This window comes from Aeromonas sp. FDAARGOS 1419, from assembly GCF_019047045.1.
In the GTDB taxonomy this organism is placed as follows: Bacteria; Pseudomonadota; Gammaproteobacteria; order Enterobacterales; family Aeromonadaceae; genus Aeromonas; species Aeromonas veronii.
The window spans coordinates 3,147,501-3,317,500 of the sequence record NZ_CP077209.1 but is presented as its reverse complement, the minus strand read 5'-3'; the positions used below and the strand labels follow the sequence as shown (position 1 = coordinate 3,317,500).

The following is a 170,000-nucleotide window of genomic DNA, read 5'->3' as shown; positions in this document are numbered from 1 at the left end:
CTCGGACGAATACTACTGGGGGTAGAGCACTGTTTGGGCTAGGGGGTCATCCCGACTTACCAACCCCATGCAAACTCCGAATACCAGTAAGTAATATCCGGGAGACACACGGCGGGTGCTAACGTCCGTCGTGAAGAGGGAAACAACCCAGACCGCCGGCTAAGGTCCCAAAGTTCTGGTTAAGTGGGAAACGATGTGGGAAGGCTCAGACAGCTAGGATGTTGGCTTAGAAGCAGCCATCATTTAAAGAAAGCGTAATAGCTCACTAGTCGAGTCGGCCTGCGCGGAAGATGTAACGGGGCTCAAACCAGGCACCGAAGCCGCGGATTCACACTTATGTGTGAGTGGTAGGGGAGCGTTCTGTAAGTCTGCGAAGGTGTATCGAGAGGTATGCTGGAGATATCAGAAGTGCGAATGCTGACGTAAGTAACGATAAAGGGGGTGAAAAGCCTCCTCGCCGGAAGACCAAGGGTTCCTGTCCAACGTTAATCGGGGCAGGGTGAGTCGACCCCTAAGGCGAGGCCGAAAGGCGTAGTCGATGGGAAGCAGGTTAATATTCCTGCACGACTTGTAATTGCGATGGGGGGACGGAGAAGGCTAGGTGGGCCAGGCGACGGTTGTCCTGGTGAAAGTGCGTAGGTGGTGTTTCTAGGCAAATCCGGAGACACAACACTGAGACACGAGACGAACGCACTACGGTGCGGAAGCCATTGATGCCCTGCTTCCAGGAAAAGCCTCTAAGCTTCAGATTACAAGTCATCGTACCCCAAACCGACACAGGTGGTCGGGTAGAGAATACCAAGGCGCTTGAGAGAACTCGGGTGAAGGAAACTAGGCAAAATAGAACCGTAACTTCGGGAGAAGGTTCGCTCTTGACAGTGAAGTCCCTTGCGGATGGAGCAGTTGGGAGTCGCAGTGACCAGATGGCTGGGACTGTTTATCAAAAACACAGCACTCTGCAAACACGAAAGTGGACGTATAGGGTGTGACACCTGCCCGGTGCCGGAAGGTTAATTGATGGGGTTAGCGCAAGCGAAGCTCTTGATCGAAGCCCCGGTAAACGGCGGCCGTAACTATAACGGTCCTAAGGTAGCGAAATTCCTTGTCGGGTAAGTTCCGACCTGCACGAATGGTGTAACCATGGCCATGCTGTCTCCACCCGAGACTCAGTGAAATCGAATTCGCCGTGAAGATGCGGTGTACCCGCGGCTAGACGGAAAGACCCCGTGAACCTTTACTACAGCTTGGCACTGAACATTGAACCTACATGTGTAGGATAGGTGGGAGGCTTTGAAGGCGTGACGCCAGTTGCGCTGGAGCCGTCCTTGAAATACCACCCTTGTATGTTTGATGTTCTAACGCAGGGCCCTGAATCGGGCTCGCGGACAGTGCCTGGTGGGTAGTTTGACTGGGGCGGTCTCCTCCCAAAGAGTAACGGAGGAGCACGAAGGTTGGCTAATCCTGGTCGGACATCAGGAGGTTAGTGCAATGGCATAAGCCAGCTTAACTGCGAGACGGACAGGTCGAGCAGGTACGAAAGTAGGTCATAGTGATCCGGTGGTTCTGAATGGAAGGGCCATCGCTCAACGGATAAAAGGTACTCCGGGGATAACAGGCTGATACCGCCCAAGAGTTCATATCGACGGCGGTGTTTGGCACCTCGATGTCGGCTCATCACATCCTGGGGCTGAAGTCGGTCCCAAGGGTATGGCTGTTCGCCATTTAAAGTGGTACGCGAGCTGGGTTCAGAACGTCGTGAGACAGTTCGGTCCCTATCTGCCGTGGGCGTTGGATGATTGAAGGGAGTTGCTCCTAGTACGAGAGGACCGGAGTGAACGAACCTCTGGTGTTCGGGTTGTCACGCCAGTGGCACTGCCCGGTAGCTAAGTTCGGAATCGATAACCGCTGAAAGCATCTAAGCGGGAAGCGAGCCCTGAGATGAGTCATCCCTGACCCCTTGAGGGTCCTAAAGGGCCGTTGGAGACCACAACGTTGATAGGCGGGGTGTGTAAGTGCAGCGATGCATTGAGCTAACCCGTACTAATTACCCGTGAGGCTTAACCATACAACACCCAAGAAGTGTTCTGGGCCTTGTAGCGAATGAGCGAACTACTCAAATTCAGTGATAGCGACCAGTCGTTATTCACGTCAGCTTTCTAGATTAAGATTTTGCCTGGCGGCAATAGCGCCGTGGAACCACCTGATCCCATGCCGAACTCAGAAGTGAAACGCGGTAGCGCCGATGGTAGTGTGGCATTCGCCATGCGAGAGTAGGACACTGCCAGGCACCAATTTCAAGATTACGCCCAGCGTGGTCTTTACCGGTTAGTGTGCTGATATGGCTCAGTCGGTAGAGCGCATCCTTGGTAAGGATGAGGTCCCCAGTTCGATTCTGGGTATCAGCACCATTTTCAAGTTAGTTTTAAAAGCTTTTGCCTGACGGCAATAGCGCCGTGGAACCACCTGATCCCATGCCGAACTCAGAAGTGAAACGCGGTAGCGCCGATGGTAGTGTGGCATTCGCCATGCGAGAGTAGGACACTGTCAGGCACCTATTTAGAAGAGGCCTCCCATTCGGGAGGCCTTTTTGCATTTCTGCCTTCCAAAAATCTGTCATGCCGCCGGCATTTTAGTAAAAGTGCTGGGCTATCAAGGGATTGCCCGTTACTCTTTAGCCGTTACCGATTAACACGTGATGCTGCCAGCGAGGTATTGATGGCTACGTTGAAGGAAATTGCACAGGAAGCGGGGGTTTCTCTCGCGACGGTATCCCGGGTACTGAACGAGGATCCCAGCCTGAGCGTCAAGGAAGAGACCAAGCAGCGGATCTTCGAGATTGCCGAACGGCTGGAGTACAAGACCAGCAGCGCCCGCAAGGGGGTGCACAAGAGCAAGCTGCACTTTCTGGTGGTCTATGCCTATCCCCAGAGTACCGAGGTCAACGATCCTTACTATCTCGCCATCCGTTATGGCATCGAGACCCAGAGTGCCCGCCTCAATATCGAGCTGACTCATCTCTACAACTGTGGTGAAGGGCGCGAGCTGAGCGCCGTGGATGGTATTCTGGTGGTCGGCACCCTCACAGCCGAACGTCTGGCCCAGCTCAGGACTTGTTCCAGCCAGCTGGTGTTTGTCGACTGCCGTTCACAGGGAGAGTTCGACTCGGTCGATGTGGATCTCGCCCTGATCAGCCAGCAGGTCGTCGATTACTTCATCGCGCAGGGGCACCAGCGTATCGGTTATATCGGTGGCCAGGATGAGAATCCGGATCTGCGTGAATTGGCCTTCCGGGATTATGGCCAGCGGTTGGGGGTGGTGCAGGAGAGCGATCTCTATCGCGGCGATTTCTCCAGCGCCTCTGGCTACCAGTTGGCGAAGGAGATGCTGGCAGGGGATTGGCCCAAGGCGCTGTTTGTCGCCTCCGACTCCATCGCCATCGGTGTGTTGCGTGCCATTCATGAGAAGGGACTGGCGATTCCCCAGCAGATCGAGCTTATCAGCGTCAACGATATCCCGACCGCCAAGTTCACCTTCCCGCCACTCTCCACGGTGCGGATCCATTCCGAGTTGATGGGCTCCCAGGGGGTCAATTTGCTGGTTGAGCGGCTGCGAGACGAGCGGGATATTCCCCTTCGGGTGCTGGTACCGAGCAAGCTGACCCTGCGTGGCACCACTCGCTGATTTTAGTAAAACATTCTGCTTTTTAGTCGTACCATCTTGCGGTGGTGCGACACCTCTCCCAAGCAAACCTCTTTCCCATATCATCCAACAACTTCATATCATATTGTTTATAGTTGATTTTATTGCAGTTCAGCCAGCTACTATCAACATCCATGCCACTCATCCATATCTTGCCCTCCTTTATCTCCCGCTTCTGATCTCGCTCACAAAACCATCTGTTCATTGTGATCAGGTTAAAACTTTACCAATTCAAAGCTGATATTTAGTAAATGTTTATCTAGAGTTTACCCAGTCAAAGTTGCCTTGTTCCGGGAGGACATGTGAATAACTGGGAAAACGTCCAATTTGTTGGTGAAAACAGGCTGGCCCCGCGCGCCTACTTCTTCTCTTATGCCGACCACGCGCTGGCGGCCACCATGCAGCGCGAGCTGAGCCGCCGTTTTCTGAGCCTTGGCGGCCAGTGGCAGTTCCACTACTTCGACCACCCCCTGCAGGTGCCGGAGGCCTTCTATCACTGCCCCATGAACGAATGGGGCCAGATCACCGTGCCCAACATGTGGCAGATGGAAGGGCATGGCAACTTGCAGTACACCGACGAAGGTTTTCCCTTCCCCATCGACGTGCCCTTCGTGCCGACCAACAACCCCACCGGCGCCTATCAGCGCAGCTTCATGCTGAGCCCGGCCTGGGACGGCGAGCAGGTGATCATCAAGTTTGACGGGGTAGAGACCTACTTCGAGGTCTATGTGAATGGCCACTACGTCGGCTTCAGCAAGGGGAGTCGCCTCACCGCCGAGTTCGATATCAGCGCTTACGCCAACATTGGCGAGAACCTGCTGTCGGTGCGGGTGATGCAGTGGGCTGACTCCACTTACATCGAAGATCAGGATATGTGGTGGATGGCGGGGATCTTCCGCGACGTCTATCTGGTGGGCAAACCGGCCGCCCATGTGCAGGACTTCTTCATCCGCACCGCGCTGGCCGATGACAATCAAAGCGCAACCCTGAGCTGCGATCTCCAGCTGGAAAATCTGGGGGCGCCCGCCCGTGATCACCGTCTGGTCTGGTCGCTGCTGGATCAGGGCAGTGAGATCGCCAGCGGCTCGCTCGACCATCTCGCCATCGATGGCAAGTGTGATTGCCGCTTCACGCTGGATCTGGCCAACCCCCATCTGTGGAGCGCCGAAGACCCTTACCTCTATCAGCTACAGCTCTCCCTCTACAACGGTCAGGGCGAGCTGCTGGAAGTGATCCCGCAGCGGGTCGGGGTGCGTGAAATCAAGGTCAAGGATGGCCTCTTCTACGTCAACGGCCACTACCTCAAGCTGCACGGGGTGAACCGCCACGACAACGACCACCTCAAGAGCCGCGCGGTCGGCATGGATCGGGTGGAGCGCGATATCGTGCTGATGAAGCAGCACAACCTCAACTCGGTGCGCACCGCCCACTACCCGAACGACCCGCGTTTCTACGAGCTGTGCGACCAGTACGGTCTGTTCGTGATGGCGGAGACCGACGTGGAGACCCACGGTTTTGCCAACGTCGGCGATCTCAGCCGCATCACCGATGACCCCTTCTGGGAGCCGGTGTTCGTGGATCGCATCGAGCGCCACGTGCACGCCCAGAAGAACCACCCCTCCATCATCATCTGGTCGCTCGGCAACGAGTCCGGCTACGGCTGCAACATCAGAGCCATGTACCAGCGCTGCAAGGCGATCGACCCGACCCGGCTGGTGCACTACGAAGAGGATCGCGATGCCGAGGTGGTGGATGTGGTGAGCACCATGTATTCCCGCGTCTCCCAGATGAACTGCTTTGGCGAGTTCCCGATGGCGAAGCCACGCATTATCTGCGAATACGCCCACGCCATGGGCAATGGCCCGGGTGGCCTCAGCGAATACCAGCAGGTGTTTGACCGTCATCCCCACATTCAGGGCCACTACATCTGGGAGTGGTGCGATCACGGCATTCTGGATCAGGACGAGCAGGGCCGCCCCGTTTACAAGTACGGTGGCGACTATGGCGACTACCCCAACAACTACAACTTCTGCATGGATGGCCTTATCTATCCGGATCAGACCCCGGGGCCGGGGCTGCGCGAATACAAGCAGGTGATCTGCCCGGTCAAGGTGCGGGCACTGGATCTGGCGAGCGGCAAGCTGGCGGTGGAAAACCGCTACTGGTTCTCCACTCTCGACGATATCCGCCTGCTGGTCGAAGTGAAGGCCGAGGGCGAACTGCTGGCCAGCCAGCAAATCCGGCTGGAAGGGGTTGCCCCCGGTGCCACCACCGAACTGCAGCTTGAGCTGCCTTCTCTCGATGGGCGGGAAACCTTCGTCCAGCTGCGGGTCATCAAGGCCAGTGCCACCCGCTACAGTGCGGCGGAGCACGAGCTGGGGCAGTACCAGTTCCAACTGAAGGCATCGACTCGCCAGCTGCTGCCCTTTGCCAATCCCAATGCCACACCGTTGCAGATCGCCGACGAGCGGCTCGCGCTGACCTTGAGCGGCACTGGTTTCGCCCTGCGCTTCTCGCGTCTCGACGGCAAGCTGGTGAGCTGGCAGCAGAATGGTATCGAGCTCATTGAGCGGGCGCCGCGCCTCACCTTCTTCAAGCCGATGATCGACAACCACAAGCAGGAGTACGAGAGCCTGTGGCACCCGAACCACCTGCAGATCATGCAGGAGCACTTCCGCACCCTGAGCTGGCGTCAGCTGGGCGAGGCGGTCGAGGTGACGGTCGAGAGCCTGATCGCGCCGCCGGTGTTCGACTTCGGCATGCGCTGCCGCTACGTCTACACCCTGAGCCCGAACGGTCAGCTGCACGTGGCGCTCTCTGGTCAGCCTTACGGCGGCTACGACGACATCATCCCCAAGATCGGCTTCGAGCTGGGCATTCGTCAGGATCTCGACCGGGTGCACTACTACGGCATGGGGCCGGGCGAGAACTATCAGGACAGCCGCCAGAGCAACTGGATCGACAGCTTCAACAGCACGGTGGGCGAGATGTGGGAGCACTACCCCTTCCCGCAGGACAACGGCAACCGTCAGCAGGTGCGCTGGGCGACCCTGACCAACCGTCACGGCGCCGGTCTCTACGTGCGGCCCGATGCCCCCATCAACCTGAGCGTCTGGCCCTACAGCTGGGAGCATATCCACGCGGCGCAGCACATCAACGAGCTGGAACCGAGCGGTTATCTCACCCTCAATCTGGATCACAAGGTACTGGGGCTCGGCTCCAACTCTTGGGGTTCCGAGGTGCTGGACTCCTGGCGGGTGCGCTTCGAGCCGTTCAGCTTCGGCCTGACCCTGCTGCCCATCGCCCGTGGCAACCTCAATCCGGCTGCGCTGGCCGGGCTCGATCTCACCATCAACGGCGGGAGGAACCTCGCATGATCACCCTGGACAACCTGACCCTGTTCAAAAACATCTACCGGGAGGGCAAGAAGTGGGGCCGCTGCGTGGAGGCCATCAACAACCTGCCGAACCTCAAGCCCGGCATTTGCCACTCCATCGGTGACTCCCTCACCTACCGCTTGCAGGAGGGGGCCAGCCCGGCCACCTCCCTGTTCGAGGGGCAGCGCCGCTACTTCGACGTCCACTACTACCTGGAAGGGGCAGAGACGGTGGAGTGGGCTCCCAAATCGGAGCTGGCGGTCGAGCAGGCCTATGACGACACCACCGACCGCGAGTGGCTGGCAGGCGAGGTGCGTGAGCGCCAGCAGGTCGGCAATGGTCAGGTGGTGATCTTCGAGAACGACGAGGCCTACCGGTTCGTCGGCGACAGCCCGGTGCGCAAGGTGATCATCAAGGTCACCGTCGAAGGCGGCTACTTCAAGAACAAATAACAAGCCGCCGGTTCTGCACAGATAAAAGCCGGAAGGGCGGGGCTCACCCTACAACCCATGCCCCGCCCTTTCGCGGCAATAACTACAGGTCTGGAGATGCACCATGTCTGATTCCAAACGCAATACGATAGGCAAGTTTGGTCTGCTGTCGCTCACCTTCGCGGCGGTATTCAGCTTCAACAACGTCATCAACAACAACATCGAGATCGGTCTGGCCTCCGCCCCGATGTTCTTTCTGGCCACCATTTTTTACTTCATTCCGTTCTGTCTGATCATTGCGGAATTTGTGTCACTGAACAAAAACTCCGAAGCGGGTGTCTATGCCTGGGTGAAGAGCTCCCTCGGCGGTCGCTGGGCCTTTATCTCCGCCTACACCTACTGGTTCGTGAACCTCTTCTTCTTCACCTCCTTGCTGCCGCGGGTTATCGCCTACGCCTCCTATGCCTTCCTCGGCTACGAGTACATTCTCACCCCGGTGGCGACCACGGCATTGAGCATGGTGCTGTTCGCCTTTGCCACCTACGTCTCCACCAACGGCGCCAAGATGCTCGGCCCCATCACCTCGGTGACCTCGTCCCTGATGCTGCTGCTGACCCTCTCCTACATTCTGCTGGCAGGTGCGGCACTGGTGGGCGGCGTGCAGCCGGCTGACCCCATCACGGTAGAGGCCATGGTCCCCGATTTCAGCTGGGCCTTCCTGGGCATCACCACCTGGATCTTTATGGCAGCCGGTGGCGCCGAGTCGGTGGCGGTCTACGTCAATGATGTGAAGGGGGGCTCCAAATCCTTCGTGAAGGTGATCATCGTCGCCGGGATCTTTATCGGCGTGCTCTACTCCATCGCATCGCTGCTGATCAACGTGTTCGTCCACAGCGACACCCTGAAATATACCGGCGGCTCGGTGCAGGTTTTTGAAGGGCTGGCGGCTTACTTCGGCCTGCCGGAGATCCTGATGAACCGCTTCGTGGGTCTGGTCTCCTTCACCGCCATGTTCGGCTCCCTGCTGATGTGGACCGCGACCCCGGTGAAGATCTTCTTCTCCGAGATCCCGGCCGGCATCTTCGGCAAGAAGACGGTCGAGCTGAACGAGAACGGCGTGCCCGCTCGGGCAGCCTGGATCCAGTACCTCATCGTGCTGCCGCTGATGGTGATCCCGACTCTGGGCTCCAACACCGCGCAGGATCTGATGAACACCGTCATCAACATGACCGCCGCCGCTTCCATGCTGCCGCCGCTGTTCATCATGCTGGCCTACCTCAATCTGCGTCTGAAGCTCGATCACCTGCCGCGGGAGTTCAGGATGGGTTCGCGCACCACCGGCATCGCCGTGGTCTCGGTGCTGATCGCCATCTTCTCGGTGGGCTTCCTCGCCTCCACCTTCCCGACCGGTGCCGACATCATGACCATCATCTTCTACAACGTCGGCGGGATCGTGATCTTCCTTGGCTTCGCCTGGTGGAAATACAACAGATACGAGGCCTCCCTCAGTGCCGAAGCGCGTGCCAAAGAGGCCCAGCCGACGGCGCAGGTTGCCATGCAGACGCCATAGGCACTGCATTGAATCCCAATCAAACCGGGTGGCCGTTGGCCACCCGCAAACCGTTGAACCAGAAAAGGAAAAGAGCATGAGCGAGACGATCGAGTTTGCCGAATTCAAACGGGTCGAGATGAAGGTGGGCAAGGTGCTGGAGGTGGTGCGTCACCCCGGTGCCGACAAACTCTACATCGTCCAGATCGACGTGGGTGGAGAGCGGCCGCTGCAGACCGTCACCAGTCTGGTGCCTTACTACAGCGAAGAGGAGCTGATGGGTAGCGAGGTGGTGGTACTGACCAACCTCAAGCCCACCAAGATGCGCGGCGAGCGATCCGAGTGCATGTTGCTCTGTGCCGAGACCCCGGACGAGAGCCAGAGCGTGCTGTTGCAACCGCGGGTGCCGATGGCGCCGGGCACTCCGATCGTCTGACGGGTATTGCGAGCCGGTGCGGGAGACGGTACCGGTTCAGCAACGAGGCCGTGCACGCGGCCCGATCATAACAAGAGAGTAAAGCGCGGGGCCGACAGACCCTTGCTGAACACATCACAGAGTCACCGCGTTACCCGCAGGGAGCGCAAGTCCACTGGAGGACACCATGTCTGAATCCGTACGCGGCACCATAGGCAAGTTTGCCCTGTTGTCGATGACCTTTGCCGCCGTGTTCAACGTGCGCAACATCGTCAACAACAACATCGAGCTGGGGCTCAGCTCCGCCCCCATCTTCCTGCTGGCGACCATCGTCTACTTCATTCCGTTCGTCTTCATCATCGCCGAGTTCGTTTCGGCCAACAAAAACTCCGAGTCGGGGATGTACGACTGGCTGAAAAAGCCGCTCGGTACCCGGATGGCCTATCTGGGCTCGTTTCTCTACTGGTTCGTGAACCTGTTCTGGTTCGTCTCCCTGCTGCCCAACGTCATCGCCTACGCCTCCTACGCCATGCTGGGCTATGAGTACAGCTTCTCGCCCATGGTCACTTCGATCATCTCCATCGTGCTGTTTGCGGCGGCGACCCATATCTCCACCAAGGGGGCGAGCTGGCTCGGCAAAATTGCCGAAATAGTGGCCTACGGGGTGTTTGCCCTGTTCGCCATCTATGTGCTGGGCGCCCTGATGGCCCTGAGTGGCGATCATGTGCCGGCTCAGCCCATCACGCTGGAGGCGATGACTCCCACCGTCAACTGGGCGACCCTCGGCATCATGTGCTGGATCTTCCAGGCGGCGGGCGGTGCCGAAACGGCGGCGGCCTACCTCAATGACGTGAAGGGCGGCCAGAAGTCCTTCATCAAGGTGATCATCAGTGCCGGCATTGTCATCGGTGCCATGTATGCGGTCGGTTCCCTGCTGGTGAACGTGTTCGTACCGCGCGAGAGCCTCACCTATGCCGGCGGCATGGTGGAGATCTTCACTGGCATGGCCCAGTACTTCGGGCTCTCCGAGGCGCTGGTGGGCCGCTTCGTCGGCGTGGTGCTGTTTATCGCCATGTTCGGCTCCATGATGATGTGGACCTCGGCGCCGGTGAAGATCCACTTTTCCGAGATCCCGCAGGGGGTTTACGGCGAGAAGACCACCCAACTCAACAAGCACGGCGTGCCGGTGCGCGCCGCCTGGTGGCAGTTTGTCTTCGTGTTCGCGATGCTGGTGGTCAACGGCTTCGGCTCCGAGTCGGTGCAGCAGATGATGAACACTGCCATCAACCTCACCGCCGGTACCGCCATGCTGCCGCCGATCTTCATCATGGTGGCCTACTTCGTGTTCCGCTGGAAACATGACGACACCCCCCGCGACTTCCGCATGGGGTCGCGCAAGTTCGGGATGAGCGTGGTGTCGGTGCTGATCGCCATCTTCGTGGTGAGCATGAGCGCCTCCGCCTTCCCGGCCGGGGTGGATCTGGTGCGTGCCTTCTTCATCAACGTCTTTATGACCGCGGTCTTCTCGGCGCTGGCCTATTGGTGGATCTCCCGCTTCGAGAAGCGGCAGGCCCGCAAGCTCGCCGGTAATGAGAAGAAAACCGGCAACGGCAAGCTGGCCAGCCAGCGCTGATCGGCTGAGCGAAAAAGCGGGACGGGCGGCTTGGGTCGCCCGTTTTTTTATCCATTTAGCCCCGGTTTGGCGCTATCTGGCCGCGGGTCAGCAACTTCCGCTATTCGACAAAGCAAAGGCGTTAAGCATTGATGAACAATTAACCGCAGCACAACGTTGCGCCTCTCCGTTATCGGGGTAAGCTGGAGGTTCGTTTTAGCGGGAGGTGCCAGACATCTCCCGCTCTGTTTCTTATCCTCCCCAATCCTGACTGTCGCCATGGCTGCAGGATGCCCTTCTGATGGAGACCTTTCGTGCGTCTGGATCCCTTTACTGTTGTGCTGATTGCGGTGGTCACTCTGGCCTCCCTCTTTCCCTGCGAGGGGCAGGCAGCCGTCTGGTTCGGTCTGCTGACCAAGCTGGCGGTGGCGCTCCTGTTCTTCATGCATGGCGCCAAGCTGTCGCGCCAGAACCTGCTGGCGGGCCTCGGTCACTGGCGGCTTCATCTGGTGGTGATGCTCAGCACCTTCGTGCTGTTTCCGCTGCTCGGGCTGCTGCTCACCCCGCTGGTACCGGGCTGGCTGAGTCCGGCCATCTACCTCGGTTTCCTCTATCTCTGCGCTTTGCCAGCCACCGTGCAGTCGGCTATCGCCTTTACCTCGATGGCGGGGGGCAATGTGTCGGCAGCGGTGTGCAGCGCCTCGGCCTCCAGCATCCTCGGCATCTTCCTCTCGCCGGTGCTGGTGGGGATGATGATCCACGTGCAGGGGGAGGGGATCGACACCTGGCACTCCATCCAGTCCATCATGATGCAGCTGATGCTGCCTTTTGTGGTGGGCCACCTGTCGCGTCCGCTCATTGGCCGCTGGGTCGACAGCCACCGGCCGCTCATCGGCAAGCTGGATCAGAGCTCCATCCTGCTGGTGGTCTATGTCGCCTTCAGCGAGGCGGTGGTACAGGGGATTTGGCATCAAGTAGGTTGGTACGATCTGGCCAGTATCGTGCTGCTGAGCTGCGTCTTGCTGGCGCTGGTACTCTGTTGGAACGTCTGGATCAGCCGTCGCCTCGGTTTCGACAAGGCGGACGAGATCACCATCGTCTTCTGCGGTTCCAAGAAAAGTCTGGCCAACGGGGTGCCGATGGCCAACGTCATGTTCCCGGCCGCCAGCGTCGGGGTGATGGTGCTGCCGCTGATGATCTTCCACCAGATCCAGCTGATGGTCTGCGCCGTGCTGGCGCGCCGCTATCACGAGCAGGGGCATTGATACTCGCGGCGTTTTTGCTGTCATAACAAGAGGGAGGCCCGTTGGCCTCCCTCTTTTCATCTGCATGTCGACCGGCGTGCTAGCGTTTACGCCAGACGGTCAGCTGCGCCACCGTGTGCTGGTATTTGCGGGCGGTCTCGCGGATGACGAAAGGCACATCCCGCGGCGGGCAGTGCTCCTCGAACTCCGCCGCCAGCAGCCGTTGCAGCGCCTGATAGGTGGTGAGCGCCTCGCCGTTCTCGCGAATGCCGCCGAGCCAGTTGGCGGGCGGGGTATATTCCGCCAGCCAGGTGTAGGGGCTGGTGAGCACCAGCAGGCCACCGCTGCGCAGCCGGGGAGCGATATCCCGCAGGAAGCGGGCGGGCTCCCGCAGCCGGTCGATCAGGTTGGAGGCGAGCACCAGATCGTAGTGGTCATATTTGGGCTTGAGGTTGCAGGCATCCCCCTGACTGAAGTGGATGCGCTCAGCCTGACTCGCCCCCAATCCGTGGCTCGACAGGCGTGCCTCGCAATACTCCACCAGTTCACCCTCCAGCGGAATGGCGTAGCGGAAACTGTCCTGACTGGCGAGGGCCAGCGCCACATCGATGAAGCGGGCCGAGTAGTCCACCCCGTCCACATGCTGGAAGTGGCGGGCCAGTTCAAAGCTGGCGCGGCCGGTGGCGCAGCCGATATCCAGCGCCCGCTGGTGGTTGCTGCACAGCTCGCCAGCAAGATCAGCAAGCGTCTTGGCGTAGTTGGCTACCCCGAAGTGGCTCGGGCCGTACTGGAAGTCGAGGTACTGAGCGACCAGCGTGTCGGTTTCATAGGGATTCACGATAACGGGTTCCTGATAACGGGAGACCAGATAGCGGAAACCCGCATGCTGGAAGAAGTGACGCCGGAAGGCGTAACGGGATGATTTGAGCGCTTCGTTACCTGTGCTGATCCAGCTGCCCCCCTTGATCAGGGTGTGCTTGCCATCAAAGGTGGGGGTGGAGAAGTCGTCGTAGAGCGGGTGGATTTTAAAGCCGTCGAAACCGTCGATGGCGGTGCTGGTCCACTGCCAGACATTGCCCACCAGATCGAAGAACTCCCCTTGCGGGCAGGCATCCACCGGGCAGGAGGAGGCAAAACGGGCCAGATTGATATTGCCGGGGGCCTGTGTCCAGTCCGGCTGATCGCCGGGTAGCTGCTCGCGCAGCAGTTGCCACTCTGCCTCGCTCGGCAGCTGGATGGGGAGTCCGGTCCTGGCCGCCTTCCAGCGGCAGAAGGCGGCCGCCTCCAGCTGGTTTACCTCGACCGGCCAGTCCCAGGGCATGGCGACCTGCTCGGTCATCAGCCGCAGTTGCAGTTGTTCGGGTTTGGCAGGGTCACCCACCCAGAAAGTGGGCATCTGCGCCTTGGCATACTGACACCAACCCCAGCCTTCCTCATCCCACCACTGTTGCTGGCCGTAGCCGCCCGCCTGGACGAAGGCGAGGTACTCGGCATTGCTCACCAGCATGCGGCTGGCCTGAAACGGGGCCAGCTCGATCTGGCGCTCGCCATATTCGTTGTCCCAGCCGTAGGTGGCGTCCCGCTTGCCAAGGCGCACCTTGCCGCCAGCCACCGGCAGCAGGCTGTTGGCGGGCACCTGATCAATGCGGTGGCGGGCTTCAGTGCAGGCGGGCCAATAAGGCTGCGGCCGCACCCAGGCGAGCGGCAGCTGGCGGATCAGCACGCTGGAGGTCTCGAGGTGGATGCGCTCGTGCTCTATCCCCATCAGGATCACCCAGGCCGGGCTTTGCCAGTCGATGGGCTGGGTGAGCGGCATCTGGCGGATGAAATCGCACACCAGCGAACGGACTTTGGCCCGATAGCTGCGCAGCTCGCTGACCTTGGGCCAGTCGTAGTGGGTCTCGTCCAGATCGTCCCAGCTCATCTCGTCCACCCCGATGGCGACCATGGCCTCGATGCGGGCATCCAGCCGCTGATCGATCAGGCGTGCCGCCAGCAGCTTGTTGATAAAGAAGGCGGCGGTGTGGCCGTAGTAGAAGATGAGCGGGTGGCGCAGCGGGATCGCCTTGTTGAACCAGGCCCGCTCATCGGCCAGACAGTCGAACAGCGAGTCGTAGAGATCGAAGGTCTGGCAGAAGTAGGCGAGCAGCTCGCGCCGTTTCTGCTCGGGATCGCTGCCGGTCAGCAGCGGGGTGCGAGTCGGTTCCGGCAGACCGGTGGCGGTGGCATAGAGAGGGCTTGCTTGGGTCACGCTCTGGCTCCTTGTTGGCAGTGAAGACTGACAAGACAGTGGTAATGACATTACCGCAATGGAGAGCTTGGTACGCACGAAGTACCACTATTGGCTCAACAGACCGGCAGGGCAATCAAAAACTTCCACGGGCTGTCAGCATAGTGACCGGCAGGACGACCCGCCAATCAGCCACGATCATATCCGTTCGAGAATGGTTATTTTCACCAAAATATGGTCTAAATGGCTCTCTAAATTCTTCTGTCTGTTCTGGTTTAAATGGTTATTTCCTTTTTAATCATAATGTTAATTTTTGGCTCGCGCTTTGCGGAGCATGAAAACCAATTGGCCCTGGATGGCCAACACATAAGGAGGAGAGTAGTGATGAAATGGATGATGGTTGTCATGTTGATGGCAGGGCTCAGTGGTTGTCACTGGCTGGATCAGACCAGAGTGACCGGAACGGGAGCTGTGGTCGAGCGCCAGCAGGCGCTTGGTGACGGGGTGACCCGGGTGCTGGCGGGGGTGCCTGCCACCCTCCATCTGGTTGCGGGGGAGCCGCGCGGTATCCTGATCAAGGGGCAGGAGAACCTGCTGCCCTATCTGGTGCTGACCGAGAGCGGCGACAAGCTGGAGATCGAGGTGAAGGAGGGTTACCGGCTCGATCCTACCGAGCCGCTGGAGCTGACCATCACCTTGCCGGTGTTGAACGAACTGGCATTGGCCGGGACCGGCAACGGCGATCTGAGCGGCTTCAAGGGGGATGGGCTGGTGCTGTCAGTGGCCGGTACCGGTGACATCGTTGCCAGTCAGCTGGAGCTGAAACGGTTGGAAGGGAATATCGCTGGCACCGGCAGTCTGGAGCTGGGCAGCGGTTCGGCACAGGCCATCGAGCTGAACATTGCCGGATCTGGTGATGTGCTCGGGAGCGAGATGCGCGGCAAGGAGGTAGAGGTCAATATCGCCGGTAGCGGTGATGTGGCGGTACGGGCGCAGGAGACGCTGAAAGTTGGCATCGCCGGCTCAGGCAACATCGCCTACTGGGGTGATCCCAAGGTGGAGCAGCAGATCGCAGGCTCCGGCGGCGTGACCCGCGCGGGCAGTTGATATCAACCGATCACCACAACTGAAACAGGCCCGCAACGGGCCTGTGTTGATCAGAGGTGGCGGGCGTGAAAGCGCAGGTGCGCCTCGATAAAGCTCGCCACGAAGTAGTAGCTGTGGTCATAGCCCTCGTGGCGGTTGAGCTCCAGTGGCCACTCCTTGCTGGCCGCCACTTCGGCCAGCGCATCGATATGCAACTGCTCGGCGAGGAAGGGGTCATCCAGTCCCACATCCACCAGGGTGGGCAGCGGCGTGACCGGCTGGTGGCGCAGCAGCTGGCAGGCATCCCACTCCTGCCACAGCAGAGGATTGCTGCCGAGATAGGCGCCGAGTGCCTTCTGGCCCCAGGGGCAGCGGCTCGGGTGGCAAATCGGGCTGAACGCCGACACGGAGCGGTAGCGACCCGGCTCTCGCAACGCGGCGATCAGCGCACCGTGACCGCCCATGGAGTGGCCGCTGATGGCGCGTCGGATCGAGACCGGGAAGTGGGTCTCTATCAAGTCAGGCAGCTCGCGGGTGACGTAGTCATACATCTGGTAGTGCGCCTGCCAGGGGCTCTGGCTGGCATTGACGTAAAAGCCTGCGCCCATGCCGAGGTCATAACCGGGGTCGTCGGCTACGCCGTCGCCGCGGGGGCTGGTGTCCGGCGCCACCAGTGCTATGCCCAGCTCGGCGGCGATACGCTGGGCACCCGCCTTCTGCATGAAGTTCTCATCGGTGCAGGTGAGGCCGCTGAGCCAGTAGAGCACGGGCACCTTATGGCCGGTGAGAGCCTGAGGCGGCAGATAGATGGCAAAATTCATCTCGCAGCCGAGCACGCTGGCGTGGTGGCGATAGCGCTTGTGCCAGCCGCCGAAGCTCTTGTTGCTGCTGATAATCTCCAGATTCATCGAAGGACTCCTGCACCCCGCCCACGATGGCGGGCGGGGTGATCATGCTCAGTAGTGGATGACGGTGCGGATGCTCTTGCCTTCATGCATCAGATCGAACGCCTCGTTGATCTGTTCCAGCGGCATGGTGTGGGTGATGAAGTCATCGAGGCGGAACTCTCCCTGCATATAGCGCTGCACATAGCTCGGCAGCTCGCTGCGACCGCGTACCCCACCGAAGGCGCTGCCGCGCCAGACCCGACCGGTCACCAGCTGGAACGGACGGGTACTGATCTCCTGACCCGCTCCGGCCACGCCGATGATGACCGACTCGCCCCAACCCTTGTGGCAGCACTCCAGCGCCGCACGCATCACCTTGACGTTGCCGATGCACTCGAACGAGAAGTCGACGCCGCCATCGGTCAGCTCGACGATCACCTCCTGAATCGGTTTGTCGTAGTCGTTCGGGTTGATGCAGTCGGTGGCGCCCAGCTTGCGGGCCAGTTCGAACTTGCTCTCGTTGATGTCGATGGCGATGATGCGACCGGCCTTGGCCAGACGAGCCCCGATCACCGCCGAGAGGCCGATGCCCCCCAGACCGAAGATGGCGACGCTCTCACCCTCTTTCACCTTGGCGGTGTTCATCACTGCGCCGATGCCGGTGGTAACGCCGCAACCGAGCAGGCAGACCTCTTCCAGCGGGGCGGCCGGGTCCACCTTGGCGATGGAGATCTCGGGCAGTACCGTGTATTCGCTGAAGGTGGAGGTGCCCATGTAGTGATAGATGGGCTGGCCATCCTTGGAGAAGCGGGTGGTGCCGTCCGGCATCAGCCCCTTGCCCTGGGTGGCACGGATCTTCTGGCACAGGTTGGTCTTGCCGGATTTGCAGAATTTGCACTCGCCGCACTCGGGGGTGTAGAGCGGGATCACGTGATCGCCGACTTTGACGCTGGTGACCCCTTCTCCGATGGATTCGACGATGCCGCCCCCCTCGTGGCCGAGAATGCAGGGGAAGACCCCTTCCGGATCCTCACCGGAGAGGGTGAAGGCATCGGTGTGGCAGACGCCGGTCGCGACGATGCGCACCCGCACCTCGCCCGCTTGCGGCGGCATGACCTCGACCTCTTCGATGGAGAGGGGCTGACCCGGGCCCCAGGCGATGGCGGCTTTACACTTGATGCTTTGAACCTGTGCCATGAATGACATCCTTCTTGTTGAGCAGGGTGAACAGAGATGAGTTTGGGCATTCAGTGTAGTTTCCCGCCGATTTGGTGATAATGAGGGCAAATCTCAAATCACTTTTACACACAGGTAATAATGTTCGGCTGGGAAGGGATCTGTGAATTTGTCAGCGTGGCGGAGCAGGGGGGCTTTACCCCGGCGGCGCGCAAGCTGGGGGTGTCGGTGGCGCAAGTCAGCCGTCAGGTGGCACAGCTGGAGGATCGGCTGCAGGCCAAGCTGCTGCTGCGCACCACCCGTCAGGTGCGGCTCACCGAGCTTGGCGAAATCTATTACCGCCACTGCCGTCAGCTGCTGGACAACCTCTATGAAGCCGAGCTGGCGGTGGGACGCCATCAGGCGGTGCCGCAAGGGTCGTTGCGCATCACGGCGCCTGTCTCCTACGGCGAGAGCCGCATCGCCCCGCTGGTGAACGACTTCATGGTGCGTTTCCCCCAGCTGGAGGTGATCCTCAACCTCACCAATCAGCTGCTGGATCTGGTGCACGAAGGCTACGATCTGGCGATCCGGCTCGGCCATCTCAAAGATTCGACGCTGGTGGCGCGCAAGCTGGCGCAGCGGGTGCCCTATGTCTGCGCCTCACCGGCCTACACCGCCTGCCACGGCATCCCCAACAGCCTCTCCGAGCTGGCCCGCCACCGCTGTCTGGTGGGCAACAGTGACGAGTGGTACTTCACCCTGGACGCTCACCCCCACAGCGTGCGGGTGCACGGCCTGCTGCAGTGCAACAGCGGTCACGCCCTGCTGGACGCGGCGCTCAAGGGGATCGGTATCATTCAGTTGCCGGACTACTACGTGAGTGACCATCTGGCGCGGGGGGAGCTTATCGAGCTGCTGCCCGAGCTGCGGGCGCCGGCGGAGGGGATCTGGGCCCTCTATCCCCATAACCGCCACCTCTCCCCCAAGGTGCGGCTGCTGGTGGACTATCTGGCCGAGCGGCTGAGCGATCCTCATCAACCGGCGCTGGTGATGCCGATAGGCTAGGGTGCTCCCCAGCCGTTGACTCACCGGCGGCGGGCGACAGGTGCGATGGCCTGAAAATAAAAGAGCCCTTGAGGAATCAAGGGCTCTTTTGCAGGTAACAACCGGATAGTCGGTGACCCATCACTCGATGTTCTGAATTTGCTCGCGCATCTGCTCGATAAGGACTTTCAGCTCGACAGCGGACTGGGTCACTTCGGCGTTGATCGACTTTGAACCAAGCGTGTTCGACTCGCGGTTGAACTCCTGCATCATGAAGTCGAGACGACGACCGCAGGCGCCACCCTTCTTCATGATCTTGTTGGTCTCGCTGATGTGCATCTCCAGACGATCCAGCTCTTCGGCCACGTCGATCTTCTGGGCCAGCAGCACGATCTCCTGCTCGATGCGGGCCGGATCCAGCTCCACCTTGGCTTCGGCCAGACGGTCGGTGAGCTTCTGGCGCTGCCACTCGATGATCTGCGGCAGGTGGACGCGCACCTTCTTCACTTCCACCTGAATACCGGCCAGACGCTGTTCGATCAGCGCCTTGAGGTTGGCCCCTTCGCTGGCGCGGGAGGCGAGGAAATCTTCCATGGTCTGGTCAAAACCGCCGAGCAGCTCGGTGGCGACCGCGTCCATGTCCTGTTCGGCGGCAGCCATGACGCCCGGCCAGCGCAGCACGTCGACCGGGTTGAGCTGGCCCTGACCCGCCTCTTTCATTACCCAGCTGGCGCTGTCGATGATCAGCTTGGCCAGCTCTTCATTGATGTGCAGCTGGCTGGCTGCGGCCTGAGCGGCCTCGAAACGCAGGTTGCACTCCACCTTGCCGCGCTGCAGCTTGGCTCGGAAACGCTCACGCAGAACCGGTTCCAGGCTGCGCAGTTGCTCCGGCAGGCGAATGTAGGTTTCCAGATAGCGCTGGTTGACCGAACGAATTTCCCAAACGGCTGTGCCCCAGTCGCCCTTGAATTCCTTGCGGGCGTAGGCGGTCATGCTGTGAATCATTGATTGTTCCGGGCTTGATGAAGTGTGCGGCCAGTATACTCAGCCCGGCCCTGCTCGTCAGCCGATGCCGTGGTTTTAGCGGCTGATATTTGAGGCGGGATCACTTATAATCCCCCGCCAATTTGAGCCAGCCCAGAGGTCCGTTCCATGTCACGTCCAAGCGATCGCAGTGCCGCGCAACTTCGCCCGGTTACCATTACCCGCAATTTCACCAAACATGCAGAAGGCTCAGTGCTGGTGGAGTTCGGTAACACTCGCGTGCTCTGCACCGCCAGCGTCGACACCAGCGTGCCGCGCTTCCTGAAAGGGAAGAATCAGGGCTGGGTGACTGCCGAATACGGCATGCTGCCGCGCTCCACCCACTCCCGGATGAACCGCGAAGCGGCCTCCGGCAAGCAGAGTGGCCGTACTCTGGAGATCTCCCGTCTGATTGCCCGCTCCCTGCGCGCGGCGGTAGATCTGACTGCGCTGGGCGAGCACTCCATCACCGTTGACTGTGACGTGCTGCAAGCCGATGGCGGCACCCGCACCGCCTCCATTACCGGTGCCTGCGTGGCGCTGGTGGATGCGCTGAACTGGATGGTCGAGAAGGGCATGATCAAGCAGAGCCCGCTCAAGCAGATGATCGCCGCAGTCTCCGTCGGCATGTATCAGGGCGAAGCCATCTGCGATCTGGAGTACATCGAAGATTCCGCCGCCGAGACCGATATGAACGTGGTGATGACCGAAGATGGTCGCATCATCGAGGTGCAGGGCACCGCGGAGGCCGAGCCCTTCACCCATGAGGAGCTGCTGGAGATGCTGGCGCTCGCCAAGGGCGGCATCGCCGACATCATTGCGCTGCAGAAGCAGTCGCTCTCCTGATACCAGGACCTGTTGATGTTTCGGCACAAGTTGCGTTGCAGTGTCAAAGGATGCAAGGCTAGGCGCAGGATGCCGCCAATGGTTATTCCCTTGGCAAGTCCTGCAACAACGCATGGCATCCTTTGCCACGCAACCCGTAGGGACGGGGCGGTTTTTGTGCATAACGTCGTTATTCGATGCCTCGTTTGGATTACCAAACTTCGCATCTCATGCCTAGTTGTGCGCAAAAACCGACTCCGTCGCGGCTGTGACGAAGCGTCAACAGATCCTGCAAACGCGGCATTGACCGCGTTTTTTTATACCCCCACACAAGACAACGACAAGCCAAGCAAGGAGCCAGAATGAAAGCCTACCAGCGTCAATTTATCGAGTTCGCCCTGGAGAAACAGGTCCTCAAATTCGGTGAATTTACCCTGAAATCCGGTCGTAAAAGCCCCTACTTCTTCAATGCCGGTCTGTTCAACAGCGGCCGCGATCTGGCCCGTCTCGGCCGTTTCTATGCCGCCGCCCTGATGGATGCCGGCATCGAGTTCGATGTGCTGTTTGGCCCGGCCTACAAGGGGATCCCCATCGCCTCCGCCACCGCCGTGCAGCTGGTGGAGCAGCACGATGTGGATGTGCCCTGGTGCTTCAATCGCAAGGAGGCCAAGGATCATGGCGAGGGTGGCAATCTGGTGGGCAGCCCGCTCAAGGGGCGCATCATGCTGGTGGATGACGTCATCACCGCCGGTACCGCCATCCGCGAATCCATGGATCTGATCCAGGCCAACGGCGCCTCGCTGGCGGGTGTGCTGATCGCGCTGGACCGTCAGGAGAAGGGCAAGGGCGAGCTCTCCGCCATTCAAGAGGTGGAGCGTGACTACGGCGCCCACATCATCGCCATCATCCAGATGAGCGACCTGATCCAGTATCTGGAAGAGAAGCAGGCCGAGCAGCCGGAGCTGGCGGCGCAATTGGCTGCCATGAAGGCTTACCGCGCCCAGTACGGTATCTGAGCTCCGCTCACACCGCGCAATAGCTGAATGCGGCGCCCGTTTGCTCTCTGGCAGCAAACGGGCGCTGTTTTTTTCATCTGCAAAAAGTGGATCATGTGGCTTGAGCTTGCCCTTACAGTAAAGGTTAGGGTTTGTCAGTCGGCGTTTTGTGGTGCCGACGGGTTCCGGGGAGGAACAACATGACCACTCATCTTCAATCACCCATTCATCTGCAGTTGCCGCTCAGCGGCATGAGCTGCGCCAACTGCGCAGGCCGCATCGCGACCAGCCTCAACAAACTCGACGGGGTATCGGCCACCGTCAACTTCGCGCTGGAGCAGGCGGCCATCGAGCTGGCCAGCCCTGAACGCCTGTCTGCGGTGCTCGACAGCATCAAGAGTCAGGGTTACGACTACGGCAGCGAGACCTTTTTGTTCCAAATTACCGGCATGACTTGTGCCGGTTGTTCGGCCCGCCTGAACAAAATGCTGGCCGCGCTGCCCGGCGTCATCTCGGCCGAGGTCAACTTCTCCATCGAACAGGCCCGCATCGTGCTGGTTCCCGGGATGCATACCCCGGCCGCTTTGCGCGAGCAGATCGAAGCGCTCGGTTTTGGCGCCCAGCTGGCACAGGGTTCAGCCAGCGGCCGCCGCCAGCAGTTGCTGGAGCGGGAAGCGCAGGAGGCCGCCACTGCCCGTCAGGCGCAGACCCGGGTCATCGTCTCCGCTTTGCTCACCTTGCCGCTGCTGGTAGGGATGCTGGCCATGGCCGGCCTGTTCCCCTGGCATCTGCCCGCCTGGCTCGAGCTGCTGCTCGCCACCCCGGTGCAGTTCTGGATCGGAGCCCGTTTCTATCGCGGCGCCTGGCTTGCCATCAAGAACCGCGCAGCCAATATGGATGTGCTGGTGGCCACCGGCACCAGCGCCGCCTACTTCTACAGCCTCTATCTACTGCTGACGCTGGGGATGGCCGCCAGCGGCAAGCTCTATTTCGAGGCGAGCTCCATCATCATTACCCTGATTTCGTTGGGAAAACTGCTGGAGGCACGGGCCAGACGCAGCACCCAGTCCGCCATTCGCGAACTGATGGCGCTGCGGCCGGAGACCGCCACCGTCTGGCGTGGCGAGAGCTGGCAGAACGTCGCCATCGACGAGGTGCTGCGCGGTGATCGGCTGCGGGTGCTGGTGGGTGAGCGGGTGCCGGTGGACGGCAAAATCGTGAGCGGCGCCAGCGAGCTGGATGAGTCGATCCTCACCGGTGAGAGCCTGCCGGTGCCTCGCGGAGAGGGCGACAAGGTGCTGGGCGGTGCCATCAACCGCTCCGGCGTGCTGGAAATTGAAGCCACTACGGTGGGGGAGGATTCCAGCCTCAGCAAGATCATCGCACTGGTGGAGAGTGCCCAGATGGGCAAGGCACCGCTGCAACAGCTGGTGGACAAGGTCTCCGCCATCTTCGTACCTGTGGTGATGGCCATCGCCCTGTTCACCCTGCTGGTGTGGTACGCCATCAGCAACGACTTCGGTCAGGCCCTGCTGGCGGCTGTGGCGGTGCTGGTGATCGCCTGTCCTTGCGCGCTGGGGCTGGCAACGCCGGCGGCCATCGTCACCGGTACCGGAGTGGCGGCGCGCCACGGCATTCTGATCAAGGATGTGGATACCCTGCAGAAGGCCCACGCCATCAAGGCGCTTATCTTCGACAAAACCGGCACGCTCACTCAAGGCAAGCCGGTGCTAGCCAGCTGGAGCGGCAATGACGAGCAGTTGCATCTGGCCGCCGCCCTGCAGCAGGCGAGCGAACACCCGCTGGCGCTGGCGATGCGCGAGGCGATCGGCAAAGAGGCGGTATTGCCCCAGCCCGACGCGGTCGAGGTGCGGGTCGGGGCCGGTATTGTCGGTCAGGTGGCGGGCCACAGGGTCGCTATCGGCAATGGCTCCCTGCTGGCCCAGCTCGGCATTGATCAGCCGCAACAGGATGAACAAGCCGCCGATGGGGCGACCCGGGTTTGGGTTGCCGTTGATGGCACGGTCGCCGGCATCGCGGCGCTGGCCGATACCCTGCGCCCGGAGAGTCCGGATGCCATCGCCACTCTGCGTCAGCGCGGCATTGCCAGCTGGTTGGTGAGCGGCGACGCGCCGGCCCCCGTGGCCCATATCGCTGCCAAGTTGGGACTGGACGGAGCCTTTGACTCCGTGCTGCCAGCTGGCAAGGTGGAGAAAGTAGAGGCGCTGCGGGCGCAAACCCGCGGGCTGGTGGCCATGGTGGGGGATGGGGTGAACGATGCCCCGGCGCTGGCGGCGGCGGACTTCGGTATCGCCATGGGCTCCGGCTCCGATGTGGCGATGGAGACCGCCTCCATCACCCTGATGCGATCTGACCCGCGGTTGGTGGCCGATGCCATCGACATCTCGGCGGCGACCTGGCGCACTATCCAGCAGAATCTGTTCTGGGCCTTCGTGTTCAACATCATTGGCATTCCGCTGGCGGCACTGGGCTACCTCAGCCCCGAGCTGGCGGGGGCGGCCATGGCCCTGAGCAGCATTACCGTTTTGAGCAATTCCCTGTTATTGAAACGCTGGCAGCCCAGGGCGGCGCACGGGCCAGCATCCAACCCGATCAGTAAGGAGGCATAAATGAATATCAGCAAGGTTGCCAAGGCCACTGGGCTGACCGCCAAGACCATCCGTTATTACGAGAGCATTGGCCTCATCACAGCCCCGGTACGCAGTGACAACGGCTATCGCAGTTACACCGAGGGGGCGCTGCGCGAGCTGCGTTTCGTCAAGCGGGCGCGGGAGACCGGCTTCAATCTGGAGGAGTGTCAGGAGCTGCTGGCGCTCTACCGTGACGAACACAGAACCAGCGCCCAGGTGAAGAAGCTGGCGCAGGAGAAGATCGTCGATCTGCGTGCTCGCATCGCCGGGCTGCAGGCCATGCTTACCTCTCTGGAAGGGTTGGTTTGCTGCTGCCACGGGGATGAAAATCCCGAGTGCCCGATCCTCGACGAATTGGAGAAGGGGTGAGCAAAGACTCACCTGCCAGCGCAGAAGAAATCGATATTGATTGATTAACTTCTTAATAAGCGGCGCTTTATTGTTGCGGGTCAGGGGGTAATGGTAGACTGCTCGGCTCTTGTACAGGAGTACTCAGTTGACCCAGAGTGTGACACGCCAGGTTAAGCAGGCCATTATGGCCCAGCTCTATACCCATGCATCGTTCAGTCTCCCCTGTTTGGGCGTGTTGGCATTTGGCTGGAGTCTGCTGTTTCACGACTATCTACCCGCCATCGAAGCGCTCGGTTGGCTGGCAGGCACTTTCCTGTGGCTGCTGGGTCGGGGCTGGCACCTGCGCTGGCGTCGAGCCCGCCTGCACCAGACTCCGTTGCCGGTGCTGGAGCGGGAGCTCTTTATCGGAGCCACCATCACCTCCATCATCTGGGCCCTCGGGGTGCTGCTCTACATGGACAAGCTGCCCGATACCTACCGGGCCGCCATGATGATGCTCTCCAGCCTCATTCTTACCGGCAGCGCCATCATGCTGTTTGGCAGCCGCCGTACCCTCTATGGTTCCGCCCTGCCGCTGGGCATGGCGATGCTGTTCGAGCTGGGCAATGGCAACGAGCAGGAGCGGATTGTCTCCTGCATGCTGGCGGGCTATCTGTTTGTCTTTCTGCCGACCCTGCTGCGCCGGATGCGGCGGGATCAGATCGCCTCGCTCCACCACCGTTTCTCCAACGCCGAGCTGGTTGCCGAACTGAAGGCGGTCTCCGAGCATTTGCGTCTCACCTCCCGCCTGGACGGCCTGACCGGCATCGCCAACCGCGCCCATCTCGACGACTCTCTGGAGCGGGCCTGGCGGCGCTGTCACCGCGCCCGGGCGCCGTTGTCGCTGGTGCTGGTGGATGTGGATTACTTCAAGCAGTTCAACGATCTCTACGGCCATCAGCTGGGGGATGACTGCCTGCAACAGGTGGCGGGCTTGCTGGCCGAGGTGGAGCGGCGCGAGGACGATCTGGCGGCCCGTTATGGCGGCGAAGAGTTCGCCCTGCTGCTGCCCTGCACCGGCATGCAGGGGGCATTGCAGGTGGCGGACAATGTGCGGCAGGCGCTCAAGGAGCTGGCCATCCCGCACCAGAAGTCACTGGTCTCCGGTCGGGTCACATGTAGTTTTGGTGTTGCGACACTGATACCGGACAACAGCATGAAAATCGCCGATTTGATCCAAAAAGCGGATGCGGCACTCTATCAGGCCAAGCATAATGGGCGGGATCGAATCGAAGTAGCCTTGATGGGTAAGGTTGCCTGAATTTAACGTGACAGATTAAAGAGGTTGTCTATGCAATGTCATCGTATCGAAGAGCTGCTGGAGTTGTTGCAGCCTGCCTGGATCAAGGAACAGGATCTCAGCCTGGTGCAGTTTGTTGCCAAACTGGCCCAAGAAGCGGGATTTGAAGGGCCTCTGTCCGAGCTGACCGACGACATGCTGATCTATCACCTCAAAATGCGGGAATCCGACAAGCAGGCGATGATCCCCGGTCTGGCCAAGGATCATGTGCCCGATTTCAAAGAGGCACTGCTCAAGGCGCGCGGAATCAAGTGAATCTTTAGCGGAAGCGCATCACCTCGTGGTGATGCGCTTTTTTGTTGCTGAAAATTGCGATCCAACCCCAATATTAGATACATCTAATCCACACAATTAGCATGTTGTTTAAGATATAATCCGCTCCATAACAAATAAGGGAGCGATGTCTTGCAATGGCCGACCACGATAAAATCGATATCAAGGACGTCACCGACAAGGGCGTAACCGGGACCTTCAACCCCAATACGTTCAAAGCCAGCGACGACAGATTCAACCCGGGCAACCGCATCTATGTGCGGGCCCAGAAAGGGTATTGGCAGCGGATGCGCAAGGCCATGGGCTGGTTCTTTGTGGCGCTGTTCGTGCTGCTGCCCTGGCTGCGTTACGACGGGCGACAGGCGGTGCTGTTCGACCTCGGTCACCAGCAGTTCCATATCTTTGGCGCCACCATCTGGCCGCAGGATCTGACCCTGCTCGCCTGGCTCTTCATGATCGCCGCCTTCGGACTCTTCTTTATTACCACCTTCCTCGGTCGGGTCTGGTGTGGCTATCTCTGCCCGCAGACGGTCTGGACCTTCATGTTCATCTGGTTTGAAGAGAAGCTGGAAGGGCCCGCCAACAAGCGGCGCAAGCTGGACGAGGCGCCCTGGAGCGGCGAGAAGCTGGCCCGCAAGGGAGCCAAGCATCTGGCCTGGCTGGCGATCTCGCTGGTGACCGGCCTGACTTTCGTCGCCTACTTCCAGGATGTAACTGAACTGGTGCCGGATCTCTTCACCCTGCAGGCCAGCGGATGGGTGCTGTTCTGGGTGCTCTTCTTCACCATCATTACCTACGGCAACGCTGGCTGGATGCGTGCCATCATGTGTATCCACATGTGCCCCTATGCCCGCTTCCAGTCCGCCATGTTCGACAAGGACACCTTCATCGTCGGCTATGACACCAAGCGTGGCGAGACCCGTGGCGCCCGCTCCCGCAAGGCAGATCCCAAGGCGATGGGGCTGGGCGACTGTATCGACTGCGATCTCTGCGTGCAGGTCTGCCCGACCGGTATCGATATCCGCGACGGCCTGCAGTACGAATGCATCAACTGCGGCGCCTGCGTCGATGCCTGCGACCAGACCATGGAGCGGATGGGCTACCCGAAAGGGCTCATCAGTTACACCACCGAGCACAAGCTGGCCAACGACTCCACCCATGTGGCGCGGCCCAAGTTGATCGGTTACGGGCTGGTGATGGCGGTGATGCTGGGGGTATTTGTCTACAACGCCATGTCCATCATGCCGATGGGGCTCGATATCCTGCGGGATCGCAACCAGCTGTTCCGCGAAAACAGCGAGGGGCTGATTGAGAACACCTACACCCTCAAGATCCTCAACAAGACCCTGCAGTCCCAGACCTACCAGCTGGATGTGGAGGGCTTGCCCGAGTATCAGTGGTTCGGCCCCCGTGAAGTGACCCTGAAGGCGGGCGAGATCTACACCCTGCCGGTCAGCCTGGCGGTCGATCCCTACAACCTGAAACGGCCGGCGCTGGATATCCAGTTTGTGCTGAAACGGGAGGGGGCTGCGCCCGATGACAGCAAGGGCAACCTGCGCCAGGGCAGCAAGTTTATCAGCCGGTTGTAACTGCGTGTGGCTGCGGGCCGGGCGTGACACCAGTCCGGTCACCAGCGAGCACGGCAATGGCGGGCATTAGTGATAGAATGGGGCGCAACGGCGCCCCTTTCTTATAGTGGATGACATGCGTTTCAACTATTCCGACCTCAATCCCGACCTCATCATGGATGCGCTCGATCTCAGTGGCCTGCGGCTCGACTCCGGCCTTATCGAGCTCAACAGCTACGAAAACCGGGTCTACCAGTTTCAGGATGAGGATCGTCGCCGCTATGTGGTGAAGTTCTACCGTCCCGGCCGCTGGAGCCGGGCCCAGATCCTCGAGGAGCACGAGTTTGCCACCCGTCTCGCGGAGGCAGAGATCCCGGTCGCCGCGCCGCTCGCCTTCGCGGGCGAGACCCTGCTGGAGCACGAGGGCTACCCCTTTGCCATCTGGCAGAGCGTCGGTGGCCGCCAGTTCGAAGTGGATAATCTCGATCAACTGGAGTGGGTGGGGCGTTTCCTCGGTCGCATTCATCAGATCGGCGCCAGCAAGCCGTTTCATCATCGGGTGCGGCTCGATGTGGAGAGCATGCTGCACGAACCGCGTCAGCTGCTGGCGTCTGGCGAATGGCTGCCAAGCGGGCTGGCGAAGCAATTCTTCGGGGTGCTGGACGAGCTGATCAAGCATGTCAGCGACGCCATGACCCTGGATGTGGCGCAGATCTCCCTGCATGGCGACTGCCATCCGGGCAACATCCTCTGGCGCGATGGCCCCATGTTTGTCGACCTCGATGATTGCCGTACCGGCCCCGCGATTCAGGATCTCTGGATGATGCTGAGCGGCGAGCGCCACGAGCAGCAGATCCAGCTCGACACCCTGCTGGCGGGCTACGAGGAGTTTATGGAGTTCGACTCGCGGGAGCTGGCGCTGATCGAGCCGCTGCGGGCGATGCGCATCGTTCACTACATGGCGTGGCTGGCGCGACGCTGGGAAGATCCCGCCTTCCCCCGTCACTTCCCCTGGTTCAATACCGATCACTACTGGCGTCAACAGATAGCGACACTGCACGATCAGCTGGAGGCACTCAAGGCGCCACCGTTGAGCCTGATGCCAAACTGGTGAAATAGAAGGGATCTTGCGCGGCAAGCGGGACTCGATCTCCGGCCCTGACCATTGACGTCAGCATGGCGAAACAATAGGCTTGGCACTGCTTCGGTTCGCCGGGCGTGCCTCACAGTGATCCCTTAACAGGAAACATCATGAAAAAAGTTCTATTTTTCCTTGCTGCCATGCTGATGATCCCCATGGTTCACGCCGCCCCCGAGTTCAAGGAAGGCGTCAACTACGATGTGGTCAAACAGACTGGCAGTGCCCAGCCGGAAGTGATGGAGTTCTTCTCCTACTACTGTCCGCACTGCGCTACCTTCGAACCGATCGTTGAACAGTTGAAGGCCGGGTTGCCAGAGGGTGTGCCCCTCAAGAAGAACCCGGTTGCCTTCCTCGGCCGCGAGATGGGCCCCGAGATGCAGCGTGCCTATGCCGTTGCCAGCCTGCTCAACGCCGAAGCCAAGCTGACCCCGGCCATCTTCACCAAGATCCACACCCAGCGTCAGCCGCCGATGAGCCGTGACGACGTGAAGAAGATCTTCGTGGACAACGGCGTACCGGCTGAAGAGTTCGACGGTGCCGTCGACAGTTTCGCCGTCTCCGGCATGGTCTCCCAGTTCGATCGCAACACCGAGAGCTACAACATTCGCGGTGTACCGGCCTTCCTGGTGAACGGCAAGTACATGGTGAAGATTGAATCCATCACCTCTCAAGAGCAGTTCAACAAGCTGGTGCAGTTCCTGCTGGCCAAGAAAGACTGATACTTTTTGAGTTGATTAAAAAAGCCCGCCGGTGTGAACCGGCGGGCTTTTTGTTTTCTGGTTGTCGGGAAGATCAGACCCCGACGTGGAACGCCTGTTTGAGGTTGCGGATAAACTCCGCATCCCGACAGAGGGTCTTGCCCGGGCTGTCGGAGATCTTGGCTACCGGGCCTCCATTGCACTCGATCAGCTTGAAGACGATGTTCATCGGGCTGACACCGGGCAGATCGCAGGTGAGCTTGGTGCCGATGCCGAAGCTGGTGTTGATGCGGCCGCGGAAGTGGCGGAACAGCTGCACCGCTTTGTCGAGGTTGAGCCCGTCGGAGAAGACCAGGGTCTTGTCGGTAGGGTCGATGCCGAGGCGCTGATAGTGGCTGATCGCCTTCTCGCCCCACACCACCGGATCGCCGGAGTCGTGGCGCAAGCCCTGATAGCTGCTGGCCAGCTCGAAGTCGAAGTCACGCAGGAAGGCATCCATGGTAATGCAGTCGGTCAGGGCGATGCCGAGATGGTCGGTGAACTCGTCCAGCCAGCTGGTGAGGGCAGCGCGCTGGCTGTGCTCCAGCGGGAAGCCGAGCTGCTGGTGCGCCTGGAACCACTCATGGGCCTGGGTGCCGACCGCGGGCAGCTTGTACTTCTGGGCCAGCATGTAGTTGCTGGTGCCGCGAAACGCCGGCAGCCGCTCCTTGAGGCGACCCACTACCGCATCCTGTACCGCATGGGAGAAGCGGCGGCGGGTGCCGAAGTCGATGAGGTTGAACTCGCTCATCTCATCGCGGCTCAGCTCCTTCTCCAGCTTGTCGATCTTCTGATCGAGCCGCTCCAGTGCGTGGCTGACGCCGAACTGGGGATAGCGGAAGCGGTTGCGCATCTCGCTGATGATGGCGAGCACCGGGATCTCCCACAGGATCACATCCTGCCAGGGCCCCTCGACCCGCACATTGATGCGGCCATCCTGCTCGAACACCTTGAGCAGGGAGGCGTCGAGCGGCTTGCGGCGCAGGTGGTCGAGGTAGTCAGGGGTGAAGAAGGGGCGCTCGGCCAGAAAATCGAGCTCTGGCCTAGTCAGTCGCAGGGAACCGGCGAGGCGCAGTTGCTCCTCGATCTGGCCCATCATGGGCAGCAGATCCTCTTCATTGCGGCTGTGAAACTCGGCCACCACCTCGGCATCCGGATAGCGATGGAACACCGCCTGCTGCATATGCAGCTTGTAGGCGTCGGTGTCGAGCAGGCTGGTGAGGATTGGGGGCATATCAGGCGTCCAGCAGGCGTTGTACATCGATCAGGGTTTGGGCCAGTTCGGCGCCAGCCTCGATCATCTGGGTGTGGGCGCTGGCAACCGTCGCGGGGGCGATGCCACGGCAGGCATCGAGATGGACGATCACCCGGAAACCGGCGCGGCGCAGTTGCAGCACGCTGGTTTTGACACAGTAGTCGGTGGCGAGGCCGCCGACCAGCACAGTGGTGACACCACGGGCTTGCAGGAATTCGATGAGTCCGGTGCTGCGCCGTTCTGCCAGGTCGTGGAAGCAGGTGCCGTAGGGATGGAGATCCGGCTCGACCCCCTTCCAGACGAAGAAGTCATAGTCGATGGGAGCGGGCAGGCCGTCGAGCAGCTCGAAGCCTTTGCTACCCGGTACGCAGTGCACCGGCCAGGTGAGGTCGGCGTTGGGCAGATCCAGCGGCAACAGCATGCCTGCGGGGTCAGAGACGGCCCAGTCGGCATTGGCGGGGTGAGAGTCCTTGCTGCCGATCCGCAGCGTGGCGAGGGTGGCCTGAGCGTTGAGCGCAGCCACAATATCATCACCGCCCGCAACGGGCAGTTCGTTCGGGCAGAGGGGGGTAAAGCCCTTCTGCGCATCAATATCCAGGCTGGCGACGGTTCCCATGATTGGCTCCTGCACATACTATTCGTGTGATATTATCTACCAAACATTAATGGAAGGCGAGCAGGGCGATCGGCATGCTGAGAATGAGTCTGGATATGGTGGTGCTGCGGTTGCATGAGGAGCGGCTCGAGCTGCTGCTCGAGACCCGCGATCGTCCCCCCTTTGCCCACTGCTGGCAACTGCCTGCCCTGCGCATCGACGAGACCCGGGATCGGGATCTCGATGCCGCCCAGCGCCGTCTGCTGGCGGAGTGGGGGCTCGGTCACTGCTACAGCGAGCAGGTCTGCACCCTCGGCAATCTGGAGCGGGATCCCCGCGGCTGGTCCACGACCCTGGTCTATCTCTGTCTGGTCGATCCGGAAGTGGAAGCGATCCACGGTTGCTGGCATCCGCTCGCCAACCTGCCGGGGCTGAGCCTCGCCTTCGACCATGTCCAGCTCATCGCCAAGGGGTTGGAGCGGCTGCGGATCAAGAGCCGTTACAGCACCCTGCCGCTACAACTGCTGGGGCCCGAGTTCACCCTCTCCGAGGTGCAGCGCGCCTTCGAAATCATCCTGCAAACACCCATGAATACGGCGGCATTTCGCAAGCGGATTCATCGCGCCGACATTCTGGTGGATACCGGCCGCAAGCGCACCGGCAAACAGCGCCCTGCCATCCTCTACCGGCTGGAGAGCCCCTGCTGCGTGATGTTCGATCAAGTGATGCATGGAGCGGAAGCATGAGTGAGACCAGCGCGCACAAGGTGCTGGTGAGTGCCTGCCTGCTGGGTCAGCCGGTGCGTTACGACGGTCAGAGCAAGGGGATCGTCAGCGACTGGCTGAGTGAGCTGGGTGCCGAGGGGCGGGTGCTGGCCTTCTGCCCCGAAGTGGCTGGCGGTTTGCCGACCCCACGCCTTCCTGCCGAGCGGCAGGGCGAGCGCGTAGTGACGGCGAGCGGGCTGGATGTGACTGCCGAGTTTGATCGCGGCGCCGCGCTGGCGTTGGCTATTTGTCAGACGCAGGGCATTCGCTTCGCCCTGCTGAAAGAGGGGAGCCCCTCATGTGGCAGCGGCCGTATCTATAACGGCCGCTTCGAAGGGGTCTCTGTGGCGGGCGAGGGCAAGACCACCGCCCTGCTGCGCCGCCACGGGATTGCTGTCTTTTCCGAAGATCAGTTGGCCGAGTTGGCTTCTGCGCTCTCTTTGGATTCCTCCCCGGATTTGGCGGCAACCGGCAGCGGCGCCTGACCGCTCTGCCACCCCTCCAGCACCTCGTCCTTCTCCTGCCAGCGCTGGTTTAGCCACTCCTGAAAACCGCGCTTGAACTGCTTGTCGTTGAAGTAATCTCCTATCAGCTGCTCATTCACCGGCAGCTCCTCAATCCGCACCTGAATGCGTTTTACCCGCCCCATCAGGAAGTCCTTGAACGGGGTCTCGGCGTTGTCCGGATAGCGGATGGTGACGTTGATCAGGTTGTCGAACTGTTCGCCCATGGCGGCCAGCGTGAAGGCCAGCCCCGCCGCCTTGGGCGGCATCAGGTGACGATAGCGGGAGCGGGCCGCATCCCGTTTCTGCTCGGTGAAGCGGGTTCCTTCCACGAAGTTGATGACGGTAGTGGGGATGTGGCGAAACTTCTCGCAGGCGTTGCGGGTGGTCTCGATATCCTTGCCGCGCAGGTGCGGGTTCTTCAGCAAAAACTCCCGTGAGTAGCGACGCATAAAGGGCATATCGAGCCCCCAGCAGGCGAGCCCCAGCAGCGGGATGTAGATCAGCTCGTGCTTCATGAAGAACTTGGGCACCGGCAGCCGGTCGCGGAACAGGTGGCCGAGCACCACGATATCGGTCCAGCTCATGTGGTTGCTGATGATGAGATACCAGCCATCCTTGCGCAGCTTGGTATTGTCCTCCACCTGCCAGTCAATACGGGTGGTGAGGCGGATCACCAGCGCATTGCAGGCCAGCCACAGTCTCATGAAGCGGTTGTTGAGGCGGCTGCAGGCGCGGCCAAAGGCCGGGATCGGCAGTACTAGTTTGGCCAGCGACACCAGCAGGATCAGGCTGGCGCACAAGGCGGTGAAAAGGATGGTCAGGCCCGCGCTGATGATCAGCACCAGCGGGCCGGGAAGCAGGGATAGCATGAATGTTTACTGCGCCTTGGTTGCCAGCAGTTGGCTCAGGGTCTGGTCCTTTTCGTGCCAGATCCCGTTCAACCACTGTTGAAACTCTTGTTGGAACTCGGGGTCATTGAAGTAATCCCCCACCAGCTTGCGGTCGATCGGCAAATAGCGGACCTGAACCTTGATTTGCCCGACCCGGCCACACATGAAGTCCCAGTAGCTGGGGATGCCGTCCGGATAGGCGATGGTGACATCCACCAGTTGATGCAACTGATCACCCATGGCGGCCAGAGTAAAGGCGATGCCCCCTGCTTTCGGGTGGAGCAGGTGACGATAGGGCGAACCCTGCTTCTGATGTTTGCCCTTGGTGAAGCGGGTGCCTTCGACGAAGTTCATCACACTCACCGGAATGTGGCGGAACCTGGCACAGGCTTTACGGGTTGTCTCTATGTCTTTTCCCTTCAGATGGGGATGCTTTTCCAGAAATTTCCTGGAATATCGCCGCATGAAGGGGAAGTCGAGCGCCCACCATGCCAGACCGAGAAAAGGTACCCAAATCAGCTCTTTCTTGAGGAAAAACTTCAGGAAGGGGATTTTTTGGTTAAAAACCCGCTGCAGTACCAGTATGTCGACCCAGGATTGATGGTTGGCAATCACCATATACCACTCATTCCGGCGCCCTTTGTCCACTCCGACCACCTCGAAAGGGGTTTTGATGATGGTTTTCTGGATCAGATTGTTGAAACCGATCCAGCAGCTGGCACAGCCATCGAGCAGCCAGTTGCAGAGGGTGCGCCACCCCTTGAGGGGGAGCAGGAGCTTGAGCAGACCCAGCGAGAAGATGGGGACAAACCAGAAGAGGGTGTTGAAAAAATAGAGCAGGGTGGAGAGGCTGCCGCGCAGTCGCTCTGTCAGCTTGTTGGGCATGAGTCGGGTCCGTCTTGCTGTCGATAAAGGGCCATCAAGTGGTCAGATCTGTGGCCATAATATCAGCCGATTGCCTGCGAGACCATTCAGAGCCTTTACGGGGTTGGACTCACCCTTTTCCTTCTGTCAGCTGCTGCGCAGTCGCGACAGCAGCCGGTCCATGGCGCGATAACCGAGCGCCTCGATAAGATGCTCCTTGCCGATGGCGGGTTGCCCGGCTAGATCGGCGATGGTGCGTGACACCCGCAGGATGCGATGCCAGGCCCGGATGCTGAGCCCCAGCTTCTGGATGGCGTTCTCCAAAAATTCGGCATCTTGCGGTGATAAGCGGCAAATATCCTCTATCTCACGGCTATCCAGCAGGTTGTTGAGCTTGCCGTTACGGCTCAGCATACGCTCTCTCGCCACCAGCACCCGATCGCGGATCTGCTGGCTCGACTCCCCTCGCTCCGCCTTGCCGGTGAGGCTCCCCTTGGGCAGCAGCGGCACCTCCACCGTCAGGTCGAAGCGGTCGAGAAAGGGGCCGGAGAGCTTGCCGAGGTAGCGCAAGATCTGATCCGGGCTGGAGCGGGTCTGGCCGTCACCATAGTGGCCGCAGGGGCTGGGGTTCATGGCGCCCACCAGCTGGAAGCGAGCGGGGAAATCCACCTGACGGGCGGCCCGGCTGATGGTGATGTGCCCCGTCTCAAGTGGTTCGCGCAGGGAGTCGAGCACCTTGCGTTCGAATTCGGGCAGCTCGTCGAGAAACAGCACCCCGTTGTGGGCCAACGATATTTCGCCGGGCCTTGGGTGGCTGCCGCCGCCCACCAGCGCCACTGCCGAGGCGCTGTGGTGGGGTGTGCGATAGGGTCTGTGATGCCAGTGACCGGCGCGCGGAGTGAGGCCACCGATGGAGTGGATGGCGGCGGTCTGCTGCGCTTCCTGCTCGCTTAGCGGCGGCAGGATACCGGGCAGACGGCTCGCCAGCATGCTCTTGCCGGTGCCGGGCGGGCCGATGAACAACAGGTTGTGGCTGCCGGCGGCGGCAATCTCCAGCGCCCGTTTGGCCTGTGACTGGCCGATCACATCCTGCAGATCCGGTACATCGGGCAGGCTCTCTGCGCTTTGTTGATCCGGCAGTGGCAGCTCGTACTGGCCGGCCAGCCAGGCGGTGACGGCCAGCAGTTGGTGAGCGGTGCGCACCTCGGCATCCTGAATAAGGGAAGCTTCGGGGCCGTTCTCCCGCGGTACCAGCAGGGTGCGTCCCGCATCCCGGCAGGCGAGCACGGCGGGCAACACGCCGAGCACGGGGCGAATTTCGCCGGTCAGGGCCAATTCGCCTAAAAATTCGTGATCGAGCAGGTATTTTGCAGGTATTTGTTTTGAAGCTGCGAGAATTCCGATGGCGATGGCCAGATCGAAACGGCCCCCCTCCTTGGGCAGATCGGCGGGGGCCAGATTGACTGTGATGTGTTTGCTCGGGAACTCGAAATTGCCGTTGAGCAGAGCGCTGCGCACCCGATCCCGCGACTCCTTCACCGAGGTTTCCGGCAGGCCGACCATGTTGAAGGCGGGCAGGCCGTTGGAGAGGTGAACTTCCACTGTAACTTGCGGGGCCGCGATCCCGAGGCTGGCACGGCTATAAACCACAGCTAATGACATAAATCCCGTCCTTGAGTTGATATATGTTCTGACTAACTGCTTGTTGTTGGTTTTTTATTCCAGAGTTCCGGCTGGGGACTAGCCAAAATCAGTGGGTTGTCACAGAAAAAAGGCTTGCCCAATAAAAATCACCGTGCTAGTTCTAATAGCCATTCGCGGTAAAAACCGCCCCAATTTCACAGGATTTCCGGTTGTAACTATGAACATGGCCTCCCGTTTCGTCAGCATTATTGTGGTCCTAGTGGTGATTATTATCTCACCGCTCGGGGCTCGTTTAGCTGCACGGAACAAGGGATAGACCCACCACCGGACAGAACGAAACAAGCGACCCCCGAGCCTCACAGCTCGGGGGTTTTTTTTCGACCAAAGGACAGGATTTTCCACATGAACGGCGCGCAGTTTTTGGTACAGGCTCTCAAAAAACAGGGTGTGACCCAGGTGTTTGGTTACCCGGGCGGGGCCATCATGCCGGTCTACGATGCTCTGTATGACGGTGGTCTGGCCCATCAGCTCTGCCGCCACGAGCAGGGTGCCGCCATGGCGGCGGTCGGTTATGCCCGCGCCTCCGGTCAGGTGGGGGTCTGCATCGCTACCTCCGGCCCCGGCGCCACCAATCTGGTGACCGGTCTGGCAGAGGCGCTGCTCGATTCGGTGCCGCTGGTGGCCATCAGCGGTCAGGTGCCCTGTTCCGCCATCGGCACCGATGCGTTTCAGGAGGTCGACGTGCTCGGCATGTCCCTCTCCTGTACCAAGCACTCCTTTATGGTGACCGATGCCGCCGATCTGGGGCGAGTGCTGGCAGAAGCTTTCGCCATCGCCACCGAAGGTCGCCCCGGCCCTGTGCTGATCGATCTCCCCAAGGATGTGCAGTTGGCCGCCGTGCCTGCCCAGAGCCCGCTGTTTGCAGTGGAAGAGCCGGAGGTGCTCAACCCCTCGGATCTGGCCGCGGCCCGCACCCTGCTGGCCGCCGCCGAGCGCCCGGTGCTCTACGTCGGTGGCGGGGTAGGCATGGCCAATGCCGAGCAGCAGTTGCGTGACTTTGCTGCCGCCACCGGCATGCCTGCGGTCACCACCCTCAAGGGGATCGGCGCACTCGACCCCGACAGCCCCGTTTATCTCGGCATGCTCGGCATGCACGGTACCAAGGCAGCCAACTATGCGGTGCAACAGTGCGACTTGCTGGTGGTGGTGGGTGCCCGTTTCGACGACAGGGTGACCGGCAAGCTGGAGGAGTTTGCCCCCGAGGCTAAGGTGATCCATCTCGATGTGGATGCCGCCGAGTTCGGCAAGCGCCGCGCTGCCGAGGTGGGTATCACCACGGATCTCAAGCTGGTGCTGCCGCGCCTCGCCATGCCCCTCTCCATCGACCCCTGGCGTGAACACTGCGCCGCCATGGCCCGCGAATATGCGTTTCGCTACGACCATCCGGGTCAGGCCATCTATGCCCCGGCTCTGCTCAAACAGCTATCTGCCAAGTTGCCGGAGAGCAGCGTGGTCGCCTGCGACGTGGGTCAGCACCAGATGTGGGTGGCCCAGCACATGCGCTTCACCAGTCCGCGCAACCACCTCTCCAGCGCCGGTCTCGGCACCATGGGTTTCGGTCTGCCCGCCGCCATCGGCGCCAAGATGTCGCGCCCGGAGGATGAAGTGGTGCTGGTAAGCGGTGACGGTTCTTTCATGATGAACGTGCAGGAGCTCGGCACCATCCGCCGAGCCCAGCTCAAGGTGAAGATGGTGCTGCTGGATAACCAGCGCCTCGGCATGGTGCGCCAGTGGCAGGAGCTGTTCTTCGACGGCCGCTACAGCGAGACCATCCTCTCCGACAACCCCGACTTCGTCGCCCTGGCTGCTGCTTTCGGCATCCCCGGCGAGACCATCACATGCAAGGAGCAGATAGCCGGTGCCCTCGATCGCCTGCTGGCAAGCGAGAGTGCCTACCTGCTGCATGTGGCTATTTCAGAGGAAGAAAACGTCTGGCCCCTGGTTCCGCCGGGAGTCGCCAACCACCAGATGATGGAGCAACGCCCATGAACCCGCACACCCTTGCCCAGCCAGCATTTGCACAACACACCCTGCATATCCACGCCCAGCCCAGACCGGAAGTGATGGAGCGGGTGCTGCGGGTGGTGCGTCACCGCGGCTTCAATCTCTGCGCCTTGAATATGGAGCAGGATTGCCAACAGCTGCGGATCACGGTTACTGTCGAGTCGGTGCGTCCCATCCAGCAGTTGTGGAGCCAGCTGGTTAAGCTGGTGGACGTCTCCCGGGTCGATGCACTGGAACAGCAACCCCGGATCAGAGCTTAAGGAGCCAAGCCAATGTCACAGCCTTCCCAATCCGCCACTCACCCCCAATACATCTGGTTTAACGGCAAACTGGTGCCCTGGCAAGATGCCCAGGTGCACGTGCTGAGCCACGCCCTGCACTACGGCTCCTCGGTGTTTGAGGGGGTGCGTGCCTACGACACACCCAAAGGCACCTGCATCTTCCGTCTGCAGGAGCACACCCGCCGTCTGTTCGACTCCGCCAAGATCTACTGGATGGACGTCCCCTACAGCGAGTCCGAAGTGAATGAAGCCTGCCGCACCGTGGTGCGCGAGAACGGCCTGAAGAGCGGTTACCTGCGCCCGCTGGCCTTTGTCGGCAACGTGGGGCTGGGGCTGCATCCGCCACTGGATGCCAAGGCTGACCTGATGGTCGCCGCTCTGCCGTGGGGCGCTTATCTGGGGGAAGAGGGGCTGAAAAACGGGGTGGATGTCTGTGTCACCTCATGGAACCGGCTCGCTCCCAACACCATCCCCACCGGCGCCAAGGCGGGCGGTAACTACCTCTCTTCCCAGCTGATTAGCCGCGAGGCCAAGCGCAACGGCTTTGCCGAGGGGCTGGCGCTGGATGTGAACGGCTATCTGAGCGAAGGGGCGGGGGAGAACCTGTTCCTGGTGAAGAATGGCGTGCTGTTCACACCGCCCGCTACCGCCGCCATCCTGCCCGGTATCACCCGCGACACCATCATGACGCTGGCGCGCGACTTGGGTTACGAGGTGCGCGAGCAGGCGCTGCCCCGTGAGGCGCTCTATGTGGCAGACGAAATCTTCATGACCGGCACCGCCGCCGAGGTGACCCCGGTGCGTTCCGTCGATCGGATGAAGGTGGGCGCTGGCAGCCGTGGCCCGGTGACCGAGCAGCTGCAGAATGCCTTCTTCGGCCTGTTCAATGGCCAGACCGAAGACAAGTGGGGCTGGCTGACGCCCGTCAACGACTGATGAGAGAGGGGAGGCGCTGTGCCTCCCCGAGTCGCTTCCGGTGAGAACTTCCCAGAGGAGTCTTCACCAGGATCGATTCCGATCCACTCGTATCATCACCGCATAACGCATCGAGCCCATATGGGCATTCAGGGAGTAGAGACAATGCCGAAGTTGAGATCCGCCACCACCACCCACGGACGTAACATGGCCGGGGCCCGCGCCCTGTGGCGCGCCACCGGAATGACCGATCAGGATTTCGGCAAGCCCATCATCGCCGTGGTCAACTCCTTCACCCAGTTCGTGCCTGGCCACGTCCACCTCAAGGATCTGGGCCAGCTGGTGGCGCGCGAAATCGAAGCAGCGGGTGGTGTTGCCAAGGAGTTCAACACCATCGCCGTGGATGACGGCATCGCCATGGGCCACGGCGGCATGCTCTACTCCCTGCCATCGCGGGAGCTGATCGCCGATTCGGTGGAGTACATGGTCAACGCCCACTGCGCCGACGCCATGGTCTGTATCTCCAACTGCGACAAGATCACCCCGGGGATGCTGATGGCCGCCCTGCGCATCAATATCCCGGTGATCTTCGTTTCCGGCGGCCCGATGGAAGCGGGCAAGACCAAGCTCTCCGACCAGATCATCAAGCTGGATCTGGTGGACGCCATGATCCAGGGCGCCGACCCCAAGGTGTCGGACGCCCAGAGCGAACAGGTGGAGCGTAGTGCCTGCCCTACTTGCGGCTCCTGCTCCGGCATGTTTACCGCCAACTCCATGAACTGTCTGACCGAGGCGCTGGGTCTTTCCCAGCCGGGTAACGGCTCCATGCTGGCGACCCACGCCGATCGTGAGCAGCTGTTCAAGCTGGCGGGCCAGCGCATCGTGACGTTGGCCAAGCGCTGGTATGAGCAGGATGACGAGACTGCCCTGCCGCGTAATATCGCCACCAAGGCGGCGTTCGAGAACGCCATGGCGCTCGATATCGCCATGGGCGGCTCTACCAATACCGTGCTGCACCTGCTGGCGGCGGCGCAGGAGGCGGGCGTCGACTTCACCATGGCCGATATCGACCGCATGTCCCGCAAGGTGCCGCAGCTCTGCAAGGTGGCGCCCTCCACCCAGAAGTACCATATGGAAGATGTGCACCGCGCCGGCGGTGTGGTCGCCATTCTGGGCCAGCTGGAAAAAGCGGGTCTGGTGCATGGGGATACCCGTACCGTGCTGGGTTGCTCCCTCGTCGAACAGCTCGATGAATATGACGTCAGCCGTCAGCCGAGCCAGGAGGTGGTGGACTTCTACCGCGCCGGCCCGGCCGGCATCCGCACCACCAAAGCGTTCAGTCAGGATTGCCGCTGGCCAGAGCTGGATCTGGACCGCGCCGAAGGGTGCATCCGCTCGCTGGATCACGCCTACAGCCAGGAGGGCGGCCTTGCCGTGCTTTCCGGCAACCTCGCGGTCAACGGGGCCATCGTCAAGACTGCCGGGGTAGATGAGGAGAACCTCACCTTCCGCGGTCCGGCCCGGGTATTCGAGAGTCAGGAGAGCGCGGTGAGCGGCATCCTCGACGGTACCGTGAAAGCGGGTGAGGTGGTGGTGATCCGCTACGAAGGGCCGAAAGGGGGCCCCGGCATGCAGGAGATGCTCTACCCCACCACTTATCTCAAGTCCATGGGGCTCGGCAAGGCGTGCGCCCTGATCACCGATGGCCGTTTCTCCGGCGGCACCTCGGGCCTCTCCATCGGCCACGTCTCGCCGGAGGCGGCCTCCGGCGGCACCATCGGTCTGGTGGAGGATGGCGACATCATCAGCATCAACATTCCGGCTCGCAGCATGGTGCTGGAGGTGGCCGACAGCGTACTGGCTGCCCGCCGCGTTGCCGTCGAGGCCCGTGGCTGGAAGCCGCTCGATCGCCAGCGTCAGGTCTCCTTTGCCCTGCGCGCCTACGCCATGTTCGCCACCAGTGCCGACAAGGGTGCGGTGCGCGATCGTTCGATGCTGGGGGAATAAATCATGGTCTCTGCGGCGGATTATCTACGCAAGGTGCTACTCTCCCCCGTCTATGAGGCGGCGCGGGTCACCCCCTTGCAAACCCTGAAGAAACTCTCCGAGCGACTCGGCAATCACGTCAGCCTGAAGCGGGAGGACCTGCAACCGGTTCACTCCTTCAAGCTGCGCGGGGCCTATCACAAGATCGCTACCCTGACCCAGGAGCAGAAGGCGCGCGGCGTTATCGCCGCCTCTGCTGGCAACCACGCCCAGGGGGTCGCCCTGTCGGCCGCCAAGCTCGGTATCAAGGCGATCATCGTGATGCCCAAGACCACGCCGGACATCAAGATCGACGCGGTGCGCCGGCAGGGCGGCAACGTCATGCTGTTTGGCAACAGTTTCGACGAGGCCTACGGCGAGAGCCGCCGCCTCGCCACGCTGGAGGGCTACACCCTGATCCCGCCGTTTGACGACGTCGAGGTGATCGCCGGGCAGGGCACCATCGGCAAGGAGCTGCTGGAGCAGGATACCCACCTCACCCACGTCTTCGTGCCGGTGGGGGGCGGCGGGTTGGCCGCCGGGGTGGCGGTCTATATCAAGCAACTGCTGCCGGATGTGAAGGTGATCGGGGTGGAGGCGGAGGGCTCCGCCTGCCTCAAGGCCGCGCTGGCGGCTGGTGAGCCGGTCAATCTGGAGCGGGTCTCGCTGTTTGCGGACGGGGTGGCGGTCAAGCGTATCGGCGAGGAGACCTTCCGCCTCTGCAACCAGTATCTGGACGAGGTGGTGACCGTCTCCAACGACCAGATCTGCGCCGCGCTGAAAGATATCTTCGACGACTGCCGCGCCATTGCCGAGCCGTCGGGTGCCCTGTCGCTAGCTGGCCTCAAGGCCTACAGCGAGCGGGAGCAGGTCAGGGGTGGCCGGATGGCGGCCATTCTGTCCGGTGCCAACGTCAACTTCCACAGCCTGCGCTACGTGTCGGAGCGCTGCGAGATTGGCGAGAAGCGCGAGGGCATGCTGGCGGTGACTATCCCCGAGCGCAAAGGGGCCTTCCTCGACTTCTGCCGTCAGCTGGGGCCCCGCATGGTGACCGAGTTCAACTATCGCTACGCCGATGCCGAGCAGGCGTCGCTGTTCGTCTCGGTGCGCCTCACTGGCGGTGACGAAGAGCTGGGCCAGATCATCGATCAGCTCGGCGGCAACGGCTATCCGGTGGTCAACATGACCGAGAGCGAGCTGGCCAAGAACCATGTGCGCTACATGATTGGCGGCCGCCCGGCCCGGCCCCTCGGTGAACGGCTCTATAGCTTCAAGTTTCCGGAGCAGCCTGGCGCTTTGATGCGCTTTCTCGAGACCCTCGGCTGTCGCTGGAACATCAGCCTGTTCCACTACCGCAACCACGGTGCCGACTACGGCCGGGTGCTCTGCGCCTTCGAGCTGCCGGACGAGGACGTGGCCGCCTTCCACGACTACCTGCGCGAGATTGGCTACGGCTGGAAAGAGGTGAGCGACGACCCCGCCTACCGGCTGTTCCTGGCCAGTTGAGCAAGGGGGCTGCAACAACTCATCAGGAGGGAGGCGTTATGCCTCCCTTTTCTATTGCTGCGTGTGGATAGGTCCACTCCGTACGACGCAACGTCATGGTTTAACTGGCAAAACAGTGTGAATAGGTACATAGGTGATTTTTACGCCGGATATTGCTGGCAAGCTCACACTCCTGATGGCTTGGTCATTTGAGGCTGCGTTCGGATGGGATACCCTGAATAGCGGAGAGGCCGCCTGACGGCTTCACACAGGGAAAGTGCGCACTCAGGCGCCCATAACGACTTATTGCAGAGGCGAAAATATGAATAAATCCATGCTTGCCGTATTGGTCAGTGGTTTGCTGGCGGCCGGAGCCGTGCAGGCCGCCGCTCAGGACAATACCTGGTATGTCGGTGGCAAGGCCGGTTGGTCCAATTACTATGGCGTTGACCACAACCAGTATGCCGAGTCGATTGCCCAGACGTTGGGTAATACCAGCGAGAACACGGATGATCTGGGTCTGGGCCTGTTCGCCGGTTACCAGCTCAACCCCAACCTGGGTTTCGAGCTGGGTTATGACTGGCTTGGCAAATACGACACCACTTCGGGCACTGGCGCCAATACCCTCAAGACCGAAGCCAAGAGCCAGATGATTCAGGCCACCATGAAGATCAGCTTCCCGGCAACGAATGTGCTCGATCTTTATGGTCGACTGGGCGGCGCCTATGCCTGGACGGATAGCGAGATCAGCTTCGCCAATACCAGCGAGACCGGCAAAAAGCATGGCGCTGCCTTCGTTGGTGCGCTGGGTGCCGAATATGCCATCGATCGTGACTGGGCTGCCCGTCTGGAGTACCAGTACACCACGCCGCTGGGAGATGCGTCTCTCGATCGCTCCGGTATCGAGATGGATAACGGCCTGATTTCGTTCGGGATGCTCTATCGCTTCGGTCAGCAAGGTGGCGAGGTCGTAGCACCGGCGCCCGCTCCGGCCGCCGAACCGGCACCTGTAGCCGTGGTTGAGCCCAAGACCTTCAGTCTGAGTTCCGATGTGCTGTTCGAGTTCAACAAGGCGACCCTGAAACCGGCTGCCAATCAGGCGCTCGATGCCCTGTTCAGCCAGATTGTGGCGGCCAATCCGAAAGATGGTGTCGCAACTGTCATCGGTTATACCGACCGCATCGGTTCCGACAACTACAACCTGGCCCTCTCCGAGAAGCGGGCCCAGAGCGTGGCCAGCTATCTGGTATCCAAAGGCTTGTATGCCGACAAGGTACGGGTCGAGGGGCGTGGCAAGGCCAATCCGGTCACTGGCAACAGCTGTGCCAGTCGCTCCAAGCAGGAGCTGATCGCCTGTCTGGCACCGGATCGCCGAGTGGAAATCCATCTGGAAGGGGTCTCCCAGCCTGTTCAATAAGCAGAGCGACGGGAGCAATAAATGTAAAAACGGGAGGCTTGGCCTCCCGTTTCTTATGGGGTGTTTACGATGTTGAGCCTCAGAGCCCGAACAGCGGCCGCAGGCGAATGCCGATGAGGCTGCCAGCGAGGGCCATCAACATCCAGACCCAGCCGTGCAGGCTGCCAGACGCAGTGCCATCAAAGAAACCGCCGAGGTTGCAGGCGGCGTACATGGCGCCCATCCCCATCAACAGGCCGCCGATGATGGAGGCCAGACTGTTGCCGAGCCGCATCGGGGCGAAGTTGCCGCCACCGCTCAGGCTGCGCGCCAGCATGGCCCCCAGAATACCGAGCCAGAACATGCCGACCATGGGGTTGATAAAGAGCGGCTGGGCCAGTTTCGGGTTCCCCTCGAACAGGCCAAACAGGGAGGCACCGCGCAGCGCCATGTCATAGACGGCGCCGGTGATGGTCCAGGCCGAGCCGTGCAGAGCGACCACGGACGAGTTGAGCAGGGCGATGATGATGCCGCCGGTCAGCACGGTGAAGCGGCCATCGCGCCAGAACAGATTGCTGCCGCTGAAGAGGGGCTTGAGCTCGCCGGTGCGCTTGAGTTCGCTGTTGCGAAACAGCAGGAACAGCGCGGCGACCAGCGCCAGGTTGAGCAGCATGCCGCTCCAGATATTGCCGGTCAAATCCTTGGCCAGCACCACATGGCTGGAGAAGGTAGCCTCCAGTTCGGGGCGGAACTGGTTGCTGATAAGGGTGCCGATGCCGTAGCAGATCAGCACCAGCCAGAAGCGGGGTTGCCCCTCGCCGCAGCAGTAAAGAGTGCCGGTGGCGCAGACGCCTGCCAGCTGCATGCCGATGCCGAACAGGAAGGCACCGACGATGAAAGGAATGCCGATAGCCATCACGTTACCCACCATGGCATCGCCAAAGAGGGCGTGGCTAAAGGAGAGGAAGGTGGTGAACAGCAGAATTTCGATGGCGATGGTGAGCAGGTGAACCCGCACGTAGTAGCTGTTGCGTTTGGTCAGCATTTCGCGCCAACCGAATACGATGCCGAAGCGACTGAAGGAGAGGGTGAAGCCGAAGCCGAATCCGATCAGGGCCATCAGAGCCCATTTCATACCAAAGGTGTTGCCAAGCCAGAGTAACGCTCCCCCCGCGATTACCACGATGGGGAGCGACCATTTTCGAGTCATGTCAGTTGTTCCTTGCAGTTGGTTTTCAGAGGGGCGGATCCTATTCCCTCATGGAGTCTAATGCTACCCATTTAACCAGTGCAGAGAAAAAGAGGAGCGCTGACTCCCGTCAGCGCCGGGGATCAATGGCGGGTGGTGTCGAGATGGAAGTGGTGAGTCTGCCTGGTCAGGATGCGGGCGTGCTGGGCGACCATGGTCGCCTCTTCGGCGGCGTGGCTGGCGCTCTGATTGACTTCGGCCGCCAACCGCGACATCTCGCCGACCTGATGGTGGATCCCTTGTATCAGCCGGGTCTCATCGCTCATCAACTGATCGACCTGAGCGATGCGCTGGTTGATCTCCTCGCAGCTCTGCGCGATCCGGGCGACGCTCTGGCGCGCTGTCATCGTGTGAGTGACCGCTTGTTCGACCCGTGCCAGTTCGGTATCCATCTCGTTGGCGGCGCGCAGGCTGACATCCTGGATCTTGCCGATGATGGTGTTGATCTCGGTGGTGGCGCTGCCGGTGCGGGTCGCCAGCGAGCGCACTTCATCGGCTACCACGGCAAAACCGCGCCCTTGTTCACCTGCCCGTGCCGCTTCAATGGCCGCGTTCAGCGCCAGCAGATTGGTCTGCTCCGCAATATCGTGAATGGCGCCCGCCAGCCCGGCAATCTGCTGCGAGAGGCCAGCCAGATCCGAAATGGTATGGGAGACCTGCTTCACGCCCGTGACTTGCTCCCCGATCACCTGTTCCACGGTGTGGATGGCGATCGTCGCCTCTTGTGCCCGCTCAGCTGACTGCAGGGTTTGCTCCCCCACCTGATGCAGCTGGCTACCCGCCTGTTCAATGGAGTGGGTGAGCTGTTCGATGGCCTGTTCGATATGGTGGGCTGCCCCGACCTGAGCCTGACTGTCATCGGTGTGCCGTTGTGCCATGGCGGTCAGGCTGGTGGCGCGATCATCCAGCGTACTGGCGCTGCGTTGCAGGGACTCCACCAGGGTTGCCAGTTGGTCACGCATGGCCCCGATCTGGCGGATCAGCTCGCCGATGGCATCGAGGCCCGGCTCCGGCATGGGGCGGTTCAACTCCCCTTCGGCGATGGCGGCGGTGGCTTTGCCTGCGGCCAGCAGCCGCTGTTGGGTGGGGCGTCCCAGCCAGAAGATGAGCCCAGCCCCCAGCAGTGCGGCGCACAACAGCAGTCCGTAGCAGAGTCGGGTGGTGTTGGCGAGATGGGCCATCTGCTCGGCGGCATACTCGTTGCCGCGGATGACGGTGGCGTCCACCCCTAGCCGGTGGGCGTTATAGAGGGTGTGCAGGCGCGCCGCAATCGCGCCCGCCTGCGCCAGATCCCCCGCCTTGATGGCGGGGACAAACTTGTCGTTGAGCAACTGCCAGAACAGCTCCCCCTGCACTTTTTGCTCCCCCAGCAGCAGCTCCCTGAGGGGCTCGTTCAGGCTGCTCTCTTGCCAGAAGCGGTTACGGCTCTCGAACTCTTGCTGCAGTCGGGCGAGGGTTTGCAGCAGGGCCTCCCGCTCCTCCGGTTTGGCATGGAGCAGGGTGTAGACCTGCAACTGGGATTCGATGAGGTAGAGAGGCGGCGGCAGAATATCGGCTACCACATCCTTCCCCTGTCCCATCTGATCGGCTGCGCTCCGGACCGAGTAAAGCCCGAAAAAGCTGATGGAGATCAGCGTGATAATGACCATGATCCCCAGAACCTGACCAAAAAGCAGGGATCTGTCGTGAATGTGCTTGAGCATGTTGCCTCCATTCGGCTCCGTTCATGGATAGCATAGCTCTCTGGCGGGATGGTGAGACTCGGGTGTGGTCTGTTGATAGCGAGTCGGCTCTGGAGAAGGGGAAGTCACAGTCTGAAAACCGCTGGTGGCACGAAAAAGAACCCCGGCTGATGAGCCGGGGTCACTGGTAGTGAGGCGGTGTCAGGTCCGGCTTGGCGCGGCTTTGCCGCTGCGCAGCCCATCCAGACTGAACAGTACCAGCGCGCTCCAGATGCAGGCGAAGGTGAGCAGTTTGTCCATCGCCAGCGCTTCCCCATAGAGGGTGACTGCGAGGATAAACATCAGGCTGGGGCCTATGTACTGGAAGAAGCCCAGGGTGGAGAGCTTGAGCCTGGTTGCGGCGGCGGTGAAGCAAAGCAGGGGGGCCGTGGTGACGGCGCCTGCGGCGATCAGCAGCAGGTTGAGGTGCCAGTCATTCTGGGTGAGATGGCTGGTGGGACTGTCGGCAAAGCCCCACAGATAGATGGCCGCTGGCGGCAGCATGATCATGGTTTCGATCAGCAGACCGGTGAGGGCATCGAGGGCCAGTTTTTTGCGCACCAGCCCATAGATGGCGAAACTCGACGCCAGCACCAGCGCAATCCAGGGCAAGGAGCCAAAGGCGATAAGCTGGATCGCCACCCCGGCAAAGGCCAGCGCCACCGCCCACCACTGCAGGCGGCGCAGCTTCTCGCTCAGAAACACCATTCCCAACAGTACGTTGAACAGCGGGTTGATGTAGTAGCCGAGGCTGGCATCCAGCATATGGCCGTTGTTGATGGCCCAGATGAACAGCAGCCAGTTGCCGCCGACGGTAACCGAGGTAAACGCCAGGGTGAGCAACACTTTTGGCTGGCGCAGCACCGCCTGCACCTTGTGCCACTGACGGCCTGCCAGGGTGAGTACCATCAGCAGCACGCAGGACCAGATCATCCGGTGGGTCAGGATTTCGGCGGCCGGAACGGCAGAGATGGTCTTGAAATAGATGGGGGCTATGCCCCAAAGGGTATAGGCGCACAGGGCGTAGATGACGCCCTGACGCTGGATCTGTTGCGGCATGCGGATGACCTTTACTGAAGCGTTGGATGCGGGAAAACATCGCAAAAAATCAGTGTAGCGATCCTTTTGCGGGGAAAGAAGCGAATAAACGAAGTTTGAGGGAAAGGAGGTGTGTTGCTGGCCGGTCAGCCTTTACCGCGGCGGATCTTGTCGACGTCCATCAACAGCCACAACATCAGGGCGATGGCGGAGATCCAGGGGCCCCAGGTCACGTAGGCCTCGCCGTGCCCCAGCACGAAGAACAGCAGGGGCAAACCGATCACCAGAAAAAGTACGCTTCCCAGAAAAAATAGCATTTTTGTCTTTATATTTAACATGTTGGCTTTTTTATCATTATAAGGATTGAGCCCGCTGATGGAAGGCCAAAAATGCAAAAGGGGGATTTCTCCCCCTTTTTGATCCGATAGTGCTGCTTTGTCGTGTTATTCCAGCTGAATCCAGGTGCTTTTCAGCTCGGTGTACTTCTCCAGTGCATGAAGTGACTTGTCGCGGCCGTTACCGGACTGTTTGAAGCCGCCAAACGGCATGGTCATGTCGCCGCCGTCCCAGTTGTTGACGAACACGGTACCGGCGCGCAGGGCGCGGGAACCTTTCACCGCCTTGTTGAGATCCGCCGTCCAGATCGCCGCTGCCAGCCCATAGTCGGTGTCGTTGCCCAGCGCAATGGCCTCTTCCATGGTATCGAAGCCGGTCACCGCCAGCACAGGGCCGAAGATCTCCTCGCGGAAGATGCGCATCTCGGGGGTCACGTCGTCAAAGATGGTGGGTTCGATATAGAAGCCGCCACTCTCCATATTGGTGCGGTTGCCGCCCAGCAGTAGCTTGGCCCCCTCCTGCTTGCCAATCTCGATATAGCGCAGCACCTGTTCCATCTGGATGTGATCCACCATGGCGCCGATGCGGGTCGCAGGGTCGAGCGGGTTGGCCGAGATCCACTCGCGGGCATGGGCCAGCAGTCGCTCCATAAATTGCGGCTTGATGCTGTTTTGCACCAGCAGGCGGGAGGCGGCGGTGCACACCTCGCCCTGGTTGTAGAAGATGGCACCAGCGGCGCTCTTGGCTGAGGCGTCCAGATCCGGCGCATCCGCCAGTATGATGTTGGGGCTCTTGCCGCCGCACTCCATAAAGGCGCGCTTGAGGTTGGACTTGCCAGAGCACTCCACCAGATGTTTGCCGATCTTGGTGGAGCCGGTGAAAGTGATGCAATCCACGTCCATGTGCATGGCCAGCGCCTCGCCCACGGTGTGGCCAAAGCCCGGTAGCACGTTGAACACACCGTCCGGAATGCCCGCTTCCTTGGCCAAACCTGCGATGCGCAGGGCGGTCAGGGGGGATTTCTCGGAAGGTTTGAGAATGACCGAGTTGCCGGTCGCGAGCGCCGGGCCCAGCTTCCAGCAGGCCATCACCAGCGGGAAGTTCCATGGCACGATGGCGGCGACCACCCCGAGCGCTTCGCGGGTCACCAGTGCCAGGGCGGATTCCTCCACCGGGGCGACCTGGTCGTAGATCTTGTCGATCGCTTCGGCGTTCCAGGCGATGCAGTTGGCGGCGGCGGGAGCGTCATAGCCCATGGCATCGCCGATGGGTTTGCCCATATCCAGCGACTCCAGCAGCGCCAGCTCAACCTTGTTAAGGCGCATCAGCTCGGCGAAGCGCTGCATGATCTGTTTGCGCTGTTTCGGCGGCAGGCCGCTCCAACGCTTGTCGTTGAAGGCGTCACGTGCAGCCTGTACCGCCAGTTCGGCATCGGCGGCATCGCAGGCTGCTACCTTGGTCAGCAGCTTGCCGTTGGCCGGGTTGATGCAATCGAAGGTGGCGCCATTGACGGCATCCCGATAGCTGCCGTTGATAAAGGCTTGCGAGGGCAGGGTCAGATGGGCGGCCTTGTGTTGCCACTGGGCCAGGGTCAGGTCACTCATGTTCACTCCTTGAACCGGCAAAAGTCAGTTTCCGCGTATCAATATGCTAAACATCCTGCCGCTTGTAAATCCATCTTGTAACAATTCATTAAACATTGCTCCCCTGCCGATGCGCCTCTGAATGTCAGAAACTGGCGGGGGTGTTGGCCGAGATCAGCACGCACTCCTGTTCACCACTATTGCGAAAACGGTGGGGGGTGCGGCTGTCGAAGTAGTAGCCATCCCCGGCGCCCAGCAGGTAGATCTGCTCGCCCACGGTCACTTCAACCTCGCCCTTGATGACGATGCCGCACTCTTCACCCTCGTGGCTCAGCATGTCGTCGCCGGTGTCGGCGCCCGGTGGCAGCACCTCCTGCAACATGCCGATGGCGCGGTTGGCGCGGCTGTGCCCGACCAGCCGGTAGCTGATGGGATGCGTGCCGAGATCCGGCATATCGGCGGCGCGGAAGATCACTTCGGTGCCCATTTCGGTCTCTTCGGTGAAGAAGCTGGCCAGCGACATGGGGATGCCTTCCAGCACCTTGCGCAGGGAGGCGACAGAGGGGCTCACCTGATTTTTCTCGATCTGGGAGATAAATCCGTTGGTCACACCGGAGCGCTTGGCCAGCTCGCGCTGGGAGAGGGCTGCCTTGGTGCGAACCGCCTTGAGGCGGTGACCGATATCCATCTATAGACACTCCTTGACTGTTTACTATTATTAAAATTGTGTTAAATATCTTATACCACCCTGCTGATGCGTCTAGCTAGGGGTGGCACCAGACAGGGCGATAACGGGCCCTTTTTTATGGATTCAGGTGTTTAATTTAATAGGCATTGGCCGACAGTTGCTAAACACCTTAAGGATGAGGTGACCATGAAACCGATCAGCGACATCAATACGCCCTCCGACATGTCCGCCTTCTGGATGCCGTTCACCGCCAACCAGCAGTTCAAGGCGGCGCCGCGTATCCTGAAGTCGGCAGAGGGGATGTATTATCACTCAGAGGATGGCCGCAAGATACTGGATGGCACAGCCGGACTCTGGTGTTGCAACGCGGGCCATGGTCGGCGCGAGATTGCCGAGGCGGTCTCCCAGCAGATTTCCCACCTCGATTTCGCCCCCACATTCCAGATGGGCCACCCCCTGCCGTTCGAGCTGGCCAACAAGCTGGTGGAGATCGCTCCCAAGGGGGTTGGCCACGTTTTCTACACCAACTCAGGTTCCGAGTCGGTCGATACCGCGCTCAAAATCGCGCTGGCCTGGCAGCGGGCTCGCGGTCAGGGCACCCGCACCCGGCTGATTGGCCGCGAGCGTGGCTATCACGGGGTCGGCTTTGGCGGCATCTCGGTGGGGGGGATTCCCGGCAACCGCAAGTGGTTCGGCTCCCTGCTGACCGGGGTGGATCATCTGCCCCATACCCTCAATATCGCCAAGAATGCCTTCACCAAAGGGCTGCCCGAGGAGGATGTGGCGCTGGCCGACGAGTTGGAGAAGATCGTCTTTCTGCACGATGCCAGCAATATCGCGGCGGTGATCGTCGAACCCATCGCTGGCAGTACCGGCGTGCTGATGCCCCCCAAAGGCTACCTCAAGCGGCTGCGGGAGATCTGTACCAAGCACGGCATCCTGCTGATTTTTGACGAGGTGATCACCGGTTTCGGCCGCCTCGGTTCCCCCTTCGCCGCGCAGGAGTTCGATGTCATTCCCGACATGATCACCTGCGCCAAGGGGCTCACCAACGGCGCCATCCCCATGGGGGCGGTGCTGGTGCAGAAGCACATTTATGACGACATGATGGCGGCAGGCAAGGGGGCCATCGAGCTGTTCCACGGCTACACCTACTCCGGCCATCCGGTGGCTGCGGCTGCGGGGCTCGCGACCCTCGAGATCTATCGCAACGAGAACCTGCTCAGCCGCGCCGCCGATCTGGCGGGCTACTGGGAGGAGGCGGCCCATTCGCTGAAGGGCTGCAAGCATGTGAAGGATGTGCGCAACTACGGGCTGGTGGCCGGTATCGAGCTGGAATCGATGCCCGATGCGCCGGGCAAGCGCGCCTACGAGGTGTTCGTGCGCTGCTTCGAGAAGGGGGCATTGATCCGGGTGACCGGCGACATCATCGCCCTGTCGCCACCCCTCATCATCGAGCGCAGCCAGATCGATGATCTCTTCACCCTGCTGCAGGATGCCCTGCAGGCACAACCTTAACCCATTTGATGGCCCCGCACTGGCGGGGCCTTGCGTTGGTTTGCTCAGCGCATTTACCACATCAGTTATCACGGAGGATACATGACATACAGGGTCAGCAACTTCATCAACGGCCAGCCGCAGGAGAGTCGCAGCGAGCGCCAGGGGGCCATCTTCAATCCCGCCTGCGGCAAGCAGCAGGGGAGTGTGGGGCTTTCCAGCGCCGCCGAGTGTCAGGAGGCGATCGCCATCGCCGAGCGCGCCTTTGCCGACTGGTCGCAAACCCCCCCGCTGGTGCGGGCTCGGGTCTTTTTCCGCTTCAAGGAGTTGATGGAGCAGCACAGGGACGAGCTTGCCCAGCTCATCAGCCGCGAACACGGCAAGGTCTTCTCTGATGCGCAGGGAGAGTTGACCCGCGGGCTGGAGGTGGTGGAGTTTGCCTGCGGCATTCCCCATCTGCTCAAGGGGGAGCACTCTCTCAACGTCGGCCGCGGGGTGGACAGCTACTCCATGATGCAGCCGGTGGGGGTCTGCGCCGGTATCACCCCGTTCAACTTCCCGGCCATGGTGCCGCTCTGGATGTTCCCGGTCGCCATCGCCTGCGGCAATACCTTTATTCTCAAGCCCTCCGAGAAGGATCCCTCTCTCTCGCTGCGGATGGCCGAGCTGCTCAAGGAGGCCGGTCTGCCTGACGGCGTGCTCAACGTGGTGAACGGTGACAAGGAGGTGGTGGATGTGTTGCTGACCGATCCGCGAGTGGGTGCCGTGTCGTTTGTCGGCTCCACCCCCATCGCCCAGTACATCTATGCCACCGCCTCTGCCCACGGCAAACGGGTACAAGCGCTGGGCGGCGCCAAGAACCACATGGTGGTGATGCAGGATGCGGATCTCGATCAGGCGGTCTCCGCCCTGATGGGGGCTGCTTATGGGGCAGCGGGCGAGCGCTGCATGGCGATCTCGGTAGCCGTGGTAGTGGGTGACGAGACCGCCGATGCGCTGGTGGCCAAACTGACACCGCTGGTGGAAAAACTGCGGGTGGGCCCGGGGCTGGGCCAGAGCCCGGAGAACGAAATGGGGCCGCTGATCAGCAAGGAGCATCTGGCCAAGGTGCGCGGCTACGTTGATCAGGGGGTGGCCGAAGGGGCCGCGCTGCGGGTCGATGGCCGTACGCTGAGCCACGACGAGGGTTACTTTATCGGCGGCTGCCTGTTTGACGAGGTGACCCCCGAGATGCGCATCTACCGCGAGGAGATCTTTGGCCCTGTGCTCTCCATCGTGCGGGTGCCGGATTACGAGACGGCGCTGCGCCTCATCAATGAACATGAGTACGGCAACGGCACCGCCATCTTTACCTGTGATGGGGATACCGCGCGGGACTTCACGGCACGGGTGCAGGTCGGTATGGTAGGGGTGAACGTTCCCATTCCGGTGCCGATGGCGTTTCACAGCTTTGGCGGTTGGAAGCGCTCCATCTTCGGGCCGCTCAACATGCACGGGCCGGACGGGGTTCGCTTTTATACCCGGATGAAGACGGTGACGGCGCGCTGGCCCCAGAGCCTGCGCAGTGGTGCCGAGTTCTCCATGCCGACCATGAAGTGACGCGCTGGCGCGTGCTCATGGCCTAACCTCTTGCCCCCGCCGGTCGTTGATTGGCGGGGGCGAACTCTGTAAAGGAACAACAGATGCGATTGGGAATTCTCGATTGTGACCGGCTCGATCCCGATCTGGCGGATCGTTTTGGCCCCGTTTACTCCGAGATGTTTATCAGGGGCTTTGCGGCCCTGGCCCCCGAACTGGAATTTCGGGTCTGGTCGGCTCTCGATGGGGAGCTGCCGGAGGATCTGCACGAGTGCGATGCCTGGCTCATCACCGGCTCGCGCCACGACGCCTATAGCGATATCCCCTGGATTCAGGCACTGCGGGCATGGATCCGCCAGGCGCACGATGCCGACGTCAAGCTGGCCGGTGTCTGCTTCGGCCATCAGGTGATCGCCCAGGCGCTCGGTGGCGAAGTGGTGAAGTCTACCAAGGGGTGGGGGCTGGGTGTGTCGGTGCACCCCATGCTGGCAGATGAGCCCTGGATGGCGCCGGCGCGGGATCAGATCCGCATTCTGGCCAGCCATCAGGATCAGGTGGCCCTGCTGCCGCCGGGGGCGACCCGACTGGCGGGCAACGATTTTTGTCCCAACTTCATGTTCCTGCAGGGGAACAACATAGTGGCCATTCAGGGACATCCGGAATTTTCGGTGGAGTACAACCGGGCGCTGATCGAGCGGCGCCGCGGCCTGTTGCCCGACGAGCGCTACCAGAGCAGCCTCTCCTCGCTGGAGGGGGAGGTGGATTCGGCGACCATGATGCAGTGGCTGCTGCAGTTTCTGGGGATCCTGCCGCTGCGGGCTGGCGCGGCCTGAACCCGGTTTGTCAGCCACCCCTTCGGATGCTAGATTTTGTAGCAAAATGAAGGATCAAGCGCTGAAATGTCGGGATCGGATGGTACACTGGCCGCCCATGTGGCGGCCTGTTTGTCTGGCTTGATTGCCGTCCCGGCCTGAGCCAAACCTGTCTGAGCCAAACCAGTGTGAGAGTGTGACGCCTTGAAACTACAGCAATTGAAGTATTTGATCGCGATCCGGGACCACAACCTCAATGTGTCCGTGGCTTCCGATGCGCTCTTCACCAGTCAGCCGGGGGTCAGCAAACAGATTGGCCTGCTGGAGAGCGAGCTGGGGGTGCGGATCTTCGAGCGCCGTGGCAAGCACCTGCACCGCATCACGCCGGTGGGGGAAGAGATCATCAAGTGTGCCGAGGCAATGCTCAACATCGAGAGCAAGATTAAGGCGATCTCCCGCGAGTATCTGGATCCGACCGTGGGCACTCTCAACATCCACACTACCCACACCATCGCCCGCTATCTGCTTCCCAAATCGGTTACCTACTTCACCAAGAAGTACCCCAAGATCTCGTTCCACCTCCATCCGGTGATGTCGGCGAGCAAGGAGCAGATCAGCAAGGGTTACTCCGATTTTTCCATCGTTGCCCACGAAATTGGCTTCGACAAGGAGCTGATCGCGCTGCCCGCCTACCTCTGGACCCTCTCGCTGGTGGTGCCGCAGGATCACCCGCTGGCCAAGGTGAAGAAGCCGACGCTGGAGCAGCTCTGCCACTACCCCATCCTCAGTTACGAGAGCGGTGCCACCGGTCGGCAGGTGCAGGATGAGGTGTTTCAGGCGGCGGGGCTGACCCCGAGCTACTACATGACAGTAATGGATGCCGGAGTGATCAAGCGCTATGTGGAGCTGGGTTTTGGCATCGGCATCATCTCCTCGCTGGTGGCCAACGACACCGACAGCCCCGGGCTGGTCTCCATCAATCTGGAGCACCTGTTCAAGCCCTGCCCCGCCCAGATCTGCTTCAGCAAGAGCATCCTGCTGCAGAACTACATGTATGACTTCATCAGCTCCTTCTCGCCCCACCTCACCAAGGAGGTGATCCAGAGCGTGATGCAGCAGCCGACCCAGGCGCGCATCGACGAGCTGCTGGCCGGGGTGGAGCTGCCCATCTATTGATCCCGATCGGATTCCCGATCGCTGCCGGTTGTCTCTTCTGTCAGGCTGGGCTCTACTCGGGGTTCAGCCTGTCTCTTTTGGGCTATATCCATCGTCCGAGGTCTCTATGTCCCGCATTCTGCTGCTTGCCAATCTCAACTGTGATCATGTGCTCTCCCTCTCCGAACCGCTGGTGGCGGGGGCCCGGCTGCAATATGTGGATCAGGGGCGCAGGTTGGGGGGCGGCGCGGCCAACACCGGCATCGGGCTGGTATGGGCGGGCCACGAGGTGACCATTGCTTCCCGTATCGGGCTGGACGAGACCGGCGACTGGCTGCTGGAGCAGGCGGCCGGTTACGGGCTGGATTGCAGCCATGTGGAGCGCTTTGGCGGCGAGACCGGCGAGCTGCTGATCCTGGTCGACTCCACCGGCGAGCGCACCATACTGCGCCGCCCGCGGCGTCCCGACCTGCCCGGTGATCTGCCGCTGGAGGGGGTGGATTGCCTCTATGTGAACTATCCCGGTACCGCCATCATCAGCTACATGCGCCAGATGCTCGGCAAGAGCTTCGTGGTGGCCCAGTATCCCAAGGGCGGCCAAGCGCGCCGCCCCTGTCATGTGCTGGTGGCCTCCCGCTCCGATCTCGGCGAGGTGAGCGACCCCTGGCAACATGCCCGCCAGCTGGCGGGGGAGCAGATCGAATGGCTGGTGCTGACCGAAGGCAAGGCGGGCGCAGTGGCTATCCACGGCGATGAGCAGATCCGGGTCGCCGCTCGGCCCGTCTCGGTGGTCGATACTACGGGGGCGGGTGATGCCTTCGCCGGCGGATTGATACACGGATTGGCGCGGGGCATGGCCATCAAGGATGCGTTGCAGTGTGCGGTGGACTGGGGGGCGTTTGCCGTCGCCTCCGAGAGCTCCATTCCCTCGGTCGCGCTGAAAAACTGGCTGAAACAGCCCCACTGAACCACCTTGCTGGCGGTCGATTCAGGGGCGGTTCGCGGGCCATATGGCCGCTGGTCGAAGGGGCTTGGCGAGGGGGACTATTCGGTAGATTTACCCGCCATAAAGCGGGCAAACGCCGGGCTAACCCGGCAAGTTTGCGATCAATCAAAGAAAGTGTCGATTTATGTGCATCTTCATCGACACCCGGTTGTGCTGCTCTTAACCTGTCACTCCGCAACTCAGATTAAGAGACAGGCCCCCTCTGGCGAACCAATTGGCAAACAGAGGCGAACCGGTTGTCTCCTGCCTCTTAGCTCAATGTTGTCGTCCTGATTCCTGGCTTGTAGTAAGAGGCAAGTGCGACCATGCAACTGACACGATTTACCGACTACGCCCTGCGTACCCTGACCTTCCTGGCGGTTCAGCCGGGGGATCGTCTGTCGACCATTACCGAAGTGGCCGATACCTTCGGCATCTCTCGCAACCACGTGGTCAAAATTGTGCACCAGCTTGGCATCAAGGGGTACATTGAGACGGTACGCGGCAAGCACGGTGGCATCCGCCTCGGTCGCTCTGCAGTCTCCATCAATTTACGGGATGTGGTGATGGACATGGAGCATGTGCTCTGTCCGGTCGACTGCAAGCGCGAAAACTGCCGTCTCTCCGGTGGCTGCCGCATTCAGGGCATTCTGCGCCGCGCCATGAACGCCTTCCTCGAAGTGCTGGGCGAGTACACTCTGGCTGATGCGGTGCGCGATCCCAACCGTCTCTGCCACCTGCTGGGTATCGAGCAAGAGACTATTGTGACCATGGCCTGACAGGGCGTGGATATCGAACAAGATGTGAAAGGGGCCTGATGGCCCCTTTTGCTTTTGTACGCAGGTGGTTTTTAGCGACTGCCTGGCTGGCGGATCAGGGTGATGGCGCCGTGCAGGCAGGCGAGGCCACAGGCACCGCAACCATTGCAGGCATCCATATTGACGTTGATGCCGTCGGCCGTGGCCTTGATCGCCTGTTGCGGGCAGGCATCTTCACAGAGCAGGCAGTAGAAGCCCTGCCGTGCTTGGCAGCTCTCTTCAATCTGCACCCGGGTCTGCACCTGACGGCCCAGTTGCAGGTCGAGGGCGCCGGTGGGACAGGCTCTGGCGCAGCTGCCGCAGTAGCTGCACTGGCCGCAGGCGAGATCGAGCACCGGGGTACCGGCGATGGGACTCCCCTCGTACTCCTCCTGGGTGGCCGGTTTGAGCAGACCGCGCGGGCAGGCTTTGAAGCACTCGCCGCAGCGGGTGCAGAGGGAGAGGTACTGGGACTCCTCGATGGCCCACGGCGGGCGCGCTTCATGGCAAACCACGGCGGGCTTGCGGGAAGCTTGCCAACCTTGTGTCAGCCAACGGAGGAAATAGTGAGTCATGCTCGCCCCTGATACCTATTAGGGGTTAATTTTATCGAAGTTTCGGGAAGCAGGCCAGAGAATAGCGGCCGTCAGGATCGCAAGCGCAGTTGCCCTTGTGTAAGCTAGGCGGGTCTTTTTACGTGGTTGAATGAAAACATATGTGGCTATTTCTCTGGCGTGCGTCCCTGCTCTATGTCTTTCCCCTGCTGATGTGGGCCTACTGCCGCATCAAGGATATCGAGTTCGCCGAGCTCGATACCGGCGTCAACACCCACAAGTGGGTGGTGCTGGCCGCCTACCTCATCTACGTGGTGCTCTGGATCCTGGTTAACCGCTATCTCGAACTCTTCCTGCGCCAGCGGAGCCGTAAATGATCGAGCCTGGGCTCTGGGTCATCTTGCTGCCAGCCGCCGTGCTGGCCCTCGGGCTTGGCTGGCTGATCGGGCGGCGTACCGCCACGGCGCAGGCTCAGGAGCTGATGCTGGCGCAGGAGCGTTATCAGGCGCTGCAGGATCGCTTCGACGAGTTGCAGGATGAGCGGATGCAGGGCCAGCAGAAGCTGGATCAGCAGCAGACCCTGCTGATCAAGCTCACCGCCCGCCTCAAGGATGCGGAAGCGACCCTGCGCAGCGAACGGCTGGCCGCCGCCGAGAAGCTACAACTGCAACAGGAGGCGGAACTGCGCCTCAGCCAGCAGTTCGAGAATCTCGCCAACCGGATCTTCGAGCAAAACTCCGGCAACTTCCGCGAATTGAACCAGAACAGCCTCGATCTGCTGCTCACCCCGCTCAAAGAGCAGCTCGAGGGCTTTCGTCGTCAGGTAGGCGAGACCCACGCCCAGGAGACGGCCCAGCGCCACAGCCTCAAGTTCGAGCTGGAGCGCCTCGCCGAGCTCAATGCCCGCATGACCGAAGAGGCGGCGGCGCTGACCCGCGCCCTCAAGGGTGACAGCAAGCAGCAGGGCAACTGGGGGGAAGTGGTGCTGGCACGGATCCTCAGCGAATGCGGCCTGCGCGAGGGCCACGAGTACCACACCCAGGTCAATATCGAGGTGGAGAAGGGTAAGCGCTACCAGCCCGACGTGATTGTCCACCTGCCGCAGGAGAAGGACATCATCATCGACGCCAAGGTGTCGCTGACCGCCTACGAACGCTGGTACAACGCCGATGACGAGCTGGAGAAGGCGGTGGCGCTGAAAGAGCACGTCGCCTCGGTGCGCAATCATATCCGCGAGCTGGGTCGCAAGGATTACCAGCAGCTACCCGGGGTGCGTACCCTCGACTATGTGCTGATGTTCGTGGCGGTGGAGCCCGCCTTCCTCACCGCGATGGAGGCCGATCCCTCGCTGGTGCGTTATGGTCTCGACAACAATATCCTGCTGGTGAGCCCCACCAATCTCATGGTGGCGCTGCGCACCATCGAGAACCTGTGGCGCTACGAGCGGCAGAACCAGAATGCCCGCCAGATTGCCGAACGGGCCGGTCGCCTCTACGAAAAGCTGCGGCTGTTTGTCGAGGAGATGCAGCAGATGGGCGGCAGCCTGCACAAGGCGCAGGAGAGCTACGACAAGGCGATGGGACGGCTGGTCAACGGCCGTGGCAACCTGATCGCTCAGGTCGAGCGTTTCCGCGAGCTGGGGGTGGAGGTGACCAAGAGTCTGCCAGAACCTTTGGTAGAGCGAGCGCTGGAGCGCGACAAGGAGCGGGAGTAGTTTTTCCCCTTACAGCCATCAGCAAAAGGCCCAAACCCGGTTTGGGCCTTTTGCCATTTAGCTTTGTTAACAGGCGATGGATCCCATTCCCACTCGTCTTCTGAGTTTTTGGTATTGCTGGCCAAAGCTGGTTGTTTTTAGATCTGCACTGGTTGGTTGAGTCAATATATGAGCTGCGAGATAAAACATCCCTCGTTGTTTTAATGTCTGCGATCCATATTCCCCCCAACGGCTACCCCCTGTCTCATAGCTCGCTTCTTGCAGGGCGAAGATAACTTTCTCGGTAGGGTATGTATCTTCCTTACCGAATTGACCGAAAAACGAAGCGCGGAAGTGCCCAACAATATCTGGTGTAATATCCATCAAAAACCCTCTTTGTAAGAAGTAACCTCACGGTTACGCAATTAGAATGAGGGTGTTTGGAGTGTTGCTCAACTCATTGTTTATAATGGTTTTTCATTGACGAATTCGTCATGTGAGGCTTTTGGTTTTATGTCTGACCATGTAACAGGCAAATAAAAACTGCCCACCGAAGTGGGCCGTTGTTATTTGCAGTGCCGTTGTGGATCAGCGGCTGGCGGCGCGGGCGCTCAGTTCGGCTTTCTCGCTATCGCTCAGGAAGGCCAGAGTCAGGCCGTTCTGCTGGGCGGTGCGGATCTCGCTGGCGGTCATGCCGGCGGCCGGAGCGGCCACCTCATATTCGTGCGGCAGGTCGATCCCTTCCACCGCCGGGTCATCGGTGTTGAGGCAGGCCAGCACACCGGCAGCCAGGAACTGGCGGATCGGGTGCTCGGTCAGGCTCGCTACCGTGGTGGTCTGGACGTTGGAGGTGAGGCAGGATTCGATGCCGATGCGGTGCTCGGCCAGATAGGCCATCAGGGCCGGATCCTGAATCGCTTTGACGCCGTGGCCGATACGCTCGGCGCCCAGCTCGCGAATGGCCTGCCACATGCTCTCGGGGCCAGCGGCTTCACCGGCGTGTACCGTGACGCGCATGCCAGCATCGCGCACCTTGCGGAAGTGGTCGACAAAGAGTTCGCCCGGGAAGCCCAGTTCGTCACCGGCCAGATCGATGGCGACCAGCTTGTCGCGGTGGGCCAGACAGGCGGCCAGCTCCTGATTGCACTGCTCGGTGCCGAAGGTGCGGCTCATGATGCCGATCAGGTTGGTCTTGATGCCGAAGTCGCGGCTGCCCGCGGCCACGCCGTCGATGATGGCTTCTACTACACCCTGCGGGTGCAGCTTGTGGGCCATCGCCATATAGGCTGGGCTGAAGCGCAGCTCGGCATAGTCGATACCGGCGCGCAGCAGATCTTCCACGTTCTCGTAGGCGACCCGGCGGCAGGCGTCATAGTCAGCCAGCACGGCCACGCCCCAATCCAGCTTCTTCAAAAAGGCAACCAGACTCGGCTCGTTCTCGACGATCTGCACGTGGGGACGCAGCGCTTCCAGCTCGAAGGCGGGCAGCTGGATATTGTGTTGGCGACCCAGCTCGAGGATGGTTTGCGGGCGGATGTTGCCGTCCAGATGGCGGTGCAGGTCGGTCAGGGGGATAGATCTGTCAATCATGGGGGCGCCCTCGTCGAGTCAGGTTTGAAAGCCTGCCATTCTAGGCGGGGCTTTCAAAAAAGATACCCCGTTTATGGTTAAACGGGGTTCTGGCGGACGGTGATTTGTCAGGGCGTGATGGGAATCGTTTTTCCCGGGGACTCAGGAGAGATCGAGTTCCTTCAGCTTGCGGGTGAGGGTGTTGCGACCCCAGCCAAGCAGGCGCGCCGCCTCCTGCTTGTGGCCGTGGGTGTGCTCCAGCGCCGTCTCCAGCATGATCCGCTCGAACTGGGGCATGGCATCGGCCAGGATGTCTGTCTCTCCCAGCGCCAGCTTGCTGGCCACCCACTCTTGCAATTGCTGTTGCCAGCAACCGGGCATCGCCGGTTGGCCCGGTTCGGCGTTGTGGGTGATGGGGGTGAGCAGCTCGGCAGGCAGGTCGCCGACCAGCACTTCTTGCCCGGAGGCCATCACGGTAAGCCAGCGGCAGACGTTCTCCAGCTGGCGCACGTTGCCCGGCCAGGGCAGGCGGCTGATATAGGCCTGGGTATCCGGGTGCAGGCTCTTGGCCTCGACGTTCAGCTCTTTGGCTGCGCGCAGCAGGAAGTGACGGGCCAGCTGGGGGATATCCTCACGACGCTCCTTGAGGGCGGGGATGTGGATGCGGATGACGTTGAGGCGGTGGAACAGATCCTCGCGAAACTCGCCATCGGCGACCCGTTTCTCCAGATTCTGGTGGGTGGCGGCGATGATCCGTACATCCACCTGCACCGGCTGGTGGCCACCGACCCGGTAGAACTGGCCATCGGCCAGCACCCGCAGCAGTCGGGTCTGCACATCCAGCGGCATATCGCCGATCTCGTCGAGAAACAGGGTGCCGCCGTCGGCCTGCTCGAAGCGGCCGTGGCGGATATTGTTGGCGCCGGTAAAGGCCCCCTTCTCGTGACCGAACAGCTCCGATTCGATGAGATCTTTCGGAATAGCCGCCATGTTGAGGGCGATGAAATTCTTGTGGGCGCGCGGGCTGTGTTTGTGCAGCGCATGGGCGACCAGCTCCTTGCCGGTACCGCTCTGGCCGTTGATCAGCACCGAGATGCTGGAGCGTGACAGGCGACCGATGGCGCGGAACACCTCCTGCATCGCCGGTGCCTCACCGATGATTTCGGGAGTGGCGGTGGTCTCTTGCTGACGAGACTTGCGCTTGGTGCGCTGCTCCTTGAGGTGATTCTCGGCGCGGCGCACCAGGGTCACCGCTTCGTCGATATCGAACGGCTTGGGCAGGTACTCGAAAGCGCCTCGCTGGTAGGCGTTGACCGCGCTGTCGAGATCCGAGTGGGCGGTCATGATGATGATGGGCAGATCGGCCTGACGGCGATGGATCTGCTCAAGCAGGCTCAGGCCGTCGATGCCGGGCATCCGGATATCGGAGAGGATGACATCAGGCGAGCGCAGCTCAAGGGCGTGCAGCAGGGCTTCGCCATCGGCAAAGCTCTCGCAGTTGAAGCCTTCGCTGCCGAGAGTGCGCTCCAGCACCCAGCGGATAGAACTGTCGTCATCGACGATCCACACTTTGGCGGTCATGGGGTTCCCTTACTTGCGAAGCGGTAGAAAAATGGTGAATTCGGTGTGACCCGGCCAGCTGATGCAGTCAATCCGCCCTTTGTGCTGGTCGATCAGGTTCTGGGCGATGGAGAGGCCGAGCCCGGTTCCCCCCTCCTTGCCGGTGATCATGGGGTAGAACAGGGTGTCGCGAATGGCATCGGGAATGCCGGGGCCGTTGTCGATGATCTTGATCTCCGCCGCCAGCCGGTAACGCTGGCCGTGGATGGTGATCTGGAACGCGGTGCGTGTCTTGATACGGATAAGCCCGGTCTGATCCCCCAGTGCTTCGGCCGCGTTGCGCACTATGTTGAGAAACGCCTGCTGCAGCTGATCCGGCTCCATCTCGAATTCGGGGATGCTGGGGTCGTAATCCCGCTCGATGCGAACAGAGGGAGGGAGTTCGAGCTCCACCAGTCGGCGTACCTGCTCCAGCACCGAATGGACATTGTGCATCTGGTGACGGCCGGGGCGCTGGGGGCCGAGCAGCCGATCGACCAGTACCCGCAGCCTGTCAGCCTGTTCGATGATGATGCCGGTATATTCGCGCAGGGCCGGGTCCGGCAGCTCCTTTTGCAGCAGCTGGGCCGCGCCGCGCAGGCCGCCGAGGGGATTCTTGATTTCGTGGGCCAGCCCGCGCACCAGCTCCTTGGCCGCCAGCTGCTGGGCATGTTGCTGCTGCTCCTGACTGATCTTCTTCTGCTGGTCGATCTTGCGCAGCTCCACCACTAGCAGACGCTGTTCGTGGTCGGCCATCGGGGTGGCGCTCAGCTCCACCAGTCGCGGTTCTCCCTCTACCACCAGAGTCACTTCGCTATCGGTAAAGCCTTGCCCTGACGCGAGGCACTGCTTGAGTCGCTGCAAATCGAGGGAGATATGTTCCAGCAGATGGGGCAGTTCGATGCCGATCAGCCTGCGTTCACTGAGGGAGAGCAGCTGTTCAGCCGCTGGGTTGACGAACTGGATGCAGAGCCGCTCATCCATCAGGATCACGGCGGTCAGCAAATTATCCAAGAGTGTTTTGGCGTTGTCCGAGCGGGTTGGCACAGGTTTCTCCCTAAAACGGTGCTACACACCTGTTATGCACCGATATGGTGCATAGAGTTTACCCGCATCGGTGCGCTATATCACCCCTAGTCGGCTTTTGGGGTGGGTTTGGGAGCCGGCGTCACGCTCGCTCTATGCAGGTAAAAGGTGACTGCACTGGATTTAGCAAGGATCGTACCGTCTTTGGCGAGCAGCTCGAGCTGAGCCTCGTGGGCGCCGCGATCGACGTTTTCGACGCGGACAGAGAGGCTGTTGCTGACGATGGGGGCGGCTTTGCCATCCAGGGTCAGGCGCACATCATACTGGGTCGGAGGTTTGGGGCTGATGGTGCCCTGAAAGACGATGTTGCCTGTGTTGTCGCGCAGGGTGCTGCCCTGTTCCGGGGAGAGCAGTTCGATAGTCAGCTTGGCCGCCTCTTTCTCTTTCTTGGCATCGGCGCCGGTCAGGCTGTTGAAGTTATCCACCTGCACTGATCTGGGCGCGCTGCTGCCCAGCAGCGGAGCGACCCGCAGATCGACCTCTTTGGCGTTTTTGCCGGGTGGTGGCGCATCCGAGTAGTGGGTGATGCCATTGCCATCGACCCAGGAGTAGACCTTGGCCGCGTCCGCACCAAATGAGGTCAGCAACAGGAGGCTGAGCACCCCTATGCCATGTTTGTTGTTCATCCATCTCTCCTTGACGGTATTTTGCTTAATCCTATCAGAGAAAAAACCCGCCAGATGGCGGGTTTTGTCACGATTAAGCAAGCTGACCAGATTTAAACGGCCAGTCTGCTGAGCCTTAGACGGAGTAGTACAGTTCGAACTCCAGCGGGTGCGGAGTCATGCGCACACGGTCAACATCCTGCTGTTTCAGTTCCAGATAGGAGTTGATGAAGTCATCGCTGAACACGCCGCCACGGGTCAGGAACTCGCGGTCAGCATCCAGAGCGGCCAGGGCTTCGTCCAGAGAACCGGCAACAGTCGGCACTTCTGCGGCTTCTTCCGGCGGCAGGTCGTACAAGTTCTTGTCCATGGCATCGCCCGGATGGATCTTGTTGATGATACCGTCCAGACCGGCCATCAGCTGGGCAGCGAAGGCCAGGTACGGGTTGGCAGCCGGATCCGGGAAGCGCACTTCGATACGACGGGCTTTCGGGCTCGGCACTACCGGGATACGGATGGAGGCAGAGCGGTTGCGGGCAGAGTAAGCCAGCATGACCGGTGCTTCATAACCCGGAACCAGACGCTTGTAGGAGTTGGTGGTCGGGTTGGCGAAGGCGTTGATGGCCTTGGCGTGCTTGATGATACCGCCGATGTAGTGCAGCGCCATCTCGGACAGACCGCCGTACAGGTCACCAGCGAACAGGTTGACGCCGTTCTTGGCCAGAGACTGGTGGCAGTGCATGCCGGAGCCGTTGTCACCGAACATGGGTTTCGGCATGAAGGTAACAGTCTTGTTGTAGGCGTGGGCCACGTTGTGGATCACGTACTTCAGTACCTGTACTTCATCAGCTTTCAGCGTAAGAGTGTTGAAGCGGGTAGCGATCTCGTTCTGACCGGCAGTGGCCACTTCGTGGTGGTGAGCTTCAACGACCTGGCCCATCTCTTCCAGCACCAGACACATGGCGGCACGGATATCCTGGGAGGAGTCGACCGGTGCAACCGGGAAGTAACCGCCTTTCACGAACGGACGGTGACCCTTGTTGCCATGCTCATAGGCAGTGCCGGAGTTCCATGCGGCTTCTTCAGATTCGATTTTCACGAAGCTGTGGCCCATGGTGTTGGAGAAGGTGATGTTGTCGAACATGAAGAATTCCGGCTCCGGCCCGAACAGCACGGTGTCAGCGATGCCGCTGGACTTCAGGAAATCTTCTGCACGCTTGGCGATGGAGCGCGGATCGCGGTCGTAGCCCTGCATGGTGGCAGGCTCCAGTACGTCACAAACGATGTTCAGGGTGGTCTCTTCGGTGAACGGGTCCAGCTTGGCGGAGGCTGCGTCCGGCATCAGTACCATGTCGGATTCGTTGATGCCCTTCCAGCCGCCGATGGAGGAACCATCGAACATCTTGCCGTCTTCGAAGAAATCTTCATCAACCTGGTGAGCAGGGATGGATACATGCTGCTCTTTACCCTTGGTGTCGGTAAAGCGCAGATCAACAAACTTGACTTCGTGTTCCTGGATCAGGGCCAAAACGTTCTGGGCTGACATGCTAAGTAACCTCCGGTGTTAAAACTCTCTGGGTGAATGCGTCGTCGTATTCACATAAGCCAGTATCGTGCCAAGTTTGTGACAGCTTGATTTCAGGGCAATCTCGCTGAAGAGGCTCCCCAAAATCAGGCGATCTCGACTCGCGTTGCATCAATTTAGTGCGATGGTGGATCGTTTTGGTGCACTGTAATGGTGCGCGAAATACGGTCACTGCCCATCTAAGCAGGGTTTGTCAGAGAGGTCTATGATCCAGATCTGTTGTTATGCGCGAATGTACTGCAATTCTGCTAGGCAGATCACAAAGGCAAGAGTACAATTAGCGCCCAATTTTACCCGGTGATTGAGGCGAGAATGTTAGAGAATTTACGCAATATTGCGATTATTGCGCACGTTGACCACGGCAAAACGACTCTGGTTGATAAGCTGCTGCAGCAGTCCGGCACCCTGGACCGCTCCACGGAAGGCCAGGAACGGATCATGGACTCCAATGATCTGGAACGGGAACGTGGCATCACCATTCTCGCCAAGAACACTGCGATCCGCTGGAATGACTACCGCATCAACATCGTTGATACCCCGGGTCACGCCGACTTCGGTGGTGAAGTAGAGCGCGTACTGTCCATGGTTGACTCCGTGCTGCTGCTGGTTGACGCCGTAGACGGCCCGATGCCGCAAACCCGTTTCGTGACCCAGAAAGCGTTCGCTCAGGGTCTGAAGCCGATCGTGGTCATCAACAAGGTTGACCGTCCGGGTGCTCGTCCTGACTGGGTAATGGATCAGGTATTCGACCTGTTCGACAACCTGGGCGCGACTGATGAACAGCTGGATTTCAAAGTTGTTTACGCCTCTGCACTGAACGGTTGGGCCACCATGGATCAGGACGTCGAGTCCGAGAACATGGAACCGCTGTTCCAGGCTATCGTTGACAACGTTGAAGCGCCGAAGGCTGATGCCGAAGGTGGTTTCCAGATGCAGATCTCCCAGCTGGACTACAACTCCTACGTGGGCGTTATCGGTATCGGCCGTATCACCCGTGGTCGCGTCAAGACCAACCAGCAAGTCACCATCGTTGGTGCCGACGGCAAGACCCGTAACGGTAAAGTCGGTCAGGTGCTGGGTTACCTGGGTCTGTCCCGTACTGAAGTTACCGACGCGCAAGCGGGTGACATCATCGCTATCACCGGTCTGGGCGAGCTGAAAATCTCCGACACCATCTGTGACAACGGTGCCGTTGAAGCCCTGCCGCCGCTCTCCGTTGACGAGCCGACCGTGAACATGACCTTCCAGGTCAACACCTCACCGTTCGCCGGTAAAGAAGGCAAGTTCGTGACCTCCCGTAACATTCTGGAGCGTCTGAACCAGGAGCTGGTCCACAACGTGGCCCTGCGCGTGGAAGAGACTGATGATCCGGACAAGTTCCGTGTATCCGGTCGTGGTGAACTGCACCTCTCCATCCTGATCGAAAACATGCGTCGCGAAGGTTACGAACTGGCAGTGTCCCGTCCGGAAGTAATCCTGCGTACCGTTGATGGCGTTCTGCAAGAACCGTTCGAAACCGTCACTGTGGACGTTGAAGAAGCGCACCAGGGTTCCGTGATGGAGCAACTGGGTCTGCGTAAAGGCGAAATGACCAACATGACCCCGGATGGCAAGGGTCGTGTCCGTCTGGACTTCATGATCCCGAGCCGTGGTTTGATCGGCTTCCAGACCGAGTTCATGACCATGACCTCCGGTACCGGTCTGCTGTACCACACCTTCGACCACTACGGTCCGCACAAGGGTGGCAGCATCGGCGAGCGTCAGAATGGCGTACTGATCTCCAACGCTACCGGTAAAGCACTGACTTACGCCCTGTTCGGTCTGCAAGACCGTGGTCGTCTGTTCATCGGTCACGCGACCGAAGTGTACGAAGGCCAGGTGATCGGTATTCACTCCCGTTCCAACGACCTGACTGTTAACTGCCTGAAAGGCAAACAGCTGACCAACATGCGTGCCTCCGGTACCGACGAAGCTCAAGTACTGACTCCGCCGATCCGCATGACTCTGGAACAGGCTCTCGAGTTCATCGATAACGACGAACTGGTAGAAGTGACTCCGAAAAACATCCGTATCCGCAAGAAATTGCTGACCGAGCTGGATCGCAAGCGCTCTGGCCGTGGTTAATGCCATGTGCTGAGTCTCGGCAGCCCTTGCGGCCGCTGACGGTTCACTGATAAACGGATCCAAACCTCTGGTTTGGGTCCGTTTTTTTATGCTTGTGATCCGCTCTGGCCATCCTGATGAGCCCGTTCAGGCCATCAGCAATGGATGATGAGTGGGCTGATAAGCGGCGAACGAAAGTCGTGGGGGTGGGTGAGATAAAAAAGCCGCAGCGGATGAACGCTGCGGCTTTTTGCTGGCTTGCAGTAAGGGGTTACTGGCGCCAGAAGGAGGGGAAGAAGAGCACGGCGACCGTCAGGATCTCCAGTCGTCCCAGCAGCATGCCGAATGACAAAAGCCATTTGGCCGATTCCGGCAGGCTGGCAAAGTTGGTGCTGGGGCCGACCACCGGGCCCATGCCCGGGCCGACGTTGGCGACAGCGGTGATGGAGCTGGATATGGCCGTCAGAGGGTCAAGCCCGATGGCGCCCAACAGTGCAGCTATCACCAGAATGATGGCGAAGTAGGCCAGTACGAAGGAGATCATCGAGCGGATGATGGCGTCATTGACCGTCCGGCCGTTGTACTTCTGGGGGAAGACGGCAGAGGGGTGCATCAGCTGGCGCATCTGCTTTCTGAACAGGGCAAACGCCACCTGTACCCGGAAGATCTTGAGGCCGCCCGCAGTGGAGCCGGAGCAGGCCCCAAGAGCCAGCAGCACGATGAAGACGATGCTGGCGAGCGGCCCCCAGGTGCCGAAGTCACCAAGGCCGTAGCCGGTGGTGGTGAGCACCGAGACGATGTTGAAGCAGCTGATGCGCAGGGCATCCCAGAAGCCGAACAGGTCTCTCTCCCACAGATAGAAGGTCATGATGACGGTGACCCACACCACCAGCCAGAAGAAGCCGCGCACCTGGGCATCCTTGAACAGGCTGTTGTCCCTGTGGTTGAGGCTCTGCACATAGAGCAGGAAGGGCAGGCCGCCGAGGAACATGAACAGGGTGCCAATCCAGTGGGCCGAGTTGGAGAAGTGGGACATGGATTGATCGGAGGTGGAGTAGCCGCCGGTACTGAGAGTGGTCATGGCGTGGTTGATCGCCTCGAACATGTTCATGCCGCTGGCCCAGTAGGCCATGAAGCAGAGCATGGAGAGCACCAGATAGACCACGACGATGTTGTTGGCCACCGTCTTGGCACGCGGGGCGCTTTTGTCTGACCAGTCAGAGCTCTCGGTCTGGAACAGCTTCATGCCGCCGACGTTGAGGTAGGGCAGCACGGCAACCGCCATCACGATAAAGCCGACCCCGCCCAGCCACTGCAGGATGGAACGCCACAACAGGATGCTGTGGGCCATGTTGTCGAGGCCGGAGAGCACGGTGGAGCCCGTGGTGGTCACCCCCGACATGGTCTCGAAATAGGCATCGGTGAAGTTGATGTGGGTGATGAAGACAAAGGGCAGGGCGCCGAAGATGCAGGCCACCACCCAGACCGAGGTGGTGAGCAGGAACATCTCCCGCACCCCCAGATGAAACTCCGCCTTGCGACCGTAGTGGAGGCAGAGCAGGGCAGCGCCGTGGGTGATCAGCACGGACTTGAGAAACTCGACAAATCCCTCTGACCCGGTGAGCAGTGCCAGCAAGGTGGGCAGCCACATGAAGAGCGCCAGCTTGGAGAGCACCAGCCCGAGGGTGAAGATAATGGGACGCAGCTTGATCATGTTCGATAACCTGGTCGTTGATTAACAAAAGACCCGGACCATCCCCTTGGGGGAGCTGAGCCGGGTCTGGTTTGACAGCCTGTGCGCATGAAGACGTTACAGGAAGAAGGGGCTTGGCTGGAATAGCCGCTCCACTTCCGGGATGTACTTCTTGTCCACCAGGAACATGACCACGTGGTCATCCTGCTGGATCTTGGTGCGATCGTGGGCGATCAGCACCTCATCCCCGCGCACTACGGCACCGATAGTGGTGCCCGGCGGCAGCTTGAGCTCGCCCACCGTCTTGCCGACCACCTTGGAGGTGTTCTCGTCACCGTGGGCAATCGCCTCGATCGCCTCGGCCGCGCCGCGGCGCAGACTGTACACGTTGGCGATATCGGCTCGGCGCACATGGGTCAACAGGGCCGAGATGGTGGCTTGCTGGGGCGAGATGGCGATATCGATAGAGCCACCTTGCACCAGATCGACATAGGCGCCGCGCTGGATCAGCACCATGGTCTTCTTGGCGCCCATCTTCTTGGCGAGCAGCGCCGACATGATGTTGGCCTCATCCTCGTTAGTCACGGCGATGAAGACGTCGATCTGGTCGATGTGCTCCTCGGCCAGCAGCTCCTGATCCGCCGCATCGCCGCAGAAGACGATGGTGTTCTCCAGCAGTTCGGAGAGCTGCTCAGCCCGCTTCTGGTTGCGCTCAATGAGCTTGACGCTGTAGCGCTTCTCCAGCTGGCGGGCGAGACCGGCGCCGATGTTGCCACCACCGACGATCATGATGCGGCGGTAGGGGCTCTCTAGGCGCTGCAGCTCCGACATCACGGCGCGGATATGGCCCGCGGCGGCGACGAAGAAGACCTCGTCATCCGCTTCGATGATGGTGGTGCCTTGCGGACGGATCGGGCGGCCCTGACGGAAGATGGCCGCTACCCGGGTCTCGATGTTGGGCATGTGCTCGCGCAGGGTGGAGAGGGCGTTGCCCACCAGCGGGCCACCGTAGTAGGCCTTGACCGCTACCAAACCGACGCGTCCACCTGCAAAATCAACCACTTGCAGGGCTCCCGGATATTCGATCAGGCGACGCACATAGTCGGTCACCAGCTGCTCCGGCGCGATCAGGTGATCAACCGGTACCGATTCTGGCAGAAACAGGCGATCCCGCTCGGTCAGATAGGCTGGCGAGCGGATCCGTGCCACCTTATTCGGGGTGTTGAACAGGGAGTAGGCCACCTGACAGGCGATCATGTTGGTCTCGTCACTGTTGGTGACGGCGACCAGCATGTCGGCATCCTGAGCACCCGCTTCGCGCAGCACCTTGGGGTGAGCGCCGTGACCGTTGACCACCCGCAGGTCAAACTTGTCCTGCAGTTCGCGCAGGCGCTCACTGTCGGTATCGACGATGGTGATGTCATTGTTCTCTCCGGCCAGGTTCTCGGCCAGAGTGCCGCCGACCTGGCCGGCTCCCAAAATGATGATTTTCATAGGGAACGTCTACTCACGTTGAGGCAGTAAAGGGGCATTTCGCCTGCATGGCGATTGCCCCGGAAGAAGCATGTCAGCGTCACAGCTTGACCAGCTTGGCGTAGTAGAAGCCATCCATCTCGGCTTCACCCGGCAGGAACTGGCGACCCGGGTAGTCCGGGGTGTCCTGTTCGTGCAACGGTACCAATTTGGCATCTTTGGTCGCGGCAAGGAATGCACGGATCTGTTCGCGGTTCTCTTCCGGCAGGACGGAGCAGGTGGCGTAGAGCAGGGTGCCGCCGCTTTTCAGCTTGCCCCAGAGGGCGTTCAGAATACGGCGCTGCAGCTCGGCCAGCTCGCGGATGTCCTGATCACGGCGCAGCCACTTGATGTCTGGGTGGCGGCGGATGACGCCGGTGGCGGAGCAGGGAGCATCCAGCAGGATGCGGTCGAACTGACCCTCCGGCCACCACTGTTCCGGTGCCGCCGCATCGCCATGGATCACCTTGGCGGTGAGGCCGATACGGTCCAGGTTCTCCTGCACCCGCTTGAGGCGGTTTTCGTCGGCATCGAGGGCCACCACGCCAGCCAGCTTGGGTTGACGCTCCAGCAGGTGGGCGGTCTTGCCGCCGGGGGCGGCGCAGGCATCCAGCACCCACTCACCCGGTTGCGGGTCGAGCAGGGCGGCAGCCTGCTGTGCTGCGCCATCCTGTACCGAGCAGTCGCCGACCTCGAAGCCGGGCAGCTTGGTCACATCGCAGGGACGCTCCAGCAGGATGCAATCCTCGCCCTCTTCACCGGCCACGGCATTGATGCCGGCTTCGGCCATGCGGGCCAGCATCTGCTCGCGGCTCTGGCGCTGGCTGTTGTTGCGGATCCACATGGGGGGGCGCTGGTTGTTCGCCTCCATGATGAATTCCCACTCATCGTGATAGGCCTGACGCAGGCGCTTGGTGAGCCACTCCGGATGACCGAGGCGAATGCTGGGAACACGGTCGATACGCAGCAGAATGACTTCGGCGCTGCGCTGGAAGTTGCGCAGCACGCCGTTGATGAGGCCACGCAGGGAGGTGCCCTTGAGCAGTTTGACGGCGTTGACGGTCTCGGCCACCGCGGCGTGAGCCGGAATGCGGGTGTAGATGAGCTGGTAGAGGCCGACCAGGATGAGGTAGTGGAAGATGCGGCTCTTGTTCTTGAGCGGCTTGTCCATCATCTCGCCGACCGCCGCATCGAGGCGGGGCAGCCAGCGCAGGGTACCGTAGCAGAGTTCTTGCAGGAGGGCGCGATCGCGGGGCGCAACCTTCTCCTGGGCAGCAGGCAGAACGGCGGAGAGGGACTGGCCCTGATCCAGCACCTGTTGAATAACGAGAGCAGCCTGTGCGCGTGTTTTCATAGTGTTACCTTAGATGCGCAAGTCGGGGCCTGGGCCCCGCTTGTGTCAATTCAATCCAGTTCAATTCAATTGCGTGCCGGGTTCAAACCAGTCGCGGCGAGAGTTGAGCAGGTCCGTCACAGACATCGCCTTCTTGCCGGGCGGCTGCAGGGTCAGCAGGCGCAGTACCCCTTTGCCGGTGGCGATATCGATCCCCTGCTTGTCAGCCTTGAGCAGGGTTCCGGCGCGCTGGCCATGGTCGCTGTCGATGACGGCGGCTTGCCATACCTTGATGGTCTGGTCAGCCACTTCGAACCAGCTGATGGGCCAGGGATTGAAGGCGCGGATGCAGCGCTCGATGGCTGCGGCGTCCATCGACCAGTCGATGCGGGCCTCTTCCTTGGAGAGCTTCTCGGCGTAGTTGGCCAGCGCATCGTCCTGCACTTCGGCCGCGGTGTCGCCGGCGGCCATGGCGTCGATGGTGTCGACCAGCGCCTGCGGGCCCAGCTCGGCCAGTTTGTCATAGAGGCTGGCGGAGGTCTCGTCGGCGGCGATGGGGCAGGTCATTTTGCGGATCATGGCGCCGGTATCCAGTCCCACATCCATCTGCATGATGGTGACGCCGGTTTCGGCATCGCCCGCCCAGATGGAGCGCTGGATCGGTGCGGCACCGCGCCAGCGTGGCAGCAGGGAGCCATGGACGTTGATGCAGCCCAGACGCGGGGTATCGAGTACCGCTTTGGGCAGGATCAGGCCATAGGCCACCACCACCATCAGGTCGGCGCCAAGGGCGGCCAGCTCGGCCTGTGCCTCTTCCTTGCGCAGAGAGGCAGGTTGGTAAACCGGCAGGTTGTGGGCCAGTGCCAGCTCTTTGACCGGGCTGGCGGTGAGCTTCTGACCACGGCCAGCAGGCTTATCAGGCTGGGTATAAACGGCAACGACCTCGTGGTCGGAAGACAACAACGCCGCCAGGTGACGGGCGGCGAAGTCGGGAGTACCGGCAAAAATCAGTTTCAGCTTATTCAATGGGGCAGATCCTCAGAGGACTTTGCGATCTTCACGGGCCATCTTTTCCAGCTTCTGGCGAATGCGCTGGCGCTTGAGCGGGGACAAGTAATCCACAAACAGCTTGCCGACCAGATGATCCATCTCATGCTGGATACAGATGGCGAGCAGATCATCGGCTTCCAGCTCGAACGGCTTGCCGTGGCGATCCAGGGCGCGGATCTTGATCTGTTCGGCGCGAGGCACCAGAGCACGGCTGCCGGGCACGGAGAGGCAACCCTCTTCGATACCGGTGCTGCCGCACTGCTCGATGACCTCCGGATTGATCAATACCAGAGGATCTTCACGGTTTTCAGAGACATCGATCACTATGATGCGCTGGTGAATGTCGACCTGAGTCGCGGCCAGGCCAATGCCTTCCTCCGCGTACATGGTTTCGAACATATCATCTACAATCTGTTGTAACTCGGGTGTAAAGGTCTCGACAGGGGCTGCAACGGTGCGCAGGCGCTCATCGGGAAAACGCAATACATCTAGAATGGCCATAGTTTTTTCTTTAGTTTCGTATAAATGCAGTCAATATTGGCGTAATTCTAGTCATTTACGCCGACAAAAAACAGCAACACTTTGCGTACAGAAGTAACAGGGAGTGTTATGTATCTGAAGCAAACCATCCTCGCCTGCCTGCTGGTGACCGTGAGTCAGGCAGCAGTGGCCGATCAGCTGAGGCTGAAAGCGGGTTACCCCGAAAGTTATGTAGTGCAAAAAGGCGACACCCTGTGGGATATCTCCGGCAAGTATCTTTCCGAACCCTGGCTCTGGCCCCGTCTCTGGAACATCAATCCGCAGATTGCCAATCCTCACTGGATCTACCCCGGTGATGTACTGCATCTGAGCTGGGTCAATGGTGAACCCCGGCTCGGCAAGGCGATGCAGGGTGGCAAGCAAGTCATCCGTCTCGGCCCGAAAACCCGTTACGAGAACAAGGCCAACCCCATTCCGACCCTGCCTATCAGCGAGATCGGCCCCTTCCTGCAAACCGACCATATTCTGGCTGACAGCCAGCAGCAGAAAACCTTGCCCTATCTGCTGGGGTCGGATCAGAAACATATCGGCATGCTGGAGGGGGACACCCTCTATGTGCAGGGCTCCCTGACGCCGGGGCAGGTTTATGGCATTTATCACCCCGGAGTGGTCTACAAGGATCGCGAAACTGGTGAACTGCTGGGCCAGGAGGCGATCTTTGCCGGTGTGGTGCGGGCCGTTGCGCGTCTTGATGGCGATCGGACCGAGGTGATGCTGACTCATAACCAGCGCGAAGTGCTGCAGGGCGACAAGGTGATGCCGCTGCCCGCTCAGGAGAACATACCCGCCGTATTCACACCGAAAGCGGCACCTGCCATCACGCCGGGCTATATCATCGATTTGCCGAACAAGACCCGGGGCGGTGGCAAGTTTGATGTGGTGCTGATCAACCGGGGTGGCCGCGATCAACTGGTCGCCGGGGATGTACTGGATGTCAGACGGCCCGGTGCTGCCCTGGTCACCAAGAGTGGCGATGTACAGTACAAGGAGCTCTCGTCGGTTTTTAACCGGGTGTTTTACAGCAGTAACAAGAAGGCACCACTGCCCTCTGAAGCGATTGCCCGTGTCATGTTGTTCAAGGTGTATGACAAGCTCAGTTACGGTCTCATCATGCAGAGTAACGACATGGTGAGTGCGGGCTATCAGGTCACTCACTTCTGACGTGAACTACCCCGCCGCGCGTCTGGCGCTTTGGCTAACTCTCGATGCGGTCACCGGTATTGGTCCGGTGACCGCTGCACGTCTGTTGGAGCGGGCCGGGGGAAGTATTGAGGCCCTGTTCCAGAGCGATGAAGCGCAATTGCATGGTATGGGGTTGTCGTCAGAGCAGATCAAACAACTGCGCTGGCCTTCGCCGGTGGTTGAGCAGAGCCTGGCTTGGGCCGCTTTGCCTGACAATCTCCTTATTCCGCAAGATCACCCGGTTTATCCACCCTTGTTACGGGAAATTCCCGCGGCCCCCCTTTTGCTCTACTGTCGTGGAGATCTTGCTGCGCTGTCGCTACCCCAGCTGGCAATGGTGGGGACACGCCATCCTACCTATGCAGGCAAAGATAATGCCTCCCGCCTTTGTAGCGAGCTGGTTGGATGCGGGTTAGCGATCACCTCGGGCCTTGCGCTCGGTATCGATGGTGTTTGCCATCAGCAAACGCTGGCTTGTGGCGGTATCACCCTTGCCGTGTTGGGTTCCGGGCTGGATTGCCTCTACCCCAAACGCCATCAGGGGCTGGCAGGTCAGATTCTGGAGAGCGGTGGTTTGCTTATCTCCGAGCTGGCGCCGGATAAAGGACCGCTGGCTGAACATTTTCCTCGTCGCAACCGTATTATCAGTGGTCTGTCGCTGGGAGCTCTGGTGGTGGAGGCGACCGAGCAGAGCGGTTCGCTGATCACCGCTCGCTATGCGCTTGAACAGGGGCGTGAACTGTTTGCGGTACCCGGTGCTCCGCAAAATGCCCAGGCGATAGGGTGCAACAGATTAATTCAGCAGGGAGCCAAACTTGTGCTGAGTGCGGCCGATATAGTGGAAGAGCTGCCAGAGTGGGTCGCACGGCCAGATCCGTCGGTTACATCATCTGAGCAACCGCATAATAGCGAATTGCCTTATGCCGATTTGTTGGATAACGTAGATTATGAGACCACGAGCGTGGATACCGTTGCCGAGCGGGCCCAGCTTCCTGTCGAAGTGGTATTGGGCAGGTTGGTAGAGCTGGAGCTGGCCGGTGCAGTGATGGCGGTAGCCGGTGGATACGTCAGAGCGAGGAGGGCGAATCATGTTTGATGTATTGATGTACCTTTTCGAGACCTACATCCACAGCGATGCAGATGTGATGGTCGAGCAGGATGAGCTCACCGACGAGTTGAGCCGGGCCGGTTTCGATAAAGAAGAGATCGACAAGGCGCTCGACTGGCTGGAGCGGCTGGCCAATCTGCACGATAGCGAGCGGGAGGTCTATGTCACCGCCAGCGCGCAAGGCTCGATGCGTATCTACGCTCCGCAAGAGCTGGCACGCCTCAGCACCGAGTGCCGCGGCTTCCTGCTCTTTCTGGAACAGGCCCAGGTGCTGAATGCCGAAACCCGCGAGATCTGTATCGAGCGCCTGCTCGAGCTGGACAAGCCGGATATCGAGCTGGATGACCTGAAGTGGGTCGTCATGATGGTGCTGTTCAACGTACCGGGCAGTGAAAATGCCTACCAGCAGATGGAAGAGCTGGTGTTTGATGAGTCAGACGGCGTCATTCACTGACAGTCCGGTGCCGCGCTGGTAGAATTCAGGCCATCTGGATTTCAAGGCGCGGCCCATGTCAAAAATCGATCATCACCTCTTTTCAGCCCACGAACATGCCTTCGAGCGCGAGCCGTGCCCGCAGTGCGGGGCCGAGCTGGTGATCCGCCAGGGCAAACATGGCCCATTTCTTGGCTGTTCTGCCTATCCTGCCTGTGATTACATACGCTCCCTGACGCCATCCGGCCGCGACATCGAAAAGGTGCTCGAAGGCTCTGCTTGTCCCGATTGCGGAGAGCCGCTGGCGATCAAGAAGGGGCGTTACGGTCTCTTTGTCGGTTGTACCCAGTATCCGGCCTGCCAGCATATCGAATCCCTGCAGGAGAGCGACGATACCCAGATCCTCTGCCCCGAGTGCGGCAAGGGTCATCTGGTGAGCCGTACCTCCCGCTACGGCAAGCAGTTTTACTCCTGTGATGGCTATCCACACTGCAAATATGTGGTGAACGACAAACCGATCCCCATGCCCTGCCCCGCGTGTGGCTGGGGCATCATGGTAGAGAAAAGAGTGAGGGGAACTCTGCGTTGGGTCTGTCCGCAAAAGAAATGCGGCCACCAAAGTGAGCAGGTATAATCCCGCCGCCGCAACCGGATTGAAACGTTTTCGGTGAACTTCAACCCCCCACTTGGAGTAAGGAAATTCCCACCATGAATAAACCCTTTGTTGCCGTATTGATGGGCTCTGATTCTGATTTCCCCGTGATGCAGACCACCCTCGAGGTGCTCAAGTCATTTGATATCGCAGTGGAAGTCAAAGTCACCTCCGCGCACCGCACGCCGGCTGCGACCCATCAGTATGTGACCGATGCCGAGGCCCGTGGCTGCAAGGTCTTTATCTGTGCTGCCGGTCTGGCTGCGCACCTGGCGGGTGCCGTTGCCGGCATCACGACTCGTCCCGTGATCGGGGTGCCCATCGATGGTGGCCCGCTCAAGGGGCTGGATGCGCTACTCTCCACCGTGCAGATGCCGGGTGGTGTACCGGTAGCGACCGTGGCGATCGGCAAAGCCGGTGCCAAGAACGCAGGTTATCTGGCAGCCCAGATGCTGGCAGTAGCCGATGATGAACTGGCGGCCAAGGTTCGGGCCGAACGCCAGAAGAATGCCGAAGAGGTGATGGCCAAGGATGCCGCCCTGCAGGCTCAACTCAAGTAAGTGAATAGGTGGCGATCCGGATGTGTCGTATTTTTCCTGTGCAACAGCAACACGTTACTTTGCCATGGTCGCCGCCATACGGATTCAACTTGCTACTAAGTGACGAGGCGGCAGCGTGGCTGCCGCATTTTTCCTATGCCAAATGAATTTGAACAGGCAGTTGCCGCCCTCCAACAGGAAGGGGTGATTGCTTATGCGACCGAGGCCGTGTTTGGTCTGGGTTGTGATCCCGACTCCGAAGTTGCGGTGCAGCGACTGCTGGCCATCAAACAGCGTCCGGTGGAGAAGGGGTTGATCCTGATTGCTGCCGACGTGGCGCAATTGCAGGATTACATCGATCTGAGCCAACTTAGTGGTGAACAACTGGCTCGGGTTGAAGCCAGCTGGCCCGGCCCCTTTACCTGGATCATGCCTGCCCGTGCAACGACGCCGGCCTGGCTGACCGGGCAGTTCGAGACCCTCGCGGTACGCGTGACGGCTCATCCTCAGGTGCAGGCGTTGTGTCGCGCCTTTGGCAAGCCGCTGGTTTCTACCAGCGCCAACCTGACCGGTGAGGAGCCTGCCCGTCGAGTGGCCGATATTGGTGAGCGGCTGGCAAGCAAGTTGGCCTATATCCTGCCCGGTGAAGTGGGTGGTCAAGCTAACCCCTCCGAGATCAAGGACGCCCGAACCGGCGCCATTATCCGCCCCTCCTGAGCTGGCGGATACGTCATGATTTGCTATCAATCTGCTGAGTGGTGAGCTCACCGGATTGATTTAACTATAAAAATGGACAGGGCGTTCACGATCCTGCCTGACTGGAGACAAGATGAGCAAACCGGATGTGGCCCAGGTCAAGGCCTTCCTGTTGCAGTTGCAGGACGAGATCTGCCGTGGTCTGGAGCAGGCCGATGGCAGTGGACACTTTGTGGAAGATGCCTGGAGCCGTGAAGGCGGTGGCGGTGGTCGCACCCGTGTGCTGCGCCACGGCGCGGTGATCGAGCAGGGGGGCGTCAACTTCTCCCATGTCTATGGCGATGCCATGCCTGCCTCTGCTACAGCCCATCGGCCAGAGTTGGCTGGTCGCAAGTTCGAGGCGATGGGCGTGTCGCTGGTGATCCATCCGCACAACCCCTATGTGCCGACCAGCCACGCCAACGTCCGTTTCTTCATCGCCGAGAAGGAAGGCGAAGAGCCCATTTGGTGGTTTGGCGGTGGCTTCGATTTGACGCCCTTCTATCCGTTTGCCGAGGATGTGCAGCTCTGGCATCAGGTCTCCCGTGATCTCTGCCAGCCGTTCGGTGATGAGATCTACCCCGAGTTCAAATCCTGGTGCGATCGCTACTTCTTCCTCAAGCACCGCAACGAGACGCGGGGGGTGGGCGGCCTCTTCTTCGACGATCTGAATCGCTGGCCTTTTGCCGACTGCTTTGCCTTTATGCAGGCGGTAGGTCGAGGATATCTCGATGCCTACCTGCCGATCATCGAGCGACGCAAGGCGCTGCCCTATGGCGAGCGGGAGCGGGAGTTCCAGCTCTATCGTCGCGGTCGTTATGTGGAGTTCAATCTGGTGTATGACCGGGGCACCCTGTTCGGGTTGCAGACCGGCGGACGTACCGAGTCGATCCTGATGTCGATGCCACCGCTGGCACGTTGGGAGTATGACTGGCAGCCGGAGGCGGGCACTCCTGAAGCCTTGCTCTACACCGATTACCTCACGCCGCGAGAATGGCTGTGACCCGAGGGACCATGATGGTCCCTTTTTACTGGCCGTTATTCGGCTTGTTCCCGAGTGCGAAAACCCGTTAAATCGGAATATTGCCCTCTGATGGAACTCTTTGATGGATCGTTATCTGGTTTTTGGCCACCCGGTGCGCCACAGCAAGTCCCCCTTTATTCACACCCTGTTTGCCAGACAAACCCAGCAAGAGCTGGAGTATGGGCTGGCTGAACCCGCCGTCGACGAGTTTGCCCAAACTCTGCGTGCTTTCTTTGCCCAAGGGGGCAAGGGGTGCAATGTCACCGTTCCCTTCAAGGAGCAAGCATTCACTTTGGTCGATCGCTTGAGCCCGAGGGCCAAGCGGGCGGGCGCGGTCAATACTATCAAGCTGACCGATGATGGCGTGTTGCTGGGGGATAATACCGATGGTGCCGGATTGGTCGCCGATCTCAAGTCCCATGGTGTGACGCTGGCGGATAGCCGGATCCTGCTGCTGGGTGCCGGTGGCGCGGCTCGTGGTGCATTGGCGCCGCTGCTGGCTGAGTTGCCGAGCGAGCTGGTGATCGCCAACCGCACCCACACAAAAGCGCAACAGTTGGCTGCCGAATTCCACGATCTGGGGCCTGTGACTGCCCAGACCTATGAGCAGTTGGCAGGGCCATTCGATCTCGTCATCAACTCTACCTCCGCCAGCCTGCAAGGGGAGCTGCCGCCGTTGGCCCCTGCCCTGATCCACACTGATATTGCCATCTACGACATGATGTATGGCGCCTCGGATACGGCGTTTATCAGTTGGGCCAAGCAGCATGGGGCCCGTCAAACTATGGATGGACTCGGCATGCTGGTGGAACAGGCCGCCGAAGCGTTTACCGTGTGGCGCGGAATTCGTCCCGGGACTAAACAGGTATTGAGAGAGTTGAAGCGTAACTTGGGGGTGATATGAACCAGGGTATTCTGTTTCCCGACCTGATGGAGTGGCAGGCTGACGAACAGCGGGTGCGTTTTCCTGCCCAGCAGATGGGGGCGCTGATAGATTGTTACATCAGCCAGCGGCGACTGGAGAGAATGACCGGTCTGGCGCTGACGAGGGAGGATGACATCGTCAGAGCCTTCGAAAGTGTACGTTTTGATATTGAAGATATGGCTGAAAAACTCATTGAAGAACAAGAGTTTGCTGAAGATGGCGCTATCTACCTCTGATTTTTCAAAGTTTTTTTGTTTTGTAGCGGAACTACTTTGAAATGGCGCTGACTAACTAGATAGTTGAGGAAGTGCTAGCTAGTCACCTTTATAACTCCCCGGTATTCGTACTGGGGATTTTTTTATCTGCATGAAAGCAAAGGGTTTTTTCTTAATCTGTAAGTTGTGAAACTAAATTACATAAATTACTTTCACTTTCTGCTGCTTTGCTGTACAGTTGTCTGCGTAGGGTACAGAGGTAAGATGTTCTATCTTTCAGACCTTTTATTTCACGTAATTGAATGTGGCTGAATAGCTGCCCCGATGAGGTTCTCGTCGGGGTGTTTTTTTATGCGCATCATTTAGAGTAAATGCTTTAAATTGGCGATGCATTTGATAGAATGAGGCTGCTTCTTGAGGAATACCTGTCGTCTGGTACTCAAGATTCAGCTTCTTCCCAATTTTTTGAACTTATTATTTCAGGCTGGATGGCATCACTGTCGTCCGGCCTCATTTTTATCCCTTTCGGTTAGAACTTGTAATTAAATTTCATTTTTGTCTCTTTTTGTAATTCTTGTTCGTTTTGAAAGAACGAATTTGAAAACGCTATCAACGCCTACTTAAGTTAATTATTTTTGTGAATTAACTGCCTATCTATATGAACTTTAAGCAGTATTGGATATAGCAGGGGAGGCGAATGCGGGGTATTTGTCGTGAGGCAGGTGAAAGCGGCAATCTGAAACCCTTTCAATCAGCGGAGGAGTGCTCCGCCAATTGCAAGGAGAGCGAGGAGTTGATTACTCCTCGGCAGGTTGCTGTTCATCAGCGTCCAGCAGGTCGGTATCGTCACCACTGACGTACCATTCGGTCAGGGTTTGCGCCAGCTTCTCCACACCGATATTGGTGAGGGAGGAGAACGCTTCGACCTGGATCTGGGAACCGAGGTTGGCAACGGCCTGGCGCACCTTGATTACCTGGTTGTTGCGCGGGCCGGGGCTCAATTTGTCAGCCTTGGTCAGCAGCAGCATGACGGGCAACTGACGGTGCGAGCTCCACTCCAGCATGTTCATGTCGGTATCTTTGAGCGGGTGGCGGATGTCCATCAGGATCACCAAACCTTTCAATGACTCACGGCGCTGCAGATACTCTGCCAGTGATTTTTGCCACTTGAGCTTCATTTCCAGCGGAACTTGCGCATAACCATAACCCGGCAAGTCGACCAGACGCTTGCCCGGTTCCAGCTCAAACAGGTTGATCAGCTGGGTACGACCGGGTGTCTTACTGGTGCGCGCCAAGTTCTTGTGTTTGGTTAAGGTGTTCAATGCAGATGACTTACCGGCGTTGGAACGGCCGGCAAACGCGATCTCGACACCCCCATCATTTGGCAGGTGACGGATGTCGGGTGCGCTGGTCACAAAATGCACCTTATTGAAATTCAGAGTTTGTGTATCCAACGTAAATTCCCCATGGAGATAGAGGGTTATAGAGTTACTTTTTTGTAAAATGGTGTAAAATAGCGTCGCTTAAACGCGTTTATTTTAACATGCCTTCAGCGGCATGGGATCTGGAAGCCTAATAACGAAAAGTTGGAACGCCATGAAGAACCTAGTCATTACTCTTGCTCTGATGGTTGGCGTAACGGGGATGGCACAAGCCAAGGGCGATGCCGCTGCGGGACAGACCAAGGCTGCCGTTTGTGCGGCTTGTCATGGACCGGACGGAAACAGCCTGGTTGATATGTACCCCAAAATTGCTGGTCAGCACGCATCATATATCAAAAAGCAGTTAGTTGAACTGAAGGCTGCCGCTTCTGGTCAAATTGGCCGGGTTGCGCCAGTGATGGGGCCGATGGCGTTACCTTTGTCGGAACAGGACATGGATGACCTGGCGGCTTATTTCTCCAGCCTGAAGGTTACCCCTATCGCTGTCCCTGACGACGTGGTCGAAGCGGGCAAGGCACTCTATATGGGTGGTGACATGAGTCGCGGTCTGGCAGCTTGTACGGCTTGCCATGGTCCCCGTGGCTCGGGTGTCGAACAGGCGAAGTATCCAAACCTGTCCGGCCAGCATCCTGCCTATATCAAGGCTCAGCTCATCGCATTTCGTGCCGGCACGCGTGACAACGATCCGAATGGCATGATGCGGGACGTTGCCAAGAAACTGACTGATCAGGATATCGAAGCCCTCTCCAAATATGTGGCGGGTCTGCACTGATATAGTCGATACGGTCGATTTGAGTTGAAACGGGGAGCCTGGGCTCCCCGTTATTTTTATGGCTTTCAGATAATTCTCGGTTTAATCCCCCCATTCTGTAAGAGATCTCCCATTCTCAAGGCAGGCCAAGGCTCATAAAATTGCATAAAATATTAAATAATCATTATTTATCAATGAATTATATGAATATTGATATTTTTCGACATGTTGAGAATGTTTTGAGTGGATTGAGCCGCTTTATAGAGTTGGTACAGTAGGCTTAATGGATTCACCCACGGATTGGGTGGCGGTTTCACGACAGGGGGTTGTGAGCAGAGGATGGCTGGCGTGGCGGGATGCCATGGGCTCGGATGAGCTGGCAAAGGATTGAAGGATCAGGATGGTGACCATCTCCGGAGCGGGATGGGGTTGCGGGATGCAGACTCCCCGGCACGATGGCAGGATGCGGTCGAGACGGGTCAAACAAGCACACGCACATTCAGGAACGACCAATATAAGGTCAGGATGACCACACAACGATATGATGCGGCGACAAGTTGTCATGGAGAGGACGAAACAGACTGTTTTGCCATTCAGGATGGCGCACGCATGAACATATCAAGGCAGCTTCGGCTGCCTTTTTTCTTTTGGGTCATTAACCCGATTAGCCATTCTGTGTCAAAATACCAGCAACATGCCCAGAGGATACCGATCCTGCGGTGTTCAGTGGCCTGATTGGGCCTGATTGGTGCGGGATCCTGCTCTTGTTCCAGCCTTACTGTTCCTCGCATCGTATCCCACCGGGTGAGATCATCCCGGGTACGGGTCAAACCAGTTATTTTCGGAGTTAGCCATTCATGTCTGCCAAACAACCCACTCGCAAGCCTACTGGCAAGCGCAAAGAATCTGATGTCAGTGCTCAGGAAGGCCGTGAGCGTAAACGGGCTGCCAAGCGAAAGGGCCTGAAGGCTGGTTCTCGTCAGCAAGTTGAACAGCCGAAGAACAAGTCTGGCAACAGCCAGTCTAAAGATCCGCGTATCGGTTCCCGCAAGCCGGTAGTTCTGGTGGTGGATGACAAACAGAAGAAGCCGGCAGCACCCAAGGCGGTGAAAGAGAAGAAGCTGGTGATGACCCCCGAGCAGGAGCTGGCTTCTATCGAAAACGATGACCGCTTGAATGATCTGCTGGATCGTCTGGATGCCGGTGAAACCCTGGAAGCGGCCGAGCAGGCCTGGGTTGATCAGCGCGTCGACCGTTATCAGGAGCTGATGGATGAGCTGGGCATCATCGACAATGACGATGATGAAGATGACGATCTGCCGTTTGATGATGGCGATGATGCCGAGTTCGACGAGCAGAAACCGGCCTCCGAAGAGGAGTTGTGGGATCGTTTCAACCAGGTCGATTTCAAGCCGGAACCCAAGCCTGAGCCGAAGAAAAAGTGATGAGTGGATGGATGCTGGCCGCCCTGTTGGGCGGCCTGATTTTGTCAGGATTGGCCATCTATGCAGGCATGCTGCTGGCCAGACTGAGGCGACAGCAAGCGATGCAGTGGCAGGCTATAACTGCTCGCAATGAGCGAATTCTGGAGAGCGTACGGGTCATTGCCCATGCGGTGCAGGAGGGGCAGTGCGATTACTCCGAAGGCGCCATTCGGCTGACCAATCTGCTGGATGCGTTGCAGATCAAGGGGGGGCGAGCGTTCGTTGCCGAGTTCCCGGGTCTGTACGGGCTGTATGAGAAGGTGAAAGATATGCCGACTCATGAGGCCAGACGCGCCCTCAAGCGCAATGAAGTGATGAAGATGGATCTCGAACGCAGCGGCTACGAGGCCGAGCTGGAGGCTCAGATCCTCAAGGATGTGGCCCAGCTGAAGGATTTTCAGTTAGGTCGGTGAGCCAACAATAACAACAAGAGAGGAAGCGAGCGTGCAAGCAGAACAGATTGTGTGGGATCAGGCCCTGATCGAAAAATATAACTACAGTGGCCCGCGTTACACCTCTTATCCCACTGCGCTGGAGTTCAACGAGAGCTTCGGCTATCCGGATTTTGTCCGCGCAGCCGGCCAGTATCCCGAGCGCAATCTGTCGCTCTACGTGCATATCCCTTTCTGTCACAAGCTCTGCTACTACTGCGGCTGCAACAAGGTCATTACCCGTCATCAGCACAAGGCTGACGAGTATCTCGACTACCTGGAGCAGGAGATCAAGGCGCAAGCCCCGCTCTTCAAGCACCGTCTGGTCACCCAGCTGCACTGGGGTGGCGGTACACCCACCTATCTGGATGAAGCACAAACGCGCCGTCTGATGGCCATGCTGCGTGAGCACTTCCATTTCGCCGAAGAGAGGGAGTTCAGCATCGAGGTCGATCCGCGCGAGATTGCCATTACCATGCTGGATGTGCTGCGAGACGTCGGCTTCAACCGCATCAGCCTTGGGGTGCAGGACTTCAACAAGGATGTACAGCTCGCAGTCAACCGCGAGCAGGACAACGACTTTATTAAAGCCATGTTGGAACGGGCCAGAGAACTGGGTTTCCGCTCGACCAACCTCGACCTTATCTATGGCCTGCCGCATCAGGATCGTGCCAGCTTCCACCATACGCTGGAAGAGGTGCTCAAGACGGATCCGGCGCGCCTCTCCATCTTCAACTATGCCCATCTGCCGAGCCGCTTTGCCGCCCAGCGCAAATTGAAAGAGGTGGATATGCCTGCGCCGCAGGAGAAATTGGCCATGCTGCAGGACACCATCGCCTTCCTCACTGGTCAGGGTTACCAGTTCATCGGCATGGACCATTTTGCCAAACCCGATGACGAACTGGCGGTGGCGCAGCGCGAGGGCAAGCTGCACCGCAACTTCCAGGGCTATACCACTCAGGGAGATTGTGATCTGTTGGGGCTGGGGGTCTCCTCCATCAGCATGATCGGTGATGCCTACTCCCAGAACCAGAAAGAGCTCAAGGCGTATTACGCACGGGTTGCAGAGCTGGGTCATGCCCAGTGGAAAGGCTGCTCGCTCAATCAGGATGACCTGATCCGCCGTGAGGTGATCAAGCGACTCATCTGTGATTTCCGTCTGAACTTTGCCGCTGTCGAACAGGCGCACGGGCTCAATTTCAGAGAGTATTTTGCCGATGATCTCAAGCTGCTGCAGACCTTCATCAACGATGGATTGGTGCGTATGACGGAGGATGGTCTGGAAGTCTCCTCCACGGGGCAGCTGCTGATCCGTAATATCTGCATGTGCTTCGACATGTACCTGCGCAACAAGGCGCGTCAGCAGCAGTTCTCTCGCGTGATTTAAGCTTGTTTGCCGATTAGAAAACAGAAAAGGGCGCCATAGTGGCGCCCTTTCATATGTATTTTGCTTAGGCAGCGGGTCGGGAAGGTTCTGGCAAGAAGGCCGTGGGCTGAGGCAAGCGATAGGGCTGTGAAACGCAGATAAAAAGATGGGGGCGACTTGCGTCGCCCCCGGTAGTCGTATCGCTCAGATCCTTGAACGAAGTTGCTCCCTGCAATCCCTGACTGTTTACCTCTTCCTTTAGGTTTCCCCTTCCCAATCCTTTGGGGTGTCCTTTAGCCATCTTGGCCTGACGAGTCATCCTGTCCCGTCGCACTTTCTCCGTCCTGGGAGGTGTCCTTTACCACATCCTGTGGTGAGTCCATTTGCCCAACCCTGGCAGCCAGTCTTCCTGACCGACTTCATTGCGTCCGTGCATGAGTAACTATAAGGATTTTCTAACGGGCTACAACGCCAGATTGGAAAACGTTTTTGTCATTAGCTGTTTCGAAAGTGGTGAGTTTCGATTTATTCATTTATAAACAGCCAGTTAAGTTGCTCATCTTCATGTTTTAAGATCTTATCTTCCGATTATCTCGGGGATCTTTTAGGCTGTTTGCTTACATATGGAATGGCAGATCTCTTACACGGCGTTTTGGTTGCTTCAGAAACAGATTTTGCAGTCTGATGATGGCCATTCGGGGTGAGTTGGTGAGGCACACAAAGAGCGGCTGAATGGAGAAATTATGAGCGCTGGTTGAGCCGCTCATAGATGGTCTGGCGCTCTTCAGGAGTCAGCGAAGAGAAGTAGTGGGTAAAGAGGCGCAGCAACAGGGACTTGTTCATGCCATCTTGCTGGGTCAGATTACCCAGCTCGTCGATGGCCACCGTGCTCATGGAGAAAGTGGCTTTTTTGTAGCTGGGCTTCAGGTGCTCGCCACTCTCGATAAAGGCCAGCGCCGACAACGCCTCGTCACGATGCAGGCCCAGTTCAAGGCTGACCACCTTGGGTTTGCCCTTGGCGTAGAAATCCGCATCTTCGATAAATTCGTCGACGGTGAACTTCTTCTGGTGATGCAGCTGGTGCTTTTTCTTCAGATCGGCCAGACCCATCTCACACCCCCACTTGCAGGAACTCTTTGGCGATGGCCCGGATCTCTTCGGCGGATTTGCCATCCGGCTCGATCTCCATCACCGACAGTCCCTTCTCTTCGCTGTCGTCATAGACGTTGCGGCCATAGGTGATGGCGTTCAGGACGTCGACACCGAACGAGGAGCAAACCTCTTTCGCTTCCAGAATGCGTTTTACCTGATTGGGCAGGGCGGGGCACTGGGTCAGCACTACGGCTGCATTGAGGGTCGGGTTGACCATCTTGCAGGTGGTGATGAGATCTTCCATGTGGGGCAGGGTCTTGAGGTCGCGACGTTTCGGGCGCAAGGGGATCAGGGCGTGGGTGGCGACAGCCATGGTGGAGCGCAGAGCCCGGTTATCTTGCCCGCCGCAATCGACGATGACGTAGTCGTAGCGGTTTTTCAGGCTGAGCAGGTCGTTGCGAATATTACCATAGAGCTGTACGCAGTTGATTTGTGGCAGCTCCGGGTTGTCATTGCGCTCCTGAATCCAGTCAGAGGTGGTGCGCTGAGGGTCGCAGTCGACCAGTAATACCTCCCCCTGAAATTGGGATCTGAGGTAGACCGCCAGATTTTGTGCCAGGCAGCTCTTGCCACTCCCCCCCTTCTCTCCACCGACCAACAAGATCATGACGTTCCCCTATCCATGAGAAAACCGCTGATTTCAGTATAGGAGGGGCCTGTCTCATCACAAGGCGAGAGGAGTGATGCTCCTCTCGTTGTTTCGACTAGTAATGAACGCTGCCTCCCTGCCAGCGGCAGACATAGTCAGGCACCAGCATTTGAGGGGCCTTGTCGACATGGCATACCACCATGGGCATGGCAGGGGCTCCTTCAGCCTGACTGAGGGTGGGGAGCGCAGAGAGCAGCAAAGTCGCGAGCAACAGCATGGGTTTCATCTTCATAACAACTCCTTGGTAGTGCCATTCCTGTGTGATCTGGATCACTTTCTGAGTTAAGTCGAGGTTGGCGCCAGCGCAAGGTGAGACGAATAAATTCAATTAATGAAAAAAGTATCAAAAGGCGTTGTGATGACCGACGAGGATGGCTGCCCACCTTGATGCGGACTTTGTGCATATTAAGTTGAACTGCACAAAGAGGTTATGACTTATAAGGCCGAGCCTGATGGGGTTGGCATCAATGCCATGATCTGGAACAAGAAAAGATTTATGCAGTGAATGTGGTCGATGTGAGTATTTATTTCTCCCGCATTCCTCCCGTCACGGCGATGTATTCAATACCTAGGGAGTAATATTCAAATTCTATTTGTAAAGTTATTTACAGTAATGATTTTTAACGGTTTTTGTTATTTGCATTTAATCACTCCAGTGAACTGGCATGAATAAAAAATGAATCAATCTGAAATATAGCAGGGTGGTTTTGCATGGTTATTCGGTGCAATTTGTTTGGAAAATGCGCAATTTGCTACCGGGGTCATAGATTGGATGGTGAATATATTCAGTTCTGAGTGAATGTGATCAATGTCTAAGTTTGTCGTGATTCGCAGGGCTAACCTCGGTCTCGAAAGGCAAGGGCAGGATAGAACATAAGCCGATTACCCTACATAAAGAATATCCCGCCTTAGCCACGAGCATGAATAGAAGGAATCTATTCAATCACTCGCAGGGACCACTGCTAGACGGAATATAATCATGAGCAAATTTTATGTAGGTTCTGAAGTTGGCCAATTGCGCCGTGTCATGTTGCACCGCCCCAACCTCAGTCTGAAGCGTCTGACTCCTTCCAACTGCCAGGATCTGCTGTTCGATGACGTCCTGTCTGTTGAACGTGCCGGTCAGGAGCACGACAAATTCGCTCAGGTACTGCGCGATCAGAATGTCGAAGTTTTCCTGCTGACCAATCTGCTGGCCGAAACACTTGATGTGCCGGAAGCCAAAACCTGGCTGCTGCAACATCAGGTCTCCGACTATCGCCTCGGCTCTTCTTTTGCCAACGATGTGCGCTGCTTCCTGGCTGACATGCCGCACCGCGAACTGGCGCGCATTCTCTCCGGCGGCCTGACTTACTCCGAGATGCCCTACAGCGGCGTCAATATGGTAGTGGGCATGCATGCTCCGACCGATTTCATCATCGAGCCGCTGCCCAACCACCTCTTCACTCGTGACACCTCCTGCTGGGTTTACGGTGGCGTTTCCATCAACCCGATGGCCAAACCGGCTCGTCGCCGCGAAACCAACCATGTGAAGGCCATCTATCGCTGGCACCCGATGTTTGCCGGTCAGGACTTCATCAAGTACTTCGGTGACGAGGAGCGTGACTACGACAACTCCACCATCGAGGGTGGCGACGTACTGGTTATCGGCCGCGGCGCCGTGCTGATCGGCATGTCCGAGCGCACCACCCCGCAAGGTGTCGAGCACCTGGCTCGCAGCCTGTTCAAACACGGTCAGGCTAAACAGGTCATCGCCATGGAGCTGCCGAAACACCGCAGCTGCATGCACCTGGATACCGTTATGACCCACATGGACATCGACACCTTCTCCGTCTATCCGGAAGTGATCCGCAAGGACGTGCAGTGCTGGAGCCTGACTCCGGGCGGCGCGACCGGCATGAACATCAAGGAAGAGGGTTACTTCGTCACCGCTATCGAGAAAGCACTGGGCGTGGATCAGCTGAAGATCATCACCACTGGCGGTGACAGCTTCGAAGCCGAACGTGAGCAGTGGAACGACGCCAACAACGTACTGACCGTACGTCCCGGCGTGGTGGTGGGTTACGAGCGCAATACCTACACCAACGAGAAATACGACAAGGCCGGCATCACAGTTCTCTCCATCCCGGGTGATGAACTGGGCCGTGGCCGCGGCGGCGCCCGCTGCATGAGCTGCCCGATGGAACGCGACAGCATCTGATGAGACGGCGTGGCGCCGGCAGAAGCTGGCGCCACACAGAACCAAACTCGAGATTAACCACTATGAAAAAACCAACTGTCGTCGTCGCTCTGGGTGGCAATGCACTGCTCCGTCGTGGTGAGCCACTGGAAGCGGATATCCAGCGCAAGAACATTGCAACTGCCGCCAAGACCATCGCCCTGATCGCTCAGGAGTACAACGTGGTGCTGGTGCATGGCAACGGTCCGCAAGTCGGCCTGCTGGCCCTGCAAAACAGCGCCTACACCAAGGTATCCCCCTATCCGCTGGATGTGCTGGGTGCCGAGTCCCAGGGCATGATCGGCTACATGCTGATCCAGGAACTGAAAAACCTGATGCCGAGCCGCAACGTCACCGCGCTGCTGACTCAGGTGCAGGTTGATCCCAAGGATCCGGCATTTGCCAACCCGACCAAATTTATCGGCCCCGTCTACGAAGAGGCTGAAGCCCGCGCCCTGGCAGAAGAGAAGCACTGGGTGGTCAAGGCTGACGGCAAGTTCTTCCGTCGTGTAGTGCCGTCCCCGCTGCCTCAGCGCATCGTCGAAGGCGATGCCATCGAAACCCTGATTGCCCAGGGTCACCTCATCATCTGTACCGGTGGTGGCGGTATCCCGGTGACTTGGGATGGCCAGAGCCTGACCGGTATCGAAGCCGTCATCGACAAGGACATGTCTGCCGCCTACCTGGCCAAGCAGATCAAGGCCGACGCCCTGCTGATCCTGACCGACGCCGATGCCGTCTATCTGGATTGGGGTAAACCGACCCAGCGTCCGCTGCGAGTCACCAGCCCGGACGAGCTGGCCGGGGTCAAGTTCGATGCAGGTTCCATGGGGCCGAAAGTCGAAGCCTCCTGTGAATTTGTCAAAGCGACCGGCGGCATGGTTGGCATCGGCTCGCTGGAAGATGGCCTCGCCATCCTCAAGGGTGAAGCCGGCACCAATATCGTCGCCACCCGCACCGTACATGCGTAATTACCGATATCTGTACTGAGAATGCGTAGTCAACACTACTGCCCGAACTGGTCTGAAACATATATAGAGAGAACTCATCATGGCTTTTAATCTGCGTAACCGTAACTTCCTGAAACTGCTGGACTTCACCCCGCGCGAAATCCAATACATGATCGACCTGGCCATCGACCTGAAAAAAGCCAAATACGGTGGCTACGAGCGCAAGCATCTGGTCGGCAAGAACATCGCCCTGATTTTCGAGAAGACCTCCACCCGTACCCGCTGTGCGTTTGAAGTGGCGGCCTTCGACCAGGGCGCACAAGTCTCCTACCTTGGCCCAAGCGGTTCCCAAATCGGTCACAAGGAGTCCATGAAGGACACCGCTCGTGTACTGGGTCGCATGTATGACGGTATCGAATACCGCGGCTACGGTCAGGAGATCGTGGAAGAGCTGGGCGCCTACGCCGGTGTTCCGGTCTGGAACGGCCTGACCAACGAATTCCACCCGACCCAGATCCTGGCCGACTTCATGACCATGCTGGAGCACGGCAAGGGCAAACGTCTGGATCAAATCAAGTTCGCCTACCTGGGTGATGCCCGTAACAACATGGGCAACTCCCTGATGGTCGGCGCCGCCAAAATGGGCATGGACATCCGTCTGGTCGCGCCGAAAGCCTTCTGGCCGGAAGAGGAGCTGGTTGCCAAGTGCCGCCTGATCGCCGAAGAGACCGGCGCACGCATCACCCTGACCGAAGATGTGAAAGAGGGTGTGCTGGGTGCGGACTTCCTCTACACCGACGTTTGGGTATCCATGGGTGAAGCGAAAGAAGCCTGGGATCAGCGCGTCAAACTGATGACCCCGTATCAGGTCAACATGGATGTCATCAACGCCACCAAGAACCCGGATGTGAAGTTCATGCACTGCCTGCCGGCGTTCCACAACGACGAGACTACCATGGGCAAGGAAGTGGCTGACAAATATGGCATGAAAGGCCTGGAAGTGACCGAGGACGTGTTCGAATCCGAGCACAGCATCGTGTTCGACGAGGCCGAAAACCGGATGCACACCATCAAGGCAGTGATGGTTGCTACGCTGGGCGACTAAGGTCGCAGTAGTGGTGCCGGGGGGTGACCCCCGGCTTTTCGACCATGTGACAGCGGCATAATACCTCTAACCCTACAACCCGCAGCCTGCATGGATACCACACCCACAGAAGGAAGCTGGACCATGACCAAATTCAAGTTCCCGTCAGCCTACACGATACTGTTTGTGCTGATCGCCCTGGTGGCCGCCCTGAGCTGGATAGTGCCGGCCGGCAAATATGAGATGACCATGAACGAAGCCCTCGGCAAAGAAGTGCCGGTGGCGGGTACCTACAAACTGGTGGAGGGGAATCCCCAGGGGATCGTCGACGTGCTGCTGGCACCTATCGATGGCCTCTACAACCACGACACCTATGAGGCAGGCGCCATCGACGTCTCCCTCTTTATCCTGATCATCGGTGGTTTTCTTGGCATTGTGACCAAGACAGGTGCCATCGATGCCGGTATTGAACGTGTGACCGACCGCCTGCGCGGCCGCGAAGAGTGGATGATCCCGATCCTGATGGCGCTGTTCGCCGCAGGGGGCACCATCTACGGGATGGCCGAAGAGTCGCTGCCGTTCTACACCCTGCTGGTGCCGGTGATGATGGCCGCCCGCTTCGACCCTGTGGTCGCCGCGGCAACCGTATTGCTGGGCGCCGGTATCGGTACTCTCGGTTCCACCATCAACCCGTTTGCGACCGTTATTGCCGCCAACGCCGCCGGTATCTCCTTCACCGACGGTATCTGGCTGCGCGTTGCCATGCTGGTGGCTGGTTGGTTGCTCTGCGTTGCCTACGTCATGCGTTACGCCAAGATGGTGCGCAGCGATCCGAGCAAATCTCTGGTGGCTGACAAGTGGGAAGAGAACCGTGCCCACTTCCTCGGCAACAAGAGCGACCAGATGCTGGAGTTCACCCTGACCCGTAAAATCGTGCTGGGTATCTTCGTCGCCGCCTTCGCCGTGATGATCTACGGTGTGGCCGTGCTGGGCTGGTGGATGGCGCAGATCTCCGGCGTGTTCCTGGCTGCCGCCATCATCGTTGGTCTCATCTCCCGCATGAGCGAGGAGGAGTTGACCTCCAACTTTATCGACGGTGCCCGTGACCTGCTGGGTGTGGCGCTGATCATCGGTATCGCCCGCGGTATCGTGGTGGTGATGGATAACGGCATGATCACTCACACCATTTTGCACAGTGCAGAAGGGATCGTGACCGGCCTCTCCACCATCGTCTTTATCAACGTGATGTTCGTGCTGGAAGTGGTGCTCTCCTTCCTGGTGCCGTCCTCCTCCGGTCTGGCTGTACTGACCATGCCGATCATGGCGCCGCTGGCCGACTTCGCCAACGTGGGCCGCGATCTGGTGGTGACTGCTTACCAGTCTGCCTCCGGTCTGGTGAACCTGGTGACCCCGACTTCCGCCGTGGTCATGGGCGGTCTGGCCATCGCCAAGGTGCCTTATGTGCGCTGGCTGAAGTGGGTGGCTCCGCTGCTCGGTATCCTGACCGTGCTGATCGTGGTCTGCCTGAGCCTGGGCGCCGTGCTCTCCTGAGGGATAACAAGCAAGATGAAACGGGAGCCTGCGGGCTCCCGTTTTTTATGGGCGCAAGAAGTGATGGACACAAAGTCGCAGGCAACAAAAAGGCGACCCGCAGGTCGCCTCGATGCATTCGATGAAAGGGGTTAGCGGGCCTGCGCCAGGGTGCGCACCACGGCGGCGTGGGCCTGACGGGTACGGCTGATATGGCGCGGCGCGACCAGCACTACATCGTTGCCCGCGACGGCGCCCATGATCTCGGGATTGGCGTTGCGATCCAGCAGGCGAGCCACCACGGTGGCGGCCCCCGGAGTGGTGTGGATCAGCACCATCTGCTGGTTGTGTACCACTTCGCGCACCATGTCGTGGATCGAGCGGGTGCTGCCGGCGGGTTCCAGCTGCTCATCGACCAGGGTGTAGACCTTCTTGCCGTTGGCATTTTGGGCCTTGGCGACGCCGAGGCGGCGCAGCAGGCGGGAGATGGTGGACTGGCTGATGTCGGCAAAGCCGCGCTCCGACAGCTCGCGGCGGATCTCTTCCTGGGTGCTGTAGCAGTGCTGACCGATGATCTGGCGACAGGCATCCAGCTGGGCCAGATCGGGCTCTTGGGCAACGGGACGACTGAGGGTTTTGACCACGGCGAATTCCTTTGATGATGACCGGAGGTAAACGCGCGATATCTGCCATAGCAGTCAGTTATCAGGCAAAAACACTGATAATCCATCTATATGCAGGGAATGAGCGGGCATTACCATCTTGCGATGGCAAATTATAGCTGACTGGAAATTCGGTGATGTGACAGGGTTCAAAAATGGGCCCCGCAGGGCCCAATCAGATATCAGTAACGCTCGCTGACGATGTCCTGAGTGAAGGACTTCTCGCAATATTTGCACTTCATCCGTACCACGCCTTTCACTTCGCGCACCCGGAAGTAGCTGTCTACCGGCTCGTTGTGGGAGATGCAGTTGGAGTTGGGGCAGTGGAACACCCCGGCGATGAACTCCGGCAGCTCCAGCTGGTGCTTCTTCACCACATTGAAGTCTTCGATGATGTTGACGGTCGCTTTCGGGGCGAACAGTGCCAGCTGGTTGGCCTGCTGTTCGGTCAGGCGGGTGTTCTCAATCTTGATGAGATCCTTCTTGCCCAGCGCGCCGGATTTCAGGTTGAAGCCGACGGTGATCCGCTCCTGGGTTTCGACCAGCTGGAACAGCTTGAGGATCTTGATGCCCTGGCCAGCGGGGATGTGATCGATGACGGAGCCGTGACGGATGGCTTCGACTTGCAGTTGGTTCTTGTCAGACATGATATTCCCCTAAGCTCAGACAGTTTCGTTCAGTACCAGTGCCAGCAGCGCCTGGCGTGCATAGACCCCGTTCTCCGCCTGCTGGAAGTAGCAAGCGTGGGGAGTCTTGTCGACCGCCACATCGATCTCGTCGACGCGGGGCAGGGGATGCAGGATCTTCATGGTGGGCTTGGCCCCTTCCAGGGTCGCCAGCTCCAGAATGAACTTGGCGGCCATGTGCTTGTATTCGGTCTCGTCGAAGCGCTCTTTCTGGACGCGGGTCATGTAGAGGATGTCCAGCTCCGGCATCACCTCTTCCATGGTCTGGTGGACGCTGAACTGGATACCCTTCTCTTCCAGCTCTTCGCAGATGTAGTCCGGCATCGCCAGCGCTTCCGGGGAGATGAAGAAGAAGCGGCAGTTGAACAGGCTGAGGGCCTGAGCCAGCGAGTGCACGGTGCGGCCATATTTCAGGTCACCGACGAAGGCGACGTTGAGGTTGTCCAGACGACCCTGGGTCTCATGGATGGTGAACAGGTCGAGCAGGGTCTGGCTCGGATGCTGGTTGGAGCCGTCGCCGCCGTTGATGACCGGCACGCGGGAGAACTCGGAGGCCAGACGGGCCGCGCCCTCTTTCGGGTGGCGCATCACCACCGCATCCGAGTAGGAGCCGATGATCTTGATGGAGTCAGCCAGCGTCTCGCCCTTCTTGGCGCTGGTGTTGCCACCGTCGGCGAAGCCGATGATGTTGCCGCCAAGGCGCTGTACCGCGGTCTCGAAAGAGAGGCGGGTGCGGGTGGAGGCTTCGAAGAAGCAGCTGGCAACCAGCTTGTCTTTCAACAGGCTGCTGTCAGGTTCAGCCTTCAACCGTTGTGCGGTTGAGACTACCAGTTCCATTTCTGACCGGGTCAGGTCTGAAATGGAGATGACATGTTTCTTATAGAGTGGATTGGTCATCGTCTGCATTCCCTTTGACATCATTGGAGGTTTTTCGGGCACAAAAAAAAGCCCCTGAAACAGGGGCTTTTTTTAAAAATAACTGGGGATCGTTGGGGTGGGAACCGGAAACAACGGGGCCGCTCTGGTGCGCACCACCCGTCTGCAAGGCTGATTTCTGAATCAAAAACTGCATCGTTTCGTCCCGACCTTTTTCAAAACCGGACAGATTATAGGGCCGGTTTTTTAATTGTCAAAATTTTATTTCCGATGCCAATTTCAGCATGAAAAACGTTTAAGTGGCGGAAAAATGACGACAAATCCACACCTTGTGCGTCTCTTGCAGCGATTCCCCATCGCGGGCCATGGCGCGCAAATAACCGAGTCTATGGTGTCCTTCCAGCAGGCAGTAGGGGCGGGGCAGGGGATGGCCGTTCGGGTAGCTTGAACCCTCTTCCGGCACCAGCACGATGACAGGTTCGGGCCAGGTGCCTTCGCTCAGCATCTTCTCGCCGAGCCAGGAGCGGCGGACATAGCGGTTGCTGCGCAGCATCTCGCCCCAGCGCTCGATCACCTCCATATGGCGGGAGTCCACCTGATCCACCAGTTGCGCGGTGGGCCAGCTTTCACAGGTGAATTGATGGCTGGCGAGATCGATAAAGCTCCAGTTGGACTCAAAACCGCGCCAATGACGGTAAATCCACTGGGAGAGCACATTTTCAGGAATAAAGGGCACCAGCGGCGCGACCCGTTCAAGATAGGCGGGCAGGGACTCTGTCTTGCGTTCATCCCTGAAGTTGAGGGGCGCCAGTTGTTGGAGCAATCGGTAATTGAGCATAAGTGGCCTCCCGGTACCTGATTTCACCCTACCCCCATTTATGTTCCATTCCTACCCCGGCAGGGCTGCAAATACAGCAAGTTATCCCGCTTTGCTGCACAAACAAGCGCGACTTGTTCGGGATTTGTGCAATCGCATCGAAAGCGTAAAAAAAGCCTTTACCTTTGATCTCCACTTTGTATACTACGCCTCGTTTGTTGCAGGGGCGTAGTTCCAATTGGTAGAACAGCGGTCTCCAAAACCGATGGTTGCGGGTTCGAGTCCTGCCGCCCCTGCCATTTTCAGAAAGGCCAGCTCATTGAGCTGGCCTTTCGCATTTCCGGCGTTCGCCAATTTATCCATCTCTCCTTTCTCTTTTTCTTCTTGCCGTTAGCCCCCCGGTGAGACTGTGGCCAGATTGATCTCGATGTCTGCCGCAAGAGCGTTCAGTGTGCTGCAATCCGCAGTTTCAGGACGGTGACCAGCCGTTGGTGGCGGGCGGGGAGCGGCCACTCGGCGCGGTAGATCAGCCAGAGGGTGTCGATCACTTCAATGCTGCTCTGGATCACCCGGATCTTCTCTTGCTGGGCAAAGGCGGTGACGGCGAAGCGGGGCAGCACGGTAAAGCCGAGGCCGCGGGCGACCGGCTCCAGGATCAGGCCGATCTGGTTGGTAAAGCCGCGCAGCGGGATCTCGTCAACGCGCTGGCCGGGGTAGCGTCGTCCCAACAGGCGTTGTGCCATGCTGCGGCCATCCGGGTGGTCGATAAAGCCGAGCTGACAGAGGTGCTGCCAGCTCTGCTCCTCGCCGTCGTTGGGCACCACCAGACAGAGGGGTTCGCGGGCGAAGGGCTCGGCGGCGATGCTGGGGTGTTCAGGCGGCTGATCCACCAGTCCCAGATCGCTGCGCCCCGCCAGTACCGCCTGCACTATGTCGGGGGTGGGGGCGAAACGGTGCTGGATGGTGAGTCCAGGGTGCTCCTGTTGCTGGTCGAGCAGCAGGGGATAGAGCAGCAGGCCGATGCTGCCCGGGGTGGACAGGGTGATGGCGCCGTGGTGAGGGTCATCGTCCGAGAGGCGCGCCCGCAGCTGTTCGGCGGCCTGCGCCTGCTGGCGGGCGAAGTCGAGCAGCACCAGCCCGCGCGGAGTGAGCTCCAGCTGACGAGGCTTGCGCAGCAGCAGGGGGCCAAATTCGGCCTCGAGGCGCGAGATATGCTGACTGACGGCGGCCTGGGTGAGATCCAGCCTCTCGGCGGCACGGGTAAAACTGCCGGTTTCATGCACCACCACCAGGGTATGGAGCCAGAGTGGATTAACCATAAATTTAATTTATACCTTCGATTACTTTGGCCTTATTTTTCATTATGTCGCTCCTTCCTATCATGTCACCTGTTTCCCACACACAATTTCAAGGTGACGTATGACCTATCCGCGCAACTTCTCCCACATCGGCATCACGGTGACTGACCTCGACAAGGCAGTCGAGTTCTATACCAAGGTGATGGGCTGGTATCTCATCATGCCGGCCACCACCATCACCGAGGATGACTCCGCCATCGGCGTGATGTGTAACGACGTGTTCGGCCCGGGTTGGGGTTCTTTTCGCATCGCCCACCTCTCTACCGGCGACAAGATCGGCATCGAGCTGTTCGAGTTCCCCAACAGCGAGCGCCGTGAGAACAACTTCGAATTCTGGAAGACCGGTGTGTTCCACTTCAGCGTTCAGGATCCGGATGTCGAGGGGCTGGCGGCGCGCATCGTCGCGGCGGGCGGCAAGCAGCGGATGCCGGTACGCGAGTACTACCCGGGCGAGAAACCCTACCGCATGGTTTACATGGAAGATCCCTTCGGCAATATCGTCGAGATCTACAGCCACAGCTATGAGCTGACCTACTCCGCTGGTGCATATCAGGGGTAAGTGACAGGCCGCCTTCGGGCGGCCTGCTGCTTTGTTGTTACAAGAGTCAGTAGCATGGAATAGCGATCTGCTTCACACGAATAGCGCGTTCTGTTGTTGATAGATGGGAAAATATACAGATTCACTAAAGTCTGTTCATATTGCGGCCGATAGCCTTTGATACATCAGGGTTTTCCCTGCCTGACACAACAACAAGGATTCGTCGTCATGACCCTCTCTCTGCGCGGCAAGCTGCTGGCCACCAGTCTTGGCGTAGTGCTGCTGATGGCATCACTGCTCGGCATCGTTGCCTTTCACACCCTCAAATCCCGCACCATGAGCGCCATCCAGAGCGAGGCGGTCAACTATGGCCACGCCTACTCGGTCGCCATCGGCGAATGGATGACGGATCGCAAGAACACCGTCCATGCGCTGGTCAACCTGATCAGCGATAACCCCCAAGCCGAGCTGGTGCCGCACCTGAAGCAGGCCTATACCTCCGGTGGGTTCGGCCTCACCTATTTTGGCTCCGCGCAGGGGGTGATGACCCGGCAGGATCCCTCCCTCAACACCGGCAACTATGACCCGCGCGAGCGCCCCTGGTATCAGGATGCGGTGAAGGCGGGGCAGCTGATCGTCACTGCCCCCTATGTCAGCGTCACTATGCAGAAGCTGGTGGTCACTCTCTCCGAGCCGGTACGCCATCAGGGCGAGCTGGTCGGTGCCGTGGGGGCCAACCTGGCGCTCGACAAGCTGATCGACGAAGTACTGGCGATGAAGGTGCAGGGTGAAGGCTACGCCATGCTGCTCGACAGCAGTGGTCTCATCGTCGGCCATCCGCAGAAGGATCTGGCACTCAAGCCCATCGCCGAGCTGGCGCCGGGACTCTCTGCCGCCACCTTCCAGCAGTGGGGCCGCGAAAACAGCGAGCTGCACGCCGCCACCCTCGACGGGCGGGATGTGCTGCTGGCGGTACAACCGGTACCAGGCACCGACTGGCTGCTGGCCATGGTTATGTATCGCGATGTGCTGGAGGCGCCGCTCAGCAGTCTGCTGTGGGAGCTGGTGGGGCTGACCCTGGTGCTGATGCTGGTGTTCAGCGCCCTGCTCACCGCCACCTTCAAATACCTGTTCGCCGATCTCGGTCGGGTCGCGCACGCCCTGCACGACATTGCCCACGGCGAGGGGGATCTCACCGTTCACATCAACACTCACAGCAAGGATGAGGTGGGTCAGCTGGCCCAGAACTTCAACCAGTTCGTGGCGCGGCTGCACGGTATCGTCAGCCGGTTGCGGGATGTTACCGTCGAGCTGGCGGCACAGTCCCGTGCCCAGGCGGCCGGGGCGCAGGCCCGCAGTCAGCGGGTGCGCCAGCAGCAGGACGAGATCGTGATGGTGGCGACCGCGGTGACCGAGATGGCTTCCGCTACTCAGGAGATCGCCGGCAACGCCGAGTTTGCCGCCACCACCGCCACCGATGCGGTCGCACTGGCGGTCGCCGGCCAATCCCAGGTTGGCCAGAGTCAGCGCAGCATTACCGGTCTGGCGGACGAAGTGGCCGATGCCAGCCAGATCATCAATGAGCTCGACAGCCATGCCCAGAAGATCAGCGGTATTCTGGCGACCATCAGCGGCATCGCCGAGCAGACCAACCTGCTGGCGCTCAACGCCGCCATCGAGGCGGCCCGGGCCGGTGAGCAGGGCCGAGGCTTCGCGGTAGTGGCGGACGAGGTGCGGGTGCTGTCGCGCCGTACCCACGACTCCACCGACGAGATCCAGCAGATGATCGAGACCCTACAGCAGACCACCCGTCGCGCCGTGGGTGGCATGGAGACCAGCCGTCAGCTGGCGGGTACCAGCGTCGAGGATGCGGAAGCGGCCAACCAGAGCCTTGCCCGGATCAACGAAGCGATCGGCTCCATCAGCGACATGGCGACCCAGATCGCCGCGGCGGCCGAGGAGCAGACTTCAGTGACCGGCGAGATCAGCCGCAATACCGAGAATATCCGCCACGTCTCGCAAGAGCTGGCCGAGCAGGCGGGCAACGAGGCGGCGCAGGCGGCCGAGCTCAAGTCGCTGACCGAGCGGCTGGAGCAGGAGATCGGCCGCTTCCGGCTCTGATCCTCCGCCAACTCTCCATGAAAAAGGGCAGCCCGCGGGCTGCCCTTTGTTATTTCACGACTGGCTTAAGGGGTCTGTTTGACCCAGATAAGCTGGTCGGTGGCAAAGCCCAGCGACTTCGCCTTGGCGACCAGCGCATCCACCTTCGCCTTGGGCGGGTTGGGTGAGCGGGCGAGGATCCAGAGGTAGTCGTGGTTGTAGCTGGTCACCAGCGAGAGCTGGTAATCGGGATCGAGATCGATGACGTTGTAGCCGCCGTAGAAGGGGCCGAAGAAGCTCACCTTGAGCCGCGCCTCGTCAGGGCTGCCGACGAAGTAGGCCTTGCCTTCGGCTTCGCGCCAGCTGCCATCGCTCTGCTTGCCGCGGTTGAGCACCTTGACGCCGCCATCGTCACGCAGGCTGTAGGTGGCACTAACCTGCTCCAGCCCGCGCTCGAAGCTGTGGTCGAGGCGGGCAATCTCGTACCAGGTGCCGAGATAGCGGTCGAGCTGGAAGCCGGTGACGGGGCGGATGCCGTCGGCGAGGCCGGTGCAGGCCGTCAGCAGCCAGACGGTAAACAGACAAAGCAGTGAACGCATAGGTAATCCCTCTCTCGTTATCCCTCTATGATGCGAAGCTGGCCATCCCGAAAGCGGGAGGCCTGATCTGTCGGCGTGCTGCCGAAGAAGCGCTTGTACTCCCGACTGAACTGGGAGTTGCTCTCGTAACCGACTCTGGCGGCGGCCGCCCCCGCCTTGATGCCGTCGTGCAGCATCATCAGACGCGCCTTGTGCAGGCGAAACGACTTGATGTACTGCAGCGGCGAGGTGGCGGTGACCGCCTTGAAGTGGTGGTGAAAGGCGGAGACGCTCATGTTCACCTCCCGCGCCAGTTCCTCCATGGTGAGGTTGTCGGCATAGCGCTGCTCTATCATACGCAGCACCCGGGCAATCTGGCCCACATGATTGTGGCGGTTGGCGAGCGCCTGCAACGCCGGGCCGCCCCCCTCGGTGAGGGCGTGAAACAGCATCTCCCGCACCGTCTGCGGCCCCAGCACCTTGGCGTGCAGCGGATTGTCCATCAGCTCGATCAGCCGCTCGGCGGCGCAGAACATGGTCTCCGACAGAGGGACCGAGTGGACGCCGCTCTTTTGTGGCGCGGGGGCGGGCAGGGCATCGCCCAGCTCCAGCAACAGCTCCTGCAGGATGACCAGATCGATCTCGATGGAGAAACCGATCAGGGGCTGCTCGGGGGAGGCGAAACACTCGCACTCGCAGGGCAGCGGCAGGGTCATCAGCAGGTAGTGGTTGGGGTCGTAGCGAAATACCTGATCCGCCAGATAACCCACCTTGTGCCCCTGCAGGATCACGATCATCCGCGGCTGGTAGAGTACCGGAGTACGGCCGTGGTACTCGGTGGTGTAGATGAGATTGACCTGTTTCACCGGTGACGGGGAGATGCCGGGAGTGGTGACGTGGCGGGCCACTCTGGCGGCGAGGTCGCTGTAACGGTTTTGCATGGGGGCTCTTTGATTCGACTGTTTTGGTTTTCGCTGCTTTGTAGAAATAGGCAAGAATCAAGCAGGATGTTGTCTTGATGGTAGGGGTGCTCTGGAGAAAAATGCAATCACGATTTCGCGGCCAGGCCGCCCTGACTATCAGAAGAAGGCAATGTCGATGAACAACTTTACTCTCCATACCCCGACCAAAATCCTGTTCGGCCAGGGGCAGATCGCCCAGCTGCGCGAGCAGCTGCCGAGCGATGCCCGCGTCATGATCACCTACGGTGGCGGCAGCGTGGTGCGCAGCGGCCTGCTGGAGCAGATCCGCAGCGAACTGGCTGGCTTCACCCTGTTTGAATTTGGCGGCATCGAGCCCAACCCGGCCTACGAGACCCTGATGGGGGCCGTGGAGCTGGCCCGTGCCGAGCAGGTCGATTTTCTGCTCGCCGTTGGCGGCGGCTCGGTGCTCGATGGCACCAAGTTTATCGCCGCTGCCGCGCACTACGATCCGGCCAGGGATCCCTGGCACATTCTCGAGACCGTCGGCAGCGAAGTGCGCTCCGCCATCCCGCTCGGTTCGGTGCTGACCCTGCCGGCGACCGGTTCAGAAATGAACATGGGTGCCGTCATCACCCGTCGCAGCAGTGGCGACAAGGTGCACTTCTTCTCGCCGTTCGTGATGCCGCGCTTTGCCGTGCTCGATCCGGTGCTCACCTACACCCTGCCCGAACGTCAGGTGGCAAACGGGGTGGTGGATGCTTTCGTCCACATCGTGGAGCAGTACCTCACCTATCCGGTCAACGCCAAGGTGCAGGATCGCTTTGCCGAAGGCTTGCTGCTGACCCTGATCGAAGAGGGCCCCAAGGCGCTGGCCGAGCCGCACAACTACGAGGTGCGCGCCAACATCATGTGGAGTGCCACCATGGCGCTGAACGGCCTGATTGGTGCCGGTGTGCCGCAGGATTGGGCCACCCACATGCTGGGTCACGAGCTGACTGCCCTGCACGGCCTCGACCACGCCCAAACTCTGGCGGTGGTGCTGCCCGCCCTGCTGCAGGCCAAGCGCAAACAGAAGCATGCCAAGCTGCTGCAATACGCAGAGCGGGTGTGGGGTCTGAACAGCGGCAGCGAAGCGGAGCGCATCGACGATGCCATCGCCGCGACCCGCGACTTCTTCGAGCGGATGGGGGTCAAGACCCGACTGCGCGACTACGGTCTGAAAGATCTGGGTATCGACACCCTGATCGGCAAGCTGGGTGAGCACGGCATGACACGTCTGGGCGAGCACGGCGATATCGATCTGGTGCAGAGCCAGCATATTTATGAAGCGGCCTGGTAAGGGCCGCCAATCGGTGCCAAACGGGCGAAACGATTGAATTGCCGGGGCCCTCTCCCGCCTTCTGGCGGCTGAGCGGCCCCGCTTTTGTTGGGAAAATGTTACTTTTCGGCGTTTCGCTGCGAGAAGTGAGACGAAAGCGGATTTCGTAAGAACAAAAAACGCTAAGATAGAGGGCCGGTAAAACATTTTTTTTGACTGGTTGGATCACTTTTTTCAGCCGTTTTTACTGGTATAAGCCTCTAATTTGGTTTGTTTTTTTTAATCGTAGCCAGGGATGGGCTGAATTCTGTACGAGTGCCGTCGGGACTGCGGTTGTAATAAAACTCCAAAATTTGATACTAATCACCTTCGCGCCTGAAAATCGGGGGCCTGACCATGACAGGAGGTTGAGGTAAAGCCTACTGATTTTCATAACAAAGAGCCCTGGACCTGCACTTTGGTCATGTCTTGTTTCGTCAGAAGTGAGACACTGGGCAGCGATTGTTTATTAACCATCAGGGAATAGTCATGCAGATTGGAATACCGAGAGAGAGTCTCGCCGGTGAGACCCGGGTCGCAGCGACCCCGGCTACCGTCGAGCAGCTGAAAAAGCTCGGCTTCGAGGTCGCCATCGAGACCGGCGCAGGCCTGTCGGCCAGCTTCGATGATGCCGCCTTCGAGGCTGCCGGTGCCAGCGTGGTGCCGAATGTCTGGCAAGCCGACCTTATCTTCAAGGTCAATGCGCCGACCGATGCCGAGATCGCACAAATTAAAGATGGCGCCACTCTGGTGAGCTTCATCTGGCCTGCCCAGAACCCTGAGCTGGTCAAGAAGCTGTCCGAGCGCAACATCAATGTGATGGCGATGGATATGGTGCCGCGGATCTCCCGTGCCCAGTCCCTCGATGCCCTCTCCTCCATGGCCAACATCGGTGGCTATCGCGCCGTGGTTGAAGCTGCGCACCAGTTCGGTCGCTTCTTCACCGGCCAAATCACTGCTGCCGGTAAAGTGCCGCCTGCCAAGGTACTGGTGATCGGTGCCGGCGTAGCCGGTCTGGCTGCCATCGGTACTGCCGGTTCCCTCGGTGCCATCGTGCGTGCCTTCGATACCCGTCTGGAAGTGGCCGAGCAGATCGAATCCATGGGTGGGGAATTCCTCAAGCTGGACTTCGGTGGCGAAGACGGTGCATCCAGCGATGGTTACGCCAAAGTCATGTCCGATGAGTTCATCAAGGCAGAGATGGAGCTGTTCGCCCAGCAGGCCAAAGAGGTGGATATCATCATCACCACCGCCCTGATCCCGGGCAAGCCGGCTCCCAAGCTGATCACCAAAGAGATGGTCGACAGCATGAAGCCGGGCTCCGTCATCGTGGACATGGCCGCTCAGGCTGGCGGTAACTGTGAATACACAGTGCCGGGCGAACTGCATGTCACCGCCAACGGCGTCAAGGTGATTGGTTACACCGATCTGCCGGGTCGCCTGCCTGCCCAATCCTCCCAGCTCTACGGTACCAACCTGGTCAACCTGATGAAGCTGATGTGCAAGGAGAAGGACGGCAACGTTGCCATCGACTTCGAAGACGTGGTTCAGCGCAACATGACGGTGATCCAGGCCGGTGAAGTGACCTTCCCGCCGCCCGCCATCTCCGTCTCTGCTGCCCCGCAGAAACCGGCCGCCGCCAAACCGGCCGCCAAGAAGGAAGAGGCCAAGCCTTCCAACAAGAAGTTCGTGTTCGGTGCTCTCGGCATCGCCGCCTTCGGCTGGATTGCGTCCGTTGCCCCGGCAGCCTTCCTCTCCCACTTCACCGTATTCATCCTGGCCTGTGTGGTCGGTTACTACGTGGTGTGGAACGTCTCTCACGCCCTGCATACGCCGCTGATGTCGGTCACCAATGCCATCTCCGGCATTATCGTGGTCGGTGCCCTGCTGCAGATCGGGCAAGGGTCGACCCTGGTCACCGCGCTGGCGTTCGTCGCCGTGCTGATTGCCAGTATCAACATCTTCGGCGGCTTCACCGTCACTCAGCGCATGCTGAAGATGTTCCGTAAGGATTAAGGGGGTTTAACGTGTCTCAAGGACTGGTAACAGCATCCTATATCGTTGCCGCCGTGCTCTTCATCCTCAGTCTCGCGGGACTGTCGAAGCAAGAAACGGCCAAGCATGGCAACCTGTTCGGTATCGCGGGTATGGCTATCGCCCTGCTCGCCACCGTATTCAACCCGGAGACCAGTGGTGTTCACTGGATCATCCTGGCCATGGTGATCGGCGGTGCCATCGGCGTGCGTCTGGCACTCAAGGTCGAAATGACCGAGATGCCCGAGCTGGTGGCCGTGCTGCACAGCTTCGTGGGTATGGCGGCAGTACTGGTGGGCTTCAACAGCTTCATCGATCTGCACCCTTCTGCACCTGCTGAGGTGGTCGTCTCCGTCGGTTCCAACCTGGATGCCACCCTGGCAGCCGCCCGTGCGGCGTTCGAGCAGGCCAACAGCGTTGCTCAGGTCGAGCACCTGACCGGCGCCATGCTGAACATCCACCTGGTCGAGATCTTCCTGGGCGTCTTCATCGGTGCCGTGACCTTCACCGGTTCCGTGGTTGCCTTCGGCAAACTGCGTGGTCTCATCTCCTCCAAGCCGCTGATGCTGCCGCACCGCCACAAGCTGAACCTGCTGGCCGTGGTCGCCTCGCTGGCGCTGATGGTCTACTTCGTCAACGCGGGCGGCTCTACCTTCGCCCTGCTGGTGATGACCTTGATCGCCTTCGCCTTCGGCTGGCATCTGGTTGCCTCCATCGGTGGCGCAGACATGCCGGTGGTAGTCTCCATGCTGAACTCTTACTCCGGTTGGGCGGCGGCGGCGGCGGGCTTCATGCTCTCCAACGACCTGCTGATCGTCACCGGTGCCCTGGTGGGTTCCTCCGGTGCGATCCTCTCTTACATCATGTGCAAGGCGATGAACCGCTCCTTCATCTCCGTGATCGCCGGTGGCTTCGGCTCCGATGGCGTGGCCTCCACGGCGGATCAGGAGATGGGCGAATACCGCGAAACCAGCGCCGAGGAAGTGGCTGACCTGCTGAAGAACTCCAGCTCCGTCATCATCACCCCGGGCTACGGTATGGCGGTGGCGCAGGCCCAGTATCCGGTGGCTGAAATCACCCAGAAGCTGCGTGACCGCGGCGTCAAGGTGCGCTTCGGTATCCACCCGGTTGCCGGTCGTCTGCCTGGCCACATGAACGTGCTGCTGGCGGAAGCGAAAGTCCCGTATGACATCGTGCTGGAAATGGACGAGATCAACGACGACTTCGCCGATACCGATACCGTGCTGGTGATCGGTGCCAACGACACCGTCAACCCGGCTGCGATGGAAGATCCGGGCAGCCCGATCGCCGGTATGCCGGTGCTGGAAGTGTGGAAAGCGCAGAACGTCATCGGCTTCAAGCGTTCCATGAACACTGGCTACGCCGGTGTCCAGAACCCGCTGTTCTTCAAGGAAAATACCCAGATGCTGTTTGGCGATGCCAAGGCCAGCGTCGAGGCCATCCTGAAAGCACTGTAAGTGCCATTCAGAGAGTGAATATCAAGGAGGCTTCGGCCTCCTTTTTTATTGCCCATCCCTTGTATATCCTCAATCCATACGGACCATGAGGGATCTCCATGATGTGGTGTCAGGGTTGGCGAAGGATCGGGTTGTACGGCTGGCTGCTGGCCTCCCTGTTTGGTGCTGGTTCGGCCATGGCGGCGGACGAACAGCCGACCCTGACGCTGTTGACCGAGCTGTGGCCCCCTTATGTGATGCGTGGTGACAATGGCGAGCTGGCTGGCGCCGATCTCGATCTGGCCTGTACCGTGTTGCGCCAGATGGGTTATCGCACTGAAATCAGGGTGCTGCCCTGGAAGCGGGTTCTGCAGCAGGCCCGTCTCAAGCAGGGGGATGCGGTAGTCGACGTCTTCTTTGAACCTTCCCGCCAGCACTGGCTCCACTACCCCGAAGAGCCGCTCTCTTACAGCGGTGAAGTGCTCTTCTATCCATCGGCTCGTCCGGTGGATTTCAGGCAGCTCTCCGACCTCAAGGGGCTGCGGATAGGTATTCAGGAGGATTATGCCTACAGCCCCGATTTTCTGACCGATCCCGGGGTGATCCGGATGCCGATGACGGGGGAGGGGAATGCCATCAAACAGCTGCATCTGATGATGGCCGGTCGGCTGGACGGGGTGGTGCTCAACGAGCGGGTCGGTCGTTATCTGTTGCATACCCAGGGGTTGCAGGATCAGGTGAGCCACGGCTCGCGTCTGCTGACCGACGACAACCGCAACTTCCTCGCGTTTACCCACAAGCCCGGCCACGACCAGCTGGCTATCCGCTTCTCCTCTGCCCTCAAGGCGTTCAAACAGACCCCAGCCTACAAGCAGTTGCTGGCTCGCTATCACCTCTGAGTTGCCGCCCTGCTGTGCGCCGCTTCACAATTTGTCGCACTTTGTTAAAAGGTGGGCATAATGGCGAACAAAAAGGGGATGCCGCTCAACATTAGTTGATCTTGTTGATAGTAGAATCAACTGCGGTTTACTCAAAGTTACTCATATATGTCCACAGCAGCCACCACTGACCAGATCAATTCGTTAACGGATGAAGAACGTCATCTGATCGCCAGTTTCGAGCCCGCGGTCGAGGCGCTGGCCGCGCTGTTTGGCGCAGGGTGCGAGGTGGTGTTGCATGCGTTCGATACGCTGGATGCATCGGTCATCAAGATTGCCAACGGCCATGTCACCGGTCGTCGGGAGGGGGCGCCGGTCACCGACTTTGCCCTCAACCGCTTGCAGGGGGAGGCGGGCAGCCAGTGGAGCAGCTACTTCAGCCGTACCCGCGACGGGACGCTGATGAAGTCCTCCTCCATCACCATCAGCAACCGGCAGGGCAAGCCCATCGGCATGCTCTGCGTGAACTTCAGTCTGGATACCTCCCTTGGCAGTCTGCTCGATACTTTTGCGCTGCCAGCGGCACCGGCGCCGCTCAACAACGAGACCTTTGCCAGCTCGGTGGACGATCTGGTGACTCAGGTGATTGAGAAGGTGAATCGGGACGATTCGCTCTCCTGCACGGTGCGCAACAAGGAGATAGTGACCCGGCTCTTCGACATGGGGATCTTCGAGATCAAGGAGGCGGCCCAGCTGGTTGCCCGGATGCTCGGCATCTCCCGTCATACTGTTTATCTGCATATCCGCAATCACAAGGCGGATCTGAACAAGCAATAACTGCCTGCGGGCACCCTGAACATGAGAAACACTGCGATGAAAGCACAATGGACCGACTTTATTACCCTGCTCAAGCGTGAAGTGGTGCCGGCCCTGGGCTGTACCGAGCCGATGTCGGTGGCGCTGGCGGCGGCCAACTGCCGCAAGCTGCTGGGAGAGACCCCGACCAGCATCAGCGTCTGGGTCAGCGGTAATCTGTTCAAGAATGGTATGGGGGTCGGGGTGCCGGGCACCGGCATGATCGGCCTGCCGGTGGCCGCTGCGGTCGGCATAACAGGGGGTAATCCCGATGCCGGGCTGGAGGTACTAAAGACTCTCACCCCGGCCCAGGTCGAGGCGGCCAAGGCGCTGCTGCCTGTGATCAAGGTGGATGTGAAGGATGTGCCGGACGTGCTCTACGCCGAGGTGCTGGCCGAAGTTGAAGGGCACAGTGCCCGGGTGGTGATCTGCACCGACCACACCCGCATCATCCTGATGGAGAAGGATGGCGAAGTTCTGATGGAGCAGGCCAGTGCCCCCGGCGTGCAGATTCAGCCGGCCAAATCCGCCAAACCGGCCATGACCCTGCGGGAGATCGTCGATTTTGCATTGGAAGTGCCGCTGGCGGAGATCGACTTTATCCGCGAGGCCGCCACCATGAATCAGGCGCTGGCAGATGAAGGGTTGCAGGGTTACGGTCTGAAGATCGGCAAGATCCTTACCGAACAGGTGGAGCGCAAGCTGCTCTCCGATGACCTGATGACGCTGGCGATGCGCCTCTCCTCCGCTGCCTCCGATGCGCGGATGGATGGTGCCATGCTGCCCGCCATGTCCAACTCCGGTTCCGGCAATCAGGGCATTGCCGCCACCATGCCTGTGGTCGCGGCCGCCCGCTTCCTCAAGGCGAGCGACGAGCAGCTGACCCGAGCGTTGGTGATGAGCCATCTGGTGGCCATCTACATCAAGACCTATCAGAACAAGCTGTCGGCCCTCTGCGCCGCCAGTACCGCCGCCATGGGGGCCGGTGCCGCTATCACCTGGCTGCTGGGCGGCCAGTATCAGCAGATCAGCCACTGCATCAACAACATGATTGGCGATGTCTCCGGCATCATCTGTGACGGCGCGGGCAGCGCCTGCTCCATGAAGGTCTCCACCTCCACCTCGGCGGCGGTAAAGTCTTCGCTGATGGCCATCAACAACCTGCATGTCCCCCAGAGCGAGGGGATCGTCTCCGATGACGTGGACCAGACCATCGCCAATCTGGGCCGACTCTCCAAAGAGGGGATGCTGGATACCGACATCGAAATCATCAATATCATGCGAGCGAAACAGCAGAAGCAGTGAATCTGTGACAAGGGGGCGATAGACCCCCTTGTTCTTGTCACGACGGCGCAGACCGTCTGACACGGTTGCCAGGGCAAGCATGGCGCTTGCTCTTGTTTCTCGGGCGCAAGCCCGCTTTTTGGGGAGTCATACCATGACATTTAGCGTTATCGGCAATCTGGCCATCGCCGCCATCTTGCTGTTCTTTCTCTACCGGTTACAGGAAAAACATGTGAGCTTCACCCGCCGGGTATTTGCCGGTCTGGGGCTCGGTATTCTGTTCGGCGCCGCGTTGCAACTGCTTTACGGTGCAGGCTCGCCCGTCATTGTTCAGACCATCGACTATCTGGATATCGTGGGTAGCGGCTATGTGAAGCTGCTGCAGATGATCATCATCCCGCTCATCATGGTCTCCATCATCAGCGCTATCTTGAAGCTCAATGGCGGCACCGCGCTGGGCAAGATCAGCGCCATGACCATAGGCGTGCTGATCTTCACCACCGCCATCGCCGCCGGGGCGGGCATCCTGATGTCCAACCTGTTTGGCCTGACCGCTGAAGGGCTCACCTCCGGTGCCGCCGAGAGCGCTCGTGGCGCCGCGCTGCAGACCACCCTCGGCAGCGTCGAGAGCATGTCGTTTGCCAAGATGATGCTGGAGTTCATTCCCGCCAACCCCTTCCTCGACATGACCGGGGCGCGCAAGACCTCCACCATCGCCGTGGTGATCTTCTCCATCTTCATCGGCCTCTCTGCCACCGGCATCGCCCGCAAGAAGCCGGAGATCTTCGCCAGCTTCAGCCACTTCGTGGCCGTGGCTCATGCCATCGTAATGCGAATGGTGACCCTGGTGCTGCGCCTGACCCCGTTCGGCGTACTGGCGCTGATGACCAAGGTGGTCTCCGGCTCCAACTATGCGGATATTCTTAACCTGCTCAGCTTTGTGATGGCCTCTTACGGCGCCATCGCCATCATGTTTGTCGTGCACCTGCTGCTGGTGAGCATGGTCGGCATCAACCCGCTGCGCTTCCTCAAGAAGATCACTCCGGTGCTGGCGTTTGCCTTCACCTCGCGCACCAGTGCGGGCTCCATCCCGATGAACGTGCAGACCCAGACCAAGTCGCTGGGTATTCCTGAGGGGATCGCCAACTTCGCCGCCTCCTTCGGTTCCACCATCGGCCAGAACGGCTGTGCCGGTATCTATCCGGCCATGCTGGCAGTGATGATTGCCCCGACCGTCGGGGTTAACCCGATGGACCCCGGCTTTATCATGACCCTGATCGCCATCATCACCGTCAGCTCCTTCGGGGTGGCCGGGATTGGCGGCGGCGCCACTTTTGCCGCGCTGATCGTGCTCTCCGCGCTGGACTTCCCGGTGGCGCTGGCCGGTCTGCTCATCTCCATCGAGCCGCTGATCGACATGGGCCGTACCGCGCTCAACGTTTCCGGCTCCATCACCGCAGGGACGGTCACCAGCCGCCTGATGGGCGAGACCGACATGCATGTGTTCAACAGCGATCACGAAGTGAGTCTGGACGGCGAAGAGTCCACCGTCTGATTTGCTGTCGGTTGATCTGCCCGTGGAAAGGGGCGACTCTTTCCCGTCATAGACCGCAGGGAGGGCATGCCCTCCCTGCGCCATTGAGAGGAAAAACTATGAGAATTCTGATCATCGGTGGTGAAGCCGCCGGTATGAGTGCGGCGGCCAAGGCGCGCCGTCTGGCCAAAGATGCCGACATCGTGGTGTATGAGGCCTCCGAGGTGATCTCTTTCGGTGCCTGCGGCCTGCCTTACTTCGTCGGTGACGAGTTTCAGGAGCCCGGCTACATGGCCGAGTTCACCCCGGAGCAGTTCGCTGCCAAGGGGATCGAGGTCAAGATTGGCCATCGGGTGCTAAGCGTCGATGCGGCGGCCCAGACTCTGGTGGTGGAGCACAACGGCGACACCTTCACCGATCGCTACGATCGGCTGATGATCGCCACCGGCGCCCGCGAAGTGATGCCCCCCATCCCCGGTTTGCAGCAGCAAGGGGTATTCGGTCTGCGCCGGATGGCCGACGGGCTGGCGCTCAAAGCTGCGGTGCAAGACAAGAATAATCGCCGCGCCGTGGTGATCGGTTCCGGCTTTATCGGGTTGGAGGTGGTCGAGGCGCTGGTGCATCAGTGCAAGGAGGTGCGTCTCATCGAGCTGGCGGATCGGGTCATCCCCGACGCATTTGATGGCGAGATCACCCAGCACATCGAAACCGAACTGCGCGAGCAGGGGGTCTCTCTCCATCTGGGTGAGCGAGTTGAAGCACTGCTGGGGGATGGCCGGGTGACCGGCGTGCGCACCAGCCAGGGCGAGTACGAGGCCGATATCGTGGTGGTCTGCACCGGGGTCAAGCCCAACACCGAGTTTCTGGCCGATACCGGCATCGAGCGGCTCGGTAACGGCGCCATCAAGGTGGATCGTCAGGGACGCAGCTCGCTGGCCAACGTCTGGTCGGCCGGTGACTGTGCCAGCGTCTGGCACAGCGTGAAGCAGCAGCAGGTCTATGTGCCGCTCGCCACCATCGCCAACAAGCTGGGGCGCATGGTGGGTGAGAACCTGGCCGGGGCCGAGCAGGAGTTCCCGGGCACCCTCGGCTCTGCGGCGCTCAAGGTGCTGGGGCTGGAGGCGGGCCGTACCGGCCTCTCCGAGCAGGAAGCCAAGGTGATGGGCATCGACTATCGCACCGTGGTTATCAAGGACAAGTGCCACACCAACTACTGCCCGGGTCAGTCCGACATTCACGTCAAGCTGGTCTATGAGGCGGGCAGCAAGCGGCTGCTGGGTGGCCAGATCCTCGGTCGCAAGGGGGCGGTACACCGCATCGACGCGCTGGCGGTGGCCATCACCATGGGGGTGACCACCGAACAGCTCGGCATGCTGGATTTTGCCTACGCGCCGCCCTTCTCACGCACCTGGGATGCCCTGAACGTGGCGGGTAACGTCGCGAAGTAAGCGTTGCGATGACGGCGCCGTAACGGGGATCCTGCTTTACAGAGCAATCTGCGGGTAACAGCTGAGGGTAAATTGCAGCGATAAAAAAACCGATGCCAAGGCATCGGTTTTTTGTTAACGGTTTATCCGTATCACTCAGCCACGGCCGAGGCGGTTCTCCGGGTAGTTCTTGGCCAGCACTTCGCGGGCATGCTTGGCCAGCTGCGGCATCTTCAGAGCGTCGTAAGACTCGACCATGATCTCCAATGCCTTCTCGGTTTCGGCTGTGTCGGGGTAGGTTTCGACAATCAGCTTGGCCCGGTTGGCGGCTGCGACCAGTGCATCACGCTTCACGTAATACTCGGCCACGCTCAGGTCATATCGGGCCAGACGATTCTTCAGGCCTATCATGCGGGCGCGGGCATCGGCGGCATAGACGCTGTTGGGGTAGTTCTGCAACAGGGTCTTGAAGTCCTGGAATGCCTGTCGGGCATAAGCCGGGTCTTTGTCGTCACGATCGATACCGAACAGGCTCTGGAAGAAGTTGTAATCCGCCGCCATGTTGGTCAGGCCGCGCATATAGAAGACGTAATCGATATTTTTATGCGCCGGATTGAGGCGGATAAAACGGTCGATATTGGCGATCGCCTGAGCGGTATCATCCTGCTTGTAGTAGGCATAGATGAGGTCAAGCTGCACCTGATTAGAGTAGGCGCCGAACGGGTAGCGAGAGTCCAAAGCCTCCAGCAATTCAGTGGCTTGCACGTAATTGCCAACATCCAGTTTGAGGCGTGCTTTCTGGTACAGGGTCTCCGGCGGTTCGTCGGGTACCTTGGGTTTAGTGCTGGAACAGCCTGTGATCAAGGTAGCGACCAAGGCGAGCGACATCAGCAGGTGAGACTTCTTTCCCATCAACAACATCCGGTCCATTTCCACGAAATTGGCAAAGTATCCGTTATGCTTGGCTAAAAGAAAAGCTAGAATACCCGGATTATTTCGAATTGATACCCCCCGCTCAAGAGACCATACATGAGCCAGCATATTGAACTGACAGGCGAATTCCAGGATCACCAATTCGGGCAGCGACTCGACCAGGCCCTGGCCGAATTGTTTCCAGACTACTCCCGCACCCGCATCAAGGAGTGGATTTTACAGGACAGAGTGACCCTGGACGGTCAGGTTGCCAACACCCCGCGCGAGAAGATTCTGGCCGGGCAGCAGGTGCATGTGAATGTCGAGCTGGAAGATGATACTCGCTGGGATGCCCAGGATATCGAGCTCAACATTGTTTATGAAGATGAACACATTCTGGTGATCGACAAACCGGCCGGTCTGGTGGTTCACCCGGGCGCAGGTACGCCGGATGGCACCATCCTCAACGCCCTGCTGCACCGCTACCCCGGCATTGCCGAGGTGCCCCGCGCCGGTATCGTGCACCGTCTGGATAAAGACACCACAGGTTTGATGGTGGTTGCCAAAACCGTACCCGCCCAGACCCACCTGGTGGAAGCGCTGCAGGCGCGCCAGATCACCCGTGAGTACGAAGCGATCGCCATCGGTCACATGACCGCTGGCGGCACCGTTGATGCGCCCATCGGCCGTCACCCGACCCAGCGTACCCACATGGCCGTGGTGCCCAATGGTCGTCCTTCCGTGACTCACTACCGGGTTCACGAGAAGTTCCGTGGCCATACCCGTCTGCGTCTGCGTCTGGAAACCGGTCGTACCCACCAGATCCGTGTCCACATGGCGCACATCAAACACCCGCTGGTGGGCGATCCCGCTTACGGTGGCCGTCTGCGCCCGCTGCGCAACGCGACCCCAGAGCTGACCCAGGCACTGCGCAACTTCAACCGTCAGGCGCTGCATGCCACCATGCTGCAACTGGCTCACCCCATCACGGGTGAAGTGATGCAGTGGCACTCAGCTACACCGCAAGACATGGTGGAGCTGATGGAAGTGCTGCGCGCGGATACGCTCGCCAATCCGGATGATCTGGTCTGGAACTGATGTGATAGGGCCTGCTGCGTCGGTTTCTGGCGTCATCCGGCCCGAATAGATGCCAATCGGGGTTCCCTTGCAGGAGCCCCGTTTTTATATCGGTGAATTGAAGGAGTCACAGATGAAATGGATCGAACCTGACTGGCCTGCTCCGGCCAATGTCAGAGCCCTGTCAACTACTCGGGATGGCGGGGTAAGCGAGGGGTTGTTCGCCGGGCTGAATCTGGGTGCCCATGTGGGGGATGATCTGGCGCGGGTCGAGGCTAATCGTGCTCGTTTGCAGCAGGTGGCCGCCATCCCGGGGCCCCTCAACTGGCTTAATCAGGTGCACGGCACCGTGGTTCATCCGGTCAGCAGCCATTATGAGCAGGCACCGGATGCCGATGCCGCCTGCGCCCATGAGGCGGATCAGGCCTGCATAGTGATGACCGCCGACTGTCTGCCGGTGCTGTTTTGCGATCGGGCCGGTTCTGTGGTGGCTGCCGCCCATGCCGGCTGGCGTGGCCTGAAAGAGGGCGTGCTGGAGGCGAGTATCGCGGCCATGGGCTGTGAGCCGGGCGAGGTCCTGGCCTGGATGGGCCCGGCCATTGGCCCCACTGCATTTGAAGTGGGGGGAGAGGTGCGCGAAGCCTTTATGGCTGAGCAGGCTGAAGCAGAAGCGGCGTTCGTCCCTTCGTCCAACGACGGCAAATGGTTGGCGGATATCTACCAGCTGGCGCGGTTGCGCCTCGCCCGTGCCGGCGTTACCGCCGTCTATGGCGGCGAATACTGCACCTTCAGCGACAGCGAGCAGTTTTACTCCTATCGTCGCGACGGCCAGACCGGCCGCATGGCCTCCCTCATCTGGTTGGCCCGCTAAGCAATCACCCGCCAAGTAATAGCCCGTCTCTCTCAAGACCAGAGCCGTATGAGAGAGGCGGGGATCCTGCCCTCTCCCCGCTTTGCAGAAAAAATAACCAGCCCATGCCCTTGAAATAGCCCGTACGGGCCTCATCTTTCATCTCAGAAAGTTATGTTGTTTGCCGCGCAAGCGGCGTCTGCCTGTTTGAAGGGGGAGTGCAATGCGCCTCGATCGCCTTACCAGCAAATTCCAGATTGCTATTTCCGATGCCCAGTCTCTTGCGCTGGGTCGTGACCACCAATTCATCGAACCCGTTCACCTGATGACCGCACTGGTCAATCAGGATGGCGGCTCCATCCGTCCGTTGCTCACCCTGACCGGGATGGATATCAATGCCCTGCGCTCCCGCCTCGGCGAGGAGCTGGATCGCCTGCCGCGCGTCAGCGGTGTGGAAGGGGATGTGCAGCTCTCCAACGGCCTCGGCCGGCTGCTCAACGTCTGCGACAAACTGGCCCAGCAGCGCAAGGACCAGTTCATCTCCTCTGAACTGTTCGTGCTGGCGGCCCTCGATGAGAAGGGGACGCTGGGCGAGCTGCTGCGCGCTCAGGGGCTGACCAAAGAGAAACTCGAAGCGGCCATCGACAAGGTGCGTGGCGGCAAGAAGGTGGAGGATGCCAACGCCGAGGAGAACCGTCAGGCGCTGGAGAAGTACACCATCGATCTGACCGAGCGGGCCGAACTCGGCAAGCTCGACCCGGTGATCGGCCGGGATGACGAGATCCGCCGCACCATTCAGGTGCTGCAACGCCGTACCAAGAACAACCCCGTGCTGATCGGTGCTCCCGGTGTCGGCAAAACCGCCATCGTCGAGGGGCTGGCCCAGCGCATCATCAACGGCGAGGTGCCGGAAGGGCTCAAGAACAAGCGGGTGCTGTCGCTGGACATGGGGGCGCTGGTGGCCGGTGCCAAGTATCGCGGCGAGTTTGAAGAGCGGCTCAAGGCTGTACTGACCGATCTCGCCAAGGAGGAGGGCAATGTCATCCTCTTTATCGACGAGCTGCACACCATGGTCGGCGCCGGCAAGGGCGAAGGGGCCATGGACGCGGGCAACATGCTGAAACCTGCGCTGGCCCGCGGCGACCTGCACTGCGTCGGCGCCACCACCCTGGATGAGTACCGTCAGTACATCGAAAAAGATGCCGCGCTTGAGCGTCGCTTCCAGAAGGTGCTGGTAGAAGAGCCGAGCGTGGAGGACACCATCGCCATCCTGCGTGGCTTGAAAGAGCGTTACGAGCTGCACCACCATGTGCAGATCACCGACCCCGCGATTGTGGCGGCGGCCCAGCTGTCGCACCGCTATATTGCGGATCGTCAGTTGCCGGACAAGGCCATCGACCTCATCGACGAGGCGGCAGCCAGCATCCGGTTGCAGATCGACTCCAAGCCGGAAGCGCTCGATCGCCTCGAGCGGCGCATCATCCAGCTCAAGCTGGAGCAGCAGGCGTTGATGAAAGAGGACGACGACGCCAGCCGCAAGCGTCTGGAGCTGATCAATCAGGAGATTGGCGAAAAAGATCGGGAATACAACGAGCTGGACGAAGTGTGGAAGGCCGAGAAAGCCGCCCTCGCCGGCACCCAGCATATCAAGGCTGCACTGGAGCAGGCCCGTCAGGATCTCGATGTGGCGCGCCGCGCAGGCGACCTGGGTCGGATGTCCGAGCTGCAATATGGCCGCATTCCGGAGCTGGAGAAACAGCTGGATCTCGCCACTCAGGCCGAGATGCAGGAGACCAGTCTGCTGCGCAACCGGGTCACCGACGTGGAGATTGCAGACGTGCTGGCCCGCTGGACCGGTATTCCGGTCGCCCGCATGCTGGAAGGGGAGCGCGACAAGCTGCTGCGGATGGAAGATCAGCTGCACAGCCGGGTGATTGGTCAGGAAGAGGCGGTCGATGCGGTCTCCAACGCCATTCGCCGCTCCCGCGCCGGGCTCTCAGATCCGAACCGCCCCATCGGCTCCTTCCTGTTCCTGGGGCCCACCGGGGTGGGCAAGACCGAGCTGTGCAAGGCGCTGGCCGAGTTCCTGTTCGATACCCAGGATGCCATGGTGCGGATCGACATGTCGGAGTTCATGGAGAAACACAGCGTGGCCCGTCTGGTGGGGGCGCCTCCCGGATACGTGGGTTATGAAGAGGGCGGTTATCTGACCGAGGCGGTACGCCGTCGTCCCTACTCGGTGATCCTGCTGGACGAGGTGGAGAAGGCGCATCCGGATGTCTTCAACATCCTGTTGCAGGTGCTTGATGATGGCCGCCTGACCGATGGTCAGGGTCGCACCGTCGATTTCCGCAACTCGGTGGTGATCATGACCTCCAACCTCGGGTCGGATCTGATTCAGGAGCACCACTCCGAGAAGGATTACGACGAGATGAAGGCCATGCTGATGGATGTGCTGACCCGCAGCTTCCGGCCGGAATTTATCAACCGGATCGACGAGACAGTGGTGTTCCATCCCCTAGGCGAGGATCACATCAAGTCCATCGCCCGCATCCAGCTCAAGAGCCTGATGGGCCGACTGGAGGCTCAGGGTTACGAGGTGGAGGTGAGCGAAGCGCTGCTCGAGAAGCTGGTTCACGCCGGGTTCGACCCCGTCTACGGGGCGCGGCCCCTCAAGCGGGCGATCCAGCAGAAGGTGGAGAACCCGCTGGCGCAGGCCCTGCTCTCCGGTCGCATCGTTCCGGGCAAAAAACTGGTGCTGGGGGCCGACAGCAACGGTCTGACCATGACCCAGTAACCGATCTCGCATCTATGTTTGCAACGCCAGCCTTCGGGCTGGCGTTGTCGTATCTGGTGGCGGGGATTTGGGCGCAAAAAAAACGGCAATCCGAAGATTGCCGGGAGGAATGTAGTGACGCGACCTGACGTGGGTTGAGCGGGTCGCAGGGGCAAGCCCCCGATTTCGAAACAAAACCGCTAACGGCCTTGCGTCTTACAGCCTGCCGGGGATGCGCTCGCTCAACCCCGACGGCCACCTGCCTGTTGCCATGCCGGCTGCGATGGCGCCGGTATGGCCTTCATTCGTTACAGCATGCCTTGCACGGCTGCTTTCATCTCGGCTGGCCAGACACCAACCTGCACCTGACCGATATGCTCTTTTTGCAGCAACAGCATGGCCAGGCGGGATTGGCCGATGCCGCCGCCGATGGTCTGCGGCATCCGTGCTGCCAGCAGATCCTGATGCCAGTCGTACTGCAGGCGATCCTCGTCGCCGGTGATGGCCAGCTGGCGGCGCAGCGCCTCGGCATCGACCCGGATCCCCATGGAGGAGATCTCGAAACTGTCCTGCAGTACCGGGTTCCACACCAGAATGTCGCCGTTCAGACCCGCCAGACCCAGCTCGCTGTGGCTGCTCCAGTCGTCGTAGTCCGGGGCGCGCACATCGTGACGCTCACCGTGGGAGAGGGCACCGCCGATGCCGATCAGGAACACGGCCCCCAGCTCTTTGGCGATGGCACGCTCGCGCCCCTTGGCATCGAGGTCCGGGTAACGGGCCAGCAGCTCTTCGCTGTGCAGGAACTGGATCTCGGCTGGCAGGAAGGGGGTCAGCTCATGTTCGGCGCAGACTGCGCGCTCGGTGGCCTTGATGGCGGCCCAGATGCCGCGCACGGTTTCCTGCAGATAGGCGAGATCGCGGCGCTCGCTCGGCATCACCTTCTCCCAGTCCCACTGATCCACGTAGACGGAGTGGATGGGGGTGAGGCGATCCTCGTCCGGACGCAGCGCCTTCATGTGGGTGTAGATCCCTTCGCCCGGGCCGAAGCCGAAGCGACCCAGGGTCTGGCGCTTCCATTTGGCGAGTGAATGGACCACTTCGTAGCTGTGATCCGGCAGAGTTTTTACTTTGACCTGCACTGCATTCTCATGGCCAGAGAGGTTGTCCTGAGTGCCATCACCGACCCGGCTCAGAATGGGGGCTTGCACCTCCATCAGACCCAGTTGCTGGGCGAGTTGGCGGGAGAACATCTCTTTGACGAAGCTGATCTGCTGTTGGCTGCGAATGTAGTGCTGTTTCATGCTGAATTCCTGTTTCAAACCCCGTTGGATGTGGTGATTCTTCAACGGAATGCCAACCAAATTCAATATTCGATAATAGAAATAGGCTTTGTGTGTTTTTTTCTTCAAAATAAGCTGTTGTTTAATGAGGTATCGTCAACGGGGGTGCAAAAAAATGCCGGAAAATTACCGAATCGATAATCTCGATCAGGCCATCCTCACCGCTCTGATGGAGAATGCGCGGATCCCTTACGCAGAACTTGCGAAACAACTGGCGGTCAGCCCGGGCACCATCCATGTGCGGGTGGAGAAGATGAAACAGGCGGGGATCATCGAGGGGACACGGGTGCAGGTTAACCCCAAGAAGCTGGGTTACGACGTCTGCTGCTTTATCGGGATCAATCTGAAGAGCGCCAAGGATTACCCCTCGGCACTGGCCAAGCTGCAGGCGCTGGACGAGGTGGTGGAGGCCTACTACACCACCGGCCACTACAGCATCTTCATGAAGGTGATGACCCGCTCCATCGACGAGCTGCAGATAGTGCTGATCAACAAGATCCAGACCATCGACGAGATCCAGTCCACTGAAACCCTGATTTCGCTGCAAAACCCTATCCTGCGGGATGTGAAACCCTGACCCCTTGATCAGGGTTCGATATAGGGGATGGCGTACTTGTCGTAGAGGGCCTTGAGGCTGCCGTTGCGTTTCATGCGCAGCAGTTCGGCATCGTAGGCCGCCATCAGGGCGGGGGTTTGTGCATCCGCCCGTGCGCGGGCCCAGGTGTTGAAGTAGGGGCTGCTCTTGAGCGGTTTGGGCAGGTAATCGATCTTTCCCGTCAGCCCCTCTTCCTTGATCTGGGTGAAGGCGGTGACCAGCGGCATGGGCACGGTATCGATCCGTCCGGCCAGCAGTTTGCGCAGTTGCAGCTGGTTCATGGTGATCTCCTGAAACTGATAGGCCGGGTCGGTCATGGCTGCTGCCAGTTCAGGGGTATAGGAGAAATCCTTGGTCACGCCGATGCGCCAGGGTTTGAGATCGGCCAGCGTTTCGTAGCGGATCTTCATCAGGTCCGCCTTGCGCACGAAGAAGTGCCAGCTGTGGCGAAGATGGGCCTGTTGGGGATAGATGAGATAACTCTCCCGCTCTGCCTTGTAGGAGTGGGTCATCACCAGGTCGCAGGCGCCGGTTTCGGCGTTGCGGGTGAGGCGGGCACCGGAGTCGGCCAGCTCGATCCGAAAGGGCGTCTCCAGCTTGTCGAAGATGGCGGTGACTATGTCGATATCGAGTCCGCGGGGTTTCTGATCGGCATCGAGAAACTTGAGCGGGGGCTCCATGGTGCCGCAGATCACCAGCTCCTTGGCGGGCAATCCGAGTGGAAACAGCAACCAAAACAGGGGGATCACACGCAAACTACGTCTCCTGAGCCCGTTTGAAGATATTCCAAGACCTGATTCCAGTATATTGGATGGCACCTGATCCGTTAGAAGCGACTGTTTATGGCAAATCCTGAAATCGAAAGCCCGCTGGACGGGATCGACAAGTTGACCGTCTCGCTCTACCGCCTTGGCTTGAGTGCGGCTGCCCTGTTGCTGCTTTGCCGCGGTGCGGCGCTGCTGAGCGGGATGGCACTGCTCCCGTCGGCACAATGGTTGATGTCGCTGGCAGTGGCAAGCGCAATCTGCGGCTTCTCGCTGCATATCTACGACAAGCGGATTCGCCTGATTCTTCAGGGTTTTGGTTGGGGTGCACTGGCCCTGGCTGCGGTGGGGGCACCGGATGCGCTGGTGCTGGGCGCGGCCTTGGCGACCCTCTCCGGGCTGGCGTTCAAGGAGCAGTTTTGCTTCGCCATTCCCGGCATCAAGCTGGTGCCCGTATTGCTGCCGGCGTTATGGCTGCTGGAGTGGTTGCGGGTGGAGTGGGCCGCCGCACTGGTGGCGCTGGTATGCGGCGCCCTGTTGACCTTGCTGGCGCTGGCCAAGTGGCGGATGCCCCTGCACTTCGATATCGGTGACAAGGGGCGTTACCAGATCTAGGTCTGCTGGCACACCTTCATCTGCTGGTTGAGGGCCTGCATCACCTGACGGCGGCTGATGATGCCGACCACCTTGCCCTGTTGCAGCACCGGGTAGATCTTGGGCTTGGCGTCAGCCATCTGGCGGGCCAGCTCCAGAATACTGTCATCCGGCCCGACCGAGAGGGGCGAACGGTTCATCAGATCCTCCACCCGGGTGCGGGTATCGCAGTGGTAGCTGCCGGTGAGCAGGCTGGGGATGCAATCTTGTTCGGAAAGAAAGCCGATCAGCCGTTTCTGCTCATCCAGCACCGGCAGGCCGCCAAGACCCGATTGATGCAGGCGATCCAGTGCTTCTGCCAGGCCGAGTCCGGCAGTGAGGGTGTGGGTCAGGCGACCCATGTGGTGGTGTACTTTCAGCATGGAGGTGACTCCGCAAGAGGGTGATGCCGCCACTATGACGCGGGTGGGTGGCCCGCGACCAATGGCTTGTGCCGCAGGGATTGATAGGCACAAGCCATCGGCGGTGATCCGCTGGCAGGCGGGCTTCGTTCATGCAAGACCATGAAAGGGAAAGGAGATCGTATGCGTGCATTGGTTACGGGCTGCGGCCGTCGACTCGGATTTTATCTCTGTGAACAGCTGGTGGCGGCGGGCTGGCAGGTGACGGGCAGTTATCGCAGCGAGCGGCCGGAGCTGGCCACGCTGGCGGCACTGGGGGTCGAGCTGGTGCAGGCGGATTTTGGCCGGGAAGAGGACGTTGGCAAGCTGATTGATGTGCTGGCTGCCCATCAGGATCTGACGCTGGTGATCCACAACGCCTCGGCCTTCGAGCCGCAGGCAACTGATCCGGCGGCGCAACTGGCCCAGTTCGAGCAGTTCTACCGGGTACACATGGCGGCCCCCTTCCAGCTCAATCGGGCGTTGGCCCCTCAGCTTGCCAGCAACCCCAACGCCAGCATCATTCACATCACCGATATCTATATTCATGCCCCGGTCCCCCGTTTTGCCAGCTATGTGGCCACCAAGGCGGGAGCCCATTCACTGGCCATGAGCTTTGCCCGGGAGCTGGCGCCTGCGGTGCGAGTCAACACCATAGAGCCGGGCCCCATTCTGTTTCTCGACGAGCATGACGAGGCATGGCGCCAGCAGGTGTTGGCGAAAACACCGCTGGCGCGGGAGGGAGGGCTTGAGCCCATCTGGCAGGCGGTGCAGTTACTGATGGGGAACAGTTATATGACGGGGGCCAGCATCAAGGTGGATGGCGGGCGCGCGCTGGCCACTCTCTGAAGATTTGCCAAGCACCAGCGGCTCCAGCCCGACCTGCCGGGTCAGCAAGCCCTTGCCGGGTTTGAGCTTGCCCGACGGGGCGGGGAGCGTCACTTGCAGCGCCACCTTGGGGGCATGCACCTCGCCATGGCCGTAGAGCTCGGCCAGCAGCTCCGCCAGATAGGAATCGACCTCTGCCGAGGCAAAGTCACCGCTCCTGTTGCTGGCCAGAATATCGATGTCGAGCGGCCGGTCGTGCACCTTGCAGAGCGGATCGCTGCGATCCCGGCCGTGGGCCACCTCGAGGGCGACAAAGTGCTGCTTGAGGCGGGCGGCATCGAGCGGGCTCTCCACCACCAGCAGGCAGTTGAGAAAGTCGTGGCTGGAGTGCATTCCCACCGGCTTGGTGCGGATCACCGAACTCAGCCGCAGGGGGCCGACGTTCGCAAGCAGCTCGGCCAGCACTCGGCTGACATGGATATGCGGCTCAAGATTGGAACCAATGCTACACAGATAGAACATGCTCACCTTCCCTGGGTTGGGCTCATCTGAAATGTATACGCAGCTCACGGTTATCGGATTAACTATGGCTTAACATTGTCTTATCTATTGTGATCCGGCACTGATTGGCAGAAAGGAGGTTTGCATGAGTGTGGAGCTGAAATGGGCGCTGTTGACCGCCTCGGGCGCGCTGGCGATGATCATGATTATCTGTCTGGCCTCTGTCGCGTTGGCGTGAATCACCACAATCCAGATAATACAAACCGGCCTGTTGGCCGGTTTTGTTTTTCTGGGCGGTGCAGCTATGCTGGCGCACCGGTGAGAACGCAAGAGAAGAGATGATGACCAAGGTTCGCCCACGCTCCCTGCTGCAGGTGGTATTGATGGGATTTGTGCTGGTGTTGATGCCGCTGGGCGGCATGATCTGGCACAACAGCACCTCCCTTGCCCACCTCAGTCAGCTCACCAGCGACGAGATGGAGCGGGCGGTCAAGGATACCCGCCGCGCCACCCTGCTGACGGCGCAAGCCATCGATATCGAGCGCACCTTGCGCCGCTTCGCGGTGCTGGGGGATCGCCGCAGTCTCACCAGCTACCAGCAGCAACTCGATGGTTATCGGGTGTTGCTGGCGGAACACCGCAACTCCATCACCGACGGCCAGCTCTACAGCGGGCTCGATCAGGGGCTGGCCTGGCTCGACAGCCTGCAGGATGCCGCGCTGGCCCGGGCGGCGGTAGCGGGAGACAAGCTCGAGCAGTTCAACGATGCCAACAAGCAGCTTGAAATAGTCACCCGCAGCCGGGTTGACGAACATATGGATCGGGTGCAGCTCACCATCGCCGGACTGACCAGCGAGCTCTGGTGGGTGAGTGGAGCGGTGGCGGCGCTAAGCCTGCTGATGGTCTTTATCTTCACCTACCTCATCATCCACCCGGTACGACAGATTGAGTCGCGCATCTTGAGTCTGGGAGCCGGGGTCGAACCCGATCCCAAGCCGGTTGACGGCCCTGCCGAGCTGGTATTGCTGGGGGAGCGGATCGTCTGGCTGCACGACAAACTCAAGGAGCTGGAGCTGCAGAAATACCAGTTCCTGCGCCATGTATCCCACGAGCTCAAGACCCCGCTGGCGGTGCTGCGGGAGGGGACGGATCTGCTCTGTGAGCAGCTGGTCGGGCCTTTGACGCCGGATCAGCTGGAGATCTGCCAGATGCTCGACGAGAACAGTCGGCGTTTGCAGACCCTGATCGAGCGGCTGCTCGACTTCAACCGGCTCAGTCAGCAGGAGGCCTTCGAACTGGAGCCCGTCCCCCTGCTGCCGATGTTGTCGGAACTTTCTGCAGAGTACCGGCTGGCATTGGAGTCCAAGCAGATCCGTGTACACTTGCCGACCGTGCCGGTTACCCTGTGGGCGGAGCCCTACCGGCTACGACTGATCCTCGATAACCTCTTCTCCAACGCCGTCAGTTACGGCGCCAGCGGAGGCAATATCTGGATCAGGGCAGGGCAGGATGAACAGATAAGCTGGCTGGAAGTGGCCAACGAGGGGCCCAAGATCCCCGTGGCCGATCAGCAACGCATTTTTGAACCCTTCGAGCAAGGCAGCACAGTGCGGCAAGGCCTCCTGAAAGGCTCGGGCATGGGCCTCTCCATCGCCCGCGAGTCTGCCAACAGCCTGGGGGGAGAACTGGTTCTGGTAGAGGATGAACAGGCGGATGTCTGTTTCAGGTTGACGTTGAAATGAGGACTATGAAGATACAACGCGTATTTCCAGCTCTGATGGCAGGGCTGCTCGCGGGTTGCTCCTTGCTGCCGCAACAGGCAGAGCGGGAGTCCTCCGATATCGCTTTTGCCAAGCGGATGGAGTTTGCCAACAAGGAGATGCAGGTGCGTCTGCAATACTCCGACTGGCTGCTGGCCAGTCACCCCCAGCAACGGGTGCAGGAGCGTCAGCGTCTGAAAGGGGCCGACGATCTGGAGAGCCGGGTCAGTCTGGCCATGGTGGACTCCCACCCCGCCGAATCGGTGGCCAATCGCACCGCCGGTCTGGCGCGCCTGAAGCAGATGCTGCCCGAGCTGGGTCTCGATGCGCAGGCCTTTTTACGTAGCTGGATCGCCCTCGGCGAACAGCTGCTGGCCCGCGACAGCCGTCGCGATGACCAGAGTCAGGAGATCCAGCGGCTGCGCCGCCAGATCGAGCAGCTGACCGCCATCGACGACCAGCTCAACCAGCGCAAGCTGAACGAGAATCGTGAGGTAATACCATGAGCCGGATCCTGTTGGTGGATGACGACGTCAGCCTGCTCAAACTGATGAGCATGCGGCTGCGCAGTCAGGGTTATGAAGTGGATACCGCCGACAGTGCGGAAGGGGCCCTCGACCGGTTGCGTCAGCAACGGGCCGATCTGGTACTGAGCGATCTGCGGATGGCCGGCATGGACGGTCTGGCGCTGTTCGAGCGGATCCAGGCCCAGTGGCTGGGTTTGCCGGTGATCATCATGACCGCCCACGGCACTATCCCGGACGCCATTCAGGCGACCCGCTCCGGGGTCTTCAGCTTCCTGACCAAACCCATCAACAAGGATGAGCTGTTCGCCACCATCGAACATGCTCTCAGCCTGACCCGGCCGAAACAGCAGCAGGAGTGGCAGTCGCTGATCCTGACCCGCAATCCCCAGCTGGAACAGCTGCTGATCCAGGCCCACAGCATTGCGACCATGGAGGTGCCGGTGCTGATCATGGGGCCGTCAGGCTCCGGCAAGGGGGCGATGGCGCAGGCGCTGCATCAGGCCAGCCAGCGGCGCGACAAGCCGCTCCATACCATCAACTGTGCCGCCATTCCGTGGGCGTCACTCGACTTGCAGCTGTTTGGTGAAGATGGCCAGTCCGGACTGTTCGAGCAGGCCAAGGGGGCGACCCTGTTTCTCGACGAGATTGGCAGCCTCTCCGAATCCCTGCAGGCCAAGCTGCTGCAGGTGATGGAGGAGTATGGTCAGGGCACGCCGGAGGTGCGGGTGCTCAGCTCCAGCCATCAGGATCTGGTCAAGGCGATGGAGGAGGGGCGCTTTCGGGAAGATCTCTTCTACCGTCTCAACGTCGCCAATATCACCTTGCCGTCTCTCAGTGCCCGCAGCGAGGATATCCCCCTGCTGGCCCGACAGGCGCTCGACGATTACCGTAGCCGCCACAGCGACTGCGCCGCCATGGGATTTTCGCCCGAGTCGCTGGCGATGCTGGCTGCCGCGGCCTGGCCTGGCAACGTGCGCCAGCTCTGCAACGTGGTGGAGCAGCTCGCCAGCCTCTGTTGCAGTCCAGTGATCGGGGTCTCCATGGTGGAGTCCGCCCTGAGTGGCGGCGGCGGCGGCATCCCCTCGTTCAACGAGGCGCGGGCCGAATTCGAGAAGGAGTATCTGATCCGTTTGCTGCGCACCACCGAGGGCAACGTGACCCTGGCGGCCAACATGGCGGGCAGAAACCGTACCGATTTCTACAAGTTATTGAATCGGCACGGTATTGAAGCAGCAAACTTCAAATCGAAGGGATAAATCAGGCGGGATCAACCACCGCCGGAGCGGCGTCAGCTTTCTGGGTTTTATGGGAGAGCCAGAGGCCGCTCGCCTTCATCAGGTAACCGAACAAGGCGCCAATGATGAGGGAGGGCAGGATCAGCCGCCACTCGCCAGCCGCCCCGAAGGTGGCACAGCAACCGGCAAAGGTGCCGGGAATGTAGCCGAGCCACTGTTGCTTGGCCTGTACGCACATCAGGGTTGCGACCACACCCGTCATCACGTAACCCGCCACGCCCGCCCCCCACAGACTGTCGCCATGGATCAGCAGCAGTGCCCACAGCATGCCGCTGGTGTTGCAGAAGATGGTCTGCAGCAGCGCCTTGTAGCCGCCGCTTGACGCGAAATAGCTGGTGCAGCCGAGAAAGCCGACCCAGGAGATAAGGCCGAACGCGACGGCAATCCAGCCCCAGACGGCGGAGAGAATTCCAGTGGTGATGGCGATGGCGATCAGTGGGCTCATGGGGCGACTCTTCAGTTGGCTTCGCAAAATGGGCAGCCTACCCCCGGCAATCGGGGCGGCAAGCGGGGGCGGAATTGTGTGTGATCTTCATCACCCTTTTCAACTCAGGAATACGCTTGCGCTCGCGAAAAAAATTCATTGGTGACCGGCCTGACAGTCGGCCATAGTTAGAGGCCCTGTCCTGCTCATGGAGTGAGTCTGATGGCGCCAAATGTGATCGTTCCCCTGCTGGTGTTCGTAGTCCTGTTTCTGGTCGGCACCATGGCCAAGGCACTGCCCCTGCACCACATGATGTAAATTTGTGTGAAATAAAAATCTGCCGGGGCGGGTCTTATCCATACTGCCTCACTCAGCCCCGGGAGTTTTTCATGTTGATCAAGCGTCGTACCGCCCACCCCCTCACCGAACAGGATGTCACCCCGGAAGCCGTCTATCAGGACCGCCGCCTTATTCTCAAAGGGCTGGGCCTGGGCGCGGCTACTCTGGCGTTTCCCACTCAGGCCGGTGTACTCGATCTGCTGCGCGGTAAAGAGGATGCTCCCCAATTAGCCACCAAGCCGATCAACAGCAAGCCTGCCGAGCGCCCGGCCAATCTGGTGCTGACACCGGAAGAGAAGGCCACCAGTTACAACAACTTCTATGAGCTGGGCACCGACAAGTCCGACCCGGCTCGCAACGGCCATTACCTCAAGCCCGAACCCTGGACCCTCAAGGTGGAGGGGGAGGTGGCCAAGCCTTTTACACTCGATGTGTGGGACCTCATCAACAAGAGTGAGCTGGAGGAGCGGATCTACCGGCTGCGCTGTGTCGAAGCCTGGTCCATGGTGCTGCCCTGGAACGGCATCTCGCTGGCGGAGATTATCCGCCGTGCCGAGCCCACCAGTCGCGCCAAGTTTGTCGCCTTCGAAACCCTGTTTGATCCGAAACAGCTGCCGGGGCAGGCCTCCAGTCTGGGGGGCGGCATCGAGTATCCCTACGTCGAAGGGTTGCGTATCGACGAGGCGATGCACCCTCTCTCTTTCCTTGCGATGGGGCTCTATGGCAAGACCCTGCCCGCCCAGAATGGTGCGCCGATCCGGTTGGTAGTGCCGTGGAAGTACGGCTTCAAGAGCATCAAGAGCATCGTCTCGATCCGGCTGGTAGAGGAGATGCCGCCGACCACCTGGAACCTGCTGGCTCCCAACGAATATGGCTTCTACGCCAACGTCAATCCGCAGGTGGATCACCCGCGTTGGAGTCAGGCCAGCGAGCGTTTCATCGGCGAGGGCGGGGTGTTTGGCGCCAAGCGTCAGCCGACCCTGATGTTCAACGGCTATGGTGACGAAGTCGCCTCGCTCTATCAGGGGATGGATCTGCGCCAATGGTACTGAGATTGAAACCGGCCCATATCAACGGCTTGCGGGCACTGGTGCATCTGGGCGCTCTCGGCTTCCTGCTCTGGCTGGTTTTTGCCATTCCGGCAGGTCTGCTGGGGGGCGATCCGGTGCCCGAGCTTATCCACTACCTCGGCAAGGGGGCGCTCAACCTGCTGCTGCTCACCCTGCTGGTCTCGCCGCTGGCCAAGCGTTGGCGGCAGGGGCAGCTCATCAAGCTGCGCCGTCCCCTCGGGCTCTGGTGTTTTGCTTGGGCGCTGCTCCACTTCATGGCGTGGCTGGGGCTGGATCTGCAGTTTGACTGGGGTCTGATTGGCGGCGAGCTGGTCAAGCGCAGCTACATAGTGGTGGGGATGGTGGCATTGCTGCTGCTGGCCGCCCTCAGCATCACTTCGCTGCCCGCATTGCAGCGCCGCATGGGCGCCGCATGGCAGAAGCTGCACAATTGGGTCTATGCCATCGCCCTGCTGGTGCCGGTGCACTACTGGTGGTCGCTCAAGAGCGGTTGGGGGGAGCCCCTCGTCTACCTGCTGCTGGCCTGCGCCCTGCTCTGGCCGAGGCGGGAGAAGCTGCTGCGCCCCATGCGGGGACGCTGGAATGCAAAAGAGGCCTAATCGGCCTCTTGTTGTTTGATTTCGCCGGTGTAGGCATCGACGATGAGATGCACCTTCTGATCCTGGCGATTGAGGGTTTTGACCTCGAATTTGTCCCCTTCCAGCTCCACTTCCCGAATGTCGTGATACCCTTGCGCCAGCAGGAGTTTGACCAGCCCGGCCATGTCGAGACGGCTCTGGGCCGCCCAGCTTGTGGCACTCAACAGGCAAAGGATCAGCAGGAAACTGCGCGGGATCATATTCATTCCGGATTCATGGCTGGCAGACTATAAACGCCATTATGTTAGGTTTTTGGAGATGAATCATCCATGAATAGAGCGCTCCCTCTGCTTGGGTTATTGCTGCCGTTGCTGGCACAGGCGGTCACGCCTGATGAAGCCCAGCTGCAGCAAGCTGTCCATGAGGGACGGGTTCGGCCCTTCCATGAAATGATGGAAGTGGCGGCCAGATTGCCGGTGCGGGTGTTGCGGGTGGATCTGGGGGAAGAGGATGGTATCTGGCTCTATGAACTGCGAGTCATCGATCGGGAGAACAGCGTGATCAAGGTGGCCTATCGGGCCGACAACCTTGAGCTGGTGTGGGCCAAGGGCCACCATCTGGAGCGGCTGTTCGAACCGCCAAAGCCCCCGGTCGAGGATGATGAATAACCCCTGTGTGGAAGCCTGTTCATGCGAATTCTGATTGTTGAAGACGAAAAAATTCTGGCCGGCCAGCTGGCTGAACAGCTGCGCCTCTCCGGCTTTGTCACCGACCTCTGCCACGATGGCAACGAGGCCGGTTTTCTCGGCGAGACCGAGCCCTACGATGCCATTATTCTCGATCTCGGTCTGCCGGGTCGCGATGGCCTGAGTGTGCTGAAGGAGTGGCGCAGCAAGGGGATCGATACCCCGGTGCTGGTGCTGACCGCCCGTGGTCAGTTGCACGAGAAGATCGAGGGGCTCAATGCCGGTGCCGACGACTACCTCACCAAGCCGTTCCAGGTGGCCGAGCTGGTAGCGCGGGTGCATGCGCTGGTACGCCGGGCGGCGGGCAACGCCAGCTCCATTCTGGAGATTGGCGGGGTGCGCCTCGACATGGCGGCGTCACAGGTGTGGTACGAAGGGACTCCCATCAAGCTGACCGCCCATGAGTTCCGGGTGCTGGGTTACCTGATGCAGCACAGGGGCAAGGTGGTGTCGCGCAGCGAGCTGATCGACCACATCTACGCTCAGGATTTTGACCGCGACTCCAACACCGTCGAGGTGTTCATCGGCCGGATCCGCAAGAAGACCAACCCCGATCTGATTGAGACAGTGCGCGGCCTCGGGTACCGGATCAACGAATGAGGCTGGTCAGAACCCTGCGGGGGCGACTGCTCGCCATCGCGCTGGTGTGGTGCGGGCTGTTCCTGTTCGCTACCGGCTTCAGTCTGCAGACCATGATGCGCAACTACTGGCAGGAGGCGGAAGCCGACGGCCTGCGCCTACAGCTCTATGATCTGCTCTCCCGGCTGGAAGTGGCCAAAACCGGCCTGCCGGTGGTTACCGGCTCCCTCTCCGATCCCCGCTTCAATCAACCCTACTCCGGCTACTATTGGCAGCTGGAGCTGGGCCGCGATGTGGTGGGGCGCTCCCGCTCCCTATGGGATACCAACCTGAAGAGCGACGGCCTCAAGTCGGCGTTTGGCGATCCCGACCTCTTTGTCGGCAAGGGGCCCAACAAGGAGCCGCTGCTGATCATGACCCGCACCGTGCTGCTGCCCGGTTCGGATCGGGTGTTCACTCTGGTGATGGGCAAGGACAGCAGCGCCCTGACCCAGACCCTCAACAAGACCCGGATCAGCCTGTTCCTCGGTCTCGGCTTTGCTGCTGCCGGTCTGGTGCTCGGCTTCATGTTCCAGATCGTCTACGGCTTGCGGCCGCTGCACCTGCTGCGCCGCGAACTGGGGCGGGTTCACGAGGGTCATCAGGAGGGGTTCCGGCTGCGCTATCCGCTGGAGATCCAGCCGCTGGTGGAGGATATCAACCGGCTGCTGCACCACTACGGCGAGCTGCTTCAGCGGGCGCGCTCCCACACCGGCAATCTGGCCCACGCTCTCAAGACGCCGCTTAGCATCATGCGCAATCAGGTGGCTCAATTGCCGCCGGAGGATCAGGCCGCCATCGGCGAGCAGCTCGACCAGATCCAGCGCCATATCGATTACCACCTCGGCAAGGCGCGGGTGACTGGCGCCGCCAAGATCCTCGGGGTCTCGACCCCGGTGCGGGCGCGGGTGGAGTATATCTGCCGCGCCTTCTCCCGCCTCTATCCGGGCAAGACGGTGGACTTGCAAGTGCCCGCCAATCTGGCGGTCGGGGTGGAGGAGCAGGACTTCGACGAGATGGTGGGCAATTTGCTGGAGAACGCCTTCAAGTGGTCTGCCAGCGAGCTGCGCATCTCCAGCGCCGAGCTGGGGGGCTGGATCACCTTGCGTATCGAGGATGACGGCCCCGGCATGAGCGAAGATCAGATCGCCAAGGCGGTGTTGCGCGGGGTGCGGCTCGACGAGAAGGTACCGGGCTCGGGCCTGGGCCTCAATATCGTCTCCGATCTGGCGGAAGCCTATCGGGGAAGTTTCATCATGGGCCGCGCCGAACTGGGCGGTCTGGCCGCCTCCCTCTCGTTGCCCAAGGTGGCAAGAGTCGAGAGCTAGGCATAACATATGGCATTTGTTTTAGCCTGAGGAAGAGAAGCATGACCGACGATCCGTGGGCACTGTGTCACCTTGACGATTCGTTTGATGCCTCTGTGCTGGGGGTCAAGGGCGCCCAGATCCAGTGGTTTGAAGACAGGGATGGCCTCATCGCGTTCCTTCTGGAAGATTTTGTCGACCTGCTGGCCGATGTGGGCGAGCTGGACGAGGAGCAGACCGAGCAGGCGCGCGAGCGCTTCACCCTGCTGGTGGAGCAGAGCTTCGACGATCGCACCCTGATGGATGCCATCAACGATCTCGCCTCCGGCCTGCGTCGCATCGCCTGGTTGGGGCCGCTCTCGGAGCTGGCCGAGATCAGCGACGAGTTTGCCTCCGGCCTGCGCCGCTATTTCTGGAGCCAGTACGACGGGGATGAAGATGACCCGGACGCCTGGGTGCCGGAAGAGCTGTGGCCGCAACTGGTGGAGTGCGCGCAGGAGTATATGGAGGAGGGGGAGTTCTAAACCCATCCCCATGCCTGCGCTTTGGCAGACGGATAAAGAAACGGCGCCTTGATGGCGCCGTTTTTATTGGGTGGCAATCGCCTTAGCCGTTGGCCGGTACCGCGTGGGCGGTGTTGGCCAGCACAGGGCCTGTGTACTTCTCGATCTGCAGTTGGGCCATGTGGCCGCAGTTGCCTTGCGCCAGACTGGACGAGCCTTCGTCGAAGGTGAGGCAGTTGACGTTGCCGTTTTTGCAGATGCTGCCCGCTTCGCCCGGCTTGGCCGGGTCGTACCAGGCCCCTTCGCAGATCCGCACCACCCCTTGGCGCACATCCTCGGAGAGCAGGGCGCCCACCAAAATCTGGCCCCGTTCGTTGAAGGCGCGCACCAGATCCCCTTGGGCGATGCCACGAGCCTTGGCATCCAGCGGATGGATCATGATCGCCTCGCGGTCAGCGATGGCGAACTTGTCCCGCAGCGGGGTGTTGTCGAGCTGGGAGTGCAGCCGCTGGGTCGGGTGGGAGGTGTTGAGCGACAGCGGATAGCGCGCCGCCACCTCGCTCTTCACCCACTCCTTGGGCTCATACCACTTGGGATGGCCGGCACAGTCGGCGTAACCCATCCCCGCCACTGTGTTGGAGAAGATCTCGATCTTGCCGGACGGAGTGCCGAGCGGGTTGAGCAGCGGATTCTCGCGAAAATCGGCGTGACGGATCCACTGGCGGTTGGCCTCGGGGATCGGGAAGCGGATGTAGTTGTTGGACTCCCAGAACATATTGAACGGCGGCAGCGCCACGCGGGCGCCGCGGGCCTGCGCTGCCATGCCGTCGTACATCTGTTTGAGCCACAGCATCTCGTCCTTCCCTTCTGTGTACTGCTCCTGCACGCCCAGCTTGGCGGCGATGGCGCTGAAGATGTCGAAGTCGTTGCGGGCTTCAAACTGGGGCGGCACGCACTGATGCATCGGGAACACATAGCGCTGGGAGTAGTCGCCGCCCATCTCCAGATCGTTGCGCTCGTAGCTGGTGGTGACCGGCAGCACGATATCGGCGTGCTTGGCAGTCGCCGTCCAGTAGGGCTCGTGGACGATCACGGTTTGCGGTTTGCGCCACGCCTGCAGCAGGTTGTTGGTGTCCTGATGGTGGTGGAAGGGGTTGCCGCCCGCCACGTAGACCAGCTTGATGTCCGGATAGGTCACCTTGCGGCCGTTGAAGTCGATGGTCTTGCCCGGGTTGGCGAGACAGTCGGCGATGCGGGCCACCGGGATCGGGGCCGGGCTGTTCTTCGGTGCGTTACCGGCGGAGATACCGGCCAGAATGCCGCCCTTGGCGGTGGGGCTGCCACCGGAGGAGTAGTGGTAGCTGAAGCCGTAGCCGCCGCCCGGCAGGCCGATCTGGCCCAGCATGGAGGCCAGAGTGACCAGCATCCAGTTCGGCTGTTCGCCGTGCTGCTGACGCTGCATGCCCCAACCGGCCATGATCATGGTGCGCTTGGCGGCCATGTCGAGGGCCAGCTGGCGGATCACCTTGGCATCGATACCGCAGACAGTGCTCGCCCATTCGGCGCTCTTCGGTTGGCCGTCATCCTTGCCGAGCAGATAGTCCAGAAACTTGTCGAAGCCGACGGTGTAGCGATCTAGGAAAGCCTGATCGTGCTTCTTCTCGCTGTAGAGGGTGTGAGCCACACCCAGCATCATGGCCACGTCGGTGTAGGCGTTCGGCGCAATCCACTCGGCACCGACCAGCTTGGCGGTCTCGTTGTAGATGGGATCGATGCTGATGACGCGGGTGCCCTTCTCTTTCAGCGCCATAAAGCCAGCCTGACCTTCGTGATCCGGCATGTTCCAGCTGTTCTTCAGAGTTACTTGAGCGTTGACCCCCCACAGCACCACCAGTTCGGCGTTCTCCACCACGTTGGGCCAAGCGGTCTGCTGTTCGTACACCTCGATGGAACCCATCACGTGGGACATGATCACCTGAGCCGCACCGGTGGAGTAGTCACCGGCATAACCGGTGAAGCCGCCGGAGAGGTTCATCAGGCGGTGCAGCAGGGTACGGCTGTTGTGGAACATGCCGACGCTTTTCCAGCCATAGGAACCGGCGTGGATCGCCTGCGGGCCGAAGTCACTCTGCACGCGCTGGATCTCGCCGGCCACCAGTTCGATCGCCTTGTCCCAGCTCACTCGCACCCACTCGTCGGCACCGCGCAGCTCAGGCTTGGCGCCCGGGCCATGCTCCAGCCAGCTCTTGCGTACCATGGGATACTTGATGCGGTTCTTGGCGTGGACCTGGAACGGCGCCATGTCGATAAGGTCGTTCGGCGCCGGATCATCGGCTACCGGCTGGACGCGCACCATGCGGCCATCTTCGACGATCGCCTCGAAAGCACCCCAGTGGGCGCCGGTCAGAATGCCCTTCTGGGCGGGCACCAGGGTCGGGAACTGACTCAATGCGGTGCTGATGGCTTGCGCCAGCGCACTCTTGGGAAAAATGCCGCCGAGCAGGGGCAGGGCTGCGCAGGCGCCGAGCCCCTTGAGCAGGTTGCGGCGGGACAGATTGGTCTTCTTGTCATTGAAAAAAGTCATAACGGTTTTCCTCTGTGCCAGCCTTAGTGGGCCGCGCTCATGTCACTGGCGTGTTTCTGGACATACTGGGTCAACATGCGAGCCTGTTCCGGGGTCAGGGAGGTACGAGATTCCATCCCCTTGATGACGCCGATCCACTGGTTGGCATTGAAGTGATCCAGCGCGGTGAGGCCGTGGCAGCCGGTACAGTTGTTGGACATCAGGGTGGAGGCGTATTGCCACAGCTTGCCCTGATCGCCGATGAGCTGGCTCTGGTCGACCCAGGCGGTCAGCTTGACCTGATGCCAGGTGAGGTTGGTGGCGTTGTCGGTTTCGCTCTGGCCGGTGACCAGCGCTTTCTTGGCGGCATCGCCGAGCAGTACGCTGAGGATCCGTTTGCCCGGTGCGGCGTAGAATACTTCGCTCACACCATCCTGTTGCCAGCCTTCGATCTGCACCTTGGCTCGGCCGTTTTCGTTGGCCAGCACTTCCACCTTGGTGGAGGGCATCAGGGTGCCTTCGTCGGTCTTGGCGGCGGCATCGAGGAACAGCGGGGTGGTGGCGATGGCGTAGCGGGTGGTGACGTTGGCCGGAGTCTGGGCCGCAGCCTGCGCCAGCTCGCTGGCACCGGCGGCAGCCAGGCCGCTCATGTCAGGCATGATGTGGGCGACACCGCGGTGGCAGTCGATACAGGTCTGGCCCTCCTTGATGGCGACCGGGTGCTCGGCGCGGGCATTGGGGCGCTGGGCCAGAATGTCCATCGCCTCGTAGCTGTGGCAGCTGCGGCAGGTGGCGGAGTCGTTGGCTTTCAGCTCGTCCCAGACGGACTGGGCCATCCGCAGCTTGTGGGCTTCATACTTTTCCGGGGTATCCAGGGTGCCGATCGCCTCGTGATAGATATCCTTCACGGCGCGGATCTTGGTCCACAGGTAGGAGGTGGGGTCGCCCGGGATGTGGCAGTCGGCGCACTCGGCGCGGATCCCCTTGGTGTTCTGGAAGTGGACACTGCCCTGATACTCGGCGAGCGGAGTCTGCATGGAGTGGCAGGAGACGCAGAATTCGGTGGAGCTGGTCTTGTGCAGCACGGTCACGGTGACACCCAGTGCCGCGACACCCAGCAGGGCCCCGAGCAGCAGGAGCCAGAACCAGGTTTTTCTTATCAGTTTTCCAATCATGGCGGCGTTTTCCTACGGTCAATAATTACCTACATAGTACTAGTCCAATAGTAGTAGTAATGACAGGGATAAGGCGTTGACCTCCATCATGGTTTATATTTTTGATTGGTGTCACATTTTGTCCTTTGTTTTGTTATTTACATATTTATCGAATTAAGTTCAGTTGTTTTCTGTTTTATCTATTTGTGCACTTTCCGCGACAGCTGTTAGCCCCCTCGCAAAACCCCACAAGATTCGCTGATATAGTGAGCAGTGAGCCTCAACGGAGTGTCGCTGATGAGCCCTTTCTCACTGCTGTGTGTCGCCGCCAACGTGCAACTGCTGGCCGAATTCGAACAGGAGTTGGCTCCGCTGCTCGGCCATTTCGCGCTGGTGGTGGTGGTCGGTCAGGGGTCGGCGGAGCTGGCCTTGGACGAGCTGGATCGAAAGGGGCAGCCACCCGCCGTAGTGGTGTGTGACAGCGAGCTGGGGGATGGGCGAGGGGCCGATTTTCTGATCCGCCTCGGCAGCCGTCACGAGGCGTGCCGCAAGATCCTGCTGGGCAGTCAGCCGGAGATGAAATCGATCATCGAGGCAGTGAACCTCGGTCGTCTCGACTACTACCTGCAACGCCCCTGGCGCGATGGCAGCTTGCGCCGGGCGGTGATCGAGCAGGCGAGCCACTTTGTATTGCAGCGCCCCGAGGCGGACCTGCTGAGCTATGCCGCCGTGCTCGACAACCAGAAGCTGCTGCGAGCCCACGTCGATCGCCAGTTGGCTGCCTATCGGCAGGGCTTTATGGATTACACCCACTGCAGCGATGAAGAGCTGTCGCGGGTGGTGATCGACGGTCTCTACCAGTTTTTCGAGGGTAATGACGAGGAGCGGGTCTGCCGCCACTACAGCCCGGGCCATGTGCTGACCCGCGAGGGGGAGCCCAACAGCTTCCTCTGGTTTATCGCCAAGGGGGAGGTGGTGCTGCGCAAGCGGGACGAGCAGGGGATCGATCAGGAGGTGGTGCACTACCGTACCGGCTCGCTGGTGGGGGGCATGTCCTTTGTGACTGGCGAACCCGCCTTCACCACCGGCGTGACTCTGACCGGTGCCGAGGTGATCAAGCTCGACAAGCTGCAATTCTCCCGGGTGATGCAGGCACGCAGCGAACTGCTCCCCTCCTTTACCAACCTGCTGCTGCGCCACTTCAATCGCCGTCTGCAAAACAGCATCCGCACCGAGATGCGGCTGCAACAGACCCTCAACTCCCTCGATGCCGCTCACGCCCAGCTGGTGGAGAGCGAAAAAATGGCGATGCTGGGTCAACTGGTGGCCGGTGTCGCCCACGAGCTGAACAACCCGGTGGCGGCCATTATCCGTGGCAGCGAGACCCTGCGGGCCGCCATCCCCGATCTGGTCAATCTCGAACTGCCCGCCCCCATCAAGGGTCTCGGCAACCAGATCCTATGTCAGGCGCTCTCCTCCCAGCCGGTCTCGACCAGCGAGATCCGTGACAAGACCCGGCAGGCGGAGGGGCGCTTTGGCGATCGTCAGCAGGCGCGGCTGGCGGTGCAGATGAATCTGGATGACGAGCTGAACTGGCAGCGCTGGTTTGCCAGCCGCACTGCCGACGAGCGGGAGGCGCTGCTCTCCCGGCTGGAGCTGTTCCAGCAGACCGGCAGCTTCCTGCGCAATATCGAAGTGTGTGCCCGTCGCATCGGCGATCTGGTCAAGAGCCTCAAGCAGTATGCCCGGCAGGATCGGGCCGAGCCCTCGCTGGTAGACCTGCACGAGGGGCTGGAAGATACCTTGATGATTTTCGAAAACCGCCTCAAGCATCATGAGCTCTGCAAGGAGTACCAGCCGTTGCCGCTGGTGCGCTGTCACCCCATCGTCCTGCAACAGGTGTGGACCAACCTGATCGCCAACAGTCTGGATGCCATGAGCGGCTCGGGACGGCTCACCATTCGCACCGGGTTGCTGGATCCCGAGTGGGTCATGGTGGAGATAGAGGATAGCGGTTGCGGCATCGAGCCCGAGCTGTGGCAGCGGATCTTCGATCTCAACTTCACCACCAAACGGGAGGGCCATTTCGGCCTCGGGATTGGTCTGAGCGTCTCACTGCAGATAGTTCAGCAGCACCACGGCCGGATCGAGGTGGCCTCCGAGCCGGGCCGTTACACCCGGATGCGGGTCTGTCTGCCGCTGGACGGCATGGGGCAGGCCGGTTACGGGGGCGAACCTCATCACAATAAGGAGCATGCGGCCTGAGCCGTCGCCAGCATCAATCGCGCGGCGTGCCAAACCATGTCGCCAAGGAGGAGCAATGAACAAACACTATCTGATCCTGTGTGTGGACGATGAGCGGGAGGTGCTGGATGCGGTGATCCACGATCTCGCCCCGTTCCGTTCCCACTTCGAACTGGAAGCCGCCGAGAGCGTCGATGAGGCGCGTGCGGTGGTGGAGGAGTGGGAGCGCGACGGCAACAAGCTGGCGCTGATCCTCTGTGACCACATCATGCCGGGAACCCTGGGGGTCGATTTTCTGGTGGAGCTGAACCGGCGTGCCACCACTCGGGCCAGCCGCAAATTGCTGCTGACCGGACAAGCGGGGCTGGAGGCCACCGTCGACGCGGTCAATCGCGGCGGGTTGCACTACTACCTCGCCAAGCCGTGGAAGCTGGAGACCCTGCAAGAGGCGGTGCGCGAACAGCTGACCGACTACCTGCTGGCGGAAGATGGCGAGAATGCCTTCCACTATGCGCCGCTGCTCAATCAGGCGCGGCTGTTTGCCGCCATCCACGATCACCCGTTCGACGAATAGGGGTAGTTGGGCTTTCGCGGTGGCGGTTGTATACTGTCTGCATATACAGTATTGCAGGTAGCCACCGATGCGACTCTTTATCGCCGAGAAGCCCACGCTGGGCCGCGCCATTGCCGATGCCCTGCCCAAGCCCCACAAGAAGGGCGACGGTTTTATCGAAACAGCCCAGGGGGATGTGGTCACCTGGTGCATCGGCCATCTGCTGGAGCAGGCCGAGCCCGATGCCTATGACGCCGCCTTCAAGCAGTGGCGGATGGAGCATCTCCCCATCATCCCCGCCCAGTGGCAGCTGGTGGCCAAGCCCAAGACCAAAACCCAGCTCACCGTTATCAAGCGGCTGATCAAGCAGGCCGACTGCGTGGTCAACGCCGGTGACCCGGACCGGGAAGGGCAACTGCTGGTGGATGAGGTGATCGACTTTCTCGGCTACCCGAAATCCAAGCCGGTGCAGCGCTGCCTCATCAGCGATCTCAACCCGCCTGCGGTGCGCCGCGCCCTCGACAAGCTGAGGGACAACAAGGAGTTCGTACCGCTGGCGGTCTCGGCGCTGGCCCGCAGTCGGGCCGACTGGCTCTATGGCATCAACATGACTCGCGCCTATACCCTGCTCGGGCGCAAGGCCGGTTGCAGTGAACTGCTCTCGGTCGGTCGGGTGCAGACCCCGCTGCTCGGGCTGGTGGTGCGGCGGGATCTCGAGATCGAGGCCTTTGTCCCCAAACCCTTCTACGAGGTGTTGGCCCATCTGCTGACCGATAGCAACGAGCGTTTCACCGCCAAGTGGCTGCCGTCCGAAGCCTGCCTGCCGTGGCAGGACGAGGAGGGGCGGGTGCTCAACCGGGCGCTGGCCGACAAGGTGGTGAGCCGGATCAACGGCCAGCCCGCACAGGTTGAATCGGTGGAAGAGCAGGCCCGCAAGCAGGCGGCGCCGCTGCCTTACAACCTCTCCAGCCTGCAGATCGATGCCGCCAAGCGGTTCGGCATGGATGCCAAGCGGGTGCTCGACATCTGCCAGAGCCTCTACGAGCGCCACAAGCTCATCACCTACCCGCGCTCCGACAGCCGTTATCTGCCGACCGACCATTTCAAGCGGGCCGAGCAGGTGCGCGGTGCCATCGCCGCCACAGCGCCTGCGCTGGCCAAGGCGGTGAGCGAGGCAGACGGCAAGATCCGCAGCAAGGCGTGGAACGACAGCAAGGTGGATGCCCACCACGCCATTATCCCCACCGAGAAGCAGGGCAACCCCGCCACGCTGGGGGCCGACGAAGCTAAGCTCTATGGCCTGATTGCCCGCCAGTATCTGCTGCAGTTCTATCCCCCGTTCGAATACAACGACAGCAAGGTGCTGCTGCGCATCGCCGGTGGCCTGTTTCAGGCCAAGGCACGGCGCATTCTCAAAGCGGGCTGGAAGGCGCTGCTCGGGGTGGAGGAGGATGACGACGAAGAGAAGGCGGGCACGCTGCCTGCCCTGAAAGAGGGAGAGCAACTGCTGTGCGAGCGGGGCGAACTGCAGGAGAAAATGACCCAGCCGCCCAAGTCGTTCACCGATGCCACCCTGCTGGCGGCCATGACCGGCATCGCCCGCTATGTGCAGGATCCCGAGATCCGCAAGACCCTGCGCGACACCGATGGCCTCGGCACCGAAGCGACCCGGGCAGGCATTATCGACCTGTTGTTCAAGCGCCGCTTTCTGGTGCGTCAGGGCAAGAGCATCAAGGCGACCCCGACCGGGCGGGCGCTGGTTCAGGCGTTGCCAGCCACCGCCACCACGCCGGATATGACGGCGCTGTGGGAGCTGAGCCTCGGCCAGATCGCCGAGCGCCACGGCAGCTACCAGCAGTTCATGGGGCCGCTCACCGAGCAGCTCAACGGCCTGATTGAAGGGGCGCGGCAGGACTCCGGCGCCAGCTTCAGCGCCCTGCCCAAGGAGGCGCCGGGTGCCGGCAAGCGGCGTTTTACCAAGCGAAAGAGTCCGGCGGCCAGCACGACTGGCGGGCCCCGACCGCGCAAGACGGCCAGCAAGCGCCAGACCAGGGCTGCATAACGAAAAAAGGCGCCCATCCCGGGCACCAAAGGCATTGTTGTCAGGCTGCCTGAGTGGACAAGCTGGCACGGATCCTGTGCTGGTAGTGCAGAACCACACCGAGAAACACCAGATCCTTGAACAGGAAGAACTCGGTGACTGGCACGCCATCAACCACTTTCCAGACACCTGTCAGGGTCAGCAGGAAGCTCAGCGTCGCCAGGAAGGTGACGATAGCCCCCATGCTGCACCAGTAACCGATGCGAGGTTGCCACAGACCCACGACCAGTCCGATGGCGATCACTATCTCGACCACCCCGATCAGGTTCGATACGCTCTGTTCCGACAGGGGACCATAGAGCCAGCTCATCAAGGGGTGGCTGGCTACCAGTGGTTTGATGGCGGCTGCCTCTGTCGGGGTAAACTTGAATACGCCGATCCAGAGCAGGGTCAATACCACGCCCGCCAGAGCGACCAGAAAGCCTTTGTCATGTTGCTGCATGGGGGCTCCTTGTTTAAGGGGTCAGAGTGACGGGCGGGAAGTCGATCTCGGTCGCCGCCAGGTGGTTGCCATAGTTGGTCAGGGTATTGACCACCACCTGGCCGAGCACCTCCAGCAGCAGCTCGTCATCTACGCCTGCGGCACGGGCGCTAGCAAGCTGCTCGTCACTGATCACTCCGCGCTGACTGACCAGCGCCGTTGCCAGTTGCAGCAGGGCGTGATCAAGGGGAGCCGAGGCCTGGCCGAGCCGGGCAGCCCGGATCTCCTGGGCCGAGAATCCGGCCTTGCCCGCCAGTAGTGTGTGGGCAGACAAACAGTATTGGCAGGCGTTGGCTTGACCTATGGCCAGTGCCAGCAACTCCCGTTGTGGGGCAGTCAGGCGCCCCTTGCCAAGCGCCTCTGCAAAGGCCAGGAAGCCATTGAGCAGGGCTGGCGAGTGGGCCAGGGTGGCGTAGAGGTTGGGCACCATGCCCAGATTGCGGCGCAGGGTGGTCAGGGTCTGGGCGGCTGCGGGTTGCGGTTGGGATACTGGTTGGATACGGCTCATGATCTTCTCCTGTGGTAGTGAAGGTACGGGAGACAGTGTGCCGTCATTCGTGATACGGTTTATCACTTATCGTCTGCAAATAAATACTATTCGTCTCAAATATGGATCCGCTCTCTGCCCTGTTGGTTCATGCCTCCCCCGAAGCCAAGATCTTCTTCGCCGGCAACCTGTGCCAGAACTCCTCCAGTGATGATTATCCGAGTGGCGGACATCTTCATCTGCTGCGCAGCGGTGCCGTCATGCTGCGTGAAGAGGGGGGAACCAGCTTGCTGCTCGAGGAGCCGACCCTGATCCTGTTCCCTCGGGGACGTCCCCACAAGCTTGAACCCAGAACGCTGGGGGGGTGTGATTTGGTGTGCGCCAATGTCGCATTCGGCAAGGGGGGATCATCGCCGTTGCAACTGGCATTACCGGGCTCGCTGGTGCTGCCGCTAAGGGAGTTGCCTGCCCTGACGCCGGTGCTGAACCAGTTGTTTGACGAGGCGTTTCACCCCCGCTACGGGCAGGATCCGCTGATCTCCCGCTTGCTGGAGGTACTGTTGATCCTGCTGCTGCGTCATCTGGTCGAGCAAGGGGGGTGTCAGCAGGGGATGCTGGCAGGTATTTCCGATCCCCAGTTGGCCAAGGCGATCTCGGTGATGCATCAGCGTGGGGATGAACCCTGGACGGTGGCCACGCTGGCGCGGGAGGCCGGCATGTCGCGAGCCCGCTTTGCCGCGAGGTTTCAGGAGCGGGTTGGTCAAGCGCCGCTTGGTTATCTGACCCACTGGCGCATGGCGCGAGCCTGCCAGCAACTGCTGGCGGGGGATCCCATGGTGCAGGTGGCGCTGGGGGCGGGGTACAGCAGCAGTGTTGCCTTTGGTCGGGCATTCGAGCGGGAGCTGGGGGTGAGCCCGGGGCGCTGGCTCAAGGCGCAGCAACAAGCCGAATAAAAAAACGGGGCAGCCAGTGGCAGCCCCGTTTTCATAACCGGTCAGCCGGTATAGACGTTCTCTTCCGGATAACGGATGCGGGTCTCGACCGGGCGGGCCAGCATAAAGGCCAGGGTCAGGGGGCCGAGACGGCCGCAGATCATCACCAGCACCAAGATTAGTTTGCCCGGCTCGCTCAGGTAGGCGGTGATGCCGGTGGAGAGGCCGACGGTGGCAAATGCCGAGATGGTCTCGAACATGATTTTGTCGAACGGCAGATCCTCGGTCACCATCAGCAGGAACATCGCCAGCATCAGTACCATGGTGCTGACGATGATGATGGCCAGCGAGCGGGTCACAATCTGGGGCGACAGGGTGCGGCCAAAAGCGGTGACATGGGGCCGTTTGGTCAGAAATGCCTTGGTCGCCAGCAGCACGACTGCGAAGGTGGTGACCTTGATACCACCACCGGTTGAGGTGGCACCGGCACCGATAAACATCAGCATCATCAGGAACAGCAATGCCGCCGGGGTCATCAGCCCGATATCTATGGTATTGAAACCGGCGGTACGGGCACTGGCAGACTGGAAGAAGGCAGCCAGCAGCTGGCCACCGACACCGGCCTTGCCGAGGGTGCCGGGGTTGTTGTGTTCCAGTAGCCAGAACATCAGGGTACCGGCCAGCAGCAGCGCCGGGGTCATCAGCAGCATCAGCTTGCTGTGCAGCTTCAGCTTGCGCCAGCGGCGGTTGCGCACCAGATCGACGATGACGGTAAAGCCGATCCCCCCCAGGATCAGCAGGCCGGCGATGGTCAGGCTGATGATGGGGTCGTCCCTATAGTCGATGAGATTGTTGGCAAACAGCGAAAAACCGGCGTTGTTGAAGGCCGAGACCGCGTGGAAAAAGCTGACATAGAGGCCGTGCACCCAACCCATCTCGGGCACCCAGCGGATCGCCATGATGCCGGTGCCGATCAGCTGGGCAATAAAGGCGAACAGCACGATCCGTTTGACCAGCTGGATGATGTTGACCGAGCCCTCCTGTCCCAGCGCCTCCTTGGCCAGTACCTGTTGGCGCAGACCGACCCGCTTGCTGAAGATGGCGATCAGCAGCAGGGTCATGGTCATCTGGCCCAGACCGCCTATCTCCATCAGCATCAGCAGGAAAATCTGCCCCTGCAGGGTAAAGGCGGTGCCGGTATCCACCACGCCAAGACCTGTCACGCTGATGGCCGAGGTGGCGGTAAACAGGGCGTTGACGAAGGTGACCTCGCCATTGTGGCTGGAGGGTTGCACCAGAAAGATGGTGCCAATCAGCAGAATGATCAGAAAGCTGCCGAGGATCAGCCGGGCTTCGCTCCAGCGAGAGTCCTGCTCCCGATGGAGGGCGAAGGCGTAGCTGCTGCGCCAGTTGATCATAGGGTTTCGAGCCAGTGGTCGATGGCGTGCTTGTTGCCCGCCAGGATCAGGATGTCGCCCAGTTGCAGCTCCATCTTGCCGGTCAGTACGTTGTGCAGCACATCACCACGCTTGATGGCGAGCAGCTGGAAATCGCTCTGTTGCAGCAGGTGGAAGTCGCCCAGTTCCCGGCCGTTCTGTTGCAGGCCAATCACGAACTCGGTCAGCACCATGTCGTGGCCCAGCTCCAGATAGTCGAACAACCGGTTGTCCAACATGCTCTGGGCGACCCGGCGGCCCATGTCCCACTCCGGGTTGATTACCTTGTCGGCGCCCACTTTCTGCAGGATCTTGGCGTGGAACTTGTCGCGCGCCTTGACCCACACCTTCTTCACGCCCGCCTCTTTCAAGACGAGGGTAGTGAGGATGCTGGTCTCCAGGTTGTCACCGATGGCAACGAAGACGATATCGAAATTGGCCAGTCCCAGCTCGGCCACGGTGGCCTCGTCGGTAGCATCCGCCACGATCACGTGATTGCAGAGGGCGGCGATTTGCCGGGTCTTGCTCTCGTCGATATCGATGGCCAATACTTCGGCATCTTGCCGTTGCAGCTCTTCGCACAGCGCGCTGCCAAACAGGCCCAGGCCGATGACGGCAAACTGGTTGTTCATGAGTTATTCCTCAGCAGTTGAAGTCGCCTACTCTAAACCACTGCTATTCCCCCGAAAAGGGCTCGGGTTTTTCGTCATGGGGTAACTTGAGGTAGACTGCGCCCTTGCACCAAGCCGGGATAGACCGATGAAACTGAATGCCAACGCCTCCTTGTTGAAGCTCAACACCCTTGCCCTCGATGCGTACTGCCTCTGGCTGGCCGAGGTGGAGCAGGTTGCCGATCTGGCGACCCTGCGTGCCGACCCACAGCTCAACCAGTTGCCACGCCTCAATCTGGGCGGCGGCAGCAACATGCTCTTCACCACCGATTTTCTCGGTCTGGTGGTGCTCAACCGGCTCAAGGGGATTACCGCTGAAGATGGTGGCGATCACTGGTTGCTCCATGTGGCGGCGGGTGAAGATTGGCATCAGCTGGTGCGTCATACCTTGCAACAGGGCTGGTTCGGGCTGGAGAACCTGGCGCTCATTCCCGGCACGGTCGGTGCCGCGCCGGTGCAGAACATCGGTGCGTATGGTGTTGAGCTGGCCGACTTCTGCGCCTATGTCGAGGCGTTCAACTGGCAGAGTGGCGAGATTGAACGGATCGCGGCGGCAGAGTGCCGTTTCGGTTATCGTGACAGCATCTTCAAACACGAGTATCAGGATTCCCACCTGATCACCGCCGTCGGGCTCAAACTGCCCAAGGCGTGGCAACCTGTGCTGGGCTATGGCCCACTGGCGGCGCTCGGTGACGCGCCTTCGGCGCAGGCCATCTTCGATACCGTCTGTGCCACCCGCATGACCAAGTTGCCGGATCCCGCCGTACTCGGCAATGCGGGCAGCTTCTTCAAAAATCCGGTGGTGCCTGCCGCGCTGGCGGAGTCGCTCAAGTCGCGCTACCCACAGATGCCCTGCTATCCGGCCGGAGAAGGGCAGGCCAAGCTGGCGGCAGGCTGGCTCATCGATCAGTGTGGTCTGAAAGGTTTCGCCATCGGCCGCGCCGCTGTTCATCAGGAGCAGGCGCTGGTGCTGGTCAATCTGGGGGGCGCCAGTGCCATGGAGCTGATCGCGCTAGCGGCCCATGTCCGCGACAGCGTGGAGCAGACGTTTGGCGTGGTGCTGGAGCACGAGGTGCGATTTATGGGGGCGCACGGTGAAACTTGGCTCGATGAGGTGCTCTCATGACGTTGACTCCCATCAGACAGACCCTGATCACCCTGCTTAGCGACGGCCAGTTTCACTCCGGCGAACAGCTGGGTGAGCAGCTCGGCATCAGCCGGGCTGCGGTAAGCAAACACATGGCGGCGCTCAAGGAGCTGGGGCTGGATCTCTTTAGCCTGACCGGCAAGGGCTACCGGCTGGCGGTGCCGATGGCGCTCTATGATCAGGCTACCTTGCAGGCACTGGCCCCGATGGCACCGGTACACTGTTTTCCGGTCATTGGCTCGACCAATCAACACCTGCTGGATCGGGTCAATGAGCTGCGCTCTGGCGAGAGCTGTCTGGCCGAGTGTCAGACCGCCGGGCGCGGTCGTCGTGGCAAACCCTGGATTTCGCCGTTTGGTTGCCAGCTGATCCTCAGCATGTACTGGCGACTCGAGCAAGGCATGGCGGCGGCCATGGGGCTGAGTCTGGCGGTCGGCGTGGCAGTGGTTGAAGCGCTGGAGTCCCTTGGTTATCAGGGGGTCGAGCTCAAGTGGCCGAACGACCTCTACTATCAGGGCCGCAAGCTGGCGGGCATTCTGGTAGAGATGAGCGGTAGCGCCGGGGCCAGCTGTCATCTGGTGATCGGCATCGGTCTCAATCTGGCGATGCCTGCCCGCGAAGGTGAGAAGATCGATCAGGCTTGGGCCGAGCTGCGCCACATCAATCCCGAGCTGGTCGATCGCAATCAGTTGGCGGCCCGGATGATCGTCCATCTGCAGCGGGCGTTGCATACCTTTGAGCAGCAGGGGCTGGCAAGCTTTGTCGATGAGTGGAACCGGCTCGATCACTTTGCCGGTCGCCCGGTGCGCCTGCTGATGGGAGATCAGGAGATCCGCGGCATCGCTCGTGGCATCGACGATCGCGGCGCCCTGCGACTGGATACGGAGGAGGGCACCAAGTTCTATCTGGGTGGTGAACTCTCCCTGCGCCGGGGTGATTGAGGGTCAGCAAGGCCGCTCATGATGCCAAACAGAAGAGGGGGCCTGCGGGCCCCCTCTTCGTTATCCGGCAACTGTAGTCATCATTTGCGCAGCTTGATCTGTTCGATGGCGTGCTCATGGCCCTTGGTCATGATCAGGTTGGCACGCTCACGCGTTGGCAGGATATTTTCTTGCAAATTCAGATAGTTGATATCTTGCCAGATGTTGCTGGCGATCTGGGTCGCCTCACTCTCCGTCAGCTTGGCGTAGTTATGGAAGTAGGAGTCGGGATCCGAGAAGGCGCCGCTGCGGAATTTCAGGAAGCGTTCGATATACCAGGTGCGCAGCAGTTCGGCATCGGCATCCACATAGATGGAGAAGTCGACGAAGTCCGACACGAAGACCCGATGGGGCTCCTGAGGGTAATCCATGCCGCTTTGCAGCACATTGAGCCCTTCCAGGATCAGGATGTCCGGCTGCTCCACCACCTTCTTCTCATCGGGAATGATGTCGTAGATAAGGTGGGAGTAAACCGGCGCTTCGACCTTCTCGTGACCGGCGCGGATATTGGCGACAAATTCCACCAGATGGCGGATATCGTAGGACTCAGGGAACCCCTTGCGGCGCATCAGGCCGCGCTCTTCCAGTACCTTGTTGGGATAGAGGAAGCCGTCGGTGGTGACCAGCTCCACCCGCGGATGTTCCGGCCAGCGCTCCAACAGGGCCTGCAGAATACGGGCCGTGGTGCTTTTGCCTCCCGCCACGCTGCCGGCAATGCTAATGATATAGGTGCCCTTGCCGCGGGACTGGCCGAGGAACTGCTCCAGCACCCGGCTGCGACGCTGTTTGGCTTTGACATAGAGATTGAGCAGGCGGGAGAGAGGCAGATATATCTCTTCCACTTCCCGCAATGACACCTTCTCGTTGATCCCGCGCAGGGTCTGCAGATCGTGTTCGGTCAGGGTCAGGGGGACCGAATCGCGCAATAACGCCCATTGTTCGCGGGTGAATTGCAGATAGGGGTTATGCTCTGTCGTCATGGTGTCATCACTGTTTCTTGGGCACGGCGACCATACACCAAGGGTGGGGGAGCGACAAGGGACGCAGCAGGATTGGCTTGTTTGCCCCCGCTTTTTTGCAAACTTCCCTGCAATAAAGCGTATTTTGCCAGGTTCAATGGTTGCATCCCCCAAAACCTTACAATAAAATGCGCGACGCTTGACTGTCTGTCGTCTATTTGCCGTGCAAAAGCGATAAACACAACGGGTGCAAGCAGAATTACCGTTGTGACAATCTGGCGTCTGGAGGGGTTCCCGAGCGGCCAAAGGGATCAGACTGTAAATCTGACGGCTCTGCCTTCGAAGGTTCGAATCCTTCTCCCTCCACCATATTTCTCTGCGGTTTGAGTTCTTTGGGTTAGAGAAATGCGGGCATCGTATAATGGCTATTACCTCAGCCTTCCAAGCTGATGATGCGGGTTCGATTCCCGCTGCCCGCTCCAAGATGCTGATATGGCTCAGGCGTTAGCAGAGCCGCACCCTAGGGTGAGTTCGGCAAGCGAACCAGCCATCAGTACCTCTCTCTTTCCCACCAGATTCAAATCCATCATATAAACTGTTCTGTGGTTAGCTTGCCACCGCGTACTCAGCGTTAGTTTAGAGGGACGATCATGTCTAAAGAAAAATTTGAGCGTAATAAACCGCACGTTAACGTGGGTACCATCGGCCACGTTGACCACGGTAAAACCACCCTGACTGCAGCTATCACCAACGTGCTGGCCAAGCACTTCGGTGGTAAAGCTTTCGCCTTCGACCAGATCGACAAGGCACCGGAAGAGCGTGAGCGTGGTATCACCATCAACACCTCCCACGTAGAATACGACACCGCTACCCGTCACTACGCCCACGTAGACTGCCCGGGTCACGCCGACTACGTTAAAAACATGATCACCGGTGCTGCCCAGATGGACGGCGCGATCCTGGTAGTAGCAGCGACTGACGGCCCGATGCCGCAGACTCGTGAGCACATCCTGCTGGGTCGTCAGGTAGGCGTTCCGTACATCATCGTGTTCATGAACAAGTGTGACATGGTAGATGACGAAGAGCTGCTGGAACTGGTCGAGATGGAAGTTCGCGAACTGCTGTCCGAGTACGACTTCCCGGGTGATGACCTGCCGGTAGTCCGTGGTTCTGCACTGAAAGCGCTGGAAGGCGAAGCTCAGTGGGAAGAGAAGATCCTGGAACTGGCTGGCCACCTGGACAGCTACATTCCGGAGCCGGAGCGTGCGATTGACCAGCCGTTCCTGATGCCTATCGAAGACGTATTCTCTATCGCTGGCCGTGGTACTGTAGTAACCGGTCGTGTAGAGCGCGGTATCGTTAAAGTTGGTGAAGAAGTGGAAATCGTTGGTATCAAAGATACCACCAAGACCACCTGTACCGGCGTTGAAATGTTCCGCAAACTGCTGGACGAAGGTCGTGCAGGCGAGAACATCGGTGCACTGCTGCGTGGCGTGAAGCGTGAAGACGTAGAGCGTGGTCAGGTACTGGCCAAGCCGGGCACCATCAAGCCGCACACCAAGTTTGAATCTGAAGTGTACGTGCTGTCCAAAGAAGAAGGTGGTCGTCATACCCCGTTCTTCAAAGGCTACCGTCCGCAGTTCTACTTCCGTACTACCGACGTGACCGGTACCATCGAACTGCCGGAAGGCGTAGAGATGGTAATGCCGGGCGACAACATCAAGATGGTTGTTACCCTGATTGCGCCGATCGCGATGGACGATGGCCTGCGTTTCGCTATCCGTGAAGGTGGCCGTACCGTAGGTGCCGGTGTTGTAGCTAAAGTTATCGCTTAATCTTTGGCTTACATAAATAAAGCAAAGCCCCTATAATAGGGGCTTTCTTGTGTAGGGGCGTAGTTCGAATTGGTAGAACAGCGGTCTCCAAAACCGATGGTTGCGGGTTCGAGTCCTGCCGCCCCTGCCATATACCTCGTCTCGTACGGGGCTTTTGTGTCTTTGGTTACGTCAGATACAGGTGGGTTGTATGAGTGTTAGTTCTGAGAGCCAGGGCGGAAGCAAGGATACCCTGCTTTGGGGCCTGGTTTTCATTATCCTGGCGGCCGCTGTAGTGGGTAATTACCTGCTCAACGATGTTGTCGCTGCCGTCCGCGCCCTGGGTGTGGTCGTTGTCATTGCTGCTGCTGGTGCAGTAGCCCTGCAAACCACCAAGGGAAAGGCAACACTGGCATTCGCCCGTGAGTCTCGCCTGGAAGTCCGCAAGGTCGTATGGCCGACCCGTCAGGAAGCCATTCAGACAACCCTGATTGTGCTGGCGGTGACCGCCGTGATGGGGCTGCTGCTGTTCGTTCTGGACGGTGCCTTGGTCTGGTTGGTCAACCTGATTACCGGTGTGTAAGGATAAGCCATGACTGAACAACGTGAACAGCGTATGAGATGGTATGTCGTGCAGGCTTTTTCCGGCTATGAAGGCCGTGTAGCCAAGTCCCTGCGCGAACATATCAAGATGCATGGCATGGAAGACATGTTCGGTGAAGTACTGGTCCCGACCGAAGAAGTGGTCGAGATGCGTGCTGGCCAGAAGCGCAAGAGTGAGCGCAAGTTTTTCCCGGGTTATGTCCTGGTCCAGATGATCATGGATGAAACCACATGGCACCTGGTGCGTAACGTACCGCGTGTCATGGGCTTCATCGGCGGTACTTCCGACCGTCCGGCACCGATCTCCGACAAAGAGGCCGATGCCATCCTGAACCGTCTGCAGGATGCCCACGACAAGCCGCGTCCGAAAACCCTGTTTGAACCGGGTGAAATGGTGCGGGTTGCCGATGGTCCGTTTGCCGACTTCAACGGTACCGTTGAAGAGGTAGATTATGAGAAGAGCCGCGTGAAGGTCTCTGTACTGATCTTCGGTCGTTCTACTCCTGTTGAACTGGATTTTGGTCAGGTCGAAAAAGGCTGATTGAATTCTGTACGTTTAACGGTTGTCAGGGGCAGCGAATATCTCTATAATTCGCTGCCCCTTTATTAGTTGGGGAGCCGTTTGCAGGAGCAAGTCTCCGAGGCGCTAGAACCCATTTTTGAGGTATTTTCCTAATGGCTAAGAAAGTCACAGCTTATATCAAGCTGCAGGTTGCTGCTGGTGCAGCCAACCCGTCTCCTCCCGTTGGTCCTGCACTGGGTCAACACGGTGTTAACATCATGGAATTCTGTAAGGCGTTCAACGCTCGTACAGAGAAGCTGGAAAAAGGTTCACCGACTCCGGTCGTGATCACCGTTTACAGCGACCGTTCCTTCACCTTCGAAACCAAGACTCCGCCTGCTTCCTTCCTGCTGAAGAAAGCTGCTGGCATCAAGTCTGGTTCTTCCAAGCCGAACAAAGACAAGGTTGGTAAGGTGACCGTTGCTCAGCTGCAAGAAATCGCCAAGACCAAAGAGCCGGATATGACTGGTGCCGATTTGGATGCAAAAGTACGTTGCATCGCAGGCTCCGCTCGTTCCATGGGTCTGGTAGTGGAGGATTAAGACAATGGCTAAACTTTCCAAGCGTATGCGCGTTATTCGCGAAAAAGTTGACGGTACCAAAGAGTACTCCATCAACGAAGCCATTGCCCTGCTGAAAGAACTGGCTACCGCCAAGTTCGTTGAAAGCGTTGACGTTGCTGTCAACCTGGGTATCGACGCTCGTAAATCTGACCAGAACGTACGTGGTGCTACTGTACTGCCGCACGGTACCGGTCGTGATGTACGCGTTGCCGTATTTACTCAAGGTGCCAACGCCGAAGCAGCAAAAGCTGCCGGTGCTGACCTGGTAGGTATGGATGACCTGGCCGATCTGGTTAAGAAAGGCGAGATGAACTTCGACGTAGTTATCGCATCCCCGGATGCAATGCGCGTTGTTGGTCAACTGGGTCAAATCCTGGGCCCGCGCGGCCTGATGCCGAACCCGAAAGTTGGTACTGTAACTCCTAACGTTGCCGAAGCTGTCAAGAACGCCAAGGCTGGTCAGGTTCGTTACCGTAATGACAAGAATGGTATCATCCATACCACTCTGGGTAAGGTTTCTTTCAACGAAGTTCAGCTGAAAGAAAACTTGGAAGCTCTGCTGGTTGCCCTGAAAAAAGGCAAGCCCTCTTCCGCCAAAGGTCAATTCATCAAGAAAGTCAGCATCTCCACCACCATGGGTGCCGGTGTTGCCGTAGACCAAGCTTCTCTGGAAGCTCAGGCCTAATTGATGGGTTTTACAAGGCGCAAAATTTAATCTATAATTTTGCGCCTTGATTGGTTGGGGGTTTCGACCTCCGTCCAAGACCGCAGGAGGCTGCAAAGCCTTAATGTTTCCTGCGTAGACGGTGCCGGAAACCCAGCGAGAAAGATTCTTTCTCTTCTGGAATCCTGCTACCGCATCGTTCCCCTCTGTTGTAAAGGTAGGGGGGATGTGTCAGTACTGGGTCAATAGACCCGGATTCAATCCAGGAGTTAAGCCAATGGCATTGGGACTCGAAGACAAAAAGGCAATTGTTGCTGAAGTCAACGAAGCTGCCAAAGGCGCTCTTTCTGCAGTTGTTGCCGATTCTCGCGGTGTAACTGTAGACAAGATGACCGTCCTGCGTAAAACCGCTCGTGAAGCCGGTGTGTACATGCGCGTTGTGCGTAACACCCTGCTGCGTCGCGCGGTAGAAGGTACCGAATACGAGTGCCTGAACGACGCATTTACCGGTCCTACCTTGATTGCTTTCTCTAACGAACACCCGGGCGCTGCTGCTCGTCTGTTCAAAGAGTTTGCCAAAGCGAACCAAAAGTTCGAAATCAAGGCTGGCGCTTTTAACGGTGAGTTTATCGCCGCAGCACAAATTGATCGTCTGGCCACGCTGCCGACTTACGAAGAAGCAATTGCGAAGTTGATGGCGACTATGAAAGAAGCCTCTGCTGGCAAGCTGGTTCGTACTATCGCTGCTGTTCGCGACCAGAAACAAGCTGCTGCTTGATTCTCGCCTATTTAGGCTGTTTGAGTTTATTCAACATCAGGAATTTTTGTCATGTCTATCACTAAAGACCAAATCATCGAAGCCGTTGCTTCCATGTCCGTAATGGAAGTTGTTGAGCTGATCGAAGCTATGGAAGAGAAGTTCGGTGTTTCTGCCGCTGCTGCCGTAATGGCTGGCCCGGCTGCTGCTGAAGCAGTAGAAGAGAAGACCGAGTTCGACGTAGTTCTGACTGCTGCTGGCGCCAACAAAGTTGCCGTTATCAAAGCCGTTCGTGGCGCTACCGGTCTGGGCCTGAAAGAAGCCAAAGATCTGGTAGAAGCTGCTCCGGCTAACCTGAAGGAAGGCGTGTCCAAGGACGAAGCTGAAGCTCTGAAGAAAGAGCTGGAAGCTGCCGGTGCTTCTGTTGAGATCAAATAATCTGCATTTATGTAGATTAGCCTGATAAAACAGGCTAGGGCTGGTGAATTTTTGTTCACCAGCCTTTTTGCGCTGTAGACTGAGAGCATTTCACACCGTTTACGACTCTCGGTGCACCAGCAATCCGGACTGTCTTCTTTCGTCCGGGCCAACACAAAACGGTGTTGAGACAGAGCTGTCCCGCGGGACAGAGTGGGTCACTTATCAGCGAGCTGAGGAACCCTATGGTTTACTCTTATACCGAAAAAAAACGCATTCGTAAGGACTTCGGTAAGCGAGACCAGGTACTGGACACGCCTTATCTGTTGTCCATTCAGCTGGACTCCTTCAAGCAGTTCATCGAGGCTGACCCGGAAGGTGAATATGGCCTAGAGGCCGCTTTCCGTAGCGTTTTCCCGATCACCAGTTACTCCGGTAGTGCTGAGCTTCAGTATGTCAGCTATCGCCTGGGTGAGCCGGTATTTGACGTAAAAGAATGCCAGATCCGTGGAGTGACCTACTCCGCGCCGCTGCGTGTCAAGCTTCGTATGGTTCTGTACGACCGTGAAGCAGCTGCCGGCACCGTCAAAGACATCAAGGAACAAGAAGTATACATGGGCGAAATTCCGCTCATGACCGAGAACGGCACCTTTGTTATCAATGGTACCGAGCGGGTTATCGTCTCCCAGCTGCACCGCAGCCCGGGCGTCTTCTTCGACCACGATAAAGGCAAAACTCATTCATCCGGTAAGGTACTGTATAACGCTCGCGTTATCCCCTACCGTGGCTCCTGGCTGGACTTCGAGTTTGATGCGAAAGACAACCTGTTTGTCCGTATCGACCGTCGTCGCAAACTGCCAGCATCCATTATTCTGCGCGCCCTGGACTTCACTTCCGAACAAATCCTGGCCACCTTCTTCGAGACCATCGGTTTTGAAGTAAAAGATGGCAAGTTGATGATGGATCTGGTGCCGGAGCGTCTGCGTGGTGAAACTGCGACCTTTGACATCGTGGCCAATGGCGCCGTGGTGGTCGAGACTGGTCGTCGGGTAACTGCCCGTCACATCCGTCAGTTGGAAAAAGATTCCGTCACCCAGATTGAGGTACCGGTTGAGTATGTTGTTGGCAAAGTTGCTGCCAAGGACTACCCGCACCCGCAAACTGGCGAGATGGTCGTGACCGCCAACCAGGCGCTGAGCCTGGAAGCGATCGCTAACCTGTCCCAAGCCGGCTTCAAGCATTTCGAGGTTCTGTTCACCAACGAACTGGATCACGGTGCTTACATGTCCGAGACCCTGCGTGTCGACTCCAGCTCCAACCGTTTGGAAGCGCTGGTCGAGATCTATCGCATGATGCGTCCGGGCGAGCCGCCTACTCGCGAAGCTGCAGAACAGCTGTTCGAAAACCTGTTCTTCTCCGCCGAGCGTTACGACCTGTCTACCGTAGGTCGGATGAAGTTCAACCGCCGTCTGGGTCGTGAAGACGAGACTGGCGCTGGTGTACTGACCAAAGACGACATCGTCGATGTGATGAAGCGCCTGATCGACATCCGTAACGGTAACGACGAAGTGGACGATATCGACCACTTGGGTAACCGTCGTATCCGTTCTGTCGGTGAAATGGCTGAAAACCAGTTCCGCGTCGGTCTGGTGCGTGTCGAGCGTGCGGTCAAGGAGCGTCTCTCCCTGGGCGACCTGGACACCCTGATGCCGCAGGATCTGATCAACGCCAAGCCGATCTCCGCCGCAGTCAAAGAGTTCTTTGGTTCCAGCCAGCTGTCCCAGTTTATGGACCAGAACAACCCGCTCTCCGAAGTGACCCACAAGCGTCGTATCTCCGCGCTAGGCCCGGGCGGTTTGACTCGTGAGCGTGCCGGCTTTGAAGTCCGAGACGTACACCCGACTCACTACGGTCGTCTGTGCCCTATCGAGACTCCTGAAGGTCCGAACATCGGTCTGATCAACTCTCTGTCCGTGTACTCTCGTACCAACGAGTACGGTTTCCTCGAGACCCCGTACCGTAAGGTCATTGACGGTGTGATCACCGACGAAGTGGACTACCTGTCTGCTATTGAAGAAGGCAAGTACGTGATCGCACAGGCTAATGCCGCGACCACCGAAGATGGCCGTCTGAAAGATGAATTGATCCCGTGCCGTCACAAAGGTGAATCCACCTTTATGAACGCCGACCAGATCCAGTATATGGACGTGAGCCCGCAGCAGATCGTATCTGTGGCAGCGGCTCTGATCCCGTTCCTGGAACACGATGACGCGAACCGCGCATTGATGGGTTCAAACATGCAACGTCAGGCTGTACCGACTCTGCGTGCTGACAAGCCGCTGGTAGGTACCGGTATGGAACGCGCTGTGGCCGTTGACTCCGGTGTAACCGTAGTAGCCAAGCGTGGCGGCGTAATCGACTATGTCGATGCCTCCCGTATCGTCCTGAAGGTCAATGAAGATGAGCTGATGCCAGGCGAAGCCGGTATCGACATCTACAACCTGACCAAATACACCCGTTCCAACCAGAACACCTGTATCAACCAACGTCCTTGCGTGATGTTGGGTGAGCCGGTCATGGCTGGCGACGTACTGGCTGACGGCCCGTCCACCGACCTGGGTGAACTGGCGCTGGGTCAGAACATGCGCGTCGCGTTCATGCCGTGGAACGGTTACAACTTCGAAGACTCGATCCTGGTGAACGAGCGTGTTGTTCAGGAAGATCGCCTGACCACCATCCATATCCAGGAACTGGCCTGTATCTCCCGTGACACCAAGCTGGGTCCGGAAGAGATCACTGCTGACATCCCGAACGTGGGTGAAGCCGCTCTGTCCAAGCTGGACGAGTCCGGTATCGTCTACGTGGGTGCCGAAGTGAAGGGCGGCGACATTCTGGTCGGTAAGGTAACCCCGAAAGGTGAAACCCAGCTGACGCCGGAAGAGAAGCTGCTGCGCGCCATCTTCGGTGAGAAGGCGTCCGATGTGAAGGACTCCTCCCTGCGTGTGCCGAACGGTGTGTACGGTACCGTGGTTGACGTGCAAGTCTTTACCCGCGATGGCGTGGAAAAAGACAAGCGCGCCAAAGAAATCGAAGAGATGCAGCTGAAGGAAGCGAAGAAGGACTTGACCGAAGAGTTCAAGATCCTGGAAGACGGCATTTTCGGCCGCTCCCGCAACCTGCTGCTGGCCGCCGGTTACAGCGAAGATCGTCTGAACAAGCTCGATCGCTCCAAGTGGTTTGAACTGGCCATCGAAGACGAAGGCAAGCAGACCGAACTGGAACAGATCGCTGAACAGCACGTTGAGCTGAAAGCCGAGTTCGACAAGAAATTCGAGAACAAGCGTCGCAAGATTATCCAGGGTGATGATCTGGCGCCGGGCGTACTGAAAATCGTCAAGGTTTATCTGGCAGTCAAGCGTCGCATCCAGCCGGGTGACAAGATGGCGGGCCGTCACGGTAACAAGGGTGTTATCTCCAAGATCTGTCCGGTCGAGGATATGCCTCATGACGAGTTCGGCCGTCCGGTCGACATCGTACTGAACCCGTTGGGCGTACCATCCCGTATGAACATCGGTCAGATCCTCGAAGTGCACCTGGGCCTTGCGGCCAAGGGTATCGGCGAGAAGATCGATCGCATGGTCAAAGAGCAGCGCGAGCTGCACGAGATGCGCAACTTCCTGCAACAGGTCTATGACCTGGGCGAGAAGGACACCCAGCAAGTGAACATCGCCGAACTGTCTGATGACGACGTACGTACCCTGGTGGGTAACCTGCGTAAGGGTCTGCCGGTTGCTACTCCGGTCTTTGATGGTGCCAAAGAGCGCGAAATCAAAGCCCTGCTGAAGCTGGCCGATCTGCCGGAGTCCGGTCAGATTGATCTGTTCGACGGCCGTACCGGTAACCGTTTCGAGCGTAAAGTAACCGTTGGTTACATGTACATGCTCAAGCTGAACCACTTGGTCGACGACAAGATGCACGCGCGTTCTACCGGTTCTTACAGCCTGGTTACCCAGCAGCCGCTGGGTGGTAAGGCTCAGTTCGGTGGTCAGCGTTTCGGTGAGATGGAAGTGTGGGCCCTGGAGGCTTACGGTGCGGCATATACCCTGCAGGAAATGCTGACCGTCAAGTCTGACGATGTGAATGGCCGTACCAAGATGTATAAGAACATCGTGGATGGCGACCACCGTATGGAGCCGGGCATGCCCGAATCCTTCAACGTATTGCTGAAGGAAATCCGCTCTCTGGGTATCAACATCGAGCTGGACGAAGAGTAAGAGCTCGCTCTTATTGTTCGAGAATTGACGTGGGCGCCCCGCTGTTTTGGCAGCCGGGGCGCCGAGGTTAGACTCCTGACAGGGGAAACACGTGAAAGACTTACTCAAGTTTTTGAAGGCTCAGACCAAGACCGAAGAGTTTGACAGTATCAAGATCGGTCTGGCCTCTCCTGACATGATCCGCTCCTGGTCATTCGGTGAGGTCAAAAAGCCTGAGACCATCAACTACCGGACTTTCAAGCCGGAGCGTGATGGTCTGTTCTGCGCCCGTATCTTCGGACCGGTGAAGGACTACGAGTGTCTGTGCGGCAAGTACAAGCGCCTGAAACACCGTGGTGTGATCTGTGAGAAGTGCGGCGTTGAAGTGACCCAGACCAAGGTCCGTCGTGAGCGTATGGGCCACATCGAGCTGGCCAGCCCGACTGCCCACATCTGGTTCCTGAAGTCCCTGCCGTCCCGTATCGGTCTGCTGCTGGACATGACCCTGCGCGACATCGAACGCGTGCTCTACTTCGAATCTTTCGTAGTTATCGAGCCGGGCATGACCAACCTCGAACGCAGCCAGATGCTCTCTGAAGAGCAGTACCTGGATGCGCTGGAAGAGTGGGGCGACGAATTTGACGCCAAGATGGGTGCCGAAGCAATCCTGGCATTGCTGCGCGCCATCGATCTGGAAGGTGAAGTCAAAGCGATGCGTGAGGAGCTGGATCAGACCAACTCCGAGACCAAACGCAAGAAGACCACCAAGCGTCTGAAGCTGATGGAAGCTTTCCTGCAGTCCGGCAACAAGCCGGAGTGGATGATCATGACAGTGCTGCCTGTGCTGCCGCCGGACCTGCGTCCGCTGGTACCGCTGGACGGCGGCCGTTTCGCGACTTCCGATCTGAACGATCTGTACCGTCGCGTGATCAACCGTAACAACCGCTTGAAGCGTCTGCTGGATCTGGCTGCTCCGGACATCATCGTGCGCAACGAAAAGCGCATGCTGCAAGAGTCCGTCGATGCGCTGCTGGATAACGGCCGTCGTGGTCGTGCCATCACCGGTTCCAACAAGCGCCCGCTGAAATCCCTGGCCGACATGATCAAGGGTAAACAGGGTCGTTTCCGTCAGAACCTGCTCGGTAAACGTGTCGACTACTCCGGTCGTTCCGTTATCACCGTAGGCCCGACTCTGCGTCTGCATCAGTGCGGTCTGCCGAAGAAGATGGCTCTGGAACTGTTCAAGCCGTTCATCTATGGCAAGCTGGAAACCCGCGGTCTGGCGACCACTATCAAGGCCGCCAAGAAGATGGTGGAGCGCGAAGAAGCTGTCGTTTGGGATATCCTGGACGAAGTGATCCGCGAACACCCGGTTCTGCTGAACCGTGCACCGACTCTGCACCGTCTGGGTATCCAGGCATTCGAACCGACTCTGGTCGAAGGCAAGGCAATCCAGCTGCACCCGCTCGTTTGTGCTGCGTATAACGCGGACTTCGACGGTGACCAGATGGCTGTTCACGTACCGCTGACCCTGGAAGCCCAGCTGGAAGCGCGTGCGCTGATGATGTCTACCAACAACATCCTGTCGCCTGCATCCGGTGAGCCGATCATCGTTCCTTCTCAGGACGTGGTCTTGGGTCTGTACTACATGACCCGCGCCCGCATCAATGCGAAGGGTGAAGGTATGGTGCTGTCCGGCCCGAAAGAGGCCGAGAAAGTGTACCGTGCCGGTCTGGCCGACCTGCATGCTCGCGTCAAGTGCCGCATCACCGAGTACGTGAAGAACGAAGCCGGTGAACTGGTTGCCAAGACCGAGATGAAGAACACCACCGTTGGTCGTGCGATCCTGAGCCTGATCCTGCCGAAAGGCATGGAATACGCCCTGATCGACGAGCCGAAGGTGCTGACTGCTGCCGAGCAGGCCGATCTGGACGCCAATCCGCAGAACTGGATCAAGTCCGTATCCAACAAGGCGCTGGGCAAAAAGCTCATCTCCCGTCTGCTGAACACCTGCTATCGCAAGCAGGGGCTGAAAGACACCGTTATCTTCGCTGACCAGCTGATGTATACCGGTTTCCACTACGCGGCGCTGTCCGGTGCTTCCGTTGGTATCGATGACATGGTCATCCCGGATGCCAAGAAAGACATCATCGCGTCTGCCGAAGCCGAAGTTGCCGAGATCCAGGACCAGTTCCTGTCAGGTCTGGTAACTGCGGGCGAGCGTTACAACAAGGTTATCGATATCTGGGCCAGCGCCAACGAGCGCGTCTCCAAGGCCATGATGGAGAACTTGTCCAAAGAGCGTAACGTCAACTCGCTGGGTGAAGAAGAAGAGCAGGCCTCGTTCAACAGCATCTTTATGATGGCCGACTCTGGTGCGCGTGGTTCCGCCGCCCAGATCCGTCAGCTGGCCGGTATGCGTGGCCTGATGGCCAAGCCGGATGGCTCCATCATCGAGACCCCGATCATCGCGAACTTCCGCGAAGGTCTGAACGTACTGCAGTACTTTATCTCTACCCACGGTGCTCGTAAGGGTCTGGCGGATACCGCACTGAAGACTGCGAACTCCGGTTACCTGACTCGTCGTCTGGTAGACGTGGCGCAAGACATGGTGATCACCGAGGACGATTGCGGCACTACCGACGGTCTGTGGATGACTCCGCTGATCGAGGGTGGCGACGTGGTCGAGCCGCTGCGTGAGCGCGTGCTGGGTCGTGTGGTGGCAGAAGATGTCATCAAGCCGGGTACCGAGGACGAGATCCTGGTTGCCCGCAACACCCTGCTCGACGAGCAGCTGTGTGACCTGCTGGAACGTAACTCCGTTGACCGTGTGAAGGTACGTTCTGCCATCACCTGTGAAACCGACTTCGGTAACTGTGCTCACTGCTACGGCCGTGATCTGGCCCGTGGTCACCTGGTTAACAAGGGTGAGGCTGTCGGTGTTATCGCCGCCCAGTCCATCGGTGAACCGGGTACCCAGCTGACGATGCGTACTTTCCACATCGGTGGTGCTGCATCTCGTGCCGCTGCTGAAAGCAGCATCCAGGTCAAGAACACCGGTACCATCAAGCTGCAGAACGCCAAGTTCGTTCACAACAGCGATGACAAACTGGTTATCACCTCACGTTCTACCGAACTGACCATCATGGACGACATGGGCCGTACCAAGGAAAGCCACAAGCTGCCTTACGGTTCCGTGCTGGAAGTGAAGGACGGCCAGGCCGTGAGTGCTGGCGAGACCGTTGCCAACTGGGATCCGCACACCCACCCGATCATCACCGAAGTGGCAGGTCGCCTGCAGTTCGAACACATGATCGATGGTGTGACCATCACTCGTCAGACCGACGAGCTGACCGGTCTCTCTTCTATCGTTGTTCTGGACGTCAACGAGCGTCCGAGCGCCGGTAAAGAGATGCGTCCGACCGTTAAACTGGTCGACCTGAACGGCAAAGACGTGATGATCCCGGGTACCGATGTAGCCGCCCAGTACTTCCTGCCGGGCAAGGCGATCGTGAACCTGGAAGATGGTGCCAACGTGGGAGTGGGTGACGCGGTAGCGCGTATCCCGCAAGAGTCCGGCGGTACCAAGGACATCACCGGTGGTCTGCCGCGCGTTGCGGATCTGTTCGAAGCACGTCAACCGAAGGAACCGGCAATTCTGGCCGAGATCTCCGGTACCATCTCCTTCGGGAAAGAGACCAAGGGCAAACGCCGTCTGGTCATCACCCCGACCGATGGTGGCAACGTCTACGAAGAGATGATTCCGAAGTGGCGTAACCTGAACGTGTTCGAAGGTGAAAAAGTTGAGAAGGGTGAAGTGCTGGCGGACGGTCCTGAGTCTGCTCACGACATCCTGCGTCTGCGCGGTATCAGCCCGGTCGCCAACTACATCGCCAACGAAGTGCAGGACGTTTACCGTCTGCAAGGCGTTAAGATCAACGACAAGCACATCGAAGTCATCGTTCGTCAGATGCTGCGCAAGTGCGAGATCCTGAGCGCTGGCGATACCGATCTGATCGAAGGCGAACAGGTTGAAGTGGCTCGTGTGAAGATTGCCAACCGTAAGCTGGTTGCCGAGGGCAAGACCCCTGCGACCTACCGTCATGTACTGATGGGTATTACCAAGGCATCTCTGAGCACCGAGTCCTTCATCTCCGCGGCTTCCTTCCAGGAAACCACTCGCGTTCTGACCGAAGCCGCCGTAGGTGGCAAGCGTGATGAACTGCGTGGTCTGAAAGAGAACGTCATCGTGGGTCGTCTGATCCCGGCTGGTACCGGCTTTGCCTACCACCACAGCCGGATCAACCAGCGTGCTGCCGCAGCTCGTGCTGTTGGCACCCCGCAGGTGACCGCTGATGAAGCGGAGCAGAACCTGGCGGATCTGCTGAACGCAGCCGGTAGCTTCGACGAAGAGTAACTCGTCATCCGTGATTAAAAAGGGCTCCTTCAAGGAGCCCTTTTTGTTGGCCAATTCCTCGGCAAAGGCAGACGCAGCGCGGGTTTCAGGATGATCCAGAGCAAAGTTGTAGAGTAAAAAATCAAAAAAAGTTGACTTTACTCCCCTGCAATTTAAAACTCGGGAAAGTTGAATGGTTATTACAGGGGTAGAACATGACTGTCGGTATCGAGGAAGCAATGCTTCCCGAAGAACAGCTGATCAGCCGCACTTTTACAGATGAAGACAGGGAATTGTTGCGCTCATACGATGGGCTCATCGATGGCTTGGCCGAGCTGTTCGGCAAGCATTGTGAAGTAGTACTCCACTCCCTGGAAAATTTGCACGAGTCGGTGATCAAGATCGCCAACGGCTTCAATACCGGACGCACCCTCGGGGCGCCCATCACCGATCTCGCCCTGCGCATGCTCAAGGATATCGAGAGCACTGGCCAGGATTACACCCAGAGCTATTTCGCTCGCAGCCGTACCGGCGCGCTGATGAAGTCGAGCACCATCGCCATTCGCAACAGCGAGCGGCAAGTGGTGGGGCTTATCTGCATCAACCTGCACATCAATGCGCCTTTCCACGAGTTCGTGGCCGAATTTTTCCCGACGCCCCAGCAGGCGGCGCGCCAGTCACCAGAGACCTTCGCCAACAGCGTGGAAGAGCTGGTTGCCCAGACGGTGGATAACACCATCGACGAGATCAATCGCGATCCCACCGTGGCCAACAATGCCAAGAACCGCTTCATCGTGACCCAGCTGTTCGAGAAGGGCATTTTCGACATCAAGGATTCGATCAATCTGGTGGCGGACAAACTCAATATTTCAAAACATACCGTTTATCTTTACATCCGACAGCGCAAGCAGGGTGAAGACGAGAACGAGTAACTCATTCCAGAAGGGGATAGATGAATGGCTAAAGAAGTGATTGCAACCGACAAGGCGCCTGCCGCGATTGGTCCGTATGTTCAGGCTACCAAGGTTGGCGAGATGATCTTCACCTCCGGGCAGATCCCGCTCGATCCTGCCACCATGGAAATCGTGGCTGGCGGCATTGAAGAGCAGGCCGAACGGGTGATGAAGAACCTGGTTGCCGTGTTGCATGCTGCCGGTGCCGATGCCGGCAAAGTGGTCAAAACCACCTGCTTCCTGAGCGACATGAACAACTTCGTTGCCTTCAATCAGGTCTATGCCCGCTACTTTGGCGATGCGGCGCCAGCTCGCTCCTGCGTAGAGGTGGCCCGTCTGCCGAAAGATGTGCTGGTCGAGGTCGAGGCGATTGCCCATCTCTGATCAACAGATCGAATCAAGCCCCTCCTGGCAGGGGCTTTTTTGTTTTTGGCGTAAAATGGACCGGGTCAGCACAGGAGTCCTGCTATGAGTCTGAGTTTTGCCATCCTGGTCACGGGGCCCGCCTATGGCACCCAATCGGCCAGCACAGCCTATCGTTTTGCCCGTACCCTGTTGGCACAGGGGCATACCTTGTCCCACCTGTTCTTCTATCAGGATGGGGTCTGCAACGCCAACGGTTTGCATCTGCCTGCATCCGATGAGACTGACCTGGTGCGTCTGTGGCGAGAGCTGGCAGCAGAGCAGGGGATCCGTATCGACGTCTGCGTCGCCGCTGCCATGCGACGCGGTGTGCTCGATGAACAGGAAGCCAAGGGGGCAGGGCAGGTACACTTCAATCTGCAACCGCCATTTTGCCTGAGCGGGCTTGGCCAGTTGGCCGAGGCTGCGCTAATCGCCGATCGGCTGGTTCAGTTCTAGGGGGAGCCATGAATAAAAAAATTGCCTTTATCTGCAGTCGTGGTCCCCATGGCCATGCCGCTGGCCGGGAAGGGTTGGATGCCCTGCTGGCCACCTCGGCCATGACCGATGAGCTGGCCCTCTTCCTGATTGGGGACGGTGTGTTGCAACTGCTCAAGGAGCAGCAGCCTGCCGCCATTTTGCAGCGCCACTACGCGCCCACCTTCAAAATGCTGGAACTCTACGACATCGAAGAGGTCTATGTCTGTGCTGACTCGCTGGCAGAGCGTGGCGTGACAGTGGATGATCTGCTGATCCCCGTCGAGAGTCTGCCGCGCCAAGAACTGGCTCGGCGCTGGGCACAGTGTTCGACTCACATCAGCTTTTGAGGTCTCCATGTTGCATCTGATATTGAACTCCCCCTTTCAGAGTCAGGCTCTGGCAGAGGCGCTCTCATACCTTCAGCCCGAGGATGAGCTGGTACTGATGCAGGATGCCGTGATTGCGGCATCGGCTCCCCAGTGGAGCGCGCGGCTGGCGGGTATCCCGCTTTATGTGATGCAGGAAGATCTGCAAGCTCGCGGTTTGCAGCATCGGGTGGGCAATGTGCTCGATATGGCGGATCTGGTGGCACTGATTGCGCAAAAAGGTTCCCCGCGCACCTGGGGTGGCTGAGAAGCATATTTTCAAGAAAATTCAAGGCGATGTCGTGAAAGCAAACGGATCCGAATTGCCCTTTTGTGACGCAAATTGTATAAATCTTGACTCCCCAGACAACAGGGCATAAAATTTCGCGTCCCCGTATCTGCGGGGAGGATTTTCCACACGTTTATGAAGTCATTATCAGGAGCCTTTTGATGGCAACTATTAACCAGTTGGTTCGCAAGCCACGCATCAAGCTCGTTGTGAAAAGCAACGTGCCGGCGCTGGAAGCGTGCCCTCAGAAGCGTGGCGTATGCACTCGTGTATATACCACCACCCCGAAGAAGCCTAACTCTGCACTGCGTAAAGTGTGCCGTGTACGTCTGACCAACGGCTTCGAAGTCACCTCCTACATCGGTGGTGAAGGTCACAACCTGCAAGAGCACTCTGTTGTTCTGATCCGTGGCGGTCGTGTAAAAGACTTGCCAGGTGTTCGTTATCACACCGTTCGTGGTGCGTTGGACTGTGCCGGTGTTAAAGACCGTAAGCAGGCTCGCTCCAAGTATGGCGTGAAGCGTCCTAAAGCTTAATGGTTCTCCGTTAAGTAAGGCCAAACGTTAATTCGTTTCTAGTTAGATAGCTTTCTAGTTTTGGGTAATCCCTGAAGTTACGGAGAATTTGAAATGCCAAGACGTCGTGTTGTTGGTCAGCGTAAAATCCTGCCAGATCCCAAGTTCGGATCAGAGCTGCTGGCTAAATTTGTCAACGTAGTAATGGTTGACGGTAAGAAATCTGTTGCAGAAGCCATTGTTTATGGCGCCCTGGACATCATTGCCACCAAATCTGGCAAAGAGCACCTGGCCGTATTCGAAGAAGCTCTGGATAACATTCGTCCGGCGGTCGAGGTTAAATCTCGTCGCGTCGGTGGTGCAACCTATCAGGTGCCGGTAGAAGTTCGTCCGGTACGTCGCAATGCCCTGGCAATGCGCTGGTTGGTTGATGCCGCTCGTAAACGTGGTGAAAAATCAATGGCTCAGCGTCTGGCTGGCGAGCTGCTGGATGCCGCTGACAATAAGGGTTCGTCTGTCAAGAAACGTGAAGACGTTCACCGTATGGCTGAAGCGAACAAAGCCTTCGCTCACTTCCGCTGGTAATCCGCTTGCGCAGGGTCTTTTGACTCTGCGCACCTTTAATTATCTAGGGACAAGCGCCTTAGTAAGAGGATGACAATGGCTCGTACAACCCCCATTGAGCGTTATCGTAACATCGGTATCTCCGCTCACATTGACGCCGGTAAGACTACTACTACCGAGCGCGTACTGTTTTACACCGGTGTAAGTCACAAGATCGGTGAAGTTCACGATGGCGCTGCCACCATGGACTGGATGGAACAGGAACAAGAGCGTGGTATCACCATCACCTCCGCCGCGACCACCGCTTTCTGGTCCGGTATGGGTAAACAGTTCCAACCGCACCGTATCAACATCATCGATACCCCAGGCCACGTTGACTTTACTATCGAAGTAGAGCGTTCAATGCGTGTTCTGGACGGTGCCGTGATGGTGTACTGTGCCGTAGGTGGCGTACAGCCACAGTCTGAAACCGTATGGCGTCAGGCTAACAAGTACAAGGTTCCCCGTATCGCGTTCGTCAACAAGATGGACCGTACCGGCGCCAACTTCCTGCGCTGCGTTGAGCACATCAAGACCCGTCTGAAAGGTACTCCGGTTCCCCTTCAGCTGAACATCGGCTCTGAAGAGAACTTCAAGGGCGTTGTTGACCTGGTCAAGATGAAAGCCATCAACTGGAATGAAGCTGATCAGGGCGTATCCTTCGATTACGAAGACGTCCCGGCCGAGTTGCTGGAACAGGCGCAAGAAATGCGCATGAATCTGGTTGAAGCCGCTGCTGAAGCGTCTGAAGACCTGATGGAAAAATACCTGGGCGGCGAAGAGCTGACCGAGGAAGAGATCAAAGGTGCTCTGCGTCAGCGCGTGCTGAACAACGAAATCATCCTGGTAACCTGTGGCTCCGCGTTCAAGAACAAGGGCGTACAGGCAATGCTGGATGCCGTGATCGAGTACCTGCCGGCTCCGACCGACGTTGCTGCTATCGACGGCCTGAAAATGGACGGCGAGACCAAAGACGAGCGTCACGCTTCTGATGACGAGCCGTTCTCTGCTCTGGCGTTCAAGATCGCTACCGACCCGTTCGTTGGTAACCTGACCTTCTTCCGTGTCTACTCTGGCGTGATCAACTCCGGTGACACCGTGCTGAACTCCGTCAAGGACAAGCGCGAGCGTTTTGGCCGTATCGTTCAAATGCATGCCAACAAGCGTGAAGAGATCAAAGAAGTACGCGCTGGTGACATCGCTGCTGCTATCGGTCTGAAAGACGTGACCACTGGTGACACCCTGTGTGACCCGAACGCACCGATCATCCTCGAGCGTATGGAATTCCCGGAGCCGGTAATTTCTATCGCGGTTGAGCCGAAAACCAAGGCTGACCAAGAGAAGATGGGTCTGGCACTGGGCCGTCTGGCTCAGGAAGATCCGTCCTTCCGCGTATGGACTGACGAAGAGTCAGGTCAAACCATCATCGCTGGTATGGGTGAGCTGCACCTGGACATCATCGTTGACCGTATGCGTCGCGAGTTCAAGGTTGAAGCCAACGTAGGTAAGCCGCAGGTTGCCTACCGTGAAACCATCCGTACCACCGTTAAAGACATCGAAGGCAAGCATGCCAAGCAGTCTGGTGGTCGCGGTCAGTACGGTCATGTTGTTATCGACATGTACCCGCTGGAAGAAGGCAAAGCCTACGAATTCGTCAACGACATCAAAGGTGGTGTCATTCCTGGTGAATTCATCCCGGGTGTTGATAAAGGTATCCGTGAGCAGCTCAAATCTGGTCCGCTGGCTGGTTACCCGGTTATGGATCTGGGTGTGCGTCTGCACTTCGGTTCTTACCACGATGTCGACTCTTCCGAACTGGCGTTCAAAATCGCTGCTTCCATGGCCTTTAAGGCTGGCTTCATGAAAGCCAACCCGGTTCTGCTCGAACCGATCATGAAAGTAGAAGTTGAAACTCCGGAAGATTACATGGGCGACGTTATCGGTGACCTGAACCGTCGTCGTGGCCTGATCGAAGGTATGGAAGATGGCCCGTCCGGCAAGATCGTACGTGCTCTGGTGCCGCTGGCCGAAATGTTCGGTTATGCAACTGCACTGCGTTCCGCTACCCAGGGTCGTGCTTCCTACGCCATGGAATTCGCCAAGTATCACGATGCACCGACCAACGTTGCACAAGCCGTGATCGAAGAGCGCAAATCCAAGTAATTTAAGATTCCCCGCCTACGACGGTAGGCGGGTTTAACCTAGAAGGACTACGTCGTGTCTAAAGAAAAATTTGAGCGTAATAAACCGCACGTAAACGTCGGCACCATCGGCCACGTTGACCACGGTAAAACCACCCTGACTGCAGCTATCACCAACGTGCTGGCCAAGCACTTCGGTGGTAAAGCTTTCGCCTTCGACCAGATCGACAAGGCACCGGAAGAGCGTGAGCGTGGTATCACCATCAACACCTCCCACGTAGAATACGACACCGCTACCCGTCACTACGCCCACGTAGATTGCCCGGGTCACGCCGACTACGTTAAAAACATGATCACCGGTGCTGCCCAGATGGACGGCGCGATCCTGGTAGTAGCAGCGACTGACGGCCCGATGCCGCAGACTCGTGAGCACATCCTGCTGGGTCGTCAGGTTGGTATCCCGTACATGATCGTGTTCATGAACAAGTGTGACATGGTTGATGACGAAGAGCTGCTCGAACTGGTCGAGATGGAAGTTCGTGAACTGCTGACCGAGTACGACTTCCCGGGTGATGACCTGCCGGTAGTTCGCGGTTCCGCACTGAAAGCGCTGGAAGGCGACGCTCAGTGGGAAGAGAAGATCATCGAGCTGGCTGGCCACCTGGATACCTACATCCCGGAGCCGGAGCGCGCGATTGACCAGCCGTTCCTGATGCCTATCGAAGACGTATTCTCTATCGCTGGCCGTGGTACCGTA

The 170,000-nt window shown here is 59.6% G+C and carries 155 protein-coding genes, 5 tRNA genes and 3 rRNA genes (2 of these 163 cut by a window edge); 110 read left to right on the top strand and 53 right to left on the bottom strand.

All coding sequences use genetic code 11. The annotated features are described in order from the left end of the window. From I6L49_RS15045 to I6L49_RS14995, 11 genes are all read left to right on the top strand, one after another. Window positions 1–2,065, top strand: a 23S ribosomal RNA gene (locus I6L49_RS15045) (it extends 826 nt beyond the left edge of the window). Between the two features lie 107 nt (window positions 2,066–2,172). Further along, window positions 2,173–2,287: ribosomal RNA gene (gene rrf / locus I6L49_RS15040) — 5S ribosomal RNA — on the top strand. Between the two features lie 45 nt (window positions 2,288–2,332). Then, a tRNA-Thr gene (locus I6L49_RS15035) sits at window positions 2,333–2,408 on the top strand. 27 nt (window positions 2,409–2,435) lie between these two features. Next, window positions 2,436–2,550, top strand: a 5S ribosomal RNA gene (gene rrf, locus I6L49_RS15030). Between the two features lie 165 nt (window positions 2,551–2,715). Next, window positions 2,716–3,681, top strand: a complete 966-nt coding sequence (ebgR, locus tag I6L49_RS15025) for a transcriptional regulator EbgR (protein ID WP_204384711.1) — start codon at window positions 2,716–2,718, stop codon at window positions 3,679–3,681. A gap of 320 nt (window positions 3,682–4,001) precedes the next feature. Beyond that, on the top strand, window positions 4,002–7,076 hold the full coding sequence (gene ebgA / locus I6L49_RS15020) for a beta-galactosidase subunit alpha (RefSeq protein WP_216949845.1): 3,075 nt from the start codon (window positions 4,002–4,004) through the stop codon (window positions 7,074–7,076). Further along, window positions 7,073–7,528 carry a beta-galactosidase subunit beta gene (locus I6L49_RS15015; RefSeq protein ID WP_194759672.1) on the top strand — a complete coding sequence of 152 codons (456 nt, stop codon included), beginning with the start codon at window positions 7,073–7,075 and terminating at the stop codon, window positions 7,526–7,528. The genes ebgA and I6L49_RS15015 overlap by 4 nt, the downstream gene beginning before the upstream one ends. Window positions 7,529–7,631: 103 nt before the next feature. Further along, window positions 7,632–9,077, top strand: coding sequence for an amino acid permease (locus I6L49_RS15010; RefSeq protein ID WP_042055383.1), 1,446 nt, complete (start codon window positions 7,632–7,634; stop codon window positions 9,075–9,077). A gap of 76 nt (window positions 9,078–9,153) precedes the next feature. Next, entirely contained in the window at window positions 9,154–9,492 is a 339-nt protein-coding gene (locus I6L49_RS15005; protein WP_005342042.1) for a tRNA-binding protein, read from the top strand. Window positions 9,493–9,658: 166 nt separating this feature from the next. Then, window positions 9,659–11,104 (top strand): amino acid permease, encoded by a 1,446-nt coding sequence (locus I6L49_RS15000; protein WP_216949844.1) that lies wholly within the window; start codon window positions 9,659–9,661, stop codon window positions 11,102–11,104. A gap of 293 nt (window positions 11,105–11,397) precedes the next feature. After that, on the top strand, window positions 11,398–12,348 hold the full coding sequence (locus tag I6L49_RS14995; protein WP_216949843.1) for a bile acid:sodium symporter family protein: 951 nt from the start codon (window positions 11,398–11,400) through the stop codon (window positions 12,346–12,348). 79 nt (window positions 12,349–12,427) lie between these two features. Here the strand turns inward: I6L49_RS14995 and ovoA are convergent, their stop codons facing one another. Further along, entirely contained in the window at window positions 12,428–14,578 is a 2,151-nt protein-coding gene (gene ovoA / locus I6L49_RS14990) for a 5-histidylcysteine sulfoxide synthase (RefSeq protein ID WP_216949842.1), read from the bottom strand. A 363-nt stretch (window positions 14,579–14,941) separates the two neighbouring features. Between ovoA and I6L49_RS14985 the strand changes: the two genes are divergently transcribed. After that, window positions 14,942–15,664, top strand: a complete 723-nt coding sequence (locus I6L49_RS14985; protein WP_216949841.1) for a head GIN domain-containing protein — start codon at window positions 14,942–14,944, stop codon at window positions 15,662–15,664. A 50-nt stretch (window positions 15,665–15,714) separates the two neighbouring features. Here the strand turns inward: I6L49_RS14985 and fghA are convergent, their stop codons facing one another. Further along, window positions 15,715–16,551, bottom strand: a complete 837-nt coding sequence (gene fghA / locus I6L49_RS14980; RefSeq protein ID WP_216949840.1) for an S-formylglutathione hydrolase — start codon at window positions 16,549–16,551, stop codon at window positions 15,715–15,717. 48 nt (window positions 16,552–16,599) lie between these two features. Next, entirely contained in the window at window positions 16,600–17,727 is a 1,128-nt protein-coding gene (locus tag I6L49_RS14975) for an S-(hydroxymethyl)glutathione dehydrogenase/class III alcohol dehydrogenase (RefSeq protein ID WP_216949839.1), read from the bottom strand. A 120-nt stretch (window positions 17,728–17,847) separates the two neighbouring features. Between I6L49_RS14975 and I6L49_RS14970 the strand changes: the two genes are divergently transcribed. Further along, on the top strand, window positions 17,848–18,753 hold the full coding sequence (locus I6L49_RS14970; protein WP_216949838.1) for a LysR substrate-binding domain-containing protein: 906 nt from the start codon (window positions 17,848–17,850) through the stop codon (window positions 18,751–18,753). Between the two features lie 120 nt (window positions 18,754–18,873). On the opposite strand, the gene I6L49_RS14965 is transcribed toward I6L49_RS14970, so the two are convergent. Beyond that, on the bottom strand, window positions 18,874–19,737 hold the full coding sequence (locus tag I6L49_RS14965; protein ID WP_005342032.1) for a YicC/YloC family endoribonuclease: 864 nt from the start codon (window positions 19,735–19,737) through the stop codon (window positions 18,874–18,876). A gap of 147 nt (window positions 19,738–19,884) precedes the next feature. On the opposite strand from I6L49_RS14965, the gene rph reads away from it, so the two are divergent. The 9 genes from rph to I6L49_RS14920 all read left to right on the top strand — a co-directional run bounded on the left by rph (window position 19,885) and on the right by I6L49_RS14920 (window position 29,617). After that, window positions 19,885–20,601, top strand: coding sequence for a ribonuclease PH (rph, locus tag I6L49_RS14960; protein WP_005339589.1), 717 nt, complete (start codon window positions 19,885–19,887; stop codon window positions 20,599–20,601). 341 nt (window positions 20,602–20,942) lie between these two features. Next, entirely contained in the window at window positions 20,943–21,596 is a 654-nt protein-coding gene (pyrE, locus tag I6L49_RS14955; protein ID WP_010676102.1) for an orotate phosphoribosyltransferase, read from the top strand. 179 nt (window positions 21,597–21,775) lie between these two features. Next, window positions 21,776–24,205, top strand: coding sequence for a heavy metal translocating P-type ATPase (locus tag I6L49_RS14950; RefSeq protein ID WP_216949837.1), 2,430 nt, complete (start codon window positions 21,776–21,778; stop codon window positions 24,203–24,205). Continuing rightward, window positions 24,206–24,595 (top strand): Cu(I)-responsive transcriptional regulator, encoded by a 390-nt coding sequence (gene cueR, locus I6L49_RS14945; protein ID WP_005356117.1) that lies wholly within the window; start codon window positions 24,206–24,208, stop codon window positions 24,593–24,595. It abuts the gene before it with no gap. A 127-nt stretch (window positions 24,596–24,722) separates the two neighbouring features. Next, a complete protein-coding gene (locus tag I6L49_RS14940; protein ID WP_005339596.1) occupies window positions 24,723–25,877 on the top strand; it encodes a GGDEF domain-containing protein in 1,155 nt (384 codons plus the stop codon). Between the two features lie 30 nt (window positions 25,878–25,907). Then, complete coding sequence (locus I6L49_RS14935; RefSeq protein ID WP_005339598.1) at window positions 25,908–26,171, top strand: YihD family protein; 264 nt, start codon at window positions 25,908–25,910, stop codon at window positions 26,169–26,171. 155 nt (window positions 26,172–26,326) lie between these two features. Continuing rightward, entirely contained in the window at window positions 26,327–27,778 is a 1,452-nt protein-coding gene (gene ccoG, locus I6L49_RS14930; RefSeq protein WP_005356121.1) for a cytochrome c oxidase accessory protein CcoG, read from the top strand. Between the two features lie 103 nt (window positions 27,779–27,881). Beyond that, the gene (locus tag I6L49_RS14925; RefSeq protein WP_040095068.1) at window positions 27,882–28,871 is read left to right on the top strand and encodes a serine/threonine protein kinase; all 990 of its coding nucleotides are present in this window, start codon (window positions 27,882–27,884) and stop codon (window positions 28,869–28,871) included. Window positions 28,872–29,008: 137 nt separating this feature from the next. Beyond that, entirely contained in the window at window positions 29,009–29,617 is a 609-nt protein-coding gene (locus I6L49_RS14920) for a thiol:disulfide interchange protein DsbA/DsbL (protein WP_005339604.1), read from the top strand. 73 nt (window positions 29,618–29,690) lie between these two features. Here the strand turns inward: I6L49_RS14920 and pncB are convergent, their stop codons facing one another. Together pncB and I6L49_RS14910 are read right to left on the bottom strand one after the other, a co-directional pair. Beyond that, window positions 29,691–30,869 (bottom strand): nicotinate phosphoribosyltransferase, encoded by a 1,179-nt coding sequence (gene pncB / locus I6L49_RS14915; protein ID WP_047439055.1) that lies wholly within the window; start codon window positions 30,867–30,869, stop codon window positions 29,691–29,693. Between the two features lies 1 nt (window position 30,870). Beyond that, on the bottom strand, window positions 30,871–31,506 hold the full coding sequence (locus I6L49_RS14910; protein ID WP_216949835.1) for a nicotinamidase: 636 nt from the start codon (window positions 31,504–31,506) through the stop codon (window positions 30,871–30,873). A gap of 74 nt (window positions 31,507–31,580) precedes the next feature. On the opposite strand from I6L49_RS14910, the gene I6L49_RS14905 reads away from it, so the two are divergent. After that, on the top strand, window positions 31,581–32,231 hold the full coding sequence (locus tag I6L49_RS14905) for a DNA mismatch repair protein MutT (RefSeq protein ID WP_005339607.1): 651 nt from the start codon (window positions 31,581–31,583) through the stop codon (window positions 32,229–32,231). Continuing rightward, window positions 32,228–32,734 carry a DUF523 domain-containing protein gene (locus tag I6L49_RS14900; RefSeq protein WP_216949834.1) on the top strand — a complete coding sequence of 169 codons (507 nt, stop codon included), beginning with the start codon at window positions 32,228–32,230 and terminating at the stop codon, window positions 32,732–32,734. The genes I6L49_RS14905 and I6L49_RS14900 overlap by 4 nt, the downstream gene beginning before the upstream one ends. On the opposite strand, the gene I6L49_RS14895 is transcribed toward I6L49_RS14900, so the two are convergent. The 3 genes from I6L49_RS14895 to I6L49_RS14885 all read right to left on the bottom strand — a co-directional run bounded on the left by I6L49_RS14895 (window position 32,659) and on the right by I6L49_RS14885 (window position 36,171). Further along, window positions 32,659–33,624 carry an acyltransferase gene (locus tag I6L49_RS14895; RefSeq protein WP_216949833.1) on the bottom strand — a complete coding sequence of 322 codons (966 nt, stop codon included), beginning with the start codon at window positions 33,622–33,624 and terminating at the stop codon, window positions 32,659–32,661. The genes I6L49_RS14900 and I6L49_RS14895 overlap by 76 nt on opposite strands. Window positions 33,625–33,630: 6 nt before the next feature. Next, on the bottom strand, window positions 33,631–34,530 hold the full coding sequence (locus tag I6L49_RS14890) for an acyltransferase (RefSeq protein WP_005339610.1): 900 nt from the start codon (window positions 34,528–34,530) through the stop codon (window positions 33,631–33,633). 126 nt (window positions 34,531–34,656) lie between these two features. Further along, a complete protein-coding gene (locus I6L49_RS14885) occupies window positions 34,657–36,171 on the bottom strand; it encodes a YifB family Mg chelatase-like AAA ATPase (protein WP_216949832.1) in 1,515 nt (504 codons plus the stop codon). A gap of 384 nt (window positions 36,172–36,555) precedes the next feature. Here I6L49_RS14885 and ilvG point away from each other — a divergent pair, with 384 nt between their 5' ends. The 6 genes from ilvG (at window position 36,556) to ompA (ending at window position 44,340) form a co-directional block, all read left to right on the top strand. After that, the gene (gene ilvG, locus I6L49_RS14880) at window positions 36,556–38,202 is read left to right on the top strand and encodes an acetolactate synthase 2 catalytic subunit (RefSeq protein WP_216949831.1); all 1,647 of its coding nucleotides are present in this window, start codon (window positions 36,556–36,558) and stop codon (window positions 38,200–38,202) included. Beyond that, on the top strand, window positions 38,199–38,477 hold the full coding sequence (gene ilvM / locus I6L49_RS14875; RefSeq protein ID WP_005342011.1) for an acetolactate synthase 2 small subunit: 279 nt from the start codon (window positions 38,199–38,201) through the stop codon (window positions 38,475–38,477). The genes ilvG and ilvM overlap by 4 nt, the downstream gene beginning before the upstream one ends. A gap of 12 nt (window positions 38,478–38,489) precedes the next feature. After that, entirely contained in the window at window positions 38,490–39,434 is a 945-nt protein-coding gene (locus I6L49_RS14870; RefSeq protein ID WP_216949830.1) for a branched-chain amino acid transaminase, read from the top strand. A 144-nt stretch (window positions 39,435–39,578) separates the two neighbouring features. Beyond that, window positions 39,579–41,420 carry a dihydroxy-acid dehydratase gene (gene ilvD / locus I6L49_RS14865; RefSeq protein ID WP_216949829.1) on the top strand — a complete coding sequence of 614 codons (1,842 nt, stop codon included), beginning with the start codon at window positions 39,579–39,581 and terminating at the stop codon, window positions 41,418–41,420. A gap of 3 nt (window positions 41,421–41,423) precedes the next feature. Further along, a complete protein-coding gene (gene ilvA / locus I6L49_RS14860; RefSeq protein WP_216949828.1) occupies window positions 41,424–42,944 on the top strand; it encodes a threonine ammonia-lyase, biosynthetic in 1,521 nt (506 codons plus the stop codon). Between the two features lie 301 nt (window positions 42,945–43,245). Then, on the top strand, window positions 43,246–44,340 hold the full coding sequence (gene ompA, locus I6L49_RS14855) for a porin OmpA (RefSeq protein ID WP_042055328.1): 1,095 nt from the start codon (window positions 43,246–43,248) through the stop codon (window positions 44,338–44,340). A gap of 79 nt (window positions 44,341–44,419) precedes the next feature. On the opposite strand, the gene I6L49_RS14850 is transcribed toward ompA, so the two are convergent. The 6 genes from I6L49_RS14850 to I6L49_RS14825 form a co-directional block, all read right to left on the bottom strand. Further along, window positions 44,420–45,529, bottom strand: a complete 1,110-nt coding sequence (locus I6L49_RS14850; RefSeq protein ID WP_178378373.1) for a YeeE/YedE thiosulfate transporter family protein — start codon at window positions 45,527–45,529, stop codon at window positions 44,420–44,422. A 122-nt stretch (window positions 45,530–45,651) separates the two neighbouring features. Continuing rightward, window positions 45,652–47,271: a methyl-accepting chemotaxis protein gene (locus I6L49_RS14845; RefSeq protein WP_216949827.1), complete on the bottom strand. Its 1,620-nt coding sequence runs from the start codon at window positions 47,269–47,271 to the stop codon at window positions 45,652–45,654. 180 nt (window positions 47,272–47,451) lie between these two features. Next, window positions 47,452–48,348 (bottom strand): EamA family transporter RarD, encoded by an 897-nt coding sequence (gene rarD, locus I6L49_RS14840; RefSeq protein WP_005356175.1) that lies wholly within the window; start codon window positions 48,346–48,348, stop codon window positions 47,452–47,454. Window positions 48,349–48,473: 125 nt separating this feature from the next. Then, on the bottom strand, window positions 48,474–48,644 hold the full coding sequence (locus I6L49_RS14835; RefSeq protein WP_005341999.1) for a hypothetical protein: 171 nt from the start codon (window positions 48,642–48,644) through the stop codon (window positions 48,474–48,476). A 126-nt stretch (window positions 48,645–48,770) separates the two neighbouring features. Next, window positions 48,771–50,267, bottom strand: coding sequence for an aldehyde dehydrogenase (locus I6L49_RS14830; protein WP_216949826.1), 1,497 nt, complete (start codon window positions 50,265–50,267; stop codon window positions 48,771–48,773). A gap of 124 nt (window positions 50,268–50,391) precedes the next feature. Next, window positions 50,392–50,934 carry a cupin domain-containing protein gene (locus I6L49_RS14825; protein ID WP_005339643.1) on the bottom strand — a complete coding sequence of 181 codons (543 nt, stop codon included), beginning with the start codon at window positions 50,932–50,934 and terminating at the stop codon, window positions 50,392–50,394. 186 nt (window positions 50,935–51,120) lie between these two features. Between I6L49_RS14825 and I6L49_RS14820 the strand changes: the two genes are divergently transcribed. From I6L49_RS14820 to I6L49_RS14795, 6 genes are all read left to right on the top strand, one after another. Next, window positions 51,121–52,452 carry an aspartate aminotransferase family protein gene (locus I6L49_RS14820; protein ID WP_216949825.1) on the top strand — a complete coding sequence of 444 codons (1,332 nt, stop codon included), beginning with the start codon at window positions 51,121–51,123 and terminating at the stop codon, window positions 52,450–52,452. Window positions 52,453–52,533: 81 nt separating this feature from the next. Continuing rightward, entirely contained in the window at window positions 52,534–54,030 is a 1,497-nt protein-coding gene (locus tag I6L49_RS14815) for a CoA-acylating methylmalonate-semialdehyde dehydrogenase (protein WP_216949824.1), read from the top strand. A gap of 83 nt (window positions 54,031–54,113) precedes the next feature. Next, window positions 54,114–54,842 (top strand): glutamine amidotransferase, encoded by a 729-nt coding sequence (locus I6L49_RS14810; RefSeq protein ID WP_069527013.1) that lies wholly within the window; start codon window positions 54,114–54,116, stop codon window positions 54,840–54,842. 183 nt (window positions 54,843–55,025) lie between these two features. Further along, complete coding sequence (locus I6L49_RS14805) at window positions 55,026–55,997, top strand: LysR substrate-binding domain-containing protein (RefSeq protein WP_058052042.1); 972 nt, start codon at window positions 55,026–55,028, stop codon at window positions 55,995–55,997. A gap of 106 nt (window positions 55,998–56,103) precedes the next feature. Beyond that, window positions 56,104–56,943, top strand: a complete 840-nt coding sequence (locus tag I6L49_RS14800; protein ID WP_216949823.1) for a PfkB family carbohydrate kinase — start codon at window positions 56,104–56,106, stop codon at window positions 56,941–56,943. Window positions 56,944–57,287: 344 nt separating this feature from the next. After that, a complete protein-coding gene (locus I6L49_RS14795; RefSeq protein ID WP_005339654.1) occupies window positions 57,288–57,740 on the top strand; it encodes an Rrf2 family transcriptional regulator in 453 nt (150 codons plus the stop codon). 71 nt (window positions 57,741–57,811) lie between these two features. On the opposite strand, the gene I6L49_RS14790 is transcribed toward I6L49_RS14795, so the two are convergent. Beyond that, window positions 57,812–58,333, bottom strand: coding sequence for a ferredoxin-type protein NapF (locus tag I6L49_RS14790; protein ID WP_005339657.1), 522 nt, complete (start codon window positions 58,331–58,333; stop codon window positions 57,812–57,814). 140 nt (window positions 58,334–58,473) lie between these two features. Between I6L49_RS14790 and I6L49_RS14785 the strand changes: the two genes are divergently transcribed. Further along, complete coding sequence (locus tag I6L49_RS14785) at window positions 58,474–58,689, top strand: hypothetical protein (RefSeq protein ID WP_005339659.1); 216 nt, start codon at window positions 58,474–58,476, stop codon at window positions 58,687–58,689. Then, window positions 58,686–60,026: a DNA recombination protein RmuC gene (gene rmuC, locus I6L49_RS14780; protein WP_216949822.1), complete on the top strand. Its 1,341-nt coding sequence runs from the start codon at window positions 58,686–58,688 to the stop codon at window positions 60,024–60,026. The genes I6L49_RS14785 and rmuC overlap by 4 nt, the downstream gene beginning before the upstream one ends. 66 nt (window positions 60,027–60,092) lie before the next feature. Here the strand turns inward: rmuC and I6L49_RS14775 are convergent, their stop codons facing one another. The 6 genes from I6L49_RS14775 to glnA form a co-directional block, all read right to left on the bottom strand. After that, window positions 60,093–60,389: a hypothetical protein gene (locus I6L49_RS14775; protein ID WP_216949821.1), complete on the bottom strand. Its 297-nt coding sequence runs from the start codon at window positions 60,387–60,389 to the stop codon at window positions 60,093–60,095. Window positions 60,390–60,593: 204 nt separating this feature from the next. Then, entirely contained in the window at window positions 60,594–61,595 is a 1,002-nt protein-coding gene (gene add, locus I6L49_RS14770) for an adenosine deaminase (protein ID WP_139461799.1), read from the bottom strand. A gap of 141 nt (window positions 61,596–61,736) precedes the next feature. Beyond that, on the bottom strand, window positions 61,737–63,155 hold the full coding sequence (gene glnG, locus I6L49_RS14765) for a nitrogen regulation protein NR(I) (protein ID WP_139438200.1): 1,419 nt from the start codon (window positions 63,153–63,155) through the stop codon (window positions 61,737–61,739). A 9-nt stretch (window positions 63,156–63,164) separates the two neighbouring features. Then, window positions 63,165–64,220, bottom strand: a complete 1,056-nt coding sequence (gene glnL, locus I6L49_RS14760; protein WP_139444367.1) for a nitrogen regulation protein NR(II) — start codon at window positions 64,218–64,220, stop codon at window positions 63,165–63,167. An 86-nt stretch (window positions 64,221–64,306) separates the two neighbouring features. Further along, a complete protein-coding gene (locus tag I6L49_RS14755; RefSeq protein ID WP_005356205.1) occupies window positions 64,307–64,885 on the bottom strand; it encodes a DUF4124 domain-containing protein in 579 nt (192 codons plus the stop codon). Between the two features lie 115 nt (window positions 64,886–65,000). Further along, complete coding sequence (gene glnA, locus I6L49_RS14750) at window positions 65,001–66,410, bottom strand: glutamate--ammonia ligase (protein ID WP_005339672.1); 1,410 nt, start codon at window positions 66,408–66,410, stop codon at window positions 65,001–65,003. Between the two features lie 351 nt (window positions 66,411–66,761). Between glnA and typA the strand changes: the two genes are divergently transcribed. Further along, the gene (gene typA, locus I6L49_RS14745; protein WP_005339679.1) at window positions 66,762–68,573 is read left to right on the top strand and encodes a translational GTPase TypA; all 1,812 of its coding nucleotides are present in this window, start codon (window positions 66,762–66,764) and stop codon (window positions 68,571–68,573) included. A 250-nt stretch (window positions 68,574–68,823) separates the two neighbouring features. Here the strand turns inward: typA and I6L49_RS14740 are convergent, their stop codons facing one another. The 5 genes from I6L49_RS14740 to def all read right to left on the bottom strand — a co-directional run bounded on the left by I6L49_RS14740 (window position 68,824) and on the right by def (window position 74,641). Beyond that, window positions 68,824–70,266: a TrkH family potassium uptake protein gene (locus tag I6L49_RS14740; RefSeq protein WP_069527008.1), complete on the bottom strand. Its 1,443-nt coding sequence runs from the start codon at window positions 70,264–70,266 to the stop codon at window positions 68,824–68,826. 96 nt (window positions 70,267–70,362) lie between these two features. Then, window positions 70,363–71,739 (bottom strand): Trk system potassium transporter TrkA, encoded by a 1,377-nt coding sequence (gene trkA / locus I6L49_RS14735; protein ID WP_005339689.1) that lies wholly within the window; start codon window positions 71,737–71,739, stop codon window positions 70,363–70,365. 79 nt (window positions 71,740–71,818) lie between these two features. Continuing rightward, window positions 71,819–73,111: a 16S rRNA (cytosine(967)-C(5))-methyltransferase RsmB gene (gene rsmB, locus I6L49_RS14730; protein WP_216949820.1), complete on the bottom strand. Its 1,293-nt coding sequence runs from the start codon at window positions 73,109–73,111 to the stop codon at window positions 71,819–71,821. A gap of 60 nt (window positions 73,112–73,171) precedes the next feature. After that, window positions 73,172–74,116: a methionyl-tRNA formyltransferase gene (gene fmt / locus I6L49_RS14725; RefSeq protein ID WP_216949819.1), complete on the bottom strand. Its 945-nt coding sequence runs from the start codon at window positions 74,114–74,116 to the stop codon at window positions 73,172–73,174. A gap of 12 nt (window positions 74,117–74,128) precedes the next feature. Beyond that, on the bottom strand, window positions 74,129–74,641 hold the full coding sequence (def, locus tag I6L49_RS14720; protein ID WP_005339694.1) for a peptide deformylase: 513 nt from the start codon (window positions 74,639–74,641) through the stop codon (window positions 74,129–74,131). Between the two features lie 108 nt (window positions 74,642–74,749). Here def and I6L49_RS14715 point away from each other — a divergent pair, with 108 nt between their 5' ends. The 9 genes from I6L49_RS14715 to I6L49_RS14675 all read left to right on the top strand — a co-directional run bounded on the left by I6L49_RS14715 (window position 74,750) and on the right by I6L49_RS14675 (window position 81,514). Continuing rightward, window positions 74,750–75,841 (top strand): LysM peptidoglycan-binding domain-containing protein, encoded by a 1,092-nt coding sequence (locus I6L49_RS14715; RefSeq protein WP_216949818.1) that lies wholly within the window; start codon window positions 74,750–74,752, stop codon window positions 75,839–75,841. 1 nt (window position 75,842) lies between these two features. Continuing rightward, window positions 75,843–76,958 carry a DNA-processing protein DprA gene (gene dprA, locus I6L49_RS14710; protein WP_216949817.1) on the top strand — a complete coding sequence of 372 codons (1,116 nt, stop codon included), beginning with the start codon at window positions 75,843–75,845 and terminating at the stop codon, window positions 76,956–76,958. Further along, complete coding sequence (locus I6L49_RS14705; RefSeq protein WP_005339699.1) at window positions 76,951–77,424, top strand: DUF494 family protein; 474 nt, start codon at window positions 76,951–76,953, stop codon at window positions 77,422–77,424. The genes dprA and I6L49_RS14705 overlap by 8 nt, the downstream gene beginning before the upstream one ends. A 55-nt stretch (window positions 77,425–77,479) precedes the next feature. Continuing rightward, the gene (locus tag I6L49_RS14700; RefSeq protein WP_216949816.1) at window positions 77,480–78,037 is read left to right on the top strand and encodes a type I DNA topoisomerase; all 558 of its coding nucleotides are present in this window, start codon (window positions 77,480–77,482) and stop codon (window positions 78,035–78,037) included. A 74-nt stretch (window positions 78,038–78,111) separates the two neighbouring features. Further along, the gene (gene purE / locus I6L49_RS14695; RefSeq protein WP_005339704.1) at window positions 78,112–78,615 is read left to right on the top strand and encodes a 5-(carboxyamino)imidazole ribonucleotide mutase; all 504 of its coding nucleotides are present in this window, start codon (window positions 78,112–78,114) and stop codon (window positions 78,613–78,615) included. Between the two features lie 135 nt (window positions 78,616–78,750). Further along, window positions 78,751–79,311, top strand: a complete 561-nt coding sequence (locus I6L49_RS14690; protein ID WP_005357519.1) for a Sua5/YciO/YrdC/YwlC family protein — start codon at window positions 78,751–78,753, stop codon at window positions 79,309–79,311. A 112-nt stretch (window positions 79,312–79,423) separates the two neighbouring features. Next, window positions 79,424–80,332, top strand: a complete 909-nt coding sequence (gene hemF, locus I6L49_RS14685; RefSeq protein ID WP_216949815.1) for an oxygen-dependent coproporphyrinogen oxidase — start codon at window positions 79,424–79,426, stop codon at window positions 80,330–80,332. 103 nt (window positions 80,333–80,435) lie between these two features. After that, complete coding sequence (aroE, locus tag I6L49_RS14680) at window positions 80,436–81,257, top strand: shikimate dehydrogenase (protein ID WP_216949814.1); 822 nt, start codon at window positions 80,436–80,438, stop codon at window positions 81,255–81,257. After that, on the top strand, window positions 81,254–81,514 hold the full coding sequence (locus I6L49_RS14675) for a DUF1488 domain-containing protein (RefSeq protein WP_019445781.1): 261 nt from the start codon (window positions 81,254–81,256) through the stop codon (window positions 81,512–81,514). Before aroE ends, I6L49_RS14675 begins: the two co-directional genes overlap by 4 nt. Before the next feature lie 776 nt (window positions 81,515–82,290). On the opposite strand, the gene yihA is transcribed toward I6L49_RS14675, so the two are convergent. Beyond that, complete coding sequence (gene yihA, locus I6L49_RS14670) at window positions 82,291–82,947, bottom strand: ribosome biogenesis GTP-binding protein YihA/YsxC (protein ID WP_026034975.1); 657 nt, start codon at window positions 82,945–82,947, stop codon at window positions 82,291–82,293. 142 nt (window positions 82,948–83,089) lie between these two features. Between yihA and I6L49_RS14665 the strand changes: the two genes are divergently transcribed. The 4 genes from I6L49_RS14665 (at window position 83,090) to hemN (ending at window position 86,988) form a co-directional block, all read left to right on the top strand. Continuing rightward, the gene (locus tag I6L49_RS14665) at window positions 83,090–83,707 is read left to right on the top strand and encodes a cytochrome c (protein ID WP_216949813.1); all 618 of its coding nucleotides are present in this window, start codon (window positions 83,090–83,092) and stop codon (window positions 83,705–83,707) included. An 836-nt stretch (window positions 83,708–84,543) separates the two neighbouring features. Continuing rightward, window positions 84,544–85,131, top strand: coding sequence for a Der GTPase-activating protein YihI (gene yihI, locus I6L49_RS14660; RefSeq protein WP_101530323.1), 588 nt, complete (start codon window positions 84,544–84,546; stop codon window positions 85,129–85,131). 11 nt (window positions 85,132–85,142) lie between these two features. Then, entirely contained in the window at window positions 85,143–85,583 is a 441-nt protein-coding gene (locus I6L49_RS14655; RefSeq protein ID WP_005339712.1) for a DUF2489 domain-containing protein, read from the top strand. A 31-nt stretch (window positions 85,584–85,614) separates the two neighbouring features. After that, window positions 85,615–86,988, top strand: coding sequence for an oxygen-independent coproporphyrinogen III oxidase (gene hemN / locus I6L49_RS14650; RefSeq protein ID WP_216949812.1), 1,374 nt, complete (start codon window positions 85,615–85,617; stop codon window positions 86,986–86,988). Window positions 86,989–87,708: 720 nt separating this feature from the next. Here the strand turns inward: hemN and I6L49_RS14645 are convergent. The 3 genes from I6L49_RS14645 to I6L49_RS14635 all read right to left on the bottom strand — a co-directional run bounded on the left by I6L49_RS14645 (window position 87,709) and on the right by I6L49_RS14635 (window position 89,000). After that, window positions 87,709–88,077 (bottom strand): CopG family transcriptional regulator, encoded by a 369-nt coding sequence (locus I6L49_RS14645; protein WP_216949811.1) that lies wholly within the window; start codon window positions 88,075–88,077, stop codon window positions 87,709–87,711. 1 nt (window position 88,078) lies between these two features. After that, window positions 88,079–88,726: an AAA family ATPase gene (locus tag I6L49_RS14640; RefSeq protein WP_005339716.1), complete on the bottom strand. Its 648-nt coding sequence runs from the start codon at window positions 88,724–88,726 to the stop codon at window positions 88,079–88,081. 97 nt (window positions 88,727–88,823) lie between these two features. Then, entirely contained in the window at window positions 88,824–89,000 is a 177-nt protein-coding gene (locus tag I6L49_RS14635) for a hypothetical protein (RefSeq protein WP_005339717.1), read from the bottom strand. Window positions 89,001–89,747: 747 nt separating this feature from the next. Here I6L49_RS14635 and arcA point away from each other — a divergent pair. The 4 genes from arcA (at window position 89,748) to I6L49_RS14615 (ending at window position 94,571) form a co-directional block, all read left to right on the top strand. Further along, complete coding sequence (gene arcA, locus I6L49_RS14630; protein ID WP_005339718.1) at window positions 89,748–90,968, top strand: arginine deiminase; 1,221 nt, start codon at window positions 89,748–89,750, stop codon at window positions 90,966–90,968. 62 nt (window positions 90,969–91,030) lie between these two features. Then, window positions 91,031–91,957 carry a carbamate kinase gene (arcC, locus tag I6L49_RS14625; RefSeq protein WP_019445788.1) on the top strand — a complete coding sequence of 309 codons (927 nt, stop codon included), beginning with the start codon at window positions 91,031–91,033 and terminating at the stop codon, window positions 91,955–91,957. 79 nt (window positions 91,958–92,036) lie between these two features. Next, a complete protein-coding gene (argF, locus tag I6L49_RS14620; protein ID WP_005339721.1) occupies window positions 92,037–93,041 on the top strand; it encodes an ornithine carbamoyltransferase in 1,005 nt (334 codons plus the stop codon). Between the two features lie 123 nt (window positions 93,042–93,164). Continuing rightward, window positions 93,165–94,571 carry a YfcC family protein gene (locus I6L49_RS14615; RefSeq protein WP_005339725.1) on the top strand — a complete coding sequence of 469 codons (1,407 nt, stop codon included), beginning with the start codon at window positions 93,165–93,167 and terminating at the stop codon, window positions 94,569–94,571. Between the two features lie 131 nt (window positions 94,572–94,702). Here the strand turns inward: I6L49_RS14615 and I6L49_RS14610 are convergent, their stop codons facing one another. From I6L49_RS14610 to I6L49_RS14590, 5 genes are all read right to left on the bottom strand, one after another. Beyond that, window positions 94,703–95,194, bottom strand: a complete 492-nt coding sequence (locus I6L49_RS14610; RefSeq protein ID WP_005339728.1) for an arginine repressor — start codon at window positions 95,192–95,194, stop codon at window positions 94,703–94,705. A 200-nt stretch (window positions 95,195–95,394) separates the two neighbouring features. Beyond that, window positions 95,395–95,859, bottom strand: coding sequence for an aspartate carbamoyltransferase regulatory subunit (gene pyrI / locus I6L49_RS14605; protein ID WP_005339730.1), 465 nt, complete (start codon window positions 95,857–95,859; stop codon window positions 95,395–95,397). Between the two features lie 15 nt (window positions 95,860–95,874). Continuing rightward, the gene (gene pyrB / locus I6L49_RS14600; RefSeq protein ID WP_216949810.1) at window positions 95,875–96,795 is read right to left on the bottom strand and encodes an aspartate carbamoyltransferase; all 921 of its coding nucleotides are present in this window, start codon (window positions 96,793–96,795) and stop codon (window positions 95,875–95,877) included. Then, entirely contained in the window at window positions 96,776–96,970 is a 195-nt protein-coding gene (locus I6L49_RS14595; RefSeq protein ID WP_216949809.1) for a hypothetical protein, read from the bottom strand. The genes pyrB and I6L49_RS14595 overlap by 20 nt, the downstream gene beginning before the upstream one ends. Before the next feature lie 99 nt (window positions 96,971–97,069). After that, window positions 97,070–97,612: a hypothetical protein gene (locus I6L49_RS14590; RefSeq protein ID WP_216949808.1), complete on the bottom strand. Its 543-nt coding sequence runs from the start codon at window positions 97,610–97,612 to the stop codon at window positions 97,070–97,072. 201 nt (window positions 97,613–97,813) lie between these two features. Here I6L49_RS14590 and I6L49_RS14585 point away from each other — a divergent pair. Further along, window positions 97,814–97,890: transfer RNA gene (locus I6L49_RS14585), tRNA-Trp, on the top strand. Between the two features lie 147 nt (window positions 97,891–98,037). Here the strand turns inward: I6L49_RS14585 and I6L49_RS14580 are convergent. Beyond that, complete coding sequence (locus I6L49_RS14580) at window positions 98,038–98,910, bottom strand: LysR family transcriptional regulator (RefSeq protein WP_216949807.1); 873 nt, start codon at window positions 98,908–98,910, stop codon at window positions 98,038–98,040. Between the two features lie 100 nt (window positions 98,911–99,010). On the opposite strand from I6L49_RS14580, the gene I6L49_RS14575 reads away from it, so the two are divergent. After that, window positions 99,011–99,508, top strand: a complete 498-nt coding sequence (locus tag I6L49_RS14575) for a lactoylglutathione lyase family protein (protein ID WP_005339743.1) — start codon at window positions 99,011–99,013, stop codon at window positions 99,506–99,508. 207 nt (window positions 99,509–99,715) lie between these two features. Beyond that, window positions 99,716–101,608 carry a methyl-accepting chemotaxis protein gene (locus I6L49_RS14570; RefSeq protein WP_005357549.1) on the top strand — a complete coding sequence of 631 codons (1,893 nt, stop codon included), beginning with the start codon at window positions 99,716–99,718 and terminating at the stop codon, window positions 101,606–101,608. Window positions 101,609–101,673: 65 nt separating this feature from the next. Here I6L49_RS14570 and I6L49_RS14565 read toward each other — a convergent pair whose 3' ends face one another. Next, on the bottom strand, window positions 101,674–102,186 hold the full coding sequence (locus I6L49_RS14565) for a lipocalin family protein (RefSeq protein ID WP_216949806.1): 513 nt from the start codon (window positions 102,184–102,186) through the stop codon (window positions 101,674–101,676). Window positions 102,187–102,203: 17 nt separating this feature from the next. Continuing rightward, window positions 102,204–103,106 (bottom strand): AraC family transcriptional regulator, encoded by a 903-nt coding sequence (locus I6L49_RS14560; protein WP_043850729.1) that lies wholly within the window; start codon window positions 103,104–103,106, stop codon window positions 102,204–102,206. Between the two features lie 157 nt (window positions 103,107–103,263). Here I6L49_RS14560 and yqhD point away from each other — a divergent pair, with 157 nt between their 5' ends. From yqhD to I6L49_RS14520, 8 genes are all read left to right on the top strand, one after another. After that, window positions 103,264–104,427 carry an alcohol dehydrogenase gene (yqhD, locus tag I6L49_RS14555; protein ID WP_216949805.1) on the top strand — a complete coding sequence of 388 codons (1,164 nt, stop codon included), beginning with the start codon at window positions 103,264–103,266 and terminating at the stop codon, window positions 104,425–104,427. Between the two features lie 507 nt (window positions 104,428–104,934). Further along, complete coding sequence (gene pntA / locus I6L49_RS14550; RefSeq protein ID WP_113740331.1) at window positions 104,935–106,461, top strand: Re/Si-specific NAD(P)(+) transhydrogenase subunit alpha; 1,527 nt, start codon at window positions 104,935–104,937, stop codon at window positions 106,459–106,461. Window positions 106,462–106,472: 11 nt separating this feature from the next. Then, window positions 106,473–107,957: a Re/Si-specific NAD(P)(+) transhydrogenase subunit beta gene (gene pntB / locus I6L49_RS14545; RefSeq protein ID WP_005339759.1), complete on the top strand. Its 1,485-nt coding sequence runs from the start codon at window positions 106,473–106,475 to the stop codon at window positions 107,955–107,957. Between the two features lie 98 nt (window positions 107,958–108,055). After that, entirely contained in the window at window positions 108,056–108,835 is a 780-nt protein-coding gene (locus I6L49_RS14540; RefSeq protein WP_216949804.1) for an ABC transporter substrate-binding protein, read from the top strand. A gap of 147 nt (window positions 108,836–108,982) precedes the next feature. Next, the gene (locus I6L49_RS14535) at window positions 108,983–109,651 is read left to right on the top strand and encodes a transcriptional regulator (protein ID WP_103250710.1); all 669 of its coding nucleotides are present in this window, start codon (window positions 108,983–108,985) and stop codon (window positions 109,649–109,651) included. A gap of 21 nt (window positions 109,652–109,672) precedes the next feature. Further along, entirely contained in the window at window positions 109,673–110,974 is a 1,302-nt protein-coding gene (locus I6L49_RS14530) for a serine dehydratase subunit alpha family protein (RefSeq protein ID WP_216949803.1), read from the top strand. Window positions 110,975–111,107: 133 nt separating this feature from the next. Next, window positions 111,108–112,508 carry an L-cystine transporter gene (locus tag I6L49_RS14525; RefSeq protein WP_005341918.1) on the top strand — a complete coding sequence of 467 codons (1,401 nt, stop codon included), beginning with the start codon at window positions 111,108–111,110 and terminating at the stop codon, window positions 112,506–112,508. 98 nt (window positions 112,509–112,606) lie between these two features. Next, window positions 112,607–113,935, top strand: a complete 1,329-nt coding sequence (locus I6L49_RS14520; RefSeq protein ID WP_216949802.1) for a CoA-disulfide reductase — start codon at window positions 112,607–112,609, stop codon at window positions 113,933–113,935. 135 nt (window positions 113,936–114,070) lie between these two features. Here the strand turns inward: I6L49_RS14520 and I6L49_RS14515 are convergent, their stop codons facing one another. Then, complete coding sequence (locus tag I6L49_RS14515) at window positions 114,071–114,826, bottom strand: outer membrane protein assembly factor BamD (RefSeq protein WP_019446583.1); 756 nt, start codon at window positions 114,824–114,826, stop codon at window positions 114,071–114,073. 117 nt (window positions 114,827–114,943) lie between these two features. Between I6L49_RS14515 and rluD the strand changes: the two genes are divergently transcribed. The 3 genes from rluD to clpB all read left to right on the top strand — a co-directional run bounded on the left by rluD (window position 114,944) and on the right by clpB (window position 119,550). Continuing rightward, a complete protein-coding gene (rluD, locus tag I6L49_RS14510) occupies window positions 114,944–115,924 on the top strand; it encodes a 23S rRNA pseudouridine(1911/1915/1917) synthase RluD (protein ID WP_005339771.1) in 981 nt (326 codons plus the stop codon). 112 nt (window positions 115,925–116,036) lie between these two features. After that, window positions 116,037–116,774 carry a peptidoglycan editing factor PgeF gene (gene pgeF, locus I6L49_RS14505; RefSeq protein ID WP_216949801.1) on the top strand — a complete coding sequence of 246 codons (738 nt, stop codon included), beginning with the start codon at window positions 116,037–116,039 and terminating at the stop codon, window positions 116,772–116,774. A gap of 202 nt (window positions 116,775–116,976) precedes the next feature. After that, entirely contained in the window at window positions 116,977–119,550 is a 2,574-nt protein-coding gene (clpB, locus tag I6L49_RS14500; RefSeq protein WP_216949800.1) for an ATP-dependent chaperone ClpB, read from the top strand. Window positions 119,551–119,837: 287 nt separating this feature from the next. Here clpB and asnA read toward each other — a convergent pair whose 3' ends face one another. Beyond that, window positions 119,838–120,830, bottom strand: a complete 993-nt coding sequence (asnA, locus tag I6L49_RS14495; RefSeq protein WP_005341897.1) for an aspartate--ammonia ligase — start codon at window positions 120,828–120,830, stop codon at window positions 119,838–119,840. A gap of 154 nt (window positions 120,831–120,984) precedes the next feature. Between asnA and asnC the strand changes: the two genes are divergently transcribed. Next, window positions 120,985–121,446, top strand: a complete 462-nt coding sequence (asnC, locus tag I6L49_RS14490) for a transcriptional regulator AsnC (protein ID WP_005339783.1) — start codon at window positions 120,985–120,987, stop codon at window positions 121,444–121,446. An 8-nt stretch (window positions 121,447–121,454) separates the two neighbouring features. Here asnC and I6L49_RS14485 read toward each other — a convergent pair whose 3' ends face one another. Continuing rightward, a complete protein-coding gene (locus I6L49_RS14485; protein WP_123173967.1) occupies window positions 121,455–122,219 on the bottom strand; it encodes an ABC transporter substrate-binding protein in 765 nt (254 codons plus the stop codon). A gap of 87 nt (window positions 122,220–122,306) precedes the next feature. Between I6L49_RS14485 and I6L49_RS14480 the strand changes: the two genes are divergently transcribed. Continuing rightward, complete coding sequence (locus I6L49_RS14480) at window positions 122,307–122,843, top strand: DUF2301 domain-containing membrane protein (RefSeq protein WP_005357578.1); 537 nt, start codon at window positions 122,307–122,309, stop codon at window positions 122,841–122,843. Here the strand turns inward: I6L49_RS14480 and I6L49_RS14475 are convergent. Next, the gene (locus I6L49_RS14475; RefSeq protein ID WP_201994929.1) at window positions 122,840–123,244 is read right to left on the bottom strand and encodes a CBS domain-containing protein; all 405 of its coding nucleotides are present in this window, start codon (window positions 123,242–123,244) and stop codon (window positions 122,840–122,842) included. The two genes, I6L49_RS14480 and I6L49_RS14475, sit on opposite strands and share 4 nt — an antisense overlap. A gap of 162 nt (window positions 123,245–123,406) precedes the next feature. On the opposite strand from I6L49_RS14475, the gene I6L49_RS14470 reads away from it, so the two are divergent. Then, window positions 123,407–124,111 carry an SDR family oxidoreductase gene (locus I6L49_RS14470; protein ID WP_216949799.1) on the top strand — a complete coding sequence of 235 codons (705 nt, stop codon included), beginning with the start codon at window positions 123,407–123,409 and terminating at the stop codon, window positions 124,109–124,111. Here the strand turns inward: I6L49_RS14470 and I6L49_RS14465 are convergent. Further along, entirely contained in the window at window positions 124,037–124,612 is a 576-nt protein-coding gene (locus tag I6L49_RS14465; protein ID WP_216949798.1) for a 2-amino-4-hydroxy-6-hydroxymethyldihydropteridine diphosphokinase, read from the bottom strand. The genes I6L49_RS14470 and I6L49_RS14465 overlap by 75 nt on opposite strands. A 124-nt stretch (window positions 124,613–124,736) precedes the next feature. On the opposite strand from I6L49_RS14465, the gene I6L49_RS14460 reads away from it, so the two are divergent. From I6L49_RS14460 to I6L49_RS14445, 4 genes are all read left to right on the top strand, one after another. Then, complete coding sequence (locus I6L49_RS14460) at window positions 124,737–124,829, top strand: YnhF family membrane protein (protein ID WP_005339800.1); 93 nt, start codon at window positions 124,737–124,739, stop codon at window positions 124,827–124,829. Between the two features lie 103 nt (window positions 124,830–124,932). Continuing rightward, window positions 124,933–126,333, top strand: coding sequence for a HAMP domain-containing sensor histidine kinase (locus I6L49_RS14455; protein WP_047440386.1), 1,401 nt, complete (start codon window positions 124,933–124,935; stop codon window positions 126,331–126,333). 5 nt (window positions 126,334–126,338) lie between these two features. Then, entirely contained in the window at window positions 126,339–126,857 is a 519-nt protein-coding gene (locus I6L49_RS14450) for a hypothetical protein (protein ID WP_013724185.1), read from the top strand. After that, window positions 126,854–128,134 carry a sigma 54-interacting transcriptional regulator gene (locus tag I6L49_RS14445; protein ID WP_005339807.1) on the top strand — a complete coding sequence of 427 codons (1,281 nt, stop codon included), beginning with the start codon at window positions 126,854–126,856 and terminating at the stop codon, window positions 128,132–128,134. Before I6L49_RS14450 ends, I6L49_RS14445 begins: the two co-directional genes overlap by 4 nt. Window position 128,135: 1 nt before the next feature. Here I6L49_RS14445 and I6L49_RS14440 read toward each other — a convergent pair whose 3' ends face one another. Next, complete coding sequence (locus tag I6L49_RS14440) at window positions 128,136–128,618, bottom strand: DUF1097 domain-containing protein (protein WP_005339809.1); 483 nt, start codon at window positions 128,616–128,618, stop codon at window positions 128,136–128,138. Window positions 128,619–128,986: 368 nt separating this feature from the next. Here I6L49_RS14440 and msrP point away from each other — a divergent pair, with 368 nt between their 5' ends. Both msrP and msrQ read left to right on the top strand, forming a co-directional pair. Next, on the top strand, window positions 128,987–129,988 hold the full coding sequence (gene msrP / locus I6L49_RS14435; RefSeq protein WP_216949797.1) for a protein-methionine-sulfoxide reductase catalytic subunit MsrP: 1,002 nt from the start codon (window positions 128,987–128,989) through the stop codon (window positions 129,986–129,988). Continuing rightward, on the top strand, window positions 129,979–130,605 hold the full coding sequence (msrQ, locus tag I6L49_RS14430) for a protein-methionine-sulfoxide reductase heme-binding subunit MsrQ (RefSeq protein ID WP_216949796.1): 627 nt from the start codon (window positions 129,979–129,981) through the stop codon (window positions 130,603–130,605). Before msrP ends, msrQ begins: the two co-directional genes overlap by 10 nt. Here msrQ and I6L49_RS14425 read toward each other — a convergent pair. Further along, complete coding sequence (locus tag I6L49_RS14425; RefSeq protein ID WP_013724184.1) at window positions 130,602–130,850, bottom strand: PepSY domain-containing protein; 249 nt, start codon at window positions 130,848–130,850, stop codon at window positions 130,602–130,604. The two genes, msrQ and I6L49_RS14425, sit on opposite strands and share 4 nt — an antisense overlap. A 63-nt stretch (window positions 130,851–130,913) precedes the next feature. Here I6L49_RS14425 and I6L49_RS14420 point away from each other — a divergent pair, with 63 nt between their 5' ends. The 4 genes from I6L49_RS14420 to I6L49_RS14405 are packed head-to-tail and all read left to right on the top strand — an operon-like array spanning window position 130,914 to window position 133,779. After that, window positions 130,914–131,252: a PepSY domain-containing protein gene (locus I6L49_RS14420; RefSeq protein WP_005341875.1), complete on the top strand. Its 339-nt coding sequence runs from the start codon at window positions 130,914–130,916 to the stop codon at window positions 131,250–131,252. A gap of 21 nt (window positions 131,253–131,273) precedes the next feature. Further along, a complete protein-coding gene (locus I6L49_RS14415) occupies window positions 131,274–131,930 on the top strand; it encodes a response regulator transcription factor (RefSeq protein ID WP_005339826.1) in 657 nt (218 codons plus the stop codon). After that, window positions 131,927–133,276: a sensor histidine kinase gene (locus tag I6L49_RS14410; protein ID WP_216949795.1), complete on the top strand. Its 1,350-nt coding sequence runs from the start codon at window positions 131,927–131,929 to the stop codon at window positions 133,274–133,276. Before I6L49_RS14415 ends, I6L49_RS14410 begins: the two co-directional genes overlap by 4 nt. 41 nt (window positions 133,277–133,317) lie before the next feature. Further along, window positions 133,318–133,779, top strand: coding sequence for a hypothetical protein (locus I6L49_RS14405; RefSeq protein WP_005339830.1), 462 nt, complete (start codon window positions 133,318–133,320; stop codon window positions 133,777–133,779). Window positions 133,780–133,861: 82 nt separating this feature from the next. Here the strand turns inward: I6L49_RS14405 and torA are convergent, their stop codons facing one another. Then, window positions 133,862–136,342 carry a trimethylamine-N-oxide reductase TorA gene (gene torA / locus I6L49_RS14400; protein WP_216949794.1) on the bottom strand — a complete coding sequence of 827 codons (2,481 nt, stop codon included), beginning with the start codon at window positions 136,340–136,342 and terminating at the stop codon, window positions 133,862–133,864. A gap of 23 nt (window positions 136,343–136,365) precedes the next feature. Then, entirely contained in the window at window positions 136,366–137,496 is a 1,131-nt protein-coding gene (locus I6L49_RS14395) for a NapC/NirT family cytochrome c (RefSeq protein ID WP_216949793.1), read from the bottom strand. A 276-nt stretch (window positions 137,497–137,772) separates the two neighbouring features. Here I6L49_RS14395 and I6L49_RS14390 point away from each other — a divergent pair, with 276 nt between their 5' ends. The 3 genes from I6L49_RS14390 to I6L49_RS14380 all read left to right on the top strand — a co-directional run bounded on the left by I6L49_RS14390 (window position 137,773) and on the right by I6L49_RS14380 (window position 142,334). Then, window positions 137,773–139,740 (top strand): ATP-binding protein, encoded by a 1,968-nt coding sequence (locus I6L49_RS14390; RefSeq protein ID WP_216949792.1) that lies wholly within the window; start codon window positions 137,773–137,775, stop codon window positions 139,738–139,740. 55 nt (window positions 139,741–139,795) lie between these two features. Beyond that, entirely contained in the window at window positions 139,796–140,293 is a 498-nt protein-coding gene (locus tag I6L49_RS14385) for a response regulator (RefSeq protein WP_216949791.1), read from the top strand. Between the two features lie 67 nt (window positions 140,294–140,360). Beyond that, window positions 140,361–142,334, top strand: coding sequence for a DNA topoisomerase III (locus I6L49_RS14380; protein ID WP_216949790.1), 1,974 nt, complete (start codon window positions 140,361–140,363; stop codon window positions 142,332–142,334). 40 nt (window positions 142,335–142,374) lie between these two features. Here the strand turns inward: I6L49_RS14380 and I6L49_RS14375 are convergent, their stop codons facing one another. Both I6L49_RS14375 and I6L49_RS14370 read right to left on the bottom strand, forming a co-directional pair. Beyond that, window positions 142,375–142,815 (bottom strand): DUF417 family protein, encoded by a 441-nt coding sequence (locus tag I6L49_RS14375; RefSeq protein ID WP_005341854.1) that lies wholly within the window; start codon window positions 142,813–142,815, stop codon window positions 142,375–142,377. Window positions 142,816–142,828: 13 nt separating this feature from the next. Then, window positions 142,829–143,362, bottom strand: a complete 534-nt coding sequence (locus I6L49_RS14370) for a carboxymuconolactone decarboxylase family protein (protein WP_064338932.1) — start codon at window positions 143,360–143,362, stop codon at window positions 142,829–142,831. 101 nt (window positions 143,363–143,463) lie between these two features. On the opposite strand from I6L49_RS14370, the gene I6L49_RS14365 reads away from it, so the two are divergent. Then, on the top strand, window positions 143,464–144,294 hold the full coding sequence (locus tag I6L49_RS14365) for an AraC family transcriptional regulator (RefSeq protein WP_216949789.1): 831 nt from the start codon (window positions 143,464–143,466) through the stop codon (window positions 144,292–144,294). Between the two features lie 41 nt (window positions 144,295–144,335). On the opposite strand, the gene I6L49_RS14360 is transcribed toward I6L49_RS14365, so the two are convergent. Continuing rightward, window positions 144,336–145,691, bottom strand: coding sequence for a TrkH family potassium uptake protein (locus I6L49_RS14360; RefSeq protein WP_216949788.1), 1,356 nt, complete (start codon window positions 145,689–145,691; stop codon window positions 144,336–144,338). Further along, on the bottom strand, window positions 145,688–146,341 hold the full coding sequence (locus tag I6L49_RS14355; RefSeq protein ID WP_005339863.1) for a TrkA family potassium uptake protein: 654 nt from the start codon (window positions 146,339–146,341) through the stop codon (window positions 145,688–145,690). Before I6L49_RS14355 ends, I6L49_RS14360 begins: the two co-directional genes overlap by 4 nt. Before the next feature lie 127 nt (window positions 146,342–146,468). Between I6L49_RS14355 and murB the strand changes: the two genes are divergently transcribed. Together murB and birA are read left to right on the top strand one after the other, a co-directional pair. Continuing rightward, complete coding sequence (gene murB / locus I6L49_RS14350; protein ID WP_204384632.1) at window positions 146,469–147,506, top strand: UDP-N-acetylmuramate dehydrogenase; 1,038 nt, start codon at window positions 146,469–146,471, stop codon at window positions 147,504–147,506. Continuing rightward, window positions 147,503–148,468 carry a bifunctional biotin--[acetyl-CoA-carboxylase] ligase/biotin operon repressor BirA gene (gene birA / locus I6L49_RS14345; protein ID WP_127007063.1) on the top strand — a complete coding sequence of 322 codons (966 nt, stop codon included), beginning with the start codon at window positions 147,503–147,505 and terminating at the stop codon, window positions 148,466–148,468. The genes murB and birA overlap by 4 nt, the downstream gene beginning before the upstream one ends. An 80-nt stretch (window positions 148,469–148,548) precedes the next feature. Here birA and coaA read toward each other — a convergent pair whose 3' ends face one another. After that, a complete protein-coding gene (coaA, locus tag I6L49_RS14340) occupies window positions 148,549–149,487 on the bottom strand; it encodes a type I pantothenate kinase (RefSeq protein ID WP_005356367.1) in 939 nt (312 codons plus the stop codon). A 263-nt stretch (window positions 149,488–149,750) separates the two neighbouring features. On the opposite strand from coaA, the gene I6L49_RS14335 reads away from it, so the two are divergent. The 21 genes from I6L49_RS14335 to tuf (I6L49_RS14235) all read left to right on the top strand — a co-directional run. Beyond that, a tRNA-Tyr gene (locus I6L49_RS14335) sits at window positions 149,751–149,835 on the top strand. Between the two features lie 38 nt (window positions 149,836–149,873). Beyond that, window positions 149,874–149,948: transfer RNA gene (locus I6L49_RS14330), tRNA-Gly, on the top strand. A 168-nt stretch (window positions 149,949–150,116) separates the two neighbouring features. Then, window positions 150,117–151,301 (top strand): elongation factor Tu, encoded by a 1,185-nt coding sequence (gene tuf, locus I6L49_RS14325; protein ID WP_074042664.1) that lies wholly within the window; start codon window positions 150,117–150,119, stop codon window positions 151,299–151,301. 53 nt (window positions 151,302–151,354) lie between these two features. Continuing rightward, window positions 151,355–151,431: transfer RNA gene (locus I6L49_RS14320), tRNA-Trp, on the top strand. 60 nt (window positions 151,432–151,491) lie between these two features. Then, entirely contained in the window at window positions 151,492–151,863 is a 372-nt protein-coding gene (secE, locus tag I6L49_RS14315; RefSeq protein ID WP_005306322.1) for a preprotein translocase subunit SecE, read from the top strand. 9 nt (window positions 151,864–151,872) lie between these two features. After that, window positions 151,873–152,424, top strand: a complete 552-nt coding sequence (gene nusG / locus I6L49_RS14310; protein WP_005306318.1) for a transcription termination/antitermination protein NusG — start codon at window positions 151,873–151,875, stop codon at window positions 152,422–152,424. Between the two features lie 134 nt (window positions 152,425–152,558). Continuing rightward, window positions 152,559–152,987, top strand: a complete 429-nt coding sequence (gene rplK / locus I6L49_RS14305; protein WP_005339887.1) for a 50S ribosomal protein L11 — start codon at window positions 152,559–152,561, stop codon at window positions 152,985–152,987. 4 nt (window positions 152,988–152,991) lie between these two features. Next, window positions 152,992–153,693: a 50S ribosomal protein L1 gene (gene rplA, locus I6L49_RS14300; protein WP_005339888.1), complete on the top strand. Its 702-nt coding sequence runs from the start codon at window positions 152,992–152,994 to the stop codon at window positions 153,691–153,693. A gap of 256 nt (window positions 153,694–153,949) precedes the next feature. Then, complete coding sequence (gene rplJ / locus I6L49_RS14295; protein WP_005339895.1) at window positions 153,950–154,450, top strand: 50S ribosomal protein L10; 501 nt, start codon at window positions 153,950–153,952, stop codon at window positions 154,448–154,450. Window positions 154,451–154,501: 51 nt separating this feature from the next. Beyond that, a complete protein-coding gene (gene rplL / locus I6L49_RS14290) occupies window positions 154,502–154,867 on the top strand; it encodes a 50S ribosomal protein L7/L12 (RefSeq protein WP_005306304.1) in 366 nt (121 codons plus the stop codon). A gap of 224 nt (window positions 154,868–155,091) precedes the next feature. Beyond that, a complete protein-coding gene (rpoB, locus tag I6L49_RS14285) occupies window positions 155,092–159,120 on the top strand; it encodes a DNA-directed RNA polymerase subunit beta (protein WP_216949787.1) in 4,029 nt (1,342 codons plus the stop codon). Between the two features lie 91 nt (window positions 159,121–159,211). Next, on the top strand, window positions 159,212–163,516 hold the full coding sequence (rpoC, locus tag I6L49_RS14280; protein WP_216949786.1) for a DNA-directed RNA polymerase subunit beta': 4,305 nt from the start codon (window positions 159,212–159,214) through the stop codon (window positions 163,514–163,516). A 194-nt stretch (window positions 163,517–163,710) separates the two neighbouring features. Next, window positions 163,711–164,427 (top strand): transcriptional regulator, encoded by a 717-nt coding sequence (locus I6L49_RS14275; protein WP_005339902.1) that lies wholly within the window; start codon window positions 163,711–163,713, stop codon window positions 164,425–164,427. 24 nt (window positions 164,428–164,451) lie between these two features. Next, the gene (locus I6L49_RS14270; protein WP_216949785.1) at window positions 164,452–164,832 is read left to right on the top strand and encodes a RidA family protein; all 381 of its coding nucleotides are present in this window, start codon (window positions 164,452–164,454) and stop codon (window positions 164,830–164,832) included. Between the two features lie 84 nt (window positions 164,833–164,916). Next, the gene (tusD, locus tag I6L49_RS14265; protein WP_216949784.1) at window positions 164,917–165,309 is read left to right on the top strand and encodes a sulfurtransferase complex subunit TusD; all 393 of its coding nucleotides are present in this window, start codon (window positions 164,917–164,919) and stop codon (window positions 165,307–165,309) included. A gap of 8 nt (window positions 165,310–165,317) precedes the next feature. Further along, a complete protein-coding gene (tusC, locus tag I6L49_RS14260) occupies window positions 165,318–165,677 on the top strand; it encodes a sulfurtransferase complex subunit TusC (protein WP_021229316.1) in 360 nt (119 codons plus the stop codon). A gap of 7 nt (window positions 165,678–165,684) precedes the next feature. Next, a complete protein-coding gene (gene tusB / locus I6L49_RS14255; RefSeq protein ID WP_058056195.1) occupies window positions 165,685–165,963 on the top strand; it encodes a sulfurtransferase complex subunit TusB in 279 nt (92 codons plus the stop codon). A 182-nt stretch (window positions 165,964–166,145) separates the two neighbouring features. Then, window positions 166,146–166,520, top strand: a complete 375-nt coding sequence (gene rpsL, locus I6L49_RS14250; protein ID WP_005306278.1) for a 30S ribosomal protein S12 — start codon at window positions 166,146–166,148, stop codon at window positions 166,518–166,520. Between the two features lie 93 nt (window positions 166,521–166,613). Then, entirely contained in the window at window positions 166,614–167,084 is a 471-nt protein-coding gene (gene rpsG / locus I6L49_RS14245) for a 30S ribosomal protein S7 (RefSeq protein WP_005339911.1), read from the top strand. A gap of 75 nt (window positions 167,085–167,159) precedes the next feature. Next, window positions 167,160–169,265, top strand: a complete 2,106-nt coding sequence (gene fusA, locus I6L49_RS14240; protein ID WP_021229318.1) for an elongation factor G — start codon at window positions 167,160–167,162, stop codon at window positions 169,263–169,265. 54 nt (window positions 169,266–169,319) lie between these two features. Next, a protein-coding gene (tuf, locus tag I6L49_RS14235) for an elongation factor Tu (protein ID WP_005339879.1) crosses the window boundary here: on the top strand, window positions 169,320–170,000 show its 5' portion. It continues 504 nt past the right edge of the window; only the first 681 of its 1,185 coding nucleotides appear in the window; the start codon lies at window positions 169,320–169,322; its stop codon lies off the right edge, out of view.

Coding starts and splice junctions, on each gene's coding strand:
- ebgR (WP_204384711.1), top strand. CDS start 2,716: ATGGCTACGTTGAAGGAAATTGCACAGGAAGCGGGGGTTTCTCTCGCG.
- I6L49_RS15015 (WP_194759672.1), top strand. CDS start 7,073: ATGATCACCCTGGACAACCTGACCCTGTTCAAAAACATCTACCGGGAG.
- I6L49_RS15010 (WP_042055383.1), top strand. CDS start 7,632: ATGTCTGATTCCAAACGCAATACGATAGGCAAGTTTGGTCTGCTGTCG.
- I6L49_RS15005 (WP_005342042.1), top strand. CDS start 9,154: ATGAGCGAGACGATCGAGTTTGCCGAATTCAAACGGGTCGAGATGAAG.
- I6L49_RS15000 (WP_216949844.1), top strand. CDS start 9,659: ATGTCTGAATCCGTACGCGGCACCATAGGCAAGTTTGCCCTGTTGTCG.
- I6L49_RS14985 (WP_216949841.1), top strand. CDS start 14,942: ATGAAATGGATGATGGTTGTCATGTTGATGGCAGGGCTCAGTGGTTGT.
- fghA (WP_216949840.1), bottom strand. CDS start 16,551: ATGAATCTGGAGATTATCAGCAGCAACAAGAGCTTCGGCGGCTGGCAC.
- I6L49_RS14975 (WP_216949839.1), bottom strand. CDS start 17,727: ATGGCACAGGTTCAAAGCATCAAGTGTAAAGCCGCCATCGCCTGGGGC.
- I6L49_RS14970 (WP_216949838.1), top strand. CDS start 17,848: ATGTTCGGCTGGGAAGGGATCTGTGAATTTGTCAGCGTGGCGGAGCAG.
- I6L49_RS14965 (WP_005342032.1), bottom strand. CDS start 19,737: ATGATTCACAGCATGACCGCCTACGCCCGCAAGGAATTCAAGGGCGAC.
- rph (WP_005339589.1), top strand. CDS start 19,885: ATGTCACGTCCAAGCGATCGCAGTGCCGCGCAACTTCGCCCGGTTACC.
- pyrE (WP_010676102.1), top strand. CDS start 20,943: ATGAAAGCCTACCAGCGTCAATTTATCGAGTTCGCCCTGGAGAAACAG.
- I6L49_RS14950 (WP_216949837.1), top strand. CDS start 21,776: ATGACCACTCATCTTCAATCACCCATTCATCTGCAGTTGCCGCTCAGC.
- cueR (WP_005356117.1), top strand. CDS start 24,206: ATGAATATCAGCAAGGTTGCCAAGGCCACTGGGCTGACCGCCAAGACC.
- I6L49_RS14935 (WP_005339598.1), top strand. CDS start 25,908: ATGCAATGTCATCGTATCGAAGAGCTGCTGGAGTTGTTGCAGCCTGCC.
- ccoG (WP_005356121.1), top strand. CDS start 26,327: ATGGCCGACCACGATAAAATCGATATCAAGGACGTCACCGACAAGGGC.
- I6L49_RS14920 (WP_005339604.1), top strand. CDS start 29,009: ATGAAAAAAGTTCTATTTTTCCTTGCTGCCATGCTGATGATCCCCATG.
- pncB (WP_047439055.1), bottom strand. CDS start 30,869: ATGCCCCCAATCCTCACCAGCCTGCTCGACACCGACGCCTACAAGCTG.
- I6L49_RS14910 (WP_216949835.1), bottom strand. CDS start 31,506: ATGGGAACCGTCGCCAGCCTGGATATTGATGCGCAGAAGGGCTTTACC.
- I6L49_RS14905 (WP_005339607.1), top strand. CDS start 31,581: ATGCTGAGAATGAGTCTGGATATGGTGGTGCTGCGGTTGCATGAGGAG.
- I6L49_RS14900 (WP_216949834.1), top strand. CDS start 32,228: ATGAGTGAGACCAGCGCGCACAAGGTGCTGGTGAGTGCCTGCCTGCTG.
- I6L49_RS14895 (WP_216949833.1), bottom strand. CDS start 33,624: ATGCTATCCCTGCTTCCCGGCCCGCTGGTGCTGATCATCAGCGCGGGC.
- I6L49_RS14890 (WP_005339610.1), bottom strand. CDS start 34,530: ATGCCCAACAAGCTGACAGAGCGACTGCGCGGCAGCCTCTCCACCCTG.
- I6L49_RS14885 (WP_216949832.1), bottom strand. CDS start 36,171: ATGTCATTAGCTGTGGTTTATAGCCGTGCCAGCCTCGGGATCGCGGCC.
- ilvG (WP_216949831.1), top strand. CDS start 36,556: ATGAACGGCGCGCAGTTTTTGGTACAGGCTCTCAAAAAACAGGGTGTG.
- ilvM (WP_005342011.1), top strand. CDS start 38,199: ATGAACCCGCACACCCTTGCCCAGCCAGCATTTGCACAACACACCCTG.
- I6L49_RS14870 (WP_216949830.1), top strand. CDS start 38,490: ATGTCACAGCCTTCCCAATCCGCCACTCACCCCCAATACATCTGGTTT.
- ilvD (WP_216949829.1), top strand. CDS start 39,579: ATGCCGAAGTTGAGATCCGCCACCACCACCCACGGACGTAACATGGCC.
- ilvA (WP_216949828.1), top strand. CDS start 41,424: ATGGTCTCTGCGGCGGATTATCTACGCAAGGTGCTACTCTCCCCCGTC.
- ompA (WP_042055328.1), top strand. CDS start 43,246: ATGAATAAATCCATGCTTGCCGTATTGGTCAGTGGTTTGCTGGCGGCC.
- I6L49_RS14850 (WP_178378373.1), bottom strand. CDS start 45,529: ATGACTCGAAAATGGTCGCTCCCCATCGTGGTAATCGCGGGGGGAGCG.
- I6L49_RS14845 (WP_216949827.1), bottom strand. CDS start 47,271: ATGCTCAAGCACATTCACGACAGATCCCTGCTTTTTGGTCAGGTTCTG.
- rarD (WP_005356175.1), bottom strand. CDS start 48,348: ATGCCGCAACAGATCCAGCGTCAGGGCGTCATCTACGCCCTGTGCGCC.
- I6L49_RS14835 (WP_005341999.1), bottom strand. CDS start 48,644: ATGCTATTTTTTCTGGGAAGCGTACTTTTTCTGGTGATCGGTTTGCCC.
- I6L49_RS14830 (WP_216949826.1), bottom strand. CDS start 50,267: ATGAGTGACCTGACCCTGGCCCAGTGGCAACACAAGGCCGCCCATCTG.
- I6L49_RS14825 (WP_005339643.1), bottom strand. CDS start 50,934: ATGGATATCGGTCACCGCCTCAAGGCGGTTCGCACCAAGGCAGCCCTC.
- I6L49_RS14820 (WP_216949825.1), top strand. CDS start 51,121: ATGAAACCGATCAGCGACATCAATACGCCCTCCGACATGTCCGCCTTC.
- I6L49_RS14815 (WP_216949824.1), top strand. CDS start 52,534: ATGACATACAGGGTCAGCAACTTCATCAACGGCCAGCCGCAGGAGAGT.
- I6L49_RS14810 (WP_069527013.1), top strand. CDS start 54,114: ATGCGATTGGGAATTCTCGATTGTGACCGGCTCGATCCCGATCTGGCG.
- I6L49_RS14800 (WP_216949823.1), top strand. CDS start 56,104: ATGTCCCGCATTCTGCTGCTTGCCAATCTCAACTGTGATCATGTGCTC.
- I6L49_RS14795 (WP_005339654.1), top strand. CDS start 57,288: ATGCAACTGACACGATTTACCGACTACGCCCTGCGTACCCTGACCTTC.
- I6L49_RS14790 (WP_005339657.1), bottom strand. CDS start 58,333: ATGACTCACTATTTCCTCCGTTGGCTGACACAAGGTTGGCAAGCTTCC.
- I6L49_RS14785 (WP_005339659.1), top strand. CDS start 58,474: ATGTGGCTATTTCTCTGGCGTGCGTCCCTGCTCTATGTCTTTCCCCTG.
- rmuC (WP_216949822.1), top strand. CDS start 58,686: ATGATCGAGCCTGGGCTCTGGGTCATCTTGCTGCCAGCCGCCGTGCTG.
- I6L49_RS14775 (WP_216949821.1), bottom strand. CDS start 60,389: ATGGATATTACACCAGATATTGTTGGGCACTTCCGCGCTTCGTTTTTC.
- add (WP_139461799.1), bottom strand. CDS start 61,595: ATGATTGACAGATCTATCCCCCTGACCGACCTGCACCGCCATCTGGAC.
- glnG (WP_139438200.1), bottom strand. CDS start 63,155: ATGACCGCCAAAGTGTGGATCGTCGATGACGACAGTTCTATCCGCTGG.
- I6L49_RS14755 (WP_005356205.1), bottom strand. CDS start 64,885: ATGAACAACAAACATGGCATAGGGGTGCTCAGCCTCCTGTTGCTGACC.
- glnA (WP_005339672.1), bottom strand. CDS start 66,410: ATGTCAGCCCAGAACGTTTTGGCCCTGATCCAGGAACACGAAGTCAAG.
- typA (WP_005339679.1), top strand. CDS start 66,762: ATGTTAGAGAATTTACGCAATATTGCGATTATTGCGCACGTTGACCAC.
- I6L49_RS14740 (WP_069527008.1), bottom strand. CDS start 70,266: ATGATCAAGCTGCGTCCCATTATCTTCACCCTCGGGCTGGTGCTCTCC.
- trkA (WP_005339689.1), bottom strand. CDS start 71,739: ATGAAAATCATCATTTTGGGAGCCGGCCAGGTCGGCGGCACTCTGGCC.
- rsmB (WP_216949820.1), bottom strand. CDS start 73,111: ATGAAAACACGCGCACAGGCTGCTCTCGTTATTCAACAGGTGCTGGAT.
- def (WP_005339694.1), bottom strand. CDS start 74,641: ATGGCCATTCTAGATGTATTGCGTTTTCCCGATGAGCGCCTGCGCACC.
- I6L49_RS14715 (WP_216949818.1), top strand. CDS start 74,750: ATGTATCTGAAGCAAACCATCCTCGCCTGCCTGCTGGTGACCGTGAGT.
- I6L49_RS14705 (WP_005339699.1), top strand. CDS start 76,951: ATGTTTGATGTATTGATGTACCTTTTCGAGACCTACATCCACAGCGAT.
- I6L49_RS14700 (WP_216949816.1), top strand. CDS start 77,480: ATGTCAAAAATCGATCATCACCTCTTTTCAGCCCACGAACATGCCTTC.
- purE (WP_005339704.1), top strand. CDS start 78,112: ATGAATAAACCCTTTGTTGCCGTATTGATGGGCTCTGATTCTGATTTC.
- I6L49_RS14690 (WP_005357519.1), top strand. CDS start 78,751: ATGCCAAATGAATTTGAACAGGCAGTTGCCGCCCTCCAACAGGAAGGG.
- hemF (WP_216949815.1), top strand. CDS start 79,424: ATGAGCAAACCGGATGTGGCCCAGGTCAAGGCCTTCCTGTTGCAGTTG.
- aroE (WP_216949814.1), top strand. CDS start 80,436: ATGGATCGTTATCTGGTTTTTGGCCACCCGGTGCGCCACAGCAAGTCC.
- I6L49_RS14675 (WP_019445781.1), top strand. CDS start 81,254: ATGAACCAGGGTATTCTGTTTCCCGACCTGATGGAGTGGCAGGCTGAC.
- I6L49_RS14665 (WP_216949813.1), top strand. CDS start 83,090: ATGAAGAACCTAGTCATTACTCTTGCTCTGATGGTTGGCGTAACGGGG.
- yihI (WP_101530323.1), top strand. CDS start 84,544: ATGTCTGCCAAACAACCCACTCGCAAGCCTACTGGCAAGCGCAAAGAA.
- I6L49_RS14655 (WP_005339712.1), top strand. CDS start 85,143: ATGCTGGCCGCCCTGTTGGGCGGCCTGATTTTGTCAGGATTGGCCATC.
- I6L49_RS14645 (WP_216949811.1), bottom strand. CDS start 88,077: ATGGGTCTGGCCGATCTGAAGAAAAAGCACCAGCTGCATCACCAGAAG.
- I6L49_RS14640 (WP_005339716.1), bottom strand. CDS start 88,726: ATGATCTTGTTGGTCGGTGGAGAGAAGGGGGGGAGTGGCAAGAGCTGC.
- I6L49_RS14635 (WP_005339717.1), bottom strand. CDS start 89,000: ATGAAGATGAAACCCATGCTGTTGCTCGCGACTTTGCTGCTCTCTGCG.
- arcA (WP_005339718.1), top strand. CDS start 89,748: ATGAGCAAATTTTATGTAGGTTCTGAAGTTGGCCAATTGCGCCGTGTC.
- arcC (WP_019445788.1), top strand. CDS start 91,031: ATGAAAAAACCAACTGTCGTCGTCGCTCTGGGTGGCAATGCACTGCTC.
- argF (WP_005339721.1), top strand. CDS start 92,037: ATGGCTTTTAATCTGCGTAACCGTAACTTCCTGAAACTGCTGGACTTC.
- I6L49_RS14615 (WP_005339725.1), top strand. CDS start 93,165: ATGACCAAATTCAAGTTCCCGTCAGCCTACACGATACTGTTTGTGCTG.
- pyrI (WP_005339730.1), bottom strand. CDS start 95,859: ATGTCTGACAAGAACCAACTGCAAGTCGAAGCCATCCGTCACGGCTCC.
- pyrB (WP_216949810.1), bottom strand. CDS start 96,795: ATGACCAATCCACTCTATAAGAAACATGTCATCTCCATTTCAGACCTG.
- I6L49_RS14595 (WP_216949809.1), bottom strand. CDS start 96,970: ATGCAGTTTTTGATTCAGAAATCAGCCTTGCAGACGGGTGGTGCGCAC.
- I6L49_RS14590 (WP_216949808.1), bottom strand. CDS start 97,612: ATGCTCAATTACCGATTGCTCCAACAACTGGCGCCCCTCAACTTCAGG.
- I6L49_RS14580 (WP_216949807.1), bottom strand. CDS start 98,910: ATGGTTAATCCACTCTGGCTCCATACCCTGGTGGTGGTGCATGAAACC.
- I6L49_RS14575 (WP_005339743.1), top strand. CDS start 99,011: ATGACCTATCCGCGCAACTTCTCCCACATCGGCATCACGGTGACTGAC.
- I6L49_RS14570 (WP_005357549.1), top strand. CDS start 99,716: ATGACCCTCTCTCTGCGCGGCAAGCTGCTGGCCACCAGTCTTGGCGTA.
- I6L49_RS14565 (WP_216949806.1), bottom strand. CDS start 102,186: ATGCGTTCACTGCTTTGTCTGTTTACCGTCTGGCTGCTGACGGCCTGC.
- I6L49_RS14560 (WP_043850729.1), bottom strand. CDS start 103,106: ATGCAAAACCGTTACAGCGACCTCGCCGCCAGAGTGGCCCGCCACGTC.
- yqhD (WP_216949805.1), top strand. CDS start 103,264: ATGAACAACTTTACTCTCCATACCCCGACCAAAATCCTGTTCGGCCAG.
- pntA (WP_113740331.1), top strand. CDS start 104,935: ATGCAGATTGGAATACCGAGAGAGAGTCTCGCCGGTGAGACCCGGGTC.
- I6L49_RS14540 (WP_216949804.1), top strand. CDS start 108,056: ATGATGTGGTGTCAGGGTTGGCGAAGGATCGGGTTGTACGGCTGGCTG.
- I6L49_RS14535 (WP_103250710.1), top strand. CDS start 108,983: ATGTCCACAGCAGCCACCACTGACCAGATCAATTCGTTAACGGATGAA.
- I6L49_RS14530 (WP_216949803.1), top strand. CDS start 109,673: ATGAGAAACACTGCGATGAAAGCACAATGGACCGACTTTATTACCCTG.
- I6L49_RS14525 (WP_005341918.1), top strand. CDS start 111,108: ATGACATTTAGCGTTATCGGCAATCTGGCCATCGCCGCCATCTTGCTG.
- I6L49_RS14520 (WP_216949802.1), top strand. CDS start 112,607: ATGAGAATTCTGATCATCGGTGGTGAAGCCGCCGGTATGAGTGCGGCG.
- I6L49_RS14515 (WP_019446583.1), bottom strand. CDS start 114,826: ATGGGAAAGAAGTCTCACCTGCTGATGTCGCTCGCCTTGGTCGCTACC.
- rluD (WP_005339771.1), top strand. CDS start 114,944: ATGAGCCAGCATATTGAACTGACAGGCGAATTCCAGGATCACCAATTC.
- pgeF (WP_216949801.1), top strand. CDS start 116,037: ATGAAATGGATCGAACCTGACTGGCCTGCTCCGGCCAATGTCAGAGCC.
- clpB (WP_216949800.1), top strand. CDS start 116,977: ATGCGCCTCGATCGCCTTACCAGCAAATTCCAGATTGCTATTTCCGAT.
- asnA (WP_005341897.1), bottom strand. CDS start 120,830: ATGAAACAGCACTACATTCGCAGCCAACAGCAGATCAGCTTCGTCAAA.
- asnC (WP_005339783.1), top strand. CDS start 120,985: ATGCCGGAAAATTACCGAATCGATAATCTCGATCAGGCCATCCTCACC.
- I6L49_RS14480 (WP_005357578.1), top strand. CDS start 122,307: ATGGCAAATCCTGAAATCGAAAGCCCGCTGGACGGGATCGACAAGTTG.
- I6L49_RS14475 (WP_201994929.1), bottom strand. CDS start 123,244: ATGCTGAAAGTACACCACCACATGGGTCGCCTGACCCACACCCTCACT.
- I6L49_RS14470 (WP_216949799.1), top strand. CDS start 123,407: ATGCGTGCATTGGTTACGGGCTGCGGCCGTCGACTCGGATTTTATCTC.
- I6L49_RS14465 (WP_216949798.1), bottom strand. CDS start 124,612: ATGTTCTATCTGTGTAGCATTGGTTCCAATCTTGAGCCGCATATCCAT.
- I6L49_RS14460 (WP_005339800.1), top strand. CDS start 124,737: ATGAGTGTGGAGCTGAAATGGGCGCTGTTGACCGCCTCGGGCGCGCTG.
- I6L49_RS14455 (WP_047440386.1), top strand. CDS start 124,933: ATGACCAAGGTTCGCCCACGCTCCCTGCTGCAGGTGGTATTGATGGGA.
- I6L49_RS14450 (WP_013724185.1), top strand. CDS start 126,339: ATGAAGATACAACGCGTATTTCCAGCTCTGATGGCAGGGCTGCTCGCG.
- I6L49_RS14445 (WP_005339807.1), top strand. CDS start 126,854: ATGAGCCGGATCCTGTTGGTGGATGACGACGTCAGCCTGCTCAAACTG.
- I6L49_RS14440 (WP_005339809.1), bottom strand. CDS start 128,618: ATGAGCCCACTGATCGCCATCGCCATCACCACTGGAATTCTCTCCGCC.
- msrP (WP_216949797.1), top strand. CDS start 128,987: ATGTTGATCAAGCGTCGTACCGCCCACCCCCTCACCGAACAGGATGTC.
- msrQ (WP_216949796.1), top strand. CDS start 129,979: ATGGTACTGAGATTGAAACCGGCCCATATCAACGGCTTGCGGGCACTG.
- I6L49_RS14425 (WP_013724184.1), bottom strand. CDS start 130,850: ATGAATATGATCCCGCGCAGTTTCCTGCTGATCCTTTGCCTGTTGAGT.
- I6L49_RS14420 (WP_005341875.1), top strand. CDS start 130,914: ATGAATAGAGCGCTCCCTCTGCTTGGGTTATTGCTGCCGTTGCTGGCA.
- I6L49_RS14415 (WP_005339826.1), top strand. CDS start 131,274: ATGCGAATTCTGATTGTTGAAGACGAAAAAATTCTGGCCGGCCAGCTG.
- I6L49_RS14410 (WP_216949795.1), top strand. CDS start 131,927: ATGAGGCTGGTCAGAACCCTGCGGGGGCGACTGCTCGCCATCGCGCTG.
- I6L49_RS14405 (WP_005339830.1), top strand. CDS start 133,318: ATGACCGACGATCCGTGGGCACTGTGTCACCTTGACGATTCGTTTGAT.
- torA (WP_216949794.1), bottom strand. CDS start 136,342: ATGACTTTTTTCAATGACAAGAAGACCAATCTGTCCCGCCGCAACCTG.
- I6L49_RS14395 (WP_216949793.1), bottom strand. CDS start 137,496: ATGATTGGAAAACTGATAAGAAAAACCTGGTTCTGGCTCCTGCTGCTC.
- I6L49_RS14390 (WP_216949792.1), top strand. CDS start 137,773: ATGAGCCCTTTCTCACTGCTGTGTGTCGCCGCCAACGTGCAACTGCTG.
- I6L49_RS14385 (WP_216949791.1), top strand. CDS start 139,796: ATGAACAAACACTATCTGATCCTGTGTGTGGACGATGAGCGGGAGGTG.
- I6L49_RS14380 (WP_216949790.1), top strand. CDS start 140,361: ATGCGACTCTTTATCGCCGAGAAGCCCACGCTGGGCCGCGCCATTGCC.
- I6L49_RS14375 (WP_005341854.1), bottom strand. CDS start 142,815: ATGCAGCAACATGACAAAGGCTTTCTGGTCGCTCTGGCGGGCGTGGTA.
- I6L49_RS14370 (WP_064338932.1), bottom strand. CDS start 143,362: ATGAGCCGTATCCAACCAGTATCCCAACCGCAACCCGCAGCCGCCCAG.
- I6L49_RS14365 (WP_216949789.1), top strand. CDS start 143,464: ATGGATCCGCTCTCTGCCCTGTTGGTTCATGCCTCCCCCGAAGCCAAG.
- I6L49_RS14360 (WP_216949788.1), bottom strand. CDS start 145,691: ATGATCAACTGGCGCAGCAGCTACGCCTTCGCCCTCCATCGGGAGCAG.
- I6L49_RS14355 (WP_005339863.1), bottom strand. CDS start 146,341: ATGAACAACCAGTTTGCCGTCATCGGCCTGGGCCTGTTTGGCAGCGCG.
- murB (WP_204384632.1), top strand. CDS start 146,469: ATGAAACTGAATGCCAACGCCTCCTTGTTGAAGCTCAACACCCTTGCC.
- birA (WP_127007063.1), top strand. CDS start 147,503: ATGACGTTGACTCCCATCAGACAGACCCTGATCACCCTGCTTAGCGAC.
- coaA (WP_005356367.1), bottom strand. CDS start 149,487: ATGACGACAGAGCATAACCCCTATCTGCAATTCACCCGCGAACAATGG.
- tuf (WP_074042664.1), top strand. CDS start 150,117: ATGTCTAAAGAAAAATTTGAGCGTAATAAACCGCACGTTAACGTGGGT.
- secE (WP_005306322.1), top strand. CDS start 151,492: ATGAGTGTTAGTTCTGAGAGCCAGGGCGGAAGCAAGGATACCCTGCTT.
- nusG (WP_005306318.1), top strand. CDS start 151,873: ATGACTGAACAACGTGAACAGCGTATGAGATGGTATGTCGTGCAGGCT.
- rplK (WP_005339887.1), top strand. CDS start 152,559: ATGGCTAAGAAAGTCACAGCTTATATCAAGCTGCAGGTTGCTGCTGGT.
- rplA (WP_005339888.1), top strand. CDS start 152,992: ATGGCTAAACTTTCCAAGCGTATGCGCGTTATTCGCGAAAAAGTTGAC.
- rplJ (WP_005339895.1), top strand. CDS start 153,950: ATGGCATTGGGACTCGAAGACAAAAAGGCAATTGTTGCTGAAGTCAAC.
- rplL (WP_005306304.1), top strand. CDS start 154,502: ATGTCTATCACTAAAGACCAAATCATCGAAGCCGTTGCTTCCATGTCC.
- rpoB (WP_216949787.1), top strand. CDS start 155,092: ATGGTTTACTCTTATACCGAAAAAAAACGCATTCGTAAGGACTTCGGT.
- I6L49_RS14275 (WP_005339902.1), top strand. CDS start 163,711: ATGACTGTCGGTATCGAGGAAGCAATGCTTCCCGAAGAACAGCTGATC.
- I6L49_RS14270 (WP_216949785.1), top strand. CDS start 164,452: ATGGCTAAAGAAGTGATTGCAACCGACAAGGCGCCTGCCGCGATTGGT.
- tusD (WP_216949784.1), top strand. CDS start 164,917: ATGAGTCTGAGTTTTGCCATCCTGGTCACGGGGCCCGCCTATGGCACC.
- tusC (WP_021229316.1), top strand. CDS start 165,318: ATGAATAAAAAAATTGCCTTTATCTGCAGTCGTGGTCCCCATGGCCAT.
- tusB (WP_058056195.1), top strand. CDS start 165,685: ATGTTGCATCTGATATTGAACTCCCCCTTTCAGAGTCAGGCTCTGGCA.
- rpsL (WP_005306278.1), top strand. CDS start 166,146: ATGGCAACTATTAACCAGTTGGTTCGCAAGCCACGCATCAAGCTCGTT.
- rpsG (WP_005339911.1), top strand. CDS start 166,614: ATGCCAAGACGTCGTGTTGTTGGTCAGCGTAAAATCCTGCCAGATCCC.
- fusA (WP_021229318.1), top strand. CDS start 167,160: ATGGCTCGTACAACCCCCATTGAGCGTTATCGTAACATCGGTATCTCC.